This is a genomic window from Kribbella sp. C-35 (assembly GCF_046549195.1).
In the GTDB taxonomy this organism is placed as follows: Bacteria; Actinomycetota; Actinomycetes; order Propionibacteriales; family Kribbellaceae; genus Kribbella.
Genome location: NZ_JAJPWG010000009.1, coordinates 1 through 221,721 on the forward strand (window position 1 = coordinate 1; position 221,721 = coordinate 221,721).

The 221,721-nt window shown below is 68.3% G+C and carries 229 protein-coding genes, 2 tRNA genes, 1 rRNA gene, 1 pseudogene and 1 riboswitch (1 of these 234 only partly in view); of the genes and pseudogenes, 78 read left to right on the forward strand and 155 right to left on the reverse strand.

Going from position 1 to position 221,721, the window contains the following annotated elements:
* A 16S ribosomal RNA gene (locus tag ACLJOO_RS40905) occupies positions 1-125 on the reverse strand; the annotation flags it as partial.
* Positions 126-1,046: 921 nt separating this feature from the next.
* Here ACLJOO_RS40905 and ACLJOO_RS40910 point away from each other — a divergent pair.
* The gene (locus tag ACLJOO_RS40910) at positions 1,047-1,718 is read left to right on the forward strand and encodes a class I SAM-dependent methyltransferase (RefSeq protein ID WP_410793558.1); all 672 of its coding nucleotides are present in this window, start codon (positions 1,047-1,049) and stop codon (positions 1,716-1,718) included.
* Positions 1,719-1,722: 4 nt separating this feature from the next.
* Here the strand turns inward: ACLJOO_RS40910 and ACLJOO_RS40915 are convergent, their stop codons facing one another.
* From ACLJOO_RS40915 to ACLJOO_RS40925, 3 genes are all read right to left on the reverse strand, one after another.
* Complete coding sequence (locus tag ACLJOO_RS40915) at positions 1,723-1,950, reverse strand: hypothetical protein (RefSeq protein ID WP_410793560.1); 228 nt, start codon at positions 1,948-1,950, stop codon at positions 1,723-1,725.
* Positions 1,951-2,020: 70 nt separating this feature from the next.
* Entirely contained in the window at positions 2,021-2,224 is a 204-nt protein-coding gene (locus tag ACLJOO_RS40920) for a KTSC domain-containing protein (protein WP_410793562.1), read from the reverse strand.
* Between the two features lie 53 nt (positions 2,225-2,277).
* Positions 2,278-2,631, reverse strand: a complete 354-nt coding sequence (locus ACLJOO_RS40925) for an XRE family transcriptional regulator (protein WP_410793564.1) — start codon at positions 2,629-2,631, stop codon at positions 2,278-2,280.
* A 138-nt stretch (positions 2,632-2,769) separates the two neighbouring features.
* On the opposite strand from ACLJOO_RS40925, the gene ACLJOO_RS40930 reads away from it, so the two are divergent.
* Entirely contained in the window at positions 2,770-3,063 is a 294-nt protein-coding gene (locus ACLJOO_RS40930) for a hypothetical protein (RefSeq protein ID WP_410793566.1), read from the forward strand.
* A gap of 59 nt (positions 3,064-3,122) precedes the next feature.
* On the opposite strand, the gene ACLJOO_RS40935 is transcribed toward ACLJOO_RS40930, so the two are convergent.
* Positions 3,123-4,196 (reverse strand): hypothetical protein, encoded by a 1,074-nt coding sequence (locus ACLJOO_RS40935; protein WP_410793567.1) that lies wholly within the window; start codon positions 4,194-4,196, stop codon positions 3,123-3,125.
* 102 nt (positions 4,197-4,298) lie between these two features.
* Positions 4,299-4,928, reverse strand: coding sequence for a hypothetical protein (locus ACLJOO_RS40940; protein WP_131296485.1), 630 nt, complete (start codon positions 4,926-4,928; stop codon positions 4,299-4,301).
* 209 nt (positions 4,929-5,137) lie between these two features.
* On the opposite strand from ACLJOO_RS40940, the gene ACLJOO_RS40945 reads away from it, so the two are divergent.
* On the forward strand, positions 5,138-5,962 hold the full coding sequence (locus ACLJOO_RS40945) for an aldo/keto reductase (protein ID WP_410793570.1): 825 nt from the start codon (positions 5,138-5,140) through the stop codon (positions 5,960-5,962).
* Between the two features lie 19 nt (positions 5,963-5,981).
* On the opposite strand, the gene ACLJOO_RS40950 is transcribed toward ACLJOO_RS40945, so the two are convergent.
* From ACLJOO_RS40950 to nrdR, 3 genes are all read right to left on the reverse strand, one after another.
* A complete protein-coding gene (locus ACLJOO_RS40950) occupies positions 5,982-6,617 on the reverse strand; it encodes a DUF6308 family protein (protein WP_410793571.1) in 636 nt (211 codons plus the stop codon).
* Between the two features lie 76 nt (positions 6,618-6,693).
* Positions 6,694-9,603 (reverse strand): vitamin B12-dependent ribonucleotide reductase, encoded by a 2,910-nt coding sequence (locus ACLJOO_RS40955; protein WP_410793573.1) that lies wholly within the window; start codon positions 9,601-9,603, stop codon positions 6,694-6,696.
* A 106-nt stretch (positions 9,604-9,709) separates the two neighbouring features.
* Positions 9,710-10,204: a transcriptional regulator NrdR gene (nrdR, locus tag ACLJOO_RS40960; RefSeq protein ID WP_130387741.1), complete on the reverse strand. Its 495-nt coding sequence runs from the start codon at positions 10,202-10,204 to the stop codon at positions 9,710-9,712.
* 330 nt (positions 10,205-10,534) lie between these two features.
* Between nrdR and ACLJOO_RS40965 the strand changes: the two genes are divergently transcribed.
* Both ACLJOO_RS40965 and ACLJOO_RS40970 read left to right on the forward strand, forming a co-directional pair.
* Positions 10,535-10,849: a metal-sensitive transcriptional regulator gene (locus ACLJOO_RS40965; RefSeq protein ID WP_277875730.1), complete on the forward strand. Its 315-nt coding sequence runs from the start codon at positions 10,535-10,537 to the stop codon at positions 10,847-10,849.
* A gap of 23 nt (positions 10,850-10,872) precedes the next feature.
* Positions 10,873-11,817, forward strand: a complete 945-nt coding sequence (locus tag ACLJOO_RS40970) for a nucleoside hydrolase (RefSeq protein ID WP_410793575.1) — start codon at positions 10,873-10,875, stop codon at positions 11,815-11,817.
* Here ACLJOO_RS40970 and ACLJOO_RS40975 read toward each other — a convergent pair.
* On the reverse strand, positions 11,810-12,400 hold the full coding sequence (locus ACLJOO_RS40975; RefSeq protein WP_410793576.1) for a TetR/AcrR family transcriptional regulator: 591 nt from the start codon (positions 12,398-12,400) through the stop codon (positions 11,810-11,812). The genes ACLJOO_RS40970 and ACLJOO_RS40975 overlap by 8 nt on opposite strands.
* A gap of 98 nt (positions 12,401-12,498) precedes the next feature.
* On the opposite strand from ACLJOO_RS40975, the gene ACLJOO_RS40980 reads away from it, so the two are divergent.
* Both ACLJOO_RS40980 and ubiG read left to right on the forward strand, forming a co-directional pair.
* Entirely contained in the window at positions 12,499-13,068 is a 570-nt protein-coding gene (locus tag ACLJOO_RS40980; RefSeq protein ID WP_410793578.1) for a GNAT family N-acetyltransferase, read from the forward strand.
* Positions 13,069-13,112: 44 nt separating this feature from the next.
* Positions 13,113-13,901, forward strand: a complete 789-nt coding sequence (gene ubiG, locus ACLJOO_RS40985; protein WP_410793580.1) for a bifunctional 2-polyprenyl-6-hydroxyphenol methylase/3-demethylubiquinol 3-O-methyltransferase UbiG — start codon at positions 13,113-13,115, stop codon at positions 13,899-13,901.
* Here the strand turns inward: ubiG and ACLJOO_RS40990 are convergent, their stop codons facing one another.
* The gene (locus ACLJOO_RS40990) at positions 13,902-14,429 is read right to left on the reverse strand and encodes a LysM peptidoglycan-binding domain-containing protein (protein ID WP_410793581.1); all 528 of its coding nucleotides are present in this window, start codon (positions 14,427-14,429) and stop codon (positions 13,902-13,904) included.
* 369 nt (positions 14,430-14,798) lie between these two features.
* On the opposite strand from ACLJOO_RS40990, the gene lexA reads away from it, so the two are divergent.
* Together lexA and ACLJOO_RS41000 are read left to right on the forward strand one after the other, a co-directional pair.
* Positions 14,799-15,584 carry a transcriptional repressor LexA gene (gene lexA / locus ACLJOO_RS40995; RefSeq protein ID WP_410793583.1) on the forward strand — a complete coding sequence of 262 codons (786 nt, stop codon included), beginning with the start codon at positions 14,799-14,801 and terminating at the stop codon, positions 15,582-15,584.
* 48 nt (positions 15,585-15,632) lie between these two features.
* Positions 15,633-16,142 (forward strand): glutathione peroxidase, encoded by a 510-nt coding sequence (locus tag ACLJOO_RS41000; protein WP_410793585.1) that lies wholly within the window; start codon positions 15,633-15,635, stop codon positions 16,140-16,142.
* Positions 16,143-16,247: 105 nt separating this feature from the next.
* On the opposite strand, the gene ligD is transcribed toward ACLJOO_RS41000, so the two are convergent.
* The 5 genes from ligD to macS all read right to left on the reverse strand — a co-directional run bounded on the left by ligD (position 16,248) and on the right by macS (position 24,260).
* A complete protein-coding gene (ligD, locus tag ACLJOO_RS41005) occupies positions 16,248-17,222 on the reverse strand; it encodes a non-homologous end-joining DNA ligase (protein WP_410793586.1) in 975 nt (324 codons plus the stop codon).
* A 7-nt stretch (positions 17,223-17,229) separates the two neighbouring features.
* On the reverse strand, positions 17,230-19,227 hold the full coding sequence (locus ACLJOO_RS41010; RefSeq protein ID WP_410793587.1) for an ATP-dependent DNA helicase: 1,998 nt from the start codon (positions 19,225-19,227) through the stop codon (positions 17,230-17,232).
* Between the two features lie 697 nt (positions 19,228-19,924).
* The gene (secD, locus tag ACLJOO_RS41015) at positions 19,925-22,225 is read right to left on the reverse strand and encodes a protein translocase subunit SecD (protein WP_410793589.1); all 2,301 of its coding nucleotides are present in this window, start codon (positions 22,223-22,225) and stop codon (positions 19,925-19,927) included.
* A 275-nt stretch (positions 22,226-22,500) separates the two neighbouring features.
* Positions 22,501-23,139 (reverse strand): response regulator, encoded by a 639-nt coding sequence (locus tag ACLJOO_RS41020; RefSeq protein WP_410793591.1) that lies wholly within the window; start codon positions 23,137-23,139, stop codon positions 22,501-22,503.
* Positions 23,136-24,260, reverse strand: coding sequence for a MacS family sensor histidine kinase (gene macS / locus ACLJOO_RS41025; RefSeq protein WP_410793592.1), 1,125 nt, complete (start codon positions 24,258-24,260; stop codon positions 23,136-23,138). The genes ACLJOO_RS41020 and macS overlap by 4 nt, the downstream gene beginning before the upstream one ends.
* Before the next feature lie 187 nt (positions 24,261-24,447).
* On the opposite strand from macS, the gene ACLJOO_RS41030 reads away from it, so the two are divergent.
* Entirely contained in the window at positions 24,448-26,829 is a 2,382-nt protein-coding gene (locus ACLJOO_RS41030) for an immune inhibitor A domain-containing protein (RefSeq protein WP_410793594.1), read from the forward strand.
* A gap of 51 nt (positions 26,830-26,880) precedes the next feature.
* Here ACLJOO_RS41030 and hflX read toward each other — a convergent pair whose 3' ends face one another.
* Both hflX and dapF read right to left on the reverse strand, forming a co-directional pair.
* A complete protein-coding gene (gene hflX, locus ACLJOO_RS41035; RefSeq protein ID WP_410793596.1) occupies positions 26,881-28,359 on the reverse strand; it encodes a GTPase HflX in 1,479 nt (492 codons plus the stop codon).
* A gap of 72 nt (positions 28,360-28,431) precedes the next feature.
* On the reverse strand, positions 28,432-29,277 hold the full coding sequence (dapF, locus tag ACLJOO_RS41040) for a diaminopimelate epimerase (RefSeq protein ID WP_410793598.1): 846 nt from the start codon (positions 29,275-29,277) through the stop codon (positions 28,432-28,434).
* A gap of 36 nt (positions 29,278-29,313) precedes the next feature.
* On the opposite strand from dapF, the gene ACLJOO_RS41045 reads away from it, so the two are divergent.
* The gene (locus tag ACLJOO_RS41045; RefSeq protein ID WP_410793600.1) at positions 29,314-29,568 is read left to right on the forward strand and encodes a hypothetical protein; all 255 of its coding nucleotides are present in this window, start codon (positions 29,314-29,316) and stop codon (positions 29,566-29,568) included.
* A 3-nt stretch (positions 29,569-29,571) separates the two neighbouring features.
* On the opposite strand, the gene ACLJOO_RS41050 is transcribed toward ACLJOO_RS41045, so the two are convergent.
* The 4 genes from ACLJOO_RS41050 to ACLJOO_RS41065 are packed head-to-tail and all read right to left on the reverse strand — an operon-like array spanning position 29,572 to position 33,582.
* On the reverse strand, positions 29,572-31,107 hold the full coding sequence (locus ACLJOO_RS41050) for an N-acyl-D-amino-acid deacylase family protein (RefSeq protein ID WP_410793601.1): 1,536 nt from the start codon (positions 31,105-31,107) through the stop codon (positions 29,572-29,574).
* A 55-nt stretch (positions 31,108-31,162) separates the two neighbouring features.
* Complete coding sequence (gene menC, locus ACLJOO_RS41055) at positions 31,163-32,293, reverse strand: o-succinylbenzoate synthase (protein ID WP_410793602.1); 1,131 nt, start codon at positions 32,291-32,293, stop codon at positions 31,163-31,165.
* A complete protein-coding gene (locus ACLJOO_RS41060; RefSeq protein WP_410793604.1) occupies positions 32,283-32,927 on the reverse strand; it encodes a MurR/RpiR family transcriptional regulator in 645 nt (214 codons plus the stop codon). Before ACLJOO_RS41060 ends, menC begins: the two co-directional genes overlap by 11 nt.
* On the reverse strand, positions 32,920-33,582 hold the full coding sequence (locus tag ACLJOO_RS41065) for a hypothetical protein (RefSeq protein WP_410793605.1): 663 nt from the start codon (positions 33,580-33,582) through the stop codon (positions 32,920-32,922). The genes ACLJOO_RS41060 and ACLJOO_RS41065 overlap by 8 nt, the downstream gene beginning before the upstream one ends.
* Positions 33,583-33,651: 69 nt before the next feature.
* Between ACLJOO_RS41065 and ACLJOO_RS41070 the strand changes: the two genes are divergently transcribed.
* Positions 33,652-34,734, forward strand: coding sequence for a M20/M25/M40 family metallo-hydrolase (locus tag ACLJOO_RS41070; RefSeq protein WP_410793606.1), 1,083 nt, complete (start codon positions 33,652-33,654; stop codon positions 34,732-34,734).
* On the opposite strand, the gene ggt is transcribed toward ACLJOO_RS41070, so the two are convergent.
* The 4 genes from ggt to miaA all read right to left on the reverse strand — a co-directional run bounded on the left by ggt (position 34,726) and on the right by miaA (position 38,787).
* Entirely contained in the window at positions 34,726-36,528 is a 1,803-nt protein-coding gene (ggt, locus tag ACLJOO_RS41075) for a gamma-glutamyltransferase (protein ID WP_410793608.1), read from the reverse strand. The two genes, ACLJOO_RS41070 and ggt, sit on opposite strands and share 9 nt — an antisense overlap.
* A gap of 81 nt (positions 36,529-36,609) precedes the next feature.
* Positions 36,610-37,299: a hypothetical protein gene (locus tag ACLJOO_RS41080; RefSeq protein WP_410793610.1), complete on the reverse strand. Its 690-nt coding sequence runs from the start codon at positions 37,297-37,299 to the stop codon at positions 36,610-36,612.
* Between the two features lie 8 nt (positions 37,300-37,307).
* Positions 37,308-37,811 (reverse strand): SigE family RNA polymerase sigma factor, encoded by a 504-nt coding sequence (locus ACLJOO_RS41085; protein ID WP_410793611.1) that lies wholly within the window; start codon positions 37,809-37,811, stop codon positions 37,308-37,310.
* Positions 37,798-38,787 (reverse strand): tRNA (adenosine(37)-N6)-dimethylallyltransferase MiaA, encoded by a 990-nt coding sequence (miaA, locus tag ACLJOO_RS41090; RefSeq protein WP_410793613.1) that lies wholly within the window; start codon positions 38,785-38,787, stop codon positions 37,798-37,800. Before miaA ends, ACLJOO_RS41085 begins: the two co-directional genes overlap by 14 nt.
* 122 nt (positions 38,788-38,909) lie before the next feature.
* On the opposite strand from miaA, the gene ACLJOO_RS41095 reads away from it, so the two are divergent.
* The 6 genes from ACLJOO_RS41095 (at position 38,910) to ACLJOO_RS41120 (ending at position 43,254) form a co-directional block, all read left to right on the forward strand.
* Positions 38,910-39,173, forward strand: coding sequence for a hypothetical protein (locus ACLJOO_RS41095; RefSeq protein ID WP_410793614.1), 264 nt, complete (start codon positions 38,910-38,912; stop codon positions 39,171-39,173).
* 123 nt (positions 39,174-39,296) lie between these two features.
* A complete protein-coding gene (locus ACLJOO_RS41100; RefSeq protein ID WP_410793615.1) occupies positions 39,297-39,542 on the forward strand; it encodes an antitoxin in 246 nt (81 codons plus the stop codon).
* A 124-nt stretch (positions 39,543-39,666) separates the two neighbouring features.
* Positions 39,667-40,266, forward strand: coding sequence for a GNAT family N-acetyltransferase (locus ACLJOO_RS41105; protein ID WP_410793617.1), 600 nt, complete (start codon positions 39,667-39,669; stop codon positions 40,264-40,266).
* A 31-nt stretch (positions 40,267-40,297) separates the two neighbouring features.
* On the forward strand, positions 40,298-40,819 hold the full coding sequence (locus tag ACLJOO_RS41110; RefSeq protein WP_410793619.1) for a pyridoxamine 5'-phosphate oxidase family protein: 522 nt from the start codon (positions 40,298-40,300) through the stop codon (positions 40,817-40,819).
* A 63-nt stretch (positions 40,820-40,882) separates the two neighbouring features.
* Positions 40,883-41,338, forward strand: a complete 456-nt coding sequence (locus ACLJOO_RS41115; protein ID WP_410793620.1) for an NUDIX hydrolase — start codon at positions 40,883-40,885, stop codon at positions 41,336-41,338.
* A 68-nt stretch (positions 41,339-41,406) separates the two neighbouring features.
* Entirely contained in the window at positions 41,407-43,254 is a 1,848-nt protein-coding gene (locus tag ACLJOO_RS41120) for a LamG-like jellyroll fold domain-containing protein (RefSeq protein WP_410793622.1), read from the forward strand.
* Here ACLJOO_RS41120 and ACLJOO_RS41125 read toward each other — a convergent pair.
* Positions 43,251-43,913 (reverse strand): phosphotransferase, encoded by a 663-nt coding sequence (locus ACLJOO_RS41125; protein ID WP_410793624.1) that lies wholly within the window; start codon positions 43,911-43,913, stop codon positions 43,251-43,253. The genes ACLJOO_RS41120 and ACLJOO_RS41125 overlap by 4 nt on opposite strands.
* Positions 43,910-45,382 carry a tRNA (N6-isopentenyl adenosine(37)-C2)-methylthiotransferase MiaB gene (miaB, locus tag ACLJOO_RS41130; protein WP_410793626.1) on the reverse strand — a complete coding sequence of 491 codons (1,473 nt, stop codon included), beginning with the start codon at positions 45,380-45,382 and terminating at the stop codon, positions 43,910-43,912. Before miaB ends, ACLJOO_RS41125 begins: the two co-directional genes overlap by 4 nt.
* Positions 45,383-45,483: 101 nt before the next feature.
* On the opposite strand from miaB, the gene ACLJOO_RS41135 reads away from it, so the two are divergent.
* A complete protein-coding gene (locus ACLJOO_RS41135; RefSeq protein WP_410793628.1) occupies positions 45,484-47,004 on the forward strand; it encodes an amidohydrolase family protein in 1,521 nt (506 codons plus the stop codon).
* 65 nt (positions 47,005-47,069) lie between these two features.
* Here the strand turns inward: ACLJOO_RS41135 and ACLJOO_RS41140 are convergent, their stop codons facing one another.
* The 11 genes from ACLJOO_RS41140 to ACLJOO_RS41190 form a co-directional block, all read right to left on the reverse strand.
* The gene (locus ACLJOO_RS41140; RefSeq protein ID WP_410793630.1) at positions 47,070-49,745 is read right to left on the reverse strand and encodes a WD40/YVTN/BNR-like repeat-containing protein; all 2,676 of its coding nucleotides are present in this window, start codon (positions 49,743-49,745) and stop codon (positions 47,070-47,072) included.
* A 62-nt stretch (positions 49,746-49,807) separates the two neighbouring features.
* A complete protein-coding gene (locus tag ACLJOO_RS41145) occupies positions 49,808-50,233 on the reverse strand; it encodes an ArsR/SmtB family transcription factor (protein WP_410793632.1) in 426 nt (141 codons plus the stop codon).
* Positions 50,230-50,424 carry an iron dependent repressor, metal binding and dimerization domain protein gene (locus tag ACLJOO_RS41150; RefSeq protein ID WP_410793634.1) on the reverse strand — a complete coding sequence of 65 codons (195 nt, stop codon included), beginning with the start codon at positions 50,422-50,424 and terminating at the stop codon, positions 50,230-50,232. Before ACLJOO_RS41150 ends, ACLJOO_RS41145 begins: the two co-directional genes overlap by 4 nt.
* 12 nt (positions 50,425-50,436) lie before the next feature.
* On the reverse strand, positions 50,437-52,086 hold the full coding sequence (gene groL, locus ACLJOO_RS41155; RefSeq protein WP_410793635.1) for a chaperonin GroEL: 1,650 nt from the start codon (positions 52,084-52,086) through the stop codon (positions 50,437-50,439).
* A 13-nt stretch (positions 52,087-52,099) separates the two neighbouring features.
* Positions 52,100-53,125 carry an NAD(P)-dependent alcohol dehydrogenase gene (locus ACLJOO_RS41160; protein ID WP_410793637.1) on the reverse strand — a complete coding sequence of 342 codons (1,026 nt, stop codon included), beginning with the start codon at positions 53,123-53,125 and terminating at the stop codon, positions 52,100-52,102.
* On the reverse strand, positions 53,122-53,868 hold the full coding sequence (locus tag ACLJOO_RS41165; RefSeq protein WP_410793639.1) for an iron-sulfur cluster assembly protein: 747 nt from the start codon (positions 53,866-53,868) through the stop codon (positions 53,122-53,124). The genes ACLJOO_RS41160 and ACLJOO_RS41165 overlap by 4 nt, the downstream gene beginning before the upstream one ends.
* The gene (locus tag ACLJOO_RS41170; protein WP_410793640.1) at positions 53,865-54,884 is read right to left on the reverse strand and encodes an amidohydrolase family protein; all 1,020 of its coding nucleotides are present in this window, start codon (positions 54,882-54,884) and stop codon (positions 53,865-53,867) included. The genes ACLJOO_RS41165 and ACLJOO_RS41170 overlap by 4 nt, the downstream gene beginning before the upstream one ends.
* Before the next feature lie 7 nt (positions 54,885-54,891).
* On the reverse strand, positions 54,892-55,227 hold the full coding sequence (mimD, locus tag ACLJOO_RS41175; protein ID WP_131347313.1) for a propane 2-monooxygenase effector subunit MimD: 336 nt from the start codon (positions 55,225-55,227) through the stop codon (positions 54,892-54,894).
* Between the two features lie 2 nt (positions 55,228-55,229).
* Positions 55,230-56,327: an aromatic/alkene monooxygenase hydroxylase subunit beta gene (locus ACLJOO_RS41180; protein ID WP_410793642.1), complete on the reverse strand. Its 1,098-nt coding sequence runs from the start codon at positions 56,325-56,327 to the stop codon at positions 55,230-55,232.
* A 1-nt stretch (position 56,328) separates the two neighbouring features.
* The gene (locus ACLJOO_RS41185) at positions 56,329-57,369 is read right to left on the reverse strand and encodes an FAD-binding oxidoreductase (RefSeq protein WP_410793644.1); all 1,041 of its coding nucleotides are present in this window, start codon (positions 57,367-57,369) and stop codon (positions 56,329-56,331) included.
* A gap of 45 nt (positions 57,370-57,414) precedes the next feature.
* Positions 57,415-59,049 carry a hypothetical protein gene (locus tag ACLJOO_RS41190; protein ID WP_410793645.1) on the reverse strand — a complete coding sequence of 545 codons (1,635 nt, stop codon included), beginning with the start codon at positions 59,047-59,049 and terminating at the stop codon, positions 57,415-57,417.
* 141 nt (positions 59,050-59,190) lie between these two features.
* Between ACLJOO_RS41190 and ACLJOO_RS41195 the strand changes: the two genes are divergently transcribed.
* The 5 genes from ACLJOO_RS41195 to ACLJOO_RS41215 all read left to right on the forward strand — a co-directional run bounded on the left by ACLJOO_RS41195 (position 59,191) and on the right by ACLJOO_RS41215 (position 64,363).
* Positions 59,191-60,882, forward strand: coding sequence for a sigma-54-dependent Fis family transcriptional regulator (locus tag ACLJOO_RS41195; RefSeq protein ID WP_410793646.1), 1,692 nt, complete (start codon positions 59,191-59,193; stop codon positions 60,880-60,882).
* A gap of 174 nt (positions 60,883-61,056) precedes the next feature.
* On the forward strand, positions 61,057-61,785 hold the full coding sequence (locus ACLJOO_RS41200; RefSeq protein WP_410793905.1) for an amino acid ABC transporter ATP-binding protein: 729 nt from the start codon (positions 61,057-61,059) through the stop codon (positions 61,783-61,785).
* A 48-nt stretch (positions 61,786-61,833) separates the two neighbouring features.
* Positions 61,834-62,760 (forward strand): glutamate ABC transporter substrate-binding protein, encoded by a 927-nt coding sequence (locus tag ACLJOO_RS41205; protein ID WP_410793647.1) that lies wholly within the window; start codon positions 61,834-61,836, stop codon positions 62,758-62,760.
* Positions 62,761-62,846: 86 nt separating this feature from the next.
* A complete protein-coding gene (locus ACLJOO_RS41210; protein ID WP_130387698.1) occupies positions 62,847-63,494 on the forward strand; it encodes an amino acid ABC transporter permease in 648 nt (215 codons plus the stop codon).
* Positions 63,494-64,363 carry an amino acid ABC transporter permease gene (locus ACLJOO_RS41215; RefSeq protein WP_410793649.1) on the forward strand — a complete coding sequence of 290 codons (870 nt, stop codon included), beginning with the start codon at positions 63,494-63,496 and terminating at the stop codon, positions 64,361-64,363. Before ACLJOO_RS41210 ends, ACLJOO_RS41215 begins: the two co-directional genes overlap by 1 nt.
* Before the next feature lie 42 nt (positions 64,364-64,405).
* Here ACLJOO_RS41215 and ACLJOO_RS41220 read toward each other — a convergent pair whose 3' ends face one another.
* Positions 64,406-65,695, reverse strand: coding sequence for an aspartate aminotransferase family protein (locus ACLJOO_RS41220; protein ID WP_410793651.1), 1,290 nt, complete (start codon positions 65,693-65,695; stop codon positions 64,406-64,408).
* 50 nt (positions 65,696-65,745) lie between these two features.
* On the opposite strand from ACLJOO_RS41220, the gene ACLJOO_RS41225 reads away from it, so the two are divergent.
* Complete coding sequence (locus tag ACLJOO_RS41225; RefSeq protein ID WP_410793653.1) at positions 65,746-66,840, forward strand: LOG family protein; 1,095 nt, start codon at positions 65,746-65,748, stop codon at positions 66,838-66,840.
* A gap of 32 nt (positions 66,841-66,872) precedes the next feature.
* The gene (locus ACLJOO_RS41230; protein ID WP_410793654.1) at positions 66,873-67,586 is read left to right on the forward strand and encodes an alpha/beta fold hydrolase; all 714 of its coding nucleotides are present in this window, start codon (positions 66,873-66,875) and stop codon (positions 67,584-67,586) included.
* On the opposite strand, the gene pdxY is transcribed toward ACLJOO_RS41230, so the two are convergent.
* Entirely contained in the window at positions 67,564-68,415 is an 852-nt protein-coding gene (pdxY, locus tag ACLJOO_RS41235; RefSeq protein WP_410793655.1) for a pyridoxal kinase PdxY, read from the reverse strand. The two genes, ACLJOO_RS41230 and pdxY, sit on opposite strands and share 23 nt — an antisense overlap.
* Before the next feature lie 67 nt (positions 68,416-68,482).
* On the opposite strand from pdxY, the gene ACLJOO_RS41240 reads away from it, so the two are divergent.
* Entirely contained in the window at positions 68,483-69,184 is a 702-nt protein-coding gene (locus tag ACLJOO_RS41240; protein ID WP_410793657.1) for an alpha/beta fold hydrolase, read from the forward strand.
* A gap of 14 nt (positions 69,185-69,198) precedes the next feature.
* Here the strand turns inward: ACLJOO_RS41240 and ACLJOO_RS41245 are convergent, their stop codons facing one another.
* From ACLJOO_RS41245 to ACLJOO_RS41265, 5 genes are all read right to left on the reverse strand, one after another.
* Entirely contained in the window at positions 69,199-69,705 is a 507-nt protein-coding gene (locus ACLJOO_RS41245) for a DivIVA domain-containing protein (protein ID WP_410793659.1), read from the reverse strand.
* Positions 69,705-70,826 carry a 23S rRNA (adenine(2503)-C(2))-methyltransferase RlmN gene (gene rlmN, locus ACLJOO_RS41250; protein ID WP_410793660.1) on the reverse strand — a complete coding sequence of 374 codons (1,122 nt, stop codon included), beginning with the start codon at positions 70,824-70,826 and terminating at the stop codon, positions 69,705-69,707. The genes ACLJOO_RS41245 and rlmN overlap by 1 nt, the downstream gene beginning before the upstream one ends.
* Before the next feature lie 33 nt (positions 70,827-70,859).
* Positions 70,860-71,177: a SelT/SelW/SelH family protein gene (locus ACLJOO_RS41255; RefSeq protein ID WP_410793661.1), complete on the reverse strand. Its 318-nt coding sequence runs from the start codon at positions 71,175-71,177 to the stop codon at positions 70,860-70,862.
* Between the two features lie 97 nt (positions 71,178-71,274).
* A complete protein-coding gene (locus ACLJOO_RS41260; protein WP_410793662.1) occupies positions 71,275-71,943 on the reverse strand; it encodes a C39 family peptidase in 669 nt (222 codons plus the stop codon).
* A gap of 97 nt (positions 71,944-72,040) precedes the next feature.
* A complete protein-coding gene (locus tag ACLJOO_RS41265; RefSeq protein ID WP_410793663.1) occupies positions 72,041-72,937 on the reverse strand; it encodes an LLM class flavin-dependent oxidoreductase in 897 nt (298 codons plus the stop codon).
* A 62-nt stretch (positions 72,938-72,999) separates the two neighbouring features.
* Here ACLJOO_RS41265 and ACLJOO_RS41270 point away from each other — a divergent pair, with 62 nt between their 5' ends.
* Both ACLJOO_RS41270 and ACLJOO_RS41275 read left to right on the forward strand, forming a co-directional pair.
* Positions 73,000-73,401 carry a MarR family winged helix-turn-helix transcriptional regulator gene (locus ACLJOO_RS41270; RefSeq protein WP_410793664.1) on the forward strand — a complete coding sequence of 134 codons (402 nt, stop codon included), beginning with the start codon at positions 73,000-73,002 and terminating at the stop codon, positions 73,399-73,401.
* A gap of 28 nt (positions 73,402-73,429) precedes the next feature.
* Positions 73,430-74,395, forward strand: a complete 966-nt coding sequence (locus ACLJOO_RS41275) for an LLM class flavin-dependent oxidoreductase (RefSeq protein WP_410793666.1) — start codon at positions 73,430-73,432, stop codon at positions 74,393-74,395.
* Here ACLJOO_RS41275 and ACLJOO_RS41280 read toward each other — a convergent pair.
* From ACLJOO_RS41280 to rpsB, 6 genes are all read right to left on the reverse strand, one after another.
* A complete protein-coding gene (locus ACLJOO_RS41280) occupies positions 74,385-74,975 on the reverse strand; it encodes a GNAT family N-acetyltransferase (RefSeq protein ID WP_410793668.1) in 591 nt (196 codons plus the stop codon). The two genes, ACLJOO_RS41275 and ACLJOO_RS41280, sit on opposite strands and share 11 nt — an antisense overlap.
* On the reverse strand, positions 74,972-75,820 hold the full coding sequence (locus tag ACLJOO_RS41285; RefSeq protein ID WP_410793670.1) for a phosphatidate cytidylyltransferase: 849 nt from the start codon (positions 75,818-75,820) through the stop codon (positions 74,972-74,974). The genes ACLJOO_RS41280 and ACLJOO_RS41285 overlap by 4 nt, the downstream gene beginning before the upstream one ends.
* Positions 75,820-76,374, reverse strand: a complete 555-nt coding sequence (gene frr / locus ACLJOO_RS41290) for a ribosome recycling factor (RefSeq protein ID WP_198682850.1) — start codon at positions 76,372-76,374, stop codon at positions 75,820-75,822. Before frr ends, ACLJOO_RS41285 begins: the two co-directional genes overlap by 1 nt.
* 98 nt (positions 76,375-76,472) lie before the next feature.
* Positions 76,473-77,234 carry a UMP kinase gene (gene pyrH, locus ACLJOO_RS41295; protein WP_410793671.1) on the reverse strand — a complete coding sequence of 254 codons (762 nt, stop codon included), beginning with the start codon at positions 77,232-77,234 and terminating at the stop codon, positions 76,473-76,475.
* A gap of 46 nt (positions 77,235-77,280) precedes the next feature.
* Positions 77,281-78,099, reverse strand: coding sequence for a translation elongation factor Ts (gene tsf, locus ACLJOO_RS41300; protein WP_410793673.1), 819 nt, complete (start codon positions 78,097-78,099; stop codon positions 77,281-77,283).
* A gap of 114 nt (positions 78,100-78,213) precedes the next feature.
* Positions 78,214-79,176 (reverse strand): 30S ribosomal protein S2, encoded by a 963-nt coding sequence (gene rpsB / locus ACLJOO_RS41305; RefSeq protein ID WP_410793674.1) that lies wholly within the window; start codon positions 79,174-79,176, stop codon positions 78,214-78,216.
* A gap of 300 nt (positions 79,177-79,476) precedes the next feature.
* On the opposite strand from rpsB, the gene ACLJOO_RS41310 reads away from it, so the two are divergent.
* Complete coding sequence (locus ACLJOO_RS41310) at positions 79,477-80,130, forward strand: murein hydrolase activator EnvC family protein (protein ID WP_410793676.1); 654 nt, start codon at positions 79,477-79,479, stop codon at positions 80,128-80,130.
* A 56-nt stretch (positions 80,131-80,186) separates the two neighbouring features.
* Here the strand turns inward: ACLJOO_RS41310 and ACLJOO_RS41315 are convergent, their stop codons facing one another.
* Both ACLJOO_RS41315 and ACLJOO_RS41320 read right to left on the reverse strand, forming a co-directional pair.
* Positions 80,187-80,666 carry an RrF2 family transcriptional regulator gene (locus ACLJOO_RS41315; RefSeq protein ID WP_410793677.1) on the reverse strand — a complete coding sequence of 160 codons (480 nt, stop codon included), beginning with the start codon at positions 80,664-80,666 and terminating at the stop codon, positions 80,187-80,189.
* Between the two features lie 52 nt (positions 80,667-80,718).
* Positions 80,719-81,660, reverse strand: coding sequence for a tyrosine recombinase XerC (locus ACLJOO_RS41320; RefSeq protein ID WP_410793679.1), 942 nt, complete (start codon positions 81,658-81,660; stop codon positions 80,719-80,721).
* A 136-nt stretch (positions 81,661-81,796) separates the two neighbouring features.
* On the opposite strand from ACLJOO_RS41320, the gene ACLJOO_RS41325 reads away from it, so the two are divergent.
* Complete coding sequence (locus ACLJOO_RS41325) at positions 81,797-83,431, forward strand: APC family permease (protein ID WP_410793680.1); 1,635 nt, start codon at positions 81,797-81,799, stop codon at positions 83,429-83,431.
* A gap of 76 nt (positions 83,432-83,507) precedes the next feature.
* Here the strand turns inward: ACLJOO_RS41325 and ACLJOO_RS41330 are convergent, their stop codons facing one another.
* Positions 83,508-84,155, reverse strand: a complete 648-nt coding sequence (locus ACLJOO_RS41330; RefSeq protein ID WP_410793682.1) for a TetR/AcrR family transcriptional regulator C-terminal domain-containing protein — start codon at positions 84,153-84,155, stop codon at positions 83,508-83,510.
* A 53-nt stretch (positions 84,156-84,208) separates the two neighbouring features.
* Here ACLJOO_RS41330 and ACLJOO_RS41335 point away from each other — a divergent pair, with 53 nt between their 5' ends.
* The gene (locus tag ACLJOO_RS41335) at positions 84,209-84,577 is read left to right on the forward strand and encodes a hypothetical protein (protein ID WP_410793684.1); all 369 of its coding nucleotides are present in this window, start codon (positions 84,209-84,211) and stop codon (positions 84,575-84,577) included.
* Positions 84,578-84,606: 29 nt separating this feature from the next.
* On the forward strand, positions 84,607-84,948 hold the full coding sequence (locus ACLJOO_RS41340; RefSeq protein WP_410793686.1) for a DUF2200 domain-containing protein: 342 nt from the start codon (positions 84,607-84,609) through the stop codon (positions 84,946-84,948).
* 22 nt (positions 84,949-84,970) lie between these two features.
* Here ACLJOO_RS41340 and ACLJOO_RS41345 read toward each other — a convergent pair whose 3' ends face one another.
* The 15 genes from ACLJOO_RS41345 to ACLJOO_RS41415 all read right to left on the reverse strand — a co-directional run bounded on the left by ACLJOO_RS41345 (position 84,971) and on the right by ACLJOO_RS41415 (position 97,141).
* Positions 84,971-85,609: a glyoxalase gene (locus tag ACLJOO_RS41345; RefSeq protein WP_410793687.1), complete on the reverse strand. Its 639-nt coding sequence runs from the start codon at positions 85,607-85,609 to the stop codon at positions 84,971-84,973.
* 96 nt (positions 85,610-85,705) lie between these two features.
* Entirely contained in the window at positions 85,706-86,920 is a 1,215-nt protein-coding gene (gene dprA, locus ACLJOO_RS41350) for a DNA-processing protein DprA (RefSeq protein WP_410793689.1), read from the reverse strand.
* Positions 86,917-88,494 (reverse strand): YifB family Mg chelatase-like AAA ATPase, encoded by a 1,578-nt coding sequence (locus ACLJOO_RS41355; protein WP_410793690.1) that lies wholly within the window; start codon positions 88,492-88,494, stop codon positions 86,917-86,919. The genes dprA and ACLJOO_RS41355 overlap by 4 nt, the downstream gene beginning before the upstream one ends.
* The gene (locus tag ACLJOO_RS41360) at positions 88,494-88,850 is read right to left on the reverse strand and encodes a YraN family protein (RefSeq protein ID WP_410793692.1); all 357 of its coding nucleotides are present in this window, start codon (positions 88,848-88,850) and stop codon (positions 88,494-88,496) included. The genes ACLJOO_RS41355 and ACLJOO_RS41360 overlap by 1 nt, the downstream gene beginning before the upstream one ends.
* 86 nt (positions 88,851-88,936) lie before the next feature.
* On the reverse strand, positions 88,937-89,260 hold the full coding sequence (locus tag ACLJOO_RS41365) for a DUF2469 domain-containing protein (protein WP_012922325.1): 324 nt from the start codon (positions 89,258-89,260) through the stop codon (positions 88,937-88,939).
* Positions 89,257-89,955: a ribonuclease HII gene (locus tag ACLJOO_RS41370; protein ID WP_327636271.1), complete on the reverse strand. Its 699-nt coding sequence runs from the start codon at positions 89,953-89,955 to the stop codon at positions 89,257-89,259. Before ACLJOO_RS41370 ends, ACLJOO_RS41365 begins: the two co-directional genes overlap by 4 nt.
* A gap of 216 nt (positions 89,956-90,171) precedes the next feature.
* Positions 90,172-90,936 (reverse strand): signal peptidase I, encoded by a 765-nt coding sequence (lepB, locus tag ACLJOO_RS41375; protein WP_130387670.1) that lies wholly within the window; start codon positions 90,934-90,936, stop codon positions 90,172-90,174.
* Positions 90,933-91,562, reverse strand: a complete 630-nt coding sequence (lepB, locus tag ACLJOO_RS41380; RefSeq protein ID WP_238151156.1) for a signal peptidase I — start codon at positions 91,560-91,562, stop codon at positions 90,933-90,935. The genes lepB (ACLJOO_RS41375) and lepB (ACLJOO_RS41380) overlap by 4 nt, the downstream gene beginning before the upstream one ends.
* Positions 91,563-91,706: 144 nt before the next feature.
* Positions 91,707-92,066, reverse strand: coding sequence for a 50S ribosomal protein L19 (gene rplS, locus ACLJOO_RS41385; protein WP_410793693.1), 360 nt, complete (start codon positions 92,064-92,066; stop codon positions 91,707-91,709).
* Between the two features lie 182 nt (positions 92,067-92,248).
* Entirely contained in the window at positions 92,249-93,448 is a 1,200-nt protein-coding gene (gene trmD / locus ACLJOO_RS41390; protein ID WP_410793695.1) for a tRNA (guanosine(37)-N1)-methyltransferase TrmD, read from the reverse strand.
* 1 nt (position 93,449) lies between these two features.
* A complete protein-coding gene (gene rimM, locus ACLJOO_RS41395; RefSeq protein ID WP_410793697.1) occupies positions 93,450-93,995 on the reverse strand; it encodes a ribosome maturation factor RimM in 546 nt (181 codons plus the stop codon).
* Between the two features lie 76 nt (positions 93,996-94,071).
* Complete coding sequence (locus ACLJOO_RS41400; protein ID WP_410793907.1) at positions 94,072-94,323, reverse strand: RNA-binding protein; 252 nt, start codon at positions 94,321-94,323, stop codon at positions 94,072-94,074.
* A 5-nt stretch (positions 94,324-94,328) separates the two neighbouring features.
* On the reverse strand, positions 94,329-94,862 hold the full coding sequence (gene rpsP / locus ACLJOO_RS41405; protein ID WP_410793698.1) for a 30S ribosomal protein S16: 534 nt from the start codon (positions 94,860-94,862) through the stop codon (positions 94,329-94,331).
* Between the two features lie 186 nt (positions 94,863-95,048).
* The gene (locus ACLJOO_RS41410; RefSeq protein WP_410793700.1) at positions 95,049-96,392 is read right to left on the reverse strand and encodes a 6-phospho-beta-glucosidase; all 1,344 of its coding nucleotides are present in this window, start codon (positions 96,390-96,392) and stop codon (positions 95,049-95,051) included.
* Complete coding sequence (locus ACLJOO_RS41415) at positions 96,389-97,141, reverse strand: DeoR/GlpR family DNA-binding transcription regulator (protein WP_410793702.1); 753 nt, start codon at positions 97,139-97,141, stop codon at positions 96,389-96,391. The genes ACLJOO_RS41410 and ACLJOO_RS41415 overlap by 4 nt, the downstream gene beginning before the upstream one ends.
* A 126-nt stretch (positions 97,142-97,267) precedes the next feature.
* Here ACLJOO_RS41415 and ACLJOO_RS41420 point away from each other — a divergent pair, with 126 nt between their 5' ends.
* From ACLJOO_RS41420 to ACLJOO_RS41450, 7 genes are read left to right on the forward strand one after another with little or no spacing between them, the layout of a single operon-like run.
* Entirely contained in the window at positions 97,268-98,215 is a 948-nt protein-coding gene (locus ACLJOO_RS41420; protein WP_410793703.1) for a carbohydrate kinase family protein, read from the forward strand.
* Between the two features lie 4 nt (positions 98,216-98,219).
* Positions 98,220-99,509 carry an ABC transporter substrate-binding protein gene (locus ACLJOO_RS41425; RefSeq protein WP_410793705.1) on the forward strand — a complete coding sequence of 430 codons (1,290 nt, stop codon included), beginning with the start codon at positions 98,220-98,222 and terminating at the stop codon, positions 99,507-99,509.
* Between the two features lie 11 nt (positions 99,510-99,520).
* The gene (locus ACLJOO_RS41430; protein WP_410793909.1) at positions 99,521-100,438 is read left to right on the forward strand and encodes a carbohydrate ABC transporter permease; all 918 of its coding nucleotides are present in this window, start codon (positions 99,521-99,523) and stop codon (positions 100,436-100,438) included.
* On the forward strand, positions 100,435-101,262 hold the full coding sequence (locus ACLJOO_RS41435) for a carbohydrate ABC transporter permease (protein ID WP_410793707.1): 828 nt from the start codon (positions 100,435-100,437) through the stop codon (positions 101,260-101,262). The genes ACLJOO_RS41430 and ACLJOO_RS41435 overlap by 4 nt, the downstream gene beginning before the upstream one ends.
* Positions 101,263-101,317: 55 nt before the next feature.
* The gene (locus ACLJOO_RS41440) at positions 101,318-101,512 is read left to right on the forward strand and encodes a hypothetical protein (protein WP_410793708.1); all 195 of its coding nucleotides are present in this window, start codon (positions 101,318-101,320) and stop codon (positions 101,510-101,512) included.
* Positions 101,513-101,533: 21 nt separating this feature from the next.
* Complete coding sequence (locus ACLJOO_RS41445; RefSeq protein ID WP_410793710.1) at positions 101,534-102,883, forward strand: flotillin family protein; 1,350 nt, start codon at positions 101,534-101,536, stop codon at positions 102,881-102,883.
* Between the two features lie 59 nt (positions 102,884-102,942).
* Positions 102,943-103,620 (forward strand): peptidoglycan DD-metalloendopeptidase family protein, encoded by a 678-nt coding sequence (locus tag ACLJOO_RS41450; protein ID WP_410793712.1) that lies wholly within the window; start codon positions 102,943-102,945, stop codon positions 103,618-103,620.
* 42 nt (positions 103,621-103,662) lie between these two features.
* Here ACLJOO_RS41450 and ACLJOO_RS41455 read toward each other — a convergent pair whose 3' ends face one another.
* The 8 genes from ACLJOO_RS41455 to ffh all read right to left on the reverse strand — a co-directional run bounded on the left by ACLJOO_RS41455 (position 103,663) and on the right by ffh (position 113,890).
* Positions 103,663-104,781, reverse strand: coding sequence for a S1 family peptidase (locus ACLJOO_RS41455; protein WP_410793714.1), 1,119 nt, complete (start codon positions 104,779-104,781; stop codon positions 103,663-103,665).
* A gap of 97 nt (positions 104,782-104,878) precedes the next feature.
* Positions 104,879-105,517, reverse strand: a complete 639-nt coding sequence (locus tag ACLJOO_RS41460) for a response regulator (RefSeq protein WP_410793716.1) — start codon at positions 105,515-105,517, stop codon at positions 104,879-104,881.
* Entirely contained in the window at positions 105,508-106,740 is a 1,233-nt protein-coding gene (locus ACLJOO_RS41465) for a histidine kinase (protein WP_410793718.1), read from the reverse strand. The genes ACLJOO_RS41460 and ACLJOO_RS41465 overlap by 10 nt, the downstream gene beginning before the upstream one ends.
* Positions 106,741-106,801: 61 nt before the next feature.
* A complete protein-coding gene (locus ACLJOO_RS41470; protein ID WP_410793719.1) occupies positions 106,802-108,118 on the reverse strand; it encodes an N-acetylmuramoyl-L-alanine amidase in 1,317 nt (438 codons plus the stop codon).
* Between the two features lie 110 nt (positions 108,119-108,228).
* A complete protein-coding gene (locus ACLJOO_RS41475) occupies positions 108,229-109,317 on the reverse strand; it encodes an amidohydrolase family protein (RefSeq protein ID WP_410793721.1) in 1,089 nt (362 codons plus the stop codon).
* 17 nt (positions 109,318-109,334) lie between these two features.
* Positions 109,335-110,525: a lytic transglycosylase domain-containing protein gene (locus tag ACLJOO_RS41480; RefSeq protein ID WP_410793722.1), complete on the reverse strand. Its 1,191-nt coding sequence runs from the start codon at positions 110,523-110,525 to the stop codon at positions 109,335-109,337.
* A 237-nt stretch (positions 110,526-110,762) separates the two neighbouring features.
* Positions 110,763-112,127: a lytic transglycosylase domain-containing protein gene (locus ACLJOO_RS41485; RefSeq protein ID WP_410793723.1), complete on the reverse strand. Its 1,365-nt coding sequence runs from the start codon at positions 112,125-112,127 to the stop codon at positions 110,763-110,765.
* Positions 112,128-112,327: 200 nt separating this feature from the next.
* Positions 112,328-113,890 carry a signal recognition particle protein gene (gene ffh, locus ACLJOO_RS41490; protein ID WP_410793725.1) on the reverse strand — a complete coding sequence of 521 codons (1,563 nt, stop codon included), beginning with the start codon at positions 113,888-113,890 and terminating at the stop codon, positions 112,328-112,330.
* A gap of 135 nt (positions 113,891-114,025) precedes the next feature.
* On the opposite strand from ffh, the gene ACLJOO_RS41495 reads away from it, so the two are divergent.
* The 3 genes from ACLJOO_RS41495 to ACLJOO_RS41505 all read left to right on the forward strand — a co-directional run bounded on the left by ACLJOO_RS41495 (position 114,026) and on the right by ACLJOO_RS41505 (position 116,415).
* On the forward strand, positions 114,026-114,475 hold the full coding sequence (locus tag ACLJOO_RS41495; protein WP_410793727.1) for a hypothetical protein: 450 nt from the start codon (positions 114,026-114,028) through the stop codon (positions 114,473-114,475).
* Positions 114,468-115,466 carry a hypothetical protein gene (locus tag ACLJOO_RS41500; protein WP_410793729.1) on the forward strand — a complete coding sequence of 333 codons (999 nt, stop codon included), beginning with the start codon at positions 114,468-114,470 and terminating at the stop codon, positions 115,464-115,466. The genes ACLJOO_RS41495 and ACLJOO_RS41500 overlap by 8 nt, the downstream gene beginning before the upstream one ends.
* 73 nt (positions 115,467-115,539) lie before the next feature.
* Entirely contained in the window at positions 115,540-116,415 is an 876-nt protein-coding gene (locus ACLJOO_RS41505; protein WP_410793731.1) for an arginase family protein, read from the forward strand.
* A 15-nt stretch (positions 116,416-116,430) separates the two neighbouring features.
* On the opposite strand, the gene ACLJOO_RS41510 is transcribed toward ACLJOO_RS41505, so the two are convergent.
* From ACLJOO_RS41510 to ACLJOO_RS41525, 4 genes are read right to left on the reverse strand one after another with little or no spacing between them, the layout of a single operon-like run.
* On the reverse strand, positions 116,431-117,489 hold the full coding sequence (locus ACLJOO_RS41510; RefSeq protein WP_410793735.1) for a DUF2332 domain-containing protein: 1,059 nt from the start codon (positions 117,487-117,489) through the stop codon (positions 116,431-116,433).
* Positions 117,490-117,499: 10 nt separating this feature from the next.
* Entirely contained in the window at positions 117,500-119,758 is a 2,259-nt protein-coding gene (locus ACLJOO_RS41515; RefSeq protein ID WP_410793737.1) for a [protein-PII] uridylyltransferase, read from the reverse strand.
* Positions 119,759-120,097: a P-II family nitrogen regulator gene (locus ACLJOO_RS41520; RefSeq protein ID WP_410793739.1), complete on the reverse strand. Its 339-nt coding sequence runs from the start codon at positions 120,095-120,097 to the stop codon at positions 119,759-119,761.
* Positions 120,094-121,437, reverse strand: coding sequence for an ammonium transporter (locus ACLJOO_RS41525; RefSeq protein ID WP_410793911.1), 1,344 nt, complete (start codon positions 121,435-121,437; stop codon positions 120,094-120,096). Before ACLJOO_RS41525 ends, ACLJOO_RS41520 begins: the two co-directional genes overlap by 4 nt.
* A gap of 266 nt (positions 121,438-121,703) precedes the next feature.
* Between ACLJOO_RS41525 and ACLJOO_RS41530 the strand changes: the two genes are divergently transcribed.
* Positions 121,704-122,318, forward strand: a complete 615-nt coding sequence (locus ACLJOO_RS41530; RefSeq protein WP_410793741.1) for a TetR/AcrR family transcriptional regulator — start codon at positions 121,704-121,706, stop codon at positions 122,316-122,318.
* Here ACLJOO_RS41530 and ACLJOO_RS41535 read toward each other — a convergent pair.
* From ACLJOO_RS41535 to ACLJOO_RS41545, 3 genes are read right to left on the reverse strand one after another with little or no spacing between them, the layout of a single operon-like run.
* Positions 122,307-123,542 carry a hypothetical protein gene (locus ACLJOO_RS41535; protein ID WP_410793743.1) on the reverse strand — a complete coding sequence of 412 codons (1,236 nt, stop codon included), beginning with the start codon at positions 123,540-123,542 and terminating at the stop codon, positions 122,307-122,309. The two genes, ACLJOO_RS41530 and ACLJOO_RS41535, sit on opposite strands and share 12 nt — an antisense overlap.
* Complete coding sequence (locus ACLJOO_RS41540; RefSeq protein ID WP_410793744.1) at positions 123,539-123,982, reverse strand: sigma factor-like helix-turn-helix DNA-binding protein; 444 nt, start codon at positions 123,980-123,982, stop codon at positions 123,539-123,541. Before ACLJOO_RS41540 ends, ACLJOO_RS41535 begins: the two co-directional genes overlap by 4 nt.
* Before the next feature lie 27 nt (positions 123,983-124,009).
* Positions 124,010-124,957 carry an NAD(P)/FAD-dependent oxidoreductase gene (locus tag ACLJOO_RS41545; protein WP_410793746.1) on the reverse strand — a complete coding sequence of 316 codons (948 nt, stop codon included), beginning with the start codon at positions 124,955-124,957 and terminating at the stop codon, positions 124,010-124,012.
* Positions 124,958-125,034: 77 nt separating this feature from the next.
* Between ACLJOO_RS41545 and ACLJOO_RS41550 the strand changes: the two genes are divergently transcribed.
* Together ACLJOO_RS41550 and ACLJOO_RS41555 are read left to right on the forward strand one after the other, a co-directional pair.
* Positions 125,035-125,610, forward strand: coding sequence for a helix-turn-helix domain-containing protein (locus ACLJOO_RS41550; protein WP_410793748.1), 576 nt, complete (start codon positions 125,035-125,037; stop codon positions 125,608-125,610).
* Between the two features lie 11 nt (positions 125,611-125,621).
* A complete protein-coding gene (locus tag ACLJOO_RS41555) occupies positions 125,622-126,590 on the forward strand; it encodes an asparaginase (protein ID WP_410793749.1) in 969 nt (322 codons plus the stop codon).
* Here the strand turns inward: ACLJOO_RS41555 and ACLJOO_RS41560 are convergent.
* The 7 genes from ACLJOO_RS41560 to ACLJOO_RS41590 form a co-directional block, all read right to left on the reverse strand.
* Positions 126,587-127,798, reverse strand: a complete 1,212-nt coding sequence (locus ACLJOO_RS41560) for an RNA polymerase sigma factor (protein WP_410793751.1) — start codon at positions 127,796-127,798, stop codon at positions 126,587-126,589. The two genes, ACLJOO_RS41555 and ACLJOO_RS41560, sit on opposite strands and share 4 nt — an antisense overlap.
* Positions 127,776-128,183 carry a YciI family protein gene (locus ACLJOO_RS41565; RefSeq protein WP_410793753.1) on the reverse strand — a complete coding sequence of 136 codons (408 nt, stop codon included), beginning with the start codon at positions 128,181-128,183 and terminating at the stop codon, positions 127,776-127,778. Before ACLJOO_RS41565 ends, ACLJOO_RS41560 begins: the two co-directional genes overlap by 23 nt.
* A 61-nt stretch (positions 128,184-128,244) precedes the next feature.
* Entirely contained in the window at positions 128,245-129,444 is a 1,200-nt protein-coding gene (gene ftsY / locus ACLJOO_RS41570; protein ID WP_410793755.1) for a signal recognition particle-docking protein FtsY, read from the reverse strand.
* A 43-nt stretch (positions 129,445-129,487) separates the two neighbouring features.
* Positions 129,488-131,101: a thiol reductant ABC exporter subunit CydC gene (cydC, locus tag ACLJOO_RS41575; RefSeq protein WP_410793757.1), complete on the reverse strand. Its 1,614-nt coding sequence runs from the start codon at positions 131,099-131,101 to the stop codon at positions 129,488-129,490.
* Positions 131,098-132,723, reverse strand: coding sequence for a thiol reductant ABC exporter subunit CydD (gene cydD, locus ACLJOO_RS41580; RefSeq protein WP_410793759.1), 1,626 nt, complete (start codon positions 132,721-132,723; stop codon positions 131,098-131,100). Before cydD ends, cydC begins: the two co-directional genes overlap by 4 nt.
* A complete protein-coding gene (gene cydB / locus ACLJOO_RS41585; protein WP_410793760.1) occupies positions 132,720-133,703 on the reverse strand; it encodes a cytochrome d ubiquinol oxidase subunit II in 984 nt (327 codons plus the stop codon). Before cydB ends, cydD begins: the two co-directional genes overlap by 4 nt.
* Before the next feature lie 10 nt (positions 133,704-133,713).
* On the reverse strand, positions 133,714-135,117 hold the full coding sequence (locus ACLJOO_RS41590; protein ID WP_410793762.1) for a cytochrome ubiquinol oxidase subunit I: 1,404 nt from the start codon (positions 135,115-135,117) through the stop codon (positions 133,714-133,716).
* 82 nt (positions 135,118-135,199) lie between these two features.
* On the opposite strand from ACLJOO_RS41590, the gene ACLJOO_RS41595 reads away from it, so the two are divergent.
* Together ACLJOO_RS41595 and ACLJOO_RS41600 are read left to right on the forward strand one after the other, a co-directional pair.
* The gene (locus ACLJOO_RS41595; RefSeq protein WP_130387628.1) at positions 135,200-135,592 is read left to right on the forward strand and encodes a BlaI/MecI/CopY family transcriptional regulator; all 393 of its coding nucleotides are present in this window, start codon (positions 135,200-135,202) and stop codon (positions 135,590-135,592) included.
* Complete coding sequence (locus tag ACLJOO_RS41600) at positions 135,589-136,494, forward strand: M56 family metallopeptidase (protein ID WP_410793764.1); 906 nt, start codon at positions 135,589-135,591, stop codon at positions 136,492-136,494. The genes ACLJOO_RS41595 and ACLJOO_RS41600 overlap by 4 nt, the downstream gene beginning before the upstream one ends.
* Here ACLJOO_RS41600 and ACLJOO_RS41605 read toward each other — a convergent pair.
* From ACLJOO_RS41605 to ACLJOO_RS41625, 5 genes are all read right to left on the reverse strand, one after another.
* Complete coding sequence (locus tag ACLJOO_RS41605; protein ID WP_410793765.1) at positions 136,487-137,047, reverse strand: dihydrofolate reductase family protein; 561 nt, start codon at positions 137,045-137,047, stop codon at positions 136,487-136,489. The two genes, ACLJOO_RS41600 and ACLJOO_RS41605, sit on opposite strands and share 8 nt — an antisense overlap.
* A gap of 158 nt (positions 137,048-137,205) precedes the next feature.
* The gene (locus ACLJOO_RS41610) at positions 137,206-138,297 is read right to left on the reverse strand and encodes a threonine aldolase family protein (RefSeq protein WP_410793767.1); all 1,092 of its coding nucleotides are present in this window, start codon (positions 138,295-138,297) and stop codon (positions 137,206-137,208) included.
* A 30-nt stretch (positions 138,298-138,327) separates the two neighbouring features.
* The gene (locus ACLJOO_RS41615) at positions 138,328-139,005 is read right to left on the reverse strand and encodes an anti-sigma factor family protein (protein WP_410793769.1); all 678 of its coding nucleotides are present in this window, start codon (positions 139,003-139,005) and stop codon (positions 138,328-138,330) included.
* The gene (locus ACLJOO_RS41620; protein WP_410793770.1) at positions 138,998-139,531 is read right to left on the reverse strand and encodes a sigma-70 family RNA polymerase sigma factor; all 534 of its coding nucleotides are present in this window, start codon (positions 139,529-139,531) and stop codon (positions 138,998-139,000) included. The genes ACLJOO_RS41615 and ACLJOO_RS41620 overlap by 8 nt, the downstream gene beginning before the upstream one ends.
* Positions 139,532-139,586: 55 nt before the next feature.
* Positions 139,587-140,114 carry a hypothetical protein gene (locus ACLJOO_RS41625; protein ID WP_410793772.1) on the reverse strand — a complete coding sequence of 176 codons (528 nt, stop codon included), beginning with the start codon at positions 140,112-140,114 and terminating at the stop codon, positions 139,587-139,589.
* Positions 140,115-140,201: 87 nt separating this feature from the next.
* On the opposite strand from ACLJOO_RS41625, the gene ACLJOO_RS41630 reads away from it, so the two are divergent.
* Positions 140,202-140,525, forward strand: a complete 324-nt coding sequence (locus ACLJOO_RS41630) for a nuclear transport factor 2 family protein (RefSeq protein WP_410793773.1) — start codon at positions 140,202-140,204, stop codon at positions 140,523-140,525.
* Positions 140,526-140,544: 19 nt separating this feature from the next.
* Here the strand turns inward: ACLJOO_RS41630 and smc are convergent, their stop codons facing one another.
* From smc to ACLJOO_RS41680, 10 genes are all read right to left on the reverse strand, one after another.
* Positions 140,545-144,087, reverse strand: coding sequence for a chromosome segregation protein SMC (gene smc, locus ACLJOO_RS41635; RefSeq protein WP_410793776.1), 3,543 nt, complete (start codon positions 144,085-144,087; stop codon positions 140,545-140,547).
* 305 nt (positions 144,088-144,392) lie between these two features.
* A complete protein-coding gene (locus ACLJOO_RS41640; RefSeq protein WP_238151152.1) occupies positions 144,393-144,548 on the reverse strand; it encodes a hypothetical protein in 156 nt (51 codons plus the stop codon).
* Between the two features lie 188 nt (positions 144,549-144,736).
* Positions 144,737-145,591, reverse strand: a complete 855-nt coding sequence (gene mutM / locus ACLJOO_RS41645; protein ID WP_410793778.1) for a bifunctional DNA-formamidopyrimidine glycosylase/DNA-(apurinic or apyrimidinic site) lyase — start codon at positions 145,589-145,591, stop codon at positions 144,737-144,739.
* 1 nt (position 145,592) lies between these two features.
* The gene (rnc, locus tag ACLJOO_RS41650) at positions 145,593-146,321 is read right to left on the reverse strand and encodes a ribonuclease III (RefSeq protein ID WP_410793780.1); all 729 of its coding nucleotides are present in this window, start codon (positions 146,319-146,321) and stop codon (positions 145,593-145,595) included.
* Between the two features lie 14 nt (positions 146,322-146,335).
* Positions 146,336-146,527 (reverse strand): 50S ribosomal protein L32, encoded by a 192-nt coding sequence (rpmF, locus tag ACLJOO_RS41655; RefSeq protein ID WP_130387616.1) that lies wholly within the window; start codon positions 146,525-146,527, stop codon positions 146,336-146,338.
* A 91-nt stretch (positions 146,528-146,618) separates the two neighbouring features.
* Positions 146,619-147,134, reverse strand: coding sequence for a YceD family protein (locus tag ACLJOO_RS41660; protein ID WP_410793782.1), 516 nt, complete (start codon positions 147,132-147,134; stop codon positions 146,619-146,621).
* A gap of 129 nt (positions 147,135-147,263) precedes the next feature.
* Positions 147,264-147,734 carry a pantetheine-phosphate adenylyltransferase gene (coaD, locus tag ACLJOO_RS41665; protein WP_410793784.1) on the reverse strand — a complete coding sequence of 157 codons (471 nt, stop codon included), beginning with the start codon at positions 147,732-147,734 and terminating at the stop codon, positions 147,264-147,266.
* Complete coding sequence (rsmD, locus tag ACLJOO_RS41670; RefSeq protein ID WP_410793786.1) at positions 147,727-148,287, reverse strand: 16S rRNA (guanine(966)-N(2))-methyltransferase RsmD; 561 nt, start codon at positions 148,285-148,287, stop codon at positions 147,727-147,729. The genes coaD and rsmD overlap by 8 nt, the downstream gene beginning before the upstream one ends.
* Entirely contained in the window at positions 148,284-150,518 is a 2,235-nt protein-coding gene (gene recG, locus ACLJOO_RS41675; protein WP_410793788.1) for an ATP-dependent DNA helicase RecG, read from the reverse strand. The genes rsmD and recG overlap by 4 nt, the downstream gene beginning before the upstream one ends.
* 16 nt (positions 150,519-150,534) lie before the next feature.
* Entirely contained in the window at positions 150,535-152,148 is a 1,614-nt protein-coding gene (locus ACLJOO_RS41680; protein ID WP_410793789.1) for a DAK2 domain-containing protein, read from the reverse strand.
* A gap of 30 nt (positions 152,149-152,178) precedes the next feature.
* Here ACLJOO_RS41680 and ACLJOO_RS41685 point away from each other — a divergent pair, with 30 nt between their 5' ends.
* The gene (locus ACLJOO_RS41685; protein WP_410793791.1) at positions 152,179-153,207 is read left to right on the forward strand and encodes an SAM-dependent methyltransferase; all 1,029 of its coding nucleotides are present in this window, start codon (positions 152,179-152,181) and stop codon (positions 153,205-153,207) included.
* Between the two features lie 45 nt (positions 153,208-153,252).
* Here the strand turns inward: ACLJOO_RS41685 and rpmB are convergent, their stop codons facing one another.
* From rpmB to ACLJOO_RS41710, 5 genes are all read right to left on the reverse strand, one after another.
* On the reverse strand, positions 153,253-153,474 hold the full coding sequence (rpmB, locus tag ACLJOO_RS41690; RefSeq protein WP_130387610.1) for a 50S ribosomal protein L28: 222 nt from the start codon (positions 153,472-153,474) through the stop codon (positions 153,253-153,255).
* A gap of 72 nt (positions 153,475-153,546) precedes the next feature.
* Positions 153,547-155,535: an aldo/keto reductase gene (locus ACLJOO_RS41695; protein ID WP_410793793.1), complete on the reverse strand. Its 1,989-nt coding sequence runs from the start codon at positions 155,533-155,535 to the stop codon at positions 153,547-153,549.
* Positions 155,536-155,566: 31 nt separating this feature from the next.
* Complete coding sequence (locus tag ACLJOO_RS41700; protein ID WP_131498669.1) at positions 155,567-156,394, reverse strand: carbohydrate ABC transporter permease; 828 nt, start codon at positions 156,392-156,394, stop codon at positions 155,567-155,569.
* Positions 156,384-157,415: a carbohydrate ABC transporter permease gene (locus ACLJOO_RS41705; RefSeq protein WP_410793796.1), complete on the reverse strand. Its 1,032-nt coding sequence runs from the start codon at positions 157,413-157,415 to the stop codon at positions 156,384-156,386. The genes ACLJOO_RS41700 and ACLJOO_RS41705 overlap by 11 nt, the downstream gene beginning before the upstream one ends.
* Before the next feature lies 1 nt (position 157,416).
* Positions 157,417-158,691: an ABC transporter substrate-binding protein gene (locus tag ACLJOO_RS41710; protein WP_410793798.1), complete on the reverse strand. Its 1,275-nt coding sequence runs from the start codon at positions 158,689-158,691 to the stop codon at positions 157,417-157,419.
* Between the two features lie 120 nt (positions 158,692-158,811).
* Between ACLJOO_RS41710 and ACLJOO_RS41715 the strand changes: the two genes are divergently transcribed.
* Positions 158,812-159,423 (forward strand): HAD family hydrolase, encoded by a 612-nt coding sequence (locus ACLJOO_RS41715; protein ID WP_410793800.1) that lies wholly within the window; start codon positions 158,812-158,814, stop codon positions 159,421-159,423.
* Positions 159,424-159,501: 78 nt separating this feature from the next.
* Positions 159,502-161,076: a GxGYxYP domain-containing protein gene (locus tag ACLJOO_RS41720; RefSeq protein WP_410793802.1), complete on the forward strand. Its 1,575-nt coding sequence runs from the start codon at positions 159,502-159,504 to the stop codon at positions 161,074-161,076.
* A gap of 304 nt (positions 161,077-161,380) precedes the next feature.
* On the opposite strand, the gene ACLJOO_RS41725 is transcribed toward ACLJOO_RS41720, so the two are convergent.
* The 6 genes from ACLJOO_RS41725 to ACLJOO_RS41750 all read right to left on the reverse strand — a co-directional run bounded on the left by ACLJOO_RS41725 (position 161,381) and on the right by ACLJOO_RS41750 (position 165,749).
* Positions 161,381-162,124: a peptidoglycan-binding protein gene (locus ACLJOO_RS41725; RefSeq protein ID WP_410793804.1), complete on the reverse strand. Its 744-nt coding sequence runs from the start codon at positions 162,122-162,124 to the stop codon at positions 161,381-161,383.
* On the reverse strand, positions 162,121-162,345 hold the full coding sequence (locus tag ACLJOO_RS41730; protein WP_410793806.1) for a hypothetical protein: 225 nt from the start codon (positions 162,343-162,345) through the stop codon (positions 162,121-162,123). The genes ACLJOO_RS41725 and ACLJOO_RS41730 overlap by 4 nt, the downstream gene beginning before the upstream one ends.
* Positions 162,346-162,421: 76 nt before the next feature.
* Positions 162,422-162,904: a GNAT family N-acetyltransferase gene (locus ACLJOO_RS41735; RefSeq protein ID WP_410793808.1), complete on the reverse strand. Its 483-nt coding sequence runs from the start codon at positions 162,902-162,904 to the stop codon at positions 162,422-162,424.
* A gap of 131 nt (positions 162,905-163,035) precedes the next feature.
* On the reverse strand, positions 163,036-163,869 hold the full coding sequence (locus ACLJOO_RS41740) for an SMP-30/gluconolactonase/LRE family protein (RefSeq protein ID WP_410793810.1): 834 nt from the start codon (positions 163,867-163,869) through the stop codon (positions 163,036-163,038).
* A 39-nt stretch (positions 163,870-163,908) separates the two neighbouring features.
* Positions 163,909-165,132 (reverse strand): MFS transporter, encoded by a 1,224-nt coding sequence (locus ACLJOO_RS41745; protein ID WP_410793812.1) that lies wholly within the window; start codon positions 165,130-165,132, stop codon positions 163,909-163,911.
* On the reverse strand, positions 165,129-165,749 hold the full coding sequence (locus ACLJOO_RS41750; protein ID WP_410793814.1) for an HAD-IA family hydrolase: 621 nt from the start codon (positions 165,747-165,749) through the stop codon (positions 165,129-165,131). Before ACLJOO_RS41750 ends, ACLJOO_RS41745 begins: the two co-directional genes overlap by 4 nt.
* Positions 165,750-165,797: 48 nt before the next feature.
* On the opposite strand from ACLJOO_RS41750, the gene ACLJOO_RS41755 reads away from it, so the two are divergent.
* A complete protein-coding gene (locus ACLJOO_RS41755; RefSeq protein ID WP_410793815.1) occupies positions 165,798-166,955 on the forward strand; it encodes an ROK family protein in 1,158 nt (385 codons plus the stop codon).
* Here ACLJOO_RS41755 and ACLJOO_RS41760 read toward each other — a convergent pair.
* Genes ACLJOO_RS41760 through ACLJOO_RS41770 form a run of 3 tightly spaced genes read right to left on the reverse strand, consistent with a single transcriptional unit; the run spans position 166,952 to position 169,324 of the window.
* Complete coding sequence (locus tag ACLJOO_RS41760) at positions 166,952-167,557, reverse strand: DinB family protein (protein WP_410793816.1); 606 nt, start codon at positions 167,555-167,557, stop codon at positions 166,952-166,954. The genes ACLJOO_RS41755 and ACLJOO_RS41760 overlap by 4 nt on opposite strands.
* Positions 167,554-168,360: a bifunctional hydroxymethylpyrimidine kinase/phosphomethylpyrimidine kinase gene (thiD, locus tag ACLJOO_RS41765; RefSeq protein WP_410793818.1), complete on the reverse strand. Its 807-nt coding sequence runs from the start codon at positions 168,358-168,360 to the stop codon at positions 167,554-167,556. Before thiD ends, ACLJOO_RS41760 begins: the two co-directional genes overlap by 4 nt.
* 1 nt (position 168,361) lies before the next feature.
* Entirely contained in the window at positions 168,362-169,324 is a 963-nt protein-coding gene (locus ACLJOO_RS41770; protein WP_410793820.1) for a thiamine-phosphate kinase, read from the reverse strand.
* A gap of 137 nt (positions 169,325-169,461) precedes the next feature.
* On the opposite strand from ACLJOO_RS41770, the gene ACLJOO_RS41775 reads away from it, so the two are divergent.
* The 4 genes from ACLJOO_RS41775 to ACLJOO_RS41790 all read left to right on the forward strand — a co-directional run bounded on the left by ACLJOO_RS41775 (position 169,462) and on the right by ACLJOO_RS41790 (position 172,025).
* A complete protein-coding gene (locus tag ACLJOO_RS41775) occupies positions 169,462-169,695 on the forward strand; it encodes an Lrp/AsnC family transcriptional regulator (RefSeq protein WP_198682133.1) in 234 nt (77 codons plus the stop codon).
* Between the two features lie 138 nt (positions 169,696-169,833).
* The gene (locus tag ACLJOO_RS41780) at positions 169,834-170,220 is read left to right on the forward strand and encodes a DUF3515 domain-containing protein (protein ID WP_410793821.1); all 387 of its coding nucleotides are present in this window, start codon (positions 169,834-169,836) and stop codon (positions 170,218-170,220) included.
* Positions 170,221-170,343: 123 nt separating this feature from the next.
* Positions 170,344-170,760 (forward strand): YciI family protein, encoded by a 417-nt coding sequence (locus ACLJOO_RS41785; protein WP_410793822.1) that lies wholly within the window; start codon positions 170,344-170,346, stop codon positions 170,758-170,760.
* Positions 170,761-170,816: 56 nt separating this feature from the next.
* Positions 170,817-172,025, forward strand: coding sequence for an RNA polymerase sigma factor (locus ACLJOO_RS41790; RefSeq protein WP_410793823.1), 1,209 nt, complete (start codon positions 170,817-170,819; stop codon positions 172,023-172,025).
* Between the two features lie 273 nt (positions 172,026-172,298).
* Here ACLJOO_RS41790 and ACLJOO_RS41795 read toward each other — a convergent pair.
* The 3 genes and pseudogenes from ACLJOO_RS41795 to ACLJOO_RS41805 all read right to left on the reverse strand — a co-directional run.
* Positions 172,299-172,712 (reverse strand): annotated as a pseudogene (locus tag ACLJOO_RS41795) (carboxylesterase family protein); the annotation flags it as partial.
* A gap of 34 nt (positions 172,713-172,746) precedes the next feature.
* Positions 172,747-173,877, reverse strand: coding sequence for a D-alanine--D-alanine ligase family protein (locus tag ACLJOO_RS41800; RefSeq protein ID WP_410793825.1), 1,131 nt, complete (start codon positions 173,875-173,877; stop codon positions 172,747-172,749).
* A 58-nt stretch (positions 173,878-173,935) separates the two neighbouring features.
* On the reverse strand, positions 173,936-175,153 hold the full coding sequence (locus tag ACLJOO_RS41805) for a cytochrome P450 (protein WP_410793826.1): 1,218 nt from the start codon (positions 175,151-175,153) through the stop codon (positions 173,936-173,938).
* A gap of 108 nt (positions 175,154-175,261) precedes the next feature.
* Here ACLJOO_RS41805 and ACLJOO_RS41810 point away from each other — a divergent pair, with 108 nt between their 5' ends.
* Both ACLJOO_RS41810 and ACLJOO_RS41815 read left to right on the forward strand, forming a co-directional pair.
* A complete protein-coding gene (locus tag ACLJOO_RS41810) occupies positions 175,262-175,870 on the forward strand; it encodes a TetR/AcrR family transcriptional regulator (protein WP_410793827.1) in 609 nt (202 codons plus the stop codon).
* A 68-nt stretch (positions 175,871-175,938) separates the two neighbouring features.
* The gene (locus tag ACLJOO_RS41815) at positions 175,939-177,045 is read left to right on the forward strand and encodes a trans-sulfuration enzyme family protein (protein ID WP_410793829.1); all 1,107 of its coding nucleotides are present in this window, start codon (positions 175,939-175,941) and stop codon (positions 177,043-177,045) included.
* Positions 177,046-177,134: 89 nt separating this feature from the next.
* Here the strand turns inward: ACLJOO_RS41815 and ACLJOO_RS41820 are convergent, their stop codons facing one another.
* Both ACLJOO_RS41820 and ACLJOO_RS41825 read right to left on the reverse strand, forming a co-directional pair.
* The gene (locus ACLJOO_RS41820; RefSeq protein WP_410793831.1) at positions 177,135-178,304 is read right to left on the reverse strand and encodes an MFS transporter; all 1,170 of its coding nucleotides are present in this window, start codon (positions 178,302-178,304) and stop codon (positions 177,135-177,137) included.
* The gene (locus ACLJOO_RS41825; RefSeq protein ID WP_410793832.1) at positions 178,301-179,062 is read right to left on the reverse strand and encodes a DeoR/GlpR family DNA-binding transcription regulator; all 762 of its coding nucleotides are present in this window, start codon (positions 179,060-179,062) and stop codon (positions 178,301-178,303) included. The genes ACLJOO_RS41820 and ACLJOO_RS41825 overlap by 4 nt, the downstream gene beginning before the upstream one ends.
* A gap of 52 nt (positions 179,063-179,114) precedes the next feature.
* On the opposite strand from ACLJOO_RS41825, the gene ACLJOO_RS41830 reads away from it, so the two are divergent.
* Entirely contained in the window at positions 179,115-180,296 is a 1,182-nt protein-coding gene (locus ACLJOO_RS41830; RefSeq protein WP_410793833.1) for an MFS transporter, read from the forward strand.
* Positions 180,297-180,471: 175 nt separating this feature from the next.
* Complete coding sequence (locus ACLJOO_RS41835) at positions 180,472-181,044, forward strand: GNAT family N-acetyltransferase (RefSeq protein ID WP_410793834.1); 573 nt, start codon at positions 180,472-180,474, stop codon at positions 181,042-181,044.
* Here ACLJOO_RS41835 and ACLJOO_RS41840 read toward each other — a convergent pair.
* Positions 180,990-181,679 (reverse strand): FadR/GntR family transcriptional regulator, encoded by a 690-nt coding sequence (locus tag ACLJOO_RS41840; protein ID WP_410793836.1) that lies wholly within the window; start codon positions 181,677-181,679, stop codon positions 180,990-180,992. The two genes, ACLJOO_RS41835 and ACLJOO_RS41840, sit on opposite strands and share 55 nt — an antisense overlap.
* A 69-nt stretch (positions 181,680-181,748) precedes the next feature.
* Here ACLJOO_RS41840 and ACLJOO_RS41845 point away from each other — a divergent pair, with 69 nt between their 5' ends.
* Positions 181,749-182,930: a CynX/NimT family MFS transporter gene (locus ACLJOO_RS41845; protein ID WP_410793838.1), complete on the forward strand. Its 1,182-nt coding sequence runs from the start codon at positions 181,749-181,751 to the stop codon at positions 182,928-182,930.
* Here the strand turns inward: ACLJOO_RS41845 and ACLJOO_RS41850 are convergent, their stop codons facing one another.
* Positions 182,931-183,938, reverse strand: a complete 1,008-nt coding sequence (locus ACLJOO_RS41850; protein WP_410793839.1) for a sugar phosphate isomerase/epimerase family protein — start codon at positions 183,936-183,938, stop codon at positions 182,931-182,933. It lies immediately after the preceding gene.
* A gap of 10 nt (positions 183,939-183,948) precedes the next feature.
* Positions 183,949-185,037 carry a Gfo/Idh/MocA family protein gene (locus ACLJOO_RS41855; protein ID WP_410793840.1) on the reverse strand — a complete coding sequence of 363 codons (1,089 nt, stop codon included), beginning with the start codon at positions 185,035-185,037 and terminating at the stop codon, positions 183,949-183,951.
* Between the two features lie 74 nt (positions 185,038-185,111).
* Here ACLJOO_RS41855 and ACLJOO_RS41860 point away from each other — a divergent pair, with 74 nt between their 5' ends.
* Positions 185,112-186,227 (forward strand): ROK family protein, encoded by a 1,116-nt coding sequence (locus ACLJOO_RS41860; protein WP_410793842.1) that lies wholly within the window; start codon positions 185,112-185,114, stop codon positions 186,225-186,227.
* Positions 186,228-186,322: 95 nt separating this feature from the next.
* Here the strand turns inward: ACLJOO_RS41860 and ACLJOO_RS41865 are convergent, their stop codons facing one another.
* The 3 genes from ACLJOO_RS41865 to ACLJOO_RS41875 are packed head-to-tail and all read right to left on the reverse strand — an operon-like array spanning position 186,323 to position 189,029.
* A complete protein-coding gene (locus ACLJOO_RS41865; protein WP_410793844.1) occupies positions 186,323-187,240 on the reverse strand; it encodes an aminoglycoside phosphotransferase family protein in 918 nt (305 codons plus the stop codon).
* Complete coding sequence (locus tag ACLJOO_RS41870; protein WP_410793845.1) at positions 187,237-188,241, reverse strand: NAD(P)H-dependent glycerol-3-phosphate dehydrogenase; 1,005 nt, start codon at positions 188,239-188,241, stop codon at positions 187,237-187,239. The genes ACLJOO_RS41865 and ACLJOO_RS41870 overlap by 4 nt, the downstream gene beginning before the upstream one ends.
* The gene (locus tag ACLJOO_RS41875; RefSeq protein ID WP_410793847.1) at positions 188,238-189,029 is read right to left on the reverse strand and encodes a lysophospholipid acyltransferase family protein; all 792 of its coding nucleotides are present in this window, start codon (positions 189,027-189,029) and stop codon (positions 188,238-188,240) included. The genes ACLJOO_RS41870 and ACLJOO_RS41875 overlap by 4 nt, the downstream gene beginning before the upstream one ends.
* A 16-nt stretch (positions 189,030-189,045) precedes the next feature.
* Here ACLJOO_RS41875 and cofC point away from each other — a divergent pair, with 16 nt between their 5' ends.
* Both cofC and ACLJOO_RS41885 read left to right on the forward strand, forming a co-directional pair.
* A complete protein-coding gene (gene cofC / locus ACLJOO_RS41880) occupies positions 189,046-189,717 on the forward strand; it encodes a 2-phospho-L-lactate guanylyltransferase (protein WP_410793849.1) in 672 nt (223 codons plus the stop codon).
* 1 nt (position 189,718) lies between these two features.
* Complete coding sequence (locus ACLJOO_RS41885) at positions 189,719-189,925, forward strand: hypothetical protein (protein ID WP_410793851.1); 207 nt, start codon at positions 189,719-189,721, stop codon at positions 189,923-189,925.
* A gap of 80 nt (positions 189,926-190,005) precedes the next feature.
* On the opposite strand, the gene ACLJOO_RS41890 is transcribed toward ACLJOO_RS41885, so the two are convergent.
* The 4 genes from ACLJOO_RS41890 to leuC all read right to left on the reverse strand — a co-directional run bounded on the left by ACLJOO_RS41890 (position 190,006) and on the right by leuC (position 194,206).
* Entirely contained in the window at positions 190,006-190,572 is a 567-nt protein-coding gene (locus ACLJOO_RS41890) for an HU family DNA-binding protein (RefSeq protein ID WP_410793852.1), read from the reverse strand.
* A gap of 157 nt (positions 190,573-190,729) precedes the next feature.
* The gene (locus tag ACLJOO_RS41895; protein ID WP_410793853.1) at positions 190,730-191,896 is read right to left on the reverse strand and encodes a magnesium and cobalt transport protein CorA; all 1,167 of its coding nucleotides are present in this window, start codon (positions 191,894-191,896) and stop codon (positions 190,730-190,732) included.
* 271 nt (positions 191,897-192,167) lie between these two features.
* Positions 192,168-192,767: a 3-isopropylmalate dehydratase small subunit gene (gene leuD, locus ACLJOO_RS41900; RefSeq protein ID WP_131346857.1), complete on the reverse strand. Its 600-nt coding sequence runs from the start codon at positions 192,765-192,767 to the stop codon at positions 192,168-192,170.
* Between the two features lie 14 nt (positions 192,768-192,781).
* Positions 192,782-194,206, reverse strand: coding sequence for a 3-isopropylmalate dehydratase large subunit (gene leuC, locus ACLJOO_RS41905; RefSeq protein WP_410793855.1), 1,425 nt, complete (start codon positions 194,204-194,206; stop codon positions 192,782-192,784).
* A gap of 111 nt (positions 194,207-194,317) precedes the next feature.
* On the opposite strand from leuC, the gene ACLJOO_RS41910 reads away from it, so the two are divergent.
* Positions 194,318-195,037, forward strand: a complete 720-nt coding sequence (locus ACLJOO_RS41910) for an IclR family transcriptional regulator (protein ID WP_130387568.1) — start codon at positions 194,318-194,320, stop codon at positions 195,035-195,037.
* A gap of 62 nt (positions 195,038-195,099) precedes the next feature.
* Positions 195,100-195,663, forward strand: coding sequence for an HdeD family acid-resistance protein (locus ACLJOO_RS41915; RefSeq protein ID WP_410793856.1), 564 nt, complete (start codon positions 195,100-195,102; stop codon positions 195,661-195,663).
* A 6-nt stretch (positions 195,664-195,669) separates the two neighbouring features.
* Here the strand turns inward: ACLJOO_RS41915 and ACLJOO_RS41920 are convergent, their stop codons facing one another.
* The 6 genes from ACLJOO_RS41920 to ACLJOO_RS41945 are packed head-to-tail and all read right to left on the reverse strand — an operon-like array spanning position 195,670 to position 200,953.
* Positions 195,670-196,056 (reverse strand): VOC family protein, encoded by a 387-nt coding sequence (locus tag ACLJOO_RS41920; RefSeq protein WP_410793858.1) that lies wholly within the window; start codon positions 196,054-196,056, stop codon positions 195,670-195,672.
* A 9-nt stretch (positions 196,057-196,065) separates the two neighbouring features.
* Positions 196,066-197,070: a LacI family DNA-binding transcriptional regulator gene (locus ACLJOO_RS41925; RefSeq protein WP_410793859.1), complete on the reverse strand. Its 1,005-nt coding sequence runs from the start codon at positions 197,068-197,070 to the stop codon at positions 196,066-196,068.
* Positions 197,042-197,959 (reverse strand): nucleoside hydrolase, encoded by a 918-nt coding sequence (locus tag ACLJOO_RS41930; RefSeq protein ID WP_410793860.1) that lies wholly within the window; start codon positions 197,957-197,959, stop codon positions 197,042-197,044. Before ACLJOO_RS41930 ends, ACLJOO_RS41925 begins: the two co-directional genes overlap by 29 nt.
* A gap of 8 nt (positions 197,960-197,967) precedes the next feature.
* Positions 197,968-198,786 (reverse strand): carbohydrate ABC transporter permease, encoded by an 819-nt coding sequence (locus tag ACLJOO_RS41935; protein ID WP_410793862.1) that lies wholly within the window; start codon positions 198,784-198,786, stop codon positions 197,968-197,970.
* Positions 198,783-199,643, reverse strand: coding sequence for a carbohydrate ABC transporter permease (locus ACLJOO_RS41940; RefSeq protein WP_410793864.1), 861 nt, complete (start codon positions 199,641-199,643; stop codon positions 198,783-198,785). The genes ACLJOO_RS41935 and ACLJOO_RS41940 overlap by 4 nt, the downstream gene beginning before the upstream one ends.
* Positions 199,640-200,953, reverse strand: a complete 1,314-nt coding sequence (locus ACLJOO_RS41945) for an ABC transporter substrate-binding protein (protein ID WP_410793866.1) — start codon at positions 200,951-200,953, stop codon at positions 199,640-199,642. The genes ACLJOO_RS41940 and ACLJOO_RS41945 overlap by 4 nt, the downstream gene beginning before the upstream one ends.
* A gap of 108 nt (positions 200,954-201,061) precedes the next feature.
* Here ACLJOO_RS41945 and ACLJOO_RS41950 point away from each other — a divergent pair, with 108 nt between their 5' ends.
* Positions 201,062-201,259, forward strand: coding sequence for an ATP-binding protein (locus tag ACLJOO_RS41950; RefSeq protein ID WP_410793913.1), 198 nt, complete (start codon positions 201,062-201,064; stop codon positions 201,257-201,259).
* Here the strand turns inward: ACLJOO_RS41950 and ACLJOO_RS41955 are convergent.
* From ACLJOO_RS41955 to ACLJOO_RS41975, 5 genes are all read right to left on the reverse strand, one after another.
* Positions 201,254-201,329, reverse strand: a tRNA-Glu gene (locus ACLJOO_RS41955). The genes ACLJOO_RS41950 and ACLJOO_RS41955 overlap by 6 nt on opposite strands.
* A 78-nt stretch (positions 201,330-201,407) precedes the next feature.
* A tRNA-Gln gene (locus ACLJOO_RS41960) sits at positions 201,408-201,479 on the reverse strand.
* Positions 201,480-201,597: 118 nt separating this feature from the next.
* Entirely contained in the window at positions 201,598-202,506 is a 909-nt protein-coding gene (locus ACLJOO_RS41965) for a CPBP family intramembrane glutamic endopeptidase (protein WP_410793867.1), read from the reverse strand.
* The gene (gltX, locus tag ACLJOO_RS41970; protein ID WP_410793869.1) at positions 202,506-204,011 is read right to left on the reverse strand and encodes a glutamate--tRNA ligase; all 1,506 of its coding nucleotides are present in this window, start codon (positions 204,009-204,011) and stop codon (positions 202,506-202,508) included. Before gltX ends, ACLJOO_RS41965 begins: the two co-directional genes overlap by 1 nt.
* A complete protein-coding gene (locus tag ACLJOO_RS41975; protein WP_410793870.1) occupies positions 204,004-204,792 on the reverse strand; it encodes a fumarylacetoacetate hydrolase family protein in 789 nt (262 codons plus the stop codon). Before ACLJOO_RS41975 ends, gltX begins: the two co-directional genes overlap by 8 nt.
* 40 nt (positions 204,793-204,832) lie before the next feature.
* Between ACLJOO_RS41975 and ACLJOO_RS41980 the strand changes: the two genes are divergently transcribed.
* The 3 genes from ACLJOO_RS41980 to ACLJOO_RS41990 are packed head-to-tail and all read left to right on the forward strand — an operon-like array spanning position 204,833 to position 206,370.
* The gene (locus ACLJOO_RS41980) at positions 204,833-205,315 is read left to right on the forward strand and encodes a GNAT family N-acetyltransferase (protein ID WP_410793872.1); all 483 of its coding nucleotides are present in this window, start codon (positions 204,833-204,835) and stop codon (positions 205,313-205,315) included.
* Positions 205,312-206,163, forward strand: a complete 852-nt coding sequence (locus ACLJOO_RS41985) for a 3-methyladenine DNA glycosylase (RefSeq protein ID WP_410793874.1) — start codon at positions 205,312-205,314, stop codon at positions 206,161-206,163. Before ACLJOO_RS41980 ends, ACLJOO_RS41985 begins: the two co-directional genes overlap by 4 nt.
* Positions 206,164-206,172: 9 nt before the next feature.
* Positions 206,173-206,370, forward strand: coding sequence for a hypothetical protein (locus tag ACLJOO_RS41990; protein ID WP_410793875.1), 198 nt, complete (start codon positions 206,173-206,175; stop codon positions 206,368-206,370).
* 237 nt (positions 206,371-206,607) lie between these two features.
* On the opposite strand, the gene ACLJOO_RS41995 is transcribed toward ACLJOO_RS41990, so the two are convergent.
* Genes ACLJOO_RS41995 through ACLJOO_RS42005 form a run of 3 tightly spaced genes read right to left on the reverse strand, consistent with a single transcriptional unit; the run spans position 206,608 to position 207,874 of the window.
* Positions 206,608-206,868: a methyltransferase domain-containing protein gene (locus ACLJOO_RS41995; protein WP_410793915.1), complete on the reverse strand. Its 261-nt coding sequence runs from the start codon at positions 206,866-206,868 to the stop codon at positions 206,608-206,610.
* Positions 206,796-207,053 (reverse strand): hypothetical protein, encoded by a 258-nt coding sequence (locus tag ACLJOO_RS42000; RefSeq protein WP_410793876.1) that lies wholly within the window; start codon positions 207,051-207,053, stop codon positions 206,796-206,798. Before ACLJOO_RS42000 ends, ACLJOO_RS41995 begins: the two co-directional genes overlap by 73 nt.
* Positions 207,050-207,874, reverse strand: coding sequence for a class I SAM-dependent methyltransferase (locus tag ACLJOO_RS42005; protein WP_410793878.1), 825 nt, complete (start codon positions 207,872-207,874; stop codon positions 207,050-207,052). The genes ACLJOO_RS42000 and ACLJOO_RS42005 overlap by 4 nt, the downstream gene beginning before the upstream one ends.
* 88 nt (positions 207,875-207,962) lie before the next feature.
* Here ACLJOO_RS42005 and ACLJOO_RS42010 point away from each other — a divergent pair, with 88 nt between their 5' ends.
* From ACLJOO_RS42010 to ACLJOO_RS42025, 4 genes are all read left to right on the forward strand, one after another.
* Positions 207,963-209,228, forward strand: coding sequence for a Fic family protein (locus tag ACLJOO_RS42010; RefSeq protein WP_410793879.1), 1,266 nt, complete (start codon positions 207,963-207,965; stop codon positions 209,226-209,228).
* A 69-nt stretch (positions 209,229-209,297) separates the two neighbouring features.
* On the forward strand, positions 209,298-209,879 hold the full coding sequence (locus ACLJOO_RS42015; protein WP_410793881.1) for a DinB family protein: 582 nt from the start codon (positions 209,298-209,300) through the stop codon (positions 209,877-209,879).
* A gap of 60 nt (positions 209,880-209,939) precedes the next feature.
* Positions 209,940-210,108: riboswitch (cobalamin riboswitch) on the forward strand.
* 156 nt (positions 210,109-210,264) lie between these two features.
* The gene (locus tag ACLJOO_RS42020) at positions 210,265-213,066 is read left to right on the forward strand and encodes a ribonucleoside-diphosphate reductase subunit alpha (RefSeq protein WP_410793883.1); all 2,802 of its coding nucleotides are present in this window, start codon (positions 210,265-210,267) and stop codon (positions 213,064-213,066) included.
* A complete protein-coding gene (locus ACLJOO_RS42025) occupies positions 213,048-214,115 on the forward strand; it encodes a ribonucleotide-diphosphate reductase subunit beta (RefSeq protein WP_410793916.1) in 1,068 nt (355 codons plus the stop codon). Before ACLJOO_RS42020 ends, ACLJOO_RS42025 begins: the two co-directional genes overlap by 19 nt.
* 52 nt (positions 214,116-214,167) lie before the next feature.
* Here the strand turns inward: ACLJOO_RS42025 and ACLJOO_RS42030 are convergent, their stop codons facing one another.
* The 5 genes from ACLJOO_RS42030 to ACLJOO_RS42050 all read right to left on the reverse strand — a co-directional run bounded on the left by ACLJOO_RS42030 (position 214,168) and on the right by ACLJOO_RS42050 (position 218,419).
* Positions 214,168-215,010, reverse strand: coding sequence for an alpha/beta hydrolase (locus ACLJOO_RS42030; RefSeq protein ID WP_410793884.1), 843 nt, complete (start codon positions 215,008-215,010; stop codon positions 214,168-214,170).
* Between the two features lie 78 nt (positions 215,011-215,088).
* On the reverse strand, positions 215,089-216,276 hold the full coding sequence (locus tag ACLJOO_RS42035) for an alginate lyase family protein (protein ID WP_410793886.1): 1,188 nt from the start codon (positions 216,274-216,276) through the stop codon (positions 215,089-215,091).
* An 84-nt stretch (positions 216,277-216,360) separates the two neighbouring features.
* Entirely contained in the window at positions 216,361-216,528 is a 168-nt protein-coding gene (locus ACLJOO_RS42040; protein ID WP_410793887.1) for an isochorismatase family protein, read from the reverse strand.
* Between the two features lie 122 nt (positions 216,529-216,650).
* Positions 216,651-217,976, reverse strand: coding sequence for an MFS transporter (locus ACLJOO_RS42045; protein WP_410793889.1), 1,326 nt, complete (start codon positions 217,974-217,976; stop codon positions 216,651-216,653).
* The gene (locus ACLJOO_RS42050) at positions 217,973-218,419 is read right to left on the reverse strand and encodes a MarR family winged helix-turn-helix transcriptional regulator (RefSeq protein WP_410793891.1); all 447 of its coding nucleotides are present in this window, start codon (positions 218,417-218,419) and stop codon (positions 217,973-217,975) included. The genes ACLJOO_RS42045 and ACLJOO_RS42050 overlap by 4 nt, the downstream gene beginning before the upstream one ends.
* A 154-nt stretch (positions 218,420-218,573) precedes the next feature.
* Here ACLJOO_RS42050 and ACLJOO_RS42055 point away from each other — a divergent pair, with 154 nt between their 5' ends.
* The 3 genes in view from ACLJOO_RS42055 to ACLJOO_RS42065 are tightly spaced (at most 6 nt apart) and all read left to right on the forward strand, a layout consistent with a single transcriptional unit that may run on beyond the window.
* A complete protein-coding gene (locus ACLJOO_RS42055) occupies positions 218,574-219,791 on the forward strand; it encodes an ROK family protein (RefSeq protein WP_410793893.1) in 1,218 nt (405 codons plus the stop codon).
* Positions 219,788-221,077 (forward strand): extracellular solute-binding protein, encoded by a 1,290-nt coding sequence (locus ACLJOO_RS42060; RefSeq protein ID WP_410793895.1) that lies wholly within the window; start codon positions 219,788-219,790, stop codon positions 221,075-221,077. The genes ACLJOO_RS42055 and ACLJOO_RS42060 overlap by 4 nt, the downstream gene beginning before the upstream one ends.
* Positions 221,078-221,083: 6 nt before the next feature.
* Positions 221,084-221,721: the 5' portion of a carbohydrate ABC transporter permease gene (locus ACLJOO_RS42065; protein ID WP_410793897.1), read on the forward strand. 331 nt of this gene lie beyond the right edge of the window; 638 of the gene's 969 nt are visible here — the first part of the coding sequence; it begins with the start codon at positions 221,084-221,086; its stop codon lies off the right edge, out of view.

The window sequence follows — 221,721 nt, forward strand, 5'->3', positions numbered from 1 at the left end:
GGTTGCTCACGTGTTACTCACCCGTTCGCCGCTCGTGTACCCCCGAAGGGGCCTTACCGCTCGACTTGCATGTGTTAAGCACGCCGCCAGCGTTCGTCCTGAGCCAGGATCAAACTCTCCGTTGAAATCTATATGTCAACCACAGCAAGCTGCAGAAAACAGACTACTTTGAGTGATCCTTTGAATCAGAAACAACCATAACTGGCTTGTTATCCGTATTAATTTCAAAGGAATCCGTCATAGAACACAGACAACCAACCACCCAAAATCTCGAAGAGACCAGGGTAGGAAGATCATCAAATGCCTACGAACGGGGTTAATGCATCTTTCGGCATTGACTTTCGGCACGCTGTTGAGTTCTCAAGAATCGGACGCACACCGCGCTTCAGACTTTCGTTTGAAGCTCCGGGGCAACTCGCCCAACTTTACTGTTTCGCTTCCAGCCGGTCAAATCGGCCTTTTTCGATCCAGTCTCCCTGCGCGACTCAGTGTCCGAAACCCGCCGAGGCGTGTTTCGGCTTCCGAGACCTTCAGGGAGTTTGTTGAAGGGCCGGCCGCTTTCGCGTCCTGCGCCTCGCTCCAACAAGAAGAACATTACTGACATTCGCGGTGCAGATGCAAATCGGGCTCCCGGACCCTCGTCCGAGCCTCCCGGCACCTGCCCTCGGCACCGTGATCCGGCGTCGAGGGAAGCAGTGCTGGTCCCTCTGGTCACTCCACTCGCACGCGTCTCCGCGAGCGACACTTCCATCATGCCGCACCCGCACAAATCGTTTTCGGCAGGAACCCCACGCAGTACGGGACACACCAGCGAGACGACGTACGGGCCGGTCAGGAAGACGACGAGGTGGGAGCCGGCCGGCTCCCACCTGTCACGTACCGCACCGCCCAGCAGACGCCTCTCGGCGAGTGGCCGCTCGTAGCGGCTTAGGTTGAGGCCCGGGGTCATGCTCCGGACGGCATGTGGTGTAACCCCACTCCCCTACGCCCTATTCCCGCCCGCAGACGTTGACCGAGCGAACCGCGAGCCGTCGTACTGTCGCGCCATGTCTCGTGCCTTCCAGACAGCGCTGGCCACCCTGGCTCGCATCAATGACGCACATCCTTGGTCCCACAACGACGCCTACGCGGCGCTCGTGCTCCACCACGCACGTCGCGTCCGCGCAGCCGGCGGCACGGAGGCCCTGGACGTGGGCTGCGGAACAGGAAACCTCGTTCGCCGGCTCGCCGGCGTCTTCCCCGCAGTCACCGGCATCGAGCGCGATGTCCCGACCGCGGAGCAGGCTCGGCGCACAACCGCAGATCTCGAGAACGTCCGCATCCTGACGCAGCCGTTCGACGAGGTCCACGGAAGCAGCTACGACCTGATCACGTTCGTAGCGGTGCTGCACCACCTGCCGTTGGAGGCCACGCTCGAGAAGGTGCGGGAGTTGCTGCGCCCTGGTGGCCGACTCGTCGTGGTCGGCGTCAGCCGGGAAGCGCCAGCAGATCTTCCGTGGTCGATCGCCTCGATGATCCTGAATCCGATCGTTGGCATCGCCAAGCACCCGCGACGATCACGCACCATCCCCGTGCACATGACCGCCCCGACCGCAATGGCCGCGGAATCGTTCGAGGAGATCGCGCTCGCAGCCAAGCGCATCCTCCCCGGAGCGCGGCTCAGCCGCAGCCTGTTCTGGCGATACAGGCTGTCCTGGAATGCCCCGGGTTCGCCGTAGCCGGTTACCGCGACGGCTGAGGTGCCGAACAGTCGATCTTCGGGTTGGCCCCGACGTAGTTGAGCGGTCCCGCGACGACCGTGACGAGCACTGTGCCGACCTTGGCGCACGACGTACGTGAACTCTCGAAATAGTTCCGCTGGGCCGCAGCCGCCAGGCCGATGAGCAGCCAGACGAGCACGATGATCGTGATGGCCCGGGAACGGGACGCGGAAAGTCTGCGGGTTGGCATGTCCATCTCCTGCCGTGGACGAACCCCCGTGCGACCCACCTCAAGTGCCCGCTGCGAACGTGACAGAAACTCAGACCTCGCGGACGTCGTAGTACGGCTTGATGTGTTTGTTGACGTATGCGCCGATGCTCGGTGCGGCCAGGAGCGCCGCATAGGTCGGCTGCGGTACGTCGAAGTACTGGTAGATGTAGCCGTTGACGTACTCGAGCTCGAGCGTGCCGTCGGACCATCCGACCGATCGCACACTTGACGAGTTCACCGGGCGTCGCCTCATCCGCGGCTCCTTTCCGCGCTCGCACTGCGCCGCCCAGTGTGCCCTTCCCGCGGTCAAGACGAGGGCGATCGCTCCGGATCCTCCGCCTGCAGGCGTGCCAGGGCGCGCGTCAGATCGTCGAGCGCCGTGTTGAGCTGCGTCAGCACGGTCTTGTCGATCGGTCCCGCGGCCGGGTCCAGGCCGAGGTTCGCCGCGAATCGGAGATGGGCGTCGGGCGGCGCCTTCTTGAGGTAGGTGTCGAGGGCCTGCTGGAGAAAGGGACTGGGCACGAGCTCGGGTCTCTCGCGCCACTTCGTGAGCGTGCGCGGCGAGATGCCGAGCTGCTCGGCGAACGCCTCGTTCGTCAGCCGCAGCGCCGTACGCAAGGCGTGCGCATGCCGGCCGGTCCATTCCTCGATGACTGTCATCCGTGCTCTCCCTTGCGTGTCAGTTACTCCCTGCAATGAGAATATTCGTTTCGGTGACCGCCGGTGGGCAGAATTTGTGCGCTGTGGATACCGGTTGAGTTCCTGGTGAGGACGCCCGGCCGCGCGTTGACTTGGGCCATGGACGAGATCAGCGGGAGAACCGCGACGCTGCTGCGCACCACGCGACAGCGTCATCTGCGCATCGCGAGCAAGTCCGGACCACGCCGCTTCGAACTGGTCCGGTACCGCGACGTTTCCGGTGTCAGCGGTACGGGCGTTGTCGCGGAGGGAGTCGAGTGGAGCGACGGGACGGTCGCACTGCGGTGGGGCGGCCACTACCCGACCACGACCGTGTGGCAGGACGGGATCGACGCGCTGCTGAGCATCCACGGGCACAACGGTGCGACCACGGTCCGCTGGCTGGACGACTAGCCATGCGCCCTCGACTCCGGTGGGGCGGGCCCACCCTGCAGACAGCCCGCCTCACCGGCCTATTCGGTGAAGAACTGTTCCCGGTACGCCGTACCCGGCTCGCCCTTGGACCCGTTCAGCTCGGACCCCACGGGACCGGTCTCCTGACGACCGTCCTCACCACCGCCGGCATGCCGCGGCACCGCACGCTGCTCCAAATCCCCCGAGCCATCCTGGCCCGGAACAGACCTGTCCTGGGCCAGAGCAGCGTCGTCCTGGGTCGGAGGGGTGTCGTCCTGGCCGGTTTCGGCCAGGTTCTCGATTGCCGTGCTGAAGGCGAGTTCGGCGCGGGTCGGCCGTCGGCGTTCGATCTCCTCGGCGGTTGTCCGCCGTACCGGGAGATCGTTCGCCGCGGCCGACAGTTCGGCGAGTGTGTCGAGCAGGCCGAGCGCAGTCTCGACCTCACCCGGATGGTTGACCATCCACCAGACCGCGGCCGACCCAGGCGTAGCGAAGACATCGTCCTTCAGGTACGCGCGTTTGTCCTGCTCCATCCGGCGTTCGAGCAGCGTGGTCTGCTCGCGCCGATGCAGCGCGGCGAGGTGCTGAAGATGTTTTTGATCCGCATCCGGCAACCGCAGCCGTACCTCGGTCGCCCAACTCCGGACCTGACCCTTCTCATCCAGCGCCGGCTCGCCGAGAAGCGCAGCCAAGCGGTGCTGGTTAAGGGATTCCTCGGTCACCTGCTGCCGTACGGTCAGCGCTCGCGCTCGATCCAGCAAAGCATCGACCGCGACCGCACCGAGGTCCGCATGACGCGAACCCGACAGCACCGTCGACCACTGCACAACCGCCGAGAAACTGAACTGGAAGTCCGGCGAAGCCGACGGCAACCGCACATCGGCAATCGTCCGCGACGGCGGTCCAGAGAAGACCGGCTCCGGATCCGGCAGTACGACGGAAGGCGCCGGCGCCTGCTTCGTGACAACAGGCCGGGGCTCGTCGGGCTGCTTCCACACCACCGCCAGCAACACCAGCAGCACCACGATCATCACCACAGCCGCCCAAGCCGGCAGCCCGACAATCAACGAAACGACATACAGCACCAACACAATCGCGGCAGCCGTGAGGAGAGAGTTCCGGTGGAGCTTCATGGCGGCATTCCTTCACCGGCGTCAGGCGGACGACGAGTCACCAAAAAGTCTCACACGCCTAACCCAAAGTAGCCGCCGAGCGCGTGTCGGTCAGACACCCCCTCAGCCGGTGAGGGAGCGGAGGGCTTGGCGGGAGGGGGTTAGGAGCACTGGTTTGTAGGGGCAGGGTTTGTCGGTGAGAGTTTCGTAGGCTCGGATGGCTCGGTTGGCGGCGTCCCAGCCTTGTTCGGCGGGGGTGCGGCCGAGGCCTCGGTTGCGGACCAGGGCGCCGTAGAAGGCGGAGCAGAAGACGGTGGCTTCGTACCAGCCGATGACGGTGCTGGTGCCGATGTAGGTGACGTCGCCCTGGATGCAGTCGCGGATCGCGCGTTGCCACTTGCCGATGCCGGTCTTACAGCCGTCGGCGATCACGACACCGCTGGCGATACCCCACTGGTGGTCGAGGAACCAGTCGGCGAGGGACTTCAGCGACACCTGGGTCTCGCCGTCGGTGGACAGGAACGACGGCTCCTCGCTGTGGTCACCGTGTGCCATCACGTGCAGAACGGTCGACGGGGTGGTGAGGGCTGAGAAGGCGGTCTCGTGGTCACGGGTACGGACGAAGTTCACGTCGAGATACGGGCGGTTCCAGCCGGCGTTGATGTTGCCGGTGATGCCCTGAACGAACGACATCGACGCGTCGAACGAACTGTCCAGACCCAGATCGACCAGTGTGATCTGCCGGTTCTTCATAAGCCCACCCCTCCAACGCTTCCAGGACTTTTCGCTGCCCGTCGCACCATGATGAACCACGGATCCGACAGTTCGCGTCCCGATATCCCGGGGCTGAGACAGTCCGTCCGAGCCGTACGCCGTACGGCGGAATCGGGAGACCGCGGCGGCGGGTGCGGACCGTGATCGGCCTATCGTGGCCGGGCGCGTACGCCGAAGGAGGAGACCGGATGAGTCAGGTTCCAGCAGTCACGTTGAGTCACGGAACCGCGATGCCGCGGGTCGGGCTCGGGACATCGCCGTTGAACGACGAGGACGCCGAGCGGACGGTGAGTACGGCGCTCGAGCTCGGGTACCGATTGATCGACACCGCGGAGAACTACCGGAACGAGGTCGGTGTCGGACGGGCGCTGCGGAATGCGCCGCGCGACCAGGTGTTCGTGACGTCGAAGTTCAACAAGCGCTGGCACAGCGTCGACGGGCCGCGCCAGGCGTTCGAGGCGAGCGCGGAGAAGCTCGGCGTCGAGTACCTGGACCTCCTGCTCATCCACTGGCCGATTCCCGAGCAGGACAGGTACGTCGACGCGTGGCAAGGCCTCATCGCGCTCCGTGAGGCTGGTCTGGTGCGCGCAATCGGTACGTCGAACTTCAAGCCCACCCACCTGCAACGGCTGATCGACGAAACCGGCGTCGCGCCCGAGGTGAACCAAGTACAGCTGAGCCCGGTGTGGGCGAAGGCCGCCGAGCGCGAGTTCCATGCCCAGCACGGGATCGTCACGGAGGCGTGGAGCCCGCTCGGCAAGGGCACCGACCTGCTGAGCCATCCGACGGTGCAGGAGATCGCCAAGACGCACGGGAGGGCACCGGGTCAGGTCGTCCTGCGGTGGGAGACCCAGCAGGGCGTCGTACCCATCCCGAAGTCAGTCGACCGCGGCCGGCTTGCGGAGAACCTGGCGGTGTTCGACTTCGAGCTCAGCCCACAGGAGCTGGCATCTCTCACCGCGCTGGACGGCACTGCCAAGCCCGCCGCCGACTCCGACCGCTCCGGCCACTGACCCGAGACGCCCGCAGGTGTCAGGTGAGGGTGCAGATGGTGTTGTTCTTGCCGTGCATCCAGAGGAGGACGTCGAGGATTCGAAGGGCTGAGAGGTCGAACGGAGGCCTGAGGTCATCGCGGAGGGACAGCAGGTGTGGGTGCAGTCCGGGGTCTTGCTGGAGGTGGGTTCGCAAGGGTTCCCACAAGGTCGTGGAGCCGATGACCTCTGCGATGACGGAGTCGTAGATCGGGCGGAGGCGGGGGCGCTTGCGGGCGTAGAGCTTGCTGGCGGTGGTCGGGCCGACGGAGGGCAGCGCGTCGAGCATCCCCCACAGGCGCCAGCCGACCCAGTCCTCGGTCCACGGCGTCCGTTCGTCGACCAGATCGCGGTCGGGGCCAAGTTCCTCGAGGAGTTCCGCGAACTCGTTGGCCCTGGTGTCCAGCAGCGCCTCAGCGGCCAGTGGAGGGACGTTGACCGAGAGGAAGGAGACGGCCACCAGGTCGTCGGCGGTGAAGCGGTTGTGCGAGCTGTCGCGGCTGCCGGCGCTGTCCCAGGTGTCGAAGCGAGCGCCGGTGTACCGGTGTGCTTCGTGGCCGTTCAGGCCGTAGTAGCAGGACAGGACTCTGAGGGCGTCGGACCGTCGGTCGACCTCCACCAGTGACGGCAGCTTCATCAGGAATCCTCCGGACGCACCTCGGCCCCCGGGGAATCTGGGAAGTTCCCGGGGGCCGTAGTGCTATCAGTTCAGGTCAGCTGCAGCCGGAGGTGCTGCCGCAGCCTTCGCAGACGTAGCAGGAACCGCTGGGGCGCATCTTGGTGCCGCAGGTGAAGCAGAGCGGGGCGTCCACCGAGGTGCCGGTGATGAGCTCCAGCATTTCGGCGGTGGTGTGGGCCTCGCCCTTCACCGGCTTGGCGGCTGCCGCGTCGGCCGGCTTCGCGGGGACGTCCGTGATCTCGGCGACGTCGGCTGCCGGCTCGATCGACTTCAGCGACTCGGCCTCGGACACCTCGACCGGGGCCGGCTCGTAGGAGCCGGTGTCGAGCTGCCGGGACCGCTCGTCCGCCGAGTAGATGCCCAGGGCGGCCCGCTCGTCGAACGGCAGGTAGTCCAGCGCCAGGCGGCGGAAGATGTAGTCCATGATCGACTGAGCCATCCGGACGTCCGGGTCGTCGGTCAGACCGGCCGGCTCGAACTTCAGGTTGGTGAACTTCTGGACGTAGGTCTCCAGCGGTACGCCGTGCTGCAAAGCGATCGAGATCGCGATCGAGAAGGCGTCCATCACCCCGGCGAGCGTCGAACCCTGCTTGCCCATCTTCAGGAAGACCTCGCCCAGACCGTCGTCCGGGTAGGAGCCGGCGGTCATGTACCCCTCGGCGCCACCGACCGTGAACGAGGTGGTCCGCGACGGCCGCGACTTCGGCAGACGCTTCCGGGTCGGCCGGTACTCGATGATCTTCTCGACGATCTTCTCCGCCACGGCGGCCTCGGCTTCGACGGCTTCCGATGCCTTCTTCGCCTTCGCGTCCGCCAGCGGCTGACCGACCTTGCAGTTGTCGCGGTAGACCGCGAGCGCCTTCAGCCCGAGCTTCCAGCCCTGGAAGTAGACGTCGGCGATCTCCTCGACCGTCGCGGTCTCCGGCAGGTTCACCGTCTTCGAGATCGCGCCGGACAGGAACGGCTGTGCCGCCGCCATCATCCGGACGTGGCCCATCGGCTTGATGGCGCGCTCACCCATCGCGGTGTCGAAGATCTCGTAGTGCTCCGGCTTCAGGCCCGGGGCGTCGACGACGTGACCGTTCTCGGCGATGTACTCGATGATCGCCTCGATGGTCTCCTCGGTGTAGTTGTACTGGCGCAGCGCCCGCGGGACCGTCTGGTTGACGATCTGCATCGAGCCGCCGCCGACCAGCTTCTTGAACTTGACCAGCGAGAAGTCCGGCTCGATACCGGTGGTGTCGCAGTCCATCATGAAGCCGATGGTGCCGGTCGGCGCGAGCACCGAGGCCTGCGCGTTCCGCCAGCCGTTCTTCGTACCGATCTTCAGCACGCCCTCCCACGCCGCGGTGGCGTGCTTCTGGACGTCCTTGTCGATCTCGTGGATGGTCCGGATCGCGTCGTTGGCCGCGGCGTGCTTACGCATCACCCGGGTGTGCGCGTCCTTGTTCCGCTCGAAGCCGTCGTACGCGCCGACGATGCCGGCCAGCTCGGCGGAGCGCCGGTACGACGTACCGGTCATCAGCGACGTGATAGCGCCCGCCAGTGCGCGACCGCCGTCGGAGTCGTACGCGTGACCGGTCGCCATCAGCAGCGCGCCGAGGTTCGCGTACCCGATACCCAGCTGCCGGTACGCGCGGGTGGTGACGCCGATCGCCTCGGTCGGGAAGTCCGCGAAGCAGATCGAGATGTCCATCGCGGTGATGATCAGCTCGACCGCCTTGACGAACTTCTCCGAGTCGAAGAGGTCGTCGTCGCGGAGGAACTTCATCAGGTTCAGCGAGGCCAGGTTGCAGGACGAGTTGTCCAGGTGCATGTACTCCGAGCACGGGTTGGACGCGGTGATCCGGCCCGTCTCCGGCGTCGTGTGCCAGTCGTTGATGGTGTCGTCGTACTGCAGGCCCGGGTCGGCGCAGGCCCAGGCCGCGTGCGAGATCTTGTCGAACAGCTCGCGGGCGTCGACGGTCTCGATCACCGAGTTGTCCAGCCGCGCGCGCAGCCCGAACTCGCCCTTCTCCTCGACCGCCCGCATGAACTCGTCCGAGACCCGGACCGAGTTGTTCGCGTTCTGGTACTGCACGGAGGTGATGTCGCGACCGCCGAGGTCCATGTCGAAGCCCGCGTCCCGCAGGACCCGGATCTTCTCCTCCTCGCGCATCTTGGTGTCGACGAACTCCTCGATGTCGGGGTGGTCGACGTCCAGCACGACCATCTTCGCCGCGCGCCGGGTGGCGCCGCCGGACTTGATGGTGCCGGCCGACGCGTCCGCGCCGCGCATGAAGCTGACCGGGCCGGACGCCGTACCGCCGGAGGACTGGAGCAGTTCCTTCGAGGAGCGGATCCGGGACAGGTTCAGGCCGGCGCCGGAGCCGCCCTTGAAGATCAGGCCCTCTTCCTTGTACCAGTTCAGGATCGAGTCCATCGAGTCGTCCACGGCGAGGATGAAGCAGGCCGACACCTGCTGCGGCGAGGACGTGCCGACGTTGAACCAGACGGGCGAGTTGAAGCTGAAGTACTGGTGCAGGAGCATCCAGGTGAGCTCGTGCTCGAACACCTCCGCGTCCTGCGGCGTGGTGAAGTAGCCATGCTCCTCGCCGGCCTTGCGGTAGGTCTTCACGACCCGGTCGAGCAGCTGCTTGAGGCTCCACTCGCGGTTGTCGTGGCCGATCGCGCCACGGAAGTACTTGGTGGTGACGATCGTCGACGCGTTGACGCTCCAGAAGTCGGGGAACTCGACTCCGCGCTGCTCGAAGACGGTCTCACCCGTCTTCCAGTTCTGCTGTACGACGTCGCGGCGCTCCCACGTCACCTCGTCGTACGGGTGGACGCCTTCGGTGCTGAAAACGCGCTCGATGGTGAGTCCCGCGGGCGCGTTCTTGCGCCCTCGGAACCCGGCCGCCGACCGCTTGGTCGACCCCGAGTGGCCGGTCACCGTCTCTGTCATGGTTGCTCCTCGCCCTGTGTCTACTACCGCGGTCTGTCGGGACCGCCCCGTTGGAGTACTGCGTAACGCCACTACCGCAACTACCTGGAACTACCGTTCCCCCGGTTTATGTCTGCTGGGTCGGCTTCAGCGGGTCCGGCTCGGTGCCCTGCGGCTCCTTCTCGGCCCGCAGCAGCGCGATCTCCGTCTCGAAGTCGTCGGCGGACTCGAACTGCCGGTACACGCTCGCGAATCGCAGGTACGCGACCTCGTCGAGCTCCCGCAGCGGCCCGAGGATCGCCAGTCCGACCTCGTGCGCGGGCACCTCCGGCGAGCCGCTGCCCTTCAGCGCGTCCTCGACCTTCTGACCCAGGCGCGCGAGCTGGTCGGCGTTCACCGGCCGGCCCTTGCACGCCTTTCCGACCCCGTTGATGACCTTCTCCCGGCTGAACGGCTCGGTCGCGCCGGAGCGCTTCACGACCGTGAGCTGCATCTGCTCGACAGTGGTGAACCGCTTCTCGCAGACCGGGCACTGCCGGCGGCGGCGGATCGCTCCGCCGTCCTCGGCCACCCGGCTGTCGACGACCCGGGAATCGGCGTGCCGGCAATACGGACAGTGCACGACAACACTCCTCCCGTGACCACCCCGCGGGGGTGGGTTGTGGATCAGCCTGGGGATAACTTGTGTAGAACCTGTGTGCAACCAACCACTACCTGTGGAAAATTACACCCGTGTAACCACTACATCTAGGGATCCTAGATCGCTGCTCCGACAGTTTGCAAGCACGCCCCGATTGCCCGCGCGTGTCATAGGTTCCAACACTCGCGCGGCCCCGTGTACTCCCGCGTGGCGCCACCGCGACGACCCTTTCGAGGCGCAAACTACGGCCCGCACAGACCGCTCCCCGGGACCGTCGCGGGATAGGGTTCGGCGGGACCCAGGGAGGATGTGGTGAGCGTGACCGAACCGGTCGACGAGCATGCACAGCACGGTTACATCGGCGACAAGAAGGCGTACCTCGCGCGGCTGAAGCGGATCGAGGGCCAGGCCCGCGGGTTGCAGCGCATGGTCGAGGACGAGAAGTACTGCATCGACATCCTCACCCAGATCTCGGCCATGACGAAGGCGCTCGAATCCGTCGCGCTCGGCCTGCTCGACGACCACCTCACGCACTGCGTCGTCGACGCCGCCGCGGCGGGCGGTCCGGAGGCCGACGCGAAGATCAAGGAAGCGTCCGCCGCGATCGCACGGTTGGTGCGGTCCTGACCGGCGTACCGCAGGATGTGCGCATGAAGCCGGTGATTCTCGATGTCGACACAGGCCTGGACGATGCGTGCGCACTGCTGCTGGCGGCGCGGCATCCGGAGCTCGACCTGAAGGCCGTGACCTGCGTCGGCGGGAACGTCGGCATCGACGACGTTGTGCGCAACACGCTCACAGTCCTCGAGGCCGCGGGCCGGCCCGACGTCCAGGTTGCCCGCGGCGCCGCCGTACCGCTGATCCAGCCGGTGCGGTCGGCGCGGCATGTCCACGGTGAGGACGGGCTCGGGGATCTGGACTGGCCGCGGTCGACGCGGCCAACCGACCCGCGGCATGCCGTCGAGCTCCTCCGCGACGTACTGCGGGACGCGGCGGCGACCGGTGAGCTCATCACCTTGATCCCGCTGGCGCCGTTGACGAACATCGCGCTGTTGCTGCGGACGTACCCGGAGGCAGCGCGTGGGCTGCGCGAGATCGTGTTCATGGGGGGCGCTGCCGGGATCGGGAATGCGACAGCCGCAGCGGAGTTCAACATCTGGACCGATCCGGAGGCGGCCGCGATCGTGCTGGCCGCGGCGCAGGATCTCGGTGTCCCGGTGACCATGTACGGGCTGGATGTCTTTTACGACGTCGTGGTCACGCTCGATCAGGCGCGTGCGTTGAGCGGATCGCCCTCGGCGGAGCTGGCGTGCAAGCTGATCGAGAAGCGCAGCGAGCGGTACCAGTCGGACGGCGGCAGCATCGGCGACGGCGGCGCAGTGTGCGCCGTGATCGATCCGTCGGGCCTGACGGCACAGGAGTACCCGGTGCGCATCGAGCTGTCCGGGAGTTGGTCGCGCGGGCGGACGATCGTCGACACGCGGCACACGTCGGACGTCGCGAACGATCCCCAAGGACCGGCGACGACGATCCGGGTCGCGACGGCGGTGGACGGCAAACGGTACGCCGAGCTGTGGCTGGCGACTGTCAGCTGATCAGCTCGAGAAGGCGGGCGCGTACGCCGTACAGGAGTAGGTCGAGGCCGTCGGCGAAAAGGGGCGTGTTGGCGGCCTGGTCTGCGACTACGGCGGCCAAGCTCCAGCGGGCGGTGACCTCGAAGAGGTGACGCGCGTCGGGCTCCGGTACGCCGATCCGCACTAGGGCATCGATCTGGGCGCGGATGAGTTCGGCTCGCGAGCCGGCGCCCTGGTCGCGGTCCGGTGTCGCCTTCGACTGCATCAGCCCGGCAAGGCCCGGATGGTCCGCGTAGAAGGCGCGGAGTTCGAGCGAGCCGGACCGGGTGAGCTCGATCCACTCGTCGACGGTCGTGAGTTCGTCGTACGCCGTCTTGTCGGCCGTGAACTGGTCGAACGCGTTCCGGGCGACCAGGTCGAGGAGCTCGGACTTGTTGTGAACGTGGTGGTAGAGCGACGGGGCGCGGACGTCGAGGCGCTCCGCGACGGCGCGCATGGTGAGGCCGTCCACACCGTCGGCGTGGATGATCGCCAGCGCTGCGTCGGCGATCGCGGCGACGGTGATGCCGGCCGCCGCATGCGAGGAAGGGTTACGCCTGGTCACGAATCCGTTGTCCGTCTGGTCACGAAATCTCGTTGTCCGTGGTCGTGAGTTGTGGGTACTGTCTAACGTCATTAGACAGCTTAGCCGAGGATGGTGCCGTGACTGGATTCCGACCCGCGTACCCGCTGCTGACTGAGCGGCTGGAGTTGCGGCCGCATCGGATGGACGACCTGGATGACCTGTTCGCGTTCCACTCACGGCCGGCGGTCGTGCGGTACACGCCGTGGCCGGTGCGGGATCGCGAGGAGACGCGGGTCGCGTTGGAGCGGAAGCTTCCGCAGGGTGAGTTGACCGCGGACGGGCAGTGGCTGGTGCTGGCGATCGAGTTGCGCGAGACCGGGACCGTGATCGGCGAGGTGCTGCTGAAGTGGGCGAGCGAGGCCGATCGGCAGGGCGAGATCGGGTTTGCGTTGCACACCGACTATCAGGGGAAGGGGCTCGCTGCGGAGGCCGCGCGGGACATGCTGCGGGTCGGCTTCGAGGAGCTCGGGCTGCATCGGATCGTGGCGATTCTCGACGACCGGAACACTGCGTCGGCGCGACTGCTCGAGCGGCTGGGGATGCGGCGGGAGGCGCATCACCTGCATGCCTTGCAGTTCAAGGGCGAGTGGGCGAACGAGTACGTCTACGCGCTGCTCGACGACGAATGGCGTGGCGTGACACCTTGATCGGGCGTTGCCGCTCCCGGACAGTGACCACCAAGGGGGCCGCGATGGGCATCGACAATCAGGTTTACAACCGGATCGGCGACAGTTGGTGGGACGAGGACAATCCGCTCAACATGTTGCACGGAAGCTTTACACCGGGGCGCTTCGCGTACTTCCGCGACGTACTCGAGCGGACCGCCAGGGATCCGGCCGGCCGGCGGGCCGTCGACATCGGGAGCGGTGGCGGTTTCCTGGCTGAGGAGTTCGCCCGGTCCGGCTGCCTGGTGGTCGGCATCGACCCCTCGGAGGTGTCGGTGCGGACGGCCCGGGACCACGCGAGGTCGTCCGGCCTGGACGCGCGGTACGTCGTGGCGACGGGTGAGCATTTGCCCCTCGCCGGCGCGAGCGTCGACATCGCCTACTGCTGCGACGTACTCGAGCACGTGTCGGATCTGGACCGGGTCATCGCGGAGACCGCGAGAGTGCTGAAACCGGGCGGGATCTACCTCTTCGACACCATCAACCGGACGTTCGCGTCGAAGGTTCTGTTGATCAAGGCGATGCAGGAGTGGCGGCTGACCAGGGTCGTCGACACCGAGCTGCACGTCTGGGAGATGTTCATCAAGCCGACCGAACTCGAGGAGGTCCTGCGCCGGCACGGTCTGCGGCTGGGCGAGATCACCGGGCTCGGCGCGCGGGCGAACAAGCTCGGCGTACTGCGGAACTTCAGGCGGGCCCGCCGTGGCGCCATCAGCGTCGGGCAGCTGAGTCGGGCCTTGGACGTCGGACGGGTGAAGGGCACCAGCGCGTCCTACATGGGGTATGCCACCAAGCCGTACCGAGCGCCCGACTGATCAGCCGGTGACGGGGATCTGGAGGGTTTGGCCGGGGGTGATGTCGGCGGGCGTGGTGAGGTTGTTGAGGTTGGCGATCTTCTCCACGACTGCGGCGGGGTCCTGGCCGGGGTTGGTGTCCTGGGCGATGGACCAGAGGGTCTGGCCCGGGGCGACCTGCACCGGGACGGTGTGGGTGAAGTCCGGGCCGGGCTCGAGGACGCCGGCGACCCGGAGGCCGAGGACGAGGATCGCGGCGCCGAAGACGAGGACGGACACGGCGGTCAGCAGCATCCGGCCGCGCCGGGTCAGGCGGAGAGTGGTCGGCTCGGCCTGCACAGACGCCCGGCGCCCGAGCTCTTCACCCGCGCACCCACGAACCGGCATCCGGTCGGTGGTCGCCCCCTCGATCCGAGGACGCCGACGCGGCGCCACCGCCGGGGTCGGGACGGGCTTGAGGTGAGGGGGTGGTGTCCGCCGGCTTGGCGGGGTGGCCTCCGGCGAGCGGTGTCGGCCCAGTGCGTCGGCCGCTACGGCTGCTGTGCTCATCGGGTCCTCCAGACCTCTGTTCGGTGCGCGTCCTGCGGTGTCGAGTCCTGTCTATCGGCTGCCTCCGACAGTTTCTGGAGACCAACCTGTTCGACCGGCCCGAACACCTGTTCGATCGAACGCCTGTACGAATGATTAACCGACAGCCGCCCCTCGCGCAACCACTTCCAACCAGGACACGCCCAGGAAATTCCCTTCCGCGGCAGCACCCCGCGTGCGCCTTATAACCTGACACCCGAACAAACATGCGAACCGACACGCCTTCGAACAGATGTTTGAAGAATCTCAGGATTCGGTCTACGGTCATCTCAGTCGAGCAAGTTTCGGCCGGTGGGACGATCGCCGGCCCGACCCGAGGAGTTGCCACCGATGGCCAGGACGCCGAGCGGTTCCAGCAAGGACGAGCGCAGCGGCGCAGACAAGGCCGTTAGCAAGGCGGACCGCACGGTCGCCGAGCTGCCGGACGGACCGGCGGACGCGACCGGGCTGACCCCGCGCCAGCGCCGCGTGCTGGACGTGATCCGCGACTCGGTGGACAGCCGCGGCTACCCGCCGTCGATGCGCGAGATCGGTGAGCGGGTCGGCCTGACCAGCTCCTCCTCGGTGTCGCACCAGCTGCGTGTGCTCGAGCAGAAGGGCCTGCTCCGCCGCGACCCGAACCGGCCGCGCGCGATCGAGGTCCGCTACCCGGGCGAGCTCGACGCGGCGGCCCGGCGGTCGGCGCTCGGCTCGGTGCGGCAGACGACGTACGACGAGACCGGGGCCGGCGACGCGCACCCGGACGCGGTGTACGTGCCGGTGGTCGGCCAGATCGCCGCCGGTAACCCGATCCTCGCCGAGCAGGAGATCGAAGAGGTCTTCCCGTTGCCCAAGGCAATGGTCGGCGAGGGCACGCTGTTCATGCTGAAGGTCAAGGGCGAGTCGATGATCGACGCGGCCATCTGCGACGGCGACTGGGTGGTCGTGCGGCAGGAGCAGACCGCGGAGAACGGCGACATCGTGGCCGCGATGATCGACGGCGAGGCGACCGTGAAGACGTTCAAGAAGACCAAGACCGAGATCCTGCTGCTACCACACAACCCCGCTTTCGAGCCGATCGACGGCAAGGACGCGGTCATTCTCGGAAAGGTCGTAACAGTTCTGCGCCGAGTCTGACATATCGGACGGCGAGCGAAGTCGGGCGTGTCGTGTCAGCATTGAGTCATGACGACTGTCTATGACTTCAGCGCCACGCGGATCGAAGGCAATGAACAGTCTCTTGCCGATTTCCGCGACCAGGTGCTCCTGGTGGTGAACACGGCCTCGCAGTGTGCCCAGACCCCGCAGTACACGGGTCTGCAGAAGCTCTACCGGGCGTACCGCCGGCAGGGCTTCTCGGTGCTCGGTTTTCCCTGCGACCAGTTCGGCCACCAGGAGCCTGGTGACGAGAACGAGATCGCGAACTTCTGCTCGACGATCTACCACGTCACGTTCCCGATGTTCGCCAAGATCGAGGTCAACGGGTCGCGGACGATCCCGTTGTACAACTGGCTGAAACGCGAGCAGGGCGGTCTGCTCGGCGGCCGGATCAAGTGGAACTTCACCAAGTTCCTGCTCGGTCGCGACGGCGGGGTGATCGCGCGCTACGCGCCGACGCACTCCCCCGAGAAGCTGGTCGACAAGATCGAGGCCGCACTGGCCGTACCGGCGCCTTCCCGGGAAACGAACGACTGAAATCCGGTCATTTTCTGCGACAGTTGAACAGCGAATGTCTCAGCGCCGCAGAACATTCTCCGCATTTCGAACAATTCGGCCGTCGGCCGCATGTCCCGAATGTATTCAGCCGCGCTCGACGAGGACCGATTCCGGGTTGATGTCGAGGCGCAGACCGCGCCATACCGGATGCCGCAGCCGGCCGTCGCCGCCCCAGCCGGAGTAGGTGACTTCGGCGACCAGCGCCGGGTCGAGCCAGTGTGCGCGGCGCCGGTCCGTCAGCGGGATGCTCGACGGGTCGAACGCCGGCCGGTCGATCTCGAGACCGGTCAGCTCGGCGCTCAGCAGGTCGAGCGTCGCGAAGTCGAGTCCGGAGCCGACCTTCCCGATCAGCACCAGCTCGCCGTCGGCGTACGCACCGCAGTAGAAGGAGCCGATCTTCCCTTCCCGGTTCCCCTCCCCCGGATGCCAGCCGCACAGCACGACGTCTCTGGTCAGCACCGGCTTGATCTTGATCCAGTCGGCGCTGCGCCGCCCCGGCAGGTACCGCGACTTGCGCCGCTTCGCCACCACCCCTTCGAGCCCTTGCGCAGCAGACTGTTCGAGCGCCTGGTCGCTGTCCAGCAGCGCCGGCGGCACCTCCCAGAACGGGTCGCCGATGTCCAGCGAATCGAGCAGCCCGCGACGATCGTCGTACGTTGCCTCTAGCAACCACTCGCCGTCGAAGCGGAGCAGGTCGAACAACCGCACGGACACCGGCACCTCGGTGATCAGATGCCGGAGCTGGCGGGGGTCGCGGACATGCATCCGCCGCTGCAGCAGGCCGAACGACGGTGCGCCGTTCTCGTCCAGCGTGACGATCTCCCCGTCCAGTACGGCGGGCAGCCGCAACCCCGGCGCCTCCGCGAGACCGATCAGCTCGGGGTACCCGCCGGACACGTCGTGGCTGTTCCGCGACCACAGCCGGCACACCCCGTCGTCGACCTCGGCGATGACGCGGATGCCGTCCCACTTCATCTCGTACGACCAGCCCGCTCCGGACGGCATCTGCCCCAGCGCCGCCATCATCGGCAGCACCGGCGGACCGGTCACGGGACTCATGACTGGCTCATGTGGATTGCAACCGCTTCAGCGCGCCGAGCACCTTCTCACGATCGGCGGTCGGCCACATCGGCGGCAAGGAGGCGCGCAGGAACGCGCCGTACCGCTGGGTGACGATGCGGGGGTCGAGGATCGCGACGACGCCGCGGTCCGAGCTGCGGCGGATCAGCCGGCCGGTGCCCTGCGCGAGCAGCAGCCCGGCGTGTGTCGCGGCCACGGACATGAACCCGTTGCCGCCCGCCTCGTCGACGGCCCGCTGGCGGGCCGCCATCAGCGGCTCGTCCGGTCGCGGGAACGGGATCCGGTCGATGATGACCAGGTTGCAGGTCGACCCCGGTACGTCGATTCCTTGCCACAGCGACAGCGTGCCGAACAGCGACGTCTCGGGGTCCTCGACGAACTCGCGAGCCAGCTCGCCGAGTTGCGCGTCGCCCTGGCAGAGCACCTTGAGGTCGGTGGCCTCGCGCACCGCGGCGGTCGCCGCCTCCGCCGCGCGGCGGGACGAGAACAGGCCGAGGGTCCGCCCGCCGGCCGCGGTGATCAGGTCGATGATCTCCTCGAACTGCTTCTTGCCCAGACCGTCGCGGTGCGGTGCCGGGAGGTGCTTGGCGACGTACAGGATCGCCTGCTTCTCGTACTCGAACGGGGAGCCGACGTCGAGGCCGCGCCACGGCAGCGGGCCCTTCTCCTCGGCGTCGTCCAGCTCCGGCATCTCGTCGTCGCCAGCGAGCTTGTCGGCGGGCCGCAGGCCGACCTGGCGGGCGATCGCGTCGAAGTCACCGCCGAGCGTCAGCGTCGCTGAGGTGAGCACCGCCGTACGGTCGCGGAGGACCAGTTCGCGGAGCAGACCGGCGACGGTGAGCGGGGCGATCCGGAGCTCGCGGCCGAAGCGGTCGCGGTCGATCATCCAGACCACGTCGGCGTCACTCAGCGCGGCGACGCGTTCGGCGACGTCGAAGATCTCCTTGACCGCGCCCTTGGACTGCCGCTTGGCGCCGTCCGGGTCGTCGTCCTTGTCATCGGACTTCTTGTTCAGGTCGGAGTACATGCCGCGCGCCGCGTCGCGGACCAGGGCGGCGGCCTCCAGGACCAGCGTGTTGGACGCCTCGATGCGGCCCTCGCGGCTGCCGTCGAGCGCGGCCCGGAGCGCGTCGGAGGCGTCGATCAGGTCGTCGGCCTTGTCGTCGTCGACGAACCGGCGGGCCCGCCTCGCGGCACGCTCGACCATCTGCGGCGACAGCTCGTCGCCGGCCGCACCGGTGACCCGGGCGGGCAGCTCGTGTGCCTCGTCGACGATGACGACGTCGTGCTCGGGCAGGACGGTGCGGTTCTCGAAGGCGTCGATCGAGAGCAGGGCGTGGTTGGTGATGACGATGTCGGCCTTGCGGGCGTGTTCCTTGGCCTTCTCGGCGAAGCACTCCTCGCCGTACGGGCATTTCTGGGCGCCGAGGCACTCACGCGCGCTGATCGCAACCTGCTGCCAGGCCTGGTACTGGTGCGACGGGGCGTGATCCCGGTCGCCCGCCTCGCCGTCGGCGAGCTGCTGCTCGGCCCAGTCGCGGAGCTCGACGACCTGCCGGCCGGTCTCCCCCGACGGCGGCACGTCGACGAGCATGCCGTCGTCGTCCGGCGCACCCTCCCGGATCCGGTGCAGGCAGGCGTAGTTGTTCCGCCCCTTCTGGATCGCGTACTTCGGTCTGCGCGGCAGGAGCTTCTCGGTCGCGTCGAGCAGCGCCGGTACGTCGCGGTCGACGAGCTGGGACTGCAGCGCGAGGGTCGCTGTCGACACGACCACGCGCCGGTCCTCGATCGCGTGCAGGAGCGCGGGCACCAGGTACCCGAGGGACTTGCCGGTGCCGGTGCCTGCTTGGACGAGCAGATGCGATCCGTCGTGCATCGCGGTGTCGACGGCCTGCGCCATCTCCACCTGCCCCGGCCGTGTCTGACCGGCGATCCCGGCCACGGCAGCTTCCAGCAGATCCCGCACATCAACACCCACCGCCATACCCTAGCCCGCGCCCCGGACAGATTTCCGCTCCGCCAGGCGCCGCTGTGGATAACCGGCTCTCCGGTCCGATGTGTGGGTGTTGGCGGCGGCATCCGGGGACTCGAGACAGACCATGGAGGGCCGGGACCCGACATTTCCTGTCCCCGCCCATCAGCCACTGTCTACATCCCCACCCACACACCACACCACACCGCACCACGCAGGCACTGCACGACCCGCGTGCACCACCGGCCGGCCCCGACCGAGCTCGACGAGAGACCCTCGCACAACGAGGGGATATCCGACGGTGTTGTGCCTTCTCCCCTGTTACACCACCGGAGAACCCACAACATCAGGGGATATCCTGCTCTCGTGCCGGAGGCGGCCACTCACGGTCGGGTGATGTGCAAGCTCGACAGGTAGTGCACCGGCGAGACGCTGTACGCACGGACACGTTCACGCTCAGGTGCACTACCCAGCCACCCGACATCTCCTGTCCAGCTGCAGATCACACCAAGCCCAGCGCCGCCCGCCCTGAAACCCATCGACCACCCACACATCAGTCACAAGAGCCGGATAACCCCTCACCTGCCTGTGGTGACCGTCTTTGTGCACCGGATCCGTGGGCCGAGGTCGCCGCGGTGCGGATCTGGTGCACAAGGTGACCGATCACCACGGCGCGCGTGGGTGGGGTGGTGTTGGGCGCGGGGGCGCGCTAAACCACGGCGCCGCGGTCGGGTTGGGCGTCGTGGTCGACCTGGGTGCGCTTGGGGCGCGGTGGTGGGGCCGGGTAGCGGCGTTCCAGTTCGAGGAGGAGCGGGGCCGCGGTGAGGTTGGAGGAATAGGTGCCGACGAGGATGCCCAGCAGCAGCGCCAGGGAGAAGTCGGCGAGTGAGTCGCCGCCGAGGAACAGCAGTGCGGCGAGGATGAAGAGGGTCGAGATACCGGTGTTGATGGTGCGTGGCAGGACGTTCACGATCGCGGTATCGATGGTCGTGCCGAGGTTGTCGGTGGCCCGGGCGTTGCGGGTCTCGCGGATCCGGTCGAAGACCACCACCGAGTCGTTCACCGTGTAGCCGATCACGGTCAGGATCGCGGCCAGGAAGATGCCGTCGATCGGTCTCCCGGTCCAGGCGAAGACACCGACCACGACCGCGACGTTCTGCAGCAGCGCCAGGACGGCGCCGGCGCCGAACGTCCACCGGAACCGCGCGGCGAGGTACGCCAGCTGGGCGAGCAGGGCGATGCCGAGCGCGATCAGGCCCTTGTTCCGCAGTTCCTCACCGAGCGACGGGCCGATGCTCTCGTTGCGGATCACCTCGGCGTCACCGCCGATCCGGGCCAGCGACTCCTTGATCTTCACCGCCTCGTCGTCGCTGATCGTGCCGGTCCGCACGGTGATGTCGTCGGTCCCGGACGCCTGCACGACCGCGGTCGGGTACCCGGCCTCGGCGACGGCGGCGCGCGCCTGGTCCGGCGTGATCCGTTGCGCCGTACTGACCTCGATCAGCCGGCCGCCGGTGAACTCGATGCCGAGGTTCAACCCGCGGACGGCGACGCCCGCGACGCTCACGATGATCGCGACCGCCGTGATCACGAGCCAGCGGCGGCTGTGCTTCATCAGCGACGGCTGCCGGGCTTCCAGCCAGGTCCGGACCCGGCCGTGGCCGGCGATCCCGCTCAGGCCCGGGCGCCGCAGAACGAAGCCCCGCGACACGACGAACTCGGCGAGCACGCGGGTCACCACGAGGGCCGACAGCATCGAGGCGATCACACCGATCGAGAGCGTGACGCCGAAGCCGCGGACGGGACCGGCGGCCAGGAAGAACAGCAGGCCGGCCGCCAGGAGCGTGGTGATGTTGGAGTCGGCGATCGCGGACAGCGCGTTCTGGAAACCGCTGCGCAGCGATCGGCGCAGGCCGTCGGTGCGCCCGGCGATGAAGTCCTCGCGGGCGCGTTCGAAGACCAGGACGTTCGCGTCGACCGCCATTCCGATCGCGAGCACGAATCCGGCCAGTCCGGGCAGGGTGAGGGTGGCTCCGAGCCCGGTCAGGGCGGCGTACGACATCCCGGCGTACCCGATCAGGCCGATGACCGCCATCAGGCCGACGAGGCGATAGACCACGATGATGAAGAGCGCGGTCAGCGCGAGGCCGATGATCGCGGCGAGTGCGCTGGCCTGGATCGCGTCCTGACCGAGCGACGGGCCGACAGTCCGCTGGTCGATCACCTCGACCGGGACCGGGAGCGCACCGCCCGAGATCAGCGCCGCCAGGTCCTTCGCACCCGCCTCGGTGAAGGAGCCGGAGATCGTGGTGCTGCCGCCGGCGATGCCGATGTTGCAGAGCTGGTTGCCGCCGTTCGGGTCGACCTGCGGCGAGCTGATCACCTCGTTGTCGAGCACGATCGCGATCAGGCGTTGCGGCGTACCGACCGCTTGGCAGGCGGCCTTGCCGGTGATGTTCGCCCAGATCTTGCCGCCGTCGCCCTTGAAGTTCATCTCGACGAACCAGCCCTGCGCGACCTGCTGCGGGTCGAGCCGACCCTCGGCGCCGCTGACCAGTTCGCCTGTCATCGCGGGTTTGGCGAGCCGCAGGAGACCCTGGCCACTCTCGGGCGGCAGGTAGGTCTCCCCCGCCGCGGGTTTGGCGGGCTTGGCCGCGACCTGGTCGAGCACCTCGTGGAACGTGAGCTGCGCGGTCTTACCGATCACCTTGGCGGCCTCGCGCGGGTCCTGCACACCGGGCAGCTCGACGATGATCCGGTTCTCGCCCTGGCGCGTGACATTCGGCTCACTCACGCCGAGCGCGTCGATCCGCCGGTGCAGCACCTGAGTGGCCTTGTCGGTGGTCTCCTTGGTCGCCTTGACCGTCGGCGAGTCCTTCGCCTGGAGCACGATCTGCGTTCCGCCGCGCAGGTCGAGACCGAGCTGTGGCTTCGCCGTCAGCGTGACGTACGTCGACGCCGCCAGAATCAGGAAGGCGAGAAGTGCGCGAACAAGGGACGACCGGTTCACCGAATCCTCCGGAGCCAGACAGGACCTAGGGCACCCGCAGTGCAGGTGTCGTGACAGAGAGCACCCATGCGGACGTGGAACGCACAGTGTACGAACGCCATTCAACCGCCCCACCGCACAACCCCACAAGCGACCCTGTCGCACCGCCACAGGCCTTTGGGCGTCGAGTCGTGAGATTCGGTGCGGAACAACAACCGCCATCCACGACTCGCGTATTCGGCCGGCAACCAAACGCCACGACTCGCCGGACGTGCGGTGTGAGCGGCCCTTCGGGATTACTCGGTGGCGTCGAGGCCGTGTTCGATCGCGTAGCGGACCAGTTCGGCTCGGTTGTGGAGTTGGAGTTTTCGGAGGGTGTTCTGGACGTGGTTCTCGACTGTGCGGTGGGAGAGGACCAGGCGGGTGGCGATTTGTTTGGCGGTGAGGCCGCGGGCTACCAGGCGTAGGACCTCGGTTTCGCGGTCGGTGAGGTGTGGGACCTCGGGGCCGGTCTCGCCCAGGCGGCGGTACTCGCCGAGCAGCAGTCCGGCCAGGCCCGCGCTGAAGATCGCGTCGCCCTCGGCGGTACGGCGTACTGCCTCGTCGAACTCGTCAAGCGAGGCGGACTTCACCAGATACCCGGACGCGCCGTTCTTGACGGCTGCGAGTACGTCGTCCTGCTCGGCGCTGGCCGACAGCACCAGGACGCGGGTGTCGGGGAGGGCCGTGGTGATCTCGCGGGTCGCGTCGACGCCGGAGCCGTCGCCGAGTTGCAGGTCCATCACCACCACGTCGGGGCGGGTCGCCAGCGCGATCTTCACCGCGCTCGCGACATCCGAGGCGGTCGCGCAGACGTCGTACCCGCGACTCCCGAGGTCCCGCGCCACGCCCTCCCGCCACATCGGATGGTCGTCGACGATCATCACTCGCGTCATGCGGTCACCACTTTCAGCTCCCATTCGGTTCCTTCGCCGGGGGCGGTCCGGACTGTGACGGTGCCGCCGAGGTCGGCGATCCGGCCGCGGATGGACTGGCTGACGCCGAGGTGGCCGTCCACGCGGGCCTGTTCGAGGCGCGCGGGCGTCGTACCGACTCCGTCGTCGCGGATCGACACCCCGACCTCCTCGCCCAGGTCCTCGACCACCACCCAGGACCGGGCGTCGGGGCCGGCGTGTTTCGACACGTTGCTCAGCGCTTCCTTGACGGCGGCAACCAGTTCCCCGGCCGTGGTCGCGGGCAGCAGGACCTGCGTGGCCGGTACGACGACGTCGATCCGGGTCGTGGCCAGTGGCAACAACAGTCCACACAGATCAACGCGATCACCCGTCGCGACGGTCGGCCGGGTGGACATCAAGGTGCGGAGGGCAACTTCCTGTTCGGCGGCCAGCTGGGCGAGTTCGGTCGCCTCGCCGCCGATCGCCGTACCGCGCCGCTGTACCTGGGCCAGCACCTGCAGTACGCCGTCGTGGATCGAGCGACTGAGCCGCAGCCGCTCGGCGGTCGTGCTCTCCGCGGCGATCGCCTCGCGCAGCCGAACGCCCGCCTGCCGCATGGTCGAGGCGGCGTACCCGACGACGAGACCGGCCACCAGCAGCAGCTGCACGTTGCTGAGGATCTTCGACACGTTCTCGACCCCACGCAGCGACAGCAGGGCGAGGCTGATCGTGGCGGCGCCGAGCAGGCCGCCGTCGCGACCGCGGGAGATGGCGAGCGCGAGGACCGGCCCGGCCGCCCACACCGAGGTCAGCACGGAGGCGCCGGCGCGGATGTCGAGCAGCGGCTGCGCCCACAAGGTCGCGAACATGCAGCCGACCGTGACGATCAGGTCCGCGAACGCGAGCCGCGTGTTGCGGCGGCCCCAGCGGCGGCTGTAGCCGTACGACGAGATCAGCGTCCAGACCCCCATCACGGCCAGCTGGAGCACCGCGCCGTACGGGCGGGCGATGCCGTCCCAGCGGGTCCACACGCCGAGGCACGCGAACGCCCAGGTCAGCAGGCGGAACACGACCAGCGCACGCCACAGCGGCTGCAGCAGGTCGACGGTCTCGCGCTCCACGCGCCACAGTCTGCCAAGTGCCAGGGGTGGAATGCGTGAGCCCTTCTACTCAGTACGCAGGTTTCCCCGCTCGTTCACAGCATTTCCTCAGTTCCACTTCAGCTGACGCTCATTTCCCCGTACTCTCGCGCAAAACACGCTCGGGGGAGCTACGAACACACTGCGTTATCAGACACGGAGGGGAATCGTGCGCAAGCTACCCGCTGGGCTGTTCAGCCTGGCCTTGGCGGCGACGACCGGGCTCGGCATCGCCGCGGCCACGGCCGGGAACGCCGCCACACCGTCCAAACAGGGGTCGGCGCCGAGCGCGAGTGAGCCCGCACCGGCGTCCGACGAGCTGCCCAACCCGCTCGAGGACAAGCGCCGCGAGCTGCGGGAGGAGGCCTTGACCAAGGTCATCAACGGCCAGGCCAAGGCCGAGCAGCGCAACGGCAGCACGGTCGTCAAGCTCGGCACCAAGACGGCCGGCGCGAAGGGAACGAAGAGCGCCAAGAGCGCCAAGGCCCGCGTCGACCAGTACGTCGAGCTCTCCCGGGAGAAGACCGACCGGATCTTCGTGGTGCTGGCCGAGTTCGGCAACGAGCGGCACCCGGACTACCCGGACAAGGACCAGGCGCCGAGCGTCCCCGGCCCGGCCACCTTCGAGGGTCCGCTGCACAACGCGATCCCGGAGCCGAACCGCGCAGTGGACAACTCCACCGTCTGGCAGGCCGACTACAACCAGAAGCACTTCCAGGACCTGTACTTCGGCAACGGCAACTCGGTGAAGAAGTACTACGAGAAGCAGTCGTCGGGCCGGTACTCGGTGTCCGGTGAGGTCACCGACTGGGTGAAGGTCAAGTACAACGAGGCCCGGTACGGCCGCTCGAACGGCTTCCCGTGCGCCGGCAACGTCTGCAGCAACACCTGGAACCTGATCCAGGACGCGGTGAACCAGTGGGTCGTCGACCAGAAAGCAGCCGGGCGGACCGCGGCGCAGATCACCGCGGACCTGAAGTCGTTCGACCAGTGGGACCGTTACGACTTCGACGGTGACGGCAACTTCAACGAGCCGGACGGCTACATCGACCACTTCCAGATCGTGCACGCCGGTGGCGACCAGGCCGACGGCGACCCGCAGCAGGGCGAGGACGCGATCTGGTCGCACCGCTGGTACGCCGGATTCCCCGGCGGCCCGGCGAACAACCCGATCGGCGGCGCGCAGATCGGCGACACCGGCCTGTACGTCGGCGACTACACGATCCAGCCGGAGAACGGCGGTATCAGCGTCTTCGCCCACGAGTACGGGCACGACCTGGGCCTGCCTGACCACTACGACACCTCGGGTGCCGCGGTCGAGAACGGCGTGAACTGGTGGACGATCATGGCCCAGAGCCGGGTCGGCAAGCCGAGTGACGGCGGTATCGGCGAGCAGGCGGCCGACTTGGGCGTCTGGGACAAGCTGCAGCTCGGCTGGCTCGACTACGAGATCGTGAACGCGGGCCAGAACAGAACGCTCGAGCTCGGACCGCACGAGTACAACTCGTCCAAGGCACAGGCGGCGGTCGTCACGTTGCCGAAGAAACTGGTCACCACGCCGCTGCAGACGCCACCGGTCGGCAGCAAGTCCTGGTGGAGCGGCGAGGGCGACGAGTTCACCCACACCATGAACCGGCAGGTCGCCGTACCTGCAGGCACCACGACCCTCACGTTCCAGGCCAACTGGGACATCGAGGACTGCGGCCCCGACGCATGCGACTACGCGTACGTCGAGGTCGACGACGGCACCGGCTACAAGCCGATCGCGGGCTCCATCACCAAGGCGGCCGAAGGCAACGGCATCGACGGCAAGAGCGGTGGCTGGGTCCCGGCGACGTTCAATCTGTCCGCCTACCAGGGGAAGACGATCGGTCTGCAGTTGCGCTACTCGACCGACGCGAACACCGGCGGCTACGGGTTCTTCGCCGACGACATCAAGGTGATCTCGGGCTCGACCACGCTGGTCGACTCCGGCGCCGAGGCCACGCCGGAAGGCTGGACCCTGAACGGCTTCAGCTCGGTCGGTGCGACCATCACGACGCCTTACGACAACTACTACCTCGCCTCGAGCATCAACTATGTGTCGTACGACCAGCACCTGAAGACCGGGCCGTACAACTTCGGCTGGGCGAGCACGCTGGGCGACAAGGTGGAGCACTTCCCGTACCAGGACGGCCTGCTGATCTGGTACTGGGACACGTCGCAGCGCAACAACAACACCAACACTCACCCCGGTGAGGGTCTGGTCCTGCCGATCGACAGCCACCCGGTCCCGATCAACCGGATGGACGGCCAGCTGTGGCGGCCGCGCGTCGGCGGCTACGACGCTCCGTTCGGTCTCGAGAAGGCGGACTCGTTCACCCTGCACATCAACGGGCAGGCGAGCTACATCCGCGGCCAGAACGCCGTACCGACCTTCAACGACAGCAAGTCGTACTGGACCGCGGACCAGCCGACGAGCAGCGTCAAGATCCCGAACAACGGGGTCAACATCAAGGTCGTCTCCAAGACCGGCACCACGATGAAGATCCAGGTCTCGAAGCGCAAGTGACCGCATGAAACAGCCCCCGAAGTCCTCGGACTTCGGGGGCTGTTGCGTTGCTCAGACGGTTGCGTACGGCGTGAGGTCGCCGGCCAGGGCCGGGTGGACTCGCGCCGTGATGTGAGTGCCTTCGGCGGTGTGCTCCAGCTGCTCGACGGAGCCTTCGGAGTGGATCCGCGAGACCAGGTCGCCGCGGTCGTACGGCAGCAAGACCTCGAGGGCCACGTGCGGCTGCGGCAGGGCGCCCTCGAGCAGCTCGCGGAGCTTGTCCATGCCTTCGCCGGTGCGGGCCGACACGACGATCGCGTTCGGCTCGCGGTGCAGGATCGGCGCCAGCGCGAGCGGGTCGGCGGCGTCGGCCTTGTTGATCACCACGATCTCCGGTACGTCGGTCGCCTGGATCTCGGCCAGGACCTCGCGGACTGCCTGGATCTGCGCGATCGGGTCCGGATGCGAACCGTCGACCACGTGCAGCAGCAGGTCGGCGTCCGTGACCTCCTCCAGCGTCGAGCGGAACGCCTCGACGATGTCGTGCGGCAGGTGCCGGACGAACCCGACCGTGTCGGTCAGCGTGTACACGCGGCCGTCAGCGGTCGTCGTACGGCGGGTCGTCGGGTCCAGGGTCGCGAACAACGCGTCCTCGACCAGCACGCCCGCGCCGGTGATCTGGTTCAGCAGCGAAGACTTGCCGGCGTTGGTGTACCCCGCGATCGCGACCGACGGGACCAGGTTGCGGCGACGCTCCTGGCGCATCGTCGACCGGGTGCTCTTCATGTTCTTGAGCATCCGGCGGAGCTTCGCGATCTTGGTGTTGATCCGGCGCCGGTCGGTCTCGATCTTGGTCTCACCGGGACCACGGCCGCCGATACCGCCGCCGGCCGCGCCGACCCGGCCACCGGCCTGGCGGGACAGGTTGCCACCCCAACCACGCAGGCGCTGCTTCATGTACTGCAGCTGGGCCAGCTCGACCTGGGCCTTGCCTTCCTTGCTCTTCGCGTGCTGCGCGAAGATGTCCAGGATCAGCGCGGTCCGGTCGACCACTTTGACCTTGAGCCGGTCTTCCAGGTTGCGCAGCTGCGCGGGCGCCAGCTCGCCGTCGGCGATCACGGTGTCCGCGCCGAGCGACGCGACCAGGTTGCGCAGATCGGTCACCTTGCCGGAGCCGATGAACGTCGCGGGATCCGGCTTCTTCCGCCGCTGGATCACGCCGTCGAGCACCTCGGAACCGGCGGTCTCGGCGAGCAGCTTCAGCTCGGCCAGCGAGTTCTCCGCGTCCTCGGCGCTGCCCTCGGTCCAGACGCCGACCAGGAGCACCCGCTCGAGCAGCAGTTTGCGGTATTCGACCTCGCTGATGTCGGTCAGCTCGGTCGACATACCGACCACGCGGCGGAGCGCTTGGCGCTCCTCGAGCTCGAGGCCCTCGGTGGTCAGTTCGTGTTCGAAATCGTGACCCGTCGACGAATCGCCGGAGTCATCGCCCTCAAGGAGGTCGGTTTCGACGTCGGTGGTCTCTTCGTACGCGTGTGAATGGGTCGTCATATACCTTCCATGGTGGCACGGGCCTCAAGTACAAGCGACCCGTTTACCAGGAGTCAACGCCCCACGCAGAACTCAGATTCCCGGCAGCCAATCGCGATCGAACTCGCCGCGGGCGTGCAGAACGGCCGGCCCGGTCAGTTCCAGGTGGTTGTCCGCGCGCCATGTCACGCTCACTTCACCACCCGGTACGCCGACGCGGTACGTCACCGGGCGCTCGTCACGGGCCGCCCGCGCGGCTGCCACGGTCACGGCACAGGTACCCGTGCCGCACGACCGCGTCTCCCCCGCCCCGCGCTCGTGCACCCGCATCTGGACGTCGCGCGGACCACGCCGTACGACGAACTCCACGTTCACCCCGTGCGGGAACGCGTCGGCCGGCGACCACGTGGGCTGATCGCACAGGTTGCCCGGCTCGTTCAGGTTGTCGACGAACGCGACCGCGTGCGGGTTGCCCATGTCGACGTGGACGGCGGTCCACTGGTGACCGTTGGCCTCGACCACGATCCCGGCCGCGCCGGGGAGCTTCGGCTCGCCCATGTCGGCGGTCAGTGTGCCGTCGTCGTTCTGCGCGACCTCCTTGACGCCCGCGCGGGTGCCGACCCGGACCGGCTTGCCGTCGATCAGGCCCGCCTCGGCCAGGTACTTCACGAAGACCCGGATGCCGTTCCCGCACATCTCCGCGATCGAACCGTCCGCGTTCCGGTAGTCCATGAACCAGTCGCCGCCGTCTTCGACGTACGACTGCTTGTCGCCCTGGATCACCCGCAGTACGCCGTCGGCGCCGAGGCCCGCGTGCCGGTCGCAGAGGAACCGCACCACCGACGCGTGCAGCTCGCCGTGCACAGAACCATCGGGATCGGGCAGGATCACGAAGTCGTTCTCGGTCCCGTGCCCTTTCAGCCAGGGAAACGTACTCATGGGGCAAGCCTACGGGGGTCCCCGTACCGTTTGGGCATGATCGCGTACTTCTGGGAGCAGGACGACGCCGTCGCGGTCGCGGAACGGCTCGGCGGGGAGGTACGCCGCGGACGCTTCCACGGCGAGGACGACGACGAGGACCACCCGTGGCTCGTCGTACTGGACGACGTCGATCAGGCCGCCCTCGACGAGCTGCTGTCCGAACACGACGGCTGGCTAGAGCCCGAGTCGGACGCCGCCCCGACCGCTCCTCCCCCGCTACCCGACGCCCCGAAGCGGTTCAAGAAGTAGCGGTCACACCATCCGGCCGGGGCGGGCGCCGGTTGGTGCGGCGTTCGCGACGGTTGGTTGGCCGGCTAGTAGGACGTGGTTGATGCCGGTGGAGAGTTGCCACGGGGCATCGTACGTCGAGTTGTCGGTGATCTGGTGGGGGTCCAGGACGACTAGGTCGGCGATTGCGCCTGGTTTGATGTGGCCGCGGTCGGAGAACCCCAGGCGGGTCGCGGGGAGTGAGGTCATGCGGCGGATGGCTTCGGGGAGGGTGAGGATGCCGCGGTCGCGGGTGTAGTGGCCGAGGACGCGGGGGAAGGTGCCGAAGTTGCGTGGGTGCGGGTGCCCGGGACCGGTTGCGTCCATGATCCAGCCGTCGCTGGCGACCGCCGTTCGCGGATGCTTGAGAACGGTCGTCACGTCGTCCTCGCTCATCGCATGGTTCACCACGCTGACCGCGGCCTGGTGCGACTCGAGAATGCGGAGCACGATCTCAGCGGCGTCCACCCCGTCGCGCCGCGCGATCTCGGTGAGGCTGAGGCCGCGGCTGTCCTCGTAGCGGCCCGGTGGAAGCGATGCGATCACGACTGAGTCCGGCGAGAGCAGTACGTCGGCGCGGAGGGCGTCGGCGATCCGCGCCCGCTCGGCCGGGTCGGCAAGTCGGTCGAGGAGAGTGCCGCCGGCCAGGGCCCAGGTCGGGAGCCTGGTGGTGAGTGTCGTACTGGTGGCTGTGTACGGGTAGGCGTCCCAGCCGAGGTCGACGTCATCGACCTGGTCCAGATGCTCGAGCGCGGCGTCGACGAGACCGTAGTTGGCCTTGCCAACGGCCTTCAGATGCGAGATCTCGAGCCGCGCGCCACCCGCGCGCGCCGCCGCGATCGCCTCATCCAACGCAGCCAGCAGACCCGCGCCCTCGTTGCGGATGTGGGTCGAGTACAGCAGCCCGCACTCGGCAGCGGTGGCGACCAACGCGGCCACCTCTTCAGGTGATGCGTAGGCACCTGGCGCGTAGATCAACCCGGTCGAGAACCCGACGGCGCCCTGATCAGCTGCCGCCCGCAGCAGGTCCTGCATCGTCCGAAGTTCCTCGGGCGACGGGGCTCGGCGAGCGCTGCCCATCGCGGCGATCCGCAGCGTGCAGTGGCCGACCTGCAGAGCCAGGTTCACTGCCGGTTGCACCGTTGCAGCGAACCCGGCGAGATCGGTCCACGACCAGTCGTGCTTCGGACCGAGGAACGCCGTACCCGCACGCAGTGTCCCGAGGTCGGTGATCGGGAACGGCGACCAGCCGCAGTTGCCCGCGACCAGCGTGGTGACGCCCTGGGCGAGCTGTGACTCGGCCGCCGGACTCGTGCCGAGACTGAAATCGGCGTGTGAGTGCAGATCGATGAACCCCGGTGCCACAATGTTGCCCGTGGCATCGATGACGTCGGCATCGGCGACCGGCTCACCGGGTGGCAGCACCGCGGTGATGCGCTCGCCTTCGACCAGCACCGTTCCGGGCACCAGGTCGGCGCCGGTGCCGTCCGCGATCAGGCCGCCGGTCAGTGCCACCCGCATCGAATCACTCCTGTTCTGGTCCGAAGGACAGCTAGGCGACTGGTCCGAGGGACAGCTAGGCGACTTCCGGTCCGAACGACTGCTCGGCGACCGTGTTGGCGGCGATCAGCTCGCGGTCCACGGCGTGACCGAGACCGGTTGCCTCGGGCACCTGTACGACGCCCCGGACCGCGACCACGGCGGGTACGACGATGTCCCGGGCGTAGTACTTCTCCGAGGCGGACACATCCGATGGGAGGGTGAACCCGGGGAGACTGGACAGGGCGACGTTCGCGAGCCGGCCGATGCCGAACTCGTGCATCCCGCCGCACCAGACGTCGATCCCGGCCTGCTGCGCCCGATCGTGCGCCGCGCGCGCCGCGCCGAGGCCGCCCATCCGGGACACCTTGATATTGAGGACCTGCAGCGCTTCTAGGGCGAGCGCGGTCTCCAGGTCCGCGACCGTCTCCACACTCTCGTCGAGACACACCAGCGTACTGATCGTCCGCTGCAGCTCGGCGTGCGTGAGCAGGTCCCGGGGCGCGAACGGCTGCTCGATCATCGTCAGCCCGAACTCGTCCAGCTCCGCCAGGTGCGTCAGGTCGTCAGCGGTGTAGATCCCGTTGGCGTCCACGTGCAGGTCAAGCGACGGGTACGCCGTACGCACGGCCCGGACCGGCTCGACGTCCCAGCCCGGAGCGATCTTCAGCTTCACCCGTGGATACCCGGCGGCGACCTGGCGCTCGACCTCGGTCAGGAGCTCGTCGATCGTCGGCTCGATGCCCAGCGAGACACCCGCGACGACCTCGGACCGGGTCCCGCCCAGGACGGTTGCCAGCGGCACCGATTGCGTCTCGGCCCACAGAACCCACGCGGCCATGTCCACGCCGGCCTTGGCGAAGTTGTTGCCGCGGACTTTCGTCCACACCTTGGCCAGCTCGTCGGGGTGCGTCCACGGCCGGCCCAGCACTGCGGGGAGCAGGTACTGCGAGGCGATGTGCCAGCAGGACTCGACCGTTTCGGGCGCGTAGTACGGGTCCGAGGACGACGCGATCTCGCCCCATCCGATCGCGCCCGACGCGTCCTCCAGTTCGACCAGGATGTGATCGAGGTACGTCTTGCGGTGTGAGCTGGTCTGGAACTCGTGCACCAACGGCATCCGCACCCGATGCAGCCGGGCGGCGACGATCTTCAGGTCAGTTGACATACAGCCCCAGCTCCGTGTTCAACCGATCCCGCTCCATCAGCCGCCGGCGCGCGCCTTTCGAGCTCGCCGTGGTCAGCGTCGCGAGCACGTGCAGCACCGACGCGACGACAGTCGGCGAGTCGACGTACGACGCACTCCCGGTCGCCACGTAGATGCTTTGGTCGGCGAGCTTCGCCAGCGGGGCGTCCTCGAAGTCCGTGACCGCGACGAGCTCACCACCGGCCTCGACGAACCGGCGGGCGATCTCGACGGTGTCGCGGCGGTACCGGCGGAACGAGAACGCGACCATCAGGTCGTTCGACCGGACGTCGGACAGCACATCGACGCCTCGTACGACGGTGCCGTCGATCAGCGTCACCTGCGAGAGGCCGACGCCGAGGTCGAACGCCAGCAACGACGCGTACGAGTACGACTTCGCCGAGCCGATGATGAAGCGCCGGCGGGCGGCGACGATCCGGGCCGCGGCCTGCGCGATCGCGCCGTCGGTGAGGATCTGGTCCAGTGCCTCGTCGATCGAGGCGCGTTCCTGTTCGACCACGCGACGCTGCAGCAGCGTCGACGAGCGGCGTTGCAGCCGAGCGTCGTACCGCTCGTGAGGGCTCGCGAGCTCGCGGTTGAGGGGATCGTCAGGCATGGTCGGCCGGCCCGAAGTAGTAGGCGCCGGTGCCGTCCGGAAGGCGCCGGCACGAGACGGCGACGAGTCCCTTGCCGAGGAGTTCCTCGAACGACCTGCGCAGCTCCCGCGCATCGGCCGGCACGACCAGCTCGGTCAAAGCATCCGGGGTGGTGGGGTGCTCGCGGGTCAGGTCCCACTCGATGACCACGCGGTCGGTGCCCGGACCGTACATGTCGGGCGCGAACCAGCGGCCGCGGGCGCCGAGCACGTCGAGGTTGAAGTGCGCGTTGCGGATCTGCGCCGGGTCGTAGGTCCAGCGCATCCGCGACATACCGTAGCTGAGGGCAACTTCTCGCTGGGCGTGCTTGAGCATCCGGCCGAGGCCGTGCCCTTGCTGGTCGGCGGCGACCACGGCCGACTGCGAGTAGTGGTAGAAACCGCGCCGATCGGTGCCGCAGAAGCCGTACGCGAACGCGACCAGCCGATCGCTCTCGTCGAGGATGCCGACCACCGAACCGCCGTTGCTCGCCAGCGCACCGAGCAGCCGCGGGTTCAGCCCGTACGCCGGGTCGAGGTAGCCGAAGACATTGCGGTACAGCGCCGAGGCCTCGGCGAACCGGGACGCCGTGGTGAGCGAGACCGCGCGGAAGCTCACCTCAGAGATACGATTCATATCTTGATCCTATCCCCGCCTGATCATTGCTGGTCAATCGCTGATCGGATGATGATACGTTGACTATCCATGATGATCGAGCGACTCAGGGAGTACGTCGGCACGGAGACCCCGACCGGGGACGCGGCCGCGCTGAACGCCTTCGCCGACCGGCTGGGGACGCGGTACGCCGAGCTCGGCGCGACCGTGCGCCGGGTGCCGGCGCCGACCGGCGACCACCTGGTGGCCGACTTCCCCGGCCGCGCCGACGAGGCCCCGCTGCTCTTCCTCGCCCACCACGACACCGTCTGGCCGATCGGGCAACTGCAGGGCGCGATGCCGTGGCGCGAGGCGGACGGCGTGATCCACGGGCCCGGTGTCTTCGACATGAAGGGCGGCCTGGTCGTCCTGGAGACCGCCCTGGAACAGATCGCCAGCCGCGACCACCGGCCGCTGCGGGTCGTGGTGGTCGCCGACGAGGAGGTCGGCTCCCCGTCGGCACGTGCACTGGTGACGGCCGAGGCGAAGGGCGTGTACGCCGCGTTCGGGTTCGAACCGCCGCATCCGAACGGCGATCTGAAGACCTCGCGCTGGGGTAGCACCAGGGTCCGCATCGAGGTCACCGGCCGCGAGGCGCATGCCGCTCTCGATCCGGCGAGCGGCGTGTCCGCGATCGACGAACTCGTCGACCAGGTGCTCGCCGTACGGCGGATCGTCGCCGGGTACGACGAGGTGCTGTGCAACGTCGGCACGATCACGGGTGGCGGGCGGACCAACGTCGTACCGGGATCGGCGACGGCCGACATCGGGTTCCGCTTCGTCGATCCGGCAACGGAAGAGGCCGTGCTGCAGGCTGTCAAAGAATTGCAGCCGATGCGGGACGCCCAGGTGGCGGTGCGCGTGATGTCGAACCGGCCGGCCTGGCAACCGTCGGCGGCGACCGACGAGTTGCTGGCGAAGGTGAGTGCGGCCGGGCGGTCCATCGGTCAGGACGTCGGTGGTGCGGCCGCGACCGGCGCGGCCGACACCAATCTGACCGGATGGTTGGGGATCCCAACGCTGGACGGCTTGGGCCCGATCGGCAAGGGCGCCCATGCGGTCCACGAGCAGGTGATCGCGGCGACCTTGACCGAACGAGCGGATCTGGTCGCCGCCATCATCACGTCACTTTAGGGGCCACGCCGTACCCGCTGCTCCCCCTCCACGCCTGGACGGTTCGGCGGCCGCGAGGATCGCGCCGCCCGGCAGGAATTCGAGCGCGGCGACAGCGCCGATCTCCGCAGCCGAACTCCCCGGTGCGCCAGCCGGTGTGAAGGTGTGTCCTAGCGCTGCTAGCGCGGGCCCGTTCTGATCGATGAACGCCTGTTCCGCCGTCACCGACGCGGTGTTGCGCTGCGACGCCCGCGGCGCCGCGATCGCCTGCGGCAGTGTCATGCCGCGGTCGAGCCGGTTCGTCAACGTCTGCAGGACGGTCGTGATGATCGTCGACCCGCCCGGCGAACCGAGCGCGAGGAACGGCTTCCCGCCACGCAGCACGATCGTCGGCGACATCGACGACCGCGGCCGCTTCCCGGCCTCGACCCGGTTCGGGTCCGTCGGGTTCGGTACGGCGGAGAAGTCCGTCAGCTCGTTGTTCAGCAGGAAACCCCGCCCCGGCACGGTGATGCCGCTGCCGCCGGTCTGCTCGATCGTCAACGTGTACGAGACCACGTTGCCCCACTTGTCGGCCGCGACCATGTGCGTCGTCGAACGTCCCTCGCTGTCCGGGCGCTGCTCGACAGCACTGCCCTTGTCACACCGCGAGTACTGACCGTCCGGCGAGCCCGCCGGCACCGGCTTGGTCGCCGCGTGCTGCGGGTCGATCAGGCAGGACCGCTCGGCCCCGAATCCACGCGACAACAGTTCCTTCTGCGGTACGTCGACGTACGCCGGATCGCCGACGTACGCATTGCGATCCGCGAAGGCCAGTGCCGACGCCTCGAGGTACGTGTGCAGCGCCTGCGTCGTCGACTGCTGCCGCAGGTGCTGCGGCTGCAAGATGTTCAACGCCTCGCCGACCGTGGTGCCGCCCGAGGACGACGGAGGCATGCCGTAGACGTCCAGGCCGTCGTACCTGACCTTGGTCGGCTTGCGGTCGATCACCCTGTACGACGAGAGATCGCTTGCCTGCAGGTAGCCGGGGAAGAACGGCAGCGTCGCGCCTGGCGTCTTCGGCGGGTTCTTCGCGACGGCCGCCATCTCGCCGGCCAGTGCGCCGCGGTAGAACGCCGACGAGCCCTGCCGACCGATCAACTTGTAGGTCGCGGCGAGCTCAGGGTTCTTGAACAGCGAGCCGACCTGCGGCGCGTCGCCGTTCGGCAGGAACAGCTTCGCGGTCGGCACGACCTGCGCGAACCGGTCCTTGTTCTCCGACGTCTGCAGCCGGAACGTCGGGTCCACCACGAACCCACGATCGGCCAGCTCCGCGGCCGGCTTCAAGGCCTTGCCGAGTGACAGCGAACCCCACTGGTTCAGGGCCTTGTCCCAGGTCGCGAGCGTTCCCGGTACGCCGATCGAGACGCCCGACGTCACGAGCTGCGCGAACGGGTACGCCGCACCGGTAGCCGGATCCACGAACGCGTTGGACGGCATCGTCGCGGGCGCCGTCTCGCGGCCGTCGATCGTGAACACCTTGCGGGACCTGGCGTTGTAGTACACGAAGTATCCGCCGCCGCCGATGCCGGCCGAGTACGGCTCGGTGACGCCGAGCGCGGCGGCCGTGGCGACTGCGGCGTCGACGGCGTTACCACCACGACGCAGTACGTCGAGACCGATGTTCGTCGCGTCGGGATCGACCGAGGACACCGCGCCGCCGTACCCGATCGAGGTCGGCTGCCGCGTCGGGGCTTGCGCTTCTGCGGTGGTTGTGGCGGTGAAGGCAGTGAGAACGAGGGTTCCTGCGGACAGTAATGCGACCAGCTTCTTCACGAGTTCCCCCCAGACGGGCTCGGGGACAGGGACAAGCCCCTGCCTATCTCACCTGGAGGTCGTGCGCTAGTCGCAGCGCGTCTAGTTGACTGTGCAGGAGGCCAGGAAACGGCGGAGTACGTCGTCCGGCCACTCGACCGTGCCGGTCGGGAGCTCGACCAGCAACCACTGGTCGGCCAGCTTCACCTGACCGGTCAGGCGGCCTTCGAGGGTGCCGATGTGGAAGGTCTTGCCGCTCGCATCGGTGACCCGGACCTGCGTCAGGCTGCGGGCCTGCGGCGCGGCTTGCAGCACCACCTTGGCGGCGCTGTCCGCGGTCCGCATCTCCGGCTGGGACAGGACGACGCGGGTGGCCGTCATCGGGGTCTCGGGGCTCCACCCCTTAGGCGCCAGCGTGCAGTTGAAGCTGCTCCACGCCTCCTTGTTGGCGACCAGTTCGACGACGGACGCACCGAACATCGACATCGTCGTGGCGCTCGACGGCGCCGAAGGCGGCGCGGTCGAGGGACTCGCGGACGCGGCGGCCGTCTCCTGCTCAGGAGGGCCGCCGGCCACCTCGTTGCCGTTCCCCCACCACTTCACCTGGTTGCCGATCGCGAGCACCAGCGCCGACGCGGCGGCGACGCACAGCACCCCGGTGACCCGGCGCCGGCGCTTGATCCTGCGCAGCGCGCGCCGTCCGCGGGTGACATCTGCGTCGAGGTCCGCCTCCGGCAGCCCTTCGGCGGCACGGTCCGCGAACCCCTCCAACAACCTCTTGACCTCGTCCATCGGCGGTCTCAGCTACTCCCCGTCTCTTCCGTCATCAGTTCCTTGAGGCGCTTGAGCGCCTTGGCTGTCTGGCTCTTCACAGTGCCTTCGGTGCATTCCAGGATCCGCGCGCAGCTGGCGACATCGAGATCCTGGAAATACCGCAGTACCAGGACTGCCCGCTGCCGCGGCGCCAGGTCCAGCAACGCGTCCCGGATGGCCAGCGTGTCCGCCTGGTCCGGTACGTCGGTCATCCGCGGCTCGACTGCATCCGCGGTCATGACCTCCGGGTGGCGGCCGGCCCGGCGGCGTTCGTCCAGGAAGGCGTTGACCAGGATGCGGTGCGCGTACGGTCCGGCGCCTTCGTGCTTGATCCGGTGCCAGTGCACATACACCCGGGTACAGGCGGTCTGGACCAGATCTTCGGCGGTGTGCACATCCCCCGCGGTGAGCAGCAACGCCGTGCGCATCAGCCGCGTGCGGTCCGCGAGCAGGTACTCACGGAACTCGGCCTCACGGTCACCCCCTCGCATCGACGGCCCCTGCATTCTCGCCCGGGCCCTTGTTCACCTCGACTACGCCGGGGGCGCCTGCGCGGTTGCCTTCGGCTATCACTTGAAGTGCCTTCTCCACGAGATCGGGGGCGTCGTACGGGAGCCACGTGATGCGTTGGTCCTTACGGAACCACGAGTCCTGCCGGCGCGCGAACCTGCGCGTGGCCTGGGCGGTCCGCTCCCGGGCCTGTTCTTCGTCGATCTCACCGTTCAGCAACGCGATCACCTGCGAGTACCCGAGTGCGCGGTTGGCAGTCCTTCCTTCAATCAAACCCTTGTTCAGCAGACCTCGCACCTCGGCGACGAATCCGGCGTCGAACATCCGGTCCACCCGGCGGTCGATCCGCTCGTCGAGCACCGGCCGCGGTACGTCGAGACCGAGCTGGATCGCGCCCTCGTACACGTAGCGGTGCTCGGGCAGTGTGGCGACGTACGGGCTCTTGGTGATCTCGATGACCTCCAGCGCGCGGACGATCCGCCGGCCGTTGCTGGGGAGGATCTGTTCGGCGGCTTTCGGGTCTTTCTGCGCGAGTCTTGCGTGTAGGGCCCCGGAGCCGTGGATCTCCAGCTCGGCTTCCAGGCGGGCTCGGACGTCCGGGTCGGTGCCGGGGAAGACGAAGTCGTCGAGGATCGCGCGCACGTAGAGTGCCGAGCCGCCGGCGAGCACCGGCACCTTGGACCGGTCGATGCAGTCGTCGATCGCGTGCCGGGCGAGCTCCTGGAACTCGGCCACGGTCGCGGTCTCGGTCACGTCCAGGATGTCCAGCAGATGATGCGGTACGCCGCCGCGCTCCGTTGTACTGATCTTCGCCGTACCGATATCCATGCCGCGGTACACCTGCATGGCGTCCGCGTTCACCACTTCCCCGCCCAGACGTTGCGACAGGGCGACGGCAAGGTCGGACTTCCCGGCCGCGGTGGGACCGACGACCGCGACGACGAGTGCAGCAGGCATCGCTCCAGTCTGGCAGCTCACCGCTCAAGACTTGGCCAAGAGGTCTGTACCAGCCTTGTGGATGACCCGGGAAGAGCGGTAGGAACTCTGGAGTTCGAGACATTTCTACGGGAGGAACGCACGTGACGAATCCGTTCGATGAAGAGGCTGACGCGGCCAAGGACGCGGTCAAGGACGCGCTCGGCGGGGACGACGCCGACGCCCTGTCCGCTGCCAAGCGCAGCGGCGGTGACGTCGAGTTCAGCGCCGGCGACGTGGAGCCCGGCGGCGACTCCGGCGGCGACGTGGAATCCGGCGGCGATGTCGAGTCGGGTGGCGATGTCGAGTCCGGCGGGGACGTCGAATCCGGCGGTGGCAGCTCGGACAGTGGTGGCGACGTAGAGTAAGTCCCGTCCGGCATCGTTTTGGGTACGGCGCTCGCGGAGATCCCACAGTTCAGGCGTTGCAGGTGCGAAGATCACCGCTAGCTGTCTGTAAGCACTTAACTACGCAGGAATGGGAGCCCCGAGATGGGCATCTTCGACAAGTTCAAGGGCAAGGCCGAGGATCTGAAGGACAAGGCCGCCGACCTGGTCGACGGCCACGGCGACAAGGTCGGTGAAGGTCTGGACAAGGCCGGCGACTTCGTCGACGAGAAGACGGGCGGCAAGTACGGCGACAAGATCGACACGGGCGTCGACAAGGCCAAGGACGGGTTGGACAACCTGGACGGCCAGAACGACGACATCCCCGACGGCCCGAACCGGCCCGCCTGACGTACCCCCGAAGGGCCGCAAGCACTCCGCTTGCGGCCCTTCGTCATGCCCGCGCCCGTGACACGGCGTACGTCGGTCGGCGTTCCGGACGGGGATCGTCCGGAACGCGGCGTACGGTCGGTTCATGGTCAAGGCGAAGGTGGCGGTCGACGAGCTGACGGTACGGGCGCTTGCACCTGAGACGTGGGATGCGTTTGCGGGGCTCGCGGAGCGGCACAACGGGGTGTGGGGCGGGTGCTGGTGCACGTTCTTCCACACGATGCACGACGAGAAGACGTTCGAGGCGGAGAGCAACCGTGAGCTCAAGCATCGGCTTGTGTTAGAAGGGCGTGCGCATGCGGCGCTCGTGTTCGACGGGGAGCTGGCGGTTGGCTGGCTCGAGTACGGTGCGCCGGTTGAACTGCCGAACATCAACCATCGCAAGGAGTACGAGGCCGGGATGGACCGGCCGCCCGACTACCGCCTCACCTGCTTCTTCACCGACCGCAACTACCGCCGCCAAGGCGTCTCGGCCGTCGCCCTCGACGGCGCCCTCGACCTGATCGCGCAGACCGGCGGCGGACGCGTCGAGGCCTACCCTCAGGACACGGCAGGCAAGAAGATCACCGCGTCCTTCCTCTACAACGGCACCCGCTCCCTCTTCGAACACGCCGGCTTCACCTACGAACGCCCCAAAGGCAAGAACCACTGCGTCATGAGCAAAACCGTCGCCCAGCACAACTGAACCCCGATCTCGCGCCGTGCGAAGATCTGCCATGGCGCTAACGAATCCGTGGTTGACCGGTCCGGCTCCGACGACGAAGCTTCCGCACGACCAGCTGTCCGAACGGATCCTGAACCTGCTGTCGAGCCAGAACATGTGTGTACTGGCGACTGCGGGTCCGGACGGGCCGTTGGCGACACCGGTTCGGTACTACCACCTGGATTTCGACGTGATGTTCACAGCTTCGGCGCGATCACCGAAGATGCGGAACCTGGCCGCGGATCCGCGGGTCTCGATCGGGATCTTCGCGCCGCTGGTCGGTCAGGCGAGCAGTCGCGGCGCCCAACTCTTCGGTCGAGCACAGATCCTGACCCCGGACAGCGCTGCGTTCGCTCACTACTGGGAAGCGTTCCGATGGCAGTCGGACCACGTCGAACGCGGAAACTCCCTCGCCGAACCTCCACTCGGCCCGCTGACAATCGTCGAGCCCGACCGAATCGTCTACACAGAACACTGGCTCCGCCGCGAGGGCTACGCCCCCAGACAGACCTGGCACCCAAAGCCCGCCACCTAGGGTCCGCAGTTTCGCCGTGGAGCGGGGTGCTTTGGTGTCGGTGGGGGTGTTTAGGGTGCTTGTATGGATCGGTTTCGGGTGGTGCCGGCAGCTTATGTGATTGTTCGGCGTGAGGATGAGGTGTTGTTGTTGCTGCGGGCCAACACCGGTTACATGGACGGGCATTGGGCGGTTCCGGCCGGGCATGTGGAGCGGGGGGAGTCGGTGGTTGCGGCGGCGGTGCGGGAGCTCAAGGAGGAGGTCGGGCTCGACGTGGACGCGGCGGATCTCGCGCCGGTGACCGCGATGCATCGGACGGGTGGGAACGGCGATCCGATCGACGAGCGGGTCGACTTCTTCTTCATGGCGTCGAAGTGGACCGGCGAGCCGCGATTGATGGAGCCGGAGAAGGCAGCCGGCCTCGACTGGTATCCGCTGGACAAGCTGCCCGACCCGCTCGTCCCGCACGAGGCGCGAGTGCTCGGCGCGGTGGCCGACGGTGATGCGCTTCCTGCGGTGATCGCCCAGGGTTTCGCCTGAGTTCACACTTCCGTGGCTCGCCTCGCTCTAGTGTTCGCTGCGGTGTCAGTGACCTTGTGGAGGCGGCAATGGATCAGCAGAACGACGGGACGAGCCGACGGCGGCTCCTGCAGGCGGGCGCACTCGGCGCCGGTGCGGTGGTCATGCCAGGTGTACTCAGCGCCGGCGAAGCAGCCGCGACCGGCATCGGGTCGACGGCGAGCACCACCAAGAGCACCACACAGAGCGCGGGGCGGATCGATACCGAGCACCCGCGCTTCACGCTGGCCGTCGTACCGGATACGCAGTACCAGTACGACGAGGACCGGGGCGACCCCGCGCCGCTGACCGCGAGCTTCGAGTGGCTGATCGAGCAGCGGTCGGCCGAGAACATCGTCTTCGTCGCGCATCTCGGTGACGTGGTGCAGAACGCGCTGGCGATGGAGTTCGCCCAGGCCGATCCCGTCTTCAAGATCCTGGACCGGGCCCGCTTCCCGTACTCCGTGCTGGCCGGCAACCACGACATCGACGGGTCCAAGGACGACACGCGCGGCGACTCGCCGTACCTGCACACCTTCGGACCGCAGCGGTTCCGCCGGATGTCGACGTACGGCGGATCGACCCCGAACGGCTACAACTCGTACCACGTGTTCCGCGCCGCCGGACAGCAGTGGTTGCTGCTGGCAATGGACTGGCGGCCGTCGGACGCGAGCTTCGCCTGGGCCCGGGACGTCATCGCCAAGCACCCGAAACTGCCAGTCATCCTCACCATCCACGAGCTGGTGAACGCCGACCACGGCAATCCGGTCGCGTACTTCAGCGACCACGGCAACCGGGTCTGGGAGCAGCTGGTGAACGACAGCGACCAGATCTTCCTCACGCTGAACGGCCACTACTGGCCGCCCGGCCGGGTGACCCGGAAGAACGCCGCCGGCAACGACGTGCACCTGCACATCACCAACTACCAGGACCGGTTCTACGGCGGATCCGGCATGGTTCGGCTCTACCACTTCGACCTGGCCCGGAACACGATCGACGTGGAGACCGTCTCGCCGTGGATCATGGACCAGGACCCGGCCAAGCGGAGCGAGCTGGCCGAGGCCGAGATCGAGCTGACCGACGACACCAACCGGTTCAGCATCCCGATCGACTTCGCCGAGCGGTTCGCCAAGTTCGCGCCGGTCGCGGTCCGTCCGGCCCGGCCGGCCAAGCAGCTGGTGATCCCCGGCACAGCGGCGTACTGGCGTTTCGACGGGCCGGCCGCCGACCAGATCACCGACCAGTCGGGCAAGGGCAACCACCTGACCCGCGTAGTGCTAGCTGGTAGTGCGCCGTCGGCGAGCGCCGAGTTCCACCCGGACCAGCCGGGGCACGCCAGCTGGCTGTTCCCGGGCGGCAAGAACCCGGCCCGCGGTGGATACCTGAAGACCGCCGATGATGCGCCACTCAACGCCATGACCTTCAAGAGTGGCTACACGATCGAGGCGTTCGTGAAGCTGGCCGACGACGGGCAGGACCACTCGTGGGAGGGCCTGCTCTGCCGGCTCGGCACGGGGCGCGACGCGGGCAAGACGGGCAGCGACCCGGACGAGCCGACGGTCAAGCTCGGCTTCTCCGGTGGACTCGAGCTGCAGTGGGCCGTGTACCCGGTCGACAAGAACGACACGTTCACCAACTGGGGCCATGAGATGGTCGCCGGCCGCTGGTTCCACCTCGCGATCGTGAACGACGGCCGGCACAGCACCGTGTACGTCGACTCGTCGGAGCTGCTCCGCAACCCGGCGACCCCGTCCAACGGACTGGCGACCGCCGGAAAGCCGTGGCTGGTCGGCGCCGGTCACTACGCGAACACCATCGACCAGGGCTTCGCCGGGAACATCGGCGAACTCCGCATCGTCACCCGCGCCCTCAAGCCGTCCCAGTTCCTGAACGCCTAAAGATGGGAGCGGATGAGGGCTTCCTGGGCGGGGAGGAGGGCTAGTTCGGCGGGGGTCAGGGTGCGGTTGTTGCCGCGTCGCTCCAGTGCGTCGGGGAGCCCTGGGGTGGGGTCGATCGAGTTGGCCAGGTACGTCGCGAGCGCGTCGCGGAGCAGGTCGGTGAGGGTCTCGAAGGCGGGGTCGAGGGCGACCTGGGCGAAGATGATCGCGGTCATCGCGACGTCGAACTCCGCGGTGCCCTCCTCCGCGTTCCGCCAGTCGATGACGACCGGGCCGTCGGCGGTGGCCATCACGTTCAGCGGATGCAGGTCGCCGTGCACGACGACGCGCCCCGGCGTACCGCTCGGGGCCGGGATCGCCTGCAGCCGGCGGTGCAGGTCGGCGTGGATGAGGCCGATCTCGGTCGCGCTGAGGTCGCCGGCGATCGCGGCGTCGCCGAGCGTCGGCCCGTCGAGCCGCTGCAGGACCATGTCCGCACCCTCGACGTCGCGCACCGCGGGCACCGGGTAGCCGTACCGCGCCACGTGCCGCATGAAGTCGGCCTCGTCGCGGACCGGGTGGCCGTTGCGATACCGCCGCAGCACCCAGTCGTCGTCGATGGAGTAGATGTCCGCGTCCCGCCCGAACGCGAACGGCTCGGCGTCCCCCGGCAGGTTCATCCGACCTGGCAGCCGCCGGCTGCGGGCTCGAGGGGTTTGGCGCCGACGGTCGGCATGCCGAGCATCACGCCCGACGGGCCGGCCGGTGCGTCCTGAGTGCGCTGCCACGCGTCGCCGGCGCGAGTGCGGCGTACGGCGCCGAACACGTCCGCGACCAGGTGATGCGGAGCGGCGTACGTGACCTCGACCGTGGCCAGGTCACCCGGTCGCGGCGCCTCGACACCTTCCGGTACGGCGAAGTGGACGAGCCGGTTGTCCGCGGCGCGACCGCTGAGCCGATGGGTGGCAGCGTCCTTCCGCCCCTCCCCTTCGGCCACGAGCACCTCGACGGACCGGCCGACGATCAGCTTGTTCTCCGCCCACGCCATGTCGTCCTGCAGCGCGACCAGTCGCTCGTACCGATCCTGGACGACGTCGCGCGGGACCTGGTCCGCCATCGACTCGGCCGGCGTCCCGGGACGCTTCGAGTACTGGAACGTGAACGCCCCCGCGAACCGCGCCTGCCGGACCACGTCGAGCGTGCCCTGGAAGTCCTCCTCGGTCTCCCCCGGGAACCCGACGATGATGTCCGTCGTGATCGCCGCATCCGGCATCGCCGCGCGTACGTCTTCGATGATCTTCAAATATCTGTCCCGCCGATACGAACGACGCATCGCCTTCAGCACCGTGTCCGAGCCGGACTGCAGCGGCATGTGCAGCGAGGGCATCACGTTCGGCGTCTCGGCCATTGCCTCGATCACGTCGGCGGTGAAGTCCCGCGGGTGCGGCGAGGTGAAGCGGACCCGCTCCAACCCGTCGATCTCCCCGCACGCGCGGAGCAGCTTCGAGAACGCGTACCGGTCGCCGAACTCCACGCCGTACGAGTTCACGTTCTGGCCGAGCAGCGTCACCTCGAGCACGCCCTCGCCGACGAGCGCCTCGACCTCGGCGAGGATCTCGCCCGGCCGGCGGTCCTTCTCGCGGCCGCGCAGCGCCGGCACGATGCAGAACGTGCAGGTGTTGTTGCAGCCCACGCTGACCGACACCCACGCGGAGTACGGCGATTCGCGGCGGGTCGGGAGCGTCGACGGGAACACGTCGAGCGACTCCAGGATCTCCACCTGGGACTCCTCGGCGATCCGGGCCCGCTCCAGCAGCACCGGCAGCGCGCCGATGTTGTGGGTGCCGAAGACGACGTCGACCCACGGCGCCTTCTTCGTGATCGACGCCTTGTCCTTCTGCGCCAGGCAGCCGCCGACGGCGATCTGCATGCCGGGTTTGCGCGCCTTCACCGGCGCCAGGTGACCGAGGTTGCCGTACAGCTTGTTGTCGGCGTTCTCCCGGACCGCGCACGTGTTGAAGACGACCACATCGGCCTCGTCGCCCTCGGGCGCGCGGACATAGCCCGCGTCCTCCAGCAGCCCGCGCAGCCGCTCGGAGTCGTGGACATTCATCTGGCACCCGTAGGTGCGGACCTCGTAAGTACGCATGACAGCCACCAAGAGTACGTGCCGCGGTAGACAAATCCCTACCTGGGTTTGGCCCCCTGCGACCCCTGACCCCCGCGCTGGACCCGACAATAGTGAGGGGCATGAACAGTTCTCGCCGTCAGTTCCTCGCCCGTACCGCCGCCGGAGCCGCCGTGCTCGCCGGCGGCACCTTCACCTCGACGTCCCTGTCCGCGGCCTCGGTGACACCGACCAGGATCACCGCGCTCACCGACGTCACCGTCATCGACGTCGCCACCGGCCGCCGGGACCGGCACCAGACCGTGCTGATCAGCGGCGACCGGATCATCGGCGTCGGCCGCATCCCGGTCCCCCGCGGCGCCGTCGAGATCAACCTCAGCGGGAAGTACGTCATCCCCGGCCTCGCCGACATGCACGTCCACAGCGTCGGCGACGAACGCGTCTCGCCGCCTCTCTATCTGGCGAACGGCCTCACCACCGTCCGCGAGATGGCCGGCACGAATCCGATGCTGTACGACTGGCGCGACCGGATCGCCGCCGGCACGCTGCTCGGCCCGCGAATGGTCGTCGCGAGCAACATCATCGACGGCGACCCGACGTTGTGGGACCCGAACCTGATCCAGGTCATCGTCGTCGACGACGCCGACTCAGCGCGGGCCGCCGTACGCCGGGTGAAGTCCGAGGGCGCCGACTTCGTCAAGGTCTACTCACGCCTCAGCCGCGAATCCTGGCGCGCGATCGTCGACGATGCCCGCAAGGTCGGTCTGACGGTGCACGGCCACGGCCCGGACGAGGTCACCTCGAAGGAGGTCAGCAACGCGGGCCAGCGCAGCATCGAGCACATCCACTCGCTCGGGCTGGCGGTCTCGACCCAGGAAGCCGAGGTACGGCGGATGCTGCTCGAGATCAAGGTGGCGACCGGCGACTACAACTCGTGGTTCCGGCAGATGCACCCGATCGAGTGGATCGCCGCCAACACCTACAGCCCGTCGCGGGCCGCCGACGTGTTCGGCACGCTGCGCCGCAACCGGACCCGAGTCACGCCGACGCTGACCATGCACAACGTGCTCGACCAGATCGACTACACGGAGCTCGACCCGACGCTGGCGAAGTACCTGAGCGAGGAGTCGATCGGCACGTACGACTACGTCATCCAGAACCTGTACGGCGCCAACCGGACCGCCGAGGAGATCTCCCACCAGAAGCAGATGTGGGCGTGGCGGCAGCGGTTCGTGCGGGAGCTGTTCGCGCACGACGTACCGATCATGGCGGGGACCGATACAGGTACGCCGTACTCCGTGCCGGGGTTCGCGCTGCACGACGAGCTGGCGCATCTCGTCGACGCCGGGGCCACGCCGCGTCAGGCGTTGTACGCCGCAACCGTCGAGCCGGCCAAGTTCCTCGGGCTGAACACCGGCGCGGTGGAACCGAGCAAGATCGCCGACCTCGTCGTACTCGACGCGGACCCGCTGACCGACATCCGCAACACGCGGCGGATCCACACCGTCGTCACGCGGGGCCGCGTGATCGGCCCCGCTCAACGCGAGCAACTCCTCGCGGGCGTCGAGGCAGCGGTGAAGGAACCACCGACCGCCGCGACCCTGGCCGCCGGCGGATGCTGCGGAAGCCACCGTCCCGCTTGAACCTTCTTTGTGCACCCACCAACCAAAATCCTCGCCGAAAAATGGTTGGTGGGTGCCCAAAGTGATCAGGCGGGCGGGGTGATGCTCCAGATGCCGCGGCCGTGGGTTGCCGCGTAGATGTTGCCGTCGGGGCCGGACTCGATGTCCATGACCGTTGTGGTCGGCAGGCCGGTGCCCAGGACCTGCCAGTTCGTCGCGCCGGGTGCGCGGTAGAAGGTGGCGAGGTCGGACCCGACCACCAGCGCGCCGTTGGCCAGCTGCTTGACCGCGCTGGTCGGGATGTCCGGCAGGTTCGCCGAGATGTCCGACCAGGTCGCGCCGCCGTCCTTGGTCTCGTAGACGTGGCCGACTCCCGCGCCCGGGCCCTCCGTGAAGCGGCGCGAGAAGCCGTTCACGGCGACGTACGCGTGCTGCCCGTTGGCCGGATCGATCCCGACGCCCTGGAGGAAGCGGTTCGGGAAGTCGGACGGCAAGGTCACCTGGTGCCAGCTGCCGCCGGCGTTGGTGGCCAGGCCGCGTGCGAAGCCGGAGTTGTTGCACGGTCCGCACCAGCTCACCCAGCCGACGCCGTCGCGCATCGCGACCGCTGTCGCCGAGTGCCCGGCGCCGAGATCGAACGCCTTGGTCCACTCGGACGCGCTGCGCATGCCCCAGCCCTTGGTGGAGGTGTAGACGAACTGACCACCGGCGATGAACCCGTTCGAGTTCGCCGAGTCGATCGCGATCGGGGCGATGAACCGCGGCAGCGGGTCACTCGGATCGAGGCTCCACGAGCTCGCCTCGGCCTCGCTGAGTGCACCCTTGTTCAACGCACACGTGTTGGTGATCTTGACCGCGAGCGATACGTACTCCTGCAGCTGGTTGCAGCCGTTCTGCGGGTCCGCGGCGCCGTCGCCGCCGTCACCACCGAAGTTGGAGCCCATCTTGGTGTCGGCGTTGCTGCCGTTGGGCTTGACGGCGAACAGGTTCGAGACGCCGTTGTCCTGCAGACCGCCGGACACCACCACACCACCGTTCTTGGTGTCCTTGCCGACCGACACCGAGTAGTACTGCAGACCGTCCATCGTTCCGTCGGCGGTCTGCGAGACCCAGTCGGTCGCGTTGTTGTTCGCGTTGACCTGGCCGTTCACCGGCCGCCGGTACACGCCGCCGTCGTTGCCGACGAAGACGACCGGCTTGCCACCGGAGGTGCCGACCGCGACCGAGTGCTGGTCGGGGTGCCCTGCCAACGGGCAGGTGTTCTTCGAGTCGTCGATGTTCCAGCAGCCGAAGCCGAAGTTCCAGTACGGCATCACGGCGGACCAGTGGGAGCCGGAATCCTTGGTCTCGAACACTTCCTCGAGGCCCGCCCACACGTGGTCGGCGTTGGCCGGATCAACAGTCAGGAACTGGTTGTACCAGGCCTGCACACCGACGGCGTACCCCTTGCGGTCCAGTGCGGAGCCGCTGTTGTGCAGGATCTGCGGATCGGCGATCTTGTTCCACGGACCGGACGGGCTGCCGGTCTTGGAGACGAAGATGCCGGCCAGGCTCGTGCTGCCGTTGATCTTGCTCGGCTGCTGCACGAGCGCGTACAGGCGGTCACCGGTCTTGCTGAACGCGAACGTCGTGTAGCCGACGTCGGTGCTGTTCTTGATGCCGCCCAGCACCACGCTCAGCCGCTTCCAGCTCGACGGCCCGGCGGTGTAGTCGTTGGTCTCGTAGAACCCGTTGTAGGTGTCGCCCGAGCGCCAGCCGATGGCGGCGATCACGTGCTTGGGGTTCTTCGGGTCGATCGCGATGTCGTTGACGATGTTCTTGTACGCCGCGTCCGTCGCGCCACCGGTCTGACTGCCGGCCGGAACCAGGACGTTGCCGGCGTCATCCTTGATCTCCGGCATGAAGTCCGGGTTCGGGTAGAAGGCGACCTTCCAGGCGCCCGCCTTCGTCGACGCGTCGTGGTACCAGACACCACGGTTGGTCGCCGCGAACACCTGACCCCCGCCCCAGCGCAGCCGGCCGACCGTGGTCGATTCCAGTTCCTTGCCGCCGACCCGGTCGGACGGTGCGTACGTGCCGGTCGTCGGGTTCGCGAGGCGGTAGACGCCCGATCCGACGTACGACGAAGCGCCGGTGTTGGCCTCGCCCGTCGCGTACCAGAGCGAGCCGTCACCGGCGAGCTGCAGGTCGCCACCGCTGAGGGACGGTAGCGAGTCGCTGAGCGGAGTCCAGTTGCCGCCGCCCGAGGAGGAGCGCCACACGCCACCGTTCGCGCCGGCGGCGTACACGTGGTTGGCGTTGTCGGCCGCCAGGCCTGTGATCCGGCCGGTGACGTAGCCGGCACCGCCGCTGGAGTTGGAGTACCAGTCGCGATAGCGGGCGTCGTCCGCGTCATAAGGCACCTTGGTGACTTCGTGCCAGGTGCCCGCGGTGTGGGGCAGCGCGGTGAGCTGCGCGAACGCCGACGAGTACGCGCCCGGGGCGACGATGCCGCCCGGCGCGGTCCTGGCCTGCTCGAACTCGTCGGCGATCGTGAAGGCTTCCTTGGACTCGCTCTGCATCTCCGACGGGTTGCCGCCGGCGATCATCAAGGCCTTCTCCATCACGGCGGCGTTGTAGTGCCGGCCGGCCCATTGGTGCTTGAGCCATTCTTCCTTCAGCTCGTAGCGGCCGGCATAGCCGCCGATCCCAGCGGCGATCAGGGCGGCCCCCAGGCCGCCGGCGATGATTTTGCGACTGCGTGTGGGCAGCGAGATTCGCATCACGTACTCCGGATGTTTCTTGGCGGGTCGCCGTCCCGAGGCGGCGCTCCCGTAGCCCCGGGTCAACGCACAGAGCCGCCGAGACCATACGTCCGGTGAACCTGCGACGGAAGTGATCGATTCCGCTCCGGAATCGGCAAGGGAAAACATTCGTCGCCGATGGATCCCGGCCGGGGCGGGTCCGGTGCGAGCGTGCCGTCTGGCGCGACATGCTCGAAGATCTGCTCGACGAGGGCGACGACGTGGGGGTCGTCGACGGTGTAGAACTGCCGGCGGCCCTCGCGTCGTGCGCTGACCAGGCCGGCCAGGCGGAGCTTGGCCAGGTGCTGGCTCGCCGTCGGCACGCTGACTCCCACCCGGGCAGCCAGCGTGCCGACGTCGTACTCGCCACAACTCGCCAACGCGACCAGGTGCAGTCGGACCGGCGCCAGCAACAGGCCGAATGTCCTGGCCGCGGTGGCGAGCTGTGGCGAGGTCGGCTCGATCACACGCACACCTTGGGCTTGATCGGCTCCCCGAACGGGTCCCGCGTCGGATACCCGAGCGCCGCATCGATCAGCTCCTCGAGCCGATCGCTCAGACCCAGCGCGAGTACGACGGCCTCCGTGTGCACCTCATCCAGCGGTACGCCGAGAACCCGGTACAGGAACGTCTCCAGCAACTGGTGCCGCCTGTCCATCGCACACTCCAGTCAGTAGATGTTCGACGGCCGGACCATGCCCTCGGCGAGATCGCCGAAGCCGGGCGCCATGATCGCGCCGGGGTTGCCGAGGAGTTCCTCGACGACCGCGGTCTCGGTGGTGATCAGCAGCGCCGCGATGGACGCTGCGCTCTCGAGCGCCGCCCGAGTGACCTTCAGCGGGTCGATGACCGCCTCGGCGACCATGTCGCCGTACTGGCCGGTGAGCGCGTTGAAGCCGTGGCCGCGCGGAAGTCCGGCGACCTGGGCGACCACTTCGTCGCCGTCGTACCCGGCGTTGATCGCGATCCACCGCAGCGGTTCCGGCAGCGCGCGCCGGACGATCTCCCGGCCGATCGCCTCGTCGCCGGTGAGCTCCAGCTCCGACAGCACAGCCTGCGCCTGGACCAGGGAGGTTCCGCCCCCGGCGAGCACGCCCTCCTCGAGCGCGGCGCGGGTCGCGGCCAGCGAGTCGTCGACCCGCAGCATCCGTTCCTTCAGCTCGACGCTCGTCGCGCCGCCGACCCGGATCACCGCGACCTTGCCGGCCAGCCGCGCCATCCGCAACTGCAGACTGTCCTGGTCGGCGTCGATCTTGGCCCGTTCGAACTGCTTCTCCAGCTGGGCGATCCGCGCCTCCACCAGGGACGCGTCGCCGTGACCGCCGACGATCGTGGTGCTGTTCTCGGTGATCGTGATCCGGTCGCAGGAGCCCAGGTGGTCCCGGCTGACCTCGTGCAGGTCGAGGCCGGTGTCCTTCGCGATCACGGTGCCGCCCAGCGCGGTGGCGAGATCCTCCAGTTCCGCGATCCGGCGGTGCCCGAAGCCGGGTGCGTGTACGACGACGGACCGCATCGTGTTGTGCATGTTGCCGCCGACCAGCAGCTGCAGAGCCGGACCGTCGACGTCCTCGGCGAGGACGACGAGCGGACGATCCGCGCGCTTGGCGACCTCGAGGGTCGGCATGATGTCCTGCACCTGGGTGATCTTCTTGTTCGTCAGCAGGATCACCGGGTTGTCGTAGACGGTCTCCATCCGCTCCCGGTCGGTGACCATGTACGCCGACACGTACCCGTGGTCGAACTCGATGCCGTCGACGACCTCCACCGACATCCCGAGCGTGTCGGACTCCTCGGTGGTGACGACGCCGTTGCGCCCGACCCAGTCGACCGCGTCCGCGATCACCGCGCCGATGGTCTCGTCGTCGCTGGCTGCCAGGGTCGCGATGTGCCGCAGTTCGTCCCGGCCGCCGACCTCGACGGCCCAGCTCCGCAGCGTCTCGATCACGACCGGTACGGTCTGCTCGATGCCGCGCCGTACGCGCATCGGGTTCGCGCCGGCGTCGACCTCGCGCAGTCCTTCGCGGACCATCGCCTGGGCGAGCACGGTCGCGGTGGTGGTGCCGTCGCCGACCACACCGTTGGTCTTCATCGCGACTTCCTTCACCAACTGGGCGCCCATGTTGGCGAACGGTTCGCGCAGCTGGATCTCCCGCGCGATCGTGACACCGTCGTTGGTGATGGTCGGCGGGCCGGTGAGCTTCTCCAGCACCGCGTTGCGGCCTTTCGGCCCGAGCGTCACCTTGATCGCGTCCGCGAGCGCGTTCACCCCGGATTCGAGCAGCCGTCGCGCGTCCGTGTTGAACCGCAGTTCCTTCGCCATGGTCAGCCTCCTGCTACGGAATGAGGATCGCCCGGCCGCGGACCTTGCCGTGGTCGAGGTCGTCGAGGGCCTGCTGGAAGTCCTCCAGCGGGTACTTCGTGGTGTGCAGCGCGACCTTTCCCTGCGCCGCGAGCTCCATCAGGTCCTGCAGGTCGTTGTAGGAGCCGACCAGGTTGCCGATGAAGTTGATCTCGGTGGAGATCACGTCGATGGTCGGTACGTCGAGGTTCTCGCCGTACCCGACGACGTAGTAGTTGCCGGCCCGCCGCAGCATCTCGATCCCGTCGGCGGTGGCGCCGCCCTCACCGACGAAGTCGATCACGGCTTCCGCGCCGTGCCGTCCGGTCAGCGCCCGGACCTGTTCCACGTGGGTGCCGTCGGCAACGATTCCGTGGTCGGCGCCGATCTCGACGGCCAGGTCGACCGCTGCTTGGTTGCGGTCGACGACGACCAGGGTCGCGGCCGAGATCGCCTTCATCACCTGGACGCCGATGTGACCGAGCCCGCCCGCGCCGAGGATCACGCAGACAGCCCCCGGTCGGAGGGTGCGCGCTGCCTTCGCTGCAGCGTGGTACGCGGTCAGCCCGGCGTCCGCGAGAGCGGCGACGTCCGCCGGTTCCAGCGAGTCGTCGATCTTGACGACGCTGCGTGCCGTCGTACGCAGGTAGTCGGCGTACCCGCCGTCGGTGTCGATACCCGGGAACGCCGACGCCTCGCAGTGCACGTCGTCGCCGGAGCGACAGGCCCGGCAGAGCCCGCAGGTGATCAACGGGTGCAGGATCACCTTGTCGCCGACGGCAACGTTCGTGACGGCATCGCCGATCGCGTGCACCCAGCCGGCGTTCTCGTGCCCGATCGTGTAGGGCAGCATGACGCCGCTCTTCTCGGCCCACTGCCCTTCCAGGATGTGCAGGTCGGTCCGGCAGACGCCGGCGCCGCCGATCCGGACGACGACGTCGAGCGGCCCGGTGAGCTTCGGCTCCGGTACGTCGTTGAGCTGCAGGTTGCGGTGGTAGCCGGTGACCTGGACGGCCCTCATCTCTTCCTCCTCGTGTTGGTGATCCGGGTTGTCATCGGCTCCTCGTCGTACCGGGTCTTCAGCAGTCCACGGCAGAAGTGCGCGTTGCCCTCGACGGAGATCCGGACCGCCTTCGCGAACCGCAGTCGCATCGGCGCCGCGTCCGGCGGCACAGGTACGCCGTCGTCGTCGACCAGGACCAGGTCCTCCGGCCGGATCCCGAGCCCGATGTCGGTCCGCCTGCGAAGCAATGCGTCCTTGTGCGGACCGCCGGGGAGGTGCCAGAGCGTCAGCCCTGGCAGCTCCTCGATGGTCTTCCCGGTGGACCGGAGCAGCGCCATCACGCACCGCTCCATCGCCGCCGTGTGCGCCTTGCGCTGGAAGGTACGGCGCAGTTCGTCGAGGTCCTGATCGGCCTCGTCGCCGAAGGTGCCGACATATCCCGCGTCCGCGGCCAGGCCGGCGTTGATCTTGTCCGAGTCGTGGTGATCGTCGAGGAGCACACTCACCGCACCCACGCCCGGCACCCGACGCAGGGCGTCGACCGCGTCGGATGCCATCAGGTAGGCGAAGTTGGGCGCGCAGAACGAGGTCGGCAACCGCAGGTGCACGGTCACGCCGGCGTCGTCGATCCGGATCGACCGGACGAATCCGAGGTCGGTGATGGGCTGGTCCAGCTCGGGGTCGACGACGGTCGCGAGCGCCGCCACGACCTCCGTCTCCAGATCCGGCCCGGCCTGCGTCGTCTGCGCGACCGCGGTCATGACGCCACAGCCTCTTCCTTCGACCCGACGCCGGCGGGAAGCCGGAGTTCCTCGGGTACGTCGAGGTCGTACAGCGCCGCCGCGTTCAGGCCGAGGATCTTCTTCTTCTGCTCGACCGTGATCGGCGCGTACTCCGTCAGGTCAGCCGGGATCTGGAAGTCGACGAACTTCTCCACCAGCCACTTCGGCGTCCACAGCGCGTAGTCCGACGAGAACAGGATCCGGTCCTCGCCGATCCAGTAGAGCAGTTCGCCGATGATCTGCGCGAAGTACCCAGGCCGGCTGTGGATGAACGGCATCGCCACCGCGAGACCGCCGTACACGTTGGGCTCCTGGGTCGCGATCCAGCAGAAGTCCTCGAGCCGGGGCAGGCCGACGTGCTCGACGATGAAGTTGAGCTCGGTGTAGTCGGTCGCCACCTTGTCGATGTCGGCGACATCGAACGAGTCCCGGTCCAGCGGCCTGATCGTAGGGCCCTTGTGCACGTGGATGTTCTTGATCCCGAGCTCGAGGCACTCCTCGAGATAGCGCCGCGACCACGGGTCGTCCAGCTTCCAGCCGCGCGAGTCGCCGTACCACTCGGCGGTGTAGAGCTTGACGCCCTGCAGGTTCATCCGCGCGGCGTCCTTGCGCAGCTGCTCGAGGCCCGCCTCCGCGTGCCGCGGGTCCCAGGCGTGGTTGTACGTGAGCTTGCCGGGGTTGGCCCGGGTCAGCGCGAGGGCGTCCTCGGTCTGCCCGAAACCGTTGACGTAGAAGTCGCTCAGGATCGCGGGCTGGAAGATCGCGTGGTCGACGTACCCGTCCTCGAAGAGGTCCTTCAGCAACCGCTGCTCGCCGTAGTACGTGTAGGTGTCGTAGTCCCAGACGACCTCTTCGGGGCTGAGGTTCTTGTGGTAGTCGTAGAAGCAGTCGATGAACTGCTTGCCGTGGATGTTCTTCTGGTTCGCCGCGCGCGCGTCCCACAGGGCGATGTGCGCGTCGACGATGAAGTACTTCTCGCCGTCCTTCTCGTACATCCCGGCCTCACTTCGTGGTGAGGTCGAAGCCGATGTACTCGGCGGCGTCCTCGGGGCTGGCGAACAGGATGGTCTTGTCGTCCAGGTGGACCATCCGGCCGTAGTGGGTCGAGCTGATCTCCTCGAAGACGGAGCCGTCGAACTCCGACCCGAGCGCGTCGGTCAGCTCGGCGTAGTCGAAGTTCAGCAGTCCGACGCCGTCGACCCGGATCATCGACGGGTACTCGGTGAGCTCGACGCCGTCCTTGGCGCCCATCACCTCCGCGACGACCCGGCCGATCGGCGTGTTCATCAGGGTCACGCCGCACTTGTTGGAGAACTCGGTGGCCGATCCGAACTGCATGCTCACTGGTCCAGCTCCTTCGGAGAGTCGAGCCCGAGATCCTCGAGCAGCGAACGGAACTTCTGCTTGGCCGCGTCCAGGCTGGACGCGAACGTGACGGACTTCTCGGCCGGCTGCGACCAGATCGGCTGCAATGCGTGCGCAGCGTCGAGGCAGCGCGGGACCCAGGTCGTGAGCCACTCGCCGAACAGCGCCTTGTTGCTCTCGCCGTACTCGGCGTCCCGGGTCAGCAGCCGGAACAGGTTGCGGGTGTAGCCGAGGTCGCGGTCGTAGTCGTGCTCGCCGGTGCCGACGATGGTCGGCGTGATGTAGTCGCCGTTCCGTGCCGCGATCTGCATCACCAGCTCGGTCCGGAACAGCGACCCGACCAGCTGCTCGAACACGATGTTGGTGGCGAACAGCAGCTCGCACCAGTCCCCCACGGCCGTCAGCCGCTCGACCACTTCACGGGTCGGCTGCCACTCGGGCGCGCTCTGCCAGACCTCCTTGTGGGCGGCGCCGTCGAACGGTACGTCGGCCTCCGACAGGTCCAGGTTGAACAGGGCGAGGTCCTGGGCGAACCGCATCTTGTGGGCGGCGTTCACGGCGACGGCGGTGTTGATCATGTTCGTCGGACCGGACCGCTGGATGCTGGTGAAGACGTGCAGGGCGAGGCCGTTCTCGGCGTGCATCCAGGCGCCCAGGTTGCGCTCGATGAATTTCAGCCAGGCCGGGTTCCAGCTGTCGTACGCACGGGCCCGCTTCGCGTTCTGCAGGCACAGGTCGACCTGGTGGACGACGGCCGAGTTGTTGCGGTAGATCGTCTGGTCCCACTCCTCGTTCGGGTCGAGGAAGGCGTGCCAGTTCGACGACTTCGCGGCCGTCCACTCCTTCGGGTAGCCGCCGGGGCCGTCGCCGAAGCCGTAGATCCAGCCCTGGCTCAGGTGCCGCTCCGGGTCCGGCTGCACGTCGACGGTGACGTCCTCGTACATCGTCGCCCGCAGCTTGGCCGGCTTGTAGTAGTTGTACGCGCGGCTGGTCGAGCTCGGGAACTCCAGCGCACCGGCCTCGGAGTCGGTGAACTCGATCGTCGGGAAGCTGCGCTGCTTGGTTTCTGTCATCTCAGGCTCCATCGGTAGTCGCTGGGCTGGTGAACTTGTCGTAGAAGACCTGGTCCTTCGGCACGTTGCTTGCCTCCAGCAACGTCAAGGCGGCGTCGACCATCGGCGGCGGACCGCACAGGTAGACCTCGCTGCGGTGCAGCTCGGGCTCACGCCGTTCGACGATGTCCGTGACGTTGCCCTCCTCCACCTGGAGCCCCTCCGAGTCCTGAGCCGACTCGGACAGGCAGGCGATGAACTCGAAGCCGGTGAGGTCCGCACCGAGCTCCGCGATCGCCTCCAGGTAGAACAGGTCGGCCGCCGTACGGGCGCCGTAGTAGAACCGGACCGGGCGGGTGCTGCCGGTCTCCCGCAGGTGTCGCAGGATCGACAGGATCGGCGCCATCCCGGCCCCGCCGGCGACGCAGATCACCGGCAGCACATGGCCGTCCTTCAGCGTCGACGAGCCGTACGGCCCGGTCAGCGACAACTCGTCGCCGACCGCGAGCTCGCCGTCGAGCAGGGCGGAGAACCGGCCGCCCGGGTACTTCTTGATCAGGAACTCGAGCTCGTCCGGCGTCGACTGGGTGGTCGCCATCGAGAACGAGCGGTGCTCGTCGGTGCCGGGGATGGTGATGTCGACGTACTGCCCCGGCCGGAACTCGAAGGATCGCTCGGTTCGCAGCCGGAGCGAGACGATGTCCCGGGTGACCGGTTCGATCGCCTCGACGCGGGCGCCGACGGTCTGGATCGGGAGGCCGCCGAGCAGCTCGTCCTCGTCGAAGTTGAGCAGCTCGATCGTGCAGTCGCTGAAGGCATGCGCCCGGCACAGCAGCACGTACCCCTCGGCGACCTCGGCGTCGTTGCAGGCGAAGGTGGAGTAGCGCTCCATCTGCAGGTCGCCCTCGAGGACGTACGACTTGCAGGCGGAGCACTGCCCCTCCCGGCAGCCGTGCATCAGGTGGATGCCCTGCCGGAACGCCGCGTCGAGGATCTTGTCGTCCTCGGTGACGTCCATCTCGATGTCGACCGGTTCGAAGCGGATCCGGTGGGTGTCGGCCATCTCGGCCTCCTCCTGATACTGAGTGGATTTCAGGGGTGTGGGATGTCAGGCCGCGCGGGTGCCGTTGGCCTTGTACGCCGCGACGTGGGCCTCGCGCTCGGCGTCGGACATCTCGTTCAGCAGCACGTTCGGGCTCATGAACGTGTTGCCGCGGACGTCGTCGAGGGTCCACATTTTCTTCGGGTCGTCCAGGTCCAGGTGCGGCTGGCCGATCAGCGTCTTGCCGTCGTCCCGCACGTACCCGAGGTCCTGCACGATGTCGGCCAGGTCCTTGTTGTGGTGCAGGGTCTCCCACTCGCGGAACCCGGTCAGGCGGCCCATGTTCGGCGTCGGACGGCCGTCGTACTCGCCCCGGAACGCGACCGCGTCGGTCCAGTAGCACGTCTCCGAGCAGTACGTGCGCCACTGGTCGTCGACCTTCTCGGTGACCATGTCCTCGCGGATCAGGCACGGCACCATGCAGGTCCAGCAGCGGTGCGGGTACTGGTACCCGACCTCTTCGAACGCGATCGGCTTGTTCCGGCCCGGGTAGGCGAGCCGGTTGTAGTTCTCCCACCACTTGCCGTACTTCGAGTACCAGCCCGGGTACTTGTGCTCGAACCACTCGAAGTCCTTGTCGGTCATCGCGTCGATCCGCCAGTAGTTCACCGGCCAGCCGGTCGCGAAGAACCGCGCCACCTCGTGCACGTAGCCCTTGTTGGTGATCCGGTTCCACGCCTCCTCGACCAGGTCGTGCGGAATCGTGAGCCCGTACTTCTCCAGCGGCAGCAGGTAGCTGCGGTAGTAGTCGTCGTAGATCCACCGCCGCCACATCTCCGCGTAGCTCTCGCGGTCCTTCCGGCGGTCCTTGGTGCCGTACTCGATGAACGTGCCGATGGCGGCGTCCACGACGCAGTGGTTGTTCCACCACGCGTAGCGCAGGTCGCGCTCCAGCAGCGGCCGGTTGCGCTCGTCGGCCAGTGCCATCAGCAGGATCGAGTACCCGTTGCTGATGTGCCGCGACTCGTCCGACTGGACCGAGTGGAACACCGTCGGCAACAGGTAGTCGCCGTTCGCGGCCGCCTCGTCGGGCATCGCCACGAACAGCGTGTTGGTGAACGCGGTCTCGGCGACCACGGTCAGGTAGATGTTCGCGGCGGTGATCGCGTCACCGGTGATGAACCCCTCGCCGAACTGCCGGCCGATGGTGCCCGCGTAGTTGTTCGCGAACGCCTTCTCGGTCATGTCGAACCCGGCCGGGTCGATGTAGTTGTTCATGTACAGGCGCTTGAGGTTCATCTGGATCGTCGAGTGCCTGACCTCGTCGATCATCTGCACCGCGAGCCCGTTGTGGATCTCCGGGTTCGGTACGGCGTCGATCGCCATCGGCATCGCCCGCGCCGCGGAGATCTCCGGGAACGGGATGATGCTGAGGAACAGCTTCTGCCACTCCAGCCAGCGCTGCTGCACCTGGCGGAACATGTTCCCGCGGATGGCGCCGTCCATGGCGCCGTACACGCGGTTGTCCTTCTCCTCCTCCATCGGGAAGTAGGACCGCATGATCTGTTTCAGCGGGTCCTTCTTCGGCGCCTTCTCGAACGTGTAGTCGGTGCCGAACCGGGTCGCCGGGGTCGCGAAGGTCGGATCCCAGGACAGCTCGGTGATCTTGGCGTGGGCCTTGGTAAGACTCTGCCTGCTCAATGTGGGCCTCCATCATCGGGGTTGAACAGAGATGAAAGCCGCCCATTGGATGTCTCTGTGTCTCAATGTGAGATGGCGGTCCTGGGCCAGGCGGCTACCGTGGGAGCAGTTCCGCTGGTGACGGACGTGAAGGAGACCGCTATGGGCGCTGCACAGCCGGTCCGAGATCCGATCCGGGTCTCATGGGAGCGTTCACATGCATCCCGGGTGGACGTCGACCGCCCGGCGCCGGTGTACTTCGACCGGATCGACCGGGAGACCACGCTGATGCGGGCGGCCCGGCCGGTCATCGACGCACTGTCGTCCGAGCTCCACAACGAGCCGGTCTGCATCATCCTGACCGATGCCAAAGGCGTCGTCCTCGACCGTCGCGGCGGCGACCCGTCGCTGCTCCGGCGACTGGACTCCGTGGACCTCGCACCCGGATTCCAGTACGCCGAGTCCGCCGTCGGGACCAACGGGATCGGTACGGCGCTCGAGGTGTGCGGGCCGATCCTGGTGGACGGTGCCGAGCACTACAACGGGAAGCTGCGGATGTTCTCCTGCGCCGGCGCCCCGATCACGCATCCGGTCACCGGCGGTCTGCTCGGCGTACTGGACATCACGACCCAGGCCAGGAACTCGAACTCGATCCTGTTGTCGTTCGCGAAGCTCGCGGCGCGGCGGATCCACGAGCGGGTCGTCGAGGAGGCGAACGCGCTCGACCACGCCTTGCTGAGCGACTACTACGCCGCCTGCCGGCACAGCGGCGGACCGGTGCTCGCGCTCGGCGACGAAGTCTTCATGATGAACGCCTACGCGCAGGCGCGATTCGACGCCATCGACCAGGCGGCCCTGATCGACCGCACCCGCGACGCCCGCGGCGGCACGAAGCCACAGGTCTTCCTCACCGATCTGCCCAGCGGGACGACCGCCCGGATGGCCTATCGCCCGACCTTCGTCGGCGACACCCTGGCCGGCGGGGTGATCCAGATCAAGGAGCAACGTCTCCCGGCCCGCGGACACCAGGTCACGCGGCAACCGGTGGTTCCCGGGACGACCGGAACCAGCGCGGTCTGGCAGCACATCATCCAGGAGATGCTGGATGCGTGCAGCCGGTCCGAGTGGCTGATCGCCGACGGCGAGCCGGGTGCGGGCAAGCTGTCGCTGCTGCGCGCGGTCCGCAGGCACGTGGCACCTGACCGGCGGCTCGCGGTCCTCGATCCGGCGGTGACGGGCGAAGACCTGGTGGCCGAGGCCCGCGCGGAGCTGGAGTCCGGCGCCGACCTGATCATCCGGCGGGCGCATCTGCTGACCGGCGAGACCCTCGACGGCTTCACCGAGCTCCTGCAGAGCGTCCGCGACGGCGCGACGGCCGGGGACGCCTGGGTCGCGCTCACGTTGCCGGCGGACCGCGTCGAGATCGCCGACCAACTGCTGGCCTTCTTTCCGCGAACCGTCGAGGTGCCGCCGCTACGGCATCACGTCGAGGACGTTCCGGCGCTGGTCCGGTCGCTGCTCGCGAAGGCCGGCATCAACGGCCTGACCTTCTCCACCGCCACGATGAACCAGCTGATGCGGTTGCCGTGGGCAGGCAACATCACCCATCTGCGCTCTGTCCTCGCAGCCGTGGCCAGGCGACGCCGGTCCGGCGTCGTCGAGCTGGCCGACCTGCCGCCCGAGTGCCGGGCCACCACCCGGCGACAGCTGACGCCGATCGAAGCGCTCGAGCGGGACGCGATCGTCGACGCGTTGTCGACGTACGACGGTGACAAGAAGGCCGCGGCCACCGCGCTCGGGATGTCCCGGGCGACCATCTACCGCAAGATCCGCGAGTACGGAATCGTCACCTGACCCCGCAGTCCGCTCACAAACGAGCAGACGCGAGCGGGCTGTGATCATCCGGTCACAGCTCGCTCGCTTTATTGCAGATCGTTACCACCGTGGAACCACCCGGGCCTGCGACCGCACCCCCGGCTCCGCTAGGTTCTGGCCATGAGCGATTCCGACACGCTGACGAAAACTGGTCTGGTGGCGCTGACCGGGGTCAACAAGCATTTCGGCGAACTGCACGTCCTGAAGGACATCAACCTGTCCATCGATCAGGGCGAGGTCGTCGTGGTGATCGGCCCCTCCGGGTCCGGTAAGTCGACGCTCTGCCGCGCGATCAACCGGCTGGAGCCGATCGACACCGGCAGCATCCTGCTGGACGGCCAGCCGCTGCCCAGCGAGGGCAAGGCCCTCGCCAAGCTGCGCGCCGACGTCGGCATGGTCTTCCAGTCGTTCAACCTGTTCGCGCACAAGACGATCCTGCAGAACGTCACCCTCGGCCCCTTGAAGGTTCGCAAGACCGACCCCAAGCAGGCCGAGAAGCGGGCGATGGAGCTGCTGGAACGGGTGGGGGTGGCCAACCAGGCCTCGAAGTACCCGGCTCAGCTGTCCGGTGGCCAGCAGCAGCGCGTCGCGATCGCGCGGGCCCTGGCCATGGATCCGAAGGTCATCCTGTTCGACGAGCCGACGTCGGCGCTCGACCCGGAGATGATCCAGGAGGTCCTCGAGGTGATGATCGACCTGGCCAAGCAGGGCATGACGATGGTCGTGGTCACGCACGAGATGGGCTTCGCCCGGACTGCGGCGAACCGGGTGGTGTTCATGGCCGACGGCGAGATCGTCGAGGAAGCCACCCCGGAGACCTTCTTCACCAACCCGACCTCGAGGCGGGCCCAGGACTTCCTCGGCAAGATCCTCAAGCACTGACGTCCGCCCGCAGCCGTACCCAGCAACGAAACGAAGGGGAACCCGATCATGAGAATGCGCACCCTCGTCGCCACCTGCGGCGTCGCAGCGCTCGCGCTGACCGCCGCCGCCTGTGGCAAGGACGAGCCGAGCGCCGGCGGCGGCAACACTGGCGGCGCCGCGTCCGACTCCTGCGGCGAGCTGCACAAGTTCACCGCCGCGACCGGCGTGGACGTGCCCGGCAGCACGGCGTTCACCAAGATCAAGTCCGCCGGCAAGGTGACCGTCGGCGTCAAGGCCGACCAGCCGAACCTCGGCTACAAGGATGCCGACGGCAAGCGCTGCGGCTTCGACATCGAGGTGGCCCGGATGGTGGCCGCCGGCCTCGGCGTCGACCCGGACAAGATCGAGTACAAGGAGATCCCGTCGGCGAACCGCGAGACCGCGATCGCCGGTGGTGAGATCGACTACTACGTCGGCACCTACTCGATCACCGACAAGCGCAAGAAGCAGGTCTCGTTCGCCGGCCCGTACTTCATCGCCGGTCAGGACCTGCTCGTCCGCAAGGACGACACCTCGATGGACGCCGGCAAGACCGCCCTGAAGGGCAAGAAGGTCTGCTCGGCGACCGGCTCGACCCCGATCCAGCGGGTCAAGGACGAGCAGCTGACCGAGGCGAGCAACATCTCCGAGTTCAAGACCTACTCGGAGTGCGTCTCCCAGCTGCTGGACAAGAAGGTCGACACGGTCACCACCGACGACGCGATCCTCAAGGGGTACGCCGCGACGGCGCCCGACGAGCTGCGTGTGGTCGGCAAGCCGTTCAGCACCGAGAAGTACGGCATCGGCCTGCCGCTGGCCGACAAGGCGCTGCGCGAGAAGGTGAACTCCATCCTGGAGACGTCGGCCTCCGACGGCACCTGGAAGGCGATCTACGGCGAGACGCTCGGCAAGTCGGGTTCGGACTCGACCCCGCCGCCGCTCGAGAAGTACTGATCCACCAGCCGGCCGCGGTGTCCTCGACTGGGCGCCGCGGCTCGGCTGTGCACATGTAGGCACAGGTAGGTAAGAGGAAGGTCGCGATGTTCTCGGTCCTCACCGACAACTGGCCGTTGTTCCGGGACGGCTTCTGGCTGACCATCAGGCTGTTCCTGGTGTCCGGCGTACTCAGCCTGATCATCGGCACCGCGCTCGGAGCGTTCCGCGTCTCCCCGGTGCCCGCGCTGCGCGGCTTCGGCACCGGCTACGTCAACATCCTGCGGAACACACCGCTCACGCTGGTTTTCGCGTTCCTGTTCTTCGGCGCCGCCAAGATGGACCTCGCCCTGCCCAACCCGTTCTGGACCGCGGTCGGCGCGCTGACGATCTACACGTCGGCGTTCATCTGCGAGGTGGTCCGGTCGGGCGTCAACACCATCGCTCCGGGCCAGTCCGAGGCGGCGCGCGCGGTCGGCATGTCGTTCCCGCAGGTGCTCACGATCGTGGTGCTGCCGCAGGCCTTCCGGGCGATCATCCCGCCGTTGATGAGTGTGCTCATCGCCTTGCTGAAGAACACCACGATCGCGGCCGGCTTCTCGGTGGTGGAGGCCGGCTCGATCCCGGCAGCGATGTCCGAGCGCGGTGAGAACCAGCTGCTCACGCTGCTGTGGATCACGATCGGATTCCTGATCCTCATCGTGCCGCTGATCTTCCTGCAACGGTGGGCCGAACGACGGACGGCGGTAGCCTGATGAGCGCAGTTCTGTACGAGGCGCCCGGGCCGCGCGCGAAGCGCCGGAACCGGATTTTCAACGTCGTGGTCCTGGTGGCGCTGCTCGGCGCGATCGCGTGGCTGATCCTCCGGATGTACGACTACGGCCAGTTCGAGGGCAGGCTCTGGCGGCAGTTCCAGTACTCGTCGATCCAACGGCAGTTGCTGGACGGTCTGCTCAACACGCTGAAGGCCGCAGGACTGGCGGCTGTTCTCGCGCTGTTGTTCGGCGCGGTGTTCGCCGCGGCGCGGATCAGCGACCACAAGTGGCTGCGGACCCCGGCGACGCTGATCGTCGAGCTGTTCCGCGCCGTCCCGCTGCTGATCCTGATGTTCTACTTCTACTTCGGCAACATCCAGTTCGGCCTCGGACTCGGCCCGTTCTGGGCGGTCGTCTTCGGCCTGACCCTGTACAACGGGTCGGTCCTCGCGGAGATCTTCCGGGCCGGCATCGCCGCCGTACCGAAGGGTCAGCGCGAGGCGGCGTACGCGCTGGGTCTGCGGAAGAATCAGGTCGTCCGCCTGGTGCTGTTGCCGCAGGCCATCAGTGCGATGCTGCCGGCGATCGTCAGCCAGTTGGTCGTCCTGCTGAAGGACACGGCTCTGGGCTTCATCATCACGTACGGCGAGTTGCTGTACGTCGCGAAGCAGATGGGCGGCCGGCTCACGTACGGGTTCCCGTACATCCCGACGTACATCGTGACCGCGGTCATCTACATCGGCCTGTGCTCACTGCTGTCGCTGCTGGCCCGCTACCTGGAGGGCCGCTCGAGGCGCCGCCGCAAGATCACCGGCGGCCCGCCGCCCCTCCCCCTGACCACCGATCCCGGCCAGGCCCCGCCGATCTGACCGAGGGCCCCTCCCACCACGGGAGGGGCCCTCGTTTCTTGTTCAGCGCAGGGTGTTGAAGGAGTCGCGGATGATGTCGAGGGCTTCGGCGGCTTCTTCCTCGGTCAGGGTCATCGGGGGCGCCATCCGGAGGACGTTGCCGTAGAGGCCGCCCTTGCCGACCAGGAGGCCGCGGTTCTTGGTTTCCTGCTGGAGTTTGGCCGTGGCGGCCGCGTCCGGGCTGTTGTCGTCCGGTTTGACCAGCTCGGCGGCGAGCATCAGGCCCTTGCCGCGGACGTCGCCGAGTTCGGGGAATTCGTCGGAGATGCCGCGCAGGCCGTCGACGAGCTGCGCGCCGCGCTTGGCCGCGTTCGCCTGCAGGTCCTTGTCGAGCAGGTAGTCGATCGTGGCCTTCGCGGCGCTGGTCGAGATCGGGTTGCCGCCGAACGTCGACAGCGAGTTCGCCTTGACGCTGTCCATCAGATCGCCGCGCGCGACCACCCCGCCGATCGCGAACCCGTTGCCGAGACCCTTCGCGAAGGTCATCGCGTCCGGTACGACGCCGTGCGCCTGGATCCCCCAGAAGTGGTCGCCGGTGCGGCCCCATCCGGTCTGCACCTCGTCCGAGACGAAGAGGATCCCGTACTCGTCCAGGACCTTCTTGAACGCGGCGTACAGACCGTCCGGGGGCGACGAGAACCCGCCGACGCCCTGAATCGGCTCCGCGATCATGCACGCGACGTCGCCCGCGGTCGTGGTCTCGATGACGTTGCGCAGGTCGTCGACGCAGACCTTGATGTACTCCGCGTCGGGCAGGTCGCGGAACGGGCTGCGGTACCGGTACGCGCCCTGCACGTACTGCACGTTGACCGGCGACAGGCTGCTCGCGGACCAGCCGCGGTTGCCGGTGATCGCGACCGTGCCGAATGCGCGGCCGTGGTACGAGTTGCGCATCGCCAGCACCTGGTTGGAGCGGCGGTTCTGGGTGGCGAGTAGAAGGGCCGTCTCGTTCGCCTCGGTGCCCGAGTTCGCGAAGAACACCTTCGCGTCCGGGATCCCGGACAGCTCGGCGATCTGCTCGGCCAGCTCGATCTGCTTGCGGATCAGGTACACCGTCGAGGTGTGCGCGATCCCGGTGCCGAGCTGCTCCCGCACCGCATCGGAGATCTCCGCGATGTCGTACCCGATCGCGTTGGTCAGGATGCCGGCGAAGAAGTCGAGGTACGTGTTCCCCTCACCGTCGGTCACCCGGCGGCCGGATCCCTGCACGATCTCGATCGGCTCCTCGTAGTACAACGCGAGCCAAGCCGGCATAACGGCCTTGTGACGCTCCCAGAGCTCCGCATGTGTCATGCCCTAAGCATTACCTCAGCTGAGAGTGGGCGTCTATTAGTGTGCTCTCCGTGACGTTGCCGAGCATTCCGCATGTGGACATCGAGTCGTTGGAGCAGTTCGACCGGTTGCTGGCCGCCGGCGCCACCGCGATGGCCGGGTGGCGGGTCCAGTCGGTGGATCTGACCGGCCGTACGGCGGAACTCCTCGGGCTGCAGCCGACCGGCTCGGTGTTCCTCGGCTGCTTGCTGGAGGACAAGGCCGACGGGTGGGTCCGGGACGGCGGCGGACTGGTGTTCCCGGCGATCCCGGAGCTGCCGTTCGACGCGTACCGCGGCCGGCTGTACGACGCGGACGAGCTGTACGCCGGCCTCGAAAACGGGTACGACGCCACGCCGGATGCCCGGATCTACGCGTGGTCCCGTCAGCACGACGAGAAGGGCGACACGAGCCGTACGCTCGCCACCGCGCTCCACGACCACGCGATCGCGGACGCCTTGGCGGAACTGCCCGCCGACGAGCCGTGGGTCGGGGTGATGGGCGGTCACGGCGTACTGCGGGGCGACGGCAACTACCGCGCCGCCGTACTGCTCGGCCGTACGCTTGCCCGGCGCAACCACCTGGTCGTCACCGGCGGCGGTCCGGGCGCGATGGAGGCCGCCAACCTCGGTGCGTCCCTTGCGTCGTACGACGAGGCCGACGTCGACGAGGCGCTGACCGAGCTGGCCGCCGTACCGTCGTTCCGCCCGTCGATCGGCGCGTGGGCGGCCGCCGGGCTGAGCGTGCGCGCCCGATTCCCCGGGAACGGCGGGGTGTCGATCCCGACCTGGTTCTACGGTCACGAGCCGCCCAACGTGTTCGCCGGCTCGATCGCGAAGTACTTCTCGAACGCCCAACGCGAAGAGGTCCTCCTCGGCCGCGCCCGCGGCGGCATCATCTACCTCCCCGGCGCCGCCGGCACCGTCCAAGAGGTCTTCCAAGCAGTGACCCCCAACTACTACGGCGACGCCGCCACCCAAATCCCACTCATCCTCGTCGGCGTAGACCACTGGACTGTGAAGCTGCCGGTGTGGCCCCTCCTCCAATCCTTGGCCACCAACCGCCCGATGACCCGCTCCCTCCACCTCGTCGACACGATCGAAGAGGCCGCCGCGCTCGTCGGCTAGTTCTGTCGGTGGGGTGGTTTACGGTGCGCTGCATGACGAACTTCGTGTTGGTGCCAGGGGCGTGGCTGGGTGCGTGGGCGTGGGACGAGGTCGCTACTGCGCTGCGTGCTGACGGGCACGGGGTGTATCCGGTGACTCTCAGTGGGCTGGCTGAGCGGCGGGGTGTGGATGCGGGCCAGCAGGAGCATGTCGACGACATCGTGGCGGTGGTCGAGTCGCAGGACCTGCAGGACGTCGTACTCGTGGGGCACAGCTACTCCGGGATCCCGGTCGGGCAGGCGGCGGGGCGGATCGGGGACCGGTTGCGGCGGGTGGTGTACGTCGACTCGAACATCCCGACCGACGGGAAGTCGTTCGTCGACGGCTGGTCCGAGGAAGGGCAGGCGTGGGTGCGGGAGCAGCTGGAGCAGTCCGGCGGATACTGGCCGCCGCTGACCGCGGAGGACTACGTCGGGCAGGACCTCTCCGACGAGGCTGTCACGTTGATCCTGGAGCGCGGTACGCCGCATCCGGGGCGCGCGATCTCCGAGCCGGCGCAGCTGATCAAGCCGATCGGCGAGCTGCCCACGACGTACCTCAAATGCCTGATGGACGGTACGACGCCATCGACCGACGTGCTCGAGCAACTCAAGTCCCCGTCGTGGGAGCTGGCAGAGCTCAACACCGGCCACTGGCCGATGTTCTCCCAGCCCGCGGCGCTCGCTCAGATCCTGGGCGCTGTCGTCAGGCGACCTGGTATGGCTTGAACTGCATCTGCGGGTTCGCGTACGCGTCCTGTGACTCGACGAGCTGCAACTCGCGCTCTCCCGACTCGTGGGTGCGCGTGAGCAGATCGAAAACGCTCGAGGTCGTGCGCGCGAGCGCCTCCGCGAGATCGCCCGTACGGCGGTAGTGCGCTGTGAAGAGCGCTGCCGTCACGTCGCCGGAGCCGTTCGCCTTCATCGGGATGTACGGCGTCTGCACGAGCCACGCCCCGCTGTCGTCGACGGCCAGCATCTCGATCGTGCCGTCCTCGCGCTCGGGACGCTCGACGCTGGTGACGAGCACTGTGCGCGGTCCGGTCGCGCGGACCAACTCCACCGACGCCAGCGTGGACTCGAGCGTGTCCGGCTCGGTGCCCGTCAGGAAACCCAGCTCGAACTGGTTAGGCGAGATGATGTCGGCTGCCGGCACCACCCGATCGCGCAGCAGCACCGGGATCGCGGGAGCGACGAAGCACCCGGACTTCGCGTTCCCCATCACCGGGTCGCAGGAGTACACCGCCGCGGGATTGGCCGCCTTCACCCGCTTCACCGTCTCGAGGATCACGTCGGCGATCCCCTCGCCACCCTGGTAGCCCGACAGCACCACGTCGATCTGCGGAAGAACCCCGCGGTCCTCGATCCCGAGCAGAACCTCTCGTACGTCGTCCGGGCTGATCATCGGCCCACGCCACGCCCCGTAGCCGGTGTGGTTCGAGAAGTTCACCGTGTACACCGGCAGCACCTCGACGCCGATGCGCTGCAGCGGAAACACAGCCGCCGAGTTCCCCACATGCCCGTAGGCAACCGCCGACTGGATCGAAAGAATCTTCACCGCCCGATCATCCCACCGGCCCAGAACCCGGCTGCGCGCAGTACTGACTTGGTCTACTGTGCGCGGCATGGCTGAGTTCGTACTGGTGCCGGGAGCCCGGCTGGGCGCTTGGGCCTGGGACGCCGTCACGGAAAGTCTGCGGAGTGCCGGGCATGCGGTGTACGCGGTGACCTTGAGCGGCCTGGCGGAGCGGGGTGGGCCGACTGCGGATCGGGTGGGGCAGCAACAGCATGTCGCCGACATCGTCTCGGTGGTCGAGGGCAACGAGTTGTACGACGTGGTGCTGGTCGGGCACAGCTACTCGGGGATCCCGGTCGGGCAGGCGGCCGGACGGATCGGTGATCGCCTGCAACGGGTCGTGTACGTCGACTCGAGCATTCCGGCTGACGGCCTGTCGTTCGTCGACGGCTGGTCCGAGGACGACCGGGCGTGGCTGGCGGAGCAGCTGGTCGAGGGCGACGGCACGTGGCTGCCGGCGGAGGCGGAGCACTTCGTCGACCAGGACCTGTCCGACGAGGCGATCAGCCAACTGGTGTCCCGCAGTACGCCGCACCCGGGCCTGACGCTGACGCAACCGGCGCGGTTGACCAGGCCGATCGGCGAGCTGCCGACGACGTACATCAAGTGCCTGATGGCAGGCGGTACGCCCTCGCCCGACGTGCAGAGGGAGCTGGAGTCACCGCAGTGGCGGCTGATCGAGATGCAGACCGGCCACTGGCCGATGCTCTCCCAGCCCGCGGCGCTCGCCCAGCTCCTCGCGACGGTCTAGCTCCTCGCGACGGTCTAGGTGAGCCAGGCTTCGGCGGTGTCGAGGAACATGTCGACCTCAACGATGTCGTAGCCCTCGGCGAGGCGGACGGGGCTGAACTGGGCGCCGCGGATCTCCGCAGCGGTCACCGGGCGGCTCACCGGAAGGCCGTTCACGGTCGCCATCACCCGTTCGACGAACTCGTCCACCTCCGCGATGTCGTAGCCCTCGCGCAGCCGGACCGTGCTGAACTGCGGCGGGGCCTGCGTGCCCGCAGTACCTCCGGGCGCCGGATGCTGAGCGACCAGACCGCCGGGCAGCCAGCGTTCCGCGTCCGCCAGGAAGTTGTCGACCTCCTCAGCCGGGTAGCCCGGGCCGAGCAACGGCGTACGGAACGCGGCGTTGCGGAGGTCGTGGACGGTGACGTCCGGGCCGACCGACCGGTGTTCGGCCGTGGCGATAATGCGGTCGACCAACGCGTCGACCTCCCCGCGGTCGTAGCGCTGACCGAGCCGGCGCACGGTGAACGCGGGCTTCAGCATCAGGACTTGCTCGCGGCGGCGAGCTGGCCGCAGGCGCCGTCGATCTCCTGACCGCGGGTGTCGCGGACCGTGACCGGGATGCCGCCGGCCTCGAGACGGCGGACGAACTCGCGCTCGTCGGCCGGGTCGGACGCAGTCCACTTCGAGCCCGGCGTCGGATTCAGCGGGATCAGGTTGACGTGCACCCAGCCCCAGTCGCCGCGCGCGTTCAGCTTCTCGGCGAGCAGGTCGGCCCGCCAGGCGTGGTCGTTGATGTCGCGGATCATCGCGTACTCGATCGAGACCCGCCGCCTGGTCTGCTGCGCGTAGCCCCAGGCCGCGTCCAGCACCTCGTCGACCTTCCAGCGGTTGTTGATCGGCACGAGCTCGTCGCGCAGCTCGTCGTCCGGCGCGTGCAGCGACAGCGCGAGCGTGACCGGGATCCCCTCCGTCGCCAGCTGGTTGATCCGCGGCACGAGACCGACCGTCGACACGGTCACACCACGCGCCGAGATCCCGAGACCTTCCGGCGACGGGTCCGTGAACCGCCGTACGGCGCCCATGACGGCCTTGTAGTTCGCCATCGGCTCGCCCATGCCCATGAACACGATGTTCGAGACCCGGCCCGGCCCGCCGGCGACCTCGCCGCGGGCAAGCGCCCGCGCACCGTCGACGACCTGCTCGACGATCTCCGCGGTGGTCATGTTCCGCGTCAGGCCGCCCTGTCCGGTCGCGCAGAACGGGCACGCCATCCCGCAGCCGGCCTGGGAGGACACGCACATCGTCACGCGGCCCGGGTACCGCATCAGGACCGACTCGACGAGCGAGCCGTCGAGCAGCTTCCACAGCGTCTTGCGGGTCTCGCCGTTGTCGCACTCCAGGTCGCGGACCCGGGTCAGCAGCGGCGGCATCAGGTCCGCGACGAGCTTGTCGCGGGTCGCGGCCGGCAGGTCGGTCATCTCGGCCGGGTCGGACACCAGCCGGGAGAAGTAGTGGTTGGACAGCTGCTTGGCCCGGAACGCGGGCTCGCCCAGCGCCTCGACCGCCGTACGCCGTTCCTCCCCGGTGAGATCGGCAAGGTGCCGCGGCGGCTTCTTGGCACGACGCGGCTCATCGAACACGAGGGGAAGGGAGGTAGACATAACCGCCCTATTGTCGCCCGCCGATACGGCGCTTCACAAATTCACATCCCCAGCGTGCTGCGGATCACTCTCCTTGCGGTCCGAGTGGCCGAGCTTGCGGTCCGGCGCGATCCGGTCGCGGACCATCTGCTTCAGGAGCGGGATCTCGGCGAATCCGCCCTCCGCCTTTCGCGACCACAGCAGCTCCCCGTCCAGGCTGACGTCGAACACTCCCCCGGTCCCCGGGACGAGCGCCACCTCCCCCAGCTCCTTCGGGAAGGTGGTCAGCAACTCCTGGGCGGTCCACGCCGCCCGCATCAACCACCGGCACTGCGTGCAGTACTCGATCTCCAACCGCGGTTCTCTCGCCACGTGCAAAGTATCGCCGACCGCCTTCCCCCCACTTTGAGAAGCCACCAACCATTCCGAGGGCGGCGACATGGTTGGTGGCTTCTCAAAGTTGCTCCGATCAGGCCGAGTAGCCCTTCGGGGGGATCAGGGTCGCCAGCTGATTGAAGGTCAGCCAGTACGTCGCGGTCGGGGCGAAGCCGGCCGGGTCGGCGATCAGTACGGTCTGGTCGCTGTCGTCGTACCCGATCACCGTGAAGTAGTGGTAGATCGTGTAGTTCGGGTAGCCCGGCGGGTGGTTGCTCGCCGGGGCGACGATGTTCGCGACGATCGGGTAGTTGTTGTCGATGTCGAGGACGACGTCTCGCCAGAGCAGATCGCGCTGCGCCTGGGTGGGCGGGTCGTTCGGCATCTCCTTGGTCTCGTACCAGCCGGTGCCGAGGTGGTTGTTGAGCACCCGAGTGACCTGACCGATCCAGTCGGTGCCGTTGGTTGTGGTCGGCAACTCGTTGGCCAGTTGCTGCTGGCTCGGCGGCGAGATCCGGGCCGAGAGCGCGATCCGGGTCGCTGCCGGGCCGCACCAGTAGCCGGTCTGCTGGTACTGGAAGTCGATGTTGAGGATCTTGACGGTCTGCGTCGAGTAGCCGAGCTTCGGGACCGGCTTGGTCGCCGCGACCGCTTCGGCCGAGACGGTCTGCGGTACGGCGGTGGCTGCGTTCATCGGAAGCACCGCGGCCGCGATGACGGCGAGACCACTCAGGGCGGCCTTGAACTTCGTCGTGGGAATCATGTCAGCTCCTCACTGGACGACCGGGGCGGATCGTCCTGTGTTTGATCCTGACACAATGTGTTGCGCTGCGGTGAAAAAATCACCACTCGTTTCCATCTCAGTGGAAAGGGTCGATGATTTCGCGGACCAGCCAGCGCACGGCCCGTTCCGGGTACGGGCGGGGCAGCGAGAGCACGATGTGGTCGAAGCCGAGTCCAACGGCTTTTCGGACGATCGCGCGGGTCTCGGCCGGGTCGTCGTACGAGACGATCTGCTGCAGCGAGCGGCTGAGCGTCGACGGATCGCGGCCGATCCGCTCGCATTCCGCATCCAGGCGGCGTACCCGATCGGCCAGGGTGTCGAAGTCGACGTGCGGCGGGCCGCTGATGTTCCAGGTGTCGGCGTACTCCGCGACGAGCCGCAGCATGCGGTTGCCCCAGCCGCCGATCAGCAGCGGCGGGCCGCCTTTCTGGACCGGCTTCGGCGAGTTCCGGTTCTGCTCCAGCGTGTAGTACTTGCCGTGGAAGTCGAACTCGTCCTCGGTCCACATCCGGCGCAGGATCTCGATCGTCTCGCGCAGTCGGTCGACCCCCTCCCCCGGCGGCACGAGCCTCAACCCGTAGGCGGCGTACTCCTCGATCGCGGGATTCGGGCCCGGGATGCCGGTCAGGCCGGCCGGTTGATGGGTCCCGCCGGCGCCGAGACCCATGATCAGCCGGCCGCCGGAGATCACATCCAGCGTGCTGGCGATCTTGCCGAGGACGGCCGGCGGGCGGATCCGGTTGCTGGTGACGAGCAGACCGAGGCGGAGCCGCGTGGTCTGCGCGGCGAGCGCGGTCAGCAGAGTCCAGCCCTCGAGTACGTCGCCGTCCTTGGGGCCGGCGAGCGGGAGGAAGTGGTCCCACAGCCAGGCGTCGCGGATCTGCGGCACCTCGTCGGCCTCGAGCCAGACGCGGCGGATGTCGGCGTACGGGACATGCATCGGGGTGGTCTTCAGACCGAAGGTCGGTTCCATAATCATCAGGGTAGCTGATGATCAGCATTCCTGACGATCAGTTGCCCGGTAGATTTGACGGTATGTCTGATCGGCTCGGGTACCTGCTCAAACACGTCCTCGCGGAGCTCACCGAGGCGCAGACGTCAGCGTTGGCGCCGTACGGGCTGAACGGGCGTGATCTGGCGGTGCTGGCGGCGATCGTGTCGGGTGAGCCGCTGTCGCAGCTCGAGGTCGCCGCGCGGCTGCGGGTGGACCGGACGTCGATCGGCGATCTGCTGGACGGGCTCGAGGAACGCGGCTTCGTCGAACGCCGGCGGAGCGCGGAGGATCGGCGCCGGAACGTCGTCGTGCTGACCTCGCTGGGCGAATCCACGTTCGAGACCGCGGAGCGGATCCGATTGGAGGTGGAGCGGGAGTTCCTCGCTCCCCTGCCCTCAGCGGACCGTTTCCGCGACGACCTGAGGCTGCTGCTCGGGGAATGAGGGCTCCGGCGGGGCCGTTGGACTCTGCATGCTCTCCGTCCCGCTGTCAGTCCTGGACCGCTCCCGGACGCGAGTAGGCGAGTCAGAGGCGGAGACGCTGCGGGCGACCGTGGAGCTCGCACAGCAGGTGGAAGAGCTTGGCTACAAGCGTTTCTGGGTGTCGGAGCACCACAGCGTGCCAGGAGTGGTCGGTTCTGCGCCGACCGTGCTGGCTGCGGCTGTTGCCGCCCGTACCGATCGGATCCGCGTCGGCACGGGCGGAGTCATGCTTCCGAACCACAAGCCACTGGTCGTGGCGGAGCAGTTCGGCGTACTGGAGTCGCTGTACCCGGGCCGGATCGACATGGGACTCGGCCGCTCGGTCGGCTTCACGAACGGCGTACGGCGGGCTCTCGGTGTCTCAAAGGATGCCGCCGACGAGTTCGCCACACAGGTCCGCGAGCTCCTGGACTATCTCGCGGGTACTTCGACTGACCAGGTTCATGCGCGACCGGGCGAGGGGCTGCGGATCCCGCCGTTCATCCTCGCAGTCGGCGAAGGTGCGACGATCGCGGCGTCCCTGGGACTGCCCGTGGTGCTGGCTGCTCGCTCGGACTCGGCCGACCTGCTCGAGGATTACCGGAGCACGTTCCAGCCGTCCGCGTGGGCGTCGGAGCCGTACGTGATCCTCGCAGTCACCGCTGCGGTGGCCGATTCGACGGAGGCAGCGCGAGAGCTCTTGTTGCCGGAGGCATGGGCCAGTGCGTACTCACGTACGCGGGGCGTGTTCCCTCCGCTGCAGCCCGACGTACCGGACGAGATGACCGCGCGCGAGCAGGAGTTCTTCGAGAACGCGCTCCGCGGTCAGATCTACGGCACACCCGCCGACGTCGACGAGGCACTCGACGAGCTGGTACGTCGTACCGCTGCCGACGAGCTGCTGATTACTACGAACACCTACGACCGCGCCGCGCTCCTGGCGACCTACGCGGCGTTGGCGAAGCTCACCGGCTGATCCGGTCCTCGAGCCGCTTGCGTACGTCCGGCCACTCGTCGGCCAGGATCGAGAACACCACCGTGTCCCGGAACGAGCCGTCAGCCGTGCGCATGTGCCGCCGCAGCACGCCCTCGCGGGTCGCTCCGAGCTTCGCGATCGCCGCCTGCGACCGGGTGTTCTTCGAGCCGGTCTGGATCTTCACGCGCCCGAATCCACACACCTCGAAGGCATGCTCGAGCAGCAGGAGCTTGGCCGCCGGGTTGACCGCGGTCCCCCACACGGCCGGCGCGTAGCCGGTCCAGCCGAGATGGATCCGCTCGTTGACCACATCGACGTCGCCGAGGCTCGACGTACCGACGACGGTGCCGTCGGCAACCAAGCGGACGACGTACGCGAACCGCTTGGCCGCGGCCGGGATCCACTGCGCGCGCATGTCCTCCGCGCTCGACGGCATCGCCGCGAGACCGCCGCCGAAGCCGCCCGCGTACACCTGCTCGTTGGCGATCGCGGCGTACAGCTCGTCGATGTCGGACTCCTGCAACCGGTCCAGGCGTACGACGTCGCCGACCAGGGAGCGTCCGTCCGGTGCGACCGTCACGCCTTCACCAGCAGGTGCAGGAGGAGCCAGACGATCGGCGCGGTAGCGAGCAGCGAGTCCAGCCGATCCATCACGCCGCCGTGACCGGGCAAAAGGTTGGACATGTCCTTGATCCCCAGGTCGCGCTTGATCATCGATTCGCCGAGGTCACCGACCGTCGCAGTCAGGACGGCGACGGCGCCGACGATCGCGCCGACCCACCAATGACCGTCCAGCAGGAAGACGACCGCGGCGATACCGGCGCCGATGCACGCGAGCGTCGAGCCGGCGAAGCCCTCCCAGGACTTCTTCGGGCTGATCGTCGGCGCCATCGGGTGCTTGCCGAACAGGACACCGGCCGCATAGCCGCCGACGTCACTGGCGACTACGACCACGAAGAACGTGACTACCCGCCCCGGACCGTCCGCCTCCGGCTGGACCAGCAGGATCGCGAACCCGGCCAGCAGCGGCACGTAGCCGATCAGGAAGACCCCGGCGCTCACGTCCCGGACGAACCCGACCGAGCCGCCCGGCATCCGCCAGAAGATCGTCCCGAGCACGGTGATCCCAAGCGCCACGAGCAGCGCCATCGGTCCGCCGAAGTACGCCGCCACCAGCATCGCCGTCGTACCGACGAACAACGGGATCCGCGGAATCTCGGCCCCACCGGTGCGCAGCGCCTTGATCATCTCGTCGACGGCGATCAGCACGACGGCCAGCACCAGGACGGTGAACAGGACTTTCTGCCAGTACAGCGATCCGAGGATCAGTGCGCCGAGCCCGACCCCCACCGCGATCGCCGCGGGCAGATTGCGCCCGGCACGGCTCGGGCTGGGACTCGGCGCAGGCGTGCTGTCGACGCCCATCACACCTCGAGCAGTTCGGCTTCCTTGTGCTTGAGCAGGTCGTCGATGGAGTCGACGAACTTCTTCGTCAACCCGTCGAGCCGCTTCTCAGCACTCTTGCCCTCGTCCTCGCCGGCGTCGCCGTCCTTGACGGTCTTGTGCACCTGGTCCATGGCGTGCCGGCGGATGTTGCGGACCGAGACCTTGGCCTCCTCGGCCTTGGTCTTCGCGACCTTGATGTACTCCTTGCGACGCTCCTCGGTCAGGGCCGGCAGCACGACCCGGATGATGGCGCCGTCGTTGCCCGGGTTCACACCCAGGTCCGAGTCGCGGATCGCCTTCTCGATCGCCGCCATCGCACCCTTGTCGTACGGCGAGATCAGCACGGTACGGGGCTCCGGCACCTGGAAACCGGCCAGCTGCTGCAGCGGGGTCGGGCTACCGTAGTAGTCGGCCAGAATGCCGGCGAACATCTGCGGGTGCGCCCGGCCGGTGCGGATCGCGGCGAAGTCGTCCTTCGCAACCTCCACGGCCTTCGACATCTTCTGCTCGGCATCGCGGAGAGCTTCGTCGATCACGACAATCCTCGCTTCCTCTGGGCCGCGCCGATGCGGCCACTCCTACTGTGCGCCTTGTGACAACCGATCCTAGTGGTACGCCGCCGTACCGCCGGTTACTGGCCCCGGGAGACGACCGTGCCGATCTTCTCGCCGTGGATCACCCGGGCGATGTTGCCCTCCTCGAGACCGAAGATCACGATCGGTAGCGCGTTGTCGCGGGCCAGGCTGATCGCGGTCGCGTCGGCGACCCGGAGCCCGCGGGCCAGGAAGTCGTCGTACGACAGCTGGTCGAACTTCACCGCGTCCGGGTTCTTCTTCGGGTCGGAGTCGTAGACACCGTCAACGCCCTGTTTGCCCATCAGCAGCGCCTCGGCGCCGACCTCCAGCGCGCGCTGGGCGGCGACCGTGTCGGTGGAGAAGTACGGCATCCCGGAGCCGGCACCGAAGATGACCACGCGGCCCTTCTCCAGGTGCCGTTCGGCCTTGCGCGGGATGTACGGCTCGGCGACCTGGCCCATCGTGATCGCGGTCTGAACCCGCGTCTCGATGCCGAGCTTCTCCAGGAAGTCCTGGAGCGCCAGGCAGTTCATCACGGTGCCGAGCATGCCCATGTAGTCGGCCCGGTTGCGCTCCATGCCGCGCTGCTGGAGCTCGGCGCCGCGGAAGAAGTTCCCGCCGCCGACCACCACGGCGACCTGGACGCCCGCCCGCGCCACGTCCGCGATCTGCTTGGCGATCGAGTTCACCACATCGGGGTCGACGCCGAGCTTGCCGCCGCCGAACACCTCCCCGGACAGCTTCAGCAGCACGCGGTGGTAGGCGGGCGAGGACGGCGAAGAGGCCGGACTCGTCTCGGTACCCAGGGATTCCGTCACGATTCCGGCCTCTCGTCGTTCGTCTTCTTCGTGTGACCTCTGACGGTCAGGCGCCGACCTCGAAGCGGGCGAACCGCTTCACGGTGACACCGGCGGCGTCGAGCACAGCCTTCACGGACTTCTTGTTCTCCGTGACCGACGGCTGCTCGAGCAGCACGACGTCCTTGAAGAAGCCGTTCACCCGGCCCTCGACGATCTTCGGCAGGGCGCCTTCCGGCTTGCCCTCCTCGCGCGCGGTCGCCTCGGCGATCCGCTTCTCGTTCTCGACCGTCTCGGCCGGGACCTCGTCGCGGGTGGTGTACAGCGGGCGCATCGCGGCGGCCTGCATGGCGGCGCCGCGGGCGGCCTCCACGTCGTCACCCTCGAACTCGACCAGTACGCCGACCTGGGCCGGCAGGTCCGCGGCGCGCTTGTGCATGTACGCCGTGACCTTGCCGTCGAAGACGGCCACCTTGCCGAGCTCCAGCTTCTCGCCGATGACCGCGGCCAGCGCCTCGATGTTCTCGGCGACCGACTTGCCGTCGGTCAGCTTCTCGCTGAGCAGGCCCTCGACGTCGCCGACCTTGCTCGCCGAAGCGTGCGCGACGATGTCGGCGGCCAGCTGCTGGAACTGCTCGTTCTTGGCGACGAAGTCGGTCTCGCAGTTCAGCTGGACCAGAGCGTTCTCCGCCGCGGCCACCAGGCCGTTGGTGGCGGACCGCTCGGCGCCGCGCTTCTGAGCCTTGGCCGCGCCGTGGATGCGCAGCTCCTCGATCGCCTTCTCGAAGTCGCCGTCGGTGGCCTCGAGCGCCTTCTTCGCGTCCATCATGCCCGCGCCGGTGGTGTCGCGGAGCTTCTTCACGTCAGCGGCGGTGTAGTTCGCCATTCCTCGATCTCTCGTCTTGTTCTGATGCGGCTGGGTGGGCGGGCAGCGCCGGCGGCCGGGCCGCGGCAGCTGGTGGCGCCGCCCGGGATCGACCCGAGCGGCGCCAGCGGGCTGTCAGGCCTCGTCGGCCTTCGGGGCGTCGTCGTCCTTCTTCGCCTCGGTGACCTCGGCGTCGGTCGCGACCGGCTCGGTCAGGATCTCGGTCGCCGGAGCGGCCTCGGCAACCTCGGCAACCTCGGCAACCGGGGCAGCCTCGGCGGCCGGAGCGGCCTCAGCGGTCTCGGTGGCCTTGGCGGCGCCGTTCTGGCTCTCCAGCAGCTCGCGCTCCCAGGCGGCCAGCGGCTCTTCCTGGCCCAGCTCCTCGCCGGCGGCGGCGGAGCCCTGGCCGGAGCGGCCCATCAGGCCGTCGGCGACGGCGTCGGCGACGACCCGCGTGAGCAGGCCGACCGAGCGGATCGCGTCGTCGTTCCCCGGGATCGGGTAGTCGACCTCGTCCGGGTCGCAGTTGGTGTCCAGGATGCCGATGATCGGCAGCTTCAGCTTGCGCGCCTCGTCGACGGCGAGGTGCTCCTTCTTGGTGTCCACGATCCACACGGCGGCCGGAACCCGGGCCATGTCGCGGATACCGCCGAGGGTCTTGAGCAGCTTGTCGTGCTCGCGACGCTTCTGCAGCAGCTCCTTCTTGGTGACACCGGAGGCGGCGACGTCGTCGAAGTCGATGAGCTCGAGCTCCTTGAGCCGCTGCAGCCGCTTGTTCACCGTCTGGAAGTTGGTCAGCATGCCGCCCAGCCAGCGCTGGTTCACGTACGGCATCCCGACGCGGGTCGCCTGCTCGGCGATCGCTTCCTGAGCCTGCTTCTTGGTGCCGACGAACAGGATCGCGCCGCCGGACGCCACGGTGCTGCGAACGAACTCGTACGCGCGGTCGATGTAGGACAGCGACTGCTGCAGGTCGATGATGTAGATGCCGTTGCGCTCGGTGAGGATGTAGCGCTTCATCTTGGGGTTCCAGCGCCGGGTCTGGTGCCCGAAGTGCACGCCGCTCTCGAGCAGCTGCTTCATGGTTACTACGGCCATGACTGTGTGGGTCTCCTGTCACGCTTTCCCGGGTGCTCTTCCGGGTCCGCGCGTCTCTCGGTTGTCTCGCGACGCGCCGGGATGGCGCACCGTGCCTGATGCCCGTCGTACGGCTCCGCCCGGATCGCTCCGGGACCGCTGGAGTCGCACACTTGTGCGGGCATGCGTAGTCGCCCCACCTAGGTGTGGCGCCACCGGAAGTGTACGGGACCACCCACGCCGGACGCGAACCGGGTCAGGTTGTCCACAATTCCGCGATCGCCGGTCCGCGGCCACCCCGAAACCGGCATCTTCCCTGGCATGAACCTCGCCTTGCTCCCCCTCGCCGCCCCGCCCCCGCCGCCCACACCCAGCCCACCCCCGCCCGCCGTCGCGGCCTGGCCGCTCCAACCCCGTCCGGAGGTCGTGCGCGGCTTCGAGCTACCCGCGAAACCCTGGCTGCCCGGCCACCGCGGCGTCGATCTCGCCGGCCGCCCCGGCCAACCCGTCCTCGCAGCCACCGCCGGCACGATCACGTACGCCGGTGCACTCGCCGGCCGCGGCGTCGTCACGATCACCACCGGTCCCCGCCGTACGACGTACGAACCCGTCGTCCCCGAGGTCTCGGTCGGAACCGCTGTCAAGACCGGCACCGTCATCGGCCGCCTGTCCGCCGCGGGCTCGCACTGCCTGCCCAGATCCTGTCTGCACTGGGGCCTGCTCCAGGGCAAGCAGTACCTCAACCCCCTGACCCTGCTCCCCAACCGCCCGGTCCGGCTACTCCCGCTCACCGACCGACAAACCCAACCGGCCGCGGCAGCATCCCCCGGCACATCGCCTGACCTGTCGCGCGGTATGCCGCCTGCCCCGGCATCTGACGGCCCGCCGGATAGCAGCGGGCGCGCGGCCAAGCTCGTCATCGCCGCCACCGCAGCCCTGACACTCACCGCCGGCTTACTGATCAGGCGCGAATGAACCGCATACCTGCGGCAGGTTCAGCTGCCACGACACCCCGTACCGGTCGCACGCGGTCAGCTGCCGGGGACCCGGGCCTGCCAGGCGTCCTCGTCCCGCGAGCGGCGCTCGACGCCGGCCGGGAGCTTGTTCTTGGCGAGATCGATCAGCGTGGTGTTCTCGAGCACGTCCCGGAGGCTCGCGCGGGCGGCGATCCAGACCCGCTGCAGCACGACCGCGTGCTCGTTGTAGGTGACACTCTCCGGCCGGACGCCCGAGATGCTCACGATCGGGCCGTCGACCGCGCGCATCACGTCGGCGACGGAGATCTCGTTGGGGTCGACGGCCAGCCGCCAGCCGCCCGACTGCCCACGCTGGCTGGACAGGACGCCGGCTCGCCGCAGATCGGCCAGGATGCCCTGCAGGAACCCATGCGGAATGCCCTGCGCCCGGCTCAGCTCCTCGGCCGACACCACCGCAGCATCGCCGGCCACCCACCGCTGGGTGATCTCGATCAGAGCTCGCAACGCATAGTCAGACTTCGCCGAAACCCGCATGTCCCGCAGTCTGCCGCATCCCGGCGCTCACGCGCCGCATCCCCGGCCAATGTCATGCCCTGGGGTGCGCCTGCTGGTAGGCCTGGCGCAGACGATCCGTGGACACATGGGTGTAGATCTGGGTGGTCGCGAGCGACGCGTGCCCCAAGAGCTCCTGCACGCTCCGCAGGTCCGCGCCGCCCTCCAGCAGATGCGTGGCCGCCGTATGGCGCAGACCGTGCGGAGCGAGATCCGGCGCGTCGACGACAGCGATCCGCTCATGCACCATCCGCCGTACCGCTCGCTGGTCGATCCGGCCGCCCCGCGCCCCGAGAAAGGCCGCCGGCCCACTCCCCTCGCGCGCCAACTGCGGCCGCGCCTCGACCAGCCACCGCTCGAGCGCCTGCCCAGCCGGTACGCCGTACGGGACCGACCGCTCCTTCCGCCCCTTGCCGAAGACCCGTACGACGCGGCGCGAGTCGTCGACGTCGTCGACGTCAAGGGCGCACAGCTCGCCGACGCGGATCCCGGTTGCATAGAGCAACTCCATGATCGCGAGATCACGGAGCCCGACGGGACTGCCGTCGTCCGCCGCGACCGCCGCGGCGTCGAGCACCGCGCGGGTGTCAGCCTGACCGAGCACCCCCGGAAGGCTCTTGTGCGCCTTCGGGCTGGCCAGCAACGCTCCGGGATCCGTACCGATCCGCCCGGTCCGCCGCGCCCAGGCCGTGAAGACCCTTGCGGCCGTCGCCCGGCGGGCCATCGTGCTGCGGGATTTCCCCAGACTTTGCTGTTTGGCCAACCAGGACCGCAGGCTCCGGATATCCAACTGCCCGAGATCATCGTGACCAAGCCGAATCAAATGTTCGAGTAAATCCGCGACATCTCCGATGTAGGCTCTCACCGAGTGAGTGCTGAGGTCTCTTTCCGCCGTCAGATGCCTTTCGTAGTCAGCCAGTAACACAGCGAAACCCTCCGGCCAGGAACGGTTTCCGCTGACTTCGTCCGGCGTCATACCTCGACGATGCGTGAGGTGGCCCTGCATCGCAAGCCACCGCGCGGAGACCGACGAGAGGAGGGCTGGTCGATAGCCCAACGGTCGACTACTGTTCGGCCCGATTGCCCTAGTAGCAACGGAGGCACCCCTGACCATGGCCCCCTCAGCGAACGGACAGACCGTAGGCCGGCGCCTGCCGGTCGAGTCGGCGTTCACTCGAGTCGAGGACGCGCGGCACCGTCTGCCGCGTTTGTTCGGTCGTCGCGACCTGGTTGTACTCGGCCTGGGCGTGATGATCGGCTCCGGCATTTTCAGCATCAGCGGCGTTCAGGCGGCGAATGTCGCCGGACCGGCAGTGATTCTGTCGTTCGTCATCGCCGCGATCGTCTGTCTGCTGGCCGCGGCCTGTTACGCCGAACTGTCGTCCACCATCCCGGTTTCCGGTAGCGCGTACACGTTCAGCTACGTCACCTTCGGCGAAGCGTGGGCGTGGCTGGTCGGCTGGGCGCTCGTGCTCGAACTCGTCACCGCGGCGGCGATCGTCGCCCGGGTCTGGTCGGCGTACTTCCTGGCCACACTGGACGGCTTTGGCGTGACGCTGCCCGACGGAGTCGCGCAGTTCTTCGGCCCCGAGGCCAAGTTGAACCTGGTGGCCCCACTGCTGCTGCTGATCCTGACCGCGCTGATCGTGACCGGCACCAAACTCTCCTCCCGCGTGCTGACCGTCGTCGTGATCGCGAAGGTCGCGGTGATCCTCCTGGTGGTCATCGTCGGCGCCGCGCACATCAACATGGACAACTACCACCCGTTCGTACCGCCGGCCCGGGCCGCGCCCGCGACCGCGAGCCCGACGTTGCTCGGCTGGATCCTGGACTCGTCGTTCGGCTCGTTCGGGACGATGGGCATCTTCACGGCCGCCAGCACGATCGTGTTCGCGTACATCGGCTTCGACCTGATCGCGACCGCGTCCGAGGACGCCCGCAGCCCGCGGAAGACCGTCCCGCAGGGCATGCTGCTCGGCGTCGGCGCGGTGACGATCCTCTACATCGCGATGGCAGTCGTCCTGGTCGGTATGCGCCCGTACGCCCAACTCGGCGGCGGCGCACCGGTCTCCGAAGCACTGGCCGCGGTCGGCGTCGGGTGGGCCGCGAAAGTGGTCAATCTAGGGGCCTTGCTCGCGTTGATGACGGTGATCATGGTGGTCCTCATCGCGCAGAGCCGGGTGCTGTTCAACATGGGCCGTGACGGCCTGCTCCCGAAGAGCCTCGGCCGGGTCAGCCGCGTGTACTCCTCCCCCGCCCGCGCCGCAGCCGCCGCAGGCGTCGCCGCGCTGGCCCTCACGCTCTACCCGAAGGTCTTGGAGCTCGAGGAACTGCTCGTCATCGGAGCCCTGTTCTGCTTCGCGTTCTGCGCGGTCGGCGTCCTCACACTGCGTCGCTCGGAGCCCAACCTGGAGCGCGGTTTCCGGGTGCCGATGGTCCCGCTGATCCCGCTGCTGTCCCTCGCCGCCACGGTCTGGCTGATGCTCAACATGAAGACGAGCACCTGGACCAAGTTCGGCATCTGGATGGCCATCGGCATCGCGATCTACGGCCTCTACGGTCGCTGGCACAGCCGCCTCGCCAACGAGGACAGCTGGGACTTCGACCTCGGCGACACCGACCCGGGCACCGGAGGCCTGCAGGCCGTCCGCCCCGACCACGACCGTCCCACCGAACTCCGCGCCATCCGCACCCCGCCCGAGCAGCAACCCCAAAAGCCCACCCGCGGCAAACACATGCGCAACTAAGGTCGATGACCGCGCCGACGGCCCACGGACTGTGGGCTGTCCGTGGAGTGCCCGGGCGGTCCGTGGAGTGCGTCGGTCAGAGCACGCCGGGTGCGCTCGTTCGCATCCGCAGGCCGTCGACCAGCAGGTCGAGTCCCAACGTGAACTGTTCGATCGAGCCCGCGGCCGGCATCCGCTCGGTGGACGTCTGACCGATGCTCCTGAGGGCACGCGCAGCCTCCGCCCAGCGATCGTCACGTTGCCCGTGGGTCGCCACTGCCATGGCGATCGAGCTGGACAGGTACGCAATCAGCACCTGGCTCGTGGCCACCGTCTCTTCGTCACTGAGCCCGGCATCCCGCAACGCGCCGAGCAGCATCCGGCCGATCTGCTGACCGTGCGGCCCGAGCGGTGGACGGGCAGCGACATGGGGCGCGATGCCCGGATGCGCAAGGGCCACCTGCCGGGAGTTGGCGAGCGTCTCCCGTAGTCGCACCACCCACGGTTCGCGGTCGTCGGGCAGGACGACGTCCCCCACGGCGAGGTCGGCGACAGCGTCGAGCAGGGCGACTCGATTGGCGAAGTGCCGGTACAGCGTCATCGGGTCGCAACCGACGTACGCCGCGATGCGCCGCGCGGTCATCGCCTCGGGGCCCTCCCGGTCGCCGAGGGCCAGTGCGCTCTCAGCGATCGAGCCGGGTGACAGCGTGCCCCGAACTACTCGAGTCTTTCGCTCATCTGTCATGGCAGTAATCTACGCCGTAGACAAGGGCCGTGACTGATGTCTACGGTGTAGACATGACTCGCAACGGTCTTCTTGCTGCCCGGCTGGTCGCCGGGTTCCTCGCGCTGTTCATGGCCGCGTACTTCGCGACCGACAACTTCGGCGGCGCCTCGGTCCGCCGACTGGACAACCCGTTCCTGCTGCCGGACCTCCTGATCCTCGTTCTGCTGGCCGTCTCGGCCGCACTCCCCCGCCGCCTCGCAGCCCCGGCCTTGATCTTCTCCCTGGCCTGGTCCGCCGCCGTCTGGGCCACCTCCCTGGCCCACTGGCTGGTCGACGGCGAAGTAGGCCGCGGTCTCGGCCACCTGGCCCTCGTTCTCCCAGCAGTCCTCGCAGCCGCCGCGGCCGCTGTCAGCACCCGCCAGGAGCCGACAGACCCCTGAACAAACGTGGCGAGCCTTACGTTTGTCACATGAGCCGAATCTTCACCGTCACTTTCGCGTCTGTGTATCCGCTGTATGTGACCAAGGTCGAAAAGAAGGGACGCACGAAGACCGAACTCGATCAGGTGATCGAGTGGCTGACCGGTTTCGGCCCGGCAGCGTTGAAGGATCATTTGGCGGCGGGCACGACCTTCGAGGACTTCTTCGCCGAGGCACAACTCAATCCGCAGGCGTCGTCGATCACCGGAGTCGTCTGCGGCGTACGCGTCGAAAACATCGACGATCCACTGATGCAGAAGATCCGCTACCTCGACAAACTGGTCGACGAACTCGCCAAGGGCAAGCCAATGGCCAAGATCCTGCGCACGTAGCCGCAGCGCCGACCCCGCCAACTCATCGACTCGTCAGATCTCCATCAACCGTTGCCGCCATGGGCTCCCAGACGAATCCGTCCGGGTCGACGAGGTCGCCCGCATCCCCGCTCACTGCGATCCGGTGCGATCCGCTGCCGTCGATCGGTACGCCGGCGTCCTTTGCAAGGGCCTTCCGCCCGTACAGTCCCAGCTTGATCGGGCCCGTGGTGGAGAACTCGACGTACTTGCGCCCGAAGCTCCTCGCCACGGCCAACCCGTGGTCCACGTAGAACTTCTTGCTCACGGCAACATCAGCACATCCGAGCAGCAGCACGACGGAGTCGATCGCGCGTGTCGCCGGACCGGTGTCCTTCTTCGCCGAGGTCGCCACCTTCCAGATCGTGCCGTCGGGCGCCTCGACAACTCCGCCGTACCCCCACAGCGACTTGGTCACCGGCTTCACCACCGTCGCACCGGCATCCACCGCCGTCTCGAAGAGGCCGCTCACCGTACTCGGCTGAGCCACCGTCAACGACAACGTGAAGTCACGAAAACCAGTCGTTTCCGCGCTCGACTCACGCACCCGTACCTGCCCACTCAGCCCGAAGGCATCCGTGAGAAACCGCTCTGCCGACGCACGGTCAGCCACTTCCAGAACCACGCTGTGAAGAGTTGTCATGTCTCCAACCTAGGGAGCCAGGCTGCGGCGTGCTTCTCGATTCCTGACCAGATCTGAACGGCTGAAGGTGGTTTCGTTGTGTTGGGCCCGTGGTTGTCACGGGGATGGCGGTGGGGTGGTGGGTGGTAGGCGCCAGCCGGTGGGGGTTTGGGTTATGAGGGTCAGGGTGGTGAGGGTTTGTAGGCATTGCTGGGTCGTGGGGAGGTCTAGGCCTGCGGTGCTGGCTATGCGGTCGGTGGGGGCGGGGTTGTGGACCGGGACGGCGTCCAGGGTTCGTTGGAGGTCGGGGTCGAGGGTGTCGGTGAGGGTTGGGGCGGCTCTTGGGGTTTGGGTGAGGTTGGTGCCGAACGGGGAGATTGCCTCGATGATGTCGGCGACGTTGGTGGCGAGGACGGCGTTGCGTTCACGGACGAGTAGGTGGCTGCCGGCTGACATGCGCGAGGTGATCGGGCCGGGGACGGCGAGGACGGGGCGGCCGCATTGTTCGGCCCAGCCGGCGGTGTTGAGGGCTCCGCTGCGTACTGCGGCTTCGATGACGACGGTGCCCTGGGTGATGGCGGCGATGAGTCGGTTGCGGGCGAGGAAGCGGAGTTTGGTCGGGGCGCAGCCGGGTGGGAGTTCGGTGACGACCAGGCCGTCCTCGGCGATGTGGCTGAGCAGGGCCGAGTTGCGTTTCGGGTAGCTGACGTCGACACCGCAGGCGAGGACCGCGATCGTCGTGCCGGCGGCTGCGAGTGCTCCGCGGTGGGCGGCCGCGTCGATGCCGTAGGCGCCGCCGGAGACAATCGTGTGGCCGTTGTCGGCGAGGCCGGAGGACAGTTCGGCGGATACGTGTTCGCCGTACGACGAGCAGGCGCGGGCGCCGACGATCGCGACGGCTCGGGTCAGGGCGTGGCGGAGGTTCGCGCGGCCGCGGACCCAGAGGCCGAACGGTACGCCGGCTCGGCGGGTCAGCTGACCTGCTTCGTCGAGGACTTCGACTTCGGCCGGCCATTCGTCGTCGCCGGGGATCACGAACCGGGCGCCGGCTGCCGCGGCTCGCTCGAGATCTCGGCGTGGGTCGGCTGTGGCGAGTCGCGTGGACCAGCGCTCCAGGCCGGGGCCGTTGTGTTGGAGACGGTCCCAGATCTCCAACGGGGCTAGGCCGTCGAAGGCTTTCAGCGCGGCGAGGTCGCCTGGCTCGACGACTCGGGACAGACCCGCGCGTGCCAGACGCTCCTCATCTCCGTTGCCGCCAGCAACCGAATCGTTGCCATCCGCTCCTCGCCCGGAGCCAGAACCCTCGGTCGTGAGTGCGTAGGTGTGGGTCATTGCGTGGGTCCTTTGAGGGGGCGGAGGTCGGATAGTTGGGTCAAGGGTTCGCCTGAGCGGAGTTGGAAGGCTTCGTGGGTTTGGTCGACTGTGGGGATGGTTGCGCCGGCTAGGTCGGTCAAGGTCCAGGCGAGGCGGACTACGCGGTCGAAGCCTCGGGCGGTGAGGCGGCCGGCGGTGTAGTGGTCTTCCAGGAGCTTTTGGCTGGCGTCGTCCAGCGGGTGTTCGCGGCGCAGGACAGGGCCCGGGATCTCGCTGTTGAGGGTCCAGGCGGTCTCGCGGTAGCGGTGCGTCTGGCGATCGCGGGCGGCCTGGACGCGAGCGGCGACGACGGCGGTCGACTCCACGGGTTGGCCGTCGGTGACGGTGCGGGCGGCCGGCAGGATCTGGCGCTGGATGTCCAGGCGGTCCTTGATCGGGCCGCTGATCCGCTGGCGGTACCGCGCCAGGTGCTGTGGTGAGCAGCTGCAGATGCCTTGGTTGGTGCCGGACAGGCCGCAGGGGCATGGGTTGGCGGCGAGGACGAGCATGAAGCGGGCGGGGAACTTGGCAACGGCCGCGGCCCGGTGGATTTCGACGAATCCCGATTCGAGTGGCTGTCGGAGGCTGTCGAGGGCCAGTGGATGCATCTCGGGTGCCTCGTCGACGAAGAGGATGCCGCGGTGCGCGCAACTGATGGCGCCCGGTCTCGGCACGCCGGTGCCGCCGCCGACCAGGCTGGCTAGGGACGCCGTGTGGTGTGGCGCGATGAATGGCGGCCGGTGGACCAGCTCGGCGTCGTTCGTGAGCAGGCCGGCGAGTGAGTGCACGGCCGAGACCTCGAGTGAGTCGTCGGTGCTGAGGTCCGGCATCAGGCCGGCGAGGCGCTCGGCGAGCATCGTCTTGCCGGATCCCGGTGGGCCGTGCAGGAACAGGTGGTGACCACCGGCAGCAGCGGCCTCGATCGCGCGTCGGCCCTCCTGCTGGCCGATGATGTCGTCGAGATCGACCCCTGGCATCCGGATGAGCGATTCGGACACCAGGCGCGGCTCGGCGCGGGGCGGTGCTTCGTCGGGGATTTCGGTGCCGCGGAGCAGGGCGAGAACCTGGCGGAGCGAGCGAGCGCCGTACACCTCGATGCCGGGGACCAGGCGGGCCTCGCCGACGTTGAGGTCGGGAACGACGATGCGGTCGAAGCCGGCTCGGGACGCGGCCAGCGTCATCGCGAGCGCACCGCGGACCTCCCGGATCCGGCCGTCGAGGCCCAGTTCGCCGATGATCGCCGTACGGCGGAGCGCGCTGGGATCGACCGCGCCGGCGGCCGTGAGGAGCGACAACGCGATGGCGACGTCGTAGTGAGATCCAGTTTTGGGGAGGGTGGCGGGTGACAGGCCGATGGTGAGCTTGCGGTCGGGGAACCGCTCGCCGCTGTTCACCACGGCGGCGCGGACGCGGTCGCGGGCTTCGGACAGGGACGTGTCGGGAAGACCGATCAGGGTCGTCTTGGGCAGGCCCTGGGCGATGTCGGCCTCGACCTCGACGAGGTGGCCCTCCAGACCGACCAGGGCGACGGACCAGGTGTGTGCGAGGGCCATCAGAGCGCACCTCGCACGTGATCCACGGTCGGTGGCGTGTTGTGGTCGAACAGGATCGAGATCACGTCGATCCGGATCTCGGCCGGTCTGAGCTGATGGGTCTGCAGCCAGCGGCCGGCCAGCCTCCGGAGCGTGGCCAGCTTCCGGTAGGTGATCGACTCCAGCGGGGTGCCGTAGTTCAGCCCGCGCCTGGTCTTCACCTCACAGACGACGAGTGTGTCGCCTTCGCGCGCGACGATGTCGATCTCGCCGAACTCGCAGCGCCAGTTGCGCTCGAGCACCGCGAAACCGTGGGTGCTGAGATACCTCGCGGCGAGATCCTCGCCGTACCGTCCGACGGTGTTCCTGGTCCGCATCGATGACCACCTCCGGCAGAGAAGATGCCGGGATCAGGCCTCGGAAACGGACCTCACTTTCAGATTGTGGAAAACCGTGGACGCCGTCAGCGGCCGAAGTCGGAATCCTTCGGGACTTCCAGGTCGGACTTGGCGAGCTCTTCGATGTTGACGTCGCGGAAGGTGACGACCTTGGCGTTCTTGACGAAGCGGGCGGAACGGTACACGTCCCAGACCCAGGCGTCGGCCATCGTCACCTCGAAGTAGACGTCGCCGCCCTCGGTGCGGACCTTCAGGTCGACCGCGTTGCACAGGTAGAACCGCCGCTCGGTCTCCACGACGTACTTGAAGATCCCGACGACGTCCTTGTACTCCCGATAGAGCTGCAGCTCCATATCGGTCTCGTACTTCTCGAGGTCATCGGCACTCATCGGCTCTCCACTCCGGTGGGACTGGTCACATTCTGTCCCATAACGGGCCGCAGACTGCGGCGGACATTCTCAAACCGCCGTCGATGTTGTGGGCACGGGCCGTATTCGTCCAGTGCCGCCTGGTGTTCAGGGGTGCAGTAACCCTTGTGGATCCCGAACCCGTACTGCGGGTAGACCTTGTCCCAGTGCTCCATCACGCGATCCCGCGTCACCTTGGCGATCACTGACGCGGCAGAGATGCAGGCGGCCACCCGATCGCCCTTCCACATCGCCAGACCCGGTACGCCGAGACCGTCGACACCGAACCCGTCGGTCAGCACGTACGACGGCCGCACGTCGAGCCGGAACAGCGCCCGGCGGAGCGCCTGCACGTTCGCGACGTGCATGCCGAGCCGATCGCACTCGTCCGCCTCGATGGACACCACCGACCACGCCAAAGCACGCTTGCGGACCTCTTCGTAGCAGCGCTCGCGCGCCTTCGCGGTCAGCAGCTTCGAGTCGGCCAGCCCCGGGATCTGGCCGCGCTTGCCCTCCGGCAGGATCACCGCGGCAGCCACCAGCGGGCCGGCGCACGGTCCGCGACCGGCCTCGTCGACGCCCGCGATCGGGTCCAGGCCGACGCGGCGCAGGGCCCGCTCGTACCCGTACAGCCCGGCGTCCCGCCGTACCGTGCTCCCGCGCGGTAACGCGCTCATCCAGCCCTCCGCATCACACAACTCACCCTAGGGGATGTCTCCCAACTCCACGCCGTCGCGAGCAGGTGCTCGGCGGAGTGCCTCGGTGTGCTGGAGGGAAGGGGGCGATGTGGTTTCATCGTTCCCTTCCCTCCAGTGCAGCGAGGTGCCCGCCGAGTGCCGCGCAGTAGGCGTGGGGTTGGGAGACATCCCCACGCGTCCGAGGCGACAGAACGATTACTTGGGTGGCGGCGTGAGCGATATCGAAGGTTTGTCCGGCGCCGGGCCGGCCGCCGGGACCGCCTTGAAGGTGTCCGGTACGCCGAGTTTGCCCCAGCGACCCGCCGGCCAGACGATCATGATCGCCCGCCCGGTGACCTTGTCGAGCGGGACGAACGCCGCGTCGCCCTGGTTGCCGCCGTTCGCGTCGAGGTCCTGCAGATGCACGCGGGAGTCCCCGGAGGCGGAGCGGTGATCGCCCATCACGAAGATCCGGCCGGCCGGGACGGTGACCTGGAAGTCCATCTGGGACGGGGCGTCGCCCGGATACAGATAGCTGGTCTCGTCGAGCGGCTGGCCGTTCACGAGCAGCCGGCCCTTCGCGTCGCAGCAGGCGACCTTGTCGCCGGGCATGCCGATCAGGCGCTTGATCAGGTGGCCGTGGCTGGAGTCCGGCAGCAGGCCGACGATCTCGAAGAACCGGCCGATCGAACCGCGCTTCTGGCCGCTCTCCTCGGCGCCGAGCCAGCCGCCCGGATCCTCGAACACGACCACGTCGCCGCGCTTGACGTCGGTGAGCTTCTCCACCACGACCCGGTCGCCGACCAGCAGGGTGTTCTCCATCGACTCGCTCGGGATGATGAACATCTGCCCGACGAACGCACGCAGGATCGAAGAAACGATCAGGGCACCGACCACGATCAGCACGAACTCGCGGGCTGCCGCCGCGAAGCCCGAGCGGTGGGCAGGTTTGGCGTCCGTCTTGGTCGGTGTATCGGTCACTTCTTCAGCCCCGGCTTCTTGAAGGTTTCCGGAGGACGCAGCATCGTCATCCGGTCAGACGGCCAGATTACGCAACAGGCCCGGCCAACCACGTTCTCGACCGGCACGAATCCGCCGCCGGGGCCGCCCATATGGGCGCGGGAATCGGCGGACTCCGCCCGGTTGTCGCCCATCACCCACAGGTGACCGGCCGGGACCAGCACGTTGAAGGGCAGCTCGGACGGCTTGGCGTCCTTCAGCAGGTACTCCCGCTCGTCCAGCGGGATGCCGTTGACGGTGATCTGGCCCTGCTTGTTGCAGCAGACCACCCGGTCGCCGCCGATGCCGATCACCCGCTTCACCAGGTGACCCTCGCCGCTGCGCGGCAGAATGCCGACGAACTCACCGATGCGGCGCACCGTGCCCGGCTTGACCTCTTCCTCGTTCAGCCAGTTGTCCGGGTCCTTGAAGACGATGATGTCACCGCGGTCGACGTCGCGGTGCAGGTAGCTGATCTTCTCGGCGAGGATCCGGTCGTCCTTCGTCAGCGTGTCGTACATCGACTCCGACGGGACGTAGAACGCCTCCGCGACGAACAGCCGCAGGACCACCGTGATGACGAGCGCGAGCACCGTGACGGTGCTCATCTCGACGAGCAGGCTGAGCAGCGGATTCCGCTGCTTCAGCCTGCGGTGACGTCCCTTGCTGCGACGTGCCCTCGTCGATACCGGTCGAGGGCGAGCGCGAGTCGCAGTGCTCGGCGCCATAGGTGACCGTCGTCGTTACGGGCGTCAGGAGGCCGGGACTTCGCGCTTCTCCTTGATCTTCGCCGCCTTACCGCGCAGTTCGCGCAGGTAGTACAGCTTGGCGCGGCGGACGTCGCCGCGGGTCACGACCTCGATCTTCTCGACGATCGGGGTGTGCAGCGGGAAGGTCCGCTCGACGCCGACACCGAAGCTGACCTTGCGGACCGTGAAGGTCTCCTGCAGGCCGCCACCCTGGCGCCGGATCACGACACCCTTGAACACCTGGACGCGGGACCGGTTGCCCTCGACGACCTTGACGTGCACGTTGACGGTGTCGCCGGGCCGGAAAGCGGGGATGTCGTCACGCTTGCTCGCGTTGTCGAGCTCATTCAGGACGTTGCTCATCAGGTGTCTCTTCCTCGCGCGTGCCACAGGTCACCCACGAATGTCGGTGGTGATGAAGTCATCAAAAGGCTGCCGGTCGGTGGTCACCCCCTGTGGCAGGAGCACCGAAGGGCAGCAACAGACAATCTTGCCACACGCCCCACACGGCGACGAAATCCGGTGCCGTCGACCGCGCAGGGTGATCACTTACGGCGTCTGCGTTTGCCGAGCCGGACCAGGTCGACCTTGGGCGTCAGGGCCTCCCGGCTGAGCTCCCGGTAACCCGCTTTCCGGTACAGGGCGAGGTTCCGGTCGCTCAGCGCACCTGTGTTCAGCGCGTACGACGTGACCTCGGCGGGCGCCACCTGCTCGGCGGCACGCAGCAGGCGGGCACCGAGACCGCGGCCCTGCCAGTCCGGGGCCACGATGAGTCGTTCGATCTGTCCGACGGAGTCGTCGACGACGAGCTGGACCGATCCGACGATGCGGGTGCCCGCGACAGCCTTCAGGACGGTCCCCCGCTCCAGGCGGGCCGCAGTCGCGGCGGGGTCGTCCAGCAGCGGCGGGATCGTGTAGTCGTCGTACAGCTGCGCCTCGGACAGGAAGGCGGCCAGCTGCAGGACGTGGATCTCGCCCGCGTCAGCAGCCGTTGCGGGCAGCAGGCGGACCGCTGAGGTGGCGTCCTCCTTCTGAGCGACCACATCGCCCCACGCTGCCAGGAGATCGGGCCGGCGTTCCGCGGTACGCCGTACGGACTCGTCGTGGCGCCAGTCGGCGATCAGGCCGTGGTTCCCGGACAGCAGGACCTCAGGTACGTCGTACCCGCGCCAGCTCGGCGGCTTCGTGTAGACCGGGTACTCGAGCAGGCCGTCGCCCGAGTGGGACTCCTCCGCCAGCGACTCCGGGTTGCCGATCACGCCGGGCAGCAGGCGCGCCACTGCCTCGACCATCACGAGTACGGCGACCTCACCGCCGTTCAGCACGTAGTCGCCGATGGACACCTCGTCGACGCGCATCCGCTCACCGGCGTACGACGCCACGCGCGCGTCGATGCCCTCGTACCGGCCACACGCGAACGCGAGCCACGGCTCCGCGGCGAGCTCGTACGCCAACGACTGGGTGAAAGGGCGTCCGGCAGGGGTCGGAACGATCAGCCGGGGCTGTGCGGGACCGTCGACCGGTGCGACCGCGTCCAGTGCCTGTCCCCAGGGCTCCGGCTTCATCACCATGCCCGCTCCCCCCCCGTACGGGGTGTCGTCGACGGTCCGGTGGCGGTCGTGGGTCCACTCGCGCAGGTCGTGCAGGTGGATGTCCAGGAGGCCGCTCTTGGCCGCCTTCCCGACCAGGGAGACGTCGAGAGCAGCCAGGTACTCCGGGAAGATCGTGACGACGTCCAGGCGCATGTCAGTCCCCTGGCTCGGTTTGGACCACGTCCGCGCCCTCGGGGTCGAGCAGGCCGGGGCGGTCCGCTACGACGACGTACCGCATGTCGATGTCGATCTCCGGGACGAGTTCCTCGACCATCGGGACCAGCACGAGGTTGCCCGCGGTACGCCGGATCTCCAGGAGGTCCTGTGACGGCAGGTGCACGACGTCGGTCACCTCACCGACCTCGGCGCCGTCGGTGGTGCGGACCGCTAGGCCGACGAGGTCGCGGTCGTAGTACTCCTCCGGGTCCTCGGGGCGTTCGTCCTCGGGGACCTCGCACTGCACGAACAGGTTGCGCAGCTGCTCCGCCGCGGTCCGGTCCGGCACCTCGGCGAACTTCACCAGCAGCTTCCCGCTGTGCCAGCGGCTCGAGGCGATGGTCAGGGTCCGGGACACCTTGGCATCGGTCACGACGGTCGCTCCGTCGGCGAACCGGCGGTCCGGCTCGTCGGTGCGCACGTCGATGCCGACCTCGCCCTTGATCCCGTGCGCGCGGCCGATCCGTCCGACAGTCACCAACACCTGCATTACTCCTTTGTACGAGTCGAAGGGCCGCACCCCAGAGACCGGGTGCGGCCCTTCGAGAGGACTGCTGAGCTCAGCGGCGCGGGCGCTTGTTGAGCTCGTCGACGAAGTCGATGCGCAGCGAGGACTCGGAGCTGAGAGCGCCGACGACGGTGCGGATCGCGGTGGCAGTGCGGCCGTTGCGGCCGATCACCTTGCCGATGTCGTCGGGGTGGACGTGCACCTCGAGGGTGCGGCCACGCCGCAGCGTCCGGGCCCGGACGCTGACGTCGTCGGGGTTGTCCACGATGCCTCGGACCAGGTGCTCAAGCGCCTCGGTCTCCATCATCGTCAGGCCTCGGTGGTCTCGGCCGCAGCCTCGTCGGCCTTCGGCTCGTCGGCCTTGGCCTCAGCCTTCGCGTCGTCCGCCTTGGCCTCGTCGGCCTTGGGCGCGTCGGCCTTGGCGTCGTCCTTCGCGGTGTCGTCGGCCTTCGCGGCCTTCTTCGCCGTCTTCTTGGCGGTGACCGCCTCGGTCTTCAGCGAGCCGTGGGCCTCGGCCAGCGCCTCGTTGAAGATCTCCTGCTTGTCCCGCTTCGGCTCGGCCACCCGCAGCGGCGCCGGGGCGTCCAGGCCCTTGAACTTCTGCCAGTCGCCGGTGGCCTTGAAGAGCGCCTCGACGGCCTCGCTCGGCTGCGCGCCGACGCCCAGCCAGTACTGCGCCCGCTCCGACTCGACGCGGATGAACGAGGGCTCGGTCTTCGGGTTGTAGATCCCGATCTCCTCGATCGCGCGGCCGTCCCGCTTGGCGCGGGCGTCCATCACGACGATGCGGTAGTGCGGGGTGCGCTTCTTGCCGATGCGCTTCAAACGGATCTTGACTGCCACGTTTGTGGGGTCTCCCTTGGAAATTACTGTCTTGATGAACCGCACGACGCGTCGTGGGGACAACGCAGTGACAGCTCGATGGGCCGGCCGGGCAGTGGAGTTAGAGGGCTGCACGAACCTGGACGGACTCAGCAGGCCATTGTGCCAGAAACCAGGCTGCCCAACCAATTGGCCTCAGGAGCGCCTTCAGGGGCGCAGATAGGCCAGGTTCGGGAGCTGCTCGACGTAGGTGTCCAGCAGGCCGCGGGCGACCGTCACCGAGTCTACGAGCGGATGGTAGGCGAAGGCCTTCACAGCGGTGGCCCGGGAGGCAGTGGTGGCGGCCTCGATCGTCGCGCGCTCGACAGCCTTCACAGCACTGACCAGACCGGCCTGGTGATCGGTCAGTTGCGACACGGTCACCGGCAGTGCCCCGTTGGCGTCCACGGTGCAGGGGATCTCCACCACGGCGTCGTCGTCGAGGTGGTGCAGTACGCCGCGGTTGCGGACGTTCAGGATCAGCGAGGCCCGCTCGTTGTGGGCGATCGCCCGCATCAGCGACAGCGCGACCTGCTCGTACCCACCGGCCGCCATGTCGCGCTCGTCCCGCTCCCCCGCGTCCGCGACCTCGCGACTCTCCACCATGTACGTCGACTCGCGCTCGGCCCGGGTCTTCTGCCACAGCTCGAACGCCTGCTCGGGGTGCTGTCCGGTCTCGGCGTAGAACGCGGACTGCTGCTCCAGGAGGAACGTGCCACGGGTCTGCCGCACCCCCTGTACGGCGGCCAGCGTCTCGCGCGCGAAGTAGTAGTAGTGCAGGTACTCGTTCGGAATCGACCCCAGCGAGCGCAGCCACTCCACACCGAACAGCCGGCCCTCCTCGAAGGAGGCCAACGCATCAGCCGACTCCAACAGGTCCGGCAACCGGTCCACTCCACCGGACCGCAGCCCGCGCAGCCAGCCGAGGTGGTTCAGGCCGGCGTAGTCATAGAACGCAGTAGACGGGTCCACACCGAGCGCCAGCGCCGCCCGGCGCCCCAGCCCTGACGGGGAGTCGCAGATGCCGATCACCCGGTCGCCCAGGTACGGAATCATCGCCTCGGTCACCATGCCGGCCGGGTTGGTGAAGTTGATGGTCCACGCTTCCGGAGCGACCGCCGCGATCCGCTGAGCGATCTGTACGGCGACCGGCAGCGTCCGCAGACCGTAGGCGATCCCGCCGGCGCCGACCGTCTCCTGGCCCAGTACGCCGAGGTCCAGCGCGACCCGCTCGTCGACGGTCCGCCCCTCGAGCCCACCGACCCGGATGGCCGAGAAGATGAAGTCGGCGCCGCGCAGGGCCTCGTCGAGGTCCGTGGTCGCCGTCACGACGGGCGGGGCGGCTGCGCCTGCTGCCTGTTGGCGGAGGACCGCGGCGATGGCCGACAGGCGCGACGGGTCGGTGTCGTAGAGGACGACCGACGTGATGCGGCCGGGGCCGCGGTCGCCCAGGAGGGCGTGGTAGACGAGCGGAACCCGGAAGCCGCCCCCACCCAGGATCGTCAGCTTCACGCGAGAACCACCTCTACTCCTGCTTCGGTCAGTTGGGCTCGGGTTGCCTGGTCGGAGTGGGATTCAGTGATCACCATGGAGAGCTCCCCCGGCTCGCACACCCGGGCGACGCCGTGCCCGGGGAACTTGGTCCGGTCGGCTAGCAGGACCACGCGGTCGGCGGCGTTGATCATCGCCCGCTTGACCGGCACCTCGATCATCGTGCTGTCCATGACGCGGCCGTCCGGCCGGACCCCACTGGTCCCCAGGAACAGCCAGTCGACGTGGATCTGCCGCAGGCTCTCCTCGGTCAGGTAGCCGACCAGCGACCGGTAGCTGCGCCGCACGAACCCGCCGAGCACGATCAGCTCGATCTGCTCGTCGTTCTGCAGCTCCTCCAGTACGGCGAGGTTGCTGGTCACCACGGTCAACGACCGCCCGTGCAGGTGCTGTGCGACCCGGAGCGCCGTCGTACCGATGTCGAGCAGCACCGACTCGCCGTCGGCGACCAGCTCGGCAGCACGCCGCGCGATCCGGTCCTTCTCCTCGGCATGGACGGCGTTGACGTCGGCGAACGGCTCGTCACCGCCGTCGACCGCGAGCGCACCGCCGTACACGCGAGTCAGGCGACCCTCCTCGTGCAGCTGCTCGAGGTCGCGCCGGATGGTGGCCTCACTGACGCCGAGCTTCCCGGCCAGCACCTTGACGCCTCCGGCCCCGTCGGCCCGGAGCGCGCGGACGATCTGATCTTGACGCTGCTTCGGCAACACAGAGAGACCGTATCACGCAAACTCCGTCATTTTCAGTCAAATTTGTGATCAGGTATTGCGGATCTTGCGCAACCGAATTTAGATTCGTGAACGAGTTTGATCGAGCCTGCAGGAGTGTGGCGCAGCATGCATGAGCTGGACGTCGTCGTGTCCGGTCTGGTCTTCCAGGACCTGGTGCTCGGCCTGCCCACTGCGCCGCGCCCGGGCACCGAGGTGTGGGCCACCGAGTCGCACGAGAGCCCTGGCGGCATCGCGAACTTCGCGGTCGCGCTGGCCCGGCTCGGCCTGCGGACCGGCATGGCGGCGGCCTTCGGGGCGGACGCCGACGGTGACCGGGTCTGGACGGACCTGACCGCCGAGGGCATCGATCTGTCACTCTCCCGCAGACTCGCCGGCTGGCAGACGCCCCTCACCGTGGCCCTTGCCTACGACAACGACAGGGCACTGGTCACCCGGGGTACCCCTCCCCTGCTGTCGGCCGACGAGCTGATCACCACGCCGCCGGCTGCTCGAGCCGTCGCCGCCCACATCGGATCCTGGCCGAACGAGTGGCTGGCGAAGGCGAAGGCGGCCGGCAGCGTGGTGTTCGCAGACGTCGGCTGGGACCCGACCGAGCAGTGGGACCCGGCAGTGCTCGACCAGCTCCAGCACTGCGACGTGTTCCTGCCGAACGCCGACGAAGCCATGTACTACACGCGGACGGACTCACCAGAGCAGGCCATGCGCCAGTTGGCGGAGCAGGTGCCGCTGGTGGTCGTGTCCAACGGCGCTGCGGGCGCCACTGCACTCGACGCGAGTACCGGCGAGCAGATCGCCGTACCTGCGTATGCGGTTCCGGCGGCGGACACCACCGGGGCGGGTGATGTGTTCGCCGCCGGTTTCATCGCCGCCACACTCTGGGAGCTGCCGCTGGCACAGCGGGTGCGGTTCGCAGCACTCACCGCGGCGCTCTCCGTCACCCGGCTGGGCGGTGCGGACGCCGCACCGCGCTGGGCCGACCTCGTGGCCTGGCAGGCCGCGCATCCCGAAGACCACCACCTCCAGGCGCTGATCAGCGCACACTCAGGAAGGTAGAACCATGGAGCTCTCACGTCGGACATTGCTCGGGGGCTTCGCAGCCGTAGCGGGCGGGTCGCTGGTCGGCTGCTCGTCAGGAATGAACAGCACCGATGCACCGGCCAAGAAGAACGTCGCCACCGAGCTCACCATGTGGTGCTGGCCGGGCGGCCTCGGCAAGTCGGTACTGGACGACACCATCGCGCACTTCCCGGACCCGAAGATCAAGTACTCCGAGATCGGCGGCGACTTCAAGCAGAAGCTGATCACCACCTTCAACGGCGGTACGTCGATCCCGGACATCACCGGCCTGAAGGGTGAGGACATCGCGTCGCTGCTCCCCCAGGCCGAGCGGTTCGTGGACCTGAAGACCGTCGGCGCGGACTCGATCCTCGGCGACTACCTGGAGTGGAAGGTCAAGCAGGCCACCACGCTGGACGGCAAGGTCATCGGTCTGCCGATCGACGTCGGCCCGACCGCGCTGTTCTACCGCGAGGACGTCTTCGCCGCGGCCGGGCTGCCGAGCGACCCCGCGAAGGTGGCTGAGCAGCTGAAGACCTGGGACGACTTCTTCGCCGCCGGTGTCCAGCTGAAGGCGAAGAACCCGAAGGCGTTGCTCGTCTGGGACGCCACCGACCTCTACGACATGGTCATCGGCCAGGGCACCGAGCGGTACATCTCCAAGGACAACAAGTTCATCGGCGACCAGGACCACATCCGCAAGGCCTGGGACACCTCGGTCAAGGCGATGACGATGAAGATCGACGGCAAGACGCCGAGCGGTTCCCCGGACTGGAACGCCGGCCTCGACCAAGGCACGGTGCCCGCGCACATCGGGGCGGCCTGGGTCGCGCTGGACATCAAGTCCGCCGTGAAGAAGACCGCGGGCAAGTGGCGCCTCGCGCCGACCCCGAGCGGACCGGCGAACTTCGGCGGCTCGTTCCTCGCGATCACCAAGAACGCCGCCGATCCGCAGAAGGCGTTCGACGTGATCAAGTACATGCTCAGCGCCGACAACGAGGCCAAGGCGTTCGCCGACGCGCAGATCTTCCCGTCGGCGCCGGCGGCGTACGACAAGCCGCAGCTCAAGGCGGCCGACACGTTCTTCGGCGGCCAGGTCCCGATCGACATCTTCGGTCCGGCTGCGAAGGCGATCCCGGTCGCGTACCAGAGCCCGTTCGACGACTCGGTCGCCGCGCCGTTCCACGACGAGCTGAAGACCGTGCAGACCGGCGCCAAGACCTCGGACGCGGCCTGGTCCGCCGCCGTCTCGAAGGCGAAGGCGATCGCCAAGCGCCAGGGCGTGCAGTGACGGCTACAACGATGCGGACCGCGCCGCTGACCGGATCATCAACCGGTCAGCGGCGGCGGATCTGGTCGTACTGGCGGTTCTACCTGGCGCTGTCGCCGTTCTACGTCCTGTTCGCGGTGTTCGGGCTGTACCCGATGCTGTCCACGATCGTGCTGGCGTTCCAGCGCTGGGACGGCCTGAGCGCCCGCAGGTTCACCGGGCTGGACAACTTCGCGTTCCTGATCAAGGACCCGACGTTCTGGACGGCGCTCGAGAACACCGTCGTACTGTTCGTGCTGTCGACGGTCCCGACGCTGGTGCTCGCACTGGTGCTCGCGGTGATGCTGCAGTCCGCGGTCCGGTTCACCAACGTCTACCGGATCGCGTACTTCATCCCGAACGTCACGTCGCTGGTCGCGATGGCGATCTTCTTCAGCTCGATCTTCAGCACGAACTTCGGTCTCGTGAACGCCGCGCTGCGGTCGCTCGGCATCCCGCAGCAGGACTGGCTCGGGCAGCCATGGGGGATCAAGATCGCGATCTCCACGATGATCGTGTGGCAGTGGGTCGGATACAACACGCTGATCTACCTGGCCGGCCTGCAGGCGATCCCGAAGGACCAGTACGAGGCCGCCAAGGTGGACGGGGCGGGAGCGGTACGGACGTTCTTCTCGATCACGTTGCCGCAACTGCGTCCCGTCGTACTGTTCACCGTCATCATGTCGACGATCGGCGGACTCCAGACGTTCACCGAGCCGCAGGTGATGGTCGGCAACAGCGGCGGCACCGGGCAGAGCGGGATGACCGTGGTGCTGTTCTTCTACCGGGCCGCGTTCCTGGACAACGACTACGGGTACGCCGCCGCGATCGCGCTGAGCATCTTCCTGCTCGTGCTGTTGTTCACGGCAATCAACTGGCGGATCTTCCGTGGACGGGGTGAGGACCGATGACGCGGTACCGGCTGCGCGGCCTGGCGCTGCACGGGGCGCTGATCCTGGCGCTGCTGGTGTTCATGTTCCCGTTCGTGTGGACGATCGTGATGGCGTCCAACACGACCGCGGACATCTACCGGTTCCCGCCGAAGTTCACCTTCGGCGGCCACTTCGGCGACAACGTCCGGCAGGTGCTGGAGAACGTCGCGTTCTTCCAGTCGATGGCGAACACCGCGGTGGTGGCGATCTCGACCACGCTGCTGGTGCTGTTCTTCGACTCGCTGGCCGCGTTCACGTTCGCCAAGTTCCGGTTCCCGGGGCGGAACGCGTTGTTCGTGATCCTGCTCGCGACGATGCTGCTGCCGGCGCAACTGGCCGCCGTACCGCAGTTCCAGACGATGGCGATCCTCGGCTGGGTCGGCTCACTGAAGGCGCTGATCATCCCCGCCGCGGCGAACGCGTTCGGCATCTTCTGGATGCGGCAGTACTTCCAGAACTCGATCCACGACGAGCTGATCGAGGCCGCGACGCTGGACGGCTGCGGCTTCTTCGGAACGTACTGGCACGTCGCGCTGCCGTCGGCGCGGCCGGCGCTGGCGTTCCTCGGCATCTTCACGTTCGTCGCGTCCTGGAACGACTACATGTGGCCGCTGATCGTGCTGACCAACCCGGACCACGTGACGCTGCAGGTCGCCCTGTCGACACTGAACCGGTCGCACGGTGTCGACTACAGCATGGTGATGACCGGCGCGTTGATGGCGATGGTGCCGCTGGTGATCATCTTCGGGATCTTCGCCCGCCAGTTCATCAAGGGCGCGACCGAAGGCGCAGTCCGGGGCTGATCCTCCGATGTAAGCTGCGGAACCCAGAGCAGCAGCGGTACGTCGGAGGGGCAACATGGTAGGCAAGCGGGGGCGGGTGATCGGCCGGATCGCACCCGGGATCGTCGGCGAAGTGATGCTGCCGGTCCGGGGTGCCACCGAGGCCTTCTACGCTTACCCGGCGACCGACGAGGTGTTCGAGGTGGGGACGCAGGTGATCGTGGTCGACTTCGACCCACCTCGCACCGTGTACGTCGCTCGCGCTATCTAACTTAGTTCCCTTGGAGGGGAAATGCTCTGGACGTACCTGATCACCGGCGCGATCGCGCTGGTGGTCCTGCTCATCCTGTTCCGGATGGTCTGGCGGGTGGCGGAGCCGAACGAGGCGCTGATCATCTCCGGCCTCGGCGCGCACTCGAGCACCGAGCAGGTCAACGAGACCCTCGGTTTCAAGATCGTCGTCGGCCGCGGCACCGCGGTTCTCCCAGGTTTTCAGACCGTACGGCGGTTGCCGCTCGACATCCGCGCGACGCCGCTGACCGTGACATGCGTGTCCAGCCAGGGCATCCCGCTGCACATCAAGGGCGTCACGGCGTACAAGGTCGGCGACGACTACGGCTCGATCGCGAACGCCGCCCGGCGGTTCCTGGAGCAGAGCGACGAGCAGGTGATGGGCACGATCCACGAGCTGTTCGCGGGTCACCTGCGGGCGATCGTCGGCTCCACCACGGTCGAGGAGATGCTGCACGACCGGGAGACGCTGACCACCAACATCCGCGGCTCGCTGGCCGGGGACATGGAAAAGCTCGGCCTGGTCGTGGACTCGCTCCAGATCCAGGAGATCGACGACGAGTCCGGCTACATCAAGAACCTCGGCCGTCCGCAGGCCGCCGCCGTCGAGGCCGCGGCCCGGATCGCGCAGGCCGAGCGGGACCGGGAGGCGACCGAGCGCGAGCAGGCCGCCGCCGCCAAGAAGGCCGCGGCCGTCCGGGAGAGCTCGATCGCCCAGGCCGGCTACCAGGCCGAGGTCGACCAGGCGAACTCGAAGGCGTCGCAGTCCGGTCCGCTGGCCGAGGCGCTGGCCCGCCAGCAGGTCGTCGTCGCCGAGACGGAGACCGCGAAGCTGAACGCGTCGCTGGCCGAGAAGCAGCTGGAGTCGACGGTCCTGAAGCCGGCCGACGCCGAGGCGTACCGGCAGCGCACGCTGGCCCAGGCCGCCCGTGACGCGCAGATCGCGGCCGCCGAGGCGAACGCCCGGGAGGTCCAGCTGCGCGGTGAGGCGCAGGCGAAGGCCACCGAGCTGAACGGTAAGGCCGAGGCGTCCGCCGTACAGGCCAAGGCGATGGCCGAAGCGGCCGGTATCAAGGCGCGCGCCGAGGCGCTGGCCACCAACACCGAGGCGGTCGTCGCGCAGCAGCTGGCCGAGGCCTACCCGGAGATCGTCACCGCCGCGGCGAGCTCGTTCGAGAAGGTCGGCAACATGGTCGTGCTGAACGGTGCCCAGGGCATCGAGGACACCCTGGTGAAGACCATCACGATGGGCGGTTCCGGCTTCGCGCTGGCCAAGCAGCTGATCGATTCGCTGGCCACGAAGAAGGACGAGGCCCCGAAACTGGAGCCGGTTCCGGACGAAACCGCCTGACAATTAACTACAGGCGCAAACCGTTGAAGGTTGCTGGTTGACGGCTGACACTGAGCCTCATGCCGCCCAGAAGGATTCTCGCAGTACTCGCCGCGCTCCTGCTCGGCGCCGCCACCCTGGTGGCGGTGCCGACGCAGGCGCAGGCCGCGCCGAACGGTACGCCGGTACTCGCGTCCGCCGGTGGTACGGCGTACCGCTTCTCGCAACCGAGCGGTGCCGGCAACTACATCGCCATCGAGCACGGCGGCGGCTGGAAGACCTACTACTTCCACCTGTCCGCCTACTCCGTCGCCAACGGCCAGCAGGTCTCGCAGGGCCAGCAGATCGGTGTCACCGGTAGTACCGGCAACTCCACCGGTCCGCACATGCACTACGAGCAACTGCTGAACGGCGTCGGTCAGAACATCGTGATCAACGGGTCCGGACTGGCCTACCCGGGCTCGTACGGCTCCTACTTCCTCACCAGCGACAACGGCTGCTCCGGCCCGGGCAAGAACTACATGACCTGGGGCTCCGGCGTGAACGTCCGCTCCGACGCGCACCTGAGCTCGCCGGTCGTGACCACGCTGGCCGGGCCGACCTCGGTGTGGGTGCTCTGCCAGAAGCAGGGTGACACCGTGAACGCCGAGGGCTACACCAACAACTGGTGGTCGAAGCTGCGTGACCAGAACGGCTTCATCAGCAACATCTACATCGACGATCCGAACGCCCAGCTGCCCGGCGTACCGATCTGCTGAGAGTGTGGGATCCCCTTGCGCACAAGGGGATCCCACAATCCGTTAAGCGGTGTGCAGGGTCAGTCCGTACGCCTGCAGGATCTCGTTGACCGGCTGGAACCACGTCTCGCCGCCGCTGCTGCAGTTGCCCCAGCCCCCGGACGTGACGCCCTGCGCCTGGTCACCGGTGATGAACGACCCGCCGGAGTCGCCGCCCTCGGCACAGACGCTGGTCTTGGTCGCTCCGTAGAACAGCTGACCGTTGCCGTAGTTCACCGTCTCGTTCTTGGCCAGGATCGACCCGCAGTGCCAGTGCGTCGTCGAGCCGCTCCGGCACACCGACGAGCCGATCGGCGCCTCCCACGACCCGCGGACCAGTTGGTCGCTCACCTGTCCCCAGCCGAGTACGACCGGTACGGTCCACCAGCCATAGCCCGTGGCCACCCAGGCGTAGTCGTTGCCCGGGAACGACCAGCCCTGGAACGAGCCCTGGTCCGTGCCGTCCCAGCCGCGGACGATGCCGCTACGACCGCAGTGGCCGGCGGTGACGTACCCGCCGTACACCGAGAAGCCGATCGAGCAGCGGATGTTGCTGACGTAGTACGGGTCGCCGCCGACGGTGCCGGCCGCGAAGGTGCGTGGCGCCTGCGCCGCGACCTCCTTGACCGTGACCGCGCCGGCCTTGGCCACCTTGGCGACGAACGCGTCGACGGCCTGGGAACGCTTGCCTGCTTGGACGTTGATCACCACGCTGCCGGTCCGCGGGTCGGCAGCCCAGCCGCTGACCGCAGCCGGCACTGCTTTGCCAGCCAGCTTGTCGACCACTGCCTTCTGCTGATCCAGTGCCTTTGCCGGCACCGGTACGGCGGCCACTTGCGCACCTGTCGCGCGTACGGCGGCCGCACGCGCCGAACCGACTACGCCGACGACCAGCTTCTGAGTTGCCGTGTCGTACCAGGCTCCGCCGAACGCGGCACCGGCCGCTTTCTGGGCCGCGGGCAACAGCTTGGCCGCCGAGGTCTCGGCTGCCAGGCGCCGCTGCATCTGCTGCTCGGTCAACCCGAAGTCACGTTGCATGGCAGCGGACTGGCCGGGCACGGCCAGCGGCTCTGGTGCTGCCAACGCCTGCGCGGGCACAGTCAGGACAGCCGCCGTGAGTACGGCGGCCAGTAGGACCTTCATCGGAACTCTCCTCACCTAGGGGCGGTTCGGTGCGTGAGAGCGCTCTCTGGACGAGAGTGGCCTACGTTGTCAGGCGCGTCAAGGGCTCGCTACGGCTTCACAGTCCGAGGTAGGCCAGAACGGCCAGGACGCGACGGTGACCGGAGTCGGTCGGCGGTAGGTCGAGCTTCAGGAACACGTTGCCGACATGCTTGTGCACCGCGCCGTCGGAGATGACCAGCTTCTCCCCGATCGCCGTGTTGCCGAGGCCCTCGGCCATCAGAGCGAGTACTTCGCGTTCGCGCGGCGTGAGCCGGTCCAGCGGGCTGCTCCGCTTCACCATGAGCTGGCTGACCACCTCCGGGTCCAGCACAGTCCCTCCGCCCGCAACCCGGCGTACTGCTTCCAGGAACTCGTCGACGCGGGACACCCGGTCCTTCAGGAGGTACCCGACGCCTTCGCTGCCGGCCGCCAGTAGTTCGGCGGCGTAGACCTCCTCGACGTACTGCGAGAACACCAGCACCGGCAGCCCCGGCCGGACGCGGCGGGCCTCGATCGCGGCGCGCAGGCCCTCGTCGGTGAAGGTCGGTGGCAGCCGTACGTCGACGACCGCGATGTCGACCTGGTGTCCGTCGATCGCCTTGGCGAACTCGTCCGCGTCGGTGGCGACGGCGGCGACCTGGAAGCCGGAATTGTCGAGCAACAGGCTCAGGCCCTCCGCGAGGATCGGGTTGTCCTCGAGGATGATCACCCGCACGGAAGGATCACCTCGACGGTGGTCGGCCCGCCGATCGGACTACTCAGCTCCATGTGACCGTCGATCGCCTGCACGCGGTGGAGCATGCCATGCAGGCCGCTCCCCCGGCCCAGCAGGTCGGACTGCTCGCTGACACGCGCTCCACCGATCCCGTCGTCCGTGACCGCCAGGTAGAGCTCAGAACCGCGCCGCTCGAACTGTATGTCGACATGTCCCGCAGCACTGTGTTTGGTGATGTTGGTGAGGGACTCCGCGACCACGAAGTACGCAGCGGCCTCTACTGCTGCGGGGACTTCGCCTAACTCGCCGATGCGGAGCTCTACCGGCAGCGGGCAGCGGGCGGCCAGTGCGGAGACCGCTCCGACCAGACCGCGGTCCGCAAGGATCGGTGGGTACATGGTCCGCAGTACGCCGCGCAGCTCGGTCATGGCCTGCTCTGCGCCGTCACGGGCGTCGTCCAGCAGTTTGGCGGCCTTCTCCGGGTCGTCGGCCATCGTCTGCTTGGCAATGCCGATCCGCATCGCCAACGACACCAGCTGCGCCTGGGTGCCGTCGTGCAGGTCTCGCTCGATACGGCGCAGCTCAGCCCCGTGTGAGTCGACAGCACCTGCCCTGCTCTTGGTGAGCTCTTCGACGCGCTGCTCCAGTTTGGCGGTCTCCAGCTGCTCCTGGCTCGGTTCAAGCATCGTCAGCACGGCCCTGGCGTGGCCCTTCGCCAGGGCCGGTGTCACCCAGCCGAGGAGGCCCAGGCTGACCAGCACCTGCAGCGGACCAAGCGTCAACGCCTGGCCCCAGCTGGTGACGTCCAGACCCATCAGGCTCGCACTGCCCGACTCGACCTTCCACAGCAGCATGCTGAGGACAGCTGACGGCGCACCGACCACCGACACGATCGCGACGACCAGCTCGGGGATCATCACCACAGGCATCAGCAAACAGCGCAGGCTACGCCGGAACGACCTGTCCTTGAACAGCGTGACGACATCGCCTGTTCTCCGCGACAGCGCCGACGGCAACGGCTCCGCCTTCGACCGGCCGAGGTACCCGGCCGCCGCGTAGCGTTCGCTGTTCGCCAGCTCCACCAGAGCTGCCGTCAGCCCCGGGACGGCCCAGCCGAACAGCACTCCGATCGGCAACGAGACCAGCAGCGCGAACGACTTCAGGTGCCTGATCACCAAGTAACCAGCGGCCGGACCACCCCGGGACCAAATCTTCGAGAGCATGCTCCTATCGTGCGGCATCAGTTCAGCCGCAGTCGGTACAGCAGGCTCTACCTTTCGCCTTCTAGCAGTCGGGTACGCCGGGCAGCTTCTGGTTCGGGTCGTCGATGTAGATGTTGGTCATGTAGCCGTGCTGGTCACGCAGCTTGGCCCACCAGTTGTTGGTGTAGCCGCCGGCGGTCACCGTGTCGCCCTGGACCTGGCACTCGACAAAGACCTGCGTCGGGCCGGGCAGCGTGGTCACGACCGACGCGGACAGCTTCGGCGCCGAGCGCACGTTCACGCCGTTGCCCCAGGTGGTGAAGTTGTACTCCGGCGGGTTCGGGTCGCCGCCGTTCACCAGCTGCATGTAGTAGTCCCAGTTCCAGTTCGGTCCCGGGTCGGTGTGGTCGTTGTTCGGCATCTCGCTGTGGCCCTTGATGTGGGCCCGGTCCTTCGGGATACCCCGCCGGTCGGCGATGTTCCGGGTCAGTGCCGCGGACGAGCGGTACATCGCATCGGTGAACCAGGACGGCTGGTCGACGAAACCTTCGTGCTCGATGCCGATCGTGTACGGGTTCTCGGTCCGGACGTGCCAGGCGGTGTCCTTCTCGGCCACCATCTGGGTGACCTGGCCGTCGCTGGAGCGCACCACGTAGTGCGCGCTGACCTGTGCGGACGGGTTCTTGAACCAGCTGATGGTGCCGGCGTACGAGCCCTGGGTCACGTGGATCACGATCGTGGTGATCGCGGCGGTGCGGCCGACGCGGTAGTTGCTGGTGCTGGCCGCGTTCCAGATCGCGCCGGGGTAGTCGACGGCTGCGGTCCCGAGTGGTGCGGCCTTCGCGTAGGCACCACGGTCAGGCGCGACCTTCTGCGGGTCGGTCGAGACCCCTGCGGTACGGACGCCGCGGGCGATCACGCGGTAGACCTCGTCGGTGTACAGCCGCGCGGTCGGGGCGTCGGCGGAGTGCGAGTACTTCGCAATCACGCCGTACCACTTGCCGAGATCTTCTCTGTTGGTCAGCTTGGCTTGATCGGCGTAGGAGTCGAGCACGGCGGCGGCGCCGAGGATGTTCGACGTGTCGTCCTTGGAGAGCTTGGCGACCGACAGTCCGGTCAGTGTGCTTGCCTCGGACATCGTCTTGTTCATGTTGTTGCTAGCCAGGTGCATCACGCCGTAGCCGTTCGCCTGGCTCGGCGTGCCGTTGTGGCCGTCGAGATGCGTCTCGGCGAAGCCGACACCAACCAGGACCTCGCGCGGTACGTCGTACTTCGCGGAAGCGGTCTGGAATGCGGTGGCGAGATTCGACGGGGGCGGCTGGGCGGCGTTGCTCGGAAGGGCGGTCAGCGCGAGTGCGCCGACGGCCAGAGCTGCGGCCAGTTTGGGTACTCGGGACATAGGGGCGGTTCCTTCCCGTGCCTGGTCCGCCGAGGGGCGTCGGCGGTCCCGACAGCCACGCTAAGGGAAGATCTTCCGCTGAATCCAGTGTTTGAGTGACTTTCTTCCCGTCACCGGGAGAAGACCACGTGTCCACGTAGTGCGATCAGCCGCGGGTGCGTCAGTACGGCGGGGTTCGCGCGCGGGTCCTCGTCGTACACGACCAGGTCGGCCGGATCGCCGGGGCGCAGCTCGCTGGGCGCGCCGAGCCACGCGCGGGCCGCCCACGATCCGGCGGCGAGAGCCTGCTCCCCCGACATGCCGATCTCGGTGAGCGCCTGGACCTCCTGCGCGACCAGGCCGTGTCCGAGAACACCGCCCGCGTCGGTTCCGGCGTACACGGGCACGCCGGCCTCGAAGGCGTCCCGCAGCCGGTGCAGGCGGCGCTCGTAGAGGTCGCGCATGTGGGCCGAGTAGACCGGGAACTTGGCCGCGGCCTGGTCGGCGTACTGCGGGAAGTTCTCGAGCTGGATCATGGTAGGTACGACGGCCACCTGACGCTCGGCCATCTCGCCGAGCAGGCCGGGCTCGATGCCGGTGCCGTGCTCGAGGCAGTCGATGCCCGCGGCCAGCAGGTCCGGGAGGGCATGCTCGCCGAAGACATGCGCGGTCACGCGGGCGCCGAGCTCGTGGGCGCGGGCGATCGCGGCGTTCAGCGCCTCGGCCGGCCAGCACGGGGTCAGGTCGCCGGCGTCGCGGTCGATCCAGTCGCCGACGAGCTTCACCCACCCGTCACCACGGCGGGCCTCCTGCTCGACGTACGCGACCAGTTCGTCGGGTTCGATCTCCCAGCCGTAGTTCCGGATGTACCGCTTCGAGCGGGCGATGTGCCGGCCGGCGCGGATGATCTTCGGCAGGTCCGCGCGGTCGTCGATCCAGCGGGTGTCGACCGGCGAGCCGGCGTCGCGGACGAGCAGCGCACCGGCCTCGCGGTCCGCGATCGCCTGCTGCTCCTGGATCTCCTCGCCGACACCGCCGTGCTGATCGAGGCCGATGTGGCAGTGCGCGTCGACCAGACCCGGCACCATCCAGCCGCCGGTGTGCACGGTCGTCACATCAGCAGCGGCGGGCCGGTCGACGACCAGCCCACCGCTGAGGTGAAGCTCCTGCTGCTCACCGGCCGGCAGAACAGTGCCGACCAGCCTCAGTACGTCGCTCATGCAGCGACGGTATCCGGTTATCCGTGCGAGCCGCCGCCCGGTGTGCAGGTCGGAGTGGTGGTCTCGTTGCCGGCGCACGGCGATCCGGACGGGGTGTCCGTCGGGGTCGAAGTCGGCGTCGGGGTCGGAGTCGGCGTGGGGGTAGGAGTCGGGGTCGGCGTCGGCGTCTTGGTCGGCGTCTTCGTCGGCGTCTTGGTGGGGGTCTTGGTCGGCGTCGACGTCGGCGTCCGGGTCGGCGTCCTGGTCGGCGTGTCCACCGGCTTCGGCAGCGTCGGAGTCGCCCACGGCGTGGTCGGCGGCGCCTCGGTCGGCACCGTTGTCGGCACGGCGGTCGGGGTCGGCGTCGGCGTCTTGGTGTCGTCCGGCACATCCGGGACGTCCCGCGGGTCGACCCGGCGGTCGGCGTTGCCGTCCGTCTTGGCGCTCGCGATGTTGCCCTTCGCGTTCGGCACGAGGACCGCGTTCTTGCTGTAGACGCGCATCCACTTCAGCACGGTCGCGACGAAGTCCTTGGAGTGCTGGTAGCGGAGCAGGGCGGCGACCAGGTCGCGCGGGCTGCGCAGGTCGTCGCCCTCGGAGCAGAGCACGACGGCGACCGTGGTGACCGCGTCGTACACGTTGTTCGGGTTGCGGAAGCCGTCACCGTTGCCGTCGGCACCGTACTCGTCCCAGACCTGCGGGATGATCTGCATCGGGCCGACCGCGCGGTCCCAGGTCGAATCCGCGTCGTACTTGCCCTTGTCGGAGTCGGTGATCCGGCCGTTGCCGTGCCGGCCGTTCAGCACCGGGCCGAGAATGCGGCCGCGGGTGGTGCCGGCCACGTCGACGCGGCCGGCGCTCGCGTGGTCGGACTCGACCTTGCCGACCCCGGCCAGCAGCGGCCAGGTCAGGCCGCAGTTCGGCCGGACGACCGCGAGGTTCGCGGTGGCGCGGCGGTAAGCGGGGAACACCCCGCGCGGGATGCCGTTCACGGCACCCGGACGCCCGGGACGGACGACCGACCGGCCGTCGGTGGCCCCCTGCACGGGGACGTCGTCGCGGGCAGGTTTGTCGGATCCGAGCCGGCCGTCCACTCCGGGACGCTGCGGCACGATCATCGTCAGTTCGTCGAACTCACCGCTGTTCAGCCCGGCCCCAGGCGATGGGGCGACCGGGCTGCCTGCCGTGAGCGGTCCGGAGGCACCGGCTCCGCCCGAGGCGACGGTCACGATGGCCCCGACCAGGAGCGGAGCCGTACACAATGAAGCGATGATGATTTTGACCCGACGGTTACCACTACGGGTTAGGCGCATAGCCCACTCAACGAACCAAGCGCCAGAAAGTTACATCAAGACGACGCAAAGTTACGCCGCCCAGAATCCCCTCGGAAAACCGGCACCGAGGTAACGACCGCCGCTACCTCACCCTACCGACCGTAGGCACCCGGAAACCAATCGGCCCAAGGTTCAGTTGGTCGTCTGCGGGGCGGCGCTCGGGCTGGCGGTCTCGCTCGGGTTCGACTCCGGGGCGGTCGTGCTGCAGGGCTCTGGCGTCGGGGTCACCGTGGGGCTGCTCGTCGGCGTCGTGGTCGGCGGCGTCGTGCAGGTCGGGTCGCTCGTCGGCTCACCCGTCGGAGACGTGGTCGGCGTCGTGGTCGGCGTCGTCGGCGTGGTGGTCGGCGTAGTCGTCGGGGTGTTCTGGGTGTTGGTCGGCGTGGTGGTCGGCGGGTCGAGCGGCGGCCTGGTCAGCGTGACCGACGGCTTGGGCGTGGTCGGCTTCGTGGAGCCGGTCGCGCTCGGGCTGGGCGTGGTCGGGACGCTCGTCGGCACCGACGTCGGGACCGTGGTGGGCGCGGTGGTCGGGGCCGTTGTGGGGGCCGTCGTCGGTGCGGTGGTTGACGGCGAGGGCGTCGTACGGGTCGAGTCCCGCTCGTCGTCGTTGCCGTCGTTGTTGTTGCCGTCGTCGTCCGGGGTGTCGATGATGCCCGGCTTGTCCGGGATCGTCACGGTGTCCTTGCTGTACGTCTGCATCCACCGCAGGACTGTCGACACGTAGTCCATCGAGTGGTTGTAGCGCAGCACCGCCTGGACGAGGCCTGCCGGGTCGGACAGGTTCGCGCCGCCGGAGCAGAGGTAGTCGCCCGCCGCCCGCGACGCGTCGAACACGTTGTGCGGGTCCTTGAGCCCGTCACCGTTGCCGTCGGCACCGAACGCGTTCCAGGTGCCCGGGATGAACTGCATCGGCCCGACAGCGCGGTCCCAGCTGGTGTTCCCGTCGTACAGACCCTGGTCGGTGTCGGCGATCGCCGCCGTCCCGGGGCCGCCGTCGAGGACCGGGCCGAGGATCTTGCCGCGGGTGTTGCCGTTCGCGTCCACCTTGCCGCCGCTGGCGTGCCCGGACTCGACCTTCCCGATCCCGGCCAGCAGCGGCCACGTGATGTGACAGCCCGGCATCGACATCGCGAGGTCCCGCGCGGCCTTCTGGTACGCCGCCAGCACGGTGCCCGGGATCCCCGAGGCGTCCCCGAACACGCCGGGGATCGGCTGCACGGTGCCGTCCGTCGTACCCGTGACCGGGACCTGGACCGTGGACTTCTCCTGCGTCGGGAGACTGCCGTCGACACCCGGCTGGTTCGGCACGGCGTCGGCCAGGTCGTCGAACACCGCGTCCTGCCGCGGGGCGGCCAGCGCGTGCGCGTCGACGACGAACGTGTTCGAGGTGACTCCGCCGACCACGAACACCGCAACCATGGCGGTGGGCGGAGCCAGGCAGACCCAGGTGGCGGTCAGCTTTCCCCGCCACGTGTCCAGGTTCTTGAACTGCTGCCTCATCCGAACCGTCCTCGACGCATTCCGCAGGTGATGTGTCTCTCGGGCGTAGGGACGATCTTAGCCGTCACCGGGTCGTCGACAACCGCTGACGGTGCGCCGTCCGCCGCCGTCACCCGGTACCGCCTCGCCGTGTTCAGGCGTCGGCCGCCCAGAGTTCACTCCTACCCACCAAACCGCTGATGTGCCCTTTCGGGAAGGGCTCAGTTGCCGCCGAGCATCTTCTTCAGGTCGTCCGGCAGCTCGAAGTCGCCGCCGTCCTGCCCGCCGCCGAACGCCGCCGGCAGCTGCCCCGGCTGCGGGGCCTGCGGCTGCTGGCTGCCCTGGTTCGCCCGCTTGGCGGGGTTGCCGGAGCCGCGTTTCTTGCCCTTCTTCTGCTGCTGCTTGGCCTTCCGGGCACCGCCGGCGCCCATCCCCGGCATGCCCGGCATCCCGGGCATTCCCGGCATCCCCTTGCCGGACGCCATCGCGGACATCATCTTGCGGGCCTCGAAGAACCGCTCGACCAGGCCGCTGACGGTCGACACCTCGGTCCCGGAACCCTTCGCGATCCGGGCCCGGCGAGAGCCGTTGATGATGTTCGGGTCGTTCCGCTCGGCCGGGGTCATCGAGTGGATGACCGCCTCGATCCGGTCGATCTCGCGCTCGTCGAAGTTCTCCAGCTGGTCCTTGAACTGGTTCGCGCCCGGCAGCATGCCGAAGATCTTGGTCAGCGGGCCCATCTTCCGGACCGACTGCATCTGGGCGAGGAAGTCGTCCAGCGTGAAGTCCTTGCCGCCCTTCTTGGACAGCTTGGCCGCGGTCTTCGCGGCCTCCTCGGCGTCGAAGCTGCGCTCGGCCTGCTCGATCAGGCTCATCACGTCACCCATGCCGAGGATGCGGGACGCCATCCGGTCGGGGTGGAAGACGTCGAAGTCCTCGAGCTTCTCGCCGTTGCTGGCGAACATCACCTGGCGGCCGGTGACCTGCGCGATCGACAGCGCGGCACCACCACGGGCGTCACCGTCGAGCTTCGACAGCACGACGCCGTCGAAGCCGACGCCGTCCAGGAAGGCCTGCGCGGTGGTGACCGCGTCCTGACCGATCATGGCGTCGACGACGAACAGGATCTCGTCCGGGCTGACCGCGTCGCGGATGTCCGCGGCCTGCTTCATCAGCACTTCGTCGACACCCAACCGGCCGGCGGTGTCGACGATGACCACGCTGTACTGCTTGGTCCGCGCCTCGTCCATCGCCTGGCGAGCCACGTCGACCGGGTCGCCGACACCGTTGCCGGGCTCCGGCGCGAACACCGGTACGCCGGCGCGCTCGCCGACCACCTGCAGCTGGGTCACCGCGTTCGGCCGCTGGAGGTCGGCGGCGACCAGCATTGGGGTCTGGTGCTTGGTCTCCTTCAGCCACTTGGCGAGCTTTCCGGCCAGGGTGGTCTTACCGGCGCCCTGCAGACCGGCGAGCATGATCACCGTCGGCGGCCGCTTCGCCATCCGCAGCTCGCGGGTCTCGCCGCCGAGGATGTTGACCAGTTCCTCGTTGACGATCTTGATGACCTGCTGCGCCGGGTTCAGCCCGCCCCGCACCTCCGCCCCGGAGGCGCGTTCCTTGACCGCCGCGATGAACTCCCGCACGACGGGCAGCGCGACATCGGCCTCCAGCAACGCGACCCGGATCTCCCGGGCGGTCGCGTCGATGTCGGCGTCGGTCAGCTTGCCCTTGCCCCGCAGATTCTTGAACGCGGTGGAGAGCCGATCGGAAAGCGTGTCGAACACGAGAAACAGTCCGTTTCCTCGAAGCGATGAACTCCCCGAGTCTACCGGCCCCCCAACCTGTGGATAACTCCGGCAACAAACCCCCGAACCTCGCTACCGTGCTCCCATCCCCACCGTCCCCCAAGGAGCCGCGAGATGCCCCTCGACATCCCCGCTTTCAACACGGCCGCCAACCGCGCCCGCGACCGGGTGCGCGACGAGGTACGCCCGACGGACGTCGCGGCGGAGCAGGAGAAGTTGCGGGCGCTCGTCCCGGCCGACGCCTCCGAGGAGGACCGCAACTGGACCGCTCGCGTGATCGCACGCCTCGGCGAACCTCCGGCGCCGCCCCGCGAGTGGAGCGAGCTGTTCCACGAGGCAGACCGCATTCACGCGATCGCGTACCCACCCACCGGGACCACCGATGAGCAGATCACGATGCTGGCTGACGCACGCCGGCAGATCTGGGAGATCGCGGAGCGCGCGCCTCGGGACGAGCAGGACGACATCCGCGCCATGACCCAAGACCTCGAGTCCCTCGAGAACTTCCTCCGCGACCCGCCGTTCCCGCTGACCGACGAGCCGTTCCCGTCGACCGATGGCTGAGTCCGCCCAGCGAGTCCCCGAGGACTCCGCGACGTACCGGGAGTTCGCCCGGTTGTACGACGTCGCACGGCGTCAACGCCCGACGGGGATCGACCGCTGGAACGGCGAGCTGTACGCGACGAGCGGGCTCGGCGGCTTCGACCAACGGACCGGTGCGATCGGAGTCCACGAGCCGATCCTCCGTGAGGGCTTGTCCCAGACGCCGGACCATCGGCGGCAGGCCCACGCGCTGATGACGGTCCTGCACCGCGCGACGCAGGCGGGGATGGATCTGGACGCACCTCACGAACCGAACGCGGTTCGCACCAATCATTCCCTTGGCATCACCGAAGGAGTTGCGGCGGTCCGCGCCGCCGACGACTTCATCAACTTCAGCGAACTGGCGGGCTACGAGGGACTGGCGTTCGACGGGCAGCAGCACACCGGTGCCCACGCGGCGACGACCAACTTGATCGCGCAGGCCGCCGGTCCACGGCTCGACAGGTCCGACCTGATCGATCGTCTGAGCCAAGGGCCGGCTGCTTTGCATTTTGATCGGTTGGCTGAGGGGGTGGTGCGGAATCGGTTGGCGGAGGTGGCGCCTGCGGAGGGGGCGGGGCGGCGGGCGGTTCGGGGGGAGTTGATCGGGGCGATGTTGCATCCGCGGTGGGAGGACCTCGCGCGGCGGTCGCCGGAGGCTGGGCGGCAGGTGGCGGAGGAGATCGGGCGGGCGATCAACTCGAAGGTCGACGAGATTCGGCTGAGGTTTCAGCACACGGCGCAGGAACCTGTGGCGGACGGCGTACGGCAGCAGGCTGTGGAGCCGACGCCCGTGCGGGACGGCAAGGAGACGGAGGTGCCGGCGGCGCGGTTCTTGAATGATCTTGCACCGGCCATCGGAGCGCTCAGGCAGCGGCCCTCGCTGGGGGACGGTTCGCGGGCGGCGGTTGCGCGTGGGACTGCGGCGGCGCGCTCGCGCGGTCCTGGTGAATCCCCGCGCAGCGAGCGCTGAGCTGGTTGACAGGTGGGTGTGGAGGATCGACGATCTAACCAGTTCAGAAATCCTTACAGGTTAGGAGACTCGGATGCGGGTTGTGGTGGATGGGCCTTCTAATTTGGGGTTGCGAGCGCCGAAGGCGGGGGTGGTGCCGGGGTGTTACAAGCTGGCGGGGGCGGTGCGGGATCGGGGGTTCCTGGAGCGGATCGGGGCGGAGGACGGCGGGTGCGTGACCCCGCCGCGGTACGACATACACGACTGGAAGCCCGGCGACGGCGTGTTCAACGCGGCTGCGATGGCGTCGTACACGGTGCAGTTGGCGGATCGGGTGGGCGGCTTCGTCGGGCAGGGGAAGTTCGTGGTGTTGCTGGGTGGTGAGTGCAGCAATCTGCTCGGGCCGACCCTGGCGTTGAAGCGGCTCGGGCGGTACGGCGTGGTGTACCTCGACGGGCACTCGGACTTCCGGACCGTCGACAACTCGCCGTACGTCGGGGCCGCGGGCGGTGAGGCGCTGGCGTTGGTCACCGGCCGGGGGCAGGCGGACCTGACCGATCTCGAAGGACTCAGTCCGTACACACGCGACACCAACGCGGTGCTGCTCGGGATCCGGGCGGGCGACGACTATGTCGGCGACGTCGAGAAGGCCGGGATCCCGGTCTGGCCCGCCTCGAAGGTCGCGCACGATCCGAACGCGGCCGCCCAAGGAACGTTGGCGCACCTGGCCGAGCTGGACGGGTTCTGGGTGCATCTGGACGTGGACATCCTCGACGCGGCGATCATGCCGGCCGTCGACAGCCCCGACCCGGGCGGCATCGACCACGACCAGCTGCGGGCGCTCCTCCGGCCACTGCTCGCGTCCCCGAAATGCGTCGGGGTCGACATCGGCATCTTCGATCCCGACCTCGACCCTGACGGCACTTACGCCACCGAACTCACCGACACCCTCGTCGCTGCGCTCAGTTGAACGAGACCTGGGGGTCTACGGTCTTCCCTGGTCCCACACCAGGCCCTGTCCGTGAGGTTCGGCATGCCCGAGGACGCGACGCTCTCCACCCGGCCAGGTCTGCAGGTCGACGCGGTACTCCCAGCCGGTCGTGCCCTCTCCATGGGCGATCACCTGGTGTGGCTCGAGCCGCAGACGGGCCAGGGGCGCGGACGCGGTGGCCGATGCGCCGAGCTCGTCCAGGCGCGCTTCGATCGCGGCCCGGTCCGGGCGGCGCAGGTACTGCCACATGATCGAGTGCCACACGACAGTCACGTGCTCCGAGGACAGCTCCAGCGCGCGCAGGAACGAGACCGCGTCCTCCCGCCGTACGTCGGCCGGCACCTCCCGTGCGACCTTCAGCGCACCACGGAGCCGCTCCAGACGATCCGCCATGTCAGGCCACACGTACGACGTCAGCGTGAGCGCACCGTCCGCCGTCAGCGGGTTCACCGGGGCGATGTCGCACCCCACCCGCTCGGCGATCCGCAACTCGACCGACGGCACCTGTCCGGACCAGGCCGACTCAAACACCACCGGACTGTCAGCAGGCCCGTACGACGCCCCGTCCGTCACGTACCGGTACCGATCGGCCCGCAGGTTCAGACCGCCGCTGGCACCGATCTCGAACAGCCGCACCGGCAGCGGCACTGCCTCGACCAGCTGCAGCAGGCCGCCGTACAACGCAGCCGACCGTCCTACCTCGTTCGTCTGCGGCGGCTGTGTGAGTAGCGACCGCACCTCTCCCAGCCGCGACTGCAGTACCTGCTCGAACGCCTCCCAGCCGAGCACTGGGTCCCACGTCCCGCCGACACTCGGGTAGAACGCCGCCAGCTCAGGCGCCGTACCGGACAGCACCATGCCGTGCACAGCGGCCAGCAACCGCAGACCGATCGCCTCACCGAACGAACGGCCCTCATACCCGGCCAGTACTTCGACCGACACCCCGCCGACCTCGTAGTCGTCCACGAGCAGCCGAAGCAGCTCGGCGTACATCGGGGACCCCAGGTCCTCGCAGGCGGTCGCTTGTCGCTGGAGAGCCTCTACAACATCCACGTAGCCGAGACTAGAAGGTCAGGCGATCCAGGACTGACTTTGCGGTTGTCCGCGCGTCCTCGGATTCGAGCGGCGCGCCGTGGCTGTCGGTGAGGTAGAAGACGTCCACACACTCCGCACCGAGCGTGCTGACGTGTGCGGAGCGAATGTCCGCGCCAGTGGAGGCGATCGCTGCCGTGACGTCGTACAGCAGGCCGGGACGGTCGTGGGCGCGCACCTGCAGCACCGTGGCTGTTTCCGACGCCTCCGGCAACAGGTCCACACGACTCGCGACACGAGCGCGCGACGAGTCCCGTGCAGCCAACCGCCGTACGACGTCGGTCGAGTCACGCAGTGCCACCGCTAGCCGGTCCCGCAGCCGCACCGGATCGGGAGGCGATCCAGCGACGGTCCACTGCGAGATGCCCAGCCCGTCGACGGACGTTATGACCGCGGACCGGACCGCCAGCCGCTCCACTGCGAGTACGGCGGCAACGGTCGACAGTGTTCCCACTTGATCGGGTACGGCGACGTTCACTCGCAGGTCGCCATGATGGTCGGACACCGTGACGCCGAGCCGCCCCACACCAACCACCTGGTGCAGCACGGGCACCGCAACGGGCGGCGCCTCGGTCCACATGCTCTCGCCGCCACCAGCCAGCTCACCACGCACGCGCCGGCACAGCTCACCGACCAGCCGCATCCGCCACGGCGACGACGCGGCCGGACCGGCGGCGCGCGCGTCGGCGTATGTCAGGGCCTCCAGCAGGTCCAGTGTCTCGGTGCTGCGCACTATGCCGACGACCATGTCCACAGTCATCGGGTCTTCCAGGTCTCGCCGGGTGGCGACCTGCGCGAGCATGAGGTGCTGTCGGACCAGCAGGGTGATGGTGTCCGCGTCAGCCTCGCTGAAGCCGATGCGACGGGCGACCCGAGCGGCGATGCCCGCACCGGTGACGCTGTGGTCGCCGTCGAGCGCCTTCCCCAGGTCGTGCAGCAGAGCAGCCACCAGCAACAGGTCAGGTCGCCGTACGTCGCGCACCATCGCGGACGCTTCGACGCAGGTCTCCAGCAGGTGCCGGTCGACGGTGAACCGGTGGATCGCCGATTGCGGTGGCCGGAACCGTACGGCGTCCCATTCGGGCAGGATCCGGGAGATGTACCCGGCTTGATCCAAGGCCTCCCACACTTCACGCAGTCCGTTGCCCGCACCGAGCAGGGCGCACAGCAACCGCCGCGCCTCCCCCGGCCACGGCTCGGGCAGGTCGGCAGCCGACGCTGCCAGCCGCGCGCAGACAGCAGGCGACAGGACGAGCTCACGGTCCGCAGCAACTGCAGCAGCACGTAGTCCGAGCACGGGGTCCCGCTCCGGACGCGCGTCCGGCATCAGCACGACCTCGCCCTCGTGCTGGCCCACACCCTCGTCCAGTGCGAGCAGCAACGGCCCACCGCTGCGCTGACGGCGCCTGGACCGCGGCGGCTTGGTCATCAAGCTCTCGACGCGCCGCCAGGACACGTCGCACACGTGCGCCAGGGTCCGGCCCGTCGCGTACACGTGCCGCAGCAACTCGTCCCGCCCCGACATCCCGAGCCCAGCCGCCACTTCACCGGCCAGGTCGGCAACAAGCCTGTCGGTCGCGCGACCAGCCACCTCGTGCAGTGCGTCGCGGACCTCGAGCAGGTCCCGCCGCGCGCGCTCCAGCACAGGGTGCGGTACGTCGACCAACCACGACGCCACCAAGGCCCGCAGTACGACGGCATCGCGCAGACCGCCGTACGCCTCCTTCAGGTCGGGCTCGGCGAGATGTGCGAGCTCTCCGACCGTGGACGCCCGGTCACGGCACGCCTGCGCCAGTCCGGGCATCCGGGACCGCGCCGTACGCCGCCAGTCGGCCATCAGCACCGACCGGAGCTGCAGCGTCAGGTGCGAGTCCCCCGCGACGTGCCGCGCGTCCAGCAGCCCCAGGGCCACACGGTCGTCGGCTGCCGCGGCCTGCTGCGCTTCGGCCAGCGTGCGCACGCTGTGGTCCAGCTTGGTCCTGGAGTCCCACAACGGGTACCAGATCTGGGCAGCCAGCTCGTCGATCCGCGGGTACCCCTCGGCGTGCACGAGCATCACGTCGAGATCGCTGTACGGCGACAGCTCCTCACGCCCGTAGCCGCCCACCGCAACCAGGGCGACGCCCTCGGTGGGTACACCGAGGGCGTCACAAGCCTTTGCGAGCAGCAGCTGCAGCAGCGCGTCGGCCTCTTCGGCACGCCCGCGCCGCTGCTCTGCTCGATCGACCATCTAGAGTGCGTCTCCGTCCAGCTCGCCGGTGCGGACCCGGACGATCGTCTCCACGGGGGTGACCCAGACCTTGCCGTCGCCGATCTTGCCGGTCTGCGCGGCCTTCACGATCACATCGACCACGTCGGCGCTGTCACCGTCCTCGACGACGACCTCGAGCCGCACCTTCGGCACCAGGTCCACCTCGTACTCCGCGCCACGATAGACCTCGGTGTGGCCCTTCTGCCGACCGTAGCCGCTCGCCTCGGTGACCGTCATGCCGGTGACACCGAACGTCTCGAGCGCGGCCCGGACGTCGTCCAGCTTGTGCGGCTTGACCACCGCGGTGATCACCTTCATGCCTTGACACCTTCCTTCTCCGAAGTCTCGGTGGTCCCATTCTCGGTCTCGGCCGGGGCCGGGCGAGCAGTGATGCCGCGCAGACCGGAGGAACCCAGGTAGTCGTACGCCGTCTCGGCGTGCTCGACCTGGTCGACACCGGTGACCTCGTCGTCCTCCTTGAGCCGGAAGCCGATCGTCTTGTCGATCACCTTGCCGAGGATGAAGGCGACCGCAAAGGAGTAGACACCGACCGCCAGGTTGGCGAGAGCCTGCTTGCCCAACTGCGAGGCACCGCCACCGTAGAACAGGCCGTCGACCGCCGACGGCGCCGCCGCCGTACCGAGGAAGCCGATCGCCAGCGAGCCGAACAGACCACCGACCAGGTGCACGCCGACCACGTCGAGGGAGTCGTCGAAGCCCAGCTTGTACTTCAGCGAGACCGCGAAGGCGCAGACGCCACCGGCCAGCAGACCGAGGATGAGAGCGCCGATCGGGGTGACCGCGCCACAGGACGGGGTGATGGCGACCAGACCGGCGACCGCACCGGAGGCCAGACCGAGCGTGGTCGCCTTGCCGTGCACGATCCGCTCGACGATCAGCCAGCCGATCACCGCGGCGGCGGTGGCGGCCTGGGTGTTGACGAAGGTGACCGCGGCGGTGGTGCCGGCGCTGAGCGCGGAGCCGGCGTTGAAGCCGAACCAGCCGAACCACAGCAGCCCGGCGCCGAGCAGCACCAGCGGCAGGCTGTGCGGCCGCATCGGGTCCTTCTTCCAGCCGATCCGCTTGCCGAGCACGATCGCCAGTGCGAGCGCGGCAGCACCGGCGTTCACGTGCACCGCCGTACCGCCGGCGAAGTCGATCGCCTTCAGCTTGTCGCCGATCCAGCCGCCGTTACCGTCGTCGAGGAACCAGACCGAGTGCGCGACCGGGAAGTACACCAGGCACGTCCAGCCCACGACGAACGCGATCCAGCCACGGAACGTGACGCGGTCGGCGATGGCACCCGAGATCAGCGCGGGCGTGATGATCGCGAACATCAACTGGAACGCGACGAAGGCGAGCGTCGGCGTCGTTCCGCTCACCGCCTCCGGCGCCAGCAGGCCCTTCAGGCCGACTTCGGAGAAGTCGCCGATCACGTGCCCGTTGTCACCGGCGAACGTCAGCGAGAAGCCGACCACCACCCACAACACGGTGACGACGGCGATGGTGATGAAACTCATCATCATCATGTTCAGTACGCTCTTCACGCGCACCATGCCGCCGTAGAAGAAAGCCAGGCCCGGTGTCATCAGCATCACCAGGGCGGCGCTTGCCAAGACCCAGGCGGTATCGCCGGCGTTGATCTCCATCAACGTCATCCCTTCCATCGATCCAGGGGAGTGGCCGGCGTCCTCAGTCGGGAGAACTCCACAACGCCGGGGAGCCCGCGCTCAGCCACAGGGCAAACGGTGTCGGCGCGCGGTTTCAACCGATCGGTCCGTTTGTTTCAGGCATGTGACAAAGCGCCCTCCCAGGTGACATCGAGGTGACATGGCTCACCGGAGGCCGACATGTGGCACTCTGGCCTGGACCACACGGGCCCGCAGCCGCGCCACTGCACCCGTCTGAGCTGGGGAACGACGAAATGGAGACGAACCACGGGGTGAGGCCGCGCCGCGGCAGACCACGGGACCCGGAAGCGGAGCCGAGAATCCGCAGGTACGCCGTGCAACTGCTCCTGGAGCGGGGATTCGAAGGAATGACGGTGGACGACGTCGCCGAGGCCGCGGGGGTCGGCAAGGCGACGATCTACCGGCGGTGGGCCAGCAAGGAGCTGCTCGCCAACGACGCGATGGCCGATTTGTTCGACCTGGAGATCCCGGACGCGGACACCGGTTCGATCGCGGGAGACCTGCGCCAGGTCTACCGCGTCGCACTGGCGTTCGCGAACAGCGAGTACGGCCGGGCGATGATTCGCCTGGCGGTCTCGGAGGCGAACCGCGACGAGCGGTCCGCCGCGATCTACCGAGGTGTACTGGAGCGCCGGATCGAGCTCACCCGGCAAGCACTTGAGCGCGCACGGGCGCGTGGCGAACCGATCAAGAGCACCGCGGACCCGGTGCTGATGGTCGAGTGGATGGCCGGGGTGTTCGTGATCCGAGCCCTGACCGGACAGCCGATGCCGCCGACCGAAGACGCCGATCGCCTGGCCGACGTCACTCTGCGCGCAGTACTCGAGATGCCTGTCTCAGAGCCGTAGTCCGGGGCCCAGAGCCACCTGGTACACGTCCAGCTCGGTGACGCGCCGGACCCGTCCGCTGTCAAGGTTCCAGGCCAAGACCCAGCCGTGGACCCGGAACAGAACGTTGCTGTCGTCGTACCAGCCGAGTACGACGCAGCAGCCTGCCTCACGCACGAACTGGCGATCCCCCGTCCCCTCGTAGGTCGGGGGACTGTCCTGTGGTTCCCCGAGCACCAGCAGCCGGCTGGGCAGCGTCCGCAGCGTGGAGATCGCGGCCAGCACCTGAGGCTGCGAAACCCTGGTCGGAACCTCAGGAAGCTTCTCCGCGATGAAGACCCGTGCCGCGGCGGAGTTCGACGACATCGTCTGGCCCTGCCAGGACCGGACCGGCAGGGTGAGAGGACTGTCCTCCATCCACCGGCCGTTGAACAGGTACCGCATCACGGCGCCGGTCTGGATCCGGTACGGCGAGGTGGCCTCGTTCGGATCGTTCGTTGCGGAGACCTGGACCACCGCCTGCTCTCCGTCACCGCCTTCTCCGACGACCACCTGGTACGCGGCATCGGGCCCGCTGATCAGCACGCGCTGCTCGTCCTGCACCCAGGACACGCTGCGGAAGTCACCGGCGGGCAGGGGAAAGCGCGAGACCTCGGCCGTCGACGCGTTCACCGTGATCAGCTCACCCGGCTGGGGGAACGCGACGACCCGGCCGTACGGAGAGATCGCTCCCGGGCTGAGTGGCGACTCGCCGCCGACCGCGGCGAGGCCGACGTCCGCCCGGGCCCAGGATCCGTCCGCGCCGAGCAGCACCGGTGCGTAGCGGTCACCTTGCTTCACCAGAACGACGGCCGCGACGCTGTCGAGCGTGTGTTTCGCCAGCGGACGGACCTTGTCCGGCAACTCCAGCCGATCGCCGAGCGGGGTAGCGAGCCGGTCGAGGAAGCGCTCGCTGCCCGGCGGCGGCGCGACCCAGTAGTCGATCCCGCTGATCTTGCCGGCGGCTTCGATGTACCCGGGCGGAGTCGTCGGGGGTGTGATGTCGGCGTTGCCCGACGTACCCACCTCGATCAGGATCGACGCGACGATCGCCAGCATGATGACGGCGATCACGCTGATCACGACGGTACGGCGCCGGCGCCGGTTGACTCTCACGCCGGCTGCCCACGCTGCGTCGGCCAGCTCAGGCTCCGGTAGCTCGTCGGCCGCCTGGAGCAGCAGGGGCTGCACGTCCTCCCGTCTCATCCGGCATCACGCCAGTCCCCCGCGCCCAGCGCCGTACGGAAGCGGCCGAAGGCGCTCATGCCGTGCGCGTGGACGGCGGTGTGCGAGAGACCGAGCAGCTCAGACACCTCGAACTCGGTCAGCTCCTCCAGGTGCAGCAGCACGAACACTGTGCGTTGTGTGGGCGTCAGCTCGGCCAGTGCGAGCTTCACCGGGTCTACCTCGTCCGGGAACGGTTTCGCCCGGTTCCACGGCCGCATGGCCGGCTGGTAGAGCATGCGCTGGACGAAGGCGTCCGGGTCGTCCACCCTGGTCCAGCGCACGGACAGCTGCGTGAAAGCGCGCAGCAGTAGCTCTTCGGCTCGGTGCAGGTCGCCGTACACGAGGTACGCCGTACGGAGCCATCTGCCCTGCCGCGCATCGACGAACGAGGCGAAGTCCGGGTCGACCGTGTCGTGCATCCACCCTCCCGGCCTCTATTCAACTCCTCAACTACTGCGCGCTGCTACTGCCAGACGCGTCTCTTCGCTGATCAGATCGAAGTTGATACCACCAGCAGCCGCCAATCCGGCCGCTGCGGACGGCATGACCTGAGCCATCGGGTTGCTGACGTTCCCGGCGGCGAAAACACCAGGGACCTGCGTGGCGCCCATGGCGTCGACCTGGACCGCAGTACCCACCTCTACTCCGTTCGCCTCCACCAGGGTGGTTTCCAGCCCCAGATCGGCCAGGAAGCCGGCGCGCGCCCGCATGGTCGTCTGAATCGCCAGTGCCTGCCGCGGCACGACCTTGCCGCCCTCCAGCCGGACACCGGTGATCCGGTCGTCGTTGATCTCGACCTGCTCGACCTTCCCTTGTACTACAGCGATTCCGCGCGCAGCCAGCTCCTCCCACTGCTCCTCGGTCGGTTCCGGCGCAGTGTGCAGGAACAGCGTCACGTCATCACTCAACTGCCGGAACAGCTGCACCTGGTGCATTGCCATCGAACTGGTCGCCAGCACACCGATGGCCTGGTCCTGTACCTCCCAGCCGTGGCAGTACGGGCAATGCACCACGTCCTTCCCCCACCGCTCCGCCAGCCCAGGTACGTCGGGCAGCACGTCAGTCAGCCCTGTCGTCACCAGCAGTCGCCTGCTCCGGTACGTCGTACCATCGGCCAGCTCGACCGTGAACCCATCGTCGTCGCGCCAGGCCGTCGTCACGGTGCCGTCGACGAACTCACCGCCGTACCGCTGCACCTCCTGGCGGCCGATCGCGTAGATCTCCCGGGGCGGTACGCCGTCCCGGGTCAGGAAGTTGTGCACGCCGTCGGCGGGCGCGTTGCGCGGCGTACCGTCGTCGATCACCAGCACCGACCGGCGGAACCGAACCAGCGCCAACGCCCCGCTCAGCCCGGCCGCGCCGCCGCCGATCACGATCACGTCGTACTTCGTCATCTCTGGACTCCTCTGTTCTCAGCGTCTGAACCGAGGATGCGTCGTGATTTTCATTTTCGACAAGTATTGTTGCCGGTATGGCAAACGATGAGGACGTGCTCGAGTCGGTCGGACCGCGGTTGCGGGCGCTCCGGAGCGAGCGTGGCACGACGCTGGCCCAGCTGTCCGAGACGACCGGCATCTCGGTGAGCACACTGTCCCGGCTGGAGTCCGGACAGCGGCGACCGACGCTGGAACTGCTGCTGCCGCTGGCCCGGGCGCACCAGGTGCAGCTGGACGAGCTGGTGGACGCACCGCCGACCGGAGACCCGCGGATCTACCAGAAGCCGATCAAGCGGCACGGCACCGTGCACATTCCGCTGAGCCGGCGGCCGGGCGGGCTGCAGGCGTTCAAGCAGATCCTGCCGGCGGGCTATCCGGGCAATGACGTGGTGCAGAAGACCCACGAGGGCTACGACTGGTTCTACGTGCTGTCGGGCCGCATCCGGCTGAAGCTCGGCGACCAGGACTTCATCGTCAAGGAGGGCGAGGCGGTCGAGTTCGACTGCCGGGTGCCGCATTGGTTCTCCAATCCGGGACCTGGACCGACCGAGGTGCTATGTCTTTACGGCCCGCAAGGGGAGCGGATGCACGTCAGAGCTCGCACTACCTGAGGAGAGACCTAGTGAGCGTCGCGTTGTTCACGCTGGGCGGGACCATCTCGATGGCCGGTGCCCGTCGCCTTACCGGTGACGACCTCACCGCCGCGATGCCCGGGCTCACTGGGCCGTCTGGGCTCGGCCATGCGGTCGAGATCCAGGACATCGAGAAGGTTCCCAGCGCCAACCTGACGGCCGCCAAGCTGCTCGAGGTCGTCGACGTCGCCTCCAAGGCCGTCGCCGCCGGAGCTGTGGGAGTCGTCGTCACCCAGGGAACCGACACCCTGGAAGAGAGTGCGTTCCTGGCCGACCTGGTCTGGCCGCACCCGCAGCCGCTCGTCTTCACCGGTGCGATGCGCAACCCGACGCTGGCCGGTCCCGACGGCCCTGCGAACCTGCTGGCCGCGCTGCGTGTCGCCTGCTCTCCCGCGGCCCGTGACCTGGGCGCACTGGTCGTCTTCAAGGAGGAGATCCACGCGGCCCGCTGGGTGCGCAAGACCCACAGCACGAGTACGGCGACGTTCGTGTCACCGAACACCGGTCCGATCGGCCACGTCGTCGAAGACCAGGTCCGCGTACTCACGCGCCCTCTGCGGTTGGACGGCGTACAGGGCAGTGCTGAACCTGCTGAGCTCGACAACATCCACGTCGCGCTCTACACCGTCACGCTGGACGACGACGGTCTGCTGCTGCAGGGCCTGGCCGACACACACCAGGGGCTCGTCGTAGCCGGGTACGGCGTCGGACACGTGCCGGCCGCGCTCGCACCGGTTCTCGGTGAGCTGGCGGCCCGGATGCCGGTCGTCCTCACGTCACGGACCGGCGCCGGCTCGATCGTCCGCGCCACGTACGACTCCCCCGGATCGGAAGTCGACCTGTTGCAGCGCGGCCTGATCGACGGCGGGTTCCTCGACCCGTACAAGGCGCGCATCCTGCTCCGGTTGCTCCTGGCAACGGACGACGACCTCACCGCAGGTTTCGCGCAGTACAGCTAACTGAGCGACGCGGCCTTGGTCATCAGGTAGTCGCGCTCCGGCAAGCTCGTCGTACCGCGGGCCGCCGCCCGGAAGTGTTCGGCGGCGGTCTCGCGGTCGCCGCGCATCTCGTAGAGGTGTCCGCGGGTGGCGTCGAGGCGGTAGTGGCCTGCTAGCTCGTCGTCCAGCGGGGCAAGGAGCTTCAGGCCGGCGTCCGGTCCGTCCACCATGGCGGCGGCGATCGCCCGGTTGAGCTTCACCATCGGGTTGCCGGACAGGTCTTCGAGGAGGCCGTACAGCCCGAGGATCTGCGGCCAGTCGGTGTCCTCGGCGCGGTCCACCTCGTCGTGCAGTGCGGCGATCGCTGCCTGGATCTGGTACTCGCCCAGCGGAGTCGCGTTGAACCCCTCCACCGCGAGAGCGACGCCCTCTGTGATGGCGTCGTGGTCCCACAGCGACCTGTCCTGCTCTGCCAGCGGGATGATCTCCCCGCCCTCACCGGTTCGGGCTGTGCGACGGGCGTCGGTCAGCAGCATCAGAGCAAGCAGTCCGGTGACCTGTCCGTCGTCCGGCAACTGAGTCCGGACGGCGCGAGTGAGACGGATCGCCTCGCTGGAGAGGTCGCTGCGGTGCAGCTCCGGACCAGTGGTGCTGGTGTAGCCCTCGTTGAACATCAGGTACAGCACATGCAGCACGTTGCGCAGCCGGTCCGGGTCGGCGTCCAGCTCGAAGCTGGAGCCCTTGAGCTTCGACTTCGCCCGGCTGATGCGCTGCGCCATCGTTGCCTCAGGTACGAGGTACGCCGTGGCGATCTCGGCGGTAGTGAGGCCGCCTACTGCCCGCAGTGTCAGCGCGATTGCCGAAGCCGGTGTCAGCGTCGGGTGGCAGCACAGGAACAGCAGCCGCAGCGTGTCGTCGTGCTCCTCGACCTCGCCGGCCGGTACCTCTCGCAGCGCCGCCCGCTCCTCACGGCGCCGACGGGCCTGCTGCTGGCGGACCTCGTCGATCAGCCGCCGCGAGGCCGTCTGGATCAGCCAGCTCTTCGGACTGTCCGGCCGGCCGTCCCGCGGCCAGGTGGTCGCTGCTGCGAGCAGGGCCTCCTGGACCGCGTCCTCGGCCGCTGCGAAGTCACCGGACCAGCGCACGACGGCGCCGAGGACCCGCGGCGTCAGCTCCCGCAGCAGGTCCTCCAGCTCGCCGTCCGGTTCAGAAGTCGTGGAGATCGGCATCCGACTCCATCACGCGGCGGACCTCGATCGGTTGCTCGAGCGGTACGCCGCCTGGTCCGGGTGCGGCGGACTGCCACGCCGCGATCTCGTAGGCCCGCTCCTCCGACTCCACGTCGATCATCGTGTAGCCGGCCAGAACCTCCTTCGACTCGGCGTACGGACCGTCCGTCAGCACCGGCGCGGTCACGCTGGCCGCTCGCACCACCTTGGCGTGCGACGGCCAGGTCAGCCCCTGGACCTCCACCAGCTCGCCGCTCTGCCGCAGTCGCTCGATGCCCTCGCCCAGGTGGTCCATGTGGGCCTTCATGTCGGCCGTGTCCCACTCCAGCATCGGGGTGTCGGTGTTGCCGCCATCCATGGTCATCAGCAGCATGAACTTGGTCATGTCCTTCTCCTCCTAGTAGAGCCTTTACCCGGGAGACGGAGCCGGTGCTGGGTTCTCTACATCAATCCAGCAGCGCGTCGACGAATTGTTCGGGCTCGAACGGGGCCAGGTCGTCCGGACCCTCGCCGAGGCCGACGAGCTTGACCGGCACGCCGAGTTCGCGCTGCACCGCGATCACGATGCCGCCCTTCGCCGTACCGTCCAGCTTGGTCAGGACCAGGCCGGTGACGTTGATGACCTCTGCGAACACCCGGGCCTGCGTGAGGCCGTTCTGGCCCGTGGTGGCGTCGATGACGAGCAAGACCTCGTCCACCTCGGCGGACTTCTCGATGACGCGCTTCACCTTGCCGAGCTCGTCCATCAGGCCGGTCTTGGTGTGCAGGCGGCCGGCGGTGTCGACCAGGACGACGTCGGCCTCCTCCTCGATGCCCTGCTTGACCGAGTCGAAGGCGATGCTGGCCGGGTCGCCGCCCTCGGGTCCCCGGACGGTGCGGGCACCGACCCGCTCCCCCCAGGTCTGCAGCTGATCGGCGGCGGCTGCACGGAAGGTGTCGGCGGCACCGAGGACGACGTGCTTGTCCTCGGCGATCAGCACCCGGGCCAGCCGGCCGACGGTCGTGGTCTTGCCGGTGCCGTTCACGCCGACCATCAGGATGACGGAGGGCTGCCCGTCCTTGCGGCTCACCTTCAGCGAGCGGTCCAGCGACGGGTCGACCAGCGCCACCAACTCCTCGCGGAGGATCTCCCGGGCCTGGGCGGCGCCGACGCCCTCGACGCGCATGCGGGTGCGCAGCTTCTCGACCAGCTCCTGCGTGGGCGCCACGCCGACGTCCGCGGTGATCAGCGTGGTCTCGATGTCCTCCCACGCCTCCTCGTCGAGCTTGTCGCGGGAGAGCAGCGCGAGCAGACCCTTGCCGAGGGAGCCCTGCGAACGGGCCAGCCGGGCGCGGAGCCGGACCAGCCGGCCCTGCGCGGACTCGGGCTTCTCGAGCGTCTCGGCGGCCGCGGGCTCCGGTAGCTCGGTATCCTCCAGCGTGCGGGTCGGGGTGTCCCGCGGTTCCTCCGCGTCGTCACCGACCTTGGGCTCGGCAGCCTCCCCAGCGGACTCGACTGCAGGCTTGGGGGCTTCCGACGGCAGCTCGGCGCGGCGGCGCCGCGCGACGACCAGGCCAGTGGTTCCGACGACCAGAACGACCGCGATCACCACGACGATCGTGATGAGAGCCTGGTCGGTGAGCAGAGAAACGAGCTGTGGGGTCACGGTTCCCCATCTTGACAGACGCCCGGCCCGCCGCCCGCATTTGTCACGTCAGGCAAACCAGTTGTCGCGGTCCGTGAGTGGGCACCAACTCGGGGCGATGAGTGAGCAGAACGACGGTCCGGTCCCCCGCCGCCGCGAACAGGTCGGCGAGCAGCGCCCGTCCGGTCTCCTCGTCCAGGTGCTCGGTCGGTTCGTCGAGGACCAGTACGTCGCGATCGGCCAGCAGCAGCCGCGCGAACGCGAGCCGCTGGCGCTCACCACCCGACAGCCGCGCACCGTGCTCCCCAACCATGGTGTCGAGGCCTTCCGGCAGCTTCTCCACGAGCATCCCGAGCCGTGCCCGGTAGAGCGCCTTCCAAAGCTGCAGGTCGCTGACACCCGGCTTCGCGAGCAGCAGGTTCTCCCGGATGCTCGTGTCGAACACGTGGCTCTCCTGAGTCAGCAACCCGACGACGGATCGCACCTGGTCGCCTTCGAGCTTGGCCAGGTCCACACCGTCCAGCAGTACCTCTCCCCCGCGCGGCTCGAGGAACCGGAGCAGTACCGAGGCCAGCGTGCTCTTGCCCGAGCCGCTCGGGCCGGTGATCACCACACGGCTCCCGGCCGGCATGTCCAGGCTGAGTCCATCCAGTACGTCGGCGCCGTCGTACCCGGCTCGCAGCAGGTTCACCTGCAGGTCGCGTCCCGTTGGGAGGGGCAGTGGCTCGGTCGGCTCGGTGACCGGCGCGGGGGTGTCTACGAGTTCCTGCACTCTGTCGAGGGACGCCCGTACCCGGATGGCCAGTTGGGCGGCTGCCGGGATTCCGCCGAGCACGTCGGCCAGGGCGAGCGGCGTGAGGACGAGTACGGCGAAGACTGCGCCGGTGATGTTCGCCGTACTGCCGAGGACCAGGGCGGCCACGCTGGCGCCGCCGACGCACAGGACGAGCAGGGCGTTGCCGAGACCGGCGCTCCAGGCGGACCGGCGTTCGGCGGCGGCCAGGTGCGCGTCGCGGCGGCTGAAGTCGTCCAGGATCGAGTCGATCGCGTTGAACGCGACCACGTCTGCTGCAGTGAGCAGGGACTCGGTGGTGGTGGCTGCGACGTCGCCACGGGCACCAGCAAGGTTGCGCTCGGCTCGCTCGGCGGTCCGGGCAGTCAGCCACGGTACGACGGTGCACGCGATCAAGACCGCCAGTGCGACGGCGGCACCGGCCGCTGGAAGCAGTAGCGCGAGGAGGCCCACTGTGGCGGCAGCTGTGACGGTTGCGACCGCGACGGGTAGGAGGACTCGGAGCCAGAGGTCGAGGACCGCGTCCACGTCCAACACGAGTCGGGCGAGCAGATCGCCCTTCCGCTGCGAGCCGAGTGGTGCGAGCTTCTCCAGGCGCCCGGTGATGCGCGCGCGGGTCTCCCCCAGCACCCGGTACGCCGCATCGTGTCCGACGAGCCGTTCGACGTACCGGAAGACGCCACGCCCGACACCGAAGGCGCGCACTGCGACGATCGGGACCATCAGCAACAGCACAGGTGGTTGTGCCGAGGCTGCTGTGATCAGCCAGGCCGACGTGGCGAGCAGACCGACAGCTGAACCGGCCGCTGCGACGCCCAGCAGGAGCGCTAACCACAGTCGCCACATCACACCGCGCTGCGGGCAGGCTAACTGCAGGCTCCTCATACGGTTACCAGCTCTCGGGTTCCTACGGTGACTGTGCGGTCGGCTGCGGCGATCAGGGCTGGGCGGTGGGCAACCATGAGGACTGTGCGGCCGCTGGAGCGCAGACCGGTGATGACTGCGGCCTCGGTGTCGGCGTCGAGGCCGGCTGTTGGTTCGTCGAGCAGTAGCACCGGGGCGTCGGTGAGGAGTGCCCGAGCGAGTGCGACCCGACGTTGCTGACCGCCTGAGAGTTGCTCGCCCTGCTCCCCCACCGGCTTGTCGAGAGGCAGGTCGGCAGCACCAGCAGCCAGAAGTGCCAAGCGGACGTCGTCGTCCGACGCATCCGGCCGACCCAGCCGCACGTTGTCGGCCACGGTCCCCAGCCGCAGCCCGGGACGCTGCGGCACCCACGCGAACTGCCGCCGCCACGCAACCGGATCGAACTCATCCGCCGCACTGCCAGCGGCCACCACCACACCACGCTCCGGCTCGACGAACCCCAGCAGTACAGCCAGAGCCGTCGACTTCCCAGCGCCACTCGGCCCGGTCAGTGCCACCACCTCACCCGGCCGCAACTCCAGATCGAACCCCTGCAGCGCGGGCACGTCCCGCCCCGGGTAGGTCACCGTCACGTCGTACAGATACAGCGGACTCACCCGCAGGTCGGGTACGTCGGTGCGCTCGCCGCGTGCGGGCAGTGGCGTCTCCAGCACACGGAACACCTCTTCGCTCGCCGCGACCCCGTCCGCGCTCGCGTGGAACTGCATGCCGACCTGTCGCAGCGGCAGGTACGCCTCCGGGGCCAGGATCAGCACCATCAGTGCGGTCTCGAGCCCGAGCTTCCCGTCAACCAGCCGAAGGCCAACGCCCACAGCAACCAGTGCGACCGACAGGCTCGCCAACAACTCCAAGGCGAACGACGACAGGAACGCGAGCCGCAGGCTCCCCATCGACGCAGCGCGGTGCTGGTCGGTAACCCGTCGTACGGCGGACTCCTGCGACTTCGCGCGACCGAACAGCTTCAGTGTGGTCAGTCCGCCGACCACATCCGCGAAGTGATGCGCCAGCACGGACAGCGCGTGCTGACGTTGCCGACTGCGTGCCTGCGTCACCCAGCCGATGAGGGCCATGAAGATCGGGATCAGCGGCAGTGTGATCAGTACAGTCCCAGCAGCGATCAGGTCACCGGTTGCCATCCAGCCGATCACCCCGGCCGGCACAGTGGCGGCCAGGACGAGTTGTGGCAGGTAGCGGGCGAAGTACGGGTCCAGATCGTCCAGGCCCTTGGTCAGCAGGGTTGTCAGGGCACTGCTGCGTTCACCACTCAGCCAGACCGGTCCGAGCTTCAGCGAGTGCTCCAGCACCTGTCGCCGCAGCGTGGACTTCACTGCGGCGGCCGCACGTTGCGCGACCACCTCCTGCACCCACACCAGCAACGCCCGCCCTGCAACGACTGCAGCCAGACCCCAAGCCACCGCAGTCACTCCGCTGCCCCGCAGTACGACGCCGGCAATGCCATGTGCGAGCAGCACGGCCTGCACGATGATCAGAGCGCCACTGGCGACGCCGATCAGTACCGACGCGGCCAGGAAGACCCGGGCGCCACGGGCGCGCTTCAGGAGCCGCGGGTCGAGCGGCTTCATGCGACCACGACCCGCTTACGGAAGACCCAGTACGTCCACCCCTGGTACAGCAGCACCAGCGGCATGAAGATCGCCGTGATGATCGTCATCGCCTTCAACGTGTACGCCGAGGACGCGGCCTCCACCACGGTCAGCGTCGACCCGGGATCCAGCGTGGACGGCATGACGTCCGGGAACAGCGCCACGAACAACGACACCACGGCCAGTCCGATCGCGAGCGTCGTACCGACGAAGGCCCAACCCTCGCGGCGCAGGAGGTTCGCGACGAGGCCGCCCGCGAACGCGACCACCGCGGCGATCGTCACGACGACCGAGACGGTGTCGCCGCGCAACGCCTGCGCCCAGGCGAGGAAGGCGATCGTCAGCACCGCGGCAACGGCGCCAGTACGGGAGGCGAGCCGGTTGGCGCGAACGCGCAGGTCGTCGGTTGTGCGCAGCGCGAGGAAGATCGCGCCGTGGGTGACGAACACCGCGACGAAGGTGAGCCCGCCGAGCAGCGCGAACGGGTTGAGCAGCGTCCCGAAGCCGCCGACGTACTCGTGGCCGGCGTCCAGCGGCACCCCGCGCACGATGTTGCCGAAGGCAACGCCCCAGAGCAGCGCCGGCAGCACCGACCCGACGACGATCATCGCGTCCATCCGCGCGCGCCACACCGGCTCGTCCCGCTTGCCGCGGTACTCGAGCGCGACGCCGCGCACGATCAGCCCGACCAGGATCGCGAACAACGGCAGATAGAACCCGCTGAAGAGCGTCGCGTACCACTCCGGGAACGCCGCGAACGTGGCCGCGCCGGCCATGATCAGCCAGACCTCGTTACCGTCCCAGACCGGGCCGATCGTACTGATCGCGGCCCGCCGTTCCGGCTCGTTCCGGCCCAGCACGCGGTACAGCATCCCGACTCCGAAGTCGAAGCCCTCGAGCACGAAGTACCCGGTCCACAGCGTCGCGATCGCGACGAACCATACAGTCGTCAGTTCCATCAGACGCCCCTCAGTACGCGAACGAGAGTGGTTTGTCGGGCTGATCCGGTGCCTCTTCAGGCGGTGCATCCGTCCCGGCCAGACCGCCCCGGATCGTCCGCAACAGCAGCTTGGTCTCGACCACCGCGAGTACGCCGTACAACGCGGTGAACCCAACCAGCGACGTGATCACCTCGCCGCTCGTCGTACTGGGTGAGACGCCCGACGCAGTCGGCAACAGACCGAACACCAGCCACGGCTGCCGACCGGTCTCGGTGAAGATCCAGCCGAACGTGTTCGCCGCCAGCGGCAGCAAGGGCAACGGGGCCGCCAGCCAGACCAGCCAGCGGGTAGGAGCCCGGCCGCGGCGCGTGGTCCACAACAACCACAGCGCGATCGCCGCGGACGCCATCCCGACGCCGATCATCAGCCGGAACGTCCAGTAGGTGAGCGGGATGTTCGGTTTGTACGACCCCGGTCCGTACAACTGCTCGTACGCGTCCTGCAGCGAGTTGATCCCCTTCACCTCGCCGTCGAAGTGCCCGGTGGCGAGGAAGGACAGCAGGTACGGCACCTTGATCGAGAAGATCTCCTTCGAACCGTCCAGGGTGCCGATGGTGAACGCCGAGAACGACGCCGGCTTCTCGGTCTCGTACAGCGCCTCGGCCGCGGCCATCTTCATCGGCTGCACCTCGGTCATCACCTTGCCCTGCAGGTCGCCGCTGATCGCGACGCCGACGCTGGCCACCAGTACGACGGACGCGCCGATCTTCAGCGCCGACCGGAACACGTCCTTGTCGACCGTGGGCCGCCGGACCAGATGCCACAACGCGACACCGGCCACGAACGCGCCGCCGACCATGAACGCGGCGAAGATCGTGTGCGGAAAGGTGACCAGCACGACCTTGTTGGTCAGCACCGCCCACAGGTCCGTCAGCTCCGCACGACCGCGCTCGGCGTTGTAGCGGAAGCCGACCGGGTTCTGCATCCACGAGTTGGCCGCGAGGATGAAGTACGCCGACAGTTGCGTGCCGAGCACCACCATCCAGATGCACCCCAGGTGCACCAGCTTCGGGAGGCGGTCCCAGCCGAAGATCCACAGCCCGATGAACGTCGACTCGAGGAAGAACGCGAGCAGGCCCTCGAGCGCCAGCGGGGCGCCGAACACGTCGCCGACGAACCGCGAGTAGTCGCTCCAGTTCATCCCGAACTGGAACTCCTGCACCAGACCGGTGACGACGCCCATCGCGATGTTGATCAGGAACAGCTTCCCGTAGAACTTCGTCAGCCGGAGGTACTTCTCCTTCCCGGTCCGGTACCAGGCGGTCTGCAGGCCGGCGGTGATCGCGACCAGCGAGATCGTCACCGGCACGAAGAAGAAGTGGTACACGGTGGTGATCGCGAACTGCCACCGCGCCAGATCCAGGGTGTCCATCGGAAGGCCTCCCCAGCCATCTACGACGTGTCGTAGTAGATGCTAGCGCGGATCTACTACGACGTGTAGTTATACTGGTCACGTGGCGAGTGAGGAGAAGGGCCCGCGCCCCTTGGGTGACCTGGAACGGCTGGTGATGGAGCAGCTCTGGGCGGCGCCGGCCGCGCTGACCGTGCGTGAGGTGCACGAGCGGCTGGCAGGCACCCGTGAGCTCGCCTACACCACCGTGATGACCGTTCTGGACCGGCTGGCGAAGAAGAAGCTGACCGAGCGCGAGCGCGACGGCAAGGCCTGGCGCTACCGCGCGGCCGCGCCACGTGAGGAGTTGGCCGCCGACCTGATGCGGGACGCCCTCGACCGTGCGGGCGACCGGCGCGAGGCTCTGGTCCGTTTCGTAGGTCAGGTGTCCGATGAGGAAGCGGCACTGCTCCGCGAGGCCCTGTCCAAGCTGGACGATCAGGAGCAGACGGGGTGACCACCCCGGTCCTGCTGGCCGTTCTGGCGCTGGTACTCACCGGCCCGGCACCGGCACTGCTGGCTCGTTCCGACTGGCCCTACCGGGTCCCGCGCGCCGCAGTCATCCTGTGGCAGGCGATCGCACTGGCCGCCGTACTGGCTGCACTAGGTGCTGGTATCGCGTTGTCCTACTCGATTGCTGGTCGCCCTGGTGAGCCTAGGTTCGATCCGTCGTCGCCACGAGACCTGGTGGCCGCAGCGATCCTCGCCATGGTCGCGCTCGTCGTAGTGCGACTGCTGTGGGCAGTCGGACGGGTAGCGGTCGGCACTCGGGCACGGCGCAAGCGGCACCGCGATCTGGTCGACGTACTGGCCACACCAGACGGGCTGATCCCGGGGCTGCGGGTGCTGGCGGAGGAGACGCCGCTGGCCTACTGCCTGCCAGCACTGCGTGGCGCACGGGTTGTCGTCTCCGTTGGTGCGTTGGACCGGCTGGACGACAGTGAGCTGAAGGCTGTCCTCGCACACGAGCAGGCGCACCTGCGGGCGCGGCACGACCTGGTGCTGGAGGAGTTCACCGCGCTGCACCACGCCTTCCCACGCTGGGTGCGTAGTGATGTTGCGCTGGAGCAGGCACGCACGCTGGTCGAGCTGCTGGCCGACGACGACGCTCGCCGACGCAACGGCCCACGCCCACTGGCGCGCGCACTGGTCGCGCTTGCCGGCTCTCCCGCACCAGAGGCCGCCCTGGCCGCAGCCAAGTCCGCCACAGTCCTGAGAGTGCAACGCCTGGCCGGACCAGCGGCCAACGAGTCCACGCTGTCTGCTGTCACGTACGCCGCAGCCGCCGCACTCCTGATCCTGCCGACGATCACCATCGCCGCACCGATCGTGAAGGCGATCGTCGACGCGGTCAGCTAGCCGGCCGGTATCGCACCAGTACGCCGCCTGCGCCCCAAGGACGCGCCTCGATCAGCTCGAGGCCCACCGGTGAACCGCCGGACGGGAACGCGCTCTTCCCCACTCCCAGCAGCACCGGGCAGATCCGCAGCTGCACCTCGTCGACCAGCCCGGCCCGCAGCAACGACTGGAACAGCGTGATGCTGCCCCACAGGATGATGTCCTTGCCGGTCTGCTCCGCCTTCAGCGCACGCACCGCGTCGAGGTCCCGGACCACCAGACCAGGCTCGTACGGACCCCACGGAGCACTGTCCAGCTTCGTGGACACCACGACCACGTGCAGCGCGTTGAGCTTCTCGGCGATCGGCTCGTCGGCCGACGCCTCGGTCGGCCAGAACGCCGCGAACAACCGGTACGTCTCGGCGCCCAGCAGCATCGTGTCGACACTCTCGAGCAGTTCGAGGTTGTCGTTGTCCGGATGCGAGCCGATGGCGTCGAAGAACTCCAGTCCGCCGTCCGGCCCTGCGGCGTACCCGTCGAGTGTCACGTACTCCTGGAAGATCAACCGCCTCATCCAGCGAGGCTACCCGAAATGTTTCCCTTCACCCCGGGCTACCGCCAGGAGCACCAGCCCCGACAGAACCAGCAGAACCACCATGGTGACGACGAATGTCAGCACTTCTCTCCCCGGATCCCCACACAACCCCACGCCCAACACAGTGCCTGACGTTCTCAGCGCGCCAGAAGTTCCCCGAACGCCTTGGCGATCTCGTCGACCTGCCACTCCAGCGACGCCGGCGTCATCACCACCTCGACCCACGACCACCCGGGTACGTCGGCCGACTGCCACGGACCGCACAGCGACTCGTGCGTCCGCTCCATCCGCTCGACGGCGGCGTACTCGATCGACTCCGCGGCGCGCGGCGCGTAGACCCGGAACGAGTTGGTGTGCGGCGGCTCCGGGAAGACGCGGAAACCTTCGCCCTGCAAGGCCATTGCGACCTCGACGGCCCGCTCGTGCAGGTCATCCATCAGCGGCAGTACCGTGCGGAGACCGTTGCGCGCGGACACGGCGTACGGGAAGAGCGAGTACAGGTTGCCGCCGAGGCGCCGCTGCCACCGCCGTACCTCTGCGATCACGTCCTCGGGTCCGGCGAGCGCTGCACCGCTGATGCCGCCCAGCACCTTGTAGAACGACACGTACACCGTCGACGCCAGCGCTGCGATCTCAGCCAGGCTGTGCTCCAGGTACGGCGTGCTCTCCCACAGCCGCGCGCCGTCCAGGTGCAGTGGTACGCCTCGTTCCGCACAGGACTCGGAGAACACGACCAGCTCGTCCCAGGTCGGCAGCACGAACCCCGCATCGCGGAGCGGCAGCTCAAGCGTCACCGCGGCCAGCGTGCCCGGGATCGCGGCCAACTCGTCCGGTCGTGGCTGACGCGGTTCTGACGTCAGCCGCTCGATCCGCAGGTGGTGCACCTCCTCCAGTGCGTTCAGCTCGTGCACCAGCAGGTGAGCGAGCCCGTGGACCGCTACCCGGCTGGTGCCCGCACGGTCGGCGTACACCCGCAGCACACCCTGCTGAGCCAGGATGCCGGTCGGCAAGAACACCGCGGCCGGCTTGCCCAGCAGCTCCGCCACCTCCTGCTCGAGCGCGGCTACCTCACCACCGTTGCCGTAGACATCGACCAGATCGTCTGTGGCGACCTCCGCGAGCTGCCGCAGCCGGTCCGCTGCCGGCACCCGCCGCTGGGTCAGCCAACGCTCACAGTTGTCCGCCGCGTTCTTCCGGCGCTCTCGCAGGTCCTCGGAGGTAGTAGCCACAGCTCCATCTTCTCGCGCCTCGCAACGGGGTTAGATCGTGGCCGTCACCACATGCTTTCCCTGCACGGTCCTGATCTCCACCGAACGCACCTGGTCGGGCGGAACCAGCACACCGCCGCCGAACGCGCTCCCGCTCTTCGCAGCCTTCTCCGACACCAGCCAGCTGCCCGCCACCCAGCTCCCGCCGGACTTGTCGGTGATGACCATCTCGCACTGGTCACCGGCCTTCAGACCGCTCACGTTTACCCTCACCCAGGTCCAACCCGCCCGTGGCTCCACCGTGGCGGCCATGCTGACACCAGTGGTCGTGTCCGACGTCGTGACCTGCTTGGAGCCTGCGACAGGCTGATCGGAGTCCGGCGCAGTAGACCGGCCGAGGACGACGCCTCCGCCGAGTGCACCAGCCACCACGACAACCGCGGCCGCGACCAGCAACCAGCGGGACCGGCGCTTGGGTGGGGCCTGCACCTGGGGCTCGCGGACCTCCCGCAGCGTGCGCTGCAGCAACAGGTCGCCACCCTCAGGTGGTCCCTCCAGGAACGCCTCCGGTGGCACCTCTCCCAGGAAGTCCTTCATCTCGGTCAGCTCAGCCAGCTCCGCGCGGCACTCCGCACAGGTGGCCAGGTGCTCGTCAACGGCCGCTACCTCGGCCGGCTCCAGAGCGCCGAGGGCGTAGGCGCCCAGCTGCGTACGGTCGTGCTCACTCATAGGACACCTCCCTTGAACTCCCTGCCATCACCGCGCGCAGAGCTCGGAGGGCGTAGTACGAACGCGATTTCACGGTACCGGGTGGAACACCCAGCTCTTTGGCAGCCTCCGCGACGGACCGGCCGCGGTAGTAAAGCTGCACGAGTACTTCGCGGTGCTCGGGCGACACCTTGTCCAGCGCGTCCATCACCACCATGGTGTTCACCACGGACTCGGAGTGGTCCCCGGTGACCGGTGGCCTGTCCACCACGTCCGCCACCTCGGTCGGGCGGACCGCACGAGCACGTGCGCGGTCAGTGACCAGGTTGCGCGCCACCGTCAGCAGCCAGCCTCGCACCGACCCTCGGCCGCTGGTCAGGTCGTCCGCGTGCTTCCAGGCCCGCAGCAGCGTCTCCTGTACGACGTCCTCCGCTGCGGCCCGGTCTCCGGTGAGGCGGGTCGCATACGCGAGCAGGCTGCGGCCGTGCTCGGCGTACAGCGCCCGGATCAGGGTCTCGGCGTCGTGCGGCCCTGGGTTGTCAGCCACCGACCGCACGATACCGGCATCAGCGGGCGCCCACACCACGGCAGCACCAGCCAGATCAGTAACCGTAGCCATTGCCGGATCCACCCGGCTTGGTGGTGATCTTCTGACCGTCCGCGCCGACGACCCACCAGACGTCGCCGACAGCCTGTCCTTTGGCCTCACCGGCCGCGCTGTCGCTGGCGAACAGGTACAGCGGCAGGCCCTTGATCGCCAGCTGCTTGGTGCCGTCCGAGCGGGTGACGGTGCTGACCAAGGACGCGTCGATACCGTCCAGCTGCGGCGTACCGTCACCGGCCGGCACCACGGGCCACTTGGCGAGGCAGTCGCCCGAGCAGTTCGACGTACCGGAGGTGTCCTTGTCGAACACGTACACGGTCCGTCCGTTGCCGTCGACAATGATCTTGCCGTAGTCGCCGACCGTCGCAGTGGCCAGTTTCGCCGAGGCCGCGCTGGCGGAAGTGCTGGACGAACTGCTCGGCGGCGAGGCTGCGGGCGAGTCGTCACTGCCGCACGCCGTCAGCCCGGCCAATCCGAGCACACCAACGGCCAACCCACTCATCACACGCTTCGTCACAGTCTTCATCACAGGCTCCCCGGTCAGGTCCGAACGTCACCCGCCATACGTGCGGATCCACCGACCGGTTCAACCGCGAGGGATATCGTCGTCGGCATGAGCCAAGAGATTCCCGCAGCGGTCCAGCGCGCGCTCGACGCGATCGACGCCCTGGACAACGACGCGTTCGTGGCGGCGTTCGCCGCGGACGGCTACGTCGACGACTGGGGCCGCGAGTTCCGCGGCCACGACCGGATCCGCTCCTGGAGCGACAACGAACTGATCGGCAAACACGTCACCTTCACCGACACCCAGGTCACCACCTCCGGCAACCCGCTGACGATCCTCACCCAGGTAGGCGGCGACGGCTTCAACGGCCCGTCCCACTTCACCTTCGAAACCAGGAACGACGAACTCGCCTCGATGACCATCACGGCCTGAATCGGCCGCTCGACAGGACCTAGACCGGTTCGGGTTCGCGGATGCGTTGGGAGATGACGGCGGAGACGCCGTCGCCGCGCATGGTGACGCCGTAGAGGGCGTCGGCGACCTCCATGGTGCGTTTCTGGTGGGTGATGACCAGGAGCTGGCTGTTCTCGCGGAGTTCCTCGTAGATCTCCAGGAGGCGGCCGAGGTTGGTGTCGTCCAGGGCGGCCTCGACCTCGTCGAGGATGTAGAACGGCGACGGGCGGGCCTTGAACAGCGCGACCAGGAACGCGACCGCGACCAGCGAACGCTCACCGCCGGACAGCAGCGACAGCCGCTTGACCTTCTTGCCCGGCGGGCGGGCCTCGACATCGATGCCGGTGCCGAGCATGTCGTCGGGGTCGGTCAGCACGAGCCGGCCCTCACCACCCGGGAACAGCCGGCTGAAGACGTGCTCGAACGCGATCTCGACGTCCCGGTACGCCTCGGTGAAGACCTGCTCGACCCGCTCGTCGACCTCCTTGACGATGTCCATCAGGTCACGCCGGGACTTCCGCAGGTCTTCGAGCTGTTCGGAGAGGAACTTGTGCCGCTCCTCCATCGCCTCGAACTCCTCGAGCGCGAGCGGGTTGATCTTGCCGAGCTGGTTCAGCGCCCGCTCGGCCTGCTTGAGCCGTTTCTCGACCTTGGTCCGGTTGAACGGCTCAGCCTCGAGCTCCAAGGTGTCGTCCTGTGAAGGAACCGGCGGCACCAGCTGGTCCGGTCCGTACTCCGTGACCAGCGCGTCCACCTCGATACCGAGCTCACCGAGCGCCTTCTCGTACAGCTGCTCCAGGCGCATCTTCTGCTCGGCCCGGGCCAGCGCGTCCCGGTGCACCGTGTTCGTGAGCTGCTCCAGCTCGGAGCTGAGGTTCCGCGTCGCGGAGCGCGCCTGCGCGAGCGCCTGCTCACGGTCGGCCCGCTGCGCCTGGATCGCCGCCCGCTCGGACGCTGCCAGCTGCAGCGACGACTCCAGCCGCGCCAGCACGTGACCGGCGGCCAGGTGTACGGCGTTCGCCGCCTCGGCCTGCCGCGCCCGGCGTGCCGCCCGCGCGATCGACCGGGCCCGCGCCTCGCGCTCCTGCCTCGCCGCTCGTTCCAGCGAGTCCGCGCGACCGGACAGCGCCCGGGCCCGCTCCTCGGTGGTCCGCAGCGCGAGCCGCGCCTCCATCTCGGCCGCACGCCCCGCCTTGGCCTCCTCGGCCAGCCGGTCGCGCTGCGACGTGTCGGGCTCGTCGCCGTCGTCGTCGAACGCCTCTGCGTCCGTCAGCCGCTCTTCGAGCTCGGCGAGGCCGGACAGGTTCCGGTCGCGCTCCTCCTCGGCGGCCGCGATCGCCTCGGCCATCCGCTCCGCCTCGCCGCGCGATGCTTTCGCCAGCGATCCGAAGTGCCCGAGCTGTTCGGCCACCGCGGCCATCGACGCATCCGACTCGTGCAGCCGGGCCAGCGTGATCTCGACGGACTCCTTCTGGCGGGTCCGCTCGTCCTCCAGGCCCTGCAGCTCGAACCGCAGCCGCTCGCTCCGCGCCGTCGCCTCGGTCAGCTTCTCCGACGCCTCGTCGACCGCGGACTGCACCTCGATCAGGCTGGGTGCCGCATCCGACCCGCCGTACGCGAAATGCGCTCCGAGTACGTCGCCGACACGCGTCGTACACGTGACGTCGGGCAGGTTCCGCAGCAGGGACCGCGCCGCGTCCACGTCGTCGACGACCGCGACCTTGCGCAGCAACCGCCGCAGGGCGGGCCGCAGGGTCTCCGGGCATTCCACGACATCCACGGCGTACGACGCGCCGTACGGCAGCGCCGGCCACAGTGCGTAGTCGTCGGCCGGGGCGTCGCCGAGCAGCATCCCGGCGCGGCCGAGGTCGTGCTCCTTGAGGTGACCGACGGCGTGCAGCGCCGCGTCGGTGTGGGTGACGGCGACCGCGTCCGCGGCCTCGCCGAGCGCCGCAGCAATCGCCGTCTCGTACCCGGACCGCACGCTCAGCAGGGCGGCGACCGAACCCATCAGCCCGTTGACCTGCTCCGACGCGGCCAGCAGCGCGCCGGCCCCGTCCTTCCGGTTCAGACCGAGCTCGAGCGCTTCCTTCCGGGCAGCCAGACCGGTGCGCTCACGCTCCGCGTCGCGCTCCTCGGCCCGCAGCTTCGCCAGCCGCTCATCCAGCTCGTCGAGAACCGCCTGAGCAGCCTCGTACTGGTCGTCGAGGCCCTTCTCGCCGGCGTCCAGCCCGGCGACCTGGGTCTCCAGCGCGGTGAAGTCGTGCTGCGCCTTCGCGGCCCGCGCCTCGGCCTCACGCCGGTTTGCAGCGAGCCGGCCGATCTCGGACTCGGCGGCGGCCGCGCGGCTCTTCAGCGCGTTCACCTGGCCGGTCAGCCGGGCCAGCCCTTCGCGGCGGTCCGCGGCGGCCCGGATCAGCGCCGAGATCCGGCGCTCCTCCTCGGCCTCCTGGGCCTCCAGTTGCTGGCGGCGCTCGACGGATTCAGCGAGCAGCTCGGAATGCGCCTCGACCTCGGCCTCGATCTGCGCTTCGGTCTCCCGGACCCGTGCGGCCTCCAGTTCGAGCTCCTCGGGATCACGCCCCGAGCGCGGCCCGTCCTCGGCCTCGTCGTTCAGCGACCGGATCCGGTCCGCCGCGATCCGCGCCGTACCTTTGATCTTCTCGCCGAAGCCGGACAGCTGGTACCAGGTGTCCTGGGCGGCCTGCAGGGCCGGCGCGTCCTCGCGGAGCGCGTCCTCGAGCTCGGCCTCCAGCTCACGGGCCTCGCGCAGCTTGGCCTCGGTCTCGGTACGCCGCTGCGTAAGCGCGGCCTCGTCCCGCAGCTCCGCCTCGAGCGCGGACTGCGCCTGGACGATGTCGTCGGCGAGTAGCCGCGCGCGGCCGTCCCGGACCTCCGCCTGGATCGTCACCGCCCGGCGCGCCACCTCCGCCTGGCGCCCGAGCGGCTTCAACTGGCGGCGGATCTCCTGGATCAGGTCCCCGAGCCGGTGCAGGTTGCCCTCGGTGGCCTCCAGCTTTCGGATCGCCTTTTCCTTGCGCTTGCGGTGCTTCAGGACGCCGGCGGCCTCCTCGACGAACCCGCGGCGGCCCTCCGGCGTGGCGCGCAGGATCGAGTCCAGCTGGCCCTGACCGACGATGACGTGCATCTCGCGGCCGATCCCGGAGTCGCTGAGCAGCTCCTGGACGTCGAGCAGACGGCAGTTCTGGCCGTTGATCTGGTAGTCGGACCCGCCGTTGCGGAACATCGTCCGGCTGATCGTCACCTCGGCGTACTCGATCGGCAGCGCGCCGTCGGTGTTGTCGATGGTGAGCACCACCTCGGCGCGGCCCAGCGGGGCGCGGCCGGAGGTGCCGGCGAAGATGACGTCCTCCATCTTGCCGCCGCGCAGCGACTTGGCGCCCTGCTCACCCATCACCCAGGCCAGCGCGTCCACGACGTTGGACTTGCCGGAGCCGTTCGGTCCGACGATGCAGGTGATGCCTGGTTCGAAGTTCATCGTCGTCGCGGACGCGAACGACTTGAAGCCTCGGAGCGTCATGCTCTTCAGGTACAAGGCGAAGCTCTCCAACCCGTGAAAGGACAGACGGTACCGAAGGAACCGCCGTAGCTGTTCGTCACGCTGCCGCTACCCGGGGGAAGGTGTTCCGCTTCGCAGTCTACAAAGAGATCCGCGGATTCCAGCGGAGGCCAGGCCGTTGCCAGCCCGCCGGCGAAGATGGGTGCACAACATTAAGTGAATGTACAGTGCCTCTACATACCGCGGCGGCGGAGGCCCGGACGGGGGCCACCGCCGTTCGCGAGCGTAGCAGCTCAGTGCGGACGGTAGAGATGAATCTCTGTGCTTCAGACCGAAGCAGGAGTGCGCAGGGCCTCGTCGACCGTGAGCAGGCGACCCTCGTGGATCTGGGCCACCAAGTGGTCGTTCTCCGCCTGGAGCCGCATCACGTGCGCCTCCAGATCTGCGACGCGCCGGTTGAGCAGACGAACCTGCTCAAGCATGCGCGGGTCAGTGCCTCCAAGATGCCCTAGAAGAGCCTTGGCCATTGTGCTGTCCTCCGGAAGGGTTCTGGCCGGTCGCGCTCCGTATCGGGGTCATCAGGGAGCGCCGAAAATGTGTGCCGTCTTTCAGGGTGACACCGGCGAGGGCGACGGGTCAACCTGGGCCACGGTTATTAACGATACCTCGCTCACCAGCGGACCTGGCGCGGGACCGGCTGACATTTCGGGCACCGGTACGACGAACGGTTCATGAACGGCTCGCGACGGATCGGCCGGCCGTCCCGCGGGCACGGCGATCCCTCCTGCCCGTAGACGTTCAGGCCGCGTTCGAAGTACCCGGATTCGCCGTTCACGTTGACGTACAGGGCGTCGAAGCTGGTGCCGCCAACGGTCAGTGCCTCGGCCATCACGGCGTGCGCCTGCTCGAGGATGCCCCTTATTTGTAAGGGTTTCAGCGTTTCTGTCGCCCGGGCGTAGTGCAGTTTGGCCCGCCACAACGCTTCGTCGGCGTAGATGTTGCCGATTCCGCTGATCGCGGTCTGGTCCAGCAGCGCGCGTTTGAGCCCGGTCCGGCGGCGGCGGATCTTCGCCGTCGCGAGCTCCGGATCGAACAGAGGATCGAACGGGTCGCGGGCGATGTGGGCGATCTCGGCGGGCAGCTCGGCGCCGCCCTCGGAGTACGACAGACCACCGAACATCCGCTGGTCCACAAAACGGACCTCTCCGCCGTCGTCGGCGAACCGGAACCGGACCCGGAGATGCGGCTCGTCGGGCGCGCCGACCGGCTGGACCCGGAACTGGCCGCTCATTCCGAGGTGGGTCAATACCGCGTCACCGGACGTCAGCGGCAGCCACAGGTACTTGCCGCGCCGGGCCGGCTCCGCGAAAACCTGCCCCTTGAGCCGCGAGACGAAGTCCTCCGGCCCGGCGGCATGACGCCGTACCGGGCGGGGGTGCAGCACCTCGACGGTCTCGACGGTCCGCCCGGCGAGAAACTCCACCAGGCCCCGCCGTACGACTTCTACCTCAGGGAGCTCCGGCACTTCAGGACTGCGAAGGATCCACGCTGTCGGGATGCGCGGCGCGCAGGGCCTTCCAGGCGGTCTCGGCGGCCTGCTGCTCGGCTTCCTTCTTACTCCGGCCGATGCCGTGGCCGTACGTGTCGGAGCCGATCCGGACCCGTGCCTCGAACGTCTTCGCGTGGTCCGGTCCGGACTCCGCGATCACGTACTCCGGGACGCCGACGCCGAGCTGGGCGACCAGCTCCTGCAGCGACGTCTTCCAGTCGAGGCCGGCGCCGAGCCGGGCCGACGACTCCATCAGGTCGTCGAACATCGTGTGCACGACCTGGCCGGCCGTCACGAACCCACGGTCCAGATAGACGGCGCCGATCAACGCCTCGACGCAGTCGGCGAGGATCGACGACTTGTCCCGGCCGCCGGTCGCTTCCTCGCCCCGGCCGAGCCGCAAGTACTTGCCCAGCTTGAGATCGCGGGCGACACCGGCGAGGGCGCGCATGTTGACCACCGCGGCGCGCAGCTTGGCCAGCCGACCCTCGGACAGGTCCGGATGGTTCCGGAACAGCGACTCCGTGACGATGATGCTGAGCACGGAGTCCCCCAGGAACTCCAGTCGCTCGTTCGTCGGCAGCCCACCGTTCTCGTACGCGTACGAGCGGTGGGTGAAGGCGTGCTCCAGTAGTTCGTCAGCCAGCGATACGCCGAGCCGCTGGTTCAGCTCGGCGTAGAGCCCCGTTTCGTTGGCAGAGTTCACTGGATTGGTGCCGTTTAGCTCTCGACGACCTGGCGACGCTCGCCCTTCGCGCCGTACTGGCCGCAGTTCGGGCAGACGGTGTGCTGCAGGTGCTTCGCGCGGCAGGCGGGGTTCACGCAGGTGACCAGCGACGGGGCAGTCGTCTTCCACTGCGCCCGGCGGCTCCGGGTGTTGCTGCGCGACATCTTCCGCTTCGGAACGGCCACGGTTATGACTCCTCGGTTCGGCCGGGGGCTGGTGGACCCGGCCGGCTCAGTCTGACGATTTCGGTACTGCGGTGGTGCGGTGGAGCTGTTTTCAGTTGTCCTGCTCGTCCTGCGTGAGCAGTCCGCCGAGGGAGGCCCAGCGTGGGTCGGACCCGTCCTCGTGTTTGTGGCCGGGCTCGTCCGCCAGGCGTACCCCGCAGTCGGGGCACAGACCCGGACAGTCGTCCGTACACAACGGCTGGAACGGCAGTGCGAGCACCACCTGGTCCCTCAGCACCGGCTCGAGGTCGATCAGATCGCCCTCCATCCGGCTGGCCTCGTCCGGCTCGGCTTCGCTCTCCGGGTAGACGTACAGCTCCTGGACGTCAGCGAGGAACTCGTCCTCGATATCGACCAGGCACCGCGCGCACTCCCCGACCAGACGGCCACTGGCCGTTCCGGAGACGAGCACCCCTTCGACCACCGATTCCAGCCGTAGATCGAACTGGATCGGATCGCCTTCGGGGACGCCGATCACGTCGATTCCGAGATCCGCCGGCGCCGGGCTCGAGAAGGTGACTTCGCGTTGGGACCCTGCACGGCGGTTCAGCTCGTGCGTATCGATCACGAGTGGGGACCGCGGGTCCAAGACGCTCAGAACATCCCTTTCAGGCGTGGGCAGGCAAGAACTCGGTCTCGTCGAGACCGGTGATCTACACTACCAACTCCCCGGCAATGAGCCCAATCCGGGGGCAACCTACAGCGTGTTCAGTAACCGTGTGTGAACGGCGGGGGTCACGAACGTGCCGACGTCGCCGCCGAGGCGGGCGATCTCCTTGACCCAGCTGGACGAGATGAAGCCGTGTTCCGGCGCGGTCGGCAGGAAGACCGTGTCGACGCCGGTCATCCGCCGGTTCAGCTGCGCCATCTGCAGTTCGTAGTCGTAGTCGGCCGCCGAGCGCAGGCCTTTCACGATCACGCCGGCGCCCTCGGCCCGGCAGTAGTCGACCACCAGCCCCTCGAAGGAGCCGATCCGGACGTTCGGGAACGGCTCGACCAGCTCGGTGAGCATCTCGATCCGCTCCTGCGGCCCGAACAGCCGGTTCTTCGACTGGTTCACCCCGGCCGCGACGATCAGCTCGTCGAAGGCGGCAGCCGCCCGGGTGATGATGTCGAGGTGCCCGACCGTGGGCGGGTCGAAGGTCCCTGGAAAGACCGCCTTAACCATGCCGGTGACCGTACCAAAGGCGCGCCTCGCCGTACTTGCGGTCCCGCAGCGCGGCGAACCCCTCGGGCCAGTCCCACGGTTCCCGTTTCCCGCGTTCGACGACCACGACCGCGTCGTCGGCGAGCCAGCCGTGCGCCACCAGGTCGGTCAGCACGTCCTGCAGGTCGACCGTCTCCAGCTTGTACGGCGGGTCCGCGAACACCAGGTCGAACACCGCCGGAGCGTCACCCGCTGTCACCTTCTCCACGGGCCGGGTCAGCAGCGTCGCTCCGGGCAGACCCACGACCTTGATGTTGGCCGCGATCACCTCGGCCGCTTTCCGGTCCGATTCGACCAGCACGGTCTTCGCGGCCCCCCGGGACAGCGCCTCCAGCCCGATCGCGCCGGATCCGGCGTACAGATCGAGCACCGCGAGCCCGTGGAAGCTCCCGAACTCGGACTCGAGCGACGAGAACAGCGCCTCACGCACCCGGTCCGCCGTCGGCCGCGTCCCACTCCCCGCCGGTACGCCGATCCGCCGCCCACCGGCCGCGCCGCCGACGATCCGCGTCACGTCTTCTCCAGGTACTCGGTGGTCTCGGACTGCAGGGCGCTTCGTACGATCGCGAGCAGGTCCGGGAACTCGGACAGGGCGGGGTCCACGCCGACGATCCTGGTCGCCTCGTGCCGGGCCCTCAGGATGATGTCCTCGTCCCGGAGCACGCTCAGCAGTTTCAGGCTGCTGCGTCGCCCGGACTGCGCGACACCGAGGACGTCGCCCTCGCGGCGGGTCTCCAGGTCGATCCGCGACAGCTCGAACCCGTCGGTCGTCGACGCGACCGCGTCCAAGCGCCCGTACGACCTGGACCCCGCCCACAGGTCCGTGACCAGCAGGCAGAGCCCGGGCACCTTGCCCCGTCCGACCCGGCCGCGCAGCTGGTGGAGCTGCGAGATGCCGAACCGGTCGGCGTCCATGATCACCATCGTCGAGGCGTTCGGTACGTCGACCCCGACCTCGATGACCGTGGTCGCGATCAGTACGTCGATGTCCCCGGCCGCGAACCGGGACATCACCGCGTCCTTCTCGTCGGCCGGCAGCCGCCCGTGCAGGATCTCGACGCGCAGGTCGTGGAGGATCTCCGCGAGCGCCTCGGACACCTGCATCACCGAGATCGGCGGGCGGGCCTGTTTCTTCCCGCCCTCATCGGTCTCGAGGAGCTCGCCTTCCTCGTCCTTCGCGTTCTTGACGTCGTCCCCGATCCGCGGACAGACGACGTACGCCTGGTGGCCCTTGCCGACCTCCTCGCGGACGCGCGCCCAGGCCCGCTGGAGCCAGTCCGGCCGCTCCTTGGCGGGGACCACGGAGGACTGGATCGGCGACCGCCCCGCCGGCAGTTGGGTGAGCGTCGAGACCGCGAGGTCGCCGAACACCGTCATCGCCACGGTCCGCGGGATCGGTGTCGCGGTCATCACCAGCACGTGCGGCGTGTTCTCACCGGATTTCGCGCTCAGCGCGGCCCGCTGCTCGACCCCGAACCGGTGCTGCTCGTCGACCACCACGAGCCCGAGATCCGCGAACTGGACCTTGTCCTCGAGCAGCGCGTGCGTCCCGACGACGATCCCGGCGGCGCCGCTGGCCGCGTCGAGCATCGCCGTACGGCGGGAGGCCGCGTTCAGCGAACCGGTCAGCAGACCGATCTTGGTGGCATGTTCCGCGCCGCCGAGCATGCCCTGCTCGGCGAGGTCGCCGAGCATCTTGGTGAGCGTCTTGTGGTGCTGCACGGCCAGCACCTCTGTCGGCGCGAGCAGGGCGGCCTGGCCGCCGTTGTCGACCACGGACAGCATCGCCCGCAAGGCGACCACGGTCTTGCCGGAGCCGACCTCGCCTTGCAGCAGCCGGTGCATCGGGTGCGGCCGGGCGAGGTCGGCGAAGATCTCCTCCCCCACCTCGGCCTGTCCTTCGGTCAGCTCGAACGGCAGCCGCTGGTCGAAGTCGTCGAGCAGCCCACCGGCCTGCCGCGGCCGGGGTACGGCGCTCTGCGCGTCGAGCACCGCGCGGCGCTGGGCGAGGATCGTCTGCATCACCAGCGCCTCCTCGAACCGGAACCGCTGCTGCGCGTCGTGGATGTCCTTCTCGGTGTCCGGAAGATGCACCTTCTGCAGGGCGTCCCGGAGACCGAGCAGCTGCTCGTTGCGCAGGACCAGGTCCGGGACGGGGTCGTCGACGCGGTCGTCGAGGCTGTCCAGGACGATCTTGATGGACCGCTCGATCGTTGCGGTCGGCAACTTCGCGGTGGCCGGGTAGAGCGGGCGGAACGGCCGTGCCCGGCGTTCGATCTCCGCCTCGGTCAGGTCGTCCTCGTCGAGGATCTCGGTGCCGGGACCCTTCAGCTGCATGATGTCGCGGAACATCGTCACCTCGCCCCAGAACAGCGCGGCGGTGCCGGGGGTCAGCTTGGTCAGCAGCCAGGGCTGGTTGAAGAACGCCAGCTCCAGGTCGTTGCGGCCGTCGGTGACCACGACCTTGGTGATCGTGCGCTTCTTGCGGAACTTGTAGACGTCGTCGGGCTTGATCTCGATCTTGGTGTCCAGCGCGCGGGCCGTGACCTTCTTGACCCGGCCGCTGACGGTCGCCTGGTCGCCGACCTCGAGTTCGTCGAACGGGGTCAGCTCGCCCTTCTTCAGGTACCGCCGCGGGTAGTGCCGCAGCAGCTCGCCGACGGTCTCGATCTCGAGCACGTCGGCGAAGGTCTTGGCCGTCTTGGCGCCGAGGAAGTCCCGGAGCTTCCGGTCCATATCCGCCATCACTTCAACAACACCGCTATTCCACCCCGATCAGCAACGGGTACCTGTCCTGTCCTCCGTCGTACACCACGACATCGACATCTTTGCGTTGCCGGCGGACGTGCCGCTCGACGGCCGCGGCCAGCGCGGGGTCCGCGTCCCGGCCGGTGACGATCGTCAGCAGCTCGCCACCGCCGCCGAGCAACCGGTCGACGACTTCCAGCGCCGCGTCCTCGAGGTCGCCGGTGATCAGCGCGAAGTCGCCGTCGACGACGCCGAGCGCGTCGCCGATCCGGCACCGGCCGGCCATCGTCCAGGCGTCCTTGACCGCGATCGTGACGGCGCCGTGCCGGGTCTGCCCCGCGGCGGCCGAGAGGTGTACGACGTCGTCGTCGAAGCTGCGGTCCGGGTCGTGGACGGCGATCGCGGCGAGGCCCTGGACCTGGGCGCGAGTCGGGATCACGGCGACCCGGATCCCGTCCTGACGGGCGGCGGTGGCCGCGGCCTCGGCGACCGCGATCGAGTCCTGGTCGTTGGGCAGGATCACGATCTCGGGCGCCTGCGACTGCTCGATCGCCTGCAGCAGCTCGCCGGTGGAGCAGCGGCGGCCGGGGCCGCCGCGGATGATCCGGGCGCCGGCCTCGGTGAACAGGGCGGCGAGTCCGTCGCCGGCGACGACCGCGATCACCGCGCGGCCGGGGGCGGGTTCGTGGTGGTGGGCCTGGTCGTCGAAGTGGGTGACCCGGATCCGGTGCGGGCGGCCGATGTCGATGCCCTGCTCGATCGCGGCGCCGACGTCGTCGGTGTGGACGTGGACGTTCCAGAGCCCGTCGCCGCCGACCACGACGACGGAGTCCCCGAGCGCGGCCAGGGTCTGCCGGAAGTCGCCGATCTTGTCGTCGGGCGCGTCGAGCAGGTACATCACCTCGTACGCGGGCCCGTCCTGGCTCTCGGCGCTCTCGCCCTGCGGCTCGACTCTGGCCGGTACGTCGACGCGCACGTGCTGCCCGGTGAGCACCGACTCCATCGCGCCGAGGATCACGACGAGGCCGGCTCCTCCGGCGTCGACGACGCCCGCGCGCCGTAGTACATCGAGCTGGTCGGTCGTCCTGGTGAGGGCCTGGCGGGCGGAGGCGACGGCGGCGAGGCAGACGTCGGCGAGGGTCTTGCCGTCGTTCGCGGCGGTCATCGCGCCGGTGGCGGCGGCGCGGGCGACGGTGAGCATCGTGCCTTCGACGGGCTGCGCTACGGCGCCGTACGCGGCGTCGGCGGCGTACTTGAGCGCGTCGGCGAAGGCGGCCGGTTCGCTCATCTGCGGGTCGGCGAGGACGCCGTCCGTCTGGTGGTGCGGGAGGTTCTCGTCGAGGCGGAGGCCGCAGGCGCGGATCAGCTGGGAGGTGATCACGCCGGAGTTGCCGCGAGCGCCGAGCAGGGCGCCACGGCCGAAGGCCTGGATCGCCTCGGTGAAGGTCAGTTCGCCCTTGGGGAGCGCGTCGCAGGCGGCTTCCCAGGTCAGGTAGAGGTTGGTGCCGGTGTCGCCGTCCGGCACCGGGTACACGTTCAGCTCGTCGATCTCGGTCCGGGCTCGGGCCAGATCGGCCAGTGCGGTCCGCGCCCAGGCCCGCAGCACGTCAACGGTCAATTCCTCCACGCCCGGAAGGCTAGCGCGTAGGGTTCCCGGGTGAGCGGTGGTAGGAGTGTGTTGTTCTCGGTCGCGGCCGACAGTTACGAGTTGGCTGTGCGGGAGATCCGGGGCGAGTTCGGGCGGGATGTGCGGGTCCAGCGGGTCGGCGCGGAGCTGGGGCGAGTGGACGGGCCCCCAGGGCTCACCGTGGAGGCGTTGGCGGCGGCGTGTGATGCGGGGCGGATCATGTTCGTCCGGCATCTGACGGTGGAGATCGCGAGCTTCGAGGAGTTGCCGCCGGAGTACGAGCTGGCCGAGGTGGTGCTGGGCGAGCTACCCGAGTACCCGAAGGCGCTCGCCGTACAGGCCTGGACGGATGCGGCCGGCACCGGCGGGTCGTACTACCACCGCCTGGAGGAGGCCCTGGCCGGCCGTGGGGTGGCCGTCACGCGCTCCGGGCAGGAGTACGTCGTCTCGTGCTTCGCGGGGCGGAAGGCGGTGCTGCTGGGGCTGAACCGGCTCGCGGACAGCCTGTCGGACTGGCCCGGCGGGCGGATGCGGCTGGCTCGGGGTGACGAGCGGGTGTCGCGGTCCGAGTTCAAGCTGGAGGAGGCGATCGCGACCTTCGGGCTGGAGCTGCCTGCCGGTGGGAAAGCGGTCGACCTCGGCGCCTCACCGGGCGGGTGGACGCGGATCCTGCGGGAGCACGGGCAGGAGGTGTGGTCGGTCGATCCGGGTTCGCTGGATCCGCGGCTGCGCGGTGATCGGCGCATCCATCACGAGGCGACGACGGCGGGCCGGTTCTTCGCCGCGAACCGGGTCCGCTTCGACGTGGCGGTGAACGACATGCGGATGGACCAGGTGACGAGCGCCCGGATGATGCTGGACGCGGCGGCGCACCTGCGGCGCGGCGGTCTCGCGATCGTGACGCTGAAGGGCGGCGGCCGGAACCCGCTGGACGGCGCCCGCCGCGGTATCGAGGTCCTCCGCGAGCGGTACGACGTACTGCACGCCCGGCAACTGCACCACAACCGGAACGAGATCACGGTCGTGGGAAGGAGACACGAACAGGCGCCCGGGGTGTGACCCGGGCGCCTGTTCGAAAGGCCCTACACGGAGTGAAAGCTGAGATCAGCCGACGACGCGCTGGACCTTGCCGGCCTTGATGCAGGAGGTGCACACCTTCATCTTGGTGGGCGTGCCCTTGATGATGGCGCGGACCGGCTGGATGTTGGGGTTGAAGCGGCGAGGCGTACGAGCCTTGACCCGCCGGATCATCGCGCCCTTACCCAGGCGGGCAACGCTGTTGCCGAACGTCGGCTGCTTGCCGCAGACATCGCACTTCTTAGACATGATTCTCCGTGTTCAGGGTCGTGACACCGACAGACCATGTTACATGCGTGTCAGCGCCCCACCAATTCGGCTTCAGGACGTGAGGTAGGCCACTTCGTCCTCGGTCAACGACACCGAAAGCCCCGGTGTCGAGGTGCGGGTTTCGCTGATGTGCCGCGGTCCGATCAGCGGAAAGACAGGATACGGCTGGTGCAGCAGCCACGCCAAAGCGATCGCGGTCGGCTCGACTCCCTTGGCCTTCGCCAGCTCTCGCGCCCGGTCCAGCCGGCGGAAGTTCTCGTCGGAGTAGAAGCAGCGCACCAGCTCCTGATCCGACGTGTCCTCCGGCTTGGCCCGTCCGGTGAAGAACCCGCGCGCCTGGCTCGACCACGGGAACAGCGAGACCTGCCGCTCACGCAGCCACTTCTGCGACTCGTCGTCGGCCACGTGCCGGCATCCGGCCCACGGTACGTCGTACGCCCGCGCGAGGCTGAGGTGGTTGCTGAGCAGCGTGAACGGCTGCTTGCTGTTCGCCTCGGCGTACGCGTTGGCCTCGTCGAAGCGCGCGGTGGACCAGTTCGAGCCGCCGAACGCCTTGATCCGCCCGGCCTTGAAGTGCTCGTCGAGGACGTCGACGAACTCCGAGACCGGGATGTCCTCGTTGTCGCGGTGCATGAAGTACAGGTCGACGTGGTCGGTCTGCAGCCGCTCGAGGCTCTCGTGCAGCTGCCGGGTGAGCGATTCGGGGTCGCAGTACGGCGTGTGCGCGCCCTTGCCGATCACCACGACGTCGTCCCGGTTGCCGCGCGACGTCATCCACTGCCCGAGCAGCTTCTCGCCGCGCCCGCCGCCGTAGATGTACGCCGTGTCGAACGTCGTACCGCCGCGCTCGACGAAGTCGTCGAACACGACCGCGGCCTTCGGCAACGTCTGCTGGTTGTCGACGCCCATGACGAGCCGGGAGACCTGCTTGTCGACGCCCGGCACCTTGCCGTACGTCATCGGGGCGTCGTCGCGCCGGGTGAGCGGCCGTCCGGTCGCGGTCGGGATGATCGCGTCGTCCCGCTCGCTCGCGTACTGCTGCCCGATCGCGGCACGCCACTGGTCCTGGACGGTGAGGTTCGCGAGAGTGTCGGCCCAGGTCATCTCCGGCGCCTGCTTGGCCCCGGACTGGATCGCCGCCTGCACTGCCTCGGCTTCCGCCGTGTAGATCAGCGCCGGCTCCGCGGAGATGTCCCGCGGCTCCTCCCCCACCCGGTGCAGGGTGACGTGGGTCGGCTTGCCGTCGCCGCCGAACCACGGGTCCTCGACGACGACGTATCCCTCGCTGCCGAAGATCCGGACCTGGTTCTGGTCGGCGAGCCGTACGCCGGTGCTGACCTGAGCGGTGACGCCGCCGTCGAAGAACAGCGTCGCCACCGTCCACTCGTCGGCGCCGGTCTCGCCCACGTGGCCCACCGCGCTGACGGCGGCCGGGTCGGCGTACGGCTGTCCGATGGCCGCGCCGGCGATCAGGCGGGCCATCGACACCGGGTACCCGCCGACGTCGAGGATGCCGCCGCCGGCCAGGTCGTCGGCGAAGATCCGGCTCTCCGGCCGGTACCCGGCGGCGAACGCGAACGTGGCCTGGATCTGGTGGACGGTGCCGATCTCGCCGTCACGGACCAGCTGAGCGATCAGCTTGGTCTGCGGCAGGCACCGGTACATGTACGCCTCCATCAGGAAGACGTCATTGCGTACGGCGGCCTCGATCATCGCCTCGGCCCACGCGCGGTTGATCGCGAGCGGCTTCTCGCACAGCACGTGCTTACCGGCCTCGGCCGCCTTGATCGCCCACTCGACGTGCATCGGGTGCGGCGTGGCGATGTAGACGGCGTCGACAGTGCTGTCGGCGAGCAGGTCGTCGTACGAACCGTGCCGGCTGGCGATGTCCCACTTGTCGGCGAAGGCGTTCGCCGACTCGAGGGACCGGCTGCCGACGGCGACGACCTCGTTGGTCTTGGACGTCGGCACCTGGCTGGCGAACCGGGAAGCGATGTTGCCGGTGCCGATGATGCCCCAGCGGAGCTTGTGGTCAGTCAAAAGAGATCCCGTGTCTGGTTTGTCGGTTGGGTCAGAACTTCATGGCGCCTGCCGCGAGATCGGCGATGAACGAGCGGGCGCCGATCAGGAAGACGCCGATCAGAGGGATGACGCTCATCAGCGCACCGGCCATCACCATCGAGTAGTCGGTGCCGTAGATGCCGTTCAGCTGGTCGAGAGCGACCTGGAGGGTGAGGCGGTTCGGGTCGGTCATCACGATCAACGGCCAGAGGTAGTCGTTCCAGACGTTGATGAACGTGAAGATACCGAGGAAGGCCAGACCGGGCCGGAGCACCGGCAGGCCGACGGTGAGGTACTGCCGGAAGAATCCGGCGCCGTCGACCTTGGCGGCCGAGATGAGTTCGTCGGGGATGGCGCCCTTGGCGTACTGGCGCATCCAGAAGATCCCGAACGCGTTCGCCGCGCCCGGGATGATGAGGGCCTTCAGCGACCCGATCCAGCCGAACTCGGCGAGCGTCACGAACTGCGGCACCAGCGACAGCTGGGCCGGGATCATGAAGGTCGCGAGCAGCAGGCCGAACAGCAGGTTCCGGCCGGGGAACTCGTACTTCGCGAACGCGAACGCGGCCAGCGAGTCGAAGAACAGCACCAGGACCGTGACGCCGAGGGAAGCGATCAGCGTGAGCAGCATCGAGCCGAAGAAGTCGATGTTGTCGAGCACCTTGCCCATGTTCTCGAACAGGTGCGAGCCGATCAACAGCTTCGGCGGGTAGCTGAAGATGTCCGGGGTGGTGTTGGAGGCCATCACCACCATCCAGTAGAACGGGAACAGCGAGACCAGCACGCCGAACATCAGCACGATGTGACCGACGGCGGTGCGAATGCGCTCAACGGACATCTGCGGCCTCCCTCTTGGCATTCTGGGCTGCGATCCTGCGTTCCACTCGCCGAGCGGCGCGTCGGGTCAGTCGTTCGTCGTCGTTTCCGCCGATCAGCCGCCAGTTGATGATGCTGAACAGCACGATCAGGATGAACAGGGCCCAGCCGATCGCGGCGCCGTACCCGAACTGGTTCTTGATGAACGCGCTCTGGTACAGGTACGAGACGATGGTCAGGCCGGCGTCGCCGGGGCCGCCGATGTTGGAGGTGTCGCCGAACAGCACCCGGGACTCGGTGAAGATCTGCAGTCCGCCGATCGTCGAGGTGACCGCGGTGAACAGGATGACCGGCCGCATCATCGGGACGGTGATCCGCCAGAACGTCTGCCGCGGGCTCGCACCGTCGACCTTGGCGGCCTCGTACACGTCGGCGGAGATCGCCTGCAGGCCGGCCAGGTAGATGATCGCGTTGTAGCCGACCCAGCGCCAGGTGACGATGGTGGCGATCGCGATCTTGATCCCCCACGGCGAGGTCAGCCATTGCACCTCGCCGACGCCGATCGAGCGCAGGAACGCGTTCAGCAGGCCGAAGTTGTTGCTGAAGATCGAGCCGAACACCAGGGTGATCGCGACCACCGAGGTGACGTTCGGGATGAAGTACGCGATCCGGTAGAAGGTGCGCAGCCGGGTCGCGTTGTGCAGGGCGTTGGCGATCACCAGCGCCAGCAGCAGCATCGGGACCGTCGAGAGCACCCAGATGATCATCGTGTTGCTGATGGTCTTCCAGAACGTGGCATCGGTGAGCAGGTAGTTGTACTGCTCCAGGCCGACCCACTTCATCTGCCCGATGCCGTCCCAGGAGTGGAACGAGATCCAGATCGAGAACAGCACCGGGAACGCGCCGAAGATCGCGAAGAGGATGAAGAACGGCGAGACAGCGGCGTACTGCGGGAATGCCTGCTTGTACTTGTTCGGCGGCTTCTCCGCGGTGGTGGACGGCCTGGTGATTGCGGCCGGGGCAGTCTTGCTGGTGACAGCCATCTCAGATCGCCCCCGCTCGGGTGAGTTCGCGTTCGATCTGGTGCTGGGCGTCGGCCCAGGCCTGATCCGGGTCCTTGCCGGACGCCTCGACGTTCACGAGCTCGGCGCCGATCGGCGTGTCGATGATGGTGTCGTACGGCGAGAAGTAGGCGCCCGGGTACTTCTTGGCGGACTCCGCGAACACGTCGACGATCTTCTGGCCGCCGAAGAACGGATCCGGCGCGGACAGCTTCGGATCGGTGTAGGAGTCCGGTGTGGACGGGAACAGGACCGGGTCGAGGAACGCCTGGGCCTGGTTCTTCGCCGACTCCAGCCAGCTGATGAACGCGAACGCCGCCTTCGGGTTCTTGCAGTACTTCGTGATCGCCAGGAAGGACCCGCCCTTGTTGCCGGCGCCACCAGGAGCCGCCGTGACCCGCCAGAGTCCCTTCGTCTTCGGCGCGGCGTTCTTCGGCCCGAGCTGGGCCCACCAGACGGCCCCGTTGAACGCGACGAGCTGGCCGTTGGTGACGACCGCGTTCTTGTCGGTCGAGTTCTGCGCGTTGGCCGAGAGACCTTCCTTGACCACCCGGACGGCGAGATCGAACGACTGCCGCACGTGGTCCTGATCGCCGAGGTACTGCCCGTCCGGCGTCATGTAGCGCTTCGACTGCTGCGCCATCCGGTAGCCGTAGATGCTGGTGATGTTGTCGGTGATCGCGGAGCCGGGCACGGCCTGCTTGAGCTTCTTGCCGAGCGTGATGTAGGCATCCCAGTCCGGCGCGATCCCCGCGACCGCGGCCGGATCGATGTCGACGCCGGCCTTCTGGAAGATGTCGGTCCGGTAGAAGAGCGCGGTCGGCCCGGTGTCCATCGGGTACGCCATCATCTTGCCCGCCGGCGTGATGCCCCACTTCCACTTCCAGGGCAGGAAGTCCTTCTCGAGTTCCTTCGCGCCGAGCTCGTTGAGATCGTAGAACTGGTCGGCGTTCGGGAAGTACGTCGCGACGTCGTCGTTGATCGCGACGATGTCCGGGACGAGGGACTTGCCGGCCAGGGCGGTCAGCACCTTGGTCTTGTAGTTGGAGCCGATTCGGGTCATCGCCAGCTTCATGCCGTCGTACCCCGGAATCGCCTTCTCCGCCTGGCCGATCAGGTCGTCGTTGACGGACCCGACCCAGGTCCACATGCTGAGCTCGTTCGAGCCGCCCAGCGAGCTGCGGGATCCGCAGCCGGTGAGACCCGCGGCGGCTATGGCGGAGCCGGCCGCGAGGAAGTGCCTTCTGCTCAAGGTCATAGCCTCACCTGGCGCTTTCTGTTGGATTTCGCCGGAAGGTGTCCAGATATGTTTACGTAGCCATTAGGTAAGCGCATACCGACTGAACCGGTCAAGCCTCCGATGACAAGATTGGGTTCCATGAGTCCCAGCGCAGTCCTCTTCGATGCCGACGGGGTCGTCCAGCGACCCGACCGCGACTGGTGGTCCCAGCTGACCTCGCTCGTGCCGTCCGACGGCGACGCGTTCGTCGCGGACCTGATGGCGGCCGAGAAGCCGGCGCTGGTCGGGAAAGTCGACTTCCGGGACGCGCTGGCCGACGTACTGCGGCGCTGGAACTCGCCGGCGTCCGTCGACGAGGCGCTCGAGCCGTGGAGCTGGTTCGTCGCGGAGCCCGAGGTGATCGCGCTCATCCAGTCGCTGCGGTCGGCCGGCGTCGGGTGTCACCTGGCGACCAACCAGCAGGGGTACCGGCGGGCGATCATGCAGGACGAGCGCGGGTACGGCGCATGGTTCGACCGGACGTTCTACTCGTGCGACCTCGGGCTGGCCAAGCCGGATCCGGCGTACTTCCGGGCGATCCTCGGCGCGTTGAATCTGCCTGCCTCGTCGGTGCTGTTCATCGACGACAACGTGGCCAACGTGGAGGGCGCTCTGAGCGTCGGACTGCGCGCCGAGGTGTACGACCTGTCGGCCGGCGTACCGGCGCTGATTGAGCTGTTTCGGCGTCATGACCTGCCTGAGGTCTTGTGATGACGTGAAGGCTGTGACATCGTCGCCGGGCAGATGACAACGTAGGACAGTCGACCAGCCGCTCACTGGAGGCTCCACATGTCCGATCGCTCCCGCCGTACGCTCTCCCGCCGTAGTGCGCTGGGGCTCACCGCCGGTCTGGGGCTCGCCGCGACCGTCTCGCCGTCCCTGGCGTTCGGCGCTGCGACCGCTCCGTCGGCGTACCCCAAAGGCCAGCGGCCGCGGGTGCTGAACGTCTTCGACGAGAACTCGCTGAGCCTGCCCGAGCGGACGCTGGCGACGACGCTGCAGGGCCTGATGGCGCGGGGCGGCAGCGAGTCGCTGTACCTGAACCTGCCGACGCTCGGGTACCAGCACTGGCTGGACGACCTGGTCTCGCGGTACGGCGTCCGGACGCGTCCCGGAGACCTGTGGAAAACCGTCAGGCGGTCCGGCGTTCCCGGATATGTTCTCTTCCGTACAGGCACCCCGTCGGTCAACGTCGCGACCACGCTCGCCGGCGTGACGGGTGCTGTGGCGATCGAGGAAAGCTTGGAGGCACTCGCGATCCGGAACGGATTGCGCAAGGTCCTGGACGTGCGGGACAAGGACGACCGCTGGGTGTTCGAGACGTACTGGCCCCGGCTGCGGCACGACGTCGTGGTCGAGCAGCGCGCCGACATCCCGGAGCGGCTCCGGGACTACGTCACGATGGCGGGGACGTTCGCCTTCTTCGACGGCAACTCGGAGTTCCGCGCCGACGTGGTCGACGCGCTGGACGACGACGCCACAGTCATCGGCTGGGGCGACGCCTCGGCGGGCGAGGACGCCTTCATCGGCGTGAACTCGGCCACCGGCGTGAAAGCCCTGCCCGCCGACCACGCCCGCAACCTGTCGGTGCTGTCAGGCATCTCCGAAGACCGCCTGACGCAGCACGTCCCGGCGCAAGCTCCGACCCCGGACCCCGACGCGCATTACGTCACCTTCCTGATCACGGATGGCGACAACATTCAGTGGGCTCTTGGTGACTTCCCCACCGATCCGCGGTGGTTCGGGAGTCCGCGCCGGGGTGAGGTCGACCTCGGGTGGGGTATCTCGCCGTCGCTGATCGATCTCGCGCCGTCCGTCATGCGCTGGTTCTACGACCAGTCGCGGAAGGACCGCTGGGTGGTCGGCCCGTCCGGCGGCGGCTACATGTACCCGAGCCGCTACCCCGCCGCCGCGCTGGAGAAGCACACCGCGTCCCTCGCCCGGGCCATGGGGCGGGCCGATCTGTCGGTCGCGCAGATCATCGACTTCGACGCGTTCAAGAACACCCGGCTGTGGTCGTCGTACCTCAAGCGTCCCGAGATCGACGGCCTGATCTACCTCGAGTACTCGAGGTACGACAGCCTGAAGGGCAAGGTCGTCTGGTCCGAGGGCAAGCCCGTCATCTCGGCCCGCACCATGCTCTGGGACGGCCTCGACGGCGCCGACGAGGCCTCCGTCACCTCTGAACTGAACACCGCAACCCGCAATCCCTTCTCGACGGCGGGCTACTCAGTCGTCGTCTGGCACGCCTGGAGCAAGTCCGTCGACAACGTCCTCACCGTCGTCGACGGTCTCGCCCCACACGTCAGAGTCATCCCACCCGACACCCTGGTCCGCATGCTCGCCAAGCACGCCAAACCGTAGCCGCAGTCGCGCGGGCGCCCAGCTCGGCGATCGCCCCACCGCCCGCCTCTCCGGCCCTCCCGGCGTCCGCCACCCCGCGCTCCCGTCGTTCGTCTGCTGAAGACGACCGCCAGGCCATCACAATTGCCCCGACCAGCCCGCTCCAGCGTGCTCGGCCCCGCCGGCCAGAGATTGTGATGGCCTGGAGATCCAGGGCGGGTGCGTGGGTGAGAGCGTGCGTACGGCGGGTGGGCGGGCGGTCGCGAGTGCTGGCCCGTGTCCACCACGACAACCCGCCTTCGCCCGGGTTGGTTGGTGACGACTGCTAGGTGCGCGGGACCTTGAGTTTGTCCCAGGTCTGCTTGCCGGGGATGCCGTCGGCGTCGGAGCCTGGCTGGGCTACCGATCCCTGGAAGCCGAGTTTCTTCTGCCAGGCGGAGTAGGACTTGAGGTCGCCGGTGCCCCAGACGTCCTTGTTCGTCTGGGTTTCGTACTTGTTGCAGCCAACAGCCACGAGCCGGTCGTGCATCGCGGCGATGATCGGGCTCCGGCGGCCCATCGCGAAGAACGACTTGCCGGGGAACGTCACGAACCCGGTGCGCGGCCCGGTCGAGTGGACGTACGACGGCCGCCCGTAGCCGGCGATCGTGGCGGCCATCCGCGTGTGCCGGCCGCACTTGTTGCTGTAGTTGCCCTCGATCGTGTAGACCTTCGAGCCGCTGACCCCGGTGACGAGTCCCACGTGGTCGATCCGCGCCTTGATGTCGGTGCCGTCCCAGTCGAAGAAGACGATGTCACCGCGCCGGATCCCCGCGACGTCCACGTGCCACTGACTGTGGTTCTTGAACGCCTTCGCGTGGGCTGTGGTCAGCGCGAAGTCGCCGCCGAACGTCACCGCACCCTGGTTGTCCGAGTTCCAGGCCCAGAACGTGATCGACGCGTCGCACCACGCGAAGTTGCCCGCGAACGCCGGGCCGTTGCGGTCGCGGTACCACTTCTGGATCTTGTTCGGCTCGCCGAGCCCGAGGTCGAGTTCGGCGGTGTGGATCATGTCCTCGAGGCCGCTCATGATCCGGCCCCGCCGGTGTACGTCGGCTCCGGGTCGGCGGCCTGCGTCCGGCCGTACTCACCGTCCTCGGCGGGTCCGAACTCGGCCTCCAGCTCTGCCGCCTCGTTGTCGATGTCATGGTCGAAGCTCGGTTCGACGAGCAACTTGGCCTGATCTTCCTGCGACATGTCGTCCGGCAACTTGTCCAGTTCCTCGAGCGACGGCCGCTCGTTGTCGGTCATGGCAATGCCTCCCCCTCACCACGATGAAAGCCCCCAGCCCTGATCTCCTCATCATGCTCCGGCCCGTGGGGTTCGACTACAGCTCGCGGAAATACACCGCCACCGGCAATTTCACGCATCCGATGGATTCGTAGAACGCCCGCGCCGGCGCGTGAAAGTCATCGCCGCCGGTGCCGATCTCGACGTACTCCGCTCCCTCGGCTCGCATCGCCGCGAACGCGTGCTCACAGAGCGCAGTGGCGATGCTGGAGCGGCGGTGCTCGCGCGCGACCGCCAAGATCTCGACCGTGGCCTGACCGCGAGCGGGGTCGAGATGCCAGGCGACGTACCCGGCAGGTACGTCGTCGGCGACGGCAACGGCGACGTACTTGTGCACGGCCGGATCGTGCAACCCGGCGACCTGGTTGCGGTAGTCGCCGCGCCAGTCGCCGTGCTGGCGGGTGAAGATCAGGTCGCCGACCAGCGGCCGGAACGATTCCTCGTAGAACGGCCCGAACGTGTCGATGGTGAGGTCGATCAGCCGGGCCAGGTCAGCGTCGACGTACGTACGAATGTGCATGGAGCGTGCCTCTCGCGAGTGAAGGAGAAATCCGGGCAGGCGTGACCGGCCCACCGCACAACGCGCAGGCGGCAGTCGGCCGGGATCAGCGCCGGGTACGCCCGGCGGCGAAGCACTCCATGTCCGCGATGCTAGCGAGCGACCGGCGGTACGGCGACCGGAATCGTGTGGATCTGCCCGGTCCGCGGGCCGCTGGTGAGGCGGCCGAGGTTGTCGGCGATGCTGTCGTCCATCCGCCATTCCGCGGTCAGGATGCACAGCGTCGGGCCGTCGAAGTCGACCAGGCCGAGCGCGAACGGCGCCCGGTTCTCGGGTACGTCGACACGCTCGAGGATCTCGCCACCCGCCGCGACGCGGACCACGCCCTCGCCCCAGGTCTGGCACCAGATCGCTCCCTCGGCGTCGAGGCAGATACCGTCCGGGCCGAGGTTCTCGGCGTACACGCGGCGGTTCGACAACCCGCCGTCCGGCTCGACGTCGAACGCGGTCAGCCGCCCGGCGAACGACTCGGCGATCACCAGCGTCCGGCCGTCCGGTGTCAGCACCATCCCGTTCGGGAACTGGATATCGTCGGCGACCTGGCGGACCTGGCCGTCGGGTGTGACCAGCTTGATCCAGCCGGGTTTCGGCTCCTCGCCGCCGGCGAAGTCGAAGTCCGCGCCGTTCAGATAGATGTTGCCCTGGGCATCCACGACCATCTCGTTCGCGCCCTGCTCGGCGAGCACGGTGATCGAGCCGTCGGGCTCGTACCGGCGCAGTTTGTCGCCGGTGGTCAGCATCCGGCCGTCCGGGAGCCAGTCGACGGACCAGCCCATCAAGCGTTCGACCGGCGCCTCGAATGTCTCCGTCGTGCCGTCGGCGTCGACAGCGATGATCTGCTGCTCGATCCAGTGGCAGAACCACAACCGGCCGTCGTGCCAGCGTGCTCCTTCGGGAAAGGCCAGGCCGTCCAGCAGAAGCTTCATCACGTCACCTCGTTCGTCGTTTTCGGGCTCGTTCACCCTCTACACGAACGCGGCCCGGTCAGATCGACGGCTGAGCAGAAAAAGTACGGCGATCAACGGCAACGTCACGAGGTACGCCGTCCGCAGATCGACGACCCGTGCGAGTACGGCGAGGAGCGCCGGCGCGATGAGGATCGCCGTACCGGAGGCCATTGCGCCGACTGCGGCGAGACGGGCCGAGCTGAGGCCCGGGGTTGCGACTAGGGCTGCGAGCGTTACTGGGTACAGCGGGGCGACTCCGAGACCGGCCACGACCAGGCCGAGTGCGACCACGGCCGGGGCGTCGAACAGGCTCACCAGCAACGTGCCGCAAGCCGCGAGTGCGCCTGAGGGGAAGACCGGCGACCAACCGCGGTAGCGGATTGGTCCGATCGCGCGGCCGACCGCCATACCGATCGGGAACGCACTGCCGAGCAGCGCGGCAGCTGCTGTGGGCAACCCGCTGGCAACCAACCGCGCCACGGCCCACACCACGAAGCAGAACTCGACCGACACCGACAGCACGACACGGAGCCACCCCGCGCCGACATCCATGACAACCCGCCGCCCCACCCGCCGCCACTTCCGCCCCAACCCAACAGCCGGAGCCGAATCAATCAACACCGGCACACCGGCCTCCTCTTTCGACTCCCATGGAGGTTTCGAGGCCGTTGGGTGGGGTGGGCGGGAGCGCCGAGTTAGCAGCGCTAGGAAAAGGAGCGGAGGGGCCGCGGCGAGCATGGCGTAGCGTCCGCTGGGGCCTAGACCGTCGAGGGTGCCGATTGCTAGCGGCGCTAGGATTCCGGTCCCGCTGGCGACCGCGTTCACCCGACTCAGGCGGGCGGCGGCCGTCGGCCCGTTCAGCATCAGCGGAGCGACCAGAACGAGGAGCGCGCCGCCGAGCCCGACCAACAGCCCACCGGCGATAGCCACCACGTACGCCGGAGCGACCGCGATGAGAACCGCGCCCACCGCGCAGACGACCGACCCGAGTCCAAGCACCGTCGGCATCGACCAGAGCTTGAGCATCCGCGGACCGACCACCGCGACCAGCAACAGCCCGACCGCGAACCCCGACGACAGCAGCGCCAGCCGGCTGGTCGGCTCGTCCAGATCCCGCGCGAGGATCGCCACACAGGCGCCGAGCCCCGCCAGCACGAACCCCATCGCGGACAGCGCGATCCCGATGCGTATCTCGTCGCCGCGGGCACCGCTCCGCGGCGGGGCCTGTGCGCCCGCGGTCATTCCAGACCTTTGAACAGCGCGTCGAGCCGGTGCAGATCAGCCAGCTCGATGTCCGCCGAAATGCCCTTCAGACCGGCCGTGAGCGCACCAGAGGCCTGGCCGGCCGACAACCCGACGACGGTGTCCTCGACCACCAGACACTGCGTCACGGGTACGTCGAGAAGCTCCGCCGCCCTCAGGTACCCCTCCGGGTCCGGCTTGCCACGGCTGACGTCGTCCACCGTGACGAGGATCGACGGCGCGATCCCGGCCGCGGTCAGTCGTACCTTCGCGAGCTGGGCCGGCGCACTGGTGTAGACCGCCCACGGCACGCCGATCCGATCCAGCGTGGCGAGCAGATCCAGCGCACCCGGCTTCGCCACCACACCGTCGACGTCGTTGACCTCGAGATCGAGCACCCGCGCCGCCGCCGCAGCACGCTCGGCCGGCGTCGCGTCGGGCAGCATCTGCGCGACGGTCGCCACCGCGGGGTTCCCGTGCGCGACAGCGAGCACCTCGGCCGGCAACAGGCCGTACTCGGTCGCCCAACGGCTCCAGCTCCGGTCGACGATCGCGTCGGAATCGACCAGAGTGCCGTCCATGTCGAACAGGACCGCGCGGATGTCCCGGATCTCCATGTGCCCTCCTATTAAACTCGTCCTCCGAGCATAACGGGAAGGGCAGTGATGACTCCAGTACGTCGTGGACAGTGGCAGACGGCTGCGGACGTGCTGACCCAGCTCACCCGTCAGCCCGGGATCACGCGGGCGGCGGTCGCGCGGGCGCTGCGGTTGAGCACGGGTTCGGCGACCGAGGTGACCGCTCGGCTACGCGACGTACGGCTGCTGACTGAGGTTCCAGCTCCCAGTCAGGGTCGTGGTCGGCCGACCACGGTGCTGCAGCCGCATCCGCAGGGACCTGTGGTGTTCGTACTCGACCTGCGGCAGAGCAGTTGGCGGAGTGCGGTCGTAGCACTCGACGGGTCGCTGCAGGAACCGCAGTACAAGCGACACCGCAGTCGGCGCGCACAGGTCGTGCTGAACAACCTGAGGCGTGAGGTGGAGCAGGCGCAGCAGCGGTACGGCGCTCGGCTCCAGATGGTGAGCCTCGCCGTACCGGGCACTGTCCGTGACAACCACCTGATGCAGGCACCGACGCTGGAGTGGGTCGAGCTGGACCTCGCACAAGTCACTGGCGACACCGGCGTACCGCTGCTCGCTGGCAACGACGCGACGCTGAGTGGGGTGGCCGAGGCGCGTACTGGCGCTGCTGCAGGAGCTGGTACGGCGGTACACCTGATCATCGAGGTGGGGATCGGCGGGACGCTGCTGATCGATGGGGTACCGGCACAGGGCGCGTCGGGAGCAGGTGGCGAGTACGGCCACATGCCGTTCGGTGACCGGTCCCGTACCTGTCCGTGCGGTGCCCGTGGCTGCTGGGACCTGGAGATCGACGGACGCGCTCTGGCGCGCTACCTGAAGCAGCCGACGCCGGACGACCCCGTTGCCTACACAGAAGAGGTACTCCGTCGCACTGACCGGGCTGCCCGCGCCGCAGTGACCAGTGTGGTCACCTCACTCGGCTACGGCATCGCAGGCCTCGTGAACGCGCACGACCCGGACGTGGTGACGATCGGCGGCTTGGCGATCCCTCTGCGCGCAGCTGCGGAGGAGACCTTCGCAGAGGCGTACGAGAGCGGTCTGATGACATTCCACCGCAGTACTCCCCCACCGGTCTTGCCGGCAACACACCAACTCGACGGCCCACTCCGCGGCGCAGCCGCCCTAGCACTCGACCAACTCACCAGCGAACAAGCCATCGCCGCCTGGGCCGCCCAGCGCTAGTCGGCAGCCTCTACGCCTTCTGCAGCCTCTTCGGCCTTCGGCTTGGGGACGATCGGGGGTTCTACCTTGGCCAGGATCTCGAGGATGTCGTGGCGGTGGTGCTGGATCTCGTGGGCGGTGTGCCGGATGAGCCAGCCCAGCGTGCGCGGGGCTCGGACCGGGTAGTTGTAGAGGCCCAGCTTCCCCAACTCCTGCGGCTGCAGCACTCGCGCCGCGGCCCCGAACTCGCGCGCGTTCCGCACCAGCGCGGCTGCGACCTCCATCGGGTCCTGGAGCTCGTACTTCTCCTGCTTCACCCGCCCGGTCCGGTCCATCGGCGCGTACACGGGCCGGTCCTCAGCCAGGCACTGCGCGATCCGGTACCGCTGCACCTCGAGTACGTCGCGCACGTGGCATGCGTACTCGATCGCCGACCACACGTCCGGCTCCGGTCGCAGGCGCACCACGTTCGGATCCGGACCGGCCGCGGCCTTCGTCAGGGCCATGCTGCAGTCCGCCGACTGCCGGACGAGCAGCGTCACCGTGCTCTGCAAGGTCCCGGTGTCGTAGTTGAAACCGCACTGCTCGCAGTACCCGTCGACCGGGGGCTGCTGCTTGCTCAACTGCCACTCCCTCTGAATCTCCACGCATGATCAACCGGACCGATGCCGTCGCCGAGCGCGAACCCGGCCGCGATCGCCCCGGTCACGTACTCCTTCGCAGCGCCGACAGCACCCGGTACGTCGTACCCACGAGCAAGGTACGACGCGATGGTGCTGGCCAGCGTGCATCCCGTGCCGTGCGTGTGCCTGTTGTCGGCCCGGAGCGCGCTGTACGACCGCCGTACGCCTGGACCGTGCAGCACGTCGACGGACGCCGTACCGACGTCGTGTCCGCCCTTCACCAGTACCCACGACGCACCTGCCTCGAGCAGAGTCTTCGCAGCGATCTCCCGGTCCTCCACCGTCTCCAGGTCGATGCCGGAGACCGGACCGAGCTCCGTGAGGTTCGGAGTGAGGACTGTGGCCAGCGGGACGATCTCCGCGCGCACCGCCTCCATCGCGTCGGCCGCGAGCAGAGCGTCGCCGTGCTTGGACACCGACACCGGATCGACCACGATCGGCACCTCCGGCGGCAGGGTCCGCAGCAGCGACGCGACGACGCGGACCATCGACTCGGACGCCAGCATGCCCGTCTTCACCGCGTCGACCCCGATGTCGTCCACCACGCTGCGGAACTGGGCGCGGACCTGCTCCTCCGGCAACTCCCAGGCGCCCTGGACGCCGATGCTGTTCTGCGCGGTGATGGCAGTGAGCACGCTCATGCCGTGCACACCGTTCGCGAGCATCGCCTTCAGATCCGCCTGGATCCCGGCCCCGCCGCCGGAGTCGGAACCGGCGATCGTCAGCACTCTGGGGGGCGGCATCTCAACTCCTGAAATGGGCGTGTCCGGTGTCTGCAGCATACGGCGCGCCGTCCACGGTCACGGTCCCGGCCGGTCGCTCCTCGTTGCCCTCAGCAACCGAGCCGATCACGGTCCAGCCCTCGGGGACGTCGGCCGGCTCGAAGGTACCGACCAGGGCGTGGTCCTCGCCGCCGGTCAGCACGAATTTCATCGCGTCCACACCGGTCGCCGCAGCCACCGCCTGCAGCGGCTCGGGCACCGTCAGCGCCTTCGTGTGCACGTCGATGATGACCTGGCTCGCCGTCGCGATATGGCCGAGATCGGACAGCAGGCCGTCGCTCACGTCACACAACGAGGAGGCCCCGGCGAGCGCGGCCAGCGGACCTTCGGCGTACGGCGGTTGCGGGCGCCGATGCGCCTCGACGACGGCCCGTGGCGAGCGGAACCCGCGAGCGAGCACCGCCCAGCCCGCCTCGGCCCAGCCGAGCCGGCCGACGTACGCGACCTCGTCACCCGGACGGGCACCCGAGCGCAGCACCGGCGGACGGCCGTCCAGTGAGCCGAACGCGGTCACCGAGACGACAATCTTGTCGGACTGGACCGTGTCGCCGCCGATGATGCTCGCCTCGACCAGCTCGCACTCGTCGACAAGGCCCTGGTTCAGCTCCAACGCCCAGGCGGTCGGCAGGTCGGCCGGGCCGCCGAAACCGACCACGAGCGCGGTCGGGCGGGCACCCATCGCCACCACGTCGGCCAGGTTCTGTGCGGCGGCCTTGCGGCCCACGTCGTACGCCGACGACCAGTCCCGGCGGAAATGCCGGCCCTCGACCAGCAGGTCCGTCGTGATCACCATGCGGCCGTCCGGCACCGCCATCACGGCCGCGTCGTCACCGGGACCGACCAGGACGTCCTCACCTGTGGACAGCCCTTTGGTGACGGCCGCGATCAGGCCGAACTCACCCGTGCTCCCCAACGTCTCTGTCACGTCAGCAGACCTCCCATATCGCTAGGCGGAGTCTAGGCGGTACCGTGACCGGGCAACGAAGAGTACGCCCGGACGTCCCGCAGTACGCCTGCGGGTGACCGGAGCCAGCTGAGGACGACTGAGTGGAGAACGACGTGGTGGTCCAGGCCTACATCCTGATCCAGACCGAGGTCGGCCGTGCGGCCGACGTCGCGGCACAGATCGCCGAGGTCCAGGGCGTCACCCTGGCCGAGGACGTCACCGGTCCGTACGACGTGATCGTCCGCGCGGAAGCCCGCAACGTCGACGAACTGGGCAAACTGGTGGTTGCCCGGGTCCAGAACGTCCCCGGCATCACCCGCACCCTGACCTGCCCCGTCGTCCACATCTGACCCTCCACCACGGGGACCCGGCCACTTCTCAGCATGCCCAGACTCCCTTCCGCCGGACCGGCCCGTTCCCGTGCCCGGACCGTTGGTGCTGCACTCTGTGTGCTGCTGATCGCCGGGTGCAGCCCGGGGCCAACGCCTGTGCCGGTCCCCTCCCCCGCGCCTGAGGTGGCAGCCGCCTGCGCCGAGCTGGTCAAGGCACTCCCCGCCAAAGTCCTCGACGCCGAACGCCGCGAGGCCTCGCCGAAGAGCCCTCTGACCACGGCGTACGGCGACCCGCCCATCGAGATGACCTGCGGCGTCACGCCCCCGGCCGGCATGGCCGAAGCCCAGTCCCAGTGCTTCGAGGTCAACGGCGTCGGCTGGTTCGCCAAACAGGTCGAGAACGGCTTCATCTTCACCACCATCGGCCGCAGCCTCTACTTCGAGGTAGCCGTCCCCGCCAAATACACCCCCGAAGCCAACGCCCTCACCGACGTCTCCGACGCTGTCCACAGATTCGACAAACTCGTCACACCCTGCACCTGACGACTGCATACTCCTTGACGAGATCGAAATTCGTCTGCCGAGTGGTGTCCGGTTGCCGGCGGCGGGGGCGACGTCTCGGGTGGAAGTGCCCTGTGGTGGGTGCTCGGAGGACGGGAGCGGTTGATGAAGTACATGATCCTGACTTATGCGTCGCAGCAGGACTACGACGGGATGGCGGGGAAGGACACGGGGAAGCCTGCCTGGAAGCCGGAGGACTTCGCGGCGATGGGGGCGTTCATGGAGAAGTTCAACAACGAGCTGATCGAGTCGGGTGAGCTGGTCGAGACGCGTGGCCTGGCGGCGCCGGTGCTGACCCGGCGGCTGGGGTCGAAGGACGGGCAGTCGGTGGTGACCGACGGGCCGTACGCCGAGACGCAGGAGGTGCTCGCGGGGTACTGGATCGTCGAGTGCGAGTCGTTCGACCGGGCCACGGAGATCGCGTCACGGCTCGCCGACACGCCGGCGCCCGAGTTCGTCCGCGCGACGGCGTACGCGGACATCCGCCCGCTCGTCGAAGGTCGCGACGAGCTGGTGGAGTGATCGACGATGACCGCGCATCTGGATGGGCCGCCGGCGTGGTCTTGGAGCCGTGACTCATGACCGTGCCGCTCGAGGAGCTGCTGCGGGAGTTGGCGCCGCAGGTTCTCGGGGCGCTGGTTCGGCGGTACGGGCACTTCGACACGGCTGAGGACGCGGTGCAGGAGGCGCTGCTCGCGGCGGCGCAGCAGTGGCCGGTGGACGGGGTGCCGGACAGCCCGCGTGGCTGGTTGATCACGGTCGCTTCTCGTCGGCTGACGGATCTGCTCCGGCGGGAGCAGGCCCGTCAGCGGCGGGAGGACCGGGTCGCGGCCTGGGCGCTGCAGGGCGAGCCGGTCGGGGACGCGGACGACACCTTGGTGTTGTTGTTCCTGTGCTGCCATCCGTCGTTGTCGCCGGCGTCGCAGATCGCGCTGACGCTGCGCGCGGTCGGTGGTCTGACGACGGCGGAGATCGCGCGGGCGTTCCTGGTGCCGGAGGCAACCATGACGCGGCGGATCACCCGGGCGAAGGCCAGTGTGCAGGACAGCGGCGCGCGGTTCACGATGCCGGCCGATCGCGACGAGCGGCTGGGAGCGGTGCTGAAGGTCGTGTACCTGATCTTCAACGAGGGCTACGCGAGTACGACGGGGCCGAGCCTGCAACGCGTCGAGCTGGCGGCCGAGGGGATCCGGTTGGCGCGCATGCTGCACAGGCTGCTTCCGGATGACGCCGAGGTCGCCGGGTTGCTGGCGTTGTTGTTGCTGACGGACGCGCGGCGACCGGCGCGGACAGGGCCGCTCGGCGAACTGGTACCGATGGCGGAGCAGGACCGATCGCTGTGGATTCCGGAGCTGATCCGGCAGGGCGTCGAGCTGATCACGGCGACGCTGCCGCGTGGACCGGTCGGGCCGTACCAACTGCAGGCGGCGATCGCCGCGGTGCACGACGAGTCGCCGACGGCCGAGGAGACGGACTGGCGGCAGATCGTCGCGCTGTACGAGGTGCTGCTACAGCTCACCGACAACCCGATGGTTGCCCTCAACCACGTAGTCGCAGTCGCGATGGCGCAAGGGCCGGCAGATGGGCTCGCGTTACTGGGATCGGTCGAACACGACGACCGAATCGCCAAGGACCACCGCCTGTCGGCGGTCCGAGCACACCTCCTAGAGATGTCCGGTGACGCATCGGGCGCCCGAGCGGCATACGAGGAAGCAGCAAACCGAACAACCAGCATCCCCCAACAACGCTACCTCCGCACCCGCGCCAACACCCTCCCCAACCCCTGACAGCCACCCTCATCCCGCCCCCGCGCCACGTCCCGCTCCGGGGGCCGGTGCCCGCGTGGCGAGGCCGGTGAACAGGCTATTTCCTGGGCACTCGCACCAGTTCCTGTGCACTGCCCGCCAGGCGACCCAGGAAGCAATCCTCCCCAGCGCCCCCAGCAGCCCTCAGTTCCCCGGCTCCGGGGCGCCATCCACCGATCAGTCACACGAACGGATAACCCATCGTGTTGGGGGTTCTCCCCTGGTACGCGAGGGGAGAACCCCCAACACGAGGGGTTATCCAGCCCCGTCTGCGGGGGTCCTGTCCCGGGACGCGCGGCATCGCATGGCACGTCGACCCGGCCCCGAACGGATATACCGCCCGTGCGGCTCCGGGTGCTGCTCCGTCGGAGGACTGGTACACGGCGTACGCCGACCTGCACCCGCCGAGTCGTAGCGTTTCGTCGGTCTCGGGAACGGCGAGTCGTGGATCGAGGCTGCGATTGGCCGCCGAAACCCACGACTCGATGAACCCATCACGCCCTCGGTGCGGGTCTGCGGCGCAGTCGCCCCGTAATCACTCGCGTCACGGGGCGACGTCCACGGCTCCGGTGGGCGCGGCGGCTGGAAGCGGTTCGGCCCGACCGGCGCCGCGGCGTACGGAATGCCCTTGAAGGACAGGACGCTGCCGTCAGTTCCCCGGACGGGCCCGTACTGCGTGCTGGCGAGCGCCCATCCGGTGAGGTCAGCGGAGCCCGGTGGGGCGGGTCATGGCCAGTTGCAGGAGATGCTCGACGAGGGCCGCGTAGTCCTTGCCGGACTCTGCCCACAGCCGCGGGAACATGCTGGTCGGTGTGAACCCGGGCATCGTGTTGATCTCGTTGATGACGACCCGGTTGTCGGCGTCCAGGAAGAAGTCGACCCGCGCCAGGCCCTCGGCCTCGATCGCGTCGAAGGCGATCAGCGCCTTGGCACGGATCTCGTCCGCGATCGCCGACGGCAACTCGGCCGGCACCGACAGCGCGGTGTACTCCTCGCCCTCCGGCAGATACTTGGTCTCGAAGTCGTAGAAGTCGTGCCCGCCGCCCGAGACCGAGATCTCGCCGCAGACGCTGACCTCCGGGTTGCCGCCGTTCAGGCCGCCGAGGACCCCGACCTCGATCTCCCGCGGACTCTTCGCCGACGCCTCGACGATCACCTTCGGGTCGTGCGCCCGCGCCACCGCGACCGCCTCGTCGAGCTCGTCCAGGCTGTTCACCTTGCTGATCCCGAGGCTCGACCCGCCGCGGGCCGGCTTCACGAACACCGGGTAGCCGAGCGCGTCCACCGCCGCACGGCACGCGTCGGCGTCCCGCATCCAGTCCCGGTCGCGGATCACGACGTACGGCGTGACCTCGAGCCCGGCGGCCTGGAAGACGACCTTCATGTAGTGCTTGTCCATGCCGACGGCGCTGGCGAGGACGCCGGAACCGACGTACCGGATGTCGGACATCTCGAGGAGACCCTGGATGGTGCCGTCCTCACCCCACGGGCCGTGCAGCAGCGGGAAGACCACGTCGACCTCGCCGAGCGTGCTCGGCACCTGGTCGGGTTCGCTGACCACGAGTTCGCGGTTCGCGCCGAACAGCACCGGCATCGCGGTCACGTCGACCTCGGGGAGCTTGCCGTCGGTGATCGACAGCCGCTCCGGGTCGCCGCTCTCGAGCACCCAGTGCCCGCTGGTACTGATGCCGACCGGGACCACGTCGTACTTGTCCCGGTCGATCACCTGCAGGACGTTCGCGGCGGTCACGCACGAGATGGCGTGCTCGCTCGACCGGCCGCCGAACACGACGGCGACACGGGGCTTTCGCTGACTTTCCGAGTACTCACTCACCGGCTCGACTGTAGCGGCCCGGAGATCAGGTTCCGACCGGGGTTCGGTTAAGAACCCTTCAGATCGCAGTCGGTAGCGGCCCGTCCCAGGTGACTGGCAACGCTGTCACTCCGTACACGAGCGTGTTGTCTCTGTAGTCGATCTCCTCGAACGGTATGGCGAGTCGCAGCGTCGGAATGCGGGCGAACAACCGCGTGAACACCTCCTGCAGTTCGACCCGCGCGAGCTGCTGGCCGATGCACTGGTGCGGCCCGAACCCGAAGGCCACATGCGCCGCCGCGTTCCGCTCGAGATCCAGCCGGTCCGGGTCCGGGAACACGCTCTCGTCGCGGTTGGCGGAGGACAGCGCCGCGATCAGGTAACCGCCGGCGTCGATCGTCAGCGGACCGACGGGCAGGTTGTCGGTGACGTACCGGAACAGTCCGAAGTGCACCACGGACAGGTAACGCAGCAGTTCCTCCACCGCGGCCGGTGCGAGCGAAGGATCGGCCCGCAGCGCATCGAGCTGCGCCGGATTCGCTAGCAGCGCTAGCGTGCTGAGCGCGATCATGTTCGCGGTCGTTTCGTGGCCGGCGATCAGCAGCGTGACCCCAACCGTCACCAGCTCCTCCAGGCTCAGCGGCGTACCGAGCTCCTCGCCGCGGGTGATGAGCCGGGACAGCACGTCGTCTTCGCGATGTGCCTGCTTCGCCAGCACCAGGCCGACGATGTACTGGTTCAGCTCGTCACTGGCGCGCCCGATCTCGTCGGTCCACCCGTCGACCCGGACGAGCAGGGCGCTCCGCTCCTGGAACTCGTCGCGGTCCGCGTACGGAACGCCCAGCAGCTCGCAGATCACCAGCGACGGGATCGGCAACGCGAACTCCTGCACCAGATCCACCGGACCACCATGAGCCAGCATCGCGTCGATCCGCGATTCGATCATCGACGCGATCCGCGGCCGCATCGCCTCCATCCGCTTGACCGCGAACTCGGTCGCCAGCATCCTGCGCAACCGTTTGTGCGCCGCCCCGTCCACCTGCAGGATCGACCCCGACTCCGCCTCCCGGTCCAGATCGGCGTCCGGTACGACGTGATCGGACGGCGCCAGCCGCGAACTCAGCCGGCCGTCCCGGAGCAGGGTGCGGACATCGTCGTACCGGCTGATCACGTACGCGTCGACGCCGGCCGGCGTGGACACCTTCGCAGGCGCCTCGGTACGGCGGAACGCGGCGTACTCCTGGGCCGGATCGAACGGGCAACCGGACGGCCTGCGGACGGGAAAGCTCTCGGTCATCGCACCCCCAACGGAAGAATTTGGTAGTGACTACCATATGGCTGACGCTTCCGATTAGGAACAGGCTTGCGGCGCGTCGGAGGCGGTACCCTGCCCGCGGAGGTGCTGATGGGACTGCGCGAAGTGAAGCGGGAGCGGACCCGCCGGCTGATCGCGGACAAGGCGTTCGAGCTGTTCAGCGACAACGGGTTCGGCCGGACGACGGTCGAGCAGATCGCGGCGGCGGCCGAGGTCGGGCCGAGCACGCTGTACCGGTACTTCCCGACCAAGGAGGGGCTGGTCCTCGAGTTCGTCGACGACTGCCTGGCCGACGCGGTCGACTGGTTCCGCGAGCAGCCCGCTATGGATCTGTCGGACGGTCTGCGCGCGGTGATCGAGCGGGTCCTCGAGCAACTCGAGCGCAACCCGGACCGGATCCGCGCGGTGTTCGACCTGGCGGAGCAGACCGGGTCGGTGAGCGCCCACCTGAACGAGCTGATCTGGCGCTTCCGCACCGATCTCGCCGACGAGCTGGTACGCCGTTTGCCCACGGACGACCCGCGCCGCTCGGAGTTCGTCGCCGCCCTGTCCGCCGGGATTGCGATGAACATCATCGAGACGGTCGTCCGCGTCTGGGTCGACACCCCGGACACCGTCGAGGCGAAGGCGCTGGCCCGCCGCGCGATGCGCCTCCTCTGCACCGGCGGCGTCCCACTCCCCGGCGCACAAGACATCTGACCCACCCGACGCGCAGGACCCCTGACCCGCGCGACGCAATCCATCAGTGGGCAGGGAGAATTCGGGGCATGACTCCTGAGCTCGATCCGTCCACCGTCGTCGTCCACGCAGGTCGGCCGGAGCGGGTGCCGAATGCTCCGGTCGGCGAGTCCCCGGTCTTCAGCTCGACGTACGTCGCCGGCGGGGATCGCGGCTACGGGCGGTTCGGCAACGATGCCTGGACCGCACTCGAGGAGACCCTCGGCAAGCTGGAGGGTGGCCTCGCGCTGACCTTCGCCTCCGGAATGGCCGCCGCGGCCGCCCTCATCGACCTGATCCCGGTCGGTGGCCGCGTGGTCGCGCCGCAGCACGCGTATTCCGGCGTACTCGCGCTCCTCGACCAGCAAGCGGCGACCGGCCGGCTCAAGGTTGACCGCGTCGACATCGCCGACACGGACGCAGCCGTCCAAGCGGTCGACGGCGCTGACATGCTGTGGATCGAATCACCGACGAACCCCGCGATGGAGGTCGCCGACATCCCGGCCCTCGCCGCAGCCGGTCGTGCCGCCGGCGTAACCGTCGTCGTCGACAACACGTTCGCCACTCCCCTGCTCCAGCAGCCGCTGCGGCTCGGCGCGGATGTAGTGATGCACTCGGCAACCAAGTTCATCGCCGGTCACTCGGACGTCCTCCTCGGCGCGGTCGTCACCGCGGACGACGACCTGTGGTCGGCGATCGACCTGCGTCGCCGCAGCCTCGGCGCGGTCCCGGGCCCGATGGAGGCCTGGCTCGCGCTCCGCGGCCTGCGCACGCTGGCTCTCCGCCTCGAGCGGGCCCAGTCGAACGCCGCGTTCCTGGCCGAGCGGCTGCGCGAGCACCCGCGGGTCAGCCGGGTCCGCTACCCCGGTCTGCCGGACGATCCGGGACACGACCGCGCCGCGGCGCAGATGTCCGGCTTCGGCGCGATCCTCGCGTTCGAGCTCGGCGGCGACGCGGCCGGCGCCCAGAAGGTCTGCGAGAGCACCGAACTCTGGGTGCACGCGACCAGCCTCGGCGGCGTCGAGTCGATGCTGGAACGCCGCCGCCGCTGGCCGATCGAGGTCCCGACGATCCCCGAGGACCTGATCCGCCTGTCCGTCGGAATCGAACACCCCGACGACCTGTGGACCGACCTAGAGCAGGCGCTCGCCCGCTGACCTCCCCGCATCTGGTGGGTTGACGTCCGAGATGCAGGGTTTGCGTCCGGGATCTGGTGGGCTAACCCGGCATCCCGGACGCTTACCCATCAGCGGTTGTTCTTGAGCACCGGTCCGCCGAAGAACGTCAGCACACACAGCGCGACCGGCAGGATGAACGCTATGTTCAGCGGCATCCAGTGCGCGAGACCGCCGATCAGTGCGGGACCCGCGAGCAGGCCGACGTACCCGAGGCCGACGACGCGGGCCATCAGCGCGCCGGACGAGCGCGGGTCGAGGTTGCCGGCGGCGGTGAACAGCTGCGGTACGCCGCCGGCGAGGCCGAGGCCGAAGATCGCCCAGCCGACGAGCGCAACGGACACCCACGGTACGACGATCACCAGCGTCAGACCGACCGCGGCCATCGCGGCGCCCCAGCGCACGATCGCCGCCGGACCGACGACGGCCGCGACCCGGTCGGTGAGGAACCGTCCCACGGTCATCGCGACCGCGAACGCGCCGTACGCGAAGGCCGCCGTACTGACCGTGGTGCCGAGGATGTCGCGGAAGTGCAGCGCGGCCCAGTCGTTGGCCACCCCCTCGGACAGCATCAGGCCGAAGGCGAGCCCGCCGAGCGCCCAGACCAGCTTGGCCGGCGGCTTCTCCCTCGGCACACCCTCATCCGAGTCCTCGTCGGAGACCGTTGCCTCCAGCAAGAACCGGCTGGCGGCCAGCGCGATCGCGATACAGACCAGGCCGGACAAGCCGAGCGTGACCTCGGTCGGTACGCCGACCCTCAGCGTGGCCGCGCCGATGACCGCCGCGATCGCACCGCCGATCGACCACATCGCGTGGAACGCGGCCATGATCGGCCGCGGATAGCCGCGTTCGACCACGACGGCCTGCGCGTTCATCCCGACGTCGATCGAACCGTTGCCGAAGCCGACGAGGATCAGCGTGAGGCCGAGCGTCCACCAGTTCGTGGCCAGGCCGGGGCCGGCGAGCGCGATACCGAGCAGGATGCCGGCCGCCGGGACGAGCCGTCGCTGGCCGAGCTTGTCGACGAGCGGTCCGGCGACCTGCATGCCGGTGAACGCGGCGCCGCCGAGGACCAGGAGCAGCAGCCCAAGGGTGCTGTGGGTGATGCCGGTTTTCTGTTCGATGCTCGGGATGTGCACGACCCACATCCCGACGGCGAACCCGTTCAAACCGAAATACAACCAGGTAGCGACACGGGCGGCTCGGGGCGGTGCGGTCTGCAGCTCTGCGGTGGCGGTCAACCTGCCACCTCTACCAGTACGCCGCGTTGGGTCAGCATGATTCGTTGGTCCTCGGGTGCGGAGTCGTCGGTGATGATCAGGTCGGGGCGGTCTGCCGGGCAGACGTAGGCGAGGGCGGCGCGGTCCCACTTGGCGCCGTCGGCGAGCACGATGGTGCGGGTGGCAACGTTCATCGCCTCCTGCTTGACCTCGGCGTCACCCAGGTCGAAAGCCGTCAGTCCGGCGTCGAGGCTGAACGCGCACGGGCTCAGTACGGCGGCGTCGAACCGCAGCGCACGCAGCGAGGCAACGGTCAGCGGACCGACCAGGGACAGCTCCCCCTGGCGCGCCTCGCCGCCCGGCATCAGGAGCCGGATCCGCGGCGCGTCGGCCAGTTCGTGCGCGACGTGCAGCGAGAGCGGCATCACCGTCATCGCACGGTCGTGCAGGAGCTTCGCGGTCTCGAGCGCCGTCGTACCGCTGTCGAGCACGATCGTCTCGCCGTCGCGAAGGTGCGCCACAGCGGCGCGAGCGATCGCCTGCTTGGCGGCGACGGCGGCCTGGGCGCGCAGCGAGTGCGGCGGCTCCAGGCCGGACGGCATCGCGGACACCGCGCCGCCGTGGACGCGCTTCAGGACGCCCTGCGCCGCCAGGAAGTCGAGGTCGCGGCGGACCGTCATGTCCGAGGCCGCGGTCGCTTCGACCAGTTCCTGGACCGACACTCGGTCAACGACTCGCAGTCGTTCTACGATCACTTGGTGCCGTTCCGCACTTCTCATGCGCAAAAAACTACCATCCGCCTGATCGTTCAAACAGATAGTGTGTTTGCTTGTGACTGAAGACACCACACTCGTGAAGCGGTCGCGGTACGCCGTGGCTGCCGTCTTCTGCGTGCACGGATCGGTGACCGGGTCGTTCGCGACCCGGGTCCCCTGGATCCAGGAGCACACGGGGGTGTCCGCGGGCCAGCTCGGCCTGGCGCTCGCGTTCCCGGCGCTCGGAGCGGCGCTGATGATGCCGCTCGCCGCCCGGGTCAGTCACCGGTTCGGGACCCGCGCCGCGCTGCGCGGGCTGCTCGCGCTCTGGACGCTCGCCCTGATCCTGCCGTCGTTCGCTCCCGGCCTGCTGCCATTGTGCGCCGCGCTGCTGATCTACGGCGGTACGGCGGGGATGGCCGATGTCGCGATGAACGCGCTCGGCGTCGAGGTCGAGCACCGGCTGAAGAAGTCGATCATGTCCGGGTTGCACGGCCTGTGGAGTGTCGGCGCGCTGCTCGGATCCGCGGTCGGGACGATCGCGGCGCATGCGAATCTCAGCGCGCAGATCCATCACACGATCGCTGCCGTCGTACTGACCGTCGTCGGTGCGGTGGTGTGTCAGTTCGTGCTGAACATCCATCCCGAGGACGACGAGGAGCCGCCGGCGCGGTTCGCGTTGCCGCCGAAGTCGGCGTTGCTGATCGGGGCGATCGGGTTCTGCGCGGTGTTCGCGGAGGGCGCGAGCCTCGACTGGTCGGCCGTGTACCTGCGCGACATCCTGGACAGCTCGGCGGGTGTCGCGGCCGGCGCGACGACCGGGTTCGCGTTGACGATGGCGATCGCCCGGATCACCGGCGACGCGGTCGTCGACCGGTTCGGCGCCGTACGCACGGTCCGCTGGAGCGGCGTGATCGCGACCCTCGGCGGTCTGCTCGTCGTCCTCGCGCCGAACGCGCTCCTCGCGATGGCCGGCTTCGGCCTGATCGGCGTCGGCATCGCGGTCGTCGTACCCCTCGCCTTCGCCGCCGCCGGCCACGCGGACGGCAACTCGAGCCATGCGATCGCCGGCGTCGCCACCATCACCTACGCCTCCGGCCTGGTCGCCCCGTCGATCATCGGCGGCATCGCCCAGGCCAGCAACCTAACGATGTCGTTCATCGTGGTCACCGCACTGGCGGCTGGGCTGGCCGTGTTCGCGCGCGTGCTCGCACCGCGTCAGCCGACCACGGCAGGAGCTGGACCACTCCAAAGCTGACCTCCACCACCAGGAACACCGCGAGAATCCTGGGAGCGCCGTGCGCCAGCGCGTACGTCTGCCAGGTCGCGAACAGCACCCGCGCGATCCCGTCGTACAGGCCGGCCTCGGACCAGGAGGTTCACGCTTCGGACAGGGTCCGCGTGACACCCGGTGCCGGTGATACGAATCGGGGGTGACGGAATCTGAGCTGCGGTTTCGGGTAGCTGGGGCGGATGACGCGCCGGCGGTTGCCGAGTTGCACGGGGACAGTTGGCGGCGGCACTACCGGGGTGCTTATGCGGACGGGTTCCTCGACGACGAGTCGCCCGAGTACCTGGGGGCGATGTGGGCCAAGCGGCTCGCGGCGCGGGAGGGGACGCGGACGACGGTCGCGGAGTACGGCGGGGAGCTGGTCGGGCTCTCGCATCTCATGCTCGGTGCGGACCCGAAGTTCGGTGCGCTGGTCGACAACCTGCATGTTCGCGCGCCGCTCAAGCGGCAGGGCATCGGGACCCGGCTGCTGGCGCTGACGGCCGAGGCGCTGCAAGAGGCGGCGCCGGGTTCGGGGATCTATCTGTGGGTGCTCGAGCAGAACACCGCCGGCCAAGGCTTCTACGAGGCGCGCGGCGGCATCCAAGGTGACCGCAAGGAGGTCCCGCCGCCGGGTGGCGAACCACGTCGCCTCAACGGCCGGCCCGCCTGCTTCCGGTACTACTGGCCGGATCCCGCGACCTTGACGGACTCGATCAGCGCGTACGACGCCTGACTCGCTGCCTCGGGATCCCGCGCCCGGATCGCTTCCAGTACGTCGACGTGTGCGTCGAGGATCCGGTGGTCTTCGGGGATCGTCGCGGTTTCGCGGATCGACTCGGCGAGGACCTCGGCGAGCGCGTCGTACAACCGCAGCAGCAACGGGTTCCCGCTCGCGACGACGACACCGCGGTGGAAGTCCGTGTCGACGGCCACGAACGCGTCCAGATCCCCCGCCGCCAGCGCTGCGCCGCGAGCCTCCAGTGCATCGGAGAGCGGCGTCAGGCCGGCCGGATCCGCGTGCTGAGCGGCCAACCGAGCCGCGGCCGCCTCGATGCCCGCGCGAGCGTCGAGGACGTGGGTGAGCGACGCTGAGAGCTCATCCCGGACCAGTACGCCGCTGATCTCGTTGGTGGCCCGCACATACGTACCGTCGCCGACGCGCGGCTCCAGCAGGCCGGTCAGACTCAGCGACCGCAACGCCTCCCGCACCGTGCCGCGACTGACCCCTAGCTCGCTCGCAAGCTGATTCTCCCCAGGGATCCGCGACCCGCGCGGCCACGCGCCGGACTCGATCTGCGCCCGGAACCGCTCCGAGACCTGCAGCACGAGCGGCACCTGCCGCACCGGCCCTTCGAGTGACCCATTCAACGACATCACCTCTTCACGGGTAGCGTACAGTGTAAATGTCGGACATCTGTACAGAAGAGAAGGTGTGTTGTGGCGGTACTGACCGAACCATTGGCTCGAGAGCGGTCGGCGCTGATCACCGCGACCGCCTTCGTGGTCGCGCTGAGCCTGCGGCCGGCACTGACCGCCGTCGGTCCGGTGCTGCCGCGGATCGGGCTCGATCTGCACCTCGGTGAGGCCGCGCAAGGCCTGTTGGGCACGCTGCCGCTGCTCGCGTTCGCGGTGGCCTCTCCCCTGGTACACCTTGCGTCGCGGCGGTTCGGGATGGAGCGAGCGGTGTTCGTCTCGCTCCTGGTGCTCGCGGCGAGCAGCGCGCTCCGCCCGTACACGGGCCAGGCCGGCCTATGGATCGGTACGGCGGTAGTCGGCGCAGCGATCGCGGTCGGCAACGTGCTGGTGCCGGTGATCATCAAACGCGACTACGCCGGACACGTGTCCCGCGCGACCGGCGTCTACACAGCCTTCATCACCGGCGGCGCCGCGATCGCCTCGATCCTCGCCGTACCGATCGCCGACGCGGTCGACTGGCGGCTGTCGCTGGCGGTCTGGGGCGGGCTCGCCGTACTGGTCGCCGTGATCTGGCTGCCGCGGACGCTCTCGCCGGAGCCGATGCCGCCGGCAACGACGGACGACGGCGCTCCCCCGGTGAGCGTCTGGCGGCAGCCGATGGCCTGGCTGGTGACCGGGTTCATGGGCCTGCAGTCGACGAGCTTCTACCTGTTCGTGAACTGGCTGCCGACGATCGAGATCGCGACCGGCGGCGTCTCGGAGCGGTCCACCGGGGTGCATCTGTTCGTCTTCCAGGTGTTCGGCCTGATCGGGGGGCTCAGCATTCCGTTGCTGCTGAAGCATCCGACCAACCAGCGGGCCGGCTTGATGACCGCGAGTACGCCGATTCTCCTAGCACTGCTAGGTCTGCTGCTGGCGCCGCACCTGGCGATCGTCTGGGCGATTGTCGGTGGGCTGGGTCAGGGCGCCGGGCTGGTCGCCGCCCTCTCGCTGATCAGCCTCCGCGGCCGCAGCCACCACGAGACCACGCAACTGTCCGGGATGGCCCAGGCAGTCGGCTACACGCTGGCCGCCGCCGGTCCGGTCGTCGCGGGCTACCTGACCCAGGTGACCGGCGGCTGGAGTACGACGCTCATCGTGTTCGCCGTACTCGCAGCCACGCAGGTCACGCTGGGATTCGTCGCCGGTCGCGACAAGCGCTGATTACTTGTCGGTGGCGAACGCCGCGTCGAAGGCGGCTTCCGGCTTGTCGAAGGCGAGGGCGCGGATGACGTTGACCGCCTCGGCCGCGCCGACCTTGCGCTCCATGCCGGCGTCCTCCCACTCGACCGAGATCGGGCCGTCGTAGCCGATCGAGTTCAGCACCCGGAAGCAGTCCTCCCACTGCACGTCGCCGTGCCCGGTGGAGTAGAAGTCCCAGCCGCGGCGCGGGTCGCCCCACGGCAGGTGCGAGCCGAGCCGGCCGTTGCGGCCGCCGCCGACCCGCATCCGGGTGTCCTTGCAGTCCACGTGGTAGATCCGGTCCTTGAAGTCCCACAGGAACGCGACCGGGTCGATGTCCTGCCACACCATGTGCGACGGGTCCCAGTTCAGGCCGAACGCCTCGCGGTGGCCGATCGCCTCGAGGGTCAGCGTGGTGGTCCAGTAGTCGTACGCGATCTCCGACGGGTGTACCTCGTGCGCGAACCGGACACCCTCCTCGTCGAACACGTCGAGGATCGGGTTCCACCGGTCGGCGAAGTCCCTGTACCCGGCCTCGATCCGCTCCGCCGGCACCGGCGGGAACATCGCGACGTACTGCCAGATCGACGAGCCGGTGAAGCCGATGACGGTGTTCACGCCGAGCTTCTTGGCCGCGCGGGCGGTGTTCTTCAGGTCCTCGGCGGCACGCTGCCGGACGCCCTCGGCGTCGCCGTCGCCCCAGATCCGGGACGGCACGATCGCCTGGTGCCGGAAGTCGATCGGGTCGTCGCAGACCGCCTGCCCCACCAGGTGGTTGGAGATCGCGAAGACCTGCAGGTTGTACTTCTCCAGGATGTCCTTGCGGCCTTGGACGTACGAGTCGTCGTCGACGGCCTGCTGGACGTCGAAGTGGTCACCGGAGCAGGCGATCTCGACGCCGTCGTACCCGGCCTCGGACGCGAACTGACAGACCTCCTCGAACGGCAGGTCGGCCCACTGACCGGTGAACAACGTGATCGGGCGTGGCATCTGAAGGCTCCTAAGAGTTGTCGACGGTGATCCAGGCGGAGTCGCTCGCGGCAGACCGCAGTACGGCGTCGACCACGCGAGCGGACCGCGCTCCGGCGGCGAAATCGGGCAGGCCGTCCGGGCGGTCACCCAGTACGGCGGCATAGCTGTCGGCGACGAACGAGTCGAACGCGTCCTGGTACCCCTGCGCGTGCCCGGCCGGCAGCCGGTTCACCCGCGTCGCGGGCGGGCTCAAGGTCTCGGGGTCACGCGTCAGCAGTTGCGAAGCGGTACGACGGCCGACCCACAGGCGATCCGGGTCCTCCTGGTCGAAGCCGAAGCTCGACTCGGTGCCCGACACCTCCAGGTACAGCCGGTTCTTCCGGCCGGCCGCGACCTGGCTGACCACGATCGTCCCGACCACACCGGCCTCGGTCCGGAACTGTGCCGTGGCCAGGTCCTCAGTCCGTACGTCGACGCCGCCGCGCTGCGCCCGTACCGTCCGCAACTGGGCGCTGATCGCGGCGATCCGGTCGCCCGTAACGAACTCGGTCAGATCGCACCAGTGCGACCCGATGTCGGCGAACGTGCGCGACGGCCCACCGGTCGTGTCGTCCACGCGCCAGTTCTGGTCGTCCGCACCGGCGAGCCAGTCCTGCAGGTACGAGCCGTGCAGGCTGGTGATCACGCCGGCGTCGCCCGCGGCGATCCGGGTGCGCAGCTCGCGAACCATCGGGTGGTAGCGGTACACGAACGGCACGGCACCCACCAGCCCGGCCTCGAGCGCGGCCGCATGGAGTCCGGCCGCGTCCTGGACCGAGGTGGCGAGCGGCTTCTCGCAGACCACGTGCTTGCCCGCTTCGAGGGCCTTCAGCGCGACGTCGCGATGCGTGTTGTTCGGCGTACAGATGTGGACCACGTCGATATCAGCGGCCAGCAGGTCGTCGAGGGTCGCGAAGCCGCGCTCCGCACCGGTCGCCTCGGCCGCGGCCTCAGCCCTCGCAGGCGACGAGCCGACTGCGCCGACCACGGTCGCTCCGGAGACCAACGCGGACCTGCCGTGGACCTGGCCCATGAAGCCGCCGCCGACGATCCCTACCCTGAGCCGTTTGGTGGACACGTCGTAGGACGCTATGGGACCCTTTTGAACCCTGTCAAGCAAAAGTCCACGCCCAGTACGACGAAAGTCCGGTGATGAGCGATCTCGGTACGGCGGACGCGGTGTTGCGGCTGCTCCTCGACGGGCAGCCGCGGACGCGCGCCGAGCTGATCGATCGCAGTGGGCTTGCGCGGTCCACGGTGACCGGGCGGATCGAGGCATTGCTCGCGGAAGGGCTCGTGGTGCCGTCGGGCGAGGCGGCGTCGACGGGCGGCCGGCCGCCGGCGCGGTTCCGGTTCAACCCGACCGCGCGGCTGATCCTCGCCGCGGACGTCGGCGCGACGCATCTGTCCGTCGCGCTGACCGATCTGACCGGCGCGATCCTGCACCGGTCGACGACGCCGCTCAAGATCGCCGAAGGACCCGAAGTCGTCCTCGATGCGGTCGCCCAGGCGGGACATGCGCTGCTGCACGAGGCCCAAAGATCACCGGACGATCTTGCGGGCACCGGAGTCGGGCTCCCCGGACCCGTCGAGCACAGCACGGGGCGGCCGAACCATCCGCCGATCATGCCGGGCTGGGACTCGTACGACGTGGTGGGTCGACTGAGCCGGGAGCTCCCTGGACCCGTACTGGTCGACAACGACGTGAACATCATGGCGCTCGGAGAGCACGCGACGACGTACCCGGACGTCGAGCACCTGCTGTTCGTGAAGGTTGCCACCGGCATCGGAGCGGGCGTGATCAGCGGCGGCCGGCTGCACCGCGGCGCACAAGGGGCGGCCGGCGACATCGGCCACATCCAGGCACCCGGCCACACCGAACTCTGCCGCTGCGGCAACACCGGCTGCCTCGAAGCGATCGCCTCAGCGGCCGCACTGGCCGGCAAGCTCGGGGTGCGGACCAGCCAGGACATCGTCGAGCTCGTACGCTCCGGCAACACCGCCGCCACCGCCGAAGTCCGCCAGGCGGGCCGCGAGATCGGCACGGTCCTCGCCGCCGCGGTCAGCCTGCTCAACCCGTCCGTGATCGTCGTCGGCGGCTCGCTCTCCCAAGCCGGCGACAGCCTCCTGGCCGGCCTCCGCGAAGCCGTCTACGCCCGATCGTTGCCCCTGGCCACAACCCACCTCCGCGTAGTCCCCTCCCAAGCCGGCCACGACGCGGCCCTCCTCGGCGCCGCCGCCCTCGTCCTCAACCAGGTCCTCGGCTAGTGACGGATCGCCAGGCCATCACCATCCGCCGACAGCAGACCCCGCCACGCTGCACCACCCAACCGCAAGCAATTGTGGGGGCCTGCAGCTCGCGGTCAGGTGGTCCAGGTAACGGCGACCTCGTCGATCAGCTGGACCAGCTGGTCGAGCTCGCTGCCGCCGCGGGCGCGGCCGAAGCCGTTGCGGCGGCCCCAGAACGACGACTGCACGGCGATGAGCTGGGTCCAGCGCCGGATGCGTTCCTCGTCGACACCGGAGGCCTCGGCGAGCCGTCCGAGTTCGGCTCCCAAGTGCCGCAGCAGGCCGTCCGTGGCCAGTCCGTCCCCGACGTGCAGGTAGTAGGCCCGGGTGCGGAGAAAGATCGCCGCGTCGTAGGCGGGGTCGCCGACGTACCCCTTCGGATCCACCGCCAGCCAGGGCTCCCGCTCGGCGCGCAGGATGTTGCGTGCGTGGAAGTCGCCGTGGACCAGGGTCTCCGGCTGCTCACGGCAGAGCTCGTCGATGACCGCGAGCGCTTGGTCGACGACCGATGAAGGCAGCGGATGGTCGAGCTCGGCCGCGTCCTTGCGGAGCTCCTCAGCCCATTCGTCCGCCCGCGAGGACATCCGCGGCAGGCCGTCCGGCGCGGGGATCGTCAACTGGCGGAGCAGGTCCCCGGCGACGGTGGCAACGTCGCCGGTGTGCTCGGCCAGCGTGCTGCTGTGCGCCCGCTCGAGAAGCATCGCGTACCGGGCGTCGTCGCGCTCGTAGAGCCGCACCGCGCCGCGACCGTCCCACGCCTCGAAGGCATCCGGCTCGTGCACGTTCCCCGGATGCGGGAACGAGACCTTCACCACCGCATCTCCCTCGACCGGCACCACCACACCGACCTGACCGTGCAACACGTTGCCGTCCCGCTCGAGGCTCCACTGTGAGAGCAGGTCGTCGACGATGCCTGGTAACTCGGCCAGCCAGGCCTCCCCGGCAGCGCCTTCGCGTTCGACGGTCGCCTGTGCGAATGCCGAAGGGATCATCCCCAACGCTCAGACTTCGCGGAGCGGGAGACCAGGCTGAACAACATGTCTTTCGGGGTCATCTCGCCGGCGACGACCTTGGTGACGTGCTCGGCGATCGGCATCTCCACGTCGTGGTGGTGGGCCAGTTCGCTGATCGAGGCGCAGGACTTCACGCCCTCGGCGACCTGCCGGGTTCCGCTCGCGATGTCCGCGACCGTCATGCCCTGACCGAGTTTCTCGCCGAAGGTCCGGTTCCGCGACAACGGCGATGAGCACGTGGCCACCAGGTCGCCCAGCCCGGCCAGCCCGGAGAACGTGTGCTCGTCCGCGCCCAACGCCGTACCCAGACGGGCGATCTCGGCCAGCCCGCGGGTGATCACCGACGCCCGGGCGTTGTCGCCGAATCCGAGACCGACCGCCATCCCGACCGCGAGCGCGATCACGTTCTTGCAGGCGCCGCCGAGCTCGCAGCCGACGACGTCGTTGTTCGTGTACGGGCGGAACGTCGGGGAATGGCACAACTTCTGCAACCGCGCCGCGGTCCCCTCGTCGACGCAGGCCACCACCGACGCGGCCGGCTGTCCCTCGGCGATCTCGCGCGCCAGGTTCGGCCCGGACACCACCGCGATCCGCTCGGGACCGGCGCCGGTGAGCTCCGCGATCACCTCGCTCATCCGCTTCGTCGTACCGGACTCGACGCCCTTCATCAGGCTGACCAACGGTACGGCGTTCGGCAGCACGCCGGCCCAGTCCACGAGGTTCTCGCGTAGCGACTGCGACGGCACCGCGAGGACGACGGCCTCCGCCCCGTCGGCCGCCGCGGCGGGATCGTGGGTCGCGGTGATCGCGTCCGACAACCGGATCCCGGGAAGGTACTCGGCGTTCTCGTGCTGGGTGTTGATCACCTCGCAGAGCGACTCCCGCCGGGCCCACACCGACACCTGGTTCCCCGCGTTCGCCAGCACCGTGGCGAACGCCGTACCCCAGGACCCGGCACCGAACACCGCGACTTTGGTCATTCCTTCTCCTCACCTTCGGCTTTCTTGGCCTTGCGCAGGTCGTAGAGCTCCTTGGGCGGGGTCTCGCCGCGCAGTTCGCCGAGGGTCTCGGCCACCCGAGCCATGATCACCTCGGTTGCCTCGTGCAACAGCTGGTTGGTCAGCGGCTTACCCGCGAAGGCGCTCAGGTCGACCGGCGCCCCGGCCCGCACCTGCAGGGTCTTGCGCGGCAGCAGGCGGAACCGGATCTTGCCGGTGTACGACTGGAGGATCTCCTGCGCGCCCCAGTTGGCGACCGGGATCACCGGGCAGCCGGTCATCAGCGCGATCCGTGCGGCGCCGGTCTTGCCGGTCATCGGCCACATCTCGGGGTCGCGGGTGATGGTTCCCTCCGGGTAAACGCCCACACACTCACCGCGTTCGACCGCGGCCACCGCGTCCCGGAACGCGTCCACGGCCTGCGCGGAGTCCCGGTACACCGGGATCTGCCCGGCACCGCTGATGATCTTCCCGGCCACCGGGATCTTGAACACCGACGCCTTCCCGAGGAACCGCGGGATCCGCCGGCACTCCCAGATGAAGTACCCGAGCAGCACCGGGTCGAAGTGCGAGATGTGGTTCGGCACGTACACCACGCCGCCGCTGCGGGGCATGTTCTCCCGTCCCGTGAACCGGCACTTGGTGAACACGATCATGAACGGCTTGACGATCGCGACGATCACCCCGAACCAGAACCCACGCGGCGGGCGTGGGTCCGCCTGCCTCGCGTCCACAGCTGCCTCCTGGTGCTCATGCTGGCCGTCGGTCATGGGAGAATCCTGCCTGATGGCAGACCTACAGGTCGCTCCCTGGACCCTGGTGATCCCGGTGAAGCGTACGGCGATCGCGAAGAGCCGGCTCGCTCCGGCCTACCCTCAGCACCGTCCCGAACTGGCCCGCGCGTTCGCTGTCGACACTACTGCGGCCGCACTCGGTTCTCCCCTGGTGCAGACGGTCCTGGTGGTCACGGACGACCCGCTGGTCGCCGCAGACGTCACCGAGGCCGGTGCACATGTGGTCCCGGACCTGCCGGCCGCCGGTCTCAACGAAGCCTTGCTGCATGGAGCCACTGTGGCCGCTGCCGAGTTCGGAGGCAACGGAATCGCAGCCCTCTCAGCCGATCTTCCCGCGCTCCGCCCGGCCGAACTGACCGCCGTCCTCGCTGCCTGTACGGCGCCGCGCTCGTTCGTGGTCGACCAGCCCGGCACCGGTACGACGTTGCTCGCCGCAGCGCCCGGGGTGGCGCTGGATCCGCGCTTCGGCGTGGGATCCGCCCTGGCGCACCAGGCGTCCGGGGCGATGCCGATCGAGCTGACCGCGATCGAGTCCGTACGGCGTGACGTCGACACAGCCGCCGATCTCGCGCACGCCGTACAACTGGGAGTCGGTCCGGCGACCGCGGACGTGATGTCGCTGGTGCTCGGTGCCGCGACCGGGACCGAAGGTTTAGCCTGCTGATATGCAAGCGACCGTGAGCCGCTACGACGGCGAGACCTTCTCCGGAGCTGTGCTGACGGACACCGGGATCGAGCTCCCGTTCACCGTGCACGCCGTCTCGGACACCCCGGTCCGGCACCTGCGGGTAGGGCAACGAGTACGGATCGAGACCACCGGATCGGGTGCTGCGCTGGCGATCACGAAGCTGGACTTCGGCACGCACCTCTAGTCAGTTGCCCCGAACAACGGCGAAGGCCGGTCAAACCCCTGGAGTGGGATGACCGGCCTTCGCGGTTGTGCGCGTGAAGATCAGCGGGCGGTGCGCTTCGCCGCGGTCTTCTTGGCGGGAGCCTTCTTGGCCGGCGCCTTCTTCGCGACGGTCTTGGCCGGGGCCTTCTTCGCCGGGGCCTTCTTGGCAACGGTCTTCGCCGGAGCCTTCTTGGCGACCGTCTTGGCCGGGGCCTTCTTCGCTACCGTCTTCTTCGCAGCGGCGGTCTTCGTCGCAGCGGCCTTGGCCGGTGCGGCCTTCTTCGCCGGGGCAGCCGCCTTGGTGGCGGTCGCGGCCGGCTTCGGGGCTACCAGCTTCGGCAGCTTCTTGGCGCCGGAGACAACGGCCTTCAGCTCCGCACCCGCGCGGAACTTCGGAACCGTGGTCTTCTTGGCGCGCTTGGTCTCACCGGTCCGCGGGTTGCGCACGATGCGCGCGCCACGCTCGATGGCCTCGAAGGCACCGAAACCGGTGATGGCGACCTTGCCGCCCTTCTTGGTCAGCTCACGCTGGACGGTGTCGATCACCGACTCCAGTGCGTGCTGGGCCTGGCGGCGGTTTCCGTCGAAGTGCACTGCGAGCGCTTCGATCATCTGGCTCTTGTTCACTGCTTCCCTCCGTGAACGTAGGCGTCGAGCACAGCGCTCGATCTCACAGGAACGTTATGGACTCAACACGCCGTTCACAAACACCAACGCGGCAATTCGGCCTTGTTTTAGGCGATTCGTGCCACAATTTCGCCCGTTTGGGCCCGTTGGGGTGGTTTCAGAGCCAGCCGCGGCGCTTGAAGATCTGGTGCAGACCTCCACACACCAAGGCCATCAGGCCGATCGCGAAGGGGTATCCGTACTCCCAGTGCAGCTCCGGCATCTTGTCGAAGTTCATCCCGTAGACGGTGCCGATCAGCGTCGGGGCGAACAGGATCGCCGCCCAGGCAGAGATCCGCTTCACCTCTTCGTTCTGCTCGCTGCTGGCGATCGCGAGGCTCTTCATCTCCTCGTTCTGCTGCTGGGCCACCAGGGTCGCGTTCACGGTCAGGATGTCGCGCAGCAACTCCCGGAACCCGTCGACCTTCTCCACCACTTCGGTGACGTGGTCGGCCACGTCCCGCAGTGAACGTTGCAGTTCCTCGTCGACGCCGTACTTCTGGAAACCGCCGCGGAGCTGCTCGAGCATGCCGATCAGCGGCCGGGTCGCGCGCTGGAACTCGATCACCTCACGGGAGAGTTCGTAGATGCGCCGCGACACCTTCGGGTCGCCGCGGAACACCTCGGTCTCGATCTCGTCGATGTCGTTCTCCAGACCGGCGACCACCGGCGCGTACCCGTCGACGACCTTGTCCATGATCGCGTACAGCACCGCTTCGGCGCCGCGGCCGAGGAGTTCGGGATCGCGCTCGACACGACGCCGTACCGCTGCCAGATTGGGCGCTTCGGCGTGCCGGACCGTCACCACGAAGTCCGGGCCGACGAAGACGTGCACCTCACCGAACTCGACCTCCTCGGTCGCGTCCCGGTACCGAGCGGCCTTCAGTACGACGAACAACGTGTCGCCGTACCGCTCCAGCTTCGGCCGCTGATGCGCCTCTCCTGCGTCCTCGATCGCGAGCTCGTGCAGGTCGAACTCCTGTGCCAGCGAGGCGAGTTCGCGGCGGTCCGGCCGGTACAGGCCGATCCAGGCCAGGCTGTGCGGGGCCCGGTGCAGCTCGCCGTACGTGTCGGCGAGGGAATCAGGAGAAGCGATCCGGCGGCCGTCGCAGTAGATCGCGCTGTCGACGACGCTGTGTCCCTTGGGCTTCTGCGGATCGCGGGACGGCTTCTCGACCGGCTCGATCGCGGTCGCGGCAGCGGATGCGGCGTGCTTACGGGCGGCGGCACGCAGTGACGGGGTGCGGCTGAACGCACGGAACGTGCGAAGGCGCAGGTCGGACATGAGTCCTCCAGGTGCGGTGGTTCAGGCGAGTGATGAGCGCACGTCTGCCCGACCCCACAACTACTAGAGGCTGTGCACCTTCTAGAAGAAGGAAACCCCCGAAGGCCGAGCGAGACCGGTATGTCTGGAGGGATCGCTGCTGCTGTTGGTCATGAGCGCCTCACCTCCCAGGTCTCGCAAGCCTTGTTCTGAACAACTCCGCAAGGGTAACACCAGAGTTATCGCCGCCGCCCCACCGAACGTTACGGCGGCGCTAACTCTGGAAGGAGTCTCAGGCCTTTGCGGGCAGCGTTGCCGGCTTGAAGGACGGCCGGGTCGCTTCGTAGGCAGCGATGTCGTCCGCGTGCGACAAGGTGATGCCGACGTCGTCCAGACCGTTCAGCAGCCGGTAGCGCGTGTAGTCGTCGATCTCGAAGGGCGCGGAGACGTCACCGGCCGAGATCGTCTTGTTCTCCAGGTCGACCGTGACCTTGGTCCCCGGGTCGGCCTCGATCGCGGTCCACAGCTGCTCCACGACGTCCTGTGTCACCAGGGCCGCGAGCAGACCGGCCTTGCCCGAGTTGCCCCGGAAGATGTCGCCGAACCGCGACGACACGACGACACGGAACCCGTAGTCGAGCAGGGCCCAGACCGCGTGCTCCCGGGAGGACCCGGTGCCGAAGTCCGGTCCCGCCACGAGCACCGAGACACCGTCGTACTCAGGCTGGTTGAGGACGAAGGAAGGATCGTTGCGCCAGGCCGCGAACAGCCCGTCCTCGAAGCCGGTCCGCGTGACCCGCTTCAGGTACACGGCCGGGATGATCTGGTCGGTGTCGACGTTGCTGCGGCGCAGCGGAGCCGCCGTACCGATGTGCTGGGTGAAGGCGTCCATGTTTTCTCTGCTCCTCAGGCGTTCGCGGGGACGGCGACGGGCGGCAGGTCCGCCGGAGCGGCGAGCGTTCCGGTGACAGCGGTCGCGGCGGCGACCAGCGGCGACACCAGGTGGGTGCGGCCGCCCTTGCCCTGACGGCCTTCGAAGTTGCGGTTCGACGTGGAGGCGCTGCGCTCCCCCGGGGCCAGCTGGTCCGGGTTCATCCCCAGGCACATCGAGCATCCGGCGCCCCGCCACTCGGCGCCGGCGTCCTTGAAGATCGCGTCCAGGCCCTCGGCCTCGGCCTGCAGCCGGACCCGGCCGGAGCCCGGGACCACGAGCATCCGGGTGCCCTCGGCAACCTTCCGTCCGGCCAGTACGCCGGCCGCGGCGCGGAGGTCCTCGATCCGGCCATTGGTGCAGGACCCCAGGAACACCGTGTCGACGTGGATCTCGCGCAATGGCGTACCGGCGGTCAGGCCCATGTACTCCAGGGCGCGCTCGGCGGCGACCTTGTCGTTCTCGTTGTCGAAGTCGTCCGGCGACGGCACGGTCGCGGACAGCGGAACGCCCTGGCCGGGGTTGGTGCCCCAGGTGACGAACGGCGCGATGTCCTCGGCCCGGAGCACGACCTCACGGTCGAAACTGGCGTCCTCATCGGTGGCCAGGCTCTTCCAGTACTCGACAGCAGCTTCCCAGTCGACGCCCTGCGGTGCGTGCGGCTTGTCCTTCAGGTACGCGAACGTGGTCTCGTCCGGCGCGATCATGCCGGCCTTCGCGCCCCACTCGATCGACATGTTGCAGATCGTCATCCGGGCTTCCATGCTCAGCGCCCGGATCGCCTCGCCGCGGTACTCGACGATGTAGCCCTGGCCGCCGCCGGTGCCGACCTGCGCGATCAGCGCCAGCACCAGGTCCTTGGCCGAGACCCCGTCGGGCAGTACGCCGTCGACCGTGACGGCCATCGTCTTCGGGCGGGCCTGCATCAGTGTCTGGGTGGCGAGCACGTGCTCGACCTCGCTGGTACCGATGCCGAAGGCAATCGCCCCGAACGCGCCGTGCGTGGAGGTATGGCTGTCACCGCAGACCACGGTCATCCCGGGCTGGGTCAGGCCCAGCTGCGGGCCGATCACGTGTACGACGCCCTGGTCCGGGTCGCCGAGGGTGTGGATCCGGATACCGAACTCCTCGGCGTTCTTGCGCAGCGTGTCCACCTGCGTCCGCGACACCGGGTCGGCGATCGGCTTGTCCACGTCGAACGTCGGGACGTTGTGGTCCTCGGTGGCGATCGTCAGATCCGGCCGCCGGACCGGGCGGTTCGCCAGCCGGAGGCCGTCGAACGCCTGTGGACTGGTCACCTCGTGCACCAGGTGGAGGTCGATGTAAAGGAGGTCGGGTTCTCCGTCGGCATGGCGCACGACATGCGCATCCCAGACCTTTTCCGACAACGTCCTACCCATCAGACTCTCCCTTGAGAATATTTGTGTGGTGAGGTGCTTTCGCTCACAGTGCTCTCGATTGGGCAGCTGAAGCGACTTGCGTTCCACGATTCGAGACGGCAATATCGTCTCATGGACAACTCTAGCGGAGTCGGTGTTCTCGACAAAGCAGCCCTCGTACTGTCCGCCCTCGAGTCCGGGCCGGCGACCCTGGCCGGTCTGGTGGCGGCCACGGGTCTGGCCCGTCCGACGGCCCACCGGCTGGCGGTCGCGCTCGAGCACCACCGCCTGGTCGGCCGCGACATGCAGGGACGCTTCGTGCTCGGGCCGCGACTCAGCGAGTTGGCCTCCGCGGCCGGTGAGGACCGGCTGCTGGCGACCGCCGGTCCGGTGCTGGCGCGACTGCGGGACATCACCGGTGAGTCGGCGCAGCTGTTCCGCCGTCAGGGTGAGTACCGGGTGTGCGTCGCCGCGGCCGAGCGTCCGTCGGGTCTGCGTGACACCGTCCCGGTGGGCAGTCAGTTGACCATGGCGGCCGGGTCGGCCGCTCAAATACTGCTTGCGTGGGAAGACCCGGAGCGGATGCACCGCGGTCTGCACAACGCCTCGTTCAACGCTGCCGCGCTGGCCGGCGTACGGCGTCGCGGCTGGGCGCACTCGGTCGGCGAAAGGGAACAGGGCGTCGCGTCCGTCTCCGCCCCGGTCCGCTCCCCCAGCGGAAAGGTCATCGCGGCCGTGTCGGTGTCCGGCCCGATCGAACGCCTGTCCCGCCAGCCCGGCCGCATGCACGCCCCCGCCGTGATGGCCGCCGCCGAACGCCTCTCCGAAGCTCTCCGCCGCGCTTCCGAGTAGTAGTTGTCACCGGCCGCTACTGAGATCACCATGAGGGTTACGAGCCCTCAAGGAGGTCCGAGATGGAGCGGGACTGGTTGACGCTGGGGTGGAAGATGCTGCTCGTGCGCGGCGCGATCGGCATCGTGTTCGGGATTCTCGCGATCGCGTGGCCGATCTCGACGGCGATCGCACTGGCTCTGCTCTGGGGGTTCTGGGCCCTCACCGACGGGATCGGATCGATCGTCCAGGCCTTCCAGCCCGAGTCGAAGGGCAGCCGGCTGTGGCTGGTCACGCTCGGCGTGATCGCCTTGATCGCGGCGTTCTTCGCGATCACCAGCCCGGGGATGACGGCGGCGACGCTGACCTGGATCCTCGGCATCTGGCTGATCATCCGGGGCATCTTCGAGTTCGCCGGCGCCTTCAGCAGTCACCAGGTGATGCCACGCTGGCTGCTGGTCCTGAACGGATTGCTCTCGATCCTCATCGGCGTGCTGTTCGCCGCCAACCCGGGCGCGGGCGCGGTCGGCGTCGCGGTCGTGCTGGGTATCACGGCACTGGTCTGGGGCGTGGTCCTGATCGGTGTCGGATTCTCGGTACGGCGTGAGCTGTCGGGTCCAGCGCACTCCAACCCGTCGCCGGCCTGACGTCGGTCAGCGCCAACCGCCGTACGGCACGGTGAGGATTTCGAGGTTGTGGCCGTCGGGGTCGTCCCAGTAGAGGCCCCGGCCGCCGTCGTTGGTGTTGATCTGGCCTTCGCTGCGGTGGAAGGGGTCGGCCCAGTACGTCAGGCCGCGGTCGACGATCCGGGCGTGGATCTGGTCGAACTCCTCCTCCGACACCAGGAAGGCGTAATGCTGCCGGTGCGGCCGCCCGTCGCCGCCCTCGGCGAAGTCGAGCGTGGTGCCGTTCCCGAGCTGCACCACGGCGAACGGCCCGTAACTGCTCGGTTCACCGAGCCCCAGGATGTAGGCCAGGAACCGTGCCGAGGCCTGCTTGTCGGTGCAGTTCACGATGGTGTGATTGAACTCGACGGCCATTCCACCAGGCTACTCGGATTCGGCGCAGCCGCAGGAGGTGTTGGGGATCAGCTGGTAGTCGAGGACGTGGCGGGCCGCCGGTGGATTGGTGCGGTCGAGCAACAGTTCGACCGCGCGGCGAGCGGTTTCCTCGATCGGCTGGCGGACGCTGGCAAGGGGCGGGATCGTCACTGTGCACTCGCTGGTGCCGTCGAAACCCATCACGGCAACGTCGTCCGGCACCTGCAGCCCGGCTTCCCAGGCCGCGAACAGGACGCCGAACGCCTGCTCGTCCGTCGAGCAGTAGATCGCCCGCGGCGGCCGCTTCTGCGCGAACCACGGCCGTACGGCGTCCCGCGCCGCGAACCGCGACACGGGCGAGGCGACGTACCGCGCCGAGGCTCGCGGATGCGCTTTCAGCGCACGTTCGATGCCCCTGCGGTGTTCCGCCGTACCGGGTGAATCCTCGGGGCCGGTGACGACGCCGATTGTCTTGTAACCGTGGGACAGCAGATGGTCCGCCGACGTCTCGGCTCCCGCGACATAGTCGATCGAGAGGGTCGAAACAGTGACCCCGTCCGGCACGGGATGCAGAGCGACGACAGGTACGCCGGCGGTCGCGAAGCGCTGGATCGCCGGCGCGACGAGCAGCGAGACGAGGACGACGCCGTCGACCTTGCGTTCGATGAACGAGCCGATGTGGGCCGATTCCTGTTCCGGGTCGCCGGCCGAGTCGCCGATCAGCAGCAGGTGGTCATGCTGCCGGGCGTAGTTCTCCAGGTGTTCGGCGAGCGTGGCGAAGTACGGGTTGCGGATCTGCGGGATGAGCAGCCCGAGCGAGTACGTGCGTCCCGCGCTCAGCGCACGGGCGAGGATGTTCGGCCGGTACTCCAGCTCCGCCGCGGCCTCCAGCACGCGCCGGCGGGTCTCCGCCGACACGGGCCGGGGGCCGTTGTTGAAGACATAGCTGACGACCGCCGTGGACGTGCCGGCGCGTTCCGCGACGTCACGTGCGGTCGCCATCGATCTCCCCACGCCCCACAGCGTATGTCGTTCCAGCGGCCACGATCCGCGCCGTGATCTCCTCCGCCACCCGCTCGGCGTCGACGCCCGTGACGATCCGCACCGAGCCCGCAGGATCGGCCGTGAACGTACTGCGCCCCGCTCCGTCTCCCCCAACCACGATCGACACCCGCCCGACCTCAGAGAACCTGAACAGTTCTGGGCGACTCAGCGCGAGCACCGCGACCGGATCATGCGGCACGTTCCACGTCTCACTCCAGTACGCCCACCACTGCTCGATATCCGCCCCGAGCGCCGCACCCAACGACCCCGCAGCCCGAATCCGCTCCAGCCGCGCCGCCTCGATGGTGACCTGCTGAGTGATCTCCAGCCCGGTGATCGTCGTCGGAATGCCGGCGCCCAGCACGGTCTGCGCAGCCACGTCGTCCGACTTGAAGTTGTGCTCCGACTTGTCGTCGCCGAACGACCCGCCCATCACCCACAAGTGCCGGATCCACTGCGCCGCCTGGGGCTCGAGAGCGAGCGCAGCAGCCACGTTCGTCAGCGGGCCGATCGCGGCGACGTCGAGCTCACCAGGTTGCTCGCGGAGCCGGGCGACCAGCCGTTCGGGTGCGCTATCGGCGCTGATGGTTTCGTGGGAGAGGTCGTCGTGCAGCGTGCCCTCGTGCCCGGCCCACCAGACCTTCCGTCCCGACAACGGCTCGACGACACCGGGTACGACGTCCAGGTCGCGGCCCGCGAGTACGCCGTACCGCCGGGCGAGCTGGGCCCGCAGCCGAGTGTCGCCGTACACGGTGTGCACCTCGACGAGATCGAGCTCCGGGCTGCCCAGGAGCTGGGCCAGCGCCATCGCGTCGTCGACGTCGGAGCCGATATCGGTATCGAGAATGATGGATCGCACAGATCTCCTTACTTGAGCCCGGTGCCGGACACGGACTGGACGAAGTACCGCTGGAAGCCGGCGATGACCACCAGCGGGATGACGGTGAGGACCACGGCGCTCGCGAACACGAGACCGTAGTCGGTGAAGTTCTGACCTTGCAGGTTGGACAGCGCGACCGGGCCGAGGATGTGCTTGGCGTCGGTGCCGATCAGCAGCGGCCAGACGTACGCCTGCCACTGGAAGAGGAACAGCATCAGGCCGGCGCCGATCAGCGCGGGCTTCGACAGCGGCAGGTAGATCCAGCGGAACACCCCGAACCAGCCCAGCCCGTCGAGCCGGCCGGCTTCGACCAGTTCGGCCGGGATGCCGAGGAAGAACTGCCGCAGCAGGAAGATCGCCATCCCGTTGCCGATCCCCGGCAGCACCAGACCCGCGAACGTGTTGGTCAGGTGCCAGTCCCGGAACATCGTCGACAACGGGATCGCGATCGCGTCGAACGGCACCAGGAAGCTCAGTACGACGATGCCGAACACCAGCCCGCGGCCGCGGAACTGGAACGCCGCCAGCCCGAACGCCGCGGTCGCGCAGACCGCCAGACCGATGACGACCGTGGCCGCGCTGACCAGGATCGAGTTGAGCGTCGCGCGACCGATCGCGCTGTTCAGCAAGGCCGAGTAGTTGGTGAGGGTGGGGCGCAGCTCGAGGAACGTCTGCCAGGACAGCGGGTTGAGGTTGGCGAAGGTCTCCGAGCCGGGGCGCAGCGAGTTCGTCACGACCCAGAGCAACGGCAGAAAGAACAGAATGCCGACGACACCGCCGAGCACCGAGAGGCTGACCCGTTTCACTGGCCACCTCGCAGCAGCCGGAACTGCCCGGCCACGATCGCCAGCGTCAGCGCGACCAGGATGACGACCTCGGCCTGGGCGACGTGGATGTCGCCGATCGCGTACGCGCGGCTGTAGACGTCGTACATCAGCAGGTTGCTGTTACCGTTCGGGCCGCCCTTGGTGAGGATCTGCACCGGCGCGAACACGAGCAGGTTCGACACCGTGTCGGCGACGAGCACGAACGCGAGCGGACGACGTACCAGGGGAAGGACGACGGAGATCATCCGGCGCCACGGGCCCGCGCCGTCGAGCAGCGCGGCCTCGCGGACCTCTTCCGGGACCTCCTGAATGCCCGCGATCAGGAACAGCATCCAGTACCCGACGCCGATCCAGGACAGCAGGACGATCAGCGACGGCAGCACCTGACTCGGCGAGGTGAGGAACGGCTGCGCGGGCAGGCCGAGCCGTTCGAGGACGCCGTTCGCGAGGCCGTCCGGCCGGTAGATGACGCTCCAGATCACTGCCGACACCGCAGGCGGGGTGGCTATCGGCAGGATCACGAGCGTGCGCCAGAGCCTGGTGCCCGCGGCCCGCTGGGTGAAGAGGACCGCGAGCAGGAACGAGACCGCGACCTGGATCGGGTTCACCAGCACGGTGAAGAGCAGCGTGACCCCGACCGACTGCCGGAAGTCCTTGTTCGACAGTAGATCCGTGTAGTTGCCCAGGCCTGCGAACACCCGCCCGCCGCGCAGCAGGCTCTCGGCGTAGAAGCTCTCGACCACGGCCGAGATCGCCGGGACGATCCGCAGTACGGCGAGACACACCAGCGCAGGGGCCAGGAAGGCGAGGGCGATCAGCCCTTGCCGTTGCTTCACTTGATCGACTTCCAGGCGTCGGTGAGCTGCCTGGTCGCCTCCTGCAACCGGGTGTTCGGGTCGGTCCCGTTGCGGATGTCGGCGAACGCCTTGCCCATGACTTCCTCGAACTGGATGTACCCGACACTCACCGGCCGCGACACCGCGGTGTGCTCACTCTCGTACGTCGTGATCGCGGCAGCGCCGGCCGTCTTCGCACCGGAGAACTTGTCCATCTGCGGGGTGTACTGCTTCTGCGCCTCGAGGTTCGCCGGGATGATTGTCGTCGTACTCGTGGTGGCCAGGTTGCCGGCCGCGTCCAGCGTCGCGAACTCGACGAACTTGCGCGCCATCCCCTGCTGCTTCGACGCCGGGTTGATGCCGAGCGACCACGAACCGGTCGGCGTGACCGGCTTGCCGCCCTGGAAGTACGGCATCGGGGCGACGCCCCAGTCGACCTTCGAGCTGCCGAAGATCTTCAGGTCCCACGGGCCGCCGACGAAGAACGCGACGTCACCGGCCGCGAACACCGGCCCGGTTTGGAAACCACCGATGCCACGCGGTGACAGTCCGCTCGCGAACGTAGCGCCGTACCACTGCATCGCCTTCTTCCAGCCGTCGGTCTCGACCGCCGGGGTCAGGGCGTCGTCGCCTTCGATGCCGGATCCGCCGCCGAGCGACTCGGCCAGCGGCTGCAGCTGGTAGTAAGCCTCAGGCTGCTCCATGAACAGGCCGTACTTCGTGCCGCCCGACTGCATCGCCTTCCGGCCGGCGGCCTCGACCTGCTCCCAGGTCCAGCGCTGCTCCGGGTCCGCGGTCGGCGGCGTCACCTTAGCCTTGGCGAGCGCGGTCTTGTTGTAGAAGAGGAACTGCGTCGAGTTCCACATCGGCAACGACCACAGCTTGTCGCGGAAGTGATTGGTCTTGTACGCCGTCGCGCTGAAGGACGTCTTCACCTTGGCGTCGAGGTCGCTGAGATCGGTGAGGAACCCCTTCGCGGCGAGCTGCGAGACCCGCGGTTCATCGACCGTGTAGACGTCGATGCCAGTGTCCTTCGCGCTCAGCCGCTGCTGCATGGTCGCGTTGAACTGGTCGAACGGGATCTGGGTGTAGGTCACCTTGATTCCGGGGGTCTTCGCCTCGAAGGCCTTGATCACGGGCTGGTACGTCTCGGCGTTGTCAGTACCCGTGAACGTGATGGTCCCGGTCTCCGGACCGGGGTCGGCCGTGGCGCCGGAACCGGAGGAGTCACCGGACGAGCCGCCGCAGCCGGCCAGCAGCAGGGCCGCGGCAACTGCCGCGGCCGGAAGAGCGAAGAGGTTTCGCCGCACAGCGATCCCCTTTCCAGGCAGGAGAGGTCTAAGCGCTTAGACTCTAAGCGGTTAGACCTTGGGGTGTCCAGCGTTTGCGGGTGATTCCGAGCAGGAGCAGAACGAGCACTGCGATCGCCGCGCCCGCCCGACGCCGGCGGAGCGGGACTCGGACTGGCTATCGCGCAGGAAATTGCTCACGGCCACGACGGCACGTTGACCGCTGGTGAAGCTCCCGGCTGCGGTGCCCGCTTCACGCTGACCATGCGCGGCCGGAGAAACGAAAACGCCTCCCACCGAGTGATGGGAGGCGCTCGACTCTGGTAGCCCCGACGGGATTCGAACCCGCGCTACCGCCTTGAGAGGGCGGCGTGCTAGGCCGCTACACAACGGGGCCAGAGGTGTGTCATCCGGTCCTCACGGGCCGGGCAACGAGGTTGAACTCTACCGATTTTCACCGGTGCGGTCCAATCCGCTGGGGTACTAGGACTCGAACCTAGACTAACTGAACCAGAATCAGACGGGCTGCCAATTACCCCATACCCCAAAGGCATTTCACTGGGTTGAGAGTTTGTTTCCGCCCTCATCAACCCGGCTCGGAGAGCTTACCCGAGGCAGGGACCGGACAGCAAAACGGGCCCCCACGCGGCGGGTTGTCACTCCCGTCACACCCGTCCCGGGCCGACCGGCACCGCGGACAGCGGCAGCTCGGACGTCGCGGCGAGTTTCATCCGCCCGGTCATCCACCACGCGATCGCGCCGAACGCGGCGAACTTCACCACGTCGATCGTCACCAGCGGCCAGGGCGCGTCCTTCACGCCGAAGCTCGCCGAGACCGTATCGGTCAGCGCCGCGAACACGAACGTGACCACGTTGTTCATCGCATGCGACGCGATCCCGGCCTCCAGACCGCCGGTCCGGATCACGAGCAGCCCCGCGACCAGACCGAACGCGAGCCGGTCGACGAACAGCGCCGGACTCTGCCACGGCCAGATCCCGTGCGCCGCGGTGAACAGCACCCCGGTGACGATCACGACCACCAGCGAACTCCGCACGAACGACCCGACGGCCTGCAGCAGGTACCCGCGGAAGAAGTACTCCTCCCCCGCGGCCTGGATCGGCGAGGTCAGCAGCGTGATCGCGATGACCGCGAGCGCGTCCGGCGCCACGCCGCCGCCGTGCCGTTCCCCGGTGGCGAGCGGGACGTCGAAGACCTGGATGATCGTGAACGCCACCAGCTCGAGCACGACCGAGACCAGCGCGAACCAGGCCAGCGGACGCCATCGCAGCCGGCCGACCACCGAGGACAGCAGGCCCGGGGTCTGCTTGTTCAACGCCCGCGCGATCAGCACCGACAGCGGGATCAGGGTGATCAGGGTCAGGTTGATGCACAGCAACCCGAACCAGGACAGCGTCCCCTCCGGGTCCTTGTGGATCGAGAGTTGCACGCCCTGGATGACGACCCCGGAGATCATCCAGCCGACCAGGATCGTGAACGAGCCGAGGACGACGAACGCGCGCGGCGTGACGTCGTTGTCGAGCAGCCGCTGGTACGGCGTGGTCTGCTTGCTCATCACGTCGTACGGCGGGCGCGTTCGAGCCGGCGCAGGGACTTCTCCCGCCCGAGCAGTTCCAGTGACTCGAACAGCGGCGGCGAGATCCGGCGGCCGGAGATCGCCACCCGGACCGGGCCGAACGCGTTCTTCGGCTTCAGCCCGAGCCCGTCGATCAGCGACGCCCGCAGCGCGGCCTCGATCGCCTCGGTCGTCCACTCCACATCTGCAAGCGCCTTGGCCGCGGCGTCCAGTACGGCGCTCGCGTCACCGGTCAGCACCTTCGCGGCGGCGTCCGGATCGACCGTGAACAGGTCCTCGGAGACGAACAGGAACCCGAGCATCTCGTCGGACTCCGAGAGTGTGTCCATCCGCTCCTGCACGAGCGGTACGGCGGCCCGCAGCACCGCGAGCTGCTCCTCGGACGGCTGCTCCGGAAGTACCCCGGACTTGGCCAGGAACGGGATCATCCGCTGCGCGAACTCCTCCTGCGGGAGCAGCCGCATGTGGGCGGCGTTGATCGCCTCGCACTTCTTCGGGTCGAAGCGGGCCGCGTTCGAGTTCACCTTGCGGATGTCGAACGCCTCGACCATCTCCGCCATCGTGAACACGTCGCGGTCCTCGGCGATCGACCAGCCGAGCAGCGCCAGGTAGTTCAGCAGCCCCTCGGGCAGGAACCCGCGGTCGACGTACTCCGTCAGCCCGGATCCCTTGTCCCGCTTGGACAGCCGCTTGTTCCCCTCGCCCATCACGAACGGCAGGTGCCCGAAGCGCGGCGTCCGGCCGCTGCCGACCCCGATGTCCGCGAGCGCCTCGTACAGGGCGATCTGGCGCGGTGTCGACGGCAGCAGGTCCTCGCCGCGGAGCACATGGGTGATCTCCATCAGCGCGTCGTCGACCGGGTTCACCAGCGGGTAGAGCGGGTAGCCGTTCGCGCGGACCAGGACGTAGTCGCCGAGGTTCTCCGGCAGGAACGTGATCTCGCCGCGGACCAGGTCGTCGAAGACGATCGGGTGGTCCGGCATCCGCAGCCGCACCACGGGCCGCCGGCCTTCGTCGACGTACGCCTGGACCTGCTCGGGCGAGAGGTTGCGGCAGTGGCCGTCGTACCCGCTGTGCTGGCCGGCCGTGCGGGCGGCCTCGCGGCGCTGGTCGAGCTCCTCCTGCGAGCAGTAGCAGTGGTACGCCTTGCCGGCCGCCATCAGCTTCGCGACGACGTCGGCGTACAGCTCCATCCGCTCGGACTGCAGGTACGGACCGAAGTCACCGCCGACCTCGGGGCCTTCGTCCCAGGTCAGGCCGAGCCAGCGCAGGGCGTCGTATGTGTAGCGGTAGCCCTCGGCAGTGTTCCGGGCCGTGTCGGTGTCCTCGATGCGGAGCACGAGCTTGCCGCCGAAGTGGCGGGCGAAGGCCCAGTTGAACAGGGCGCTGCGGATGTTGCCGACAGTCAGCAGGCCGGTCGGGGACGGTGGGAACCGGACCCTGACGGCACTCGGTTCCAGGTCGCCCAGTACGGCGTCAGTCACGCACGATCACCTTGTTCGTCAGGGTTCCGATTCCTTCGATGCTGACCGAGACCTCGTCACCGGGCAGCATCGGGCCGACGCCGGCCGGGGTGCCGGTCAGCACCACGTCACCGGGCAGCAGCGTGGTGAAGGAGGTGATGTATGCCAGTACCTCGGGGATGTCGAAGATGAACTGGGACGTCCGCCCGTCCTGCTTGGGCTCACCGTTCAGCTCAGTGCTGACCCGCAGGTCGGACGCGTCGAGCTCGGTGGTGATCCACGGGCCGAGCGGGCAGAACGTGTCGTACCCCTTGGCCCGGGCCCACTGGCCGTCGCTCTTCTGCAGGTCGCGCGCGGTCACGTCGTTCGCGATCGTGTAGCCGAAGATCACCTCGTTGACCCGCTCCTTGGGCAGGTCCCGGCAGATCCGGCCGATCACGATCGCCAGCTCGCCCTCGAAGTGCAGGTCGTTGGTCTGCTCCGGGTAGACGATGCCGTCCCGCGGGCCGATCACGCTGGTGTTCGGCTTCAGGAAGATCATCGGCTGCTGCGGTACGTCGTTGCCGAGCTCGGCGGCATGCGCCGCGTAGTTGCGGCCGACGCAGACCACCTTGCTGCGCGGGATCACCGGCGCCAGCAGCCGGACGTCCGCGAGTTGCAGCTTCTCCCCGGTGAACTGCGCCGACCGGTAGAGCGGGTCCGAGTCGAGAACGTTGACAGTACCGACGAGCCCTTCGGGGTCGTCGGTCTCGACGACGCCGTACTTCGGCTCGTCGTCCACGGAGAATCTGGCGATACGCACGGGCCGAGCCTACCGGGGCGCGAGATGAGACAGTTATGCGGTGACTGTTGAGATCCGGCTGGCTGTTCCGGCGGAGTACGACGCTGTCGGCGAGCTGACCGTGGAGGCGTACTCGCACGACGGCTTCGTGCGGGGTGAGTACGCGATGACGCTCCGTGCAGCCGCGGACCGGGCCGCGAAGGCGGAGCTGTGGGTCGCGGCTGACTCGTCCGGTCTGCTGGGCACTGTTACCTACTGTCCTGTCGGCTCGGTCTACCGCGAGATCGGGCGCGACGACGAGGGTGAGTTCCGGATGCTCGGCGTCGCCGGTCGGGCGCGGGGCCTTGGAGTCGGGACCGCGCTGACCGAGCGCTGCATCTCGCGAACGCGTGAGCTCGGGCAGCGGCGAATCGTCATGAGCAGCGCCGACTACATGACCACGGCGCACCGCATCTACGAACGCCTCGGCTTCGTCCGCCTGCCCGAACGTGATTGGTCCCCAATCGCGGGCGTCGATCTGCACGCGTTCGCCTTGGACCTATGAGCATCACACTGCCCTTCGCCGAGTGGTCGTCGTACGCCGAGGATCACGCCGCGCGCGTCGACGTACTGCTGGCGGACCACCTCGAACGGCGGCGCCGGCGGGAGGCGCATCCGGTCGAGGACTTCCTCTTCACCTATTACCCGACGCGACCGAACCAGCTCCGCGTCTGGCACCCGGGGCCCGGGATCTTCTTGGAAGATGCGGCTGCTTACGGCGATCGGCGCGGGTACGTCGTCGTGGACGGGACCGCCACGCTCGATCCGGCCGAGATCGAACGCCGCGCGGACAGCATCACGTGGATCCGCCGGCTGCTCGCGTCCACGCTCGATCGGCTGGCCCAGTTCGGGTGCTTCGGTCTGCACGAGTGGGCGATGGTCTACCGGACCCCCGACGTACGGCACGCGTCCTGGCCGCTCCGGCTAGGTGCCGAGGGCACCGACCAGGTCGTGGAGTCGCACAAGATCAGCTGTTCGCACTTCGACGCGTTCCGCTTCTTCACGACCCCTGCCCGGCCGCTGAACACGCTCCAGCCCGACCGCGAATCCCAGCCCGCGCTGGAACAGGGCGGCTGCCTGCACGCGAACATGGACCTCTACAAGTGGGCAACCAAGCTGATGCCGTTCACGCCCAGCTCACTGCTCCTGGACTGCTTCGAGCTCGCCCGCGACATCCGCACCCTCGACTTGCGCGCATCGCCGTACGATCTGGCCCCCCTCGGCTACTCCCCCGTGCGCATCGAAACCCCCGAAGGCAAAGCGGAGTACACCGCCGCCCAACGCACCTTCGCCGACCGCGCCCGCCCACTCCGCCGACAACTAACGACCCTCTGCGACGAGCTACTCCGCTAACCTCCCTGCATGGGAAAGATCGTCGCCATCGCGTTCGCCGTACTGCTCGTCGCGATCGGTGGGGTATGGACGCTGCAAGGCCTCGGGTACCTCAAGGGCAGCTCGATGACCGGCAGCACCCTCTGGGCAACGGTCGGCCCGATCGTCGCAGCCTTAGGCGTCTCCTTGCTCTACGTCGCAATCCGCGGCCCCAGAAAGCGCCACTAGCCGGGTGGGGGAGGTTTCCCGCCCATTTCGGGTAGGTAGCACTCCCCAAGTCGACCCGGCGGACCAGTGGATCTGCAGTTCGACAGGATGAGTCACCTCGACGAGTCGGCTCTGGCGCTCAGCTGACCGAGCGCTTCACCCCAGTGGACGTATACGTACTGTTGCGCTGCCGTCCCTAGCACGCCTTGAGCCGGAGCAGTGCCCACTGGTAGTGCATGACGCGGTCGTCGTCCCAGGTCATCCACTGCTCCACCACGCCGTACCGGCCAAGCACTTCGCGCAGTCCCTCGTCGCTACGGATGCTGAAGAACCGGCCGGGCCCGTAGCCCTTGCCGTCCTCCTAGACGTGCTCATCGTCCAGCCGGCATCGAACGTGGCGTCCTCGAACGGCAGGTCCAGGATTGATGCGACCTCCGCGTGCAGGCTCAGCTCACGGCAGGCGTCGACACTGGCCGGCGAGAGGTCCACGCCGGTGTGGGTGAAACCGGCCGCGGCGATCGCCTCCCCGTCGCGGCCGGGACCGCAGCCGAGTTCGAGGACGGTGTCGCGTCCTTCGGCGCGGAGTTGGTCGAGTACGCCGTACGCCGGGCTACTCGCGGCTCGGGGAGGTCGCGGTCGACGCGAGCCTGGATCTCGTTGGAGTAGTAGGTGATCAGGTCCTGCTCGCGTTCTGCGCGGCTCATGGCTTCGTGAGCTTCAGGGCGAAGAGGAGTGGGATACGAGGGGCGGTGTCCGGAAGGCGCCACCAGCCGTGCGGGGTCTGTTGCATCGATGGCCAGCGGGGCCACGGGAGTACTTCGGACTCGCGGAGGGTGGTGAGTTGGAAGCCTGCGTCGGCGAGGGTCGTGGTGATTTCGCCTAGGCCGTGGCGCCATTCGTAGCTGGTCTGGCGGCCGGGGACTTCGTCGCCTGTGTAGGTGACGGTGGAGTCGTGGGCGATCGGGCCGCGGCCTTCGAGGTAGTCGGCGCGGAGTAGGAGGTCCTCGGATTCGCCGGGTAGGGAGACCTCACGGAGCGCGTTGAGCAGCGGGTGGAACTCGACGATGTAGAGGACGCCGCCAGGCTTGAGCAGATCGCGGACGACTTCGGCCCACTGCTTCAGTTCGGGCAGGTAGCAGAGCGCGCCCTTGCCGGTGTAGACGATGTCGAACTGCCGGCCGTCGACCGCATCCAAGGCGTCGTACACGTTGGCGTGCACGTAGTCGACCTCGACGCCCGCCTCAGCCGCGATCCGCCGCGCGGCCTCCAGCGACTTCTCCGACAGGTCGAGCCCACTGGTCCGGGCACCCCGTCGTGCGAACTCGATCGTCTCGGTCCCCAGATGACACTGCAGATGCAGTACGTCGCGACCGTCGAGCGGACCGAGATCCTCCCACTCGTAGTCGGCGAACCAGAACTCCGCGGGCCGGTCGTAGAAGTCGCTCGCCGCATGCAGCGGCGCGCGGGCGTTCCAGTCGGCCTGATTGGCGGCCACCATCTGCTGCGTCTGAGCGTCCAGAGTCACAACCAGCAGTCTCCCCATCACCGGGTTCAATCCAGGTTGTTTATCCACAGGTCTTGTTCAAGGTTTGTGGATAAGCTTGAATAAGAGTATGGCACGGGTTGAGTTGCATCGCTGGCCCGGGCACCCCGACGGGTTCACCCGGGCGGAGCGCCTGGGCGGGTCGTACGAGCTGTATTTCCCCGACCCGCTGGTCGGGCGTGAGTTCGACCTGTCCGACGACGTACTCGCACTGCTCGAGGACGCCGCCGGCGATCTGGCCCGCCTCGACGCGACTGCCGCCGTACTGACGAACAGCGAGGCGTTGGCGCGGTTGCTGCTGCGCGCCGAAGCGGTCGGGTCGTCGCATATCGAGGGGCTCGTCGTCGGCGCGCACAGGTTGCTGAAGGCCGACGTACTGCGGGATCGCAGTCGCGACGTGACCGCCGAGGAGGTGCTCGGCGCGGTCGACGCGATGACGTGGGTGACCGAATCCGTCCAGGCCGGCGACAAGCTCGAGGTCGACCATCTGCTCGAGGCGCATCGCCGGTTGATGGCGCAGTCGCCGCACCCGGAGTACGGCGGCGAGATCCGGTACCTGCAGAACTGGATCGGCGGCCGCTCCCCCGCCGAGGCGTACTACGTGCCGCCGCCGGCGCAGCTGATTCCCGATCTGCTCGCGGACCTGATGACGTTCGTCCGCGAGTCGGGGCTGCCGGTGCTGGCGAAGACCGCGATCGCGCACGCGCAGTTCGAGACGATCCACCCGTTCGCCGACGGCAACGGCCGAACCGGGCGCGCGCTGATCCACCTGATCCTGCGCGCCGACGGCCTCATCACGCGCACCGTGCCGCCGGTCTCGCTCTCGCTCGCCACCCACGCCGCGGACTACATCGAAGCACTGACCGCCTTCCGGTACGTCGGACGCGCGACGACCGCGAAGGCCCGCGCAGCCGCGAATCCGTGGCTGGGGATGTTCGCGAAGGCCTGCACGCACGCGACCGCCGAAGCCGCACGCTTCGAGCAGACCGCGGCCGACCTCAAGGCGGAATGGCGGGAACGCGCGGCGCCGGTCCGCGCCGGCTCCGCGGCCGAACTCCTGATCGAGGCACTGCCCGCCGCGCCCGTGCTGACGCTCGCGGCCGCGGCCCAGCTCATCGACCGTTCCCAGCAGGCCGCCAACCAGGGCCTCGCCCGATTGGTCGAGACCGGCATCCTGCGCGAGCTCACCGACGGGCGCCGGAACCGCGTCTACGAGGCGCCCGAGCTGATCGACGCGTTCACCTTGCTGGAGCGTCGCTTCGCGAGTCCGGCCGCGGACACCCGGATCGAGCCGCCTAGCAGACCGGTCCCGGCAAGGCCAGAACCGACACACTAGGGGGTTTGACTTTCTGGTTGCGATCGAGCAAGAATTCGAACATATGTTCGATCGTACAGGGGAGTTGTGATGCCGGAGGCGTTCGACTGGGACATCCTGCACCGGCCGTCGGCGATGGCGATGGTCCGCGGCCAGCTCGGCTTCAGCTGGATGGTGCTGTCCGGGCGGCTCGCCCAACTGACCGACGAGCAGTACTTCTGGCGACCGGGCAGCGAGGCGCTCACCGTCGTACGGCGGCATTACACCGGGCGGTTCCGGCCGCTCGGGTCCGGCGAGTGGGTCGCGCAGTGGCCGGACGAGCCGGACCATCGCGGACCGCGGACGATCGCCTGGCTGATCGCGCATCTGACCGAGATGTTCTTCGAGCGCTGGGAGTGGACGTTCGGCGAGAGCCGGCAGGGGCGGGCCGACATCACGCTGCACGGCAACGCCCGGGACGCGGTCGCCTGGCTGACCTACTGGGTCGAGGCCTGGCAGGACGCGATCGCCGGTCTGGACGAGGACGCCGCGATGACGATCGGCCTGAGCCAGGCGAACGAACTGGACGCCGCCGAGCCGTTCGGCCACGTGGTCCTGCGACTGAATCGCGAGCTGATCCATCATGGCTCGGAGATCATGACACTCCAGGATCTCTACGCGGTCGCAGCGTGAGGACCACAAGATGTGCGACACGCGGCGTGGCGCTCCCACAAGATATAGATCTTCCCACCTAGCATCACTACTACTGGTGGTTCGGAGCGGTTGGCACCACAAGATGTTGATCATTCCGAGGCAACAGGGGAATCCGGTGCGAATCCGGAGCTGCCCCGCAACGGTGTGTGGACGTGCTGTCGAGGCGTGTCCGCGAGCCCGGATACCTGCCACCGGTGCGTGCACCGCCGGTGCACGCGGTCCGAGATCTCGCGGGTGGGTCGCAGGGCGGACGGCAGTGTTCCCCGGCCGGTGCTGCCGGTCCCGTCATGCGCCCGCTCGCGTGGTCCCGGGTCACCGAACTCTTCTGGAGCGCACACCTGTGACCATTGCTTCCTCATCATCTGTGGCTGCATCACCTGTTTGGGGGGACCTTCGAACAGAACTGACCGTCATCCGCCGCGACGGCAGCAGTACGCCGTTCGACGCCGGCAAGATCTCCGTCGCCGTGACGAAGGCGTTCCTCGCCGTCGAGGGCGCCGACGCGGGCGCCACCCACCGGGTCCGTGACCTGGTCGCCGACCTGACCGGCCGGGTCGTCACCGCCTTGACCAGCCGCGGCGACACGCGCCGCAGCGTGCAGGTCGAGGACATCCAGGACCAGGTCGAGCTGGCGCTGATGCGCGCCGGCGAGCACCAGGTCGCCCGCGCCTACGTGCTGTACCGCGAGGAGCGGACCAAGGCCCGCACCGCCGCCGACCCGACCGGCGTCACCGAGAAGCCGGCGCTGACCGTCCGCGCGGCCGACGGCAGCCGGTCCCCGCTCGACGTCGACCGGCTCCGGGTGATCGTCGCCGAGGGCGCCTCCGGACTCGACGCGGTCGACCCCGAACTGATCCTGAACGAGACCCTCGGCGCCTGCTACGACGGCATCGCACACCACGAGGTCGAGCTCGCGCTGGTGATGGCCGCGCGGTCGTACGTCGAGACCGAGCCGCAGTACAGCTTCGCCGCGTCCCGCCTGCTGCTGGACCAGATCCGCCGCGAGGCGCTGGGCCGCGTCCACGGCGAGCCCCGGCAGGCCAGTCAGGCCGACATGAGCACCGCGTACGTCGACTACTTCCCGCGCTACATCCAGACCGGTATCGAGGCCGGCCAGCTCGATCCCGAGCTCGGCCGCTTCGACCTCGACCGGCTCGCCGCGGCGATCAAGCCCGAGGCCGATCTGAACTTCACCTTCCTCAGTTTGCAGACGCTCTACGACCGGTACCTGCTGCACCTCGACAAGGTGCGGTACGAGTTGCCGCAGGCGTTCTTCCTCCGGGTCGCGATGGGGATGGCGCTGCGCGAGGACGACCGCGAGGCGCGGGCGATCGAGTTCTACGAGCTGCTCAGCTCGTTCCGCTTCATGTCGTCAACGCCGACGCTGTTCAACTCCGGCACCACCCGGCCGCAGCTGTCGTCATGCTTCCTGACCACGGTCGAGGACGACCTGTCCGGCATCTTCACCGGCATCCGCAACAACGCTCTGCTCGCCAAGTACTCCGGCGGCCTCGGCAACGACTGGACCCCGGTCCGCGGCATCGGCGCCCACATCCGCGGCACCAACGGCGAGTCCCAAGGCGTAGTCCCCTTCCTCAAAATCGCCAACGACACAGCTGTAGCTGTGAATCAGGGCGGAAAAAGGAAGGGCGCGGTGTGTGCGTATCTCGAGACGTGGCATATCGATGTCGAGGAGTTTCTCGATCTGCGGAAGAACACCGGTGACGAGCGGCGGCGTACGCATGACATGAACACGGCGAACTGGGTGCCGGACCTGTTTCTGCAGCGGGTGGAGGCCGGTGGGGAGTGGACGTTGTTCTCCCCCAACGAGGTGCCGGATCTGCACGATCTGTACGGCGCGGCGTTCGCCGAGGCCTACGCGCGGTACGAGGCGGCTGCTGATCGCGGGGAGATCCGGGTGTTCAAGCGGGTCAAGGCCGTTGACCTGTGGCGGCGGATGCTGACCGTGCTGTTCGAGACCGGGCACCCGTGGATCACCTTCAAGGACGCCTGCAACCTGCGCTCGCCGCAGCAGCACGACGGCGTCGTCCACTCGTCGAACCTGTGCACCGAGATCACCCTGAACACCACCGTCGAGGAGACCGCGGTCTGCAACCTCGGCTCGGTCAACCTGGTCGCCCATCTGACCGAGGACGGGCTCGACGCCGACCTGCTCCGAGACACCGTGAAGACCGCGGTGCGGATGCTCGACAACGTCATCGACGTGAACTTCTACACCACTCCGGAATCGGAGCGCGCCAACCAGCGGCACCGCCCGGTCGGCCTCGGCCTGATGGGGTTCGCCGACGCGTTGTTCACGCTGCGGATCCCGTACGCGTCCGACGCCTCGGTCGAGTTCGCGGACCGCTCGATGGAGCAGATCAGCTACCACGCGATCGAGGCGTCCAGCGATCTCGCCGCCGAGCGCGGCCGCTACTCGACGTACGACGGATCGCTGTGGAGCCAGGGGATCCTGCCGATCGACTCGCTCGACCTGCTGCACACCGCGCGCGACGGTGACGTCATCATCGACCGCGACACGCAACTCGACTGGGACGGTCTGCGCGCGAAGGTCCTGCGTGACGGCATGCGGAACTCGAACGTGATGGCGATTGCGCCGACCGCGACGATCTCCAACATCTGCGGCGTGAGCCAGTCGATCGAGCCGACGTACAGCAACCTGTTCGTGAAGTCGAACATGTCCGGAGAGTTCACCGTCGCCAACCCGTACCTGGTCGCCGATCTGAAGGCGCGCGGGCTGTGGGACCAGGTGATGGTGTCGGACCTGAAGTACCACGACGGCGTGGTCGCGGGGATCGAGCGGATCCCGGCCGACCTGCGCGAGCTGTATGCGACGGCGTTCGAGATCGACCCGCTCTGGCTGGTGAAGGCCGCGTCGCGGCGGCAGAAGTGGATCGACCAGGCGCAGTCGCTGAACCTCTACATGGCGAAGCCGTCCGGCCGGGCGCTCGACGAGCTTTACCGGTCAGCTTGGCGTTATGGCCTCAAGACGACTTATTACCTGCGTTCCCAGTCAGCGACCCATGTCGAGAAGTCCACGCTGAAGGGCACCGACGGCCGGCTCAACGCCGTACCCGTGTCCATTCCTGAACCGACCGGAGCGGTCTGCTCCATTGACGACCCCGACTGCGAGGCCTGCCAGTGACCACCGGACTGAGCGAGATCACCGTGGGCGCATCCCGCGTGCAGGTCACCGACAAGGCGATGATCAACTCCCGCGCGGACGTGAACCAGCTGCTGCCGCTGAAGTACACGTGGGCCTGGGAGAAATACCTTGCCGGGTGCAACAACCACTGGATGCCGACCGAGGTGTCGATGCAAGCCGACATCTCACTCTGGAAGTCGAAGGACGGCCTCACGGACGACGAGCGGCTGATGCTGAAGCGGAACCTCGGGTTCTTCGCCACCGCGGAGTCCCTGGTCGCGAACAACATCGTGCTCGCCGTCTACCGCCAGCTGAGCAACCCCGAGTGCCGTCAGTACCTGCTCCGCCAGGCGTTCGAGGAGGCCGTGCACACGCACACGTTCCAGTACATCTGTACATCCCTCGGTCTCGACGAGGGCGAGCTGTTCAACATGTACCGCGAGGTGCCGTCGATCTCCGACAAGGACGCGTGGGCGCTCAAGTACACGCAGCACCTGGAGGACCCGGATTTCCGCACCGGTACGCCGGAAGCGGACACGGTGTTCCTCCGCGACCTGATCGCGTTCTACGTGGTGTTCGAGGGGATGTGGTTCTACACCGGGTTCGCGCAGATCTTGTCGCTCGGCCGGCGGAACAAGATGGTTGGGATCGCCGAGCAGTACCAGTACATCCTGCGCGACGAGTCGATCCACCTGAACTTCGGCATCGACTGCATCAACCAGATCAAGCAGGAGAACCCGCACCTGTGGACGACCGCGTTCCAGGCCGAGGTCCGGCAGATGCTGACCGAGGCGTGCGAGCTGGAGGTCGCCTACGGCCGCGCCACCATGCCCAACGGCATGCTCGGCCTGACCGCGGACCTGTGCGAGCAGTACATGCACTTCGTCACGGACCGCAGAGCAGAACAAATTGGTATCGAACCGATTTTCGGTGAAACGCGCAATCCGTTCGGATGGATGTCAGAGGTGATGGACCTGAAGAAGGAGAAGAACTTCTTCGAAACCCGCGTCATCGAGTACCAGTCCGCCAGCGGACTCAGCTGGGACTGACCCGAGACCGGAGGGCCCGCGGTGCAACTCGCCGCTCCGCGGGCCTTCCACCTCAGGCTGCGTACTTCCGGATGAAGTCGAGGGTGGTGAGCGCGACCTCTTCCCAGCCGTGGTCGATCACCAGCGAGTGACCGCGACCGGGCAGCTCGACGAACTCGGTGATGCCGGTGTTCTTCGTGTGCTGCTTGTACGCCGCATGCGTGATCGCATGCGGCACCGTGTGGTCCTTCTCCCCCGACACCAGCAGGATCGGACCGCGGTTGTCCGCTTTGTAGTCGACCTTGGTCTCGCTGAACGGGTTCAGGTTCGCCACCGCCGCCTGGAAGATCGGTACGCCGGACGCCGCGACATGGAACTCGTCGTACAACTGCCGGGCTTCCTCCTCGTCGAGGTTGTTCGCCCAGCCGTACTTGAACTCGTCGAACGTCAGCGTCACCGATCGGCGGGCGTTCGCCGGGTTCCCCAGCACCGGCGAGCCGGCCTTCAACGCGGACGGCGGCAACGGCAGTACGCCGCGACCCGGCGCCGGATCGATCGACACGGTGACGGCGGCCGCACCTGCACCGGCGATCTTCTGCGCGATCAGCCCGCCGAACGAGTGCCCGACGACGGCGGGCTTGCGGTCCAGGCCGCCGATCGCTTCCAGGTAGTGATCGGTGACGGCCTGGACCATCTTGCGCGCGAACACCTCGGGGTGGTCGCGCGCCTCGGCCACCGTCTCGGGATCGTCCGGCCAGCCAGGCGCGATGGTGCTGTAGCCGTTCTCCTCGAACAGCCGGCGCCAACGGTCCCAGCTGCTGGACAGCAGCCAGAGACCGTGGATGAACACCACAGGTTGCTTGCCGGACGCGTTGGCCCCCTCGACTTCCGACTGTTCGCGATCAGTCAGCGACATAGTCCCCCTCCTCGGACTCGGAATGCTTGCGATGCTAGTCCTGGAGCGTCGCCGACACCCAGCAGTCGAGGAGATTGGTCAGCGGGGGTTGTTGGCGTGGGTGAGGGTCTCCCAGGCGAAGAAGTAGTTGGCGCCGGCCGGGCGTTTGGATTCGGTGTAGCGCAGCGTTGTGGGCATCTCCTGGCCGAGGCGGTTGTGGTAGTGGTTGTAGACGATCTCGGTGACCGCTCCGAGGCCCTTCTTCACCGTGCCGCCGCAGAGGTTCGACGGGGTGGCCGCGCCGTTCTCCAGGCGGGTGTGGAAGTAGAAGCCGTCGGTGAGTCGCTTGCCTGCTTCGGCGTACAGGTCGACGCCTTGGTGGTACGCGGTTTCGGCGACGTGGGTCGCGGCGGTGAGGCCCCAGCCGGTGTGGCCGAAGTCGCGGCAGGTCTCCTGGGCGAGGCCGTTCGAGAACGTCGATTGGCCTTGCCAGTAGTCGATGATCTCGTCGCGGGTCTCCTTGGAGGGACACGTCGACGGCGCCTTCGGGTAGGAGCCGTCGGTCGTCTCGTAGACGTACCCGGGTAGCCGGCCGCGCCAGATGCTGACGGCCTTGTCGAAGGCCGCGTGGTCGTCGAGGAAGACCGCGATCCCGATCGCGGCGTCGGTCATGATCAGTTCCCAGTTGCCGTTCTTGCACCCGGCGCCGTTGCGCACCTCGGGCAGGTACACGGTGCGCAGCATCGCCTCGAAGCGCCCGCGCTGCGCCCAGGTCCCGCCGTACGTGTGCTTGATCAGCTCGCCGGCGCGGGAGAACGACGCACCGGACCAACCGGTCTGCAGCGGCGCGTTGCTGTTCGTGTGATCTCGCAGTACGGCGGACCATGCGTCCATGATCTGGATCGACTTCTTGGCGTAGCGGTCGTCGCGGGTGATGTACCAGAGCAGCGCGTGCGTGTACGCCGCCAGTGCGTCGTTGCGCTCGTCCGAGCAGCCGTAGTTCGGGTTCGAATTGGAACCGCACTCGACGATCGCGCGCGGCTTCGGGGTGTACGACAAGGCAGCGTACGAACTCGCCTTCATCGCGTCGTACGCCGCCGTCTGCGGTTGTGCTCCGGCTTGGACCTGCTGGCGGGCGAAGTCGAGCTGCGCCTTGTCGACAAGTACTCCGGGATGCTTGAACGCGGACAGTGTCGGACCGGCCGCTGTACTGGGCGGAGCGGTCACCAGTACGGCGGACGCGGCGACGAGCGTGAGAGTGAGGACCAAAAGGAGTGGGCGGGGCATGCTGCCTCCTCGTATCGGGGCGGTGACAGTAAGCTAACCGGCCAACAACTATTAGTAAACCTTCCTATCTGAACTGATCCGAACTTATCCGAGCACAGCGAGAATCTCGGCCGTCGAGCCGGTCTCCCCCAGCCGCGGGAAGATCCAGTTCAGCGAGTTCTCGTGGGCGGACGCACTCAGGTCGGTCATGGCGTCGGTGGCAAGGGTGACGTGATAGCCGTGCTCGTACGCCGCTCGCGCGGTCGACTCCACGCCGATACTGGTTCCGCGGTGGGATGCGGTGCACCGGGCAGGACGGCGACACCGTTCTGCAGGTCGATGACGACGAGGGCGGTCTTCGGGTCAAGGGTGGTGACAGGCACGGATGAACCTCTCTATTCGGGTAGGTCGAGGAAGGTGACCAGCAGGAGCATTCCGGCGACGACGAGCAGGAAGATCGCCAGGTCGTGCAGTCCGGCCGTGGTTGCGCCGTACTGGAAGAAGTGGGCGTTCGCCGCGGCGGAGATGAGGGCGCCGACGTACACGCAGGTTCGCAGCAGGCCGGCGGACGAGCCGATCCGGGCCGGATCGGCCTGCTGGTAAAGGGCTGTCTGGTTGGCCAGGTTGTTCAGGCCTTGCGGCACACCCGCGATGACCCCAACCACCGCGAGTACCCAGATCGGCGTCCGAGGGCCGACGAACACCTGGGCCAGCGCAGCCATCAACAGGAAGAGGCCTCCGGCAACGAGTTTGCTGCGGATCGCCGCCCGCCGACCGGTCAACGCAGTGATCACTACCGCCGCCAGCGATAGCGGCAACAGAAGCAGTCCGGCGGAGGACGCACCCAACCCTCGGGCCTCCTCCAACCATTGGGTGAAGCCGTAGAGGAACGAGTACGCGCCGACGAACGCGAGCACCTGCCGCGCGTAGGTCAGGATCAGCGGCCGGTTGCCGCCCAGTACGCGCAAGTCGATGAACGGCGCCACGACCCGCAGCTGCGCGATCACGAACGTCGTACCCAGGACGAGCGCGAGCACCGGCAGGTACCAGCGCGAGACCCGCGGCTGCATCAGGAAGAACATCAGCGAGACCAACGTGCCGGCGAACAACACAATGCCTACGTAGTCGAGTCCGCCGACGCCTCGCGAGCGTGGGCGCCGCGGCAGCCAGAGCGTGCCGAGGACCACGCAGATCACCGACAGCGGGACGTTGATCGTGAAGATCAGATGCCAGCCGCCGAGCCCGATCAGGAGTCCGCCCAGCGTCGGCCCGATCACCGCGATCACCTGGTTCGCGATCGACAGGCTGCTGAGGATGGCGGCAGGAGTGTCCATCCCGGTTCGATCGGCTTCGCTGCGGATCAAGGACATCGACGCCGGGTACGCCGCCGACGTACCGAGTCCGAGGAGGACGCGCGAGACCACGAGTACGCCGAGGTTGGGGGCCAGCGCACCGAGCAGACCGGCCAGGCCGACGAGCGAGGTGGCGAACAGGTAGAGCGGCCGCGGCCCGAACAGGTCGACGAGTCGGCCCATCACCGGCTGACCGACCGCGGTGGCCAGGTAGAGGCCGGTGACGAGCCATGCGGTCTGCGACGGCGGTACGCCGAACGCGGCGCCGATCGGGATCAGCGCGACCGCGAGCATCGACGAGTTGATCGGGTTCAGGATCGACCCGACGAGCATCGGTGCGATCAGATGCCGGTCGAAGCGCTGGGTCAACGCCGCGTCGCCGCCTCGATCGCATGGTCCAGCAGCGCGAGCGCCCTGATGATGTCCTGCCGCTCGGCCTCCGTGCAGTGATCCTGCAACGTCCGCGCCAGCCATTCCTGCCGGACCTTGCGATCCCCCTGCAGGCGATGCCGCCCGGCCGTGGTCAGCGACACGACCTGCCGCCGCCCGTCCTCGGGATCGGGATGCCGCTGGACCAGATCGGCCGCACGCAGCGCGGCCAGGATCGCCGCGATCGACTGCGGCCGGATCCGCTCCGCCGCCGCCAACTCGCTCGCCGACGCCGGCCCGTCCTTGTCCAGCCGGCTCAGGACCGACGACTGCGACGGCGTCAGGTCATCGGTTTCCGCGAGCGCCTTCAGCTGTCGCTTGACCCGGCCGAAGACGACCCGCACCTCACTGGCCGCACGCGCCGCGGACGCCGATATCTCCATACCGCCCACCATAACTCATCAGTCCAGACTGATCAGTTCAGGCTGTCATTGGAGCCGCCAACGGCACGGCGACCACTTTCCGGAATCCCTGGACACGGCGCGGCGGACCGGACTAACGTCTCAGCTCAACCAATTCTATTCACCGTGAGAATAAATGACGAAGATGGCACAAGGTCCCCGGACGGCGAACCGCGGGGCGATCATCGCCGCGCTGCTGTCAGGGGTCGGGATCGACCGGCGGCAACTGGTCGAGCAGACCGGACTCAGCTGGGCGACCGTGGCCCGGATCGTGGACGACCTGCTCGCCGACGGGCTGGCCCTGGAGCAGCACAAGATCGTCCGGGAAGGCCCGGGCCGGCCGGGAGCCGCACTCGGGTTCAACCCGCTGTCCGGGTTGGTGTGCGGGATCGACCTCGGCGGCACCTACTGCCGGATGGTGATCGCCGACGGCATCGGTACGGCGATCATCCGCTGCCGGGACGAGACACCGCGGGATCTGGGCGCCGCCGAGCTGGCGTCCTGGATCGCGACCCGCGTCCTCGGGTTGGTCGAGCGGTACGGCGACGGCGTACCGCTCACGTCCGTGGCGATCGGACTGCCCGGTGTCGTTGCCTCCACCAAGGATCGCGTGGTCGGCGCGTTCAACCTGCCGCAGATCCTCGGCACCACCTTCGTCGAGACGGTCGCCGCGGAGCTCGGCGTACCGACGATCATCGACAACGACTCCAACCTGGCGCTGCTGGGTGAGCTGCACTACGGCGAGTTGCCCCGGGATGAGACCGTCGTCCTGCTCAGCCTGGGCACTGGTCTCGGCTCGGCGGTCGCCTTCAACCGGCAGGTACTCGCGGGACCCGAGGGTCTGCTCGGCGAGTTCGGCCGGCTGCGGCTGCCGGGTCGCAAGGAACGGCTACGGGACCTGCTGTCCGGCGCCGGCTTGCTCGCTCTCGCGCACGAAGCCGGTCACCGACTCAGGAAGGCCGACGAGGTCTTCGCCGCACCGGACCGCTTCGGCGGCCTGGTCGACGAGATCCACGAGGCGCTGCTGCATCTGGTGTCGATCGTTGCCCTGGCCTACGAGCCGATCACGGTGGTCTTCACCGGCGGCTTCTCCGGTGCGTTCAGCGACTCCGTCCTGGAGACGGTGAGCGCCGAGACGTACGAGACGGTCGGCGTACACAGCGATCTGCGCCGGTCTGTGCTCGGGGATTCGGGCGGCCTGCTGGGTGCGATGGCCGCCGCCCTGAGTGGTTACTACACCGCGATCGGGGTGGCCCGCCACCAGGTCGCCTCGATCACTACGTCCGCCCTCGGTGTCGTGGCCCAGCTGGACCGCTGCGCTGTCGACCCATCAGACGAAGAGGAACTCTCATGAAGCCCTGGAAGACCTTGGCTCTCCTCGCATCGATATCGCTCAGCGTGGCCGCCTGCGGCGGCTCCGGTCCGAGCAAGGCCGCACCGACGAACAAGCTGACCGTCTGGATGATGACCGGCGGCCCCGGCGACAAGACGATCATCAACGACGTCACCAAGCAGTTCAACGAGAAGTACCCCGACGTCAAGGTGACCGTCGAGGTGCAGCAGTGGGACAACATCGTCACCAAGCTGACCACCGCGCTCGCCTCCGACAACCCGCCGGACATCGTCGAGATGGGCAACACCCAGACCCCGATGCTGACCGCGTCCGGAGCCCTGGCCGAGCTGACGGACAAGAAGGGCGAGTTCGAGTCGTCCGACCAGTGGCTCGCCGGCCTCGCCGGACCGTCGACGTACCAGGGCAAGCTCTACGCCACTCCCCTGTACGGCGGAACGAAAGTCGTCATGTACAGCAAGAAGATGTTCGCCGCCGCGGGCATCGCCAATCCGCCGGCGACCGTCGACGAGCTGATCGCCGACTGCGGGAAGCTGGCCAAGGCGCACACCTCGACGCCGAACTTCTCGGCCTTCTACATGCCCGGCCAGTACTGGTTCGCCGGGATGCCGTTCCTCTTCGGCAAAGGCGGGACGATCGCCACCGACAAGGACAACAAATGGACCGCGCAGATGAGCAGCGCGGAGAATCAGGCCGGCCTCGCGGAGTGGAAGAAGTTCCAGAACGCCTGCTCGACGCCGTCCTCGATCGGCGCCGATACCGACAGCCCTGATCAGGACCAGGTCTTCGCCGACCAGAAGGCCGCGATGATCTACGTCAAGGCGTGGGAGCCCGGCGCGGTCGCCGAGAAGAACGCGAAGGCCGCCGCGGACGCCGGGTACTTCATCATGCCCGGCTACGAGGCGGGCAGGCCGCTGCCGGTGATCGTGGCCGGCTCGACGATCGGCATCGCGCAGAACAGCCCGAACAAGGACATGGCCGTCGACTGGCTGAAGATCATCACCGGCAAGACGTTCCAGCAGACGATGACCCGGACGATCCACCAACTCCCGGTCGTCACCGCCTTCCTGCCGACGGGCAACGTTCCCGAGGTGCTGAAGCTCGGCGCCCAGGCGGCGACGGTCAGCCAGGCGCTGCCGGCCACGCCGGGTGAGGCGACTCTGGAGACCGAGAGCTACAACGAGCAGTTCTTCTCGAAGATCGCCAAGGGCGCCGACATCGCGAAGTCCGCGCAGGAGTACGACAAGCACGCGACCGAAGCGTTCAACGCCCAGTCCGGACAGCGCTGACGGCCGATGACCTCGCTGACCCAGGCGCCGGAGACCGCACCGGTAACGCCGCCGCGCACCGACCTTCCGGTGCGCGGCCATCGGCTCGCGCGGCTCACGCCGTACGGCTTGATCGGACCGGCGGTGATCGCGTTCGCGGCCGTCCTCGGCTATCCGCTGGTACGGCTGATCTGGCTGTCGGTGCAGGACTTCGGGCCGCGGTCGCTGTTCACCGGGGAGGCTCCGTTCGTCGGCCTCGACAACTTCACCCGGGTGCTGGCGGACAGCGACTTCTGGTTCACGCTGCTGCGGACGTTGATCGTCAGCGTCGCCTGCGTCGGCGGCCTGATGGTGATCGGCTTCCTGCTGGCGTCCCTGCTGATGCAGGTGTCGGGGTGGGCGCGGGTAATGCTGTCGGTCTGCCTGGTTCTGGTCTGGGCGATGCCGATGGTGTCGGCGACGATGATCTGGCGCTGGCTGTTCGAGCCGCAGTACGGCGTCCTGAACTGGGTGATCACGCAGCTCAAGATCTTCGGCGACTTCTCCGCGCACGACTGGTTCTCGTCGCCGAGCCAGGCGTTGTCCCTGATCATCGCGCTGATCGTGTGGAAGGGTCTGCCGTTCGTGGCGCTGACCCTGTACGCCGCGATGGGCCAGATCCCCGG

Excerpts from the sequence above, each read along its gene's own strand:
- ACLJOO_RS41085 (WP_410793611.1), bottom strand. The coding sequence starts at position 37,811 with ATGCGAGGGGGTGACCGTGAGGCCGAGTTCCGTGAGTACCTGCTCGCG.
- ubiG (WP_410793580.1), top strand. The coding sequence starts at position 13,113 with ATGGGCATCGACAATCAGGTTTACAACCGGATCGGCGACAGTTGGTGG.
- cydC (WP_410793757.1), bottom strand. The coding sequence starts at position 131,101 with ATGAGGAGCCTGCAGTTAGCCTGCCCGCAGCGCGGTGTGATGTGGCGA.
- ACLJOO_RS41420 (WP_410793703.1), top strand. The coding sequence starts at position 97,268 with ATGCATGAGCTGGACGTCGTCGTGTCCGGTCTGGTCTTCCAGGACCTG.
- ACLJOO_RS41500 (WP_410793729.1), top strand. The coding sequence starts at position 114,468 with ATGGCTGAGTCCGCCCAGCGAGTCCCCGAGGACTCCGCGACGTACCGG.
- ACLJOO_RS41335 (WP_410793684.1), top strand. The coding sequence starts at position 84,209 with ATGACTCGCAACGGTCTTCTTGCTGCCCGGCTGGTCGCCGGGTTCCTC.
- ACLJOO_RS41205 (WP_410793647.1), top strand. The coding sequence starts at position 61,834 with ATGAGAATGCGCACCCTCGTCGCCACCTGCGGCGTCGCAGCGCTCGCG.
- ACLJOO_RS41340 (WP_410793686.1), top strand. The coding sequence starts at position 84,607 with ATGAGCCGAATCTTCACCGTCACTTTCGCGTCTGTGTATCCGCTGTAT.
- ACLJOO_RS41185 (WP_410793644.1), bottom strand. The coding sequence starts at position 57,369 with ATGGCCGACACCCACCGGATCCGCTTCGAACCGGTCGACATCGAGATG.
- ACLJOO_RS41875 (WP_410793847.1), bottom strand. The coding sequence starts at position 189,029 with ATGACCGACGGCCAGCATGAGCACCAGGAGGCAGCTGTGGACGCGAGG.
- ACLJOO_RS41230 (WP_410793654.1), top strand. The coding sequence starts at position 66,873 with ATGACGAACTTCGTGTTGGTGCCAGGGGCGTGGCTGGGTGCGTGGGCG.
- ACLJOO_RS41750 (WP_410793814.1), bottom strand. The coding sequence starts at position 165,749 with ATGGAGATCCGGGACATCCGCGCGGTCCTGTTCGACATGGACGGCACT.
- ACLJOO_RS42055 (WP_410793893.1), top strand. The coding sequence starts at position 218,574 with ATGACGAAGATGGCACAAGGTCCCCGGACGGCGAACCGCGGGGCGATC.
- ACLJOO_RS41630 (WP_410793773.1), top strand. The coding sequence starts at position 140,202 with ATGAGCCAAGAGATTCCCGCAGCGGTCCAGCGCGCGCTCGACGCGATC.
- ACLJOO_RS41400 (WP_410793907.1), bottom strand. The coding sequence starts at position 94,323 with ATGGAGACCGAGGCGCTTGAGCACCTGGTCCGAGGCATCGTGGACAAC.
- ACLJOO_RS41355 (WP_410793690.1), bottom strand. The coding sequence starts at position 88,494 with ATGGCCCTCGCACACACCTGGTCCGTCGCCCTGGTCGGTCTGGAGGGC.
- ACLJOO_RS41465 (WP_410793718.1), bottom strand. The coding sequence starts at position 106,740 with ATGCTCTCGAAGATTTGGTCCCGGGGTGGTCCGGCCGCTGGTTACTTG.
- ACLJOO_RS41515 (WP_410793737.1), bottom strand. The coding sequence starts at position 119,758 with ATGGTCGATCGAGCAGAGCAGCGGCGCGGGCGTGCCGAAGAGGCCGAC.
- ACLJOO_RS41105 (WP_410793617.1), top strand. The coding sequence starts at position 39,667 with ATGGTCAAGGCGAAGGTGGCGGTCGACGAGCTGACGGTACGGGCGCTT.
- cydD (WP_410793759.1), bottom strand. The coding sequence starts at position 132,723 with ATGAAGCCGCTCGACCCGCGGCTCCTGAAGCGCGCCCGTGGCGCCCGG.
- ACLJOO_RS41505 (WP_410793731.1), top strand. The coding sequence starts at position 115,540 with ATGCGGGTTGTGGTGGATGGGCCTTCTAATTTGGGGTTGCGAGCGCCG.
- ACLJOO_RS41745 (WP_410793812.1), bottom strand. The coding sequence starts at position 165,132 with ATGACCGCGGGCGCACAGGCCCCGCCGCGGAGCGGTGCCCGCGGCGAC.
- ACLJOO_RS41370 (WP_327636271.1), bottom strand. The coding sequence starts at position 89,955 with ATGAGCGCGTTACCGCGCGGGAGCACGGTACGGCGGGACGCCGGGCTG.
- dapF (WP_410793598.1), bottom strand. The coding sequence starts at position 29,277 with ATGAGTACGTTTCCCTGGCTGAAAGGGCACGGGACCGAGAACGACTTC.
- ACLJOO_RS41755 (WP_410793815.1), top strand. The coding sequence starts at position 165,798 with ATGACTCCAGTACGTCGTGGACAGTGGCAGACGGCTGCGGACGTGCTG.
- ACLJOO_RS40955 (WP_410793573.1), bottom strand. The coding sequence starts at position 9,603 with ATGACAGAGACGGTGACCGGCCACTCGGGGTCGACCAAGCGGTCGGCG.
- rlmN (WP_410793660.1), bottom strand. The coding sequence starts at position 70,826 with ATGTCTACCTCCCTTCCCCTCGTGTTCGATGAGCCGCGTCGTGCCAAG.
- ACLJOO_RS41220 (WP_410793651.1), bottom strand. The coding sequence starts at position 65,695 with ATGACACATGCGGAGCTCTGGGAGCGTCACAAGGCCGTTATGCCGGCT.
- thiD (WP_410793818.1), bottom strand. The coding sequence starts at position 168,360 with ATGCCGCCCCCCAGAGTGCTGACGATCGCCGGTTCCGACTCCGGCGGC.
- ACLJOO_RS41615 (WP_410793769.1), bottom strand. The coding sequence starts at position 139,005 with ATGAGTGAGCACGACCGTACGCAGCTGGGCGCCTACGCCCTCGGCGCT.
- ACLJOO_RS41450 (WP_410793712.1), top strand. The coding sequence starts at position 102,943 with ATGCCGCCCAGAAGGATTCTCGCAGTACTCGCCGCGCTCCTGCTCGGC.
- groL (WP_410793635.1), bottom strand. The coding sequence starts at position 52,086 with ATGGCGAAGGAACTGCGGTTCAACACGGACGCGCGACGGCTGCTCGAA.
- ACLJOO_RS41435 (WP_410793707.1), top strand. The coding sequence starts at position 100,435 with ATGACGCGGTACCGGCTGCGCGGCCTGGCGCTGCACGGGGCGCTGATC.
- ACLJOO_RS41365 (WP_012922325.1), bottom strand. The coding sequence starts at position 89,260 with ATGAGTGCCGATGACCTCGAGAAGTACGAGACCGATATGGAGCTGCAG.
- ACLJOO_RS42050 (WP_410793891.1), bottom strand. The coding sequence starts at position 218,419 with ATGGAGATATCGGCGTCCGCGGCGCGTGCGGCCAGTGAGGTGCGGGTC.
- ACLJOO_RS41710 (WP_410793798.1), bottom strand. The coding sequence starts at position 158,691 with ATGACCTTGAGCAGAAGGCACTTCCTCGCGGCCGGCTCCGCCATAGCC.
- ACLJOO_RS41885 (WP_410793851.1), top strand. The coding sequence starts at position 189,719 with ATGCAAGCGACCGTGAGCCGCTACGACGGCGAGACCTTCTCCGGAGCT.
- ACLJOO_RS41720 (WP_410793802.1), top strand. The coding sequence starts at position 159,502 with ATGTCCGATCGCTCCCGCCGTACGCTCTCCCGCCGTAGTGCGCTGGGG.
- ACLJOO_RS41810 (WP_410793827.1), top strand. The coding sequence starts at position 175,262 with ATGGGACTGCGCGAAGTGAAGCGGGAGCGGACCCGCCGGCTGATCGCG.
- ACLJOO_RS41825 (WP_410793832.1), bottom strand. The coding sequence starts at position 179,062 with ATGAGAAGTGCGGAACGGCACCAAGTGATCGTAGAACGACTGCGAGTC.
- ACLJOO_RS41815 (WP_410793829.1), top strand. The coding sequence starts at position 175,939 with ATGACTCCTGAGCTCGATCCGTCCACCGTCGTCGTCCACGCAGGTCGG.
- ACLJOO_RS41210 (WP_130387698.1), top strand. The coding sequence starts at position 62,847 with ATGTTCTCGGTCCTCACCGACAACTGGCCGTTGTTCCGGGACGGCTTC.
- ACLJOO_RS41550 (WP_410793748.1), top strand. The coding sequence starts at position 125,035 with ATGGCAAACGATGAGGACGTGCTCGAGTCGGTCGGACCGCGGTTGCGG.
- ACLJOO_RS40930 (WP_410793566.1), top strand. The coding sequence starts at position 2,770 with ATGGACGAGATCAGCGGGAGAACCGCGACGCTGCTGCGCACCACGCGA.
- ligD (WP_410793586.1), bottom strand. The coding sequence starts at position 17,222 with ATGAGTCCCGTGACCGGTCCGCCGGTGCTGCCGATGATGGCGGCGCTG.
- ACLJOO_RS41060 (WP_410793604.1), bottom strand. The coding sequence starts at position 32,927 with ATGCCTGACGATCCCCTCAACCGCGAGCTCGCGAGCCCTCACGAGCGG.
- ACLJOO_RS41740 (WP_410793810.1), bottom strand. The coding sequence starts at position 163,869 with ATGAAGCTTCTGCTGGACGGCCTGGCCTTTCCCGAAGGAGCACGCTGG.
- ACLJOO_RS40970 (WP_410793575.1), top strand. The coding sequence starts at position 10,873 with ATGAAGCCGGTGATTCTCGATGTCGACACAGGCCTGGACGATGCGTGC.
- ACLJOO_RS41195 (WP_410793646.1), top strand. The coding sequence starts at position 59,191 with ATGGGCGCTGCACAGCCGGTCCGAGATCCGATCCGGGTCTCATGGGAG.
- mimD (WP_131347313.1), bottom strand. The coding sequence starts at position 55,227 with ATGCAGTTCGGATCGGCCACCGAGTTCTCCAACAAGTGCGGCGTGACC.
- ACLJOO_RS41440 (WP_410793708.1), top strand. The coding sequence starts at position 101,318 with ATGGTAGGCAAGCGGGGGCGGGTGATCGGCCGGATCGCACCCGGGATC.
- ACLJOO_RS41100 (WP_410793615.1), top strand. The coding sequence starts at position 39,297 with ATGGGCATCTTCGACAAGTTCAAGGGCAAGGCCGAGGATCTGAAGGAC.
- ACLJOO_RS41485 (WP_410793723.1), bottom strand. The coding sequence starts at position 112,127 with ATGAGGCAGCAGTTCAAGAACCTGGACACGTGGCGGGGAAAGCTGACC.
- menC (WP_410793602.1), bottom strand. The coding sequence starts at position 32,293 with ATGTCAACTGACCTGAAGATCGTCGCCGCCCGGCTGCATCGGGTGCGG.
- ACLJOO_RS41310 (WP_410793676.1), top strand. The coding sequence starts at position 79,477 with ATGAACCTCGCCTTGCTCCCCCTCGCCGCCCCGCCCCCGCCGCCCACA.
- ACLJOO_RS40990 (WP_410793581.1), bottom strand. The coding sequence starts at position 14,429 with ATGAGCACAGCAGCCGTAGCGGCCGACGCACTGGGCCGACACCGCTCG.
- ACLJOO_RS41080 (WP_410793610.1), bottom strand. The coding sequence starts at position 37,299 with ATGGACGAGGTCAAGAGGTTGTTGGAGGGGTTCGCGGACCGTGCCGCC.
- ACLJOO_RS41910 (WP_130387568.1), top strand. The coding sequence starts at position 194,318 with ATGGACAACTCTAGCGGAGTCGGTGTTCTCGACAAAGCAGCCCTCGTA.
- ACLJOO_RS41530 (WP_410793741.1), top strand. The coding sequence starts at position 121,704 with ATGGAGACGAACCACGGGGTGAGGCCGCGCCGCGGCAGACCACGGGAC.
- leuC (WP_410793855.1), bottom strand. The coding sequence starts at position 194,206 with ATGGGTAGGACGTTGTCGGAAAAGGTCTGGGATGCGCATGTCGTGCGC.
- ACLJOO_RS41520 (WP_410793739.1), bottom strand. The coding sequence starts at position 120,097 with ATGAAGGTGATCACCGCGGTGGTCAAGCCGCACAAGCTGGACGACGTC.
- ACLJOO_RS41065 (WP_410793605.1), bottom strand. The coding sequence starts at position 33,582 with ATGAATCGTATCTCTGAGGTGAGCTTCCGCGCGGTCTCGCTCACCACG.
- ACLJOO_RS41270 (WP_410793664.1), top strand. The coding sequence starts at position 73,000 with ATGTCTGATCGGCTCGGGTACCTGCTCAAACACGTCCTCGCGGAGCTC.
- cofC (WP_410793849.1), top strand. The coding sequence starts at position 189,046 with ATGGCAGACCTACAGGTCGCTCCCTGGACCCTGGTGATCCCGGTGAAG.
- ACLJOO_RS40940 (WP_131296485.1), bottom strand. The coding sequence starts at position 4,928 with ATGAAGAACCGGCAGATCACACTGGTCGATCTGGGTCTGGACAGTTCG.
- ACLJOO_RS40945 (WP_410793570.1), top strand. The coding sequence starts at position 5,138 with ATGAGTCAGGTTCCAGCAGTCACGTTGAGTCACGGAACCGCGATGCCG.
- ACLJOO_RS41535 (WP_410793743.1), bottom strand. The coding sequence starts at position 123,542 with ATGAGACGGGAGGACGTGCAGCCCCTGCTGCTCCAGGCGGCCGACGAG.
- recG (WP_410793788.1), bottom strand. The coding sequence starts at position 150,518 with ATGGCGGATATGGACCGGAAGCTCCGGGACTTCCTCGGCGCCAAGACG.
- ACLJOO_RS41985 (WP_410793874.1), top strand. The coding sequence starts at position 205,312 with ATGAGCATCACACTGCCCTTCGCCGAGTGGTCGTCGTACGCCGAGGAT.
- ACLJOO_RS41715 (WP_410793800.1), top strand. The coding sequence starts at position 158,812 with ATGAGTCCCAGCGCAGTCCTCTTCGATGCCGACGGGGTCGTCCAGCGA.
- ACLJOO_RS40910 (WP_410793558.1), top strand. The coding sequence starts at position 1,047 with ATGTCTCGTGCCTTCCAGACAGCGCTGGCCACCCTGGCTCGCATCAAT.
- ACLJOO_RS41320 (WP_410793679.1), bottom strand. The coding sequence starts at position 81,660 with ATGACGCCGGACGAAGTCAGCGGAAACCGTTCCTGGCCGGAGGGTTTC.
- ACLJOO_RS41240 (WP_410793657.1), top strand. The coding sequence starts at position 68,483 with ATGGCTGAGTTCGTACTGGTGCCGGGAGCCCGGCTGGGCGCTTGGGCC.
- ACLJOO_RS41790 (WP_410793823.1), top strand. The coding sequence starts at position 170,817 with ATGACCGTGCCGCTCGAGGAGCTGCTGCGGGAGTTGGCGCCGCAGGTT.
- ACLJOO_RS41020 (WP_410793591.1), bottom strand. The coding sequence starts at position 23,139 with ATGACGCGAGTGATGATCGTCGACGACCATCCGATGTGGCGGGAGGGC.
- ACLJOO_RS41445 (WP_410793710.1), top strand. The coding sequence starts at position 101,534 with ATGCTCTGGACGTACCTGATCACCGGCGCGATCGCGCTGGTGGTCCTG.
- ACLJOO_RS42060 (WP_410793895.1), top strand. The coding sequence starts at position 219,788 with ATGAAGCCCTGGAAGACCTTGGCTCTCCTCGCATCGATATCGCTCAGC.
- ACLJOO_RS41495 (WP_410793727.1), top strand. The coding sequence starts at position 114,026 with ATGCCCCTCGACATCCCCGCTTTCAACACGGCCGCCAACCGCGCCCGC.
- ACLJOO_RS41725 (WP_410793804.1), bottom strand. The coding sequence starts at position 162,124 with ATGAGCGGCCTCGAGGACATGATCCACACCGCCGAACTCGACCTCGGG.
- rplS (WP_410793693.1), bottom strand. The coding sequence starts at position 92,066 with ATGAGCAACGTCCTGAATGAGCTCGACAACGCGAGCAAGCGTGACGAC.
- ACLJOO_RS41865 (WP_410793844.1), bottom strand. The coding sequence starts at position 187,240 with ATGATCCCTTCGGCATTCGCACAGGCGACCGTCGAACGCGAAGGCGCT.
- ACLJOO_RS41275 (WP_410793666.1), top strand. The coding sequence starts at position 73,430 with ATGCTCTCCGTCCCGCTGTCAGTCCTGGACCGCTCCCGGACGCGAGTA.
- ACLJOO_RS41165 (WP_410793639.1), bottom strand. The coding sequence starts at position 53,868 with ATGACCGCGGTCGCGCAGACGACGCAGGCCGGGCCGGATCTGGAGACG.
- hflX (WP_410793596.1), bottom strand. The coding sequence starts at position 28,359 with ATGACGACCCATTCACACGCGTACGAAGAGACCACCGACGTCGAAACC.
- ACLJOO_RS41470 (WP_410793719.1), bottom strand. The coding sequence starts at position 108,118 with ATGTCCCGAGTACCCAAACTGGCCGCAGCTCTGGCCGTCGGCGCACTC.
- leuD (WP_131346857.1), bottom strand. The coding sequence starts at position 192,767 with ATGGACGCCTTCACCCAGCACATCGGTACGGCGGCTCCGCTGCGCCGC.
- ACLJOO_RS41150 (WP_410793634.1), bottom strand. The coding sequence starts at position 50,424 with ATGGACAGGCGGCACCAGTTGCTGGAGACGTTCCTGTACCGGGTTCTC.
- ACLJOO_RS41285 (WP_410793670.1), bottom strand. The coding sequence starts at position 75,820 with ATGGGCGTCGACAGCACGCCTGCGCCGAGTCCCAGCCCGAGCCGTGCC.
- ACLJOO_RS41110 (WP_410793619.1), top strand. The coding sequence starts at position 40,298 with ATGGCGCTAACGAATCCGTGGTTGACCGGTCCGGCTCCGACGACGAAG.
- ACLJOO_RS41135 (WP_410793628.1), top strand. The coding sequence starts at position 45,484 with ATGAACAGTTCTCGCCGTCAGTTCCTCGCCCGTACCGCCGCCGGAGCC.
- ACLJOO_RS41605 (WP_410793765.1), bottom strand. The coding sequence starts at position 137,047 with ATGAGGCGGTTGATCTTCCAGGAGTACGTGACACTCGACGGGTACGCC.
- ACLJOO_RS41245 (WP_410793659.1), bottom strand. The coding sequence starts at position 69,705 with ATGCTGAAGCCCGCGTTCACCGTGCGCCGGCTCGGTCAGCGCTACGAC.
- ACLJOO_RS40915 (WP_410793560.1), bottom strand. The coding sequence starts at position 1,950 with ATGCCAACCCGCAGACTTTCCGCGTCCCGTTCCCGGGCCATCACGATC.
- ACLJOO_RS41160 (WP_410793637.1), bottom strand. The coding sequence starts at position 53,125 with ATGAGGGCCGTCCAGGTCACCGGCTACCACCGCAACCTGCAGCTCAAC.
- ACLJOO_RS41860 (WP_410793842.1), top strand. The coding sequence starts at position 185,112 with ATGAGCGATCTCGGTACGGCGGACGCGGTGTTGCGGCTGCTCCTCGAC.
- ACLJOO_RS41045 (WP_410793600.1), top strand. The coding sequence starts at position 29,314 with ATGATCGCGTACTTCTGGGAGCAGGACGACGCCGTCGCGGTCGCGGAA.
- ACLJOO_RS41545 (WP_410793746.1), bottom strand. The coding sequence starts at position 124,957 with ATGACGAAGTACGACGTGATCGTGATCGGCGGCGGCGCGGCCGGGCTG.
- lepB (WP_238151156.1), bottom strand. The coding sequence starts at position 91,562 with ATGAGCACCGTCACGGTGCTCGCGCTCGTCATCACGGTGGTCCTGCGG.
- ACLJOO_RS42010 (WP_410793879.1), top strand. The coding sequence starts at position 207,963 with ATGGCACGGGTTGAGTTGCATCGCTGGCCCGGGCACCCCGACGGGTTC.
- ACLJOO_RS41050 (WP_410793601.1), bottom strand. The coding sequence starts at position 31,107 with ATGCGGGTGGCACTGACCGGCGGCCTGATCGCGGACGGCACCGGCGCC.
- tsf (WP_410793673.1), bottom strand. The coding sequence starts at position 78,099 with ATGGCGAACTACACCGCCGCTGACGTGAAGAAGCTCCGCGACACCACC.
- ACLJOO_RS41915 (WP_410793856.1), top strand. The coding sequence starts at position 195,100 with ATGGAGCGGGACTGGTTGACGCTGGGGTGGAAGATGCTGCTCGTGCGC.
- ACLJOO_RS41360 (WP_410793692.1), bottom strand. The coding sequence starts at position 88,850 with ATGCGGACCAGGAACACCGTCGGACGGTACGGCGAGGATCTCGCCGCG.
- ACLJOO_RS40925 (WP_410793564.1), bottom strand. The coding sequence starts at position 2,631 with ATGACAGTCATCGAGGAATGGACCGGCCGGCATGCGCACGCCTTGCGT.
- ACLJOO_RS41170 (WP_410793640.1), bottom strand. The coding sequence starts at position 54,884 with ATGTACGAGAAGGACGGCGAGAAGTACTTCATCGTCGACGCGCACATC.
- trmD (WP_410793695.1), bottom strand. The coding sequence starts at position 93,448 with ATGCGCCTGGACGTCGTCACGATCTTCCCGGAGTACCTGGCTGCTCTC.
- ACLJOO_RS41475 (WP_410793721.1), bottom strand. The coding sequence starts at position 109,317 with ATGAGCGACGTACTGAGGCTGGTCGGCACTGTTCTGCCGGCCGGTGAG.
- coaD (WP_410793784.1), bottom strand. The coding sequence starts at position 147,734 with ATGGTTAAGGCGGTCTTTCCAGGGACCTTCGACCCGCCCACGGTCGGG.
- ACLJOO_RS41700 (WP_131498669.1), bottom strand. The coding sequence starts at position 156,394 with ATGTCCGTTGAGCGCATTCGCACCGCCGTCGGTCACATCGTGCTGATG.
- rpmB (WP_130387610.1), bottom strand. The coding sequence starts at position 153,474 with ATGTCTAAGAAGTGCGATGTCTGCGGCAAGCAGCCGACGTTCGGCAAC.
- ACLJOO_RS41920 (WP_410793858.1), bottom strand. The coding sequence starts at position 196,056 with ATGGCCGTCGAGTTCAATCACACCATCGTGAACTGCACCGACAAGCAG.
- miaA (WP_410793613.1), bottom strand. The coding sequence starts at position 38,787 with ATGCCTGCTGCACTCGTCGTCGCGGTCGTCGGTCCCACCGCGGCCGGG.
- ACLJOO_RS41425 (WP_410793705.1), top strand. The coding sequence starts at position 98,220 with ATGGAGCTCTCACGTCGGACATTGCTCGGGGGCTTCGCAGCCGTAGCG.
- ACLJOO_RS41730 (WP_410793806.1), bottom strand. The coding sequence starts at position 162,345 with ATGACCGACAACGAGCGGCCGTCGCTCGAGGAACTGGACAAGTTGCCG.
- ACLJOO_RS41640 (WP_238151152.1), bottom strand. The coding sequence starts at position 144,548 with ATGCTTGAGCAGGTTCGTCTGCTCAACCGGCGCGTCGCAGATCTGGAG.
- ACLJOO_RS40935 (WP_410793567.1), bottom strand. The coding sequence starts at position 4,196 with ATGAAGCTCCACCGGAACTCTCTCCTCACGGCTGCCGCGATTGTGTTG.
- ACLJOO_RS41540 (WP_410793744.1), bottom strand. The coding sequence starts at position 123,982 with ATGCACGACACGGTCGACCCGGACTTCGCCTCGTTCGTCGATGCGCGG.
- ACLJOO_RS41565 (WP_410793753.1), bottom strand. The coding sequence starts at position 128,183 with ATGACCAAGTTCATGCTGCTGATGACCATGGATGGCGGCAACACCGAC.
- ACLJOO_RS41140 (WP_410793630.1), bottom strand. The coding sequence starts at position 49,745 with ATGCGAATCTCGCTGCCCACACGCAGTCGCAAAATCATCGCCGGCGGC.
- ACLJOO_RS40950 (WP_410793571.1), bottom strand. The coding sequence starts at position 6,617 with ATGAAGCTGCCGTCACTGGTGGAGGTCGACCGACGGTCCGACGCCCTC.
- ACLJOO_RS41430 (WP_410793909.1), top strand. The coding sequence starts at position 99,521 with ATGCGGACCGCGCCGCTGACCGGATCATCAACCGGTCAGCGGCGGCGG.
- ACLJOO_RS41215 (WP_410793649.1), top strand. The coding sequence starts at position 63,494 with ATGAGCGCAGTTCTGTACGAGGCGCCCGGGCCGCGCGCGAAGCGCCGG.
- ACLJOO_RS42000 (WP_410793876.1), bottom strand. The coding sequence starts at position 207,053 with ATGAGCCGCGCAGAACGCGAGCAGGACCTGATCACCTACTACTCCAAC.
- ACLJOO_RS41325 (WP_410793680.1), top strand. The coding sequence starts at position 81,797 with ATGGCCCCCTCAGCGAACGGACAGACCGTAGGCCGGCGCCTGCCGGTC.
- ACLJOO_RS40920 (WP_410793562.1), bottom strand. The coding sequence starts at position 2,224 with ATGAGGCGACGCCCGGTGAACTCGTCAAGTGTGCGATCGGTCGGATGG.
- ACLJOO_RS41625 (WP_410793772.1), bottom strand. The coding sequence starts at position 140,114 with ATGAAGACTGTGACGAAGCGTGTGATGAGTGGGTTGGCCGTTGGTGTG.
- ACLJOO_RS41705 (WP_410793796.1), bottom strand. The coding sequence starts at position 157,415 with ATGGCTGTCACCAGCAAGACTGCCCCGGCCGCAATCACCAGGCCGTCC.
- ACLJOO_RS41180 (WP_410793642.1), bottom strand. The coding sequence starts at position 56,327 with ATGACAGAAACCAAGCAGCGCAGCTTCCCGACGATCGAGTTCACCGAC.
- ACLJOO_RS41260 (WP_410793662.1), bottom strand. The coding sequence starts at position 71,943 with ATGATTCCCACGACGAAGTTCAAGGCCGCCCTGAGTGGTCTCGCCGTC.
- ACLJOO_RS42030 (WP_410793884.1), bottom strand. The coding sequence starts at position 215,010 with ATGTCGCTGACTGATCGCGAACAGTCGGAAGTCGAGGGGGCCAACGCG.
- ACLJOO_RS41070 (WP_410793606.1), top strand. The coding sequence starts at position 33,652 with ATGATGATCGAGCGACTCAGGGAGTACGTCGGCACGGAGACCCCGACC.
- ACLJOO_RS41870 (WP_410793845.1), bottom strand. The coding sequence starts at position 188,241 with ATGACCAAAGTCGCGGTGTTCGGTGCCGGGTCCTGGGGTACGGCGTTC.
- smc (WP_410793776.1), bottom strand. The coding sequence starts at position 144,087 with ATGACGCTCCGAGGCTTCAAGTCGTTCGCGTCCGCGACGACGATGAAC.
- ACLJOO_RS41010 (WP_410793587.1), bottom strand. The coding sequence starts at position 19,227 with ATGGCGGTGGGTGTTGATGTGCGGGATCTGCTGGAAGCTGCCGTGGCC.
- ACLJOO_RS41525 (WP_410793911.1), bottom strand. The coding sequence starts at position 121,437 with ATGACGTTGATGGAGATCAACGCCGGCGATACCGCCTGGGTCTTGGCA.
- rpsB (WP_410793674.1), bottom strand. The coding sequence starts at position 79,176 with ATGGCCGTAGTAACCATGAAGCAGCTGCTCGAGAGCGGCGTGCACTTC.
- ACLJOO_RS41330 (WP_410793682.1), bottom strand. The coding sequence starts at position 84,155 with ATGACAGATGAGCGAAAGACTCGAGTAGTTCGGGGCACGCTGTCACCC.
- ACLJOO_RS42015 (WP_410793881.1), top strand. The coding sequence starts at position 209,298 with ATGCCGGAGGCGTTCGACTGGGACATCCTGCACCGGCCGTCGGCGATG.
- ACLJOO_RS41990 (WP_410793875.1), top strand. The coding sequence starts at position 206,173 with ATGGGAAAGATCGTCGCCATCGCGTTCGCCGTACTGCTCGTCGCGATC.
- ACLJOO_RS41125 (WP_410793624.1), bottom strand. The coding sequence starts at position 43,913 with ATGAACCTGCCGGGGGACGCCGAGCCGTTCGCGTTCGGGCGGGACGCG.
- ACLJOO_RS42035 (WP_410793886.1), bottom strand. The coding sequence starts at position 216,276 with ATGCCCCGCCCACTCCTTTTGGTCCTCACTCTCACGCTCGTCGCCGCG.
- ACLJOO_RS41120 (WP_410793622.1), top strand. The coding sequence starts at position 41,407 with ATGGATCAGCAGAACGACGGGACGAGCCGACGGCGGCTCCTGCAGGCG.
- ACLJOO_RS41455 (WP_410793714.1), bottom strand. The coding sequence starts at position 104,781 with ATGAAGGTCCTACTGGCCGCCGTACTCACGGCGGCTGTCCTGACTGTG.
- lexA (WP_410793583.1), top strand. The coding sequence starts at position 14,799 with ATGGCCAGGACGCCGAGCGGTTCCAGCAAGGACGAGCGCAGCGGCGCA.
- ACLJOO_RS41735 (WP_410793808.1), bottom strand. The coding sequence starts at position 162,904 with ATGCACATTCGTACGTACGTCGACGCTGACCTGGCCCGGCTGATCGAC.
- miaB (WP_410793626.1), bottom strand. The coding sequence starts at position 45,382 with ATGCGTACTTACGAGGTCCGCACCTACGGGTGCCAGATGAATGTCCAC.
- ACLJOO_RS41560 (WP_410793751.1), bottom strand. The coding sequence starts at position 127,798 with ATGCCGATCTCCACGACTTCTGAACCGGACGGCGAGCTGGAGGACCTG.
- ACLJOO_RS41115 (WP_410793620.1), top strand. The coding sequence starts at position 40,883 with ATGGATCGGTTTCGGGTGGTGCCGGCAGCTTATGTGATTGTTCGGCGT.
- ACLJOO_RS41590 (WP_410793762.1), bottom strand. The coding sequence starts at position 135,117 with ATGGACACCCTGGATCTGGCGCGGTGGCAGTTCGCGATCACCACCGTG.
- cydB (WP_410793760.1), bottom strand. The coding sequence starts at position 133,703 with ATGGAACTGACGACTGTATGGTTCGTCGCGATCGCGACGCTGTGGACC.
- ACLJOO_RS41805 (WP_410793826.1), bottom strand. The coding sequence starts at position 175,153 with ATGACCGAGAGCTTTCCCGTCCGCAGGCCGTCCGGTTGCCCGTTCGAT.
- ACLJOO_RS41850 (WP_410793839.1), bottom strand. The coding sequence starts at position 183,938 with ATGCCACGCCCGATCACGTTGTTCACCGGTCAGTGGGCCGACCTGCCG.
- ACLJOO_RS41000 (WP_410793585.1), top strand. The coding sequence starts at position 15,633 with ATGACGACTGTCTATGACTTCAGCGCCACGCGGATCGAAGGCAATGAA.
- ACLJOO_RS41315 (WP_410793677.1), bottom strand. The coding sequence starts at position 80,666 with ATGCGGGTTTCGGCGAAGTCTGACTATGCGTTGCGAGCTCTGATCGAG.
- dprA (WP_410793689.1), bottom strand. The coding sequence starts at position 86,920 with ATGACCCACACCTACGCACTCACGACCGAGGGTTCTGGCTCCGGGCGA.
- ACLJOO_RS41965 (WP_410793867.1), bottom strand. The coding sequence starts at position 202,506 with ATGAGCAAGCAGACCACGCCGTACCAGCGGCTGCTCGACAACGACGTC.
- ACLJOO_RS41785 (WP_410793822.1), top strand. The coding sequence starts at position 170,344 with ATGAAGTACATGATCCTGACTTATGCGTCGCAGCAGGACTACGACGGG.
- ACLJOO_RS41345 (WP_410793687.1), bottom strand. The coding sequence starts at position 85,609 with ATGACAACTCTTCACAGCGTGGTTCTGGAAGTGGCTGACCGTGCGTCG.
- ACLJOO_RS41265 (WP_410793663.1), bottom strand. The coding sequence starts at position 72,937 with ATGGAACCGACCTTCGGTCTGAAGACCACCCCGATGCATGTCCCGTAC.
- ACLJOO_RS41895 (WP_410793853.1), bottom strand. The coding sequence starts at position 191,896 with ATGTCCGACCTGCGCCTTCGCACGTTCCGTGCGTTCAGCCGCACCCCG.